Source organism: Leisingera sp. M523 (assembly GCF_025141335.1).
Classification (GTDB): Bacteria; Pseudomonadota; Alphaproteobacteria; order Rhodobacterales; family Rhodobacteraceae; genus Leisingera.
On sequence record NZ_CP081036.1, the window covers coordinates 946,508 to 1,166,569 of the forward strand.

Below are 220,062 nucleotides of genomic sequence, written 5' to 3' on the forward strand. Positions count from 1 at the left end.
CAGACTTTCGGCGGGGTATAGGGGGTGTCGCTCATCTGTCGGGCCTTGCTTTGATTGTTTCCGGTTTGCGGTCAATCGCACGCGCTGCGGCAATTGGCTGTGGCAGAGATAAGAGGGGATTTGTAAATTCCAATGACTGGAAGGTACGGAGGCGGAAATTTTACAAAATGCTCACGGGGTCTCGTCTGCGCACACAGAGGCGTGAGCCCCCCTTCGCATTTGCGCCGGGACCTATAGTGTCTGACACGAAGCCGGATAAGATGCCGGTGCCCAATTGAAGCGATCACCGATGAAAGGGATGATTTCATGAAGCGTTTTGCATTTGCTGCCGTGGCAGCGCTGTCCTTTGCCCTGCCGGCCTTTGCAGGCGAGCAATATGTCGACGGCACCGGATTTGCCGTCTCCGGCTATGACGTGGTGGCCTACCGCAGCCTGGACATGAACCCGGTGGGCACCGCGCAGCCTGAACCGGTCCGGGGGCACGCGGATTTTACAGCCGAACACAACGGCGCGACCTGGGCGTTTTCAACCGCGGCCAACCGCGACGCGTTTTTGGAAAATCCGGCCCATTATGCGCCGCAATATGACGGCCACTGCGCCTATGGTGTGTCGCGCGGCGGTAAGGTGCCCGCCAATCCGAACCTGTGGCGCATTGTGGATGACAAGCTGTATCTGAACATCACCGACGTTGTCGTCGGTTTCTGGGAAGAGGACATTCCGGAAAACATCAACCTGGCCGAAGGCAACTGGCCGGGGATTGAGCCGGACGCGGCCTCGGGCAGTGTGATCCCGAAGTTCACCTCCGAAGGTCCGGTGGCAAACTGATTTAGCGCTCAGTTACCCGGTGCCCTGCTCCTGAGCTGTCCACCGGGCAAACGGACCGCAGAAATGAAAAACCCGCGCTGCAAGGCGCGGGTTTGTTTTGTTTCAGAAGCGTTCGGGCAGGCAGCGAGTGCCTGCCCGATCCTCAGCGGCGGCGGTCGCGGCGCGAGGACATCGGCTGGAACGCCACGCCCACATGCGCTTCGCAATAGGGTTTGCCTTGCTGGGAAGGCAGGCCGCAGAACCAGAAATCCTCGGTTGCGGGATCGCCCACCGGCCACTTGCAGGTGCGTTCGGTCAGATCCATCAGGCTCAGCTTCTTGGCCTTCTTTTCGATCTCGTTGACCTTGGCTAGGGCTTCGGGGCTGATTTCATTGGCCGAAGGCTGCGGTGGCAACGGCTGGCCGGCCGGGATGATCTGGCGGCGTGCAGGCGTCGCGGGCCGGGCTTCGGCTGCCGCGGGCTGGACCGCTGCGGGGCGGGCCGGCTCGGTCTTGGGCTGCGGCTTGGTTTTGGCTGCGGCCGCAGGTTTCGGTGCCGCAGCGGCGGGGGCTGCTGCGGGCTTTTCCTTGGGCTCGGCAGCCTTGGTTGTGCCGCTGTTGCGGTTGGACAGGCCGAGGCGGTGCACCTTGCCGATCACCGCGTTGCGGGTGACGCCGCCCAGTTCTTTGGCGATCTGGCTGGCCGACTGACCCTCGCCCCACATTTTCTTGAGCAGTTCGACGCGCTCGTCTGTCCAGGACATCTGTTGCCTTTCCAAGCTAATAGCGGCCCCAGGGATTCTGCGGCCGCCATCATATTCCGTGTGATCGCCCTATTCTAATCACTGCTGGCGGAGTTACAAGGCATCTTGCGCCCCTTGCCGCAGCCGTTATGCAGGCAAAGCAGCGAAAAACGGGGGCAGCATGGCGGATCAGGGGTATCAGGTTGAATTGGGCGCACGCCGGTTCGGGCGGGTGAACTGGCTGGGGCTTAAGGCGCTGGCCTGGCGCGAGGTGAAGCGGTTTCTGGCGGTCTGGACCCAGACTCTGCTGGCGCCGCTGATGACCGCGGCGCTGTTTCTGATGATCTTCAACATTGCCATCGGCCCTCAGCGCGGTGATGTGATGGGGGTGCCGTTCCTGACCTTCCTGGCGCCGGGCATCATGATGATGACGGTGATTCAGAACGCTTTTGCAAACACGTCCTCTTCCATCGTGATTGCCAAGGTGCAGGGTAACATTGTCGACACGCTGATGCCGCCCTTGTCAGGGCTGGAGATCCTGCTGGGCTATTTGGCCGGGGCGGTGGCGCGGGGCACGCTGGTGGCGCTGGGCATCGGGCTGGGGCTGATGGCGGTCCTGCAGATCGTGCCCGCGCACCCGCTGGTGGCGCTGTTGTTCATCCTGCTGGGCGCGGCCTTCCTGGGCGGCTTGGGCATTGTCGCCGGGGTCTTTGCCGACAAGTTCGACCAGATGGCGGCGATCACCAATTTCATCGTGACGCCCCTGGCGTTCCTGTCCGGCACTTTTTATTCGGTGGAGGCGCTGCCGCCGGTGCTCAAGGCGATCTCGCATGTGAACCCGGTCTTCTACCTGATCGACGGCGTGCGATTCGGGGTGATCGGCACCTCCGACAGTCCGCCGCTGCTGGGGCTGGCGGTTTGCAGCGGTGCCACCTTTGCGGTGTGTCTGTTGGCCTGGGCCATGCTGCGCTCCGGCTACCGGCTGAAACCCTGACGCTGCTATTCTGCCGGAACCGGATCTTCGCCTGACGGCTGAACTTGTTTCCTGCGTCCAAGCCGCGGGTGCAGGTTTCCGGCCAGCAGCACCGCCCCCGCGGTGGCTGCCGCGCCTGCCGCAAAAATCCCCGCAACCGGCGCCGCCAGGAGAACCAGCCAGGCAACGCCAGGGGTCAAAATGCCGGAAATGTCGCGGTAGCTGGAGTAAACCGCCGACAACTCAGTGCGCTCGGATGGTTTCACCGCCATCAGAAACGGCAGACCCGCACAGATATCCAACAGGATCAGTGCGGCCGAACCAGCCACCAGCAAGGTGATCGACACAGCAGGCCAGCCCTGGGCAACACATGCGGCGCCAAAACAGGCGGTTACCCCCAAAAAGCCGGCCTGCACCGCAAGCCGGATCGAATGCCGTTGCACCCAGCGCTGCAGCAGCGGTGCGCCGAACAGGGCGGCATTGGTAACGGACAGCAAGATACCGCCCAGCTCCTCGCCCAGGCCCTTTTCGATGGCAAAGATCGGCAGGTAGACAACGTAGATCCACCACCCGGCCGAGCGGATCACCGCAAACAGCCAGCCAGCGACCAGGCGCGGCTGTGCCAGAAAACGCGGTACGTAGGTCAAGGGATTAGAGGCCGGGCCGCGGGCGCGGGCGATTTGCTTGCCGTTGCCCATGCGCATCCACCAGAAGGCCGCCAGCATCACCAGTGCTGCAGCGCCAGAGATCAGGAAGGGGGCGGGCGCCCAGACCTCCAGCAGCAGCACGCCGGCCACCGGGCCTGCTGTCCAGCCAAGGGCCGAATAGAACATCCGCGAGGTTTCGCATTGCCCGAGTTCCATCCGGGAGATGTAGTCCAGCACATAAGCGTTGAAGCAGATGAAAGTGGTCACCGCCGCCACAGTGTTCAGTGCAAGTGCAGCAAGCACCGAAACCGGGCTGCCCTCGATGGCAAAGCCGGCAGAGGCAACAAACATCAGCGCCCCAAGCGAATAGGCCCAGCGGCGCGGCACCAGCCGGATCAGGGCAGGGATCATCAGCCCGGCCAGCAGCGATAGGATGCCGACCGCGAAATAGGAGGCGGAAACCATCCCGGCATCACCCAATGCCCGGTACATGATCAGCGGAAAGACAGAGATCAAAGTGCCGCGCACCACGGCCTCCAGCCCGGCCAGGACGCCAAAGTCCCGCACCGAAGGCACCGGCGCATGGCGCAGCCATTCGGGAATTCGCCTCTCGTGCATCTGCGTCCTCCTGTTCTGTCAAAGGACAGCGTGGCGCGGAAGATGCAGGGAAAATGCCGTTTTTCGACGCAAGGGTCGTATGCGGGCCTGGCGCCGGAAATAACTTTTCGTGATGGCCGGGCGGCTAAGGCTTGTGCGCCGCTGCAGCCGCGCGGCCCGCCGGGGGATTGGGCCGCCCTTCCCGCCAGGCAAGGATGGCGGCGCCCGCCAGAATGATAAAGGCGCCAAGGAAAGAAATGGCATCCGGCACCACGCCAAAGCCAATAAAGTCATAAAGGGCTGCAAAGACCAGCGTTGCATAGCTGAACGGCGCCACAAAAGAGGCATCAGCACGGGCCATGCCATTGATGAAACAGGCCTGGGCGCAGGCCATCAGCAGCCCCAGTGCGGCCAGCGCACCCCATTGTGCAAGGCTGGGCATTTGCCAGACCGGCAGCACGGCGCAGCTGGCAATCATCACGCCCAGCAGGTTGTTGAACCACAGGACTTGCAAGGGCCCTTCGCGGCCGGCGAGCTTTTTGATGAATATCAGCTCCAGCCCCATGATCGCGGCTGCCCCAAGCGCGAGCAGCGCCGCAGGCTGAAAGCTGGCAGGTGCCGGCCGCAGCAGGATCATCGCGCCGATCATGGCGATCAGCGCCGCACCCCAGCGCCAGGGGCCGACCCGTTCGCCCAGCAGCGGGATCGCCAGCAGCATGCCGAAAACCGGGTTCAGGAAGGCTATCGCGGTAGCATCGGCCAGCGGGATATAGGCAACCGAGGCAAACATCAGCGTTACCCCGGCCCAGCCAAAGGAGGTGCGCCCGATGTGATAGCCCCAATGCGGCCGGATGAACCTGGGCCGCAGGATCAGCACGGCGGTTGAAATGCCCATGAAGGCAAACAGGAAGCGCCCATGGCTGATCTGCAACGGGTGCAGCGGCGCTCCCAGGCTCCCGGTCCCCAGTGCCTTGGCCAGCAGAGTGGTGCCAGCGATGAAGGTTGTCGCCGCCAGGATCAGGGCGGCAGCCAGAGCCGGGTTCTGCGGGGTGTAACGGGTCATGGCAAAGCGGTGCGGCAAGCCGCCGCGGGATGCAAGAGAAAACGCTCTGCAATCGGCAGCAGTCTTGCGCAGGAAGGGGTGCTGCCCCTCTTGGCCTGACGGCCAATTCACCCCGGAGTATTTCGGCAAAGATGAAGGGGCGCGCGGCGCGCTGCGGCGGATTGGCGGGCAGGGCTGTACAAAAGGGGTTTTCTTTCGCTCAATCCTCCACTATGGAACCCACCCATGATCAAACGTGCAGATATCACCGTTTCGCGACGCCGACGCCGCCTGGCGTGACCGGCCCTTTGATCCGTTGTGCCCTTTCATGGGGCATCCCCTTCCAAAATCATTGACCCACCGTTGACCCAAGGCCCCAGCTGTTGCACAGCTTTGGCTTCAACCTTTGAAAAGGATGATCCTGATGATCCCGTCCGTTCTGCCGACCTACAACCGTGCACCGCTTGAGTTCGTCAAAGGCGAAGGCGCCTGGCTGACCACGGCGGACGGGCGACGCTTTCTGGATCTGGGCTCGGGCATTGCCGTGAATGCGCTGGGCCATGCCCATCCGGCGCTGGTGGAGGCGCTGACGACCCAGGCGCAAGCCTTATGGCATGTCTCCAACCTGTACCACATCCCGCAGCAGCAGGCGCTGGCGGACAAGCTGGTGGAGCATACCTTTGCCGATACCGTGTTCTTCACCAACTCCGGCACCGAGGCCTGCGAGCTGGCAGTGAAAATGGCGCGCAAGTATTTCTACGACAAGGGCCGGCCGGAGCGGGTGGAGATCATCACTTTTGACGGTTCCTTTCATGGCCGGTCCTCGGCCGGCATCGCCGCCGCAGGGTCTGAAAAAATGGTCAAGGGCTTTGGTCCGCTGCTGCCCGGATTTGTTCATCTGACCTTCGGCGATCTGGATGGCGTCACCAATGCCATTTCGGACAGCACTGCCGCGATCCTGATCGAGCCGGTGCAGGGCGAGGGCGGCATCCGTCCGGTGCCTGATGCCGAGCTGAAGGCGCTGCGCGCAATCTGTGATGAGCACGGCCTGCTGCTGATCCTGGATGAGGTGCAATGCGGGGTGGGGCGGACCGGCAAGCTGTTTGCCCATGAATGGGCAGGCATCACCCCCGACATCATGATGGTGGCCAAGGGCATCGGCGGCGGCTTCCCGCTGGGGGCGGTGCTCGCCACCGAAGACGCCGCCAGCGGCATGACTGCGGGCACCCATGGCTCCACCTATGGCGGCAACCCCTTGGGCTGCGCGGTGGGCTGCGCGGTGATGGATCATGTGGCTGACCCGGACTTCCTGGCTGAGGTGAACCGCAAGGCGGGCCTCATGCGGCAGAAGCTGGAGGGGCTTGTTGCCGATCATCCTGACGTCTTCGGGGAAGTCCGCGGTTCCGGCCTGATGCTGGGGCTCAAGTGCAAGGCGGTGAACGCGGATGTGGTCCAGGCCGGGTATGATAACGAACTGATCACCGTCCCCGCAGCGGACAACGTGATCCGCCTCCTGCCGCCGCTGACCCTCACTGACGAGGACATCGCCGAGGCCGTCAGCCGCCTGGAGAAAACCGCCGCCCAGGTTGCAGCCGCATAAACTTCCTCTTGCAGAAAATATCCCGGGGGTCCGGGGGCAGCGCCCCCGGGCCTTCGCCAGAATAAAGCGATACAGTCATGAACCATTTTCTCGACATTCACAAAACCGACCCCTCCGACCTGCGCGCAATCATCGATCAGGCCAAAACCACCAAGCAAGCGCGCCTTGGCCAGCCCAAGGCCGCCTTGGATGATGAGCTGCCGCTGAAGGACCGGATGGTGGCGCTGATCTTTGAAAAACCCTCGACCCGGACCCGGGTGTCCTTTGACGCCGGCGTGCGCCAGATGGGCGGCCAGACAATGGTGCTGTCGGGCAAGGACATGCAGCTGGGTCACGGCGAAACCATCGCCGACACTGCCCGTGTACTGTCGCGCTACGTCGACATGATCATGATCCGCACCTTTGACGAAACTGTGCTGACCGAGATGGCGGAATACTCGGACGTGCCGGTGATCAACGGCCTGACGGACCGCACCCACCCCTGCCAGATCATGGCAGACGTGCTGACCTATGAGGAGCACCGCGGGTCGATCAAGGGCAAGAAAGTTGTCTGGGCCGGCGACGGCAATAACGTCTGTGCCTCCTTCCTGCATGCCGCCGGGCAGTTCGGGTTCGACCTCACTTTCACCGGCCCGGCGCAACTGGATCCGGAGGAGGAATTCATCGGCCTGGCGCGCAAGGCGGGCTCCAAGGTGACCGTTGAGCGGGACGCGTTCAAAGCCGTTGAAGGGGCCGATCTTATTGTGGCCGATACCTGGGTATCGATGCATGACAGCCAGTCCTCCAAGGAGCGCCGCCACAACATGCTGCGCCCCTATCAGGTGAATGACGATCTGATGGCCGCTGCCAAACCTGACGCGCTGTTCATGCACTGCCTGCCAGCCCACCGCGAGGAAGAGGTGACAAGCGCCGTAATGGATGGGCCGCAATCGGTGATCTTTGACGAGGCGGAAAACCGGCTGCATGCGCAAAAGGCTGTCATGCGCTGGTGCATCGGCGGCTGACGTCTGCTGGTTTCGCGGAGCGCGGGCGCTCCCGCCTGCCGCGGTGCATTCAATAGAATGAACCTTGCCAGTTGGGCGTGGCGCCGGGCCAAAGGCCCGGCGCCACGCGCCTGACAGGACCGTTCGTTTTGACCTAAACGGAACGGGGGATTGCGCTGGCCTATTCCGTTCTGCTCTGCAATCCTCGCGCCTGTATTCAAGCGCGAGGGATTTTTCATGGATCAAAACACCGCTTTGCTGATTGTCGACATGCAGCAAGAGATGGCAAATGTGACCGCCTCCGGCCGCCAGCGGGCCAATCCGAAGGCCGAAGAGAAGATTGCCGGTCTGGCTGCCGCCTTCCGCGCAGCCGGCCGGCCGGTTGTGCATGTGATGCATGACGACCCGCGCCCCGAAAGCGGGTTTCGCCGCGATCTGCCCAGTGGCCAGCCTATGGAATGCGCCATGCCGGCGGACGGCGAGGCGGTGTTCTGGAAAACCGGCTCTTCCGGGTTTGTTGGCACCGGGCTGGAACAGCATCTGCGCTACTGCGGCATCTCCCGGCTGGTGATTGCAGGCGGGGTTGCGGCCTTCTGCGTCAACTCGACCGCCCGTTCCGCAGCCAACCTGGGGTTTGAAATCCAGGTTGTTGAGGATGCGCTGATCGCTTTCTCGCTGCCGGCACGCAATGGCGGCGAGCTGGACGCCGGGCAGGTGCTGGAGGTGACGCTGTCGGCGCTGCATGCCGGCTTTGGCACGGTGCTGCCAGCGTCGGAGGTTCTTGCGCAACTGCCGGCAGCCGCGCCCGCCTGACACATGTCCGTGAAGTGACGCGGTGATCCGCAGCTGCGGCCTCTTGCGCGCAGTCTGTGTTGACGCCAGCATCCTCCCGGACATGAACGGGAGGTCCAGCGATGGCAAACAAATTATCGAAACCGGCTGCATTGATTATCGGCGCAGGGACGGGACTGTCGGAGTCCTTTGCCCGGGCGATGTCCCGCGACGGCTACGAGCTGCATCTTGCAGCGCGCAACATAGCCAAGCTGGAGGCGCTCGCGTCGGAGACCGGCGCCAAGCTGCATCAGCTGGACGGCACGGACGCATTGGGTGTGGCTGCGCTGGTGGACGGCTTGCAGGGCGATCTGCGGGTCGCCTGCTACAATCCTTCCGCGCTGCAAAGGGGGGGCATCGCGGACCTTGATCCGGAAACTGTGCGGAAATCCGTGGAGATAACCGCTTTCGGCTCATTTCTGCTGGGGCAAGCCGCCGCCCGGCGGATGCTGGCCCAGCAGATGAGCAAGGGTTGCCGCGGCACCATTTTGTTCACCGGGGCTTCCGCCGGGGTAAAGGGATTTGCAAACTCGGCTGCATTTGCGATGGGGAAGTTCGCGCAGAGAGGGCTTGCACAGTCCATGGCGCGGGAATTGCATCCTAAAGGTATTCATGTGGCCTGGATCAATGTCGATGGTGCGATCCGTACCGCAGAACGGGAAGAAAAGGCTGCTGCGGAGGGGAAGACCGGCAGTATGCTTGATCCGGACGCGATTGCCCGGGAATACATGCATCTGATCAATCAGGACCGTACAGCCTGGAGCGACGAGCTGGTGCTGCGGCCTTGGGTCGAGACGTTCTGAACCGCGAAAAGAAAAGCCCCCGCAGCCGGCTGGCGCGGGGGCTTTTAAAGGCCGCGGCAGTGCGGATCAGCCGACGATGGCATTCAGCAGCAGGAAGATCACCGCTGACAGCAGCGCGGCAGCGGGCACGGTAATCACCCAGGCGGCCACAATGGTCATAAAGTGGCTGCGGCGCACCAGTTTGCGGCGGCGGCGTTCTTCGGGGGCGATGCGCTTTGCTGCCGGGCGCCCTTCGACGGTTTTCTTCAGGCGGCGCTCCATGTGCCATTCGCGGAAGAACCCGACGCCGAATACAGCCCCCACCGCGATATGGGTGGAGGAGACCGGCAGGCCCAGCCAGCTGGCCACAATCACGGTGATGGCAGCGGACAGCGACACGCAGAAGGCGCGCATCGGGTTCAGCTTGGTGATCTGGCTGCCGACCATGCGGATCAGCTTGGGGCCGAACAGGAACAGGCCGAACGAAATGCCGAAGGCGCCGATCACCATCACCCATGTGGGAATAGTGACCTTGGAGGCGAAGTCGCCGAACTCGGTTGCATGCACGATGGCCGCCAGCGGACCGACCGCATTGGCGACATCATTGGCGCCATGGGCAAAGGACAGAAGCGCGGCGGAAATCACCAGCGGCAGGCCGAAAAGCGCCTTCAGTGACTTGTTGCGGTTTTCCATGCCCTCGGACTGGCGCTTGATCAGCGGCGCGGTGATGACATAAGACAGCGCCCCGGCGCCTGCACCGATCAGCAGTGCGGTCTGCAGGTCGATCTTGACGATCCGCTTCAGGCCCTTCAGCGCCAGATAGGCGGCAAAGGCGCCTGCCATGATGCCCACCAGTACCGGCACCCAGCGGCGGGCTGCGGCGATTTTGTCGTCCTGGTAGATGATCTTGGCCTTGATGAAGGCCAGGAACAGCGCGGCAACCACCCCGCCCAAAACGGGCGAAATCACCCAGCTGGCGGCGATCTTGCCCATGGTGGGCCAATTCACCGCGGCAATGCCTGCGGCAGCCACACCGGCGCCCAGCACGCCGCCAACCACCGAATGGGTGGTGGAGACCGGCGCGCCGACCCAGGTGGCCAGGTTCACCCACAGCGCCGAGGAAATGAGGGCTGCCATCATCGCCCAGATGAACACGCTGCTGCTGGAAACCGCAGCGGGGTCGATGATGCCCTTGGAGATGGTTGAAACCACGTCGCCGCCCGCCAGCAGCGCACCGGCGCTTTCGGCAATGGCGGCAATCACAATGGCGCCGCCCATGGTCAGCGCATTGGCGCCGACCGCCGGCCCCATGTTGTTGGCAACGTCATTGGCGCCGATATTGATCGCCATATAGGCGCCGAATGCGGCGGCGGCGATCACCACCATATTCATCGCCGAGCCGCCGAAGAACACGCCGGCCGCCAGGCCGGCCACTACGATAAAGGCCAGTGCGATACCAGGCCCCACCAGAGGCCGGGAGGCATAAGCTGTCGCCAGTTCGAGCTGGGAGATCCTGTTCAGATCCTTGTCCAGCGTGTTCCATTGCGTGCGCTGATCTTGATCGCTCATCGTCGCATTCCTGATTCCGGGGTCTGCGCACGCGCCTAACGCTGCTCCGGTCACGGATCAAGCGTTAGACATGAAAATGTCACATAACTTTTACAATTGACGCAAAAGCTCCTGCAACTGCGGCTCCTGCACCAGCGTTGCGGCCTGTTCCGGGCGCATCCATTGGCGGTTGCGCTCAGCGGATTCAGGGTAGTCGTCGGTCAGCTGCTCCACCTCGGCGGAGAAAATCAGCGTCGTCACCGGTTCCTCGGTGCCGTTGTCGTGGTATTTGGTGTAGTTGTACTCACCGATCGGCTTTGGCGAGATGCGGGCCTCGCGGACACCAGCTTCTTCCCAGGCTTCCTGCAGGGCGGAATCCGGTCCGTCCTTGCCCTCGACCGGCCAGCCTTTGGGCAGGATCCAGCGGCCGGTGCCACGGCTGGTGATCATCAGCACTTCTTTGCCGTCCTCGCTGGTGCGGCAGCACAGCGCGGCGACTTGCAGGCGGTTTGGTCGTTTCAGCATCGGCTTGAGAATTTCTTCCCAGGCGCGGATCAGAGTGCTTGTCATATCTGCTCAGCCTTTGTGGTTGGGTTGGTCCCGTGTTTTGTGTGGAATTGTGGGAAAGTAAGCCTGAATGCCCGGAGTTTCAAGGCCGCGGCCTGAGATATGCCGCCGGGGGCGGCGCGCAGGCCGCCGCATTTATGCACCATTAATGCACCGTTTGCGTTCGCCGCGAAGCGTCGGGGGGCCGCCGCTTCGGGTGGCGGGCAGCCCCGGACAGGCAGGGCTCCCGCCGCCAGCCGTTGGGCCGGGCAGCGCGCCTTGCGGCGCGCTGCGGGTGGCTATTTGCGCCGTTTTGCCCGCAATGTCGGGTCTTCCTGTGTGGGGTCCTCGGGCCAGGGGTGCCTGGGGTATTGCGCGCGCATGTCCTTGCGGACGTCCGCGTATGACCCCGCCCAAAAGCCTGGCAGGTCGCGGGTGATTTGAATCGGGCGCTGTGCCGGCGACAAAAGGGCTATCTTCAGCGGCACGCCGCCCACGCATGGGTGGCGGCTGACGCCGAACAGCTCCTGCAGACGGACGGAGATTTCCGGCACCTCACCGTCATAACTGATCGGGATCTTGCGCCCCAGCGGCGTGATGAAACTGCCCGGCGCCTCGCGGTCCAGAAGCTGCGTCTGCTCCCAGTTGAGGGCGGCGCGCAGCGCGGGCAGCAGGTCGAAACGTTTCCAGTCCCCGGCTGATTTCACGCCGTCCAGCATCGGCAGCAGCCAGTCTTCCAGCGTGTCCGTCAGGCCGGGGAGGGTGAAATCCGGCAAATCATGTCCTTCGCCGCGCACCAGCTCCACCCGCGCCGCCAGCCGTGCCGCAGCCCCTGACAGCCGCAGGCCGAGGTCGCGCACGCCGTCCAGCATCGCCCGCGCCACCGCGTCCGGCGGCACGTCCTTCCAGATCCGGTCATCCAGCACGACGGCACCCAGCCGCTCCTGCTGGCGGGCCGCCACCCGGCGGTCACGCTTGGACCACTCGCACATGTCATCCCAAGCGATCTGATCCGCAAACAGCTCGCGGATTTCGCTTTGGGAGATCTGCGCCGCCATCCGGATCCTCGCCTCACGCGGGTTGCCGTCGGTGTCCAGCGCCACGATGAAAGGCGCCCCCGCCAGCGTGTCGCTGCTTTCCAGCACCGCGCCCTTGCCGCCGGACAGTACAAACCGCGGCGCGTCGCCCTTGCGCCGCTGTCCGATGCGGTCGGGATAGGCCAGCGCGGCCATCGCTGCCGGGGACAGCGTGCCAGTACCCCTAACAGTACCTGTGCCGCGCCCGGCCTGCCGTTCCAGCCGCCTAGCCTCGCTATTGATCCGTTCCACCACCGGGCGGTTCAGCTGATAGGGGCGGGAGCGTTCAAACCCCTTGGGGTCCTTTATCGCCTTCAGCCGCAATGACAGATCGGCAGGGGCCCCGCGCAGCGGGTCGCGCTCGCCCAAGAGGGCTGCCAGCGGCGCCGCAGCCGGGCCGGCGGTCAGCAGCATATGGCCAAGGCGGGGATGCAGCGGCAGGGATGAGAGCGCCTTGCCGTGTTTAGTGATCCGCCCCTGCGCAGTCAACGCGCCCAGCATCTGCAGCAGCGCTTGCGCTTCGCTCAGCGCGCCGGCAGGCGGCGGGCTGAGGAACGAAAGATCCTCCGGTGCTGCGCCCCACAATGCCAGTTCCAGCGCCAGATCCGTAAGGTCGGCGCTTTCAATCTCGGCCGGGGCGAAACCCATCAGCGCGCCTTCCTCGCCCTTGGTCCACAGCCGGTAGCAGACGCCCTTGGCCACCCGGCCTGCACGGCCTTGGCGCTGGGTGGCCTCGGCGCGGGTGGCTTTCTCGGTGACCAGCCGCGACATGCCGGAGCCGGAATCAAACCGCGCCCGCCTGGACTGCCCCATATCCACCACCACCCGGATGTCCTGAATGGTCAGCGAGGTTTCGGCAATCGAGGTTGCCAGCACTACCTTGCGCCCGCCCTTTTCGGGCTGAATGGCGGCGCGCTGCTCGGCAAAGGGCAGGGCGCCGAACAGCGGGCGGATATGGCAATGGCCGGGCAGGCGTTTGGCCAAGGCACCGGCAGCGCGGCGGATTTCGCCCTCACCCGGCAGAAACACCAGAATGCCGCCGCCCTGATCCTTGTCTGCGCTGCGGGTGTCCCTTTCCGCCTGCACCACCAGATCCGCCAGTGCATCGCCGCGCCGGGCCTGGGCAGGCAGGGGGCGCTCCAGCCAGCGCGTCTCCACCGGATAGCTGCGCCCCTCGGAGGTAACCATCGGCGCCTCCATCAGCGCCGCCACCGGTTCCGCGTCCAGCGTTGCCGACATCGCCATCAGGATCAGGTCATCGCGCAGCGCCCCGGCCACTTCGAGACACAGGGCAAGCCCCAGGTCGGCGTTCAGGGAGCGTTCGTGGAATTCGTCAAAGATCACAGCGCCGACGCCCGGCAGGTCCGGGTCCGACTGCAGCATCCGGGTCAGGATGCCCTCGGTCACCACCTCGATCCGGGTGGACTTCGAGACCTTGGCATCGCCGCGCACCCTATAGCCGACGGTCTGGCCGGGTTTCTCGCCCAGCGTTTCCGCCATCCGCTCGGCGGCGGCGCGGGCGGCCAGGCGGCGGGGTTCCAGCATCACAATGCTGCCCTGGGTCAGGCCCGCCTCCAGCATCGCCAGCGGCACCCGTGTGGTCTTGCCCGCACCGGGCGGCGCCTGCAGCACAGCACGGCGATGGCCGCGCAGGGCGTCCAGCAGTTCGGGGAGGGCGTCTTCGATCGGCAATCTGGTCATGCCGCCTTATCGCCAAAGCCGGCGGTCAGGTCCAGCGGCCAGTCTGCCGGGGCAGAGCTTGCGCAAACCGGATCAAGCGCGGCGGATTTGCCGCCTTTTCTGCGGCATCGGCTGATGTAGGTTGCGCGGCAAACGGCAGGGACTGGACTTTGCAGCCACGCTTGCGCCAAGGTCCGCCCATCACGACAGGAAGACACGCATGGATACCGAACAGCTGAAGCAGAAGATCCTGGCCGGCGACCGCCGGGCCCTGGCCCGCGCCATCACCCTGGTGGAAAGCGGCCGCGACGATCACCGAACCAAGGCGCAGGTACTGCTGTCGGAGCTGGCAAAACACAAACGCCAGTCGCTGCGCATCGGCCTGTCGGGCACACCGGGGGTGGGTAAGTCCACCTTCATCGAAAGCTTCGGCATGATGCTGACAGCGCTGGGTCTGCGCGTCGCGGTGCTGGCGGTGGACCCCAGCTCGGCGCGCTCCGGCGGTTCAATCCTGGGCGACAAGACCCGGATGGAGCGCCTTAGCCGCGACAAGAACGCTTTTATCCGCCCGTCCCCCAGCCAGACCCACCTGGGCGGCGTCGCCCGCCGCTCGCGCGAGGCGGTGGCCCTGTGCGAGGCGGCAGGGTTTGATGTGGTGCTGGTTGAAACCGTCGGCGTCGGCCAGTCGGAAACCGTGGTGGCCGAGATGTCGGACCTGTTCCTGCTTCTGCTGGCACCCGCCGGCGGCGATGAGCTGCAGGGCGTGAAGCGCGGTATCATGGAAATGGCCGACCTCATCCTGGTGAACAAGGCAGACGGCCCTCTGAAACCCGTCGCCACCCGCACCTGCGCTGACTACGCGGGTGCCCTGCGTCTGTTGCGCAAGCGCCCGCAGGACCCCGAGGGCTTCCCCAAGGTGCTGATGGTCTCGGCAGTCGAGGAACACGGGCTGGAGCAAGCCTGGGAAGAGATGCAGGCGCTGACCGCCTGGCGCCGCGACAACGGCCATTGGGAGCGGCGGCGCGCAGATCAATCCTGCTACTGGTTCGATCAGGAAGTGCGCCAGGCATTGCTGGCGCGGCTGCATACCGCCAGTGCCCAATCCGCCATGACAGAACTGTCCGGCCAGGTGGCCAAGGGTGCGCTGACCCCGGCGGCGGCGGCGCAGCAGATGCTGCAGGACCATCTGAAGGGCTGACCGCCATGCAGGAGATCCGGGTCTTTGACGGAGAAAAGCTGCGCGCCTCGCTGTTCAACGCGGGGGCAAAGCGCCTGTTTGCGACCTTCCGCCAGCGGGTTGCTGTGGCGGGCGAATTCGAAGACCGCGGCCCGGTGAAAAACATGACCCGGCACGGTTATGCGCATCTGCATATCCAATGCCGCAACAATGATTGGTATGTGAACAGCGAAACCCAGGCGCTGTCGCGCAGCCTGAAAGACCTGACCAAAGGCTATAGGGACGCGGCGGCCATGGGGTTTTCCATGGGCGGCTACGGGGCGCTGCGGTTTTCTTCGGCGCTGAACCTGAAGCGGCTGATCGCCGTCTCGCCGCAATACACCATTGCGCAAGGTGCGGTGCCGCATGACCGCCGCCGCAAGGAAGCGGCCGCTTTCGATGAAGCGCTGGGCGACCTGATCCGTTATGGCCGCCATGGCGTGCAGGGGGTGGTGCTGTTCGATCCGTTCCGCAAGATGGACCTGAACCACGCGCTGTACATACAGGCGGTGTTTCCAGACCTGCAGCTGTGCCGCCTGTCCTGCGGCGGCCACCCGGCCAGCCAGGTGATCCGCGAGGGCGGCAGTTTCTGGGATCTGCAGTCCATGCTGCACACGGGGCCGCTGACTGCGGCGCGGGTTCTGGGCCTGCACAGAGAGCGGCGCAGGCGCTCGCAGACCTATTGGCAGCGCCTGGCGCGGGTTGCGCGCCAGCGCGGCAGGCCGCAGCTTGGCGCCGCTGCGGACGCCCGGCTTGAAAGGCTTGCAGCCGAACAGGAAAACGGGCAGTAAGCGCCTCAAGAAAGCTGAGTTGAATCACTTGACGCTGTTGCTGGTTGATCGTATGAGCAGCGGACCAGTTTTCGGGCGCAGCCAATGGCAGCGCCCCTTGTGATTTGGTCCGGATCTGCTCCGGACCTCCGAAAAACGAAGGATGATGATATGTCGCGCCGTTGCGAACTGACCGGAAAAGGCCCGATGACTGGCAACAATGTCAGCCACGCGAAAAACAGAACCCGCCGCCGGTTTCTGCCGAACCTGAATGATGTGACCCTGCAGTCCGAGACCCTGGGCCGCGGCGTCAAGCTGAAGATCTCCGCAGCAGCCCTGCGCTCGGTTGATCACCGTGGCGGTCTGGACGCATTCCTGGCAAAAGCCAAGAACGAAGAGCTGTCCGACACCGCCCTGAAAGTGAAAAAAGAGATCGCCAAGGCACAAGCCGCCGAGGCCTGATAGGTCTGGCTTGGCCGAACTGGCCTGATCCTTTCACCGGATTACAGTTACAGGCACCGCGCCGGGGAAACCCGGCGCGGTGTTTGCGTTTGCGCAATCTGCCGCGGTGATGGCTCTTGCGGCGGCGGCACAGGGCGGGCATATCTGCCTGTGATGAAACACATTCTGCGCCTTAACCTTGGCCTGTTCCTGGCCCTTGCGGTTGCCCTGACAGGCCATAGCGCTGCTGCACGGCAGGGTGCGCGCGATGCGGCCGGGCAGATGGTGATCTGCACAGGTCTGGGGCCGGAAGTTATCTATGTGGACAGCGAAGGCCAACCGGTCCAGCCGCCGCACAGCTGCCCCGATTGCGTGATGCATCTGCTGGACGCCGTGGCGCCGCCTGCCACGCTGCCGGTTCCCGGGCAGTCAGCGGGCCGTGTGCACGCGGTTTCGCATAAGGCCGCCATTGGCAGCTATTTCAAACCAAGGGCCACCGCGCGTTCGCCGCCTGCGGCCTGATTGCAGACAAACCCATTACCCCAAAATTCAATCGTTTCTTATGAGGAGGCATAAAATGTCCCTGAAATCTGTATTCCTTGCCGCCGCTGCAGCAGCCGCTTTGGCCGGATCCGCTTATGCAGACGGCGCCCACAAGATCATGGTCCATGACCAATACGCGCGTGTGTCCTCGCCCACCGCCAAGGCCGGTGCTGCTTTCATGGCGATCATGAACCAGACCCATGCCGATGACCGGCTGATCGATGTCCGCTCGGATGTGGCCGCCAGGGTGCAGCTGCACACCCACAAGGAAGGTGATGACGGCGTCATGAAGATGATGCATGTCGAAGAAGGCTTTGCCATTGCCGAGGGCGATACCCATATGCTGAAGCGCGGCGGCGATCACATCATGTTCATGGGACTGAACCAGGCGCTGAACCACGGCGATGTGGTGAAAGTCACGCTGGTGTTCGAAAACGCCGGCGAGGTCGAAATCGAAGTGCCTGTGGATCTGGAGCGCAAGGCAGAAGGCCACGGCGGCCACTCTAACTGAACCCGGGCACAGGCAGGGCGGGCGCGGCGTCAGGCTGCGCTGCAGCCCTCCTTCGCGCCCAAAGCCCGCCGGATGGCGGGCTTTTTGCCGTTTGGGGCTAGCCGAGCTGCTCTGCGACCCAGACTGGAACGGTTTCGCTGGCCGGACCAAAGCGACGCTCGGCAAAGCGGGAGGCGGCGGAGGACGGCTCCAGGTTCAGCTCCACCGTATGGGCACCCGCCAGATGCGCCTCATCGACAAATGCGGCAGCCGGGTAGACTTCGCTCGAGGTGCCGATGGCGGCAAAGATATCTGCCTGCGCCAGATGGGCATAGATCGCCTCCATAAAATGGGGGATCTCGCCGAACCAGACCACATCCGGACGGCCGCCAGGCGCCTTGCAGGCGGGGCAGGGCGTGCCTGTGTGCATCTGCAGCGGCGCAGGCCAGCGGTGGCCGCAATCAGCGCAAAGCGCCCCTGCAAGCGTGCCGTGCATATGCAGCACCTCCGCCGCGCCGCCGGCCTCGTGCAGCCCGTCCACGTTCTGGGTGATAATGACCACCTCGCCCGGGTGGACCCTTTGCAGCCCTGCAAGCGCCCGATGCGCCGCATTGGGCCGGGCCTTAGCCGCCTGGGCGCGGCGGGCGTTGTAAAAGCGATGTACCAGATCCGGGTTGCGGGAAAAGCCTTCGGGCGTTGCCACATCTTCGATCCGGTGCTGCGCCCACAGGCCCCCTTCGTCGCGGAATGTACCCAGCCCGCTTTCGGCGGAAATCCCGGCGCCGGTCAGAATGACAATCTTCGCGCTCTTTCCCATCACCGCGGAACCTCCTATCACTGACCCTATTCACAGGAGCCTTAGACGCATGCCTACCCGTATTCTGTTTGTCTGCCTAGGAAACATCTGCCGCTCTCCGGCCGCCGAGGGCGTGTTCCGCGCGCTCAGCCCCGGAGCTGAGACCGACAGCGCCGGCACCGCGTCCTATCACGCAGGCGAGCCGCCTTACGGCCCGATGCAGGCAGCAGCGCGGGCACGGGGGCTGGATATCTCGGACTTGCGGGCGCGGCAGTTCCGCCGCGATGATTTCGCAGACTTCGACCTGATTATCGCAATGGACGCCAGCAATCTGGACAACATCGAGGCGTTGCGCCCAGCAGGCAATGGTACCCCCGTGCGCCTGTTCACAGCTTACGCACCCGAAACCGGCGCGGACCATGTGCCCGATCCCTATTACACCCGCGATTTCGATGGTTGCCTGGATCTGATCGAGGCCGCCGCCAAAGGGCTGAAAGCGGCCCTGTAGTTATGCCCCGATCACCCGGAACCCGCCCGCCAGAAACGGCAGCTGCTGCACCGCCGGGTCGATCATCTGGGTCTGCACCAGGCGGCGCAGGGTCTCTGCCACGTCGCGCGGCACCCGGTCCGCCCAATCGGCGGCCGTGAACAGCGAGATTGTCCGCGACATCTCGCCAAAGGGCAGCGGGAAGGCATCGATCTGATCGTGGAACCGTGCTGCCCGCATATATCCCAGCGGCGTGGTCACCGCCCAGCCGATCCGCCGCGCCACCATCGCCATCAGCGCCAGATGCGAGCCGACCTCGAACCGGTCCTCAAACTCCAGCTTCTGGCGCACCAGCAGCCCCTCGATCTGCTGCGAGATCAGCTGCTCGCGCGCGTAGCGCAGGAACGGCAAATCCTGCAGCTGCTCCGCCGCCTGTGCCGCATCGGACAAGGCGCCGCGCGGCGCCACCAGAATGAAGGGATCGCGCACCAGCGGGTATTCCACCAGCCCCTCATGCAGCCCGCCGGCGGTGGCGGCAACGGCGATATGCAGCTCGCGGGCCTCAATTGCCTGCACAATGTCATGGCTGGAGGCGGTGATCATCTTGAACCGGCACTGGGTCAGGCTGTCCGCTAGAATAGTAGCCAGCCGCGGGGTCAGGTCATTGTCGAAATCATCGATCAGACCGATTGACAGCGCTTGCAAATGGCTGAGATCCATCACCGTCAGCTCGCTTTGCGCCAGCCGCAGCTCCGACAAGACCGCCTCGGTCCGGGCCAGGAAACTGCGCCCGGCGGCGGTGAGCACCATCGGGCGGCGGCCATGGTCGATCAGCTCGCTGTCCAGTGCCTTTTCCAAGTTGCGCATCTGCTGGCTGACGGCGGGCTGGCTGAGGCCGGTCATCTCTGCCGCCTGCGCCACCGATCCGGTCTTGGCCAATGCCTCGAACACTTCCAGCCCGCGCAGGGTAACACCTTTGATCAACATGCAATCGCTCCAATACCTTACGCCGTTTGTTCCGCGTTGCAGCAGCCCGGTCAAGGGGGGCAAAGGTACTGCCTTTCCCCCTTGCGAAAATGCCGCAGCGCAGATGTATCAAAACGGGCAAAGGCACCCGTGGGGTGCCTTTGCTTGGCCGTGCGGCTTGGGGAAATGACGAAGGCAGGCTCAGCCGCAGTTGCGCGCCGCATGATCGCCAAAGGCCTTGTAGCGCAGCCACAGCCGTTCGTCCGTGCGGTTGGAGGACTGGCGCACCACCTGGGCCTGGTGCGGGTCGGAAAACCATTTCGACACGGTCTTGCGCTCGGCCCGCGTCAGGCTGCGGTTGGCCACCTTCTGAATGCAGTTGCACAAGCCGGGCGAAGCTGCGGTGCGGTCCGACTGGCGGCAGGCGCGTTCAATCGCGCCAGCCTCGGCCTTTGAAGGGGTAAATGCTGCAAGAAACCCGGCGCAAAGCGCGGCGGTCAGGAAAAATTTCATCTGGCTCGTGCCCCGTTTTTTGGCAAGCGGATCTGACGCCCGCGGAATTGCCCGCAGTATGCCAAAAGCCAAGGCGCGTTTCAATCGTGGTAAACGGGGTGCTGAAAGGTTCGGAGCGCCGTTGTTTGCGGCGCCCCGGTCTTATGTCCTGTCTTCAGGCCTGGTTCGGCCCGCGCAGGGCGCGGATTGCCTGGCGCACGGCTTTCCAGTCCGCCGCCTCGCCGTCCTTGCCGGCATCTTCGCAGGCGCGCATCTTCTGCGCCGCTTCCAGCTCTGCCTTGTCGCCATGCGCGCTGTAGAGCGCGCGGGCATATTCGGTCGCTTTGATTGCATCCATGCGGGTCGTCCTCCTTTGCTGTGTTTCCCGCCAGAGGGGCGCGCGTTTCGCGGAATGAGACGAGTATAGCGCATTTAGCCGCCGCGCGCAGGGAGCAGGGAGAATTTGAGGCGTTTGGGCGGGGAGGGGAGGGATGTGCCCGCGCCTTCCCGTTTTGCCGGAGGCAAACCTGCCGTTTGACGGGAAGGTCAGGCGCGGCCCGGCCTTGCGGCCGGGCGGAGCGATTTCTCAACCTGTGTCTGCGGCAGCCCCTCCCGCATCAAAAGACCGCGGATTTGCTCTTTTCTTTCGATCAGGCTTTCATAGCGTTTGCGCAGGTCGGCATCTTCTCCGCTCAGCATCCAAAGCCCGCCAGCAAGACTGCCCCACAGCGCTGTTTGGGCAAGCAGATGCAAAATGCCCTTGTGCTCTGACTTGGGCAGGCTTGCGATTACGGCCTCAAGCCCGGAGATTTTGCCCTCCAGCTCAGCGACCTTGGCATTGAGGCGGCCAACCTCAGCTCTCAGTTGATCTTCCGTTTCGCTCGCAATGGTTTCACTGCTCGGAGCATTCTGGATGGCGGAGGTTACTGCCAGCAGCAAGGCCGGCAAAGCCGTGAGCGGTTCCAAGGCATCAGGAAGCGCATTGGCGCCGGTTTCTGCGTGGAAGCGGTCAATGCTGTGAATGACCTGCGCGGCCAGCCCTTGCAGGCTTGCGGAGGAGATGATCCGGTTTTCGATCAAGTGGCTCACGGACTTCGGTTCGTGTTTGGGAAAGCGTTCCTTGCCTGCTCGCGGTGCGCTGAACTCAGCCCTGATGCGTTCGATTTCGGCGGCGACGGCTTCGGGGCCTGCGTCCCAGACCGCATCGTCAATCAGGGAAATCCGGCGCTGGAGGTCCCAGTCGAGCGGTTTGCCGCTAACAATTCCCCAATACCAATCGTGCCAGAAAGGCGTGTTGAGGAAATCAAGGCCAGCCTCTTCCTCTGAGTTTACTAATGGTAACCCTGGGCCAGTGAAAGAGCGATCCATTGAAGGATGTTCAGTCAGTTCGGGCCATAGTCGTTTAGAAAAATCGAGGTAGCCAGGGTCAGAAGAAGCGGCAACTTCCATAGCCATCATTTGATGAGCTGATGTAAGGAAGCCAGTTCTCTCTGGGTTCTCTCTTTCATACTTCGCCACAGCATCCATAGCGTCGGCAAGACATAGTTCCATGCATTCTTCGATGGAGTGCTGGACTGAAACAACTGAACTTCGTGCTGCGTTCTTAGCGCTGATTGAAATATCGAACCTTGCACCTTCGCCGGGTAGGCTGAGTTTCTCTAAGCTATCTATTTGAGTTGCCACAGGACCCATCTTTGCGGCCACACATTGAAGCAGACTTGCCCGGTATAGGTTAAGTAAATGCTTGGATGTGATCCGAGGTTCACTAGCTCGATCTTGTTTGGGGCGCGAAAAGATGCAGGGCATGGCCCTTACAAAAGTACGTGCGGCAACGTATCGTCGGTGCCAGTCGGGGAGGTCCAAAGCGCGGTCGATTGCTTCATTCGGTGACGCCGGAATGTCCACTCAATTCTCCTTGACCAATCCCCGAATCCAAATCATATCCCCTTGCATGACAGAGCTCTCAAAGATCCGCAATTTCTCCATCGTCGCCCACATCGACCATGGCAAATCCACCCTCGCTGACCGGCTCATCCAGGAGACCGGCACGGTGAAGGACCGCGATATGAAGGAACAGCTGCTCGACTCGATGGATATCGAGCGCGAGCGCGGGATCACCATCAAGGCCAACACCGTCCGTATCGACTACAAGGCCGATGACGGCGAGACATATGTGCTGAACCTGATCGACACCCCCGGCCACGTCGATTTCGCCTATGAGGTCTCCCGCTCGATGCGCGCGGTCGAAGGCTCGCTTCTGGTGGTCGACAGCTCGCAAGGGGTCGAGGCGCAGACGCTGGCCAATGTCTATCACGCGCTGGACGCCGACCATGAAATCGTGCCGGTGCTGAACAAGATCGACCTGCCGGCCTCTGACTGTGACCGCGTCGCCGAACAGATCGAGGATGTGATCGGCATCGATGCCTCCGAGGCGATCCGGGTCTCTGCCAAAACCGGGCAGGGCATCCGCGAGACGCTGGAGGCCATTGTCCAGCACCTCCCCGCGCCGACCGGCACCCGTGACGCCCCCCTGAAGGCGATGCTGGTGGACAGCTGGTATGATGCCTATCTCGGCGTGATCGTTCTGGTCCGGATTATGGACGGCGTGCTGAAAAAGGGCATGCGGGTGAAGTTCATGTCGAACAACACCCTGCACCATGTGGACCGCATCGGCGTGTTCCGCCCGGCCATGCAGGTGGTGGACCAGCTGGAACCGGGCGAGATCGGCTTCCTCACGGCATCCATCAAACAGGTGCGCGACACCCGCGTCGGCGACACCATAACCAATGACCGCAACGGCACCGAGGTCGCCCTGCCGGGCTTCAAACCTGCGCAGCCCGTGGTGTTCTGTGGTCTCTTCCCGGTGGACTCGGCCGAATTTGAAGACCTGCGCGACGCCATCGACAAGCTGGCCCTGAACGACGCCTCCTTCAGCTTCGAGATGGAAACCTCCGCAGCACTTGGCTTTGGCTTCCGTTGCGGCTTCCTGGGTCTGTTGCACCTCGAAGTGATCCGCGACCGGATTGAACGCGAATACAACATCGAGCTGATCACCACCGCGCCCAGCGTGATCTACCACGTCTACATGAAAGACGGCGAGAAGACCGACCTGCACAACCCCGCCGACATGCCCGACATGTCCAAGGTCGACCACATCCAGGAGCCGCGCATCAAGGCGACGATCCTGGTGCCCGACGACTATCTGGGCGACGTTCTGAAACTGTGCCAGGAGCGCCGCGGCATTCAGGAGGACCTGACCTACGCCGGCTCCCGCGCCATGGTGGTCTATGACCTGCCGCTGAACGAGGTGGTGTTCGACTTTTATGACCGCCTGAAATCGGTGACCAAGGGCTATGCCTCTTTTGACTACCAGATGACCGGCTACCGCGAGGATGCGCTGGTCAAGATGTCGGTGCTGGTCAACGACGAGCCGGTGGACGCGCTGTCGATGATGGTGCACCGCGACCGGGCTGAGATGCGCGGTCGTGCGATGTGCGAAAAGCTGAAAGAGCTGATCCCGCGCCACATGTTCAAGATCCCGATCCAGGCGGCCATCGGCGGCAAGGTGATCGCGCGCGAGACCCTGTCGGCGCTGCGCAAGGACGTGACCGCCAAATGCTACGGCGGCGACGCGACGCGTAAGCGCAAGCTGTTGGACAAGCAGAAAGCGGGCAAGAAGAAGATGCGCCAGTTCGGCAAGGTGGACATCCCGCAAGAGGCGTTTATTTCCGCCTTGAAAATGGACAGCTGAAGCTGGCCATTTTCAAGGCGCGCGGGCGAAAGCGGTTGGCGCAGCCTATTGCGTGCCCGCCCCGGACTGTTCTGCGGTGACAACGCTACATTTCTAAACAAAGCAACACGGGGCCACAGCCCCGTTTTTCGTATCCACGACCCCCAAGAGCCCCGCCCAGCCGAAAGACCGGGCAGCGCCCGACCCTCCCCACGGGAGGGCGCTTCGCACCCACCCAGGGCCGGGCGCTGCCCTCCGCGTTCAGATCGAATCTTACCGAATTCGGGTATTCGGCCGGCCAGTACTGACTGCACCAGCTTGACCGCCCCGGCCAAAACCCGCCCAGCCCCATGCGCCAACCTCCGCCGGTTCCACCCTCTCATCACCCCCGCGGCTGAAAGTCCGCCGCAATACTGCTATCCTCCCATCAGCCAAACTTTCGGAGGATGGCCCCATGACCACCAAAACAGTGAAACTCACCACCCTGGCCGCGGCGCTGTGCCTGTTGGCGGCGCCGGCGTTTTCCGGCCAGTGCCCGGCGGATATCGCCAAGATCGACGCGGCGATTGCGGCGGGAACCGCCCTCAGCGAGGATGACCTGGCCGATGTTCAGGACATGCGCGACGAGGGGCAAAGCCTGCATGACGGCGGCGATCATGCGGCCTCGGTCGCCATTCTGGCCGAAGCCAAGGCGCTGCTGGGGATCGAATAGCCCTGCAATAAAAAACGCCCGGCCTGGGGCCGGGCGGTCCTGTCTCAAATCCGACGGGCTTACAGCGCGTCTTGCACATCCTGCGCGGCGCCGCTGATCGCCTGGCCGGCTTTGGAGATGTCGCGTCCCGCGCCCTTGGTGGTCTCGCAGGCGGCCAGCCCCAGCAGCATCAGCACACACGCAAAAATCCTGATCATCGTCTAAGGCTCCTTATCTCTGCCCGGTTCTTTGCGTGGATATCTAGCAAGCCGCCCCGGCGCAGGCCAGCGGTATTGCCGGGGGCAGGTCGGTGCCTGCAACGCAGTTTACCAAAAATTGCAACTTATAAGGTAGTGCAATCCCCGAAAATCGCGAGTAGCTTGACCTGGATCAAGGCTGTAGCTTTGACCCCGCGGCAAGTTATGCGAAATTTGAGCTGGAGGGCATGTACTATGGACTTTTCCACCAGAAAACAAACGCTTGAGGTGCGCCGGATGCAGCTGGCAGGCACCCTGGCAAATGCCGGTCTTGCACCGGACGCGATGCAGATGGGGTCTGCCCGGCAAGCCGGGGCAGGCCATGCCGGCTCTATCGCGTTCCCCGCCAAGGCCGGCCTGGAAGAGCTGCGCCGCATCGATGCCGCTTTGGCCCGCCTGCGCGAAGGGTCTTACGGCTATTGCCGGATTTGCGGTGACAATATTGCCGATGACTGGCTGGACCTGCGCCCGGCCTCGCCCTTTTGCAAAAGCTGCGCGCTCTGACAGCCCGTGCGCGGCTGAACCATGGGGGCGGCTGCTGTGCGGCAATCCATAGACAGATCCGGGATCTGCATCAGCCAGGGGGCAGCCGCCCCGCTGGCTGAAACCGGTTCTGAACCGCAGCCGTTGTCCTGCTGCAGCGCTGCACTACTTTAGGGCTTGGCGCAAAAGGCCCCGTTGCCGTGCCGGCCGGGATATGTCACAACCTGCCTGACCGACTGAACAAATGAGTTTAGCAGATGCCAGATTTCACTGAGCGCCGCCGCATGATGGTGGACACCCAGATCCGTCCGTCGGATGTCACCAAATACCCGATCATCGAGGCGATGCTAGAAGTCCCGCGGGAACAGTTTGTCCCGGACTCGCAGCGCGAGGCGGCTTATGCGGATCAGAACGTGAAACTGGGCGGCACCCGGGTGCTGATGGAACCGCGCACCCTGGCCAAGATGCTGGATGCGGTGGATCTGCAGAACGACGAACTGGTGCTCGATGTGGCCTGCGGGCTGGGCTACTCCACTGCTGTGGCAGCCCGTGTGGCGCAGATGGTGATCGGCGTCGAAGAAGACGCGGACATGGCCGCTGACGCGCAGGAGCTTTTGTCGGAAACCGGCGCGGACAATGCGATCGTGCATACCGGCCCGCTGGCCGGGGGCGCGGCAGAGCACGGCCCCTATGACGTGATCCTGGTTGAGGGCGGCGCCGAGGAGCTGCCTGCGGGTTTGCTGGACCAGCTTAAGGACGGCGGCCGGATCGCGGCTCTGATGATGACCGGCGCGCTTGGCGAGGTGAAGATCGGCTACAAAAGCGGCGCCCGGATTTCCTGGCGGTTTGCCTTCAATGCCAGCGCCCCGGTGCTTCCGGGGTTTGCGGCGGCGCGTGAATTCGCGCTCTGACCCGCAGGGCGCGGCATTGCGTCCCAAGGGCCGCTGCCGTTAGACTGAACAAGAGGCCGGGCGCCGTGCAAAGGAGCGCCCGGAGTGCAGATAAAAACCACCGCGGCTGGCGGCGCGGCAAAAGATAAGGCAACCGATGCGAATGAAATTTCCGGCGAGTGTGTTTAAGGCTTTTGTATTTGCCGGCGGCGTGACAGCCACGGCGCTGCTGCCGCTGAAGGCCGCGGCGGACAACCTGTCCGACGCGATGATTGGCGCCTATAAGACCAGCGGCCTGCTGGAACAGAACCGGGCGCTGCTGCGGGCTGCGGATGAGGACGTGGCCATTGCCGTGTCCCGGCTGCGCCCGCTGATCCAATGGACACTCACCGCCAGCCATACCTATTCCCGCAGCGTCAACCAGTTCGGCAACTTCAACGAGTTCACCAACAACGATCTCGGCACCCAGATCCAGCTGACCCAGCTTCTGTATGACGGCGGCGAAACACGGTTGCGCAAACAGGCAGCCCAGGAACTGGTGCTCGCTACGCGCCAGCAGCTGCTGAGTGTTGAGCAATCGGTGCTGATATCTGCCGTTCAGGCCTATGTGGGGGTCCTGCAGGGGCAGGAAAATGTCGCCCTGCGCCGCAACAACCTGCGTCTGCTGCTGGAAGAGCTGAAGGCGGCGCAAGACCGGTTTGAAGTGGGCGAAGTGACCCGCACCGACGTCGCCTTGGCTGAAAGCCAGGTGGCCGCGGCCCGCGCCAACCTGACGGGTGCCGAGGGAAACCTGCTGACGGCCCGCGCCACCTATCTGCAAATTGTCGGCCACGCGCCGGGCGCGATTGCCGGCCAGCCCCGGCTGCCGTCGCGGGCTGTGTCCATCGACCGGGCGCAGTCCATTGCGGGGCGCAACCAGCCGGACCTGCTGGCACAGCAGCATTCGGTCAAATCCGCCGACATTCTGGTCCGGGCCGCAACGAAAGCCTTGGGTCCAAGCGTCAGCTTCCGGGCCACTGCGGGCCTTAGCGAAGACTTGAATGACAGCACCGGCACCGACTCGGATGCTTCGGCTTCGGTGACGCTGACACAGGATCTCTATGCCGGCGGCCGCAACGCGGCGACCCGGCGGCGGGCCATCGCCAGTGCCGACACGGAACGCGGTGCCCTGATCAATACCCAGCGCGCGGTGCGCCAGAATGTCAGCTCGGCGTTTTTCAATGTGGAAACGGCGCGGGCGACCCTGGTGTCCTCAAATGAACGGGTGCGCGCGTCCAAGGTTGCTTTTGACGGCATCCGCGAAGAGGCCACCCTTGGGGCACGGACGACGCTGGACGTGCTGCAGGCTGAGCAAGAATATCTCGATGCTCAGACAGGCGAAGTGAATGCGCGCGCCGACCAGGCAATCGCGGCTTATCAGCTGTTGCAGGCGCAGGGGCTGCTCACCGCCGAGCATCTGGGGCTGGCGGTCGAGATTTACGACCCGACGCTCTACTACAATCTGGTCAAGGGCGCGCCTGCGCAATACAGCAAGCGCGGCAAGGATCTGGACCGGGTGCTCAAGGCCTTGGGACGTAACTGACAATTCATCCTATCGGTTGTGCGGTGACGGGAAGGCCGCTACACTCTGTTTCAAGAGGCAAGAGTGGTTTATAAAATGTCCGACCCAGTTACCCATGCTGAGATCGAAGATGTATTGTCCTCAATCCGCCGCTTGGTGAGTGATGACAGCCGCAGCGGGCCTGCGGCCCCGGAACCTGCAGCCCGGCTGGTCCTGACGCCCGCGCTGCGGGTGCAGGAGGACGGTCCTGACTGCCCCCCGGCACCTGATCCGGCAACGGCAGAATCTGAGGTTGTTGTGTGCGGGGACCCGGAGCAGGCCGGGGACACCGCGCCGGATCTGGAAGCGGAAGCCCCGATAGCCTTCCGGCATCGCAACAGCGTAGCTGAAACCGCATCGCCCTTGGATGACTGGCAGGCAGAGGCGGAGCGGGACACTGGTTTGCAGGCCGTCCAGCCTGAACCGGGCCAATTGGACACAGGATACTTGGGTGCGGATCACCTGAATTCAGACCCGGGTGCAGGATCGGAACACCAGAAACCGCAAGGCACGCCGGGTGCCGTGACAGATGCTCCCTGGGGGGACCCCAATGCCACGCTGTTTGCCGCCGCCGCAGATGCGGAGCAGCCGGCGGACGGCACCAGCAATCTTGATGCCGAAACTCCAGCGGACAGTCAGGCCCCGGAAGACAGTCAAGCCCTGCAAGACAGTCAAGTCATTGAAACTGCCGGGGCCCGTGCGGCGTCAGTTGTGCGCAAAATTGCTGAGCTTGAGGCCCGCAGTGCGCGCGGGCAGGCGCAGGAACCGCAGCAATGGGAGCCGGACAGCCAGACGGAGGCTCCGTTTGCCAGCACTGTAACCGACACCATCGAATGGCGTGACGAACCGCTTTCCGCCCGCCGTGCCGCACCGCAAGACGAGGACGGTGCATCCGCCGCTGCTGATACGCCCCGGGACGCGGGAGCGGAAGTTTTGCCGGGACCTGGCGTCAACGACGGCAGCGCGGTCGCGAAAGCAGAAACTCTGGCCGAATCTGCTATGGCCGGGGCTGCGCTGGAAACTCTGGCCGAGGCTGGTGACGGCTATCTGGACGAGGACAGCCTGCGCGATCTGGTGGCCAGTATCGTGCGCGAGGAGCTGCAGGGTCCGCTGGGCGAACGCATCACCCGCAATGTTCGCAAACTGGTCCGCCGCGAAATCCACCGCGCGCTTGCCGCGCATGATCTGCTCTAAACCCAGCGGCTGCCCGCGGAAGGGATGAAGGTCTGAAAGGCGCACTCTGCTGCGCCTTTTTCATTGGCGGCTGTTGAGCAACCCTAGGGCAGGCCGCCCCGGGTGCCGCCCTGCGCCTGATTAAGGGGACTGCTCCCGCCCGGCGTCTGGCTTTTGGCAAAGCCCTCCGCCCGTTGGGCCTGGCGCCGCGCCAAGCGCGGCGCCAGGCCCAAGACCGCAGACGGGTCTGGCCGTGGCCAGGGCTGGCTGCGGACGCGGGAGGGCTTGCCCTGCCCGCAGGAGCCTTAGAACGTCACCGGCCGGGACAGCTTCAGCAGCTGGTCCAGATCCATATAGCGTTCCAAATGGTCCGCCAGCGCATCCAGCGTCTCCTCGACACCGTCTTCATACCCCGTCTGGCTTTCATGCCCGAGCCCCGCCAGCACGCTGGCGCGGAAGGCATCCGAGGAAAACAGCCCGTGCAGATAGGACCCTTTCACCCGGCCATCGGCTGAGGCCGCGCCCTCGGCCCGCCCGCCGATGCTCAGCCATGCCCGATCGCAATCGGTACCAGCCGTGCGGCCCATGTGGATCTCATAACCGCTCACCGGTAGATTACCGTCGCGGGTCACAGCTTCGGTCAGGGTGACACGCTTTTCGCCCGCCATCACCGTATGCACATCCAAGAGGCCCAGCCCCTCGACCTTGCCGGGGCGTCCGTCGACACCCTCGGGGTCGTCGATGGTCTTGCCCAGCATCTGATAGCCGCCGCACAAGCCCAGCACATGTCCACCGCGGCGGTAATGCGCCTGGATGTCGATGTCCCAGCCCTGGCGGCGCAGATAGGCCAGATCGCCAATGGTCGACTTGCTGCCGGGCAGGATCACCAGATCCGCATCGCCGGGCAGGGCACGGCCCGGCGGCACGATCTCCACCGTCACCTCCGGCTCCGCTGCCAGCGGGTCCAGATCGTCGAAATTCGCCATCCGCTCCAGCTGCGGCACCACCACCTTGCAGGCGCCGCCCTGGCGCGAGGCGATGTCCATCATGTCTTCGGCTGGCAGTTTCCAGGCGTCCCAGAACCACGGCACCACTCCCAAGGACGGCCAGCCGGTGCGCGCGGCAATATCGTCCCGGCCTGCATCAAACAGGCTGAGGTCGCCGCGGAACCGGTTCACCATGAAACCCGCGACCCGCTCCAGGTCCTGCGGCTCCAGCACCGCGTGGGTGCCGACGATTTGCGCAATCACCCCGCCGCGGTGGATGTCGCCGGCAATCACCACCGGCACCTCTGCTGCACAGGCAAAGCCCATATTGGCAATGTCATTCTTGCGCAGGTTGGTCTCGGCAGGCGATCCCGCTCCCTCGATCAGCACCAGATCGGCGTCTGCGGCCAAGCGCCGGTAGCTCTCCAGCGCTGCTTCCAGCAGGCCCGATTTGTCGCGCATGAAGGACCCGGCCCCTTGGGTGCCGCGGCGCTTGCCCTGCACGATCACCTGGGCGCCGGTGTCGGTTTCCGGCTTCAGCAGCACCGGGTTCATGTCGGTATGGGGAGGCCGCATTGCGGCGCGCGCCTGCAGGGCCTGTGCCCGGCCGATCTCGCCGCCCTCGGGCGTCACCGCGGCGTTGTTGGACATGTTCTGCGGCTTGAACGGTGCCACCTTCAGCCCGCGCCGCACATAGGCGCGCGCCAGCCCCGCCACGATAAGCGACTTGCCGACATTGCTGCCGGTGCCCTGGATCATGATCGAACGCGCCCGTGTCATTTTCGCTGCCATCTCCCTGCTTGCACCCCTGTGTCAGGGGTCTGCATAACAGCTTAGGCAGCGCCGTCTATGGGCGCTGTGCCGCAAGCGTCCCGCGGCAGCTGCCACGCGACAGGTTGACCCTGCGGAAACCTCGGTGCGCAAAAGAAAAACGCGCCCCCAAAGGGCGCGCTTTTCGGCAATGCGGGGCAGAGGCCTTTTAGGCGGCTTCTGCCTGCGCAGCGTTGCGGCGTTCGCTTTCTTCACGCGATAGTGCAACCGAGGTCCGCACACCGCGGCCCACGAAGTCCATCAGGCCTTCCACAACCCGTTCGTTCGGGTCGATACCGGCGCAGGACAGCACTTCGCGGCCATCGCGCGAGCGTGCCCAGCGGGCGATCTGTTCCGGACCATTGCCGTATTTCTTGTCGTCGGCGATGGCATCATCCAGTGCGGCCAGGACAACGGCTGCAAACAGTTTGCGGGCGCGGTTGCCTTGCTCGTTATTATAAGCGGTGCCGTCTACGAAATCTCGCATCTCGTATCCCTTGTTGTTCTTGCTATTGCAATTTTCGGCGTAGCGCTGCTTATGGCGGAATTGTGACGATTCGGATAGAGCGCAGATGCATAGCTTTCATGCAAATTGCGCATACCTTATTCACACAGTCTCCATACCATATCCTTGTCTTGCCAGCGATCAGCCTGCCAGATATAGGGTCTTGCAAGTTTTCAACAACCATCCGAAAGGCATTTTCCCATGCCCAAGATCAACGGTAACGAAATCCGTCCCGGAAACGTCCTGGAACATAATGGCGGTTTGTGGGCAGCGGTGAAGGTCGATCACGTCAAGCCCGGCAAAGGCGGCGCCTTTGCCCAGGTCGAAATGCGCAACCTGCGCAACGGTTCCAAGCTGAACGAGCGCTTCCGTTCGGCGGACAAGGTCGAGAAGGTCCGCCTGGAACAGAAGGACCAGCAGTTCCTTTATGAAAGTGACGGCATGCTGGTGTTCATGGACACCGAAACTTATGAGCAGATCGAACTGCCGGCTGAGCTCTTGGGCGACCGCCGCCCGTTCCTGCAGGACGGCATGACTATTGTGGTGGAGTTCCACGAAGCCGAAGCGCTGAACGCCACCGTGCCGCAGAAAGTCACCTGCCAGATCGTCGAGACCGAACCGGTTGTCAAAGGCCAGACCGCGGCGAACTCCTTCAAGCCGGCGATCCTGGACAACGGCGTCAAGGTCATGGTGCCGCCCTTTGTCGGCCAGGACGAGATGATCGTGGTGAATACCGAGACCATGGAATATTCCGAACGCGCCTGATCCAGGCCGCGTCCCGGAAAAACGAAGGCTGCCCTCCCTCGGGGGGCGGCTTTTTCAGGTCTTCGGGCGGATCCCAAGACTTTTGCAAAAGTCTTGGCAAAAGTTTTCGAAAACTTTTGCGCCGCCAGTCGGCGGGGCGGGTGGATCACTCACCAGGCAGCGCCAGGTTGAAGCCGCATTCATCCATCATCCTGCCATAGGCCGCGGTAAATCCGCTCAACGACGCCTCATAGAACATGTCGTTCCCGGCCCAGATCTCTACCCAGCTTCCCTGTTTCATCGCTTGCAGCATCGGCAGGTGATCCTGGAACTGCAGCGCGCTTTCAGCTTCGGCCAGGCCTTCCTCGTTGATCCAGGAATTGATCCCGGCAGATACTGAGAAGCTGCGGTCAAAGTCAAAGATGAAATCCACAGCTCCGCCCCGCTGCATCAGCGTCGGGTAATGGCGCGGCGCATATTCCTGCACCTTGGCCATCGGGTAAAAATCCGGCGGGCCGCCGTCGCCGGAAAACACCTCCAACGCCAGGATCGGGTCGCCATCGCCGCCGGTCCAGGCGCGGCAGGTCAGGTAGCTGTCCTGCTCGGTCTCATGCGATTCAGTGGCGGCATGCCAGTCTTTGTAATTCCAGTAGTCCGCCCAGGCGGGGGAGGCCGCCAACGCAGCCAGGCAAGCACCAAGGATCAGTTGCATCAAATACCCTTTCAGCAATCCTGACGGCGACCCTAACTCAATCAGGTGAACAGAGGCTTGTCAGACCCTCAGCGCGTCCAGCCGCGTCTCCACCATGCTGCGGTAACTGGCACCGAACAGCCGCAGATGCACCAGCGCGGGCCACAGCTGATAGATGGTGCGGCGCACCTCATGCCCCGGCTCCGGCGCGCCACAGCTTTCGTGAAACGCTTCAGGCCGTGCGCCGAACAGATGCAGCATCGCCAGATCCACGTCTCCATCCCCTTAGTAACACGCCGGGTCGATCAGATAGGCGGAGCTGCCGCGGAACAGTACATTGGCGGCCCACAGATTGCCATTCAGCAGAGAGATTGGCGGGCAGCAGGCAGCGGCTCCGGCAGCCTGTCGCAAAGGGTCTTAAACCGCGATCGCAGATCCTGAGGCAGGGCGTCGGACAAACTACTGCCATGCAGCGGGCGGGCGCGTGCGACTTCAGCGCCCAATAGGGAATGAAACGTTTCCTCCAGCCCGCTCACACCTGCCAGATGACACGGGCCTCTCCGGCCAGCATCCCCTCCTTGGCGCGATCGAACCGCAAATAGGCAATGCCTTTGCCGCCGGACTGGGTGAACAGCGTGCCCACGGGTTTACCGCCCGAGGTGATCTCAGTGCCAACCGGTGCCGTGCCCTCAACCTCCACTGTGCGGAACCCCTTGCGCAGCTCGGTCTTGTGTTTCATCCGAGCGGTGACTTCCTGGCCCACGTAGCAGCCCTTGCGGAAATCCACCCCGTTCAGCGCTTCGAACCCGGCCTCCAGAATATAACTCTCGGGTCCCAGCTCGACGCTGGTTTCAGGGATGCAATGGGCGACCCGGACCGCGTCCCAATCACTGCCGTCATCGCCGCCTTCAGCGCCATAGAGCCGCCAGCCCATCGCCGCGTGGCGCGGGTCGGCCAGCGCGCCCTCAGGCGCTGGACCTGTACCGCGTTTCACTTGCAGATCCGCCAGTTCCACCTGCACGTCAGCGCGCAGCCGGTACATGTTCAGCCGCTTCAGCAGGCCCTCGGCCAGTGACGCCTCCACATCCAAGAGCACCGCCTCGCCATCAGCGGCCAGAAAGAAATCCGCCAGATACTTGCCCTGCGGCGTCAAAAGTGCTGCATAGACCAGCCCATCGTCCAGCCGGTCGACATTGTTGGTCACCAGCCCCTGCAGAAAACTGCGGGCGTCGGCACCACTCAGGCGCAGGATGCGGCGGTCGTTCATTTCATGTCTCCGGTGTTTCTCAGAGGACGTTTCATAGTTCCGCCCAGTGATATAGGAAGCAGGGCGGAAGAAAACAGGAAAACCACCCATGCCCGCGCCGGTCAGCATCGTGATCCCCGCCTTGAACGCAAGCGAAGAGCTGCCCGCCACGCTCGAACATCTGATGGAGGGGCTGGCAGCAGGTCTGATCCGCGAACTGGTGATCACCGACGGCGGCTCCGCCGACGCCACTCGCGCCATCGCTGAGGGTGCAGGCGCAGAATGGATCAGCGGTGCGCCGTCGCGCGGCGGCCAGCTGCGCCGGGGCTGTGCGGCGGCCAAGGGCGACTGGCTGCTGATACTGCACGCTGACACCCGTCTGGAACCGGGCTGGGCCGAAGCCGTGGCGCAGCATCTGCAGACGGGGCAGGGCAGCCCCGCCTGTTTTCACCTGCGCTTCCGGGCGCGCGGGTTGATGCCGGCCTGGGTCGCGGGCTGGGCCAACCTGCGCACACGGCTGTTCGGGCTGCCCTATGGCGATCAGGGCCTGCTGATCCAGCGCGCGGCGTATGAGGCCGCAGGCGGTTATCCCGACCAGCCGCTGATGGAGGACGTGGCCCTGGTGCGCCGCCTGCAGGGCATGACGATTCTGCCAAGCGCGGCGCTGACCAGCGCCGCGCGCTACCAGCGCGCGGGCTGGCTCAGGCGAGGGGCACGCAACCTGTGGACGCTGATGCAGTATTTTCTGGGGCGGGATACGAGAAAGCTGGCTGCTTCTTACCGGAAATAGAAGAGAGGGCAGGGTTCCTCCGCGGGCGGAAGCATAGCGCCCGCCCATGGGGGCGGACGGGCGTTGCCCGACCTTTCGGCCGGGCGAAACATTCAAAGATACTCAGCCGAACACCTTGCGCGAGAACCGGCGGAACCAGCGTTCCTTGCCGCTTGCGGCGCCACCCGGCACCTGTTCCGCCTGGGCGGCAATGCCGGCAGTATCCACCACCGTCTTGCCGTCCTGAAATTGCAGCCGGTACAGATCGGCATAGGTGCCGCCGCGCGCCAGCAGCTCTTCGTGGGTGCCCTGATCCAGCACCCGGCCGCGATCCATCACCACGATCTTGTCGGCGTTGCGGATGGTCGACAGCCGGTGCGCGATCACCAGCGTGGTGCGCCCGCCCGCCAGCTTATCCAGCGCCTGCTGCACCACCTTCTCGGATTGCGCATCCAAGGCCGAGGTGGCCTCGTCCAGCAGCAGCACCGGTGTATTGCGCAGCAAGGCGCGGGCAATCACCACCCGCTGGCGTTGGCCGCCCGACAGGGCTGATCCACGCGGCCCGACACGTGTCTCCAGCCCATGCTCCAGCTTGGGCAGAAAATCCGCCACATGCGAAGCCTCAAGCGCGGCTTGCAGCTCTGCGTCGGGTACATCGGTGCGGCCTAGCACGATATTCTCAAGCAGGGTTTCGTCAAACAGCATCGCATCCTGCGTCACCACCGAAAACAGGCTGCGCAGATCGGCGGTGTTCAGATTGGTGACCTCAACCCCGCCCACGGTCACGGATCCCGCCTGCGGATCCACCATCCGGGTCAGCAGGTTGAAGATCGTCGATTTGCCAGCCCCCGAGGCCCCCACCAGCGCGGTGGTCTTGCCGGCTTCGGCCTCAAGTGTCAGCCCGTGCAGGATCTGCGCGTCGCCGTAATTCAGCTCAACTCCGCTCAGGTTGATGGCGGGCAGACCTTGCGGCGCGGCCTGCGGATGTTCTGGCTCGCTCAGCAGGATCGGCGCATCCAGCAGTTCCTTGATCCGCTCCAGCGCTGCCGCCGCGCCCTGCCACACACCGGAGATATTGGCCAGCCGCCGCATCGGTTCGAAACTCAGCCCGATTGAGGTGAAAAAGCTCATGAACTGGCCCACGGATTTTTCGCCGGCGATGATCTCGTTGCCGCCATACAGCAGCACCGCCATGAAACCGACACCGGCCATGATGTCGGTCATGCCCGAAATCGACGAAGTGCCAAAGGCTGCCTTCACTTCCGAGCGAACAAAGTCATCGGTGCGTTCGGAAAACCTGTGGACCTGATATTCTTCCAGACGGTTCAGCTTGACCGGCACGATGCCGTGGAAAATCTCGTCCAGCCGGGTTGCCAGATCGGCGCCCAGATCCCGCGCCCGCGACGCCTTTTTGCGTACATAGCGCTGGATGGTCGAGATCGGAAGCAGCAGCACCGGCACCCCGACCAGCAGGATCAGCGTCCAGCGCCAGTCAATGCTGAAGGCAACACCCAGCACCGCTACCAGCGCCACCAGGTCGCGCCCGGCGCCGGTGATCACCGCCTGCCAGACCGCGTTGATGGCATAGACATCCGACTGGATCCGCTGGATCAGCAGCCCCGGCGGGTGCTGCTGGTGAAACGCCGGATCCTGGCGGATCAGCCGCGCCAGCATGTCCTTGCGCAGATGTGCGGCCGAGGTCTGCGAAACCTTGCTCAGCAGCACCTTCTGGGTGACGCTGGACACGCCGCGCAACGTGAAGATCGCCAGAAACGCCAGGCTGACCCAGACCAGCGCGTTTGAATTGCCGGCGACAAACACCAGATCGAACATCGGCTGCATCATATAGCCAAGCGCGCCCATGGTGGCGCCTTCCAGCAGCATAAAGATCGCGGCAATGCCCAACAGGCCGATGTAATGGCGCAGATAACCGCGCCACAGCCAGCCGAACAGCTCGCGCGAGGATTTGTGAGGCTGGCTCATACGGGGAGGGTCCGGCAGGGAGTTCGGGTCATTTCGCGCCTTTTCTGACATGCCGCAACCATTTAAGCAGCTCGGCTGCAGGGCGCAAGCAATTCGCCGTGACGCTGCGGACTGTGGAATTGACCCTGCGGGATCGCCGGCTACTGTGCCGCAAAGGATCAACCGCGGCGCGCGATGGCGTCTGCGCTGCAAGGAACATTGCCCATGAGCGGATCAGTGAACATATCGGCAGGCCGGTCTTATCTGGCCATTCCGGGCCCATCGGTGGTGCCGGACCAGGTGCTGCAGGCGATGCACCGGGCCTCTCCCAACATATATGCCGGTGATCTGGTCGAAATGACCGCCACCCTGATCCCGGATCTGCAGCGGATCGCCCGCACCCGGCATCAGGTTGCGATCTATATCTCCAACGGCCACGGCGCCTGGGAGGCGGCACTGCAGAACACGCTGCGGCCGGGCGACCTGGTGCTGGTGCCTTCCTCGGGCCGTTTTGCGATCGGCTGGTCGGAAATGGCCGAAGGGCTGGGGATCGAGGCTGAGGTTCTCGATTTCGGCAATCACGCGCCCTGGGACCTGGACCGAATTGCCGAACGGATCGCCGCGGACAGGGACCACCGCATCAAGGCGGTGCTGGGCGTGCATGTGGATACATCCAGTTCGATCCGCAACGATGTGGCCGCCCTGCGCGGCATTCTGGATGCGGCGGGCCATCCGGCATTGCTGATGGCCGATTGCATCGCCTCATTGGGCTGTGAGCGGTTCGAGATGGATGCCTGGGGCGTCGATGTGATGGTCTCCGCCTGCCAGAAGGGGCTGATGGTGCCGCCGGGCCTTGGCTTTGTCTTCTTCAATGACCGGGCCGCCGCTGCCCGCAAAGCCCTGCCGCGGATCAGCCGCTACTGGGACTGGGTGCCGCGCGCCAATCCGGCTGAGTTCTATCAGTATTTCGGCGGCACCGCGCCCACCCATCACCTTTATGGCCTGCGCGCCGCGCTGGACATGATCCACGCCGAGGGGATCGAAAATGTCTGGAACCGCCACGCCCGACTGGCCCGCACCATTTGGGCCGCCTGCGAGGCCTGGAGCAGCGCAGGCCCGTTGCGCATGAACGTGCCGGACCGGACCTTGCGCTCAAATGCGGTCACGGCGCTGCATATCGGATCGCCGCTGGGCACCGAACTGCGCATGTGGCTGGAACAGCACCTGGGCCTGACGCTGGGCATCGGCCTTGGCATGGCGGCGCCAAACAGCCCGGACTGGCACGGGTTTTTCCGGCTGGGCCATATGGGTCATGTGAACGGCCATATGGCGATGGGCCTGCTGGGCGGCATCGACACCGGTCTCAAGGCGCTGGGCATTCCGCACGGGCCGGGCGCGCTGGACGCGGCTGCAACAACCCTGGCCGCACGCTAGCAGCCGTTCAGAAACAGGCAGAAGGCGGGGTTACGCCTTCCGTGTATTCAGGCGGATATCCAGCCTGGTGATTAGATGGTTGATCAGCACCGCCAGCACCATAACAGGCACCATTCCGTACATCACCCAGACCACAAAGAAGATCCACATCAGGTTGATTCCGGCAAAGGTGATTGCGGCAGTGAAGAAATCCGGCATGTTGGCCGGCAGTTCAGGGTCACGCATGACAATTCTCCCGGTTCTACTCCAAAATGGTAGTCCAGGAGTGGTGAATGTCCGGTAAAACTGCCGCGATCCGGCGGCGGTTGGCAAAATTCAGCCACCCCGTGCCGATGCCAAAGCCCGCGGCAGGGCCGCGGCAAAGCCATCCAGCTCCGCTTCCGGCCCGCAGCTCACCCGGATGCAGCGGTTTTGCGGCGCGGCAAAGGGCATCCGCACAAAAATCCCCTGATCCACCAGACCATCCAGAACCGCCTTGGCAAACACTCCGTCCTTGCCGCAATCAATGGCCACGAAATTGGTGGCCGAGGGCAGGGCGCTCAGCCCGTTTGCTGCCGCAATCTTCGCAATCCGGCGCCGAGCGCCCGCGATCTGCCCCAGCACCTGCGCCAGCCAGTCCTGATCCTGCAAGGCCGCCAATGCGCCGGCCTGTGCCGCCCGGTTCATGCCGAAATGATTGCGCACCTTGTTGAAGGCAGAGATCAGCTCCGGGTGGCCGATGGCATAACCCACCCGTGCGCCGGCCATGCCATAGGCCTTCGAGAACGTCCGCATCCGGATCACCCGCGCATCATCGGCGCTTATAGGTGCCGCAGTGCCCTCGGGCGCGCATTCCACATAAGCCTCGTCCAGCAGCAGCAGGCAGCCCTCCGGAAGGTGGTCCAGCGCTGCGGCAATATCGGCGCCCCGGTGCCAGCTGCCCATCGGATTGTCCGGATTGGCCAGATAGACGATCTTGGCATCCACCTCCGCCGCCCTGTTAAACAATGCCTCAAAATCCTCGCGGTCATTCTTGTAGGGCACCGTGTGCAGCACCCCGCCAAACCCCGCGGCATGGTAATTGAACGTCGGATAGGCCCCCAGCGAGGTCACAACCGCATCGCCCGGCCCGATCAGCAGCCGCACCAGATAGCCGAGCAACCCGTCGATACCTTCACCGACAATGATATGCTCCGGCACCACCCCATGATGTGCCGATAGCGCCTGACGCAGATCATGGCTTTGCGCATCGCCGTATTTCCAGATCTCCGCCGCCGCTTTGGCCATTGCCTCAACTGCTTTGGGCGAGGGGCCGAATATGTTCTCATTCGCCCCCAGCCGCGCCGCAAAAGGCGCGCCGCGCTCACGCTCCTGCGTTTCGGGGCCGACAAACGGCACGGTGGCGGGCAGGGAGAGCGCAAGCGGGGTATAGCGGGGACCAGTCATGGCCGCAGATAACCCCAAGCCCGCAAACGGGGCAAGGCTTGCGTCACCGTTCCCTGCCGCGCAGATTACACCCGGATTTCCAGAGGATTCTTTCATGCGCATTGTTCTGGCCGTGCTGGCCGCCGCCCTGGGCTACCTGTTGTTCTGGCCGGTGCCGGTGGACCCGGTGGCTTACAATCCGCCCGCAGCGCCGGGTTTTACCGGTGCCTACGCCGAAAACCGCGCCCTGGATGCGGCAGAGCTGATCACACTGCCCGATGGCGAAGCAGGCCCCGAAGACCTGGCCGAACTCCCGGACGGTGCGGTCTACACCACTAGCCTGTCCGGAAATCTCTACCGGATCGACGGGGCAGAACCTGTGCTGGCCGACCGCTTGGGCGGCCGCCCGCTGGGGCTGAAGGCCGGGCCGGACGGCGCGCTTTACATCGCCGACAGCTTCCGCGGCATCCTGCGCTGGTCCGGCCCCGGCACCCTGGAAGTGCTGGCAGACAGCGTGGGCGGCGCCCCCATCATCTATGCCAACCAGCTTGATGTGGCACGGGACGGCACCGTCTATTTCTCCAACTCTTCCGACCGCTTCGACCCGGAAACCATGGGCGGCACCAAACCCACCTCGATCCTCACTATCTGGGAACATTCGGACAGCGGCTATGTCGCCCGCTTGGCGCCTGACGGCAGCGTAGAAAAGCTCGCCGCAGGCTTTGTCTACACCAATGGTATCGCCCTATCCCCGGACGAAGACTTCCTCTTGATCAACGAAACCGGCCGCGCCCGTATCCACCGGCTTTGGCTCAAGGGGGACAGGGCGGGCCAGCAAGAGGTCTTTCTTGATAATCTCCCCGGCTATCCCGACAACCTTGAAGGCCAGGGCGACGGTACCTATTGGCTCGCCTTTGCCAGCCCGCGCCTGCCGTCGGAAAAGCTGATGCCATACCCGGCATTGCGCAAACTGATCTGGCGGCTGGGACCGATGGTGCGCCCGGCGCCGGTGCATCGCGGCATGCTGATGCAGTTCGACGGGCAGGGGAAGACCTTGCGCACGCTGCAGGACCCGGACGGGCGCCTTGGCGTCACCACCGGCGGCAAGCTGGCAGGCGGGCAGCTTTACGTGATGACACTCGATTCGCCCTGGTTCGCCCGAATGCCATTGCAGCCCTGACCTTTCCCCCACGTTGGGCTGGCATCCCGTCCGTTGCCGGGGCAGGCTGGCGGCAGATCAGCAGCGGGGAACAAACCATGGCACGCGTCACCACCGGCTACAAGGACCACATCGCCTATGTCACGCTTGCCCGCCCGGACAAGCACAACGCCCTGGACGAGGAGATGATCGAGGCAATCATCACCGCCGGCCAGGAGGTGGCGGAATCGGACGCCCGCGCTGTGGTGCTGGCAGGCAGCGGCAACAGCTTCTGCGCCGGTCTCGACATGGCCGCTCTGGCCGGCTTTGCGCAGCGCGACCTCAGCACCCTGATTATGGAGCGCACCCACCACGACGCCAACGCGTTCCAGGAGGTGGCGATGGTCTGGCGCCGGATGCCGGTGCCGGTGATCGCCGCCATTCACGGCGCCTGTTTCGGCGGCGGGCTGCAGATCGCGCTGGGCGCCGACATCCGCATTGCCCACCCCGAGGCGCAGCTGTCGGTGATGGAGATGAAATGGGGGCTGATCCCGGATATGGGCGGCATGGCGCTGCTGCCGCGGCTGCTGCGCTCGGACGTTTTGCGCCGGCTCACTTACACGGCTGAAAAAATCGCCGCCCCGCAGGCGATGGACTGGGGGCTGGTGAGCGAACTGGCAGACAGTCCGCTTGCCCGCGCCCAGGAACTGGCCACCGTGATCGCAGCAAAAAGCCCCTCCGCCATCCGCGCTGCCAAACGCATGATCGCCTTTGCCGAAAGCGGTGCCGCCCAGGCCGATGTGCTGCTGGCCGAAAGCGCAGGACAGCTGGACCTGATCGGCAAGCCGGATCAGATGGAGGCCGTCGCGGCGCAGTTGCAAAAACGCCCGCCGGATTTCGGCTGAGCCCTGCCAGGGAGGATTCTTCTCCGCCCCGTGCCGCCGTCCGCGTGGTGCTGAACCGGAATTCCAAAAGCTTCTTCTGGCTGTAAATATCCCCGCCGGAGGCAGCGCCCGGAACGGGCGCTTCGCTGCCGGCGGGCCTTCAGAAACCGCAACAGCGGTTTTTCGCCAATTTTTCCGAAAATCCGCCGATGCCAGCGGGAATCCGCTGCCCGCCGGCAGAATAACGCCGCGTAAAATCAACAGAAACACCTGTTAACCTTTTGGCAATATTTGCGGGCGAATTCTGCCTTCAGCAGGGCGCAAAACAGGCCAATCCAGCATTTGGAAATCTGCTGCCGGGCGGCCCGCACGGGCACCGGATGGCTGTTTGCACCCTGATGAAATGCAGTAGAACCGGCTGGCGCAGGATATGCTCCATAGCCGGGCTTCAGAAAGGAGTGAGGCTGATGCAACTGGTGCGTAAGAAGTGGTTTATTCTGTTCGAAAGCGGCGCCCTGCTGTCCCGGACCGGCGACCGGATCACCTATTTTTATGACGAGGCCCTGTGCTTCGGGGATCGCGAGGAGGCGCAGCGCTACTTGGCGGCCAATGAAAACAAGGTCAGCTGCACCGGCCTGCACCCGTCGCTGACCGAGGCAGCGTGAGCGGAAGGCTCGCCGCCAGCCGCAGGCCCCCAGCAGCGGAGGGTGCGATGCCTAGCTCTGCCCGCTGGCTGCTCGCCTTCAGCGGGGTGGTGATCTCGGCCTCGGCGCTGGTGTTCTGGGCCTGGCTCGGCGGCGCAGGCCAGCCGGCCGAGGATCAGCCCGGCTGGTTCACCCTGGCGGCATTGCGGTTTTTCTGGCTGCCCTTCCTCAGCGGCGCCGGGCTGGTGCTGGCGGTCTGCTGCGCCGGGCGCACCGGTCTCTGAACCGGGTCTTTGATCTTGCCCTCTGATCTTCCGGCCATGAAAAAAGCCGCGCCCGGTGCAGGCGCGGCTTTCCATTCAATAGATCTGCGGCGGGCTTACAGCGACGCGTCGTAGATCTTGGAGATATTCGCACCCAGAGCGGCGTCATAGTCCGCGTCAGACATAGCAACGTTCAGGCCCTCGGTCAGCGCGCGGCTGAAGGAGGCGATCATCTTGGCATTCTGCGACAGGCGCGCGCAGGCGTCGTCGGTGGTATAGCCGCCCGACAGCGCCACAACGCGAACAACATTGGCGTGGTCGGCCAGATCATCATAGAGGCCCGCCTGGCTCGGGATGGTTAGTTTCAGCGCCACTTTGGTGCCTTCGGGCAGGGCGTCCAGCTGGGCCTTGATCTCTGCCTTCAGGATGTCTTCGGCTTCGGCCTTGGTGGCAGAGTTGATGTCCACTTCCGGCTCGATGATCGGCACCAGACCGGCTGCAACGATCTGCTGGCCGACGTCGAACTGCTGCGCGACAACCGCCTTGATGCCCGCGGCATTGGCGTCTTTGACCACCGACCGCATCTTGGTGCCGAAAATACCCTTGGTGTTGGCCCGCGCCAGCAACGCGTCCAGCTCCGGCATCGGCTTCATCATCTGCACGCCGTCCGCTTCATCCGCCAGGCCCTTGTCGACCTTCAGGAACGGCACCACACCGCAGCTGTTCCACAGGAAGTCCGCAGTGGGGGTGCCGTCGATCTCGCCATCCATCGTCTTCTCAAACAGGATCGCTCCCAGGATACGCTCCTTGCCAAAGCTCGGCGAGGTGATGATGCGGGTGCGCATCTTGTGGATCTCGGCGAACATCTCGTCGTCGTTTGAAAAGGCGTCCCCGGTCACGCCATACAGCGCCAGCGCCTTGGGGGTCGAGCCGCCGGATTGGTCCAGCGCCGCAATGAAGCCCTTGCCGGCTGCGATACGGTCGAGTTGTGCCTGCTGTACGGAAGCGTCTTTTGCCATAATGCGTCACTCTTCTTGGGAATGGTCTGTCTTGGCGCTGTCTATACCGCGAATCCGGCAGGAAACAACGGGGTGTTGCGCTAACGGAAGAAGGATTTCCGCGCATCCCGCGCCATATTATAGCGCATTTCCAGATCCGAGATCCGCGCCATCGCCGCCTTGCGTGCCGCCGCATCCGTCAATGCCGCATAACCCTTGCGGGCCGCGGCCAGTTGTTCTTTCAATGTGAATTCCTCAGGCACCACGCCGGCCTGTGCCATGATCCGCATTCCTGCCGCCAGCCCCGCATCCACATGCGCCTCGCCGCTGCGGCCGGGCAAGGGCTTGCCTTCGCCCGCCAGTCCCTGCAGCTGCCCTTCGGCCTGGGCCTTGGCCAGCTGCCGTTCAATCAGATTGCGGAAGGCGCGGATCATGCGGGGCCTCTTGGGTTGCCGCGCCAGCGTACCACCCGCGGGTCAGCCCAGCCAGTCCTTGCGGGTGACTGCGTCATTCAGCGCTATCAGATCCTCGTGCAATTCGCCCATTGCAATGGGGCCGCCCAGGCAGACCCTAACCGCTTCCTCCGGCAGGCCGGTCACGGTGAAAGCATCGCTTGGCATGATGCCGATCTGGCGGCCTGCCATGCGGCCCATTACCTCGGCCCGGCTGGTGCCGCGGGGCAGGGTAAGCCAAAGGTTGAAGGCCAGCGGATCCGCAACGGTAAAGCACTCCTGCAGCACCTCAGCCGCCAGCGCCTGCCGCACTGCTGCGGCCTTGCGGACAAAACCCTGAATTTCCGCCGCGGTGCCATCCTCGATCCAGCGGCCCAGCAGCGCCAGGTTCAGCGGCGACACCATCACATGCATCGACCGCATTGCTTGTGAGAACTGCCCCATCAGGCCGCGCTTGGGCACCGTGGTATAAGCCAGCCGCAACCCGGCGCCGAAACATTTGGACAGGCCCGCGATATGCCAGCTCAGATCCGGGATCAGGCTGCTTATGGCGGCAGGCACATCCTCGGCAACGAAGCAATAGGCGTCGTCTTCGATCAGCGGCAGATCATGTTTTTGCAGCACTGCCGCCACCTCCTGACGCCGGTGGCTGGGCATGGTGCGGGTGGTCGGGTTCTGCAGCGTCGGGTTCAGGTACAGCGCTGCCGGCCAGTGGTCGGTGACCGCTTTTTCCAGCGCCTCCGGCAGGATGCCGTCACGGTCGCCGGCCAGTCCGATCAGCCGGATCCCCAGCCGCGCCGCAATCGAGCGCAGCCCGGGATAGGTCACATCTTCGCACAACACGGTTGAACCCGGCTCGCACAGCACCGTGAGAATTGCATAAAGACTGGCATGAGAACCCGGCGTGACCGCCAGCCGCTCCGGTGCGCAGGGCAGGCCGTTTGCCTGCATCCAATCCGCCGCAATGGCCCGGTCCTGCGGGCTGCCGGTGACCGATTGATAGCGCAACAGCGGCAGCAAATTGGCCGAGACATGCTCAAGCCCTTTTTGCATTCGCGCCAGCAAGGCCGGGTCATCCGGCTCCGGCGGCATGTTCATCATCGGGTCTTCTTCCAGCGCCCGGCGCGGATCGGGGCGTGCCGGCAGAGCGTCCGGCGCCTTCACAAAGGTGCCGCGGCCGACAAAGCTTTCGATATAGCCGCACCGCACCGCCTCGGCATAGCCGCGCGATACGGTTGAGAAATCCACCCCCAGATCCTGCGCCACCCGCCGCTGGGGCGGCAGCCGGTCGCCGGGCGCCAGCACGCCGGTGTCGATGTCGGATTTGATCGCCTCGGCCAGCTCCAGATAGCGGGGCTTTGCATTGGCCAGACGGGCCGGGGTCCACTGCTTCATCGGCGGAATCTCCTGGGGTGATTGTTCCATCATTGATTGGTTCAATGATGGAGTGCGTCAATAAATGCAATGTCAATGTTTGCAAATTGATTGCAATCAATCCCGGAATCGCAGTATCAGGCCGCAAACCCCAAGGAGACGTGCGATGACCGGGATGGATGTTTTGCAACAGGACCAGCGGGAGATGAAACCCGCCTTGCTGAAGGGGCTGCGGCTGCGCTGCCCGAACTGCGGCGAGGGCAAGCTCTTGCACAGCTATCTCAAGGTGAACGACAGCTGCAGCGAATGCGGCCAAGAGCTGCACCACCAGCGCGCTGATGACGGGCCGGCCTATCTGACCATTCTGGTGGTGGGCCACATTCTCGGTTTTGCGCTGCACATTGTTTACACCCAGCTGCGCCCGGATCCCTGGACCTTGGCGATCATCATGTCGGTGATCACGGTCGGCGCGTCGCTGTTGATGCTGCCGCGGATGAAGGGGCTGGTGGTGGCCTATCAATGGGCCAAGCGGATGCACGGTTTCTGAATCCGGCCGGAAACCAACCTGAAACCAACCAGTTAAAATGCAAAAGGCGGGCCGATGGCCCGCCTTTTTCCGGTTTCTCCCTGCGCCGCGCAGCGGCGCAGGGCCCAACTGGTGCGGCTCATGTGTCATGAGCCAAGCAACAGGCGGGAGAACACCCGCCTGCCGCGCAACAGCTCAGACCAGACGCGAGGTGTCTTTGGCTGCGCGGACGAAATCGTCGAACAGCGGGTGCGGCGCAAAAGGTTTGGACTTCAGCTCCGGGTGGAATTGCACGCCGATAAACCACGGATGGTCTTTCCATTCCACGATCTCCGGCAGGCGGCCGTCGGGCGACATGCCCGAGAAGTTCAGCCCGCATTCTTCCAGCTTCTCGCGGTATTTGATGTCCACCTCATAGCGGTGGCGGTGGCGCTCCTCGATGTGGGTGCTGCCATAGGCGGCGGCGACCTTGGAGCCTTCGGTCAGTGCCGCGTCATAGGCGCCCAGGCGCATGGTGCCGCCCTTGTCGTCATCCGCCTTGCGGCTGATCTTGTGGTTGCCCTGCACCCATTCCTTCAGGTGATAGACCACCGGCTCGAACCGTTTCTTGCCGGCCTCATGGTCGAATTCTTCCGAACCAGCCTCGGTAATGCCCGCCACATTGCGCGCAGCCTCGATCACGGCCATCTGCATGCCCAGGCAGATGCCCAGGTAGGGGACGTCGTTTTCGCGGGCATATTGCGCCGCTTTGATCTTGCCCTCGGTGCCGCGCTCGCCAAAACCGCCGGGGACCAGGATCGCGTGGTAACCCTGCAGATAGGGGGCGGCGTCTTCCTTGTCGAACAGCTCGGCGTCGACCCATTCGATCTTGACCTTGACCCGGTTCGACATGCCGCCATGGGTCAGCGCCTCGGCGATGGATTTATAGGCGTCTTCCAGCTGGGTGTATTTGCCGACAATGGCCACTTTCACTTCGCCTTCGGGGTTGTAGATGCGGTCTGCCACATCTTCCCAGCGGGCCAGGTTCGGCTTGGGGGCAGGGGAGATACCGAACGCATCTAGAACCGCCTGATCCATGCCTTCGCGGTGATAGGCCAGCGGCGCCTCGTAGATTGATTTCAGATCCTGCGCGGCAATCACGCTGTCGGGGCGCACGTTGCAGAACAGCGCCAGCTTTTCGCGCTCTTTTTTCGGGATCGGGCCTTCGGAACGGCAGACCAGAATGTCCGGCGCCAGCCCGATTGAGCGCAGCTCCTTGACCGAGTGCTGGGTCGGTTTGGTTTTCAGCTCGCCGCTGGCCTTGATATAGGGCAGCAGGGTCAGGTGCATGAACAGGCACTGGCCGCGCGGCTTGTCCTGGGCGAACTGGCGGATCGCTTCAAAGAAGGGCAGGCCTTCGATGTCGCCGACGGTGCCGCCGATTTCACAGAGCATGAAGTCGACCTCATCCTCGCCGATCGAGATGAAATCCTTGATCTCGTTGGTGACATGCGGAATGACCTGGATGGTCTTGCCCAGATAGTCGCCGCGGCGCTCTTTTTCCAGCACGTTGGTGTAGATCCGGCCTGACGAAATCGAGTCGGTCTTGCGCGCAGGCACCCCGGTGAACCGTTCGTAATGGCCGAGATCCAGATCGGTCTCGGCGCCATCGTCGGTGACAAAGACCTCGCCGTGTTCAAACGGGCTCATCGTGCCCGGATCGACGTTCAGATAGGGGTCCAGCTTGCGCAGGCGGACCGAGTAGCCCCGCGCCTGCAGAAGGGCGCCAAGCGCGGCCGAAGCCAGGCCTTTGCCCAAGGATGAAACAACACCGCCGGTGATGAAGATAAAACGCGCCATATGTATTCGGCTGCCCCCGTGAGAAGTCAGATTTCAGCTGCCCGGCGGTGATTGGAATCACCCCAAAAACCGCAGCATCACGGGACTTCATATATAAAGGATTCGCGCAAACAACGCAAGGGAACCGCAAGATGCTGTTGCGGTTCCTAAAACCCTCTCAAGGTGTAGTGTGTCAGTCTGCGCTGGGAACCAGCGGAGCGTTGTCGCCCTCAGAAGGCGGCAGAAGATCGCTGCCCAGCGGGACTGCCGGAGCGTCGCCCTGCTCTTCGGCCTGCGGCACTGCCAGACGGTCGGTGACCGAGGCGCCTGCGGATTTCTGCGCGGCCATGATGGTCAGGGTGATCGAGGTGCAGATAAAGGCAATGGCCAGGATCCAGGTCAGCCGGCTAAGCGCAGTGGCTGCCGCGCGGCCGGAGACAGCACCGCCGCCGCCGCCGCCCATGCCAAGGCCGCCGCCTTCGGAGCGCTGCAGCAGAACAACTGCAATCAGGCCGAGAGCCAAAAGAAGATGGATGATGAGAACAACGTTTTCCATGGGCCCCTGCGGCGGTTGGCTGAGTATCGGGCGGTAAATAGGCAAGATTGACCGGGGGGGCAAGGGCGGAGTTGCAGCCCCTGCCGTGAACCGTCCCGGACGTCACGCTACGTGAATGTTTGCATCATGAAACATGACTGGACAGGCCTCCTGCAGCGGCGCAGCATGGGGTATGCCTCATGATCACCCCGACCACCCGCATGCCCTTTTGCCGCCTGACCCTGCTTTGCGGGTCAAGGCGCTGGAAACGATTCTCACTCAAAAGGGGCTGATTGATCCCGCCGCACTGGAGGAGATCATTGATACATATCAAAACAGGATCGGCCCGCAGAACGGCGCCCGGGTGGTGGCGCGCGCCTGGAGCGATCCGGAGTTCAAGGCAGCGCTGCTGGCAGATGCTGATCCGGTGCTGGCGGACCTTGGGTTTTATGGCCGCCAAGGCGAGCATATGGTGGTGGTGGAGAATACGGCCCTGCAGCACAATATGGTCGTCTGTACGCTGTGCAGCTGTTACCCGTGGCCTTTGCTGGGTATTCCGCCGGGCTGGTATAAGTCCGACGCCTATCGCGCCCGCGCGGTGCGCGAGCCGCGGAAAGTTCTGGCGGATTTCGGCGTGACCTTGCCTGAGGGCACGGCTGTGCGGGTCTGGGATTCGACGGCTGAGGTCCGCTATCTGGTGCTGCCGATGCAGCCCGAAGGCACGGACGGGCTGAATGAAGATGATCTGGCGGCGCTGGTGACCCGCGACAGCATGATCGGCACCGGCCTGGCGCGGCAGCCGGGGGAGGTGCCGGCATGACCCGTGTGCATGACATGGGCGGGCGATTCGGTGACGGGCCGGTGGTGCCGGAGGCGGAGGACGCGCCGGTTTTTGCCGAGGACTGGCATGCCCGCGCCCTGGCAGTGACGCTGGCCTGCGGCGCCTTGGGGCAGTGGAATATCGACACCTCCCGCCACGCGCGGGAGAAGCTGTCACCGCAGGATTACACGCGGTTTTCCTATTACGAGAAATGGATCTCGGCGCTGGCGGATCTGCTGGTGGAGAAAGGCGTGCTGACGCACGAAGACCTGCAAGGGCAGGGGGCTGCGGGGCTGCACGGGCTGGCGGAGCGGGCGTTGAAGGCGGACGCGGTGGCGGCTGCGCTGGCCAGGGGAGGGCCGGCAAACCGGGAGGGCGGGCCGAAGCCGCGGTTTCATCCGGGGCAGGCGGTGCGGGTGCGAATCCCTGCTGACAGCGTGCTGGCGGATGGCGGCCACACGCGGCTGCCGCAATATGCCGCCGGGGCGCGCGGCTATGTCCTGCGGCTGCATGGCACCCATGTATTTCCTGACAGCAACGCGCATGGATTGGGCGAGGCACCGGAGCCGCTGTATGCGGTACGGTTTTCGGCGTGCACCTTGTGGGCACATCGCGAACACCCCGAGGACGAGGTGGTGCTGGACCTGTGGCAAAGCTATCTGGAGGCACTATGAGCGGGTGTCCTGAGGTGGCCGCGCCGGAGCCGGTCTTTGCCGAGCCATGGCATGCGCAGGTCTTTGCATTGACGGTGCATTTGAACGAAGCCGGGCGGTTTACCTGGGGCGCATGGGTCGAACGGTTCTCGGCCACTTTGCAGCGCCATGGCGTCAGCCGCGATCTGGACGGCGGCGAGGATTATTTTCGCGCCTGGCTGGAAACGCTGGAGCTGTTTCTGGCCGAAGAGGGCGCGGCATCGCGCGCGGAGGCCGAGGTGATGCGCAGCCGCTGGGAGGCGGCCTATCTGTCGACCCCGCACGGCGCGCCGGTGCGGCTGCAGGGCTGAACGCGCAGCAGGGATGGCCGCCGGGGGCGTTATGCCTCGGGCGGTTTTTGGGTTTCTAGTCTTCGGTATGTTCGCGCTGATCCGGTTAAGGATGGCAGCGCCGCTGGGCAGAGGATGGACAGACCGCTTCGGGCCTGCTCGGACAGGAATTCCTGCGCGCCCCCCTTGTTATCGGGACCGGTCTCCGGGGGCGCCCCCCCTGGGCGGGCGCTTATCCTTGTGTCGAGGCGGCCCGTTCTGCCGCTTCAGGCGGGAGGGATGTTTCAAGCTGATGCAAAAGGGAATCGCCCGGCGGCATCGCCGGGCTGCGCCTGCCTGCCCCCCGGCAGGCGCATTCGCGCCCGCCCAGGCAGGTGCAGCCCTTGGTGATTGGCTGAAATCCAGGTCATACCGCCCCGTGCCGCGAAAAACCGGTTCCCCTGCCGGTGCAGCATCGCTATATGAGCGTGGGTTTGAACCAAGACTGTAAAGGACCGGATATGGCCAATGTCGTCGTAGTCGGCGCCCAGTGGGGCGACGAAGGGAAAGGCAAGATCGTGGATTGGCTGAGCGAGCGTGCAGACGTGATCGCGCGCTTCCAGGGCGGCCATAACGCCGGCCATACGCTCGTCATTGACGGCAAGGTCTACAAGCTGCACGCGCTGCCCTCGGGCGTGGTGCGCGGCGGCAAGCTGAGCGTCATCGGCAACGGTGTGGTGCTGGATCCCTGGCACCTGATGAAAGAAATCGCCACGGTCCAGGCGCAGGGTGTTGAGATCACCCCGGATACGCTGATGGTAGCGGAAAACACGCCGCTGATCCTGCCGCTGCATGGTGAATTGGACCGGGCGCGCGAAGAGGCGGCCAGTAAAGGCACCAAGATCGGCACCACCGGCCGCGGCATTGGCCCGTGTTACGAGGACAAAGTGGGCCGCCGGGCGATCCGCGTGGCCGATCTGGCCGATGAGGCGACGCTGATTGCCCGCGTTGACCGGGCGCTGCAGCATCATGATCCGCTGCGCAAGGGGCTGGGCGTTGATGCCGTTGACCGCGACGCGCTGATCGAACAGCTGAAAGAGATCGCACCGAAGATCCTGCCCTATGCGGCGCCGGTCTGGAAAGTGCTGAACGAGAAACGCAAGGCGGGCAAGCGGATCCTGTTTGAAGGGGCGCAAGGCGCGTTGCTGGACATTGATTTCGGCACCTATCCGTTTGTGACCTCGTCGAATGTGATTGCAGGCCAGGCGGCAACTGGTGTGGGCATCGGCCCCGGCTCGATCGATTATGTGCTGGGCATTGTGAAGGCCTATACCACACGGGTTGGCGAAGGCCCGTTCCCGACTGAGCTGTTGCAGGCCGATGGCACGCCGGATGCGGACGGCCAGCGTCTGGGTGAGCGCGGCCATGAGTTCGGCACCACCACCGGACGCCAGCGCCGTTGCGGCTGGTTTGATGCCTGTCTGGTGCGCCAGACCTGCGCCACCTCCGGCATCAACGGTATTTCGCTGACCAAGCTGGATGTGCTGGACGGGTTCGAGACCCTGAAGATCTGTGTGGGCTATGATCTGGACGGCGAGCGCCTGGATTACCTGCCGACGGCTGCCGACAGCCAGGCCCGCTGCACCCCGATCTACGAGGAAATGCCGGGCTGGAGCGAAAGCACCGAAGGCGCGCGCAGCTGGAACGACCTGCCGGCCAATGCGATCAAATACGTGAAACGCGTGGAAGAGCTGATTGATTGCCCGGTGGCATTGCTGTCCACCAGCCCGGAGCGGGACGACACCATTCTGGTGACCGATCCCTTTGCCGACTGATGGCTGAGGAAACAGGCCTGAGCTATAAGGCCCGGCGGCGCTGGGCACTGGTGATCCTACTGGTCGGGATGCCGGTTTACATCGTGGCTGCGGTCACGGTGATGAATTTGCTGGACCGGCCGCCGTTGTGGCTGGAGCTGCTGATTTATGTAGCGCTGGGGGTTGTCTGGGTGCTGCCGTTCAAATTTGTGTTCCGCGGTGTCGGCAAGGAAGATCCGGGCGCGGAACAGGAATAAGGTGAGGGGCGCTGCGCCGCAGGCTTGAAAGAAGAGGGGCGCTGCCCCTTTTGGCCTCCGGCCAATTCACCCCGGAGTATTTCGGCAAAGATGAAGCAGGATCCGGTTCGGAAACTGAAAAGGCGGCCCGCAATGGCCGCCTTTTTTGGTCTGTTTGCCGGGGCGTTCAGCCTGCGGCGCGTTTGCCGGGCTTGAAGCCGATGTCGCCGGAGGCGGTGAACTGGCCGTTGCCGGAGCGTTCGATCTTGCCGTCGCGCAAGAGCTGGCCGAAAGAACGCAGCCCGTCTTCGCGGTTGAAGTCGCTGCTGCCGGCGCTGCGCACCTTGTTCATCAGCTGCGGGCGCGAGAAGTGGTCGCGGCCTTCGACAAAGCTCATGTAGGCGGCGGCCGCTTCCAGCAGCTCATGCAGCTCGGCGGCGCCGCGTTCGGCGGCGTAGGAGGCAAAACCGCTGCTGCCTTCGGTCTCGTCGCCCAGAACCGCAGCCGAGACCCGGCGCGGGCGCACCGGCTGCTGCGGAGTGCTGCCTTCGTCAATGCGCTGTTCAGCCACCAGTTTCAGCGGGGCCGGGCGGGAGGCCGGGCCGGACGGACGTTCCGAGGCGTTCGGGCGGGACTCCGGGCGGCGCGGGCGGACCACGCTGGCCAGGTCTTCGCGGTAAGGCTTGGCGCCATCGCTGCCTGTGGTGCCGGCGGCAGAGCCTTCGGCCTTGGTGGCGGCGACAGCGCCGCGCAACTGGCTGTAAGCCTCGCGGGAAGAGGCGGTGTCAGGGTCTTCGAGTTTTTCGTCGGCGGCGGCCATCAGCCGGGAGACATCGCTGTCCGCCAGGCTGGCTGCTGCGGACTGGGCCGTGGACTGGACGGCGGAATCCCCGGCGTCCTGATCTTCGGAAGCGGCCAGGATCTCGGCCTCCACCACAGCCAGTTCGCGCATCAGGTCGGCTTCGTCTTCCTGCGACAGGGGCGGCTGCCCGGGCGCGGGGTCTTCGCTGGCTTTGGCTTCTTCCAGCCGGCCGGACGCGACCGCCTTGTCAAAGTCGGCGCGTTTCACCTTGGTGATGCGCACCCGCGCCGGACGGGCGGGGGCAGGTTTGGCAGCGGCGGCTTCGTCTTCGGCGCTGCCGGCCAGGAGGTTTTCGGCGCCGCGGCTGTCTGTGATTTCGCTGGCGTCCGCTGCAGCCGGCGCATTGTCTTTATCCTGCAGGCCGACAAACAGGCTGTCGCTGTCTTGTGCCGGGGCATCGCTTGCAGAGGCGGCCCCGGTGTTCAGGTCCAGGCGGTCCAGTGCCTTGGCGATTGCATCGTTGTCTTCATCATCGAAGCCCTGTGCGCCGTCGACGTCATCCTCCAGCAGCGCGTTTGAGATGTCCTCGGCGGCGCTTTCCAGCACGTCGTCGGCATGTTCGTCTTCGGTGAAGTCTTCGTCCGGGGTCTGTGCCACCACGGCACGGATGCGCTGCAGTTTGGCGGCGATGCTGTCTGCGGCCGGCACGGTGTCTTCGCCGGTGTCCATTCCGGCGTCTTTTCCGGCGCGCGGAGCGGCTTCGGCCTTTGCTTCCCTGGGGGTGTTAACCTCAGCGGCAGCGGCTTCATTGACTTCGAGCAGTTCGACTTCGGGGGCACTGTCTTCGGCGGCCTGCACATCTTCGCTTGCGGTTTCCAGCACCGCGGCGATGGTTTCTTCGGCTTCGGCTTCGGCTTCGGCTTCGGCTTCGGCTTCGGCTTCGGCTTCGGCTTCCTCAATTTCTGCTGCTGCGGATTGGGCTTCGTCTGCAACGGCCTCGGCGGCAGAATCGGAGGCTTCGGCAGCAATCGTGTCTGCTGCTGTGGTTTCTTCTGCGGCGGCCTCGGTCACGGCAGTTTCTGCAGGTTCTTCTGCCGGGGCGGGTTGTTCTGCAGCCGGTTCCGCGGCAGGTGCCGGTGCGGGGACAGTCTGTGCCGGAGCTGCCTGAGACGGAACAGCCTGTGCCGGAGCAGGGGGTTCAACTGCAGCGGTGCCAAGCGCCGGGGTGGCGGCGCGCAGGTGGATACCGCCGTCGCTGGTGCGGGCCTCGACCTGGCGGGCAATCTCGCGTTGGGCGATGCGGGCCAGCATGTCGGCGTCAGGCTGGGGCGGCTCGGCCCCGAAATACCTGTCGTCCGACGCAAGGTCGCGGAAATACTCGGCAATTGCCTTCATGGTGCCGAAGGAATCCTCAAACCCTTCCAAAGTGCAGGAAAAGGTTCCATAGGATACGGTCAAGACTTTGTTGTTATGTACCATCAGCTCGCTCGTCTTCGTCACATTTGTTGCCATTCACCATATTGGCAGAAGGGACCAATTTTGCTCGAATCCGTGCAATTGATCGTATCATTTTGTGTTCAGAATGTGACCTGTTTCCAAAACTGCCAGGAATGCGCCCCATGAACCGTCTGATTGTTGAGGAATTGGAACCAATCACCCTGGTTGGCGGCGGTGCGCTTGGGGCTGATGATCTGGCGGCGGCGCTGGCGCTGGCACCGGTGCTGGTGGCGGCCGATGGCGGGGCCGCCGCGGTGCTGGCGGCGGGCTGTGTGCCAAGTGCGGTGATCGGCGATTTTGACTCGCTACCGCAGGATGTGCGGGATCGTCTGCCGCCGGAGTGCCTGCATCCGGTGGCCGAGCAGGACAGCACCGATTTTGACAAGGCGCTGCGGGGGATTGCGGCGCCGGTGGTGCTGGCGGTGGGGTTTCTGGGTGCGCGGGTGGATCACCAGCTGGCGGCGTTCAATACGCTGGTGCAGGGGCATCAGACCCCTTGTGTGCTGATTGGTGAGACCGAAGTGATTTTTCACCTGACCCATGCGGTGGACCTGCCGGCGGCGGCGGGGGAGGTTATTTCGCTGTTTCCGATGCAGGCGGTGCAGGGGCGGTCCGAGGGGCTGGAGTGGCCCATTGATGGCTTGCAGATGTCGCCGATGGGGCGGATCGGCACGTCGAACCGGGCCACCGGGCCGCTGCGGCTGGTGCCGGAGGGGCCGGGGCTCTTGGTGATCGTGCCGCGGCGGCTGCTGGCTGCGGTGGCGGCGGCAGTCAGGCGGGATTGATCCGTTCTGCAATCTCGGCGGCTTTGCGTTCGCGCAGCACCGCATAGAGACCGGCACTGATGGTCAGCAGGATGCCAAAGGCCGCGAGGGTGTTCGGGAGTTCATAGAAGAACAGCCAGCCGAAGAACACGGCCACCGGGATTTCCAGGTATTGCATTGAGGCGAGGGTGGAGGTCGGGGCAAACCGCAGGCTCCAGGTCATCATCAGATGCGCGACGGTGCCCAGGGCGCCGGCGGCGGCCAGCAGCGCCCAGGTGTCCTGCGGCGGCGCGGTGATGGAGAGGGCGGCCAGGCCGGCGGCATCACCGATCAGGAACACTGGCGCCAGCAGCACCGTGCCCATGGCACCGGACACGGCCTGAAGGGAAATGGGATCGGTCTCCTTGGCGATCTTGCGGGTGACCAGCATGAACAGGGCAAAGATCACCGCCACCAGCAGCGGCCAAAGCGCGTTCCAGCCGACCGCGGCAAAGCTGGGCTGGATCACCAGAAGCGTGCCGGCAAAGCCCACCACGCAGGCGCCGAGGCGGCGCAGGCCGACCTGTTCGTGCAGCACGTATTTGCCAAGGAGCAGCATCAGGAACGGCATCACAAAGGCAATTGCCACCGCATCAGCCAAGGGCAGGTAGCGAAAGGCGGTGAACATGGCGGCGATGCCGCCCATCTGCAGCAGGGTGCGCAAAAGCAGCAGCGGTGCCACCCGGCGCGACAGGCTGAGCGGCAGCCGCATCGCCAGTGCCAGCGGCAGCAGGAGCGCGGCCTGGGCAGCAAAGCGGAAAAAGACGATCTGGGCGACCGGCACCCGGTTGGTCAGCAGTTTTGCGATGGCATCCCCCAGCGGGATAACCATGCAAAAGCCCAGCATCAGGGCGATGCCGAGGAGGGGGCGGTCCTGTGTCATGGTGCCACGCTAGGCCTGCACGGTGTACGGCGCAAGCTGGAGTTGCGGGGAAAGGAGGGGCGTGGCCCCCTTTGGGACGTGGCGCGCAGCGATATGGCCCGCGCCTGACCTTACCCCCGGTCAGGCGCGGGCCTTGTGGTTCACTAGCCTTGCCGGAAACGCCGTTGCCTCAGCAGTTGGGCACGTTCACCGCCAGACCGCCAAGCGAGGTTTCCTTGTACTTGTCGTGCATGTCGGCGCCGGTCTGGCGCATGGTCTCGATGCAGGCGTCCAGCGGTACGAAATGCTGGCCGTCGCCACGCAAAGCCAGCGAGGCGGCAGAGACCGCTTTGATTGCCGCCAGCCCGTTGCGCTCGATGCAGGGCACCTGCACCAGGCCTTTGACCGGGTCGCAGGTCATGCCGAGGTGATGTTCCAGCGCGATTTCGGCGGCGTTTTCCACCTGTTCCGGCGTGCCGCCCATGACAGCGCAAAGCCCTGCGGCGGACATTGCGGCGGCCGAGCCGACCTCAGCCTGGCAGCCTGCCTCGGCGCCGGAAATCGACGCGTTGAATTTCACCAGGCCGGCAATGGCGGCGGCGGTCAGCAGGAAGTCCTCAATGTGGGTCTCAGACGCGCCAGGCACATGGTCGAGGTAATAGCGGATCACCGCGGGCAGGGTGCCGGCAGCGCCATTGGTCGGGGCAGTCACAACCTGGCCGCCGGCCGCGTTTTCCTCGTTCACCGCCATCGCATAGACGCTCATCCAGTCGTTGATGGTGTGCGGCGCGGTCAGGTTCATGCCGCGTTCGGCCATCAGCGCGTCATAGATGCCCTTGGCGCGGCGGCGGACTTTCAATCCGCCGGGCAGGATGCCGTCACGCTCCAGACCGCGGTTGATGCAGTCGTTCATCACCTGCCAGATGCGGGCGGTGCCTTTGGCAAGGCTGACTTCGCAGCCGCGGGCGATTTCATTGGCGCGTTTCATGCCGGCAATGGATTTGCCGCTGGATTTCGCCATCTCCAGCATCTCAGCCGCGGATTTGAACGGGAAGGGGACGGGATCGCCTTCGTCAGTCGCCTTACCCTGGGCGTGTTCCTCCTCGGTGACGACAAAGCCGCCGCCGATCGAATAGTAGACCTGCTTCAGGATCACGTCGCCTTGGGCGTCGGTGGCCATCAGGATCATGCCGTTGGAATGGCCCGGCAGCGCGTGATCGTAGTCAAAGATCATGTCGGCCTTGGGATCGAAGTGCAGCTCCCCCAGGCCTTCGGGCTGCATGGTGTGCGTCTTGTCCAGCTCCGCCAGGAAGGCCGTGGCCTTGGCGTCATCATAGTCATGGGCGACAAAGCCGCCAAGCCCGAGGATGGTGGCGCGGTCGGTGGCGTGGCCGACGCCGGTAAAGGCGAGCGAGCCATGCAGTGAGGCGCGCAGCCCGTGGAATTCAAACGGCGAGGCGCGCATCAAATCGAGGAAGCGCGCGGCGGCGACCATCGGCCCCATGGTGTGCGAGGAGGACGGGCCGATGCCCACTTTGAACATGTCGAAAACGGAGAGGAACATCAGGTGGCTGATCCTTCTGGGGGATTGGCATAGGCAGGGGATGTGAACGGGGTGGCGCCGAGGCCCTCGGCCTCGCGCGCGGTGGTAACGGCGGAGCGGTGCTCCAGCCCGGCGCAAAGGCGCTGCAGGCTGGGGTATGCGGCGATGCGGAACCAGGATCTGTCCGCATCGGCAGGATACAGCCCCATCCAGCGCATCTGGCAGGCCAGGTAATAGTCCAGAACCGAGGGCTGGGGTGCTGCCAGCCAGGCAGGCCGTTCTGCGGCGGCGCGGTCGAGACTGGTCAGATGCTGATGCAGCCGCTGGCGGATGACGGACTGCAGCTGCGCCTGCTGGGCAGGGTCGTCGCCGATGTATTTTTGCGGATAGAACAGCATCCGCAGATCAGCATGCAGGGTGTTGGAGGCAAAGAACAGCCATTTCAGGAACGGTGCGTAGTCCGCAGTGCCTGCCGCCGGGGCCATCGCGCCGTGCCGTCCGGCCAGCCACAGCAGGATGGCGGCGGTTTCAAACAGCGCACCATCGGGCGTTTCCAGCACCGGGATCAGCCCGCCGGGATTGAGCGCCAGATAGTCCGCGCTGCGCTGCGCCTTTGCCTTGCGGTCGACGAGGACGGCGTCAAACGGCAGGCCAAGCTCCTCCAGCACCAGCCGGATGACCAGTGAAGCATTGTCGGGGGCGTAGTGCAGGCGGTATTCGGGTTTCATGACGCAATATTATGACGCAGACGCCCGGAATATGTGTCCGTTTCCGGCGTTTCCAATAGGAAACCCGCCTTTGTGATGCAGGTTTTTGCTGCCGGGGCGCCGGGTGGCGGTTTCCTGCCTGCGATTCAGGCGGCTATTGCCGCCGGGCGGTGCAGACAAAATGGGTGAGCGACATGAAGAATCTGCCCTCGGCGGCCAGTTCCTGCTGTTCCTGCGCCCAGGCGGCGGCGTCATCGTGGTCGGTGGCGCCGATATCCACCGCAAAGGCGCGGATCAGCTGGATCATCATTGCCGCCAGCCCGTCCGGGCGCAAGGTGGTGTCGCAGACTGCAAGCGGCTGCATCCGCTGCATTTCAAATCCGCAGCTGCGCAGTTCGGAGGGCAGTTTTGCAGGCAGGTCGCGCACCGCCATGTGGCGGCTCCAGGCCTCCAGCATCCGGTTCATACGGGTGGTATTGTCGCTGTGCCAGGCCAGGGTGTCCCAATGCATGTCGCCAACCACCAGCAGCCCGCCGGGCTTCAGCACCTTGTGCAAGGCGCGCAGGGCAAGGCGGCGGTCGGTCAGATATTCGAACACTTGCAGCGAAACGGCTTTGTCAAAGCTTTCCGTCTGAAACGGCAGCCGGGCCGCATCGCCCTCGGCCAGGGTGGTATTGGCGCGCGCTTCCAACCGGTTGCGGGCGGCGGCCAGCATGTCGGGGCTGGTGTCCAACCCTGTCACGTGGCCGGCCGGGCCGACAGCGCGGGCCAGTTCCAGCGTCAGCAGCCCGTTGCCGCAGCCCAGATCCAGAATGCGGTCGCCCGGTTCGGGCGTCAGCGCGTCGAAACTGGCCCGCCGCCGCTGCGACACATCGGCGCCCTGATAGGCGTCTTCCAGCACACGGGCGGTTTCCTCGTCGAATTGCAGCATGGTTTTGATCCCCCAAGTTGAAAATCAATAGCCCGGCTGCGGCGCATTTCCAGCCGCGGCGCCGGAATCCGCTGCAAGCCCCCTCGCACAGAGGCGGCAAACCGCCTATAACCGCGGCAAATGCGTATTCATGGAGTCACCTGATGACCGGAGAGCTGTCGCCCATCGACAAGGCGAAATTCGTTGCTGCCAAACGAGCGGCTGAAATGGTTGAGGATGGCATGCGTGTCGGCCTTGGCACCGGTTCCACCGCGGCCTGGCTGGTGCGCTGCCTGGGCGAGATGGTGAGCCGCGACGGGCTGAAGATCACTGCAGTGCCGACCTCCAGCCGCACTGCCGCGCTGGCGCGGGATGTGGGCATCAATGTGGTGTCGCTGGACGAGGCCAAATGGCTGGATATGACCATTGACGGCGCCGATGAGTTCGACGCCGATCTGAACCTGATCAAGGGCGGCGGCGGCGCGCATCTGCAGGAAAAGATCGTGGCCACTGCCTCGGACCAGATGGTGGTGATTGCTGATGCCAGCAAGTCGGTTGAGACCCTGGGCGCCTTCCCGTTGCCGGTTGAGGTGCTGCCGTTCGGCTGGCAGAGCAGCCAGGCGCTGATTGAGGAAACCCTGGTGTCGATGGACGTGATGGGCCGCACCACAACGCTGCGGATGAACGGCGATGCGCCGTTTGTGACCGATGAGGGCAATTACATCCTGGATCTGCATCTGAAGCGCATCGGCAATGCCCGCCAGCTGGCGCTGGTGATGAACCAGATCCCCGGCGTGATCGAGAACGGTCTGTTCATCGACATCTGCGACACCGTGGTGATCGGTTTCGGCGACGGCAGGGTCGAGGTGCGCGACATCAACGAAGGCACGGTTGAGAAGGACAAGCTGGACTTTGTCGAGAACGACAACCTGTTCACCGATCTGCAGGATTGAGTTGCACCCGGCCGGCAGGCCGGGCGCTGCCCTGCGCTTTCTGTGTGGGGCCTTTCGCCTCACAACCCTGTGCAAATTCAATGCAAAAGGTTGAATGCGCCGCAGGAACGCCCACTTGGGCATATGGCGTTTGGTGGTCCGTTATGGGATACACCTGATCAAGAAATGCAAAGGGCGGGATTTCATGAGCTTTGATTACGATCTGTTTGTCATCGGCGGCGGCTCGGGCGGGGTGCGGGCAGCGCGTGTTGCGGCGCAGGAAGGCGCCAAGGTGGCGCTGGCCGAAGAGGACCGTTACGGCGGCACCTGTGTGATCCGCGGTTGTGTGCCGAAGAAGCTGATGGTTTTTGCCTCTGAGTATTCCGGGATGGTCGAGGATGCCCAGGCCTATGGGTGGGACATCAAAGCAGGTGATTTCAGCTGGGATGCCTTCAAGGGCAAGCTGCATGCGGAACTGGACCGGCTGGAAGGCATCTACCGCAACATCCTGAAAAACAACGGTGTCGAGAGCTTTGATCAGCGTGCCAAGCTGGCGGATGCTCACACCGTTGAGCTGGCTGACGGCACCCGCAAGACTGCCAAGCACATTCTGGTTGCAACCGGCGGCTGGCCGACCGTGCCGGAATTTCCGGGCGCGGAGCTGGCGATCACCTCGAACGAGATTTTCCATCTGGATAAGCTGCCCGAAAGCCTGCTGATTGTCGGCGGCGGTTACATCGCGTCTGAATTTGCCGGCATCATGAACGGCCTGGGCGTCAAGACGACGCAATTCTACCGCGGTCCGCAGATCCTGCGCGGCTTTGACGAAGATGCGCGCGGCGTGATTGCCGAAGGCATGGCCGAGGCGGGCGTGGATCTGCAGTTGAACACCAATGTCACCGAAATGCAGGCCGAGGGCGATAAGATCCGGGTGACCGATACCCATGGCAACAGCCATCTGTTCGACAAGGTGATGTACGCCACGGGCCGCGCGCCCAATGCGGACAATCTGGGGCTTGAGGAAATCGGTGTTGAACGCGGCAAGGGCGGCGCCATCGTGGTGGATGCCTACAGCCAGACCGGCGTGCCGTCGGTCTTTGCCGTTGGCGATGTGACCGACCGGGTGAACCTGACACCGGTGGCGATCCGCGAAGGCATGGCCTTTGTCGAGACCGTGTTCAAAGGCAACCCGACCAGCCCCGACCACGAGCTGATCCCGACGGCGATCTTCACCCAGCCGGAAATGGGCACCGTGGGTCTGAGTGAAGAAGACGCGGCCAAGCAGGAAGCGATCGAGGTTTACTCGACCTCCTTCAAGCCGATGCAGCAGGCCTTTGCGGGCCGGGCCCAGAAGGTGCTGATGAAACTGGTGGTGTCCAAGGCCACGCGCAAGGTGCTGGGCTGCCATATCGTCGCGCCGGGGGCGGGAGAGATGATCCAGCTGGCTGGAATTGCCGTAAAGATGGGTGCAACCAAGGAAGATTTCGACCGTACGGTTGCGGTCCACCCGACAATGTCGGAAGAGTTGGTAACGCTGAAGACTCCGGTACGCTCGACCTGATCGGGCAGACCGGCAATAATTTAGACCTCATGCCGGCCAGTGTGAAAAATCATCGGCGGCAGCATACGGATAGGAGACAAATGGCGGGCAATAGCGGTGGCCCATGGGGGGGCGGTGGCTCCTCTGGCGGCGGAGGAGGCAACCGGGGCAATAACGGTGGCAACAATGGCGGCGGCGGCGGCCGCAAGCCGGAGGACCCCCAGATCCCTGAGATTGACGAGCTGGTCAAGAAAGGCCAGGAGCAGCTGCGCGTCCTGATGGGCGGGCGCGGCGGGTCCGGCGGACGGGGCGGCCGCGGCGGCGGTTCCGGCGGCGGCGGACCGCTTTTCACCAAGGGCACGCTGGGGCTGGCCGTTGTTGCTGCAGCCGTGCTGTGGGGCTTTGCCAGCTTCTATACCGTAAAGCCGGAAGAACAGTCGGTTGAGCTGTTCCTGGGGGAATACTCCTCGACCGGGCAGCCGGGCCTGAATTTTGCGCCTTGGCCGCTGGTGACCAAGGAGATCCTGCCGGTCACCCGTGAACAGACCGAAGACATCGGTGTTGGCGGCGGCCGCAGCTCGGAAGCGGGGCTGATGCTGACCGGGGACGAGAACATCGTCGATATTGATTTCCAGGTGGTCTGGAACATCAACGATCCGGCGAAGTTCCTGTTCAACCTGCGCGACGCCCGCACCACCATCCGCGCTGTATCGGAATCGGCGATGCGCGAGATTATCGCCCAGTCGGAACTGGCGCCGATCCTGAACCGCGACCGTGGCTCGATCGCCTCGCGGCTGCAGGAGCTGATCCAGTTCACGCTGGACGATTACGACAGCGGCATCAACATCATCCGCGTCAACTTTGACAAAGCGGATCCGCCTGCGTCCGTGATTGCCGCCTTCCGCGATGTTCAGGCTGCTGAACAGGAACGCGACAGGCGCCAGAACGAAGCCGACGCCTATGCCAACAATGCGCTGGCTGAGGCCCGAGGTCAGGCGGCTGAGCTGCTGGAACGGGCCGAAGGCTACCGTGCGCGCGTTGTCAATGAAGCCCAGGGTGAGGCGAGCCGCTTTAGCGCGGTTCTGACCGAATACCAGAAGGCGCCTGAGGTGACACGCAAACGGCTGTACATTGAAACCATGGAAAAGGTGCTGAGCCGGGTCGACAAGATCATCCTCGACGAGCAATCCGGCGAAGGACAGGGCGTCGTGCCTTACCTGCCGCTGAATGAACTGCGCCGCGGAGGAAGCAACTGATGCGTAAGACAACTCTTTTGCTGCCGTTGCTGGTGATCGCTGCGATTGCCGCGCTGTCGTCGGTGTTCATTGTGGACGAGCGTGAAAAGGCGCTGGTGCTGCAGTTCGGCCGGGTGGTCTCGGTCAAGGAAGATCCGGGCCTGGCGTTCAAGATCCCGGTGATTCAGGAAGTGGTGCGCTATGACGACCGCATCCTGAGCCGCGACATTGACCCGCTGGAAATCACCCCGTCGGACGACCGCCGTCTGGTTGTTGACGCCTTTGCGCGCTATCGCATCGTGGACGTGAACCGGTTCCGTCAGGCGGTTGGTGCCGGCGGTATCGCCACTGCGGAAAACCGGCTGGATTCGATCCTGCGGGCGCAAACCCGCGAGATCCTCGGCTCGGTCAGCTCGAACGATATCCTGTCTTCGGACCGTGCCGCACTGATGCTGCGGATCCGCAATGGCGCCATCGCCGATGCGCGCGCTTTGGGCATTGCCATCATCGACGTGCGTCTGAAGCGCACCGACCTGCCTTCGGAAAACCTGGATGCGACGTTTGAGCGGATGCGGGCCGAGCGTGTGCGCGAAGCCACCGACGAACGCGCCCGCGGCAACGAAGCCGCACAGCGGATCCGGGCCCAGGCCGACCGGACCGTGGTTGAGCTGGTGTCGGAAGCGCAGCGCGAGGCGGAGATTATCCGCGGTGAATCGGATGCCGAACGCAACGCGATCTTTGCCCAGGCTTATGGTGCGGACCCGGAGTTCTTTGAATTCTACCGCAGCCTGAACGCCTATGCGAATTCGCTGCTGGCGGGGAATTCGACCATGGTGCTGTCGCCGGACAACGAGTTTTTCAACTACCTGAAATCCTCGGACGGCAAGCGGCCGGCAGGGCAGTAATGGGGTTCATCCTCCTGGCCCTTGGGCTGGTACTGATTGCAGAGGGGCTGGTGTACGCACTGGCCCCTTCGCTTGTGGAGCGCCTGCTGGAGATGCTGCGCGCGCTCTCTGAAGACCAACGCCGCAATGCCGGGCTGGCGGCCTTGGCGCTGGGGCTGATCCTGGTCTGGCTGGCGTTCTGGTTCGGGGTTTGAAGACGCCGTTTTCCCCCTAGATTTTCAGCGAAAATGCAGACTTTCCCTGCTAGAATAACCTGCAGCAGGACGCGCGCGTGCCGTTGCGGGCGGAAAACCCGGTCACAGCGGCTTTATTCCTTGCAACATTTGTTGCGGGGCGGGCGGAAGTTCCTACATTGGAGCCATAAGACTCTGCCCGGCTATCCTGGTGTTTATGCCGGTCCGTGGCGGACAAGAAGAATTAGAAGTGACAAGGAGTAGATCCGTGCAGCCACAGGCAATTGCAATTTCCGGCCGGGCAGGCGGCAGCAGCGCGATGATGCGCATGATCTGGCTTGCGGTGCTGGCCATGGCGGTCCTGCTGATGCAGGCGGTATCCGCGATGGCGCGCCCCGAAAGCCTGGCACCGCTGGCCGATCAGGTGAGCCCGGCAGTGGTCAACATCACCACCACAACCGTGGTCGAGGGCCGCACCGGCCCGCAGGGCATTGTCCCCGAAGGCTCGCCGTTTGAAGATTTTTTCCGTGAATTCCAGGACCGCAACGGCAATGGCAATGGCAACCGCCCGCGCCGGTCTTCGGCGCTGGGGTCGGGGTTTGTGATTTCCGAGGACGGTTACATCGTCACCAACAACCATGTGATTGAAGGTGCGGATGAGATCGAGATCGAGTTTTTCCCCGGCGACGGCCAGCCTAAGGAGCTGCTGCCGGCCAAGGTGATCGGCACCGATCCCAACACAGATATCGCGCTGCTCAAGGTGCAGGCGCCCGCACCGCTGAAATTCGTCAAATTCGGCGACAGCGATACCGCCCGTGTCGGTGACTGGGTTGTCGCCATGGGCAACCCTCTGGGGCAGGGGTTCTCAGTTTCTGCCGGCATCGTGTCGGCGCGCAACCGCGAGCTTTCGGGGTCTTATGACGATTACATCCAGACCGATGCGGCGATCAACCGGGGCAACTCGGGCGGGCCGCTGTTCAACATGGATGGCGATGTGGTCGGTGTGAACACTGCGATCCTGTCGCCTAATGGCGGCTCCATTGGCATTGGCTTTTCGATGGCGTCGAATGTGGTGGTCAAAGTGGTCGACCAGCTGAAGAAATTCGGCGAGACCCGCCGCGGCTGGCTGGGTGTGAAGATCCAGGATGTGGATGCGGATCTGGCTGAGGCGATCGGCCTGGACAAGGCCCGCGGCGCGCTGGTGACGGACGTGCCCGAAGGCCCTGCCAAAGAGGCCGGTGTGCTGGCCGGCGACGTGATTGTCAGCTTTGACGGCGGCGATGTGAAGGACACCCGCGGGTTGGTGCGCCAGGTCGGCAATGCCGAGGTCGGCAAGACCGTGCGGCTGGTGGTGTACCGCGAGGGCAAGACAGAAACGCTGCGGGTGACTCTGGGCCGCCGCGAAGATGCCGAGCGCAGCCCCACCGGTCAGCAGAACGGTGACGGTGAACCCGGCCAGACCGAAAAGGAACTGCTGGGCCTGTCGGTCGGAGTTCTGACGGACCAGATGCGCGGTGAGCTGAATGTGGGCGAAGATGTCGAAGGGCTGGCCATTCTGTCCGTGGATGAGACATCGGAGGCTTGGGAAAAGGGCCTGCGCGCCGGCGATGTGATCACCGAGGCAGGCCAGCAGAAGGTCACCTCAATCAGCGAGCTGGAAAGCCGCGTAGCCGAAGCTAAGGAGGCGGGCCGAAAGTCGCTGCTTCTGCTGGTGCGCCGCGGCGGGGAGCCGCGTTTCGTGGCGCTGAACCTGGCGAAGTAACCGCCTGAAGACAGGTCTTGTCCAAATCGTCAAAGGCCGGGCTCTCTGCCCGGCCTTTGATCATTGCGGCAAGGGGTTATGCCCGTTTCATGAGCAACAGGCCGCGGCTGTCCTGTTCGGTGTGCCATCCCGCTGGGTCGGCAGCAAAGATCCGGCGGAAATCTTCAAGGTTGGGTTTTTCGTCGGATATCAGCACCCAGCCGCCCGGCCGCAGATGCGGCAGGCAGCGGGTCAGGACCGCCCGCCGGTCCGGCGCGGCCAGCATGTGCAGGGTCCGGTCGAACAGCAGGATGTCGTAGTCCTCCTTTGGCGCCCAGTCCGTGAGGTCGGTGGCAGCGCCGGTAATGTCCAGGCCTTCCTTTGCCGCAGCATCCAGCATATCCCGGATGCCATGCGGCGACAGGTCGACGCCTGTGACCCGGTGGCCCAGGCGGGCAATGAACAGCGCGTCCCGCCCCTGGCCGCAGCCGGCATCCAGAACATGCAGGCCTTGCGCCTTAAGCCCTGTGAAAAAGGCAGTGATTTCCGGAGAGGGAGCGCCGAGGGCGTCCGGGGTTTCGCGGTAGAGTTTGTCATAATTGTAAGCCATGCGCGGCACCGTAGCGGCCCGGTTGCGGAATGGCTAAGTGAAATATTCCGTGAGCGGAAGGCGGGCCCGGCGTAAGACTTTTCTGAAAAGTCTTGGCAAAAGTTTTTGGAAAACTTTTACGCCCTGTCGCTGACGGGCCGCGGCTGCCAACGAGAGTGCGGAGTGGGGAAGAGCCATGCGCTGGCGGGCGCATGGCTCTTTTGGGACAGGCAGCCATTGGGATGGAACGGATAATGGCTGTCTGTATCCGGTTATTGCCGGATGCAGCCAAGCGTTCTGTAACCGGGATTACAGAGCAGGGTTTTTCCTGCGGTTTTTCCGGAAAATTGCTGCCGCTGGTGCTGTCAGATCGAGTCCGGTTCGGCCAGCACCGCCAGTTCTGTGCGGTCAAGGATCTGCACGCCGCCGCGGCTGATGCTGACCAGGCCGGTGCGCTTCCAGGCGGCCAGGGTTTTTGAAACCGCTTCGCGGGTGGCACCGACAAATTCCGCCAGCTCGGCTTGCGACAGGGCGACGCGGCCGTCGCTGTTTTCAGGTGCCAGATACAGCAGTTTGCGCGCCAGCCGCACCGGCATTGGCAGGAACACCTGCTCGTTCAGCTGGGTGTTCATCCAGCGCATCCGCTGCCCGGCCAGCCGCAGCAGGTCGGCGGCCAGATCCGGATACTGGCGGATCTGATCCAGCACGTCGCCGCTGCGCAGGCGCAGCACCCGGCTTGGCTCGGCGGCGATGGCGGTGGCGGTGCGCTCGCCCGGGTCGAACAGGGTTATCTCGCCGAACACCGCGCCGGGGCGCATCATGTCCAGCGACAGCTTGCGGCCCGAAGCAGACAGCACCGAAAATTCCAGCGCGCCCTCGGCAATTGCATAAAGCGCATCGCCCTGATCGCCTTGTTCAAACAGTACTTCGCCCTGGCGCAGGCGCACTTCAGCCGCCTGGCTTTCGAGCATCCGCCTAAGCGGGCCGGAGGCGGCGGAGAGAAAGCCGGTATCGGGCAGGCGGGTTGTCAGCATGGCCAAATCTCTTTGCATCAGGTGCCCAGTCCGGCGGACCTTAGCAGAGGCGTGGACACCGGGGAACCGGGGAACTGAACCGGTTGGTTCAGCCCGCCACGGCGACCAGTCCCAGCTTGCGGGCGGAGGTGAGTGTCAGGGTGCCGCTGTCCAGTCCCAGTGGTGCCTGATAGCGTTGCACAGCCTTGCGGGTGGCGGCGTCCATCTGTCCGTGAACGGGCCCGCGGTAGACCCCGCGGACGGCCAGGGCGCGCTGGATTGACCGGATAAAGCCGGGCGTCATCATGGCGGGGCAGGGGATTTCTATCCAGCGCTTCTGCCGCGGCTGCACGATCTGCTGGCGGGTCTCGGTGCGGAAGATGGCGGGGCGGATGACCTGGCCGCTGCTGTTGGTTTGCGCGGGTTGAGTCAGCACCTGGCTGGTGATGGTCTCAACGACGGCGGGCGAGGTGTGCGTGCTCCAGCAGGTATCGGGCGGCGCGCCGGGCGGGGCATAGCGGCCGGCGCGGGAGACATCGCCGCCTGGCGGCGGCTGGACGCAGGCCGCCAGCAGCGCCAGCAGCAGCCCGGGCCAGAACCGGCGGCTGGTTTCGAATATGCTCGGCGTCATGCCCGGATGCCTTTGTCACTGTGCCTCTGCCGGCGCCCCTGTCAGTTCCGGGCGCCGGTGCTTTGACGGCAGGTTAGCCCAGTTCCGGCCCTTGCGCAAAGGCGGGATCATCCCGGCGGCTTTGTTCCGCCAGCAACAGGTCAAGCATCGGCGAAATGTCCTCAACCGTTTCGGCAATCACATGGGTGACGGAATGCGCCCGCTGCAGCCGCCCGGTGACGCGCAAGAGCCGGCCTGAGATCACCGCGCGGCGGAAAGCCTCGTAGATCTTGCGCCAGATGATCACGTTGACGATGCCGGTCTCGTCCTCAAGCGTGACAAAGATTACGCCCTTGGCGGTGCCGGGGCGCTGGCGCAGGATCACCAGCCCGGCGACGGTGATGCAGGCGTTCTGGGGCGGTTCCTGCAGCCGGGCCGCAGGCAGGCAGTGCGGCGGGTGCGGCCAGGGTTGGGATCCGTGCCCGCCTGCTGCGCAGGCTGCGGCAGGGGGGAGAACTGAGGCAGGGGGTGATGCGGGGGGTGAGACGGGGGCTGGCATGAGGAAAACGGCCTTGCGGTTGAAAAATATCCGACGTGAACAAACGTAGAACATTGGCGCGAAAAGTCCAGCTGCGGCAGGGCGGGGTCGCAATTGGGGGTGGCACCGGCGCAGGGGCTTGGCTACACAGTCGCGCAAGTACCGGAAAAGGGAAGAGAGCTGACAATGGCAAAGATCACTTACATCGAGCACAACGGCACCAGCCATGTGGTGGACGTCGCCAACGGGCTGACCGTGATGGAAGGCGCGCGCGACAACAATATTCCGGGTATCGAGGCCGATTGCGGCGGCGCCTGCGCCTGCTCGACCTGTCACGTGTACATTGCGCCGGACTGGGTTGAGAAGCTGCCCGCCAAGGACGACATGGAAGAGGATATGCTGGATTTCGCCTATGAGCCCGATCCGGCCCGCTCGCGCTTGACCTGCCAGATCAAGGTGAGCGATGCGATGGACGGGCTGGTGGTGCATATGCCCGAAAAGCAGATCTGATGAGCGCAGGGGCAGCGGCGCGGCGTTTTCCGTTGCGCGTGCGGCCCCGTTCCGTCCGCCGCGTTTGGCGGGCGATGTGTTTGGGGCTGGCCTTGGCCGGCCCGTCTGTTCTGGCGGCTGAGGGCAGGGTGGTCTCGGCGCGTTACGGCGAGCCCACCACACGCTATGGCCATGCAGTGCTGGGCAATGATGCGGAATACGGCGCGCTGGTACTGAAGGTGGAAAACACTGGCTCCGGCGGGTTGTCCGCCAAGGCGGTCTATCAGAAGTCCGAAATCCTGATCCGCCTGCCGCTGGATCATGTGTTCGAGGACATCGCACCGCGGCTGGCGGATATCGATGGCGATGGCCGCCCCGAGGTGCTGGTGGTCGAGACCGATGTGGCAGAGGGCGCCCAGCTGGCCATCTATGATGCCCGCGGCGAAAAGATCGCCGCCACCCCGCATATCGGCACCCGCAACCGCTGGCTGGCACCCATTGGCGCGGCGGATCTGGATGGCGACGGGCATGTGGAAATTGCCTATATCGACCGGCCGCATCTGGCCAAAACTCTGCGTATCTGGCGGTTCAAGAACGGTGCGCTGACTGAAGCCGCCAGCACGCCCGGGCTGACCAATCACCAGATCGGCCAGGGTTTCATCACCTCCGGCATTCGCGATTGCGGGCAGGGACGGGAACTGGTGACCGCCAGCGGCGATTGGCGCAGGATCATTGCATCCCGTCTGCAGAACGGCAGAATCACCAGCCGGGACATCGGCGGGTTCCGGCAGGGCACGGGACTGCAGGCCGCAATGGCCTGCCGCTAAGCGCTGCCTGCGACGCGCACTGCGCGGCGCCGCGCCCAACTGGGAAGGGCATCCGCAAGGATGGGCTGGAACAGGCGGGAGTGCTTGCCGCCGCTGCCGCCCGGAAAGACAGACCTGTTGCGCCGCGTCCAACCCGGTTTTTGCGCGGTGTTTCATATTTATTCATCACCTTTGGTTACCTTGCCCCTGACGAGCGGCGCCAGGCGGCTACCTGTCTGGGCCGGTTTTACAGGAGACAGGCGCGTGAGCTTTACACCCTATGTGTTGGGCACCGGCATCAGCGGGTGGACCTTCCTGCAGCGGACCCGCGACCAGCAGCAGGAAATTTATGAGAAGTCGCCGGTCATCGACCGGACGGTGCAGGACTTCAATGAAAAAATCACCGGCATTCAGACGTCGGACCAGTTGCTGGATGACTACAACCTGCTGACCGTCACGCTCGGTGCCTTTGGCCTGGACGAGGATATCGGCAACAGGGCGTTCATCAAAAAGGTGCTTGAGTCCGATGTCAGCGACTCGGGGTCTTTTGTGAACCGGCTCGACGACGTCCGGTATCAGGCGCTGGCGGAAACCTTTGGCTTCAACAGTCCGGATGGTCCAACGCTTCCCACCGCCAAGGCGGGCGCTGAATTTGCCAGTGTCGCCTCGCCGGATGATTTGCTGGCAAACGGCACCCTGCTGCGCAAGGCGCTCGGCAATGTTGGCCTTGAAGGCCTAGAAAATAATCAGTTCTTTCTGCAGAAAGTTCTGGAATCCGACTTGGAAGACCCGGACTCCTTTGTCAACAAGCTGAGCAATCCCAAATATGCCGAGTTTGCCGAGCAATTCAGTTTCAACAAGCCGCCGGTGTATGACAACAGCATTCAGGCGCTGGTCGGGGAATTCAATGAACATACCGACGGCCTGGCAAGCGCGGATGAGCTGCTGGAGGATGAGAACCTTCTGCAAGCTGTCATCGAAACCTTCGGTCTGGAAAGCTCCAACCCCGTTTTCCTGCGCCGGGTTCTGAATTCGGATACCACCGATCCGGATTCCTTTGTGAACCAGCTGGAGGACACTAGGTATCTTGCGGTCTCAGAGGCCTTTGGATTCGGCTGGCCGGATATCAATGAAATGACCGATCCGGATGAGCTGTTGTCTAACCCGGAGGTTCTGGAGCATGCGCTGGACACATTCGGCCTTTTTGGCAGGGACGAAGCCGAGCTGCGGCAGATTTTGGAATCCGACCTGTCAGACCCGAACTCCTATGTGAATCAACCGGAAAATGCTGCCTACTTTGACTTTGCTGATGCGTTCCAGAACGGCTGGCCGGATCATGTGAGCAAGATGCAGGTGTTTTCCAATGAGATCACGGACAAGCTGGGCACCTTCTCCGATCCAAGGGAGTTGGTCTTTGATTTGAGCCTGTTTGAAGCGACACTGGATATCTTTGGCCAGAGTAAACGGGAGTTGGAATTCAACACCGTGATCCGCGCCTTTGAATCTGACCTGTCGTCCAGCACGTCATATGCAAACTTGCATTACGATACCGGCCTGAAGGCCATGGCTCATGCCTTTTCCTTCAATGGGGGAGAAACCGGCCGGGAGTATCCCGAAGGCTTTGCCGAGCAACTTTCCGAGCTTTACACCACCCGCCAGTTTGAAATTGAGATCGGTGAGAGCGATCAGAACATGCGCTTGGCACTGGCCTTTGAGCGCGAGCTGCAAACCGTTGCTGATGCAGGCGGCAGCGAAAACGCCCATTGGTACGGCATTATCGGTTCGCCGCCGCTGAAAACGATTTTTGAAAGCGCGCTGGCGCTGCCATCAAGTTTTGGCCAGCTGGATGTGGACAGGCAGGTGGAGGAAATGAAGGAGCGCTCGTATGCTGCATTTGGAACCACCCATCCTGCAGATTTTCTCGAAGCCGGAAAACTGGATGAATTCCGCAACAGGTTCTTGATGCTGGCAGATCTCAACGCGCCTTTCAACAGCGGGATCAGCGATCCGATTCTGTCGCTCTTCTGACCGGCCGGGTGCGCTTTGGCCTGTGGAGCGGCAATTGTTTCGCCCGGCTCAGAAAACTGGCGCTATAGCGTCACGCGCATGGTGATACCGGTCACCCTGCTGCAGCCAGGATAAGCGCCTTCTGCGGTCTTGATACATCCCAGACGGTCGAACCTGCGGTGGTTTTCCACAAGTTCGACCTTCCTCTGCAATTCAAGCGCCGACAGGCCAAGACCCCTGGCGCGCTCTGCCGCCAGGTCCACCCTCTGCCTTGCCTGGCCCAATCCGCGTCGGGCCGGATCCACTGCCAGTTTGCCCAGATACAGACAGTCCGTCTTTGATATCAGGAATATGCAAGCCGCAGGCAGGCTGCCGACGGCCCGAATCTTGCTGCCGGCCAGATAGCGATCCTTCATGGATCCCCCGTCAGCCGGTGCATGGAAGACGGCGGATCAATGCGCCCGTTGATATAGGCAAAGCTGCGCCGGATCAGGGCCTGCACGCCGCGGATCGTTAGCATTGACCCGGCGGGGCTGTTTCACAGCTGGGCCACCCGGAGGGCGGGCCGGAAATACTCCCGGCTGGCCAATGGCAGAAGGCAAGCGGTGCAGACGGCATGAGAAGCCGCAAAGAGGGAATGGCACGGCATGCCGCTTTCTCCTGCAGATACTGGCCTTTGCCGCCTTGGACGGTTCTCATTGCTTCGCTGCATCCCGATTCTGGCTGAAGTCCAGAGCACCGCAATGCTCCGGTCAGGAAGACTGCCTGCTGGTGGAACAATACCGCCGCACCGGGCGCATTTGCGCCCGGCCACGCCCAACTGAGACTGTCAATCTGCGATTGACTGGAAACAGGCGGGAGAACCGCCGCCGGGACAGATGCTCAACCCAGCGCGCGCCAGCCGATGTCGCGGCGGAAAAACCCCAGCGGCCAATCAACCCCGTCAACCATCGCATAGGCGCGGTCGCGGGCCTCCTTCAGGGTCTCACCGCGGGCGGTCACGTTCAAAACCCGGCCGCCGGCTGCCAGCACCTTGCCGTTTTCAGCCTTGGTGCCGGCGTGGAAGACCATGTTGCTGCTGTCCTCGGGCAGGGCCTTCAGCCCCTTGATTTCCGACCCTTTTTGGTAAGATCCGGGATAGCCCTCAGCCGCCATCACCACCGTGATCGCATGATCGTCGCCCCAGTTCACCTGCGCCTCGGCCAGGCGGCCCTCAGCCGCAGCGTGCATCAGGTCCAGCGCCTGCGCGCCCAGCCGCATCATCAGCACCTGGCATTCCGGATCGCCAAAGCGGACGTTGTATTCCACCAGCCGCGGCTGCCCGTCCTTGATCATCAGACCCGCATAAAGCACGCCCTGATATGGCATGCCGCGCTCAGCCATCACCCGCATGGTGGGCTTGACGATCTCGTCCATCGCGCGGGCTTCGATCTCGGCGGTCAGCACCGGTGCCGGGGAATAGGCACCCATGCCGCCGGTGTTGGGGCCGGTGTCGCCTTCACCCACGCGCTTGTGGTCCTGGGCTGAGCCGATCGCCAGCACGTCCTCACCGTCCACCAGAATAAACAAAGACGCCTCTTCGCCTTCCATGAACTCCTCGATCACCACCTCGGCGCCGGCCCCGCCAAAGGCGCCACCGAACATGTCGTCAATGGCGGCGATGGCTTCTTCTTCGGTCATGGCGATGATCACGCCTTTGCCGGCGGCCAGCCCGTCGGCCTTGACCACAGTAGGCGCGCCGTGTTTGCGCACATGCGCCTTGGCGGTTTCTGCATCAGTGAAATGGCCATAGCCAGCGGTGGGCGCATTGGCTGCATCGCAGACTTCCTTGGTGAAGCTTTTGGAGGCTTCCAGCCTGGCCGCCGCCTCAGACGGGCCGAACACCAAGAGGCCCGCCTCGCGCAGACGGTCGGCCACCCCTGCGGCCAGCGGCGCCTCGGGGCCGATGATCACGAAATCGATGGCGTTCTCTTCCGCGAAACTGGCGACCGCGCCGCCATCCTCGATGTCGAACGACGCGCAATCGGCGATTTGCGCGATCCCTGCATTGCCCGGCGCCACGATCAGCTTGTCGCATTTGGGGTTTTGCATCACCGCCCAGGCCAATGCGTGTTCGCGCCCGCCGCTGCCAAGGATAAGGATGTTCATCTGCGTCTACTCCGATCTGACTGAGCCGAGAGGCGCCCCGGCCCTGTCCGGGGCTTGCCTTGCTTGCGGCGGGTTCTATGCTGCGCGCGAATTCAAAACAAGACCAGCCGCAAGCCGCAGGAGAGCTGCCCCGCAATGTCCGACCTGTTTGATGATCCAAAACCGGGGCAGAACGCGCCCGAATTCACCGTTTCGGAACTCTCCGGCGAGGTGAAGCGCACGCTGGAGGGCACCTTCGGCCGCATCCGGGTCAAGGGTGAGGTAGGGCGGGTGTTCAAGGCGCGCTCCGGGCATTTGTACTACGACATCAAGGACGACCGCTCGGTGCTGGCCTGCACCACCTGGAAAGGGCAGGTTTCCAGCCTGTCGGTGGTGCCCGAGGAGGGGCTGGAGGTGGTCGTCACGGGCCGGCTGACCGCATTCGGCGCCCAGTCCAAGTACAACATGAATGTGGACGAGGTTGCGGTTGCGGGCCAGGGCGCACTGATGGCGCTGCTGGAAAAGCGCAAAAAACAGCTGGAGGCAGAGGGGCTGTTTGCCCCGGAACGCAAGACGCCGTTGCCTTACCTTCCGCAGATCATCGGCGTGGTGACTTCGCCGTCGGGCGCGGTGATCCGCGATATCCTGCACCGGCTGCGCGACCGTTTCCCGCGCAAGGTGCTGGTCTGGCCGGTGGCTGTGCAGGGGCAGAATTGCGCGCCCGAGGTGGCCCGCGCCATCGAAGGATTCAACCGCCTGACGCCCGGCGGCGCGCTGCCGCGGCCCGATCTGATCATCGTCGCCCGTGGCGGCGGCTCGATCGAGGATCTGTGGGGCTTTAACGAGGAGGTCGTGGCCCGCGCCGCCGCCGCCTCGCAGATCCCGCTGATCTCTGCTGTCGGGCATGAGACGGACACGACGCTGATCGACTTTGTCTCCGACCGCCGGGCGCCGACCCCGACGGCGGCGGCAGAGCTGGCGGTGCCGGTGCGGTTGGAACTGATGGCCTGGGCCGAGACCCAGGGTGCGCGGCTGACCCGCGCCGCAGGCCAGGCGGTGCAGCAGCGGCGCCAGCGGCTGAATGATCTGTCCCGCGCGTTGCCCAAGCCAGACACGCTGCTGGAAACCCCGCGCCAGCGGCTCGACCGGATTTCCGACCGGCTGCCGGGCGCGCTGATCTCCGGTGTGCAGCGCCGCCGGGTGTATCTGAGTGAAACCGCTGCCAGCTTACGCCCCGCCACCCTGCGCCAACTGGTGCAAGGGCGCCGGGACCGATTGCAAAACCTGTCCTCGCGCCTGACCCTGCGCCCGATCCAGCGCGAGATCACAGCCCGCAAGGACGCGCTGGCCCGTTTGGCGCAGCGGTTGGATGCGGCGCAGTCGCTGCGTCTTGACCGCCAGCGCCAAAACCTCTCCGCCGCTGGCCGCCAGCTGGAGATCCTCAGCTACAAGGCCACGCTGGAGCGCGGCTATGCGGTGGTGCGTTCGGGCGCCGAGATCCTCACAACCAGGGCCGCCGCGGCCAAGGGCGGCCCGTTGCAGATCGAATTTGCCGACGGCATGCTGGACCTTGAGGAGGGCATCGCGGATCCTGGTTCCCAGACCGTTGCTGCGAAACCGTCCGGCGGCGGTCAGGGCTCGCTGTTCTAGCTTCTTTCTGGTCTGAAATACCCAGCCCGCCTCAGACGCCAACGTCCGGGCCGTAGCACAGCATGTCCTCGCCGATGTCTTCGGCCTCGTACAATTCCGTCGAGGCCGGGTCATCCTCAAACCGGGCGGTCAGCCCGCCGGGGGTGAGCTCAAAGCTCCAGCACTGCGGATCGCCCCGGTTTTCATAGACAAAACAGATCCGGCCTGCGTCTTCATACCAGCTGCCCTCCTGGCATCTGCCGTCCAGAAAGGACCAGATCACCCGGCGTCCGGGCAAATAGCGTTCCACCCCGTACATGCTGCCGCCAAAGCCATAGAACAGCGTGCGGCCCTGGGTATAGCGGTCAAATTGGTCGGCGTTCAGCGGCTCGGCAGCACACAGCGGCCCATTGAGGGCGGCAACCAGGGGAATCAGCATCAGACAGCGCATGGGTTCACTGTGCCAGAGTGTCCGGGTCCGGGCCAAGGGAAACACGCAGGCTGCAAAAACGGGCAGCAAACGGGCCGTAAAGCGGAGCGGCGCTGCCAGGCTCCTGCTTGGTCACCTTTGACCCGGCGCCTGTCTTGCAGCCAACTGGCGCAAACGGGCAGGGAGGTAGGACTTTGATGATGCAATTGACGGCGGCAGGGGCAGCACTCTGCGCCGCCGGGTATTTGGGCCTGACCGTCCAGCCGCCCGGTATTCTGCGCAGTCTGGCAAAAACAGCAGCGGTTGCGCTGCTGGCGCTTGGCGCCGGGCTGGCGGGGGTGCCGCTGCTTCTGGTACTGGCGCTTGGCTTTTGCGCGCTGGGGGATCTGTTCCTGTCGCGCGGCGGCGAACGCGCCTTTATGGCGGGCGTGGGGGCTTTTGCCGCTGGGCATCTGGCTTATGCGGCGTTGTTCCTGACCCGGCCGGACAGCGATCCTGCCCGGCTCATGCACATGCCGGCTGCGGGGATTGCTGCCGGGCTGCTGGTTCTGGGCCTGATCATGGCGCGCGTTCTGGCGCCGCGGGCGGGCGCGCTGAAGGGGCCGGTGCTGGCCTATATCCCGGTCATCCTGGGCATGGGAGCGGCGGCGCTGACCCTGCCGTTTGGCACCTGGGTCTTTGCCGCGGCTTGTGCCTTCATGCTGTCGGACATGATCCTGGCGGCGGAAACCTTTGTCCTGAGCGCAGAGCACCCGCTGCGGCGGATCACGCCATATGCGGTCTGGGTGCTGTATTGGGGGGCGCAAGCCGGGTTTCTGGCTGCATTTTCCTGAACCTGGCGGTGCCTTGCGCTTTGCACTCCGGGTAAATCCGCATTAGGTGGGGTGCAGACCCTTTTGCGGAGACTAAGATGGCGTTTTTCTCAAAGCTCAAGGAGCGGCTGTTCAAATCCTCCTCCAAGCTCGAGCAGGGACTCGATGCGATTGTCGAGGAGGGGGCGGACAGCAGCGCGGAGGAGGTCGGGGAGGCCCAAGTTGAGGCCCTGGCAGAGTCCCCGGCGGTAACGCCGGAGCAGCCTGCACCTGCTCCGGTTCCGCAACCGGACCCTGTGGCCGAGCCGGAACCTGCGCCCGAAGCTGCACCTGAACCCGCGCCTGCACCGAAGCCGGCCGCTGCTTCTAAACCTGTCCCCGCGCCGCAGCCGGCATCGGAGCCTGAGAAAAAATCCCCGGGCTTCTTGGGCCGCCTGATGGGCCGCACCGTTGCTGCTGAACCGCGCAGGGCGCTGGATGACGATATGCTGGAGCAGCTGGAAGAGCTGCTGATCGCTGCTGACATGGGGGTGGACACGGCGCTGCGCGTGACCGCTAACCTGGCTGAAGGGCGGATGGGCAAGAAGGTTTCCAGCCGCGAGATCAAGGAGCTGCTGGCGCAGGAAGTCGCCCGCATCATGGAGCCGGTGGCCAAGCCGCTGCCGATCTACGCCAAACGGCCGCAGGTGGTGTTGGTGGTCGGGGTCAACGGCTCTGGCAAGACCACCACGATCGGCAAGCTGGCCAGCCAGTTCAAGGGCGCCGGCAAGAAGGTGGTGATTGCCGCAGGCGACACTTTCCGCGCCGCGGCTGTCGAACAGTTGCAGGTCTGGGGCGACCGTGCGGGCGTGCCGGTACTGACTGCACCCGAAGGCTCCGACCCGGCCTCGCTGGCGTTTGATGCGATGACCAAGGCGCAGGAAGACGGCGCAGACCTTCTGATGATTGACACCGCGGGCCGGTTGCAGAACCGCGCCGATCTGATGGAAGAGCTGTCGAAAATTGTCCGGGTGATCCGCAAGAAGGACGAAACAGCACCGCACAATACCCTGCTGGTGTTGGATGCGACCACCGGCCAGAACGCGCTGAGCCAGGTGGGCACATTCCAGAAGCTGGCGGATGTCTCCGGTCTGGTGATGACCAAGCTGGACGGCACCGCCAAGGGCGGCGTGCTGGTGGCGCTGGCGGACAAGTTCGGCCTGCCGATCCACGCCATCGGCGTGGGTGAGCAGATCGACGATCTCGCTCCTTTCGATCCGGAAGAATTTGCCGCAGCGCTAACGGGCTTGGAGAAATCCTGATCCGCCCTTCATCTGGCTAGAAGTATCTCCGGGGGTCCGGGGGCAGGCAGCCCCCGGCACTCCCGTTCCGCGCAAAGGCATTTGATTTGAGCGATTGGCTGATTTCCCTGGAAGGCACGGAAGCGGGGCATCAGGCCGCGCTGTTTCTGGCCATCTGGGCGGCCTTCCTGCACGCGGTCTTCGGTGCGCTGCAAAAAGGGCGCCATGATCCCTGGCTGTCGCGCGGGGCGATCGACTTCTCCTATTGTGTGATGGCAGCACCCTTTGCGCTGTTTGTGGTGCCTTGGCCGGAGCCGCATATGTGGCTGATCTTCGCTGTCGCCTGGGGGATCCACGTCTTCTACAAGCTGTTCCAGGCGCTGGCCTATACCAAGGGCAGCTACACCGTCGTCTACCCGGTGGTGCGCGGGACCGGGCCGCTGTTCACGGTGATCGGCTCCTTTTTCCTGTTCGGCGAAGTGTTCACCCCGGTGCAATGGCTGGGGGTGGCGGTGCTGCTGGCCGGGATCTTCGGCCTGGCGGCGTACAACTACCGTTACCTGACGGTGAACCGCGACACGCTGGTGCCGGCGCTGATGCTGGCGGTGATCACCGGGTTGTTTGTGGCGGGCTACACCACATATGACGCCTATGGCATCCGGGCGACTGCGGATCCGTTCACTTTTCTGGCGTGGTTCTTCATGATCGACGGGCTGGTGTTTCCGGTGATTGCCTTGACCCGCTGGCGCGGAATGCCCGCGCCGCCGGCACCTGGGCCGCTGATGGTCCGTGGCTTTTTTGGCGGGCTGATCGCCTTTGCCTCCTTTGGCGCGATCATGCTGGCCACAAGGCTGGACAAGGTGGGGGAGGCGGCGGTGCTGCGCGAGACCTCCACCGTGTTTGCCGCCCTCATCGGCTGGCTGGTGCTGAAGGAAACCGTGGGGCCGCGGCGGATTGCCTTGATGGCTTTGATCGCGCTGGGCGCCGTGATAGTGGAAATTGGCGGCTGAGACCGCGCGCAGAACTGACAGGAGGCCCCATGGCCGCAAAGAAGATCAACCCGACCCTGAAGATGCTATTGGAATTGGGCCCGATTGTCCTCTTTTTCATTGGCTATCTGAAGCTGAAGGATGAGGCGTTTCTGATCGGCGGCCATGAGTACAAGGGCTTTATCGTGATCACCGCGGCGTTTATTCCGCTGATGGTGGCGTCCACGCTCGCCCTGTGGAAGCTGACCGGGCATCTGTCGAAGATGCAGTTTGCGACCCTGGTGCTGGTGGTGCTGTTCGGCGGCATGTCGGTGTGGTTCAACGACGACCGGTTCATCAAGATGAAGCCGACGATGCTGTATCTTCTGTTCGGCGGGTTGCTGGGCATCGGGCTTGTGCGCGGGCAAAGCTGGCTGAAGGTGGTGATGGAGGAAGTCATGCCGCTGCAGCAGGAGGGCTGGATGATCCTGACCCGGCGGCTGTGCGTTTTTTTCTTTGGCCTGGCGGTGGCAAACGAGCTGATCTGGCGGACCCAAAGCACCGACACCTGGGTTTATTTCAAGACCTTCGGCCTGCCGGTGGCGATGTTTGCCTTCTTCATGATGCAAGGGCAGCTGTTGCAGAAATTCGGGATCGAGGAAGAGGCCGGACCGGCGGAGTAATCTGCGGCTGACAGGGGGGCTCCCGCACCTTTGCCCCTCATCCAAGATGAGGCGCATAGCCTTGGGCCGGGCAGCGCACCTGCGGTGCACTGCGGCATCGCTTCTTTCTGGTCTTAAATACCCGCGCCGCAGGCGTCCTTTTTTGCGTCAATTGCCGAACAACACCTGCTGCGCCTTGGTGTCCGAGCGGTCGCCGCGCAGCTCCGCATGCAGCGCCCGGCCCGCAACCACACCAGGGCGGGACCACATCAGCTCCAGCCAGCGGGCGAGATGCGGTTTGTCCTCCAATACCTGCTGCTGGCCTTCCCACAGCGAGGCCCAGGGCCAGATCGCCATATCAGAAATTGTGCAGTCCGGTCCCGTCACATACTCATTCTCCGCCAACTGCCGGTCCAGAATGCCGTAAAGGCGGGCTACCTCGTTCCGGTAGCGGTCTTTGGCATAGGGCAGATCCTCGGGCGCGTATTTCAGGAAATGATGCGCCTGGCCCGCCATTGGCCCGACTCCGCCCATCTGCCACATCAGCCATTGATCCACTGCCAGCTGGGCGCGTTCATCCGTGCCATAGAACTGCCCGGTCTTGCGGGCGAGATACTGCAGGATGGCGCCGCTTTCGAACAGGGAAACAGGCGTGCCGCCGGGGCCGTCCGGGTCGATGATTGCGGGCATCCGGTTGTTGGGGGAGATGTTCAGAAACTCCGGCGCGAATTGACCGCCGTTGCCAATGTCGATCAGCGTGACCTGGTAAGGCAGGTCCATCTCCTCCAGGGCTATGGAGATTTTCCAGCCGTTCGGCGTTGGCCAGTAAAATAGCCGGATCGGCTCCCGCATGGTCGTCCTCCGTCAGAATGCCCGGCCACAGGAGCACGGGCAGCGGTGGTAAGGCAAGAGGCGGCGCCGCTCACATCCGTGTGACTGGCGAAGACGCTGCCGCTTGACCGAATCCCGCAATATGCGTAAAGCCCGGACATCACATCGTGGCGATTTGTTATTGGATTTATGTCGCCGTAACCTGTTGAAATTATGTACTTTATTAAATAGAAATTCTTTAAGGCATACTTTGGGGCATAAAGTTAAGTATTCCCCGCCCATCAATTCTTTCGCTTGAGCTCTTTTCTAGCCTGTTCTGCGCAATCGTCAAAGTACTTGGCGAGATCCGAAATGTGAACGCAGCGCGGGGCCTTTTGGCCTTCACCGAGGCGCGTCAGAGGAAGGGGGATTTCTCCGCTTTCCACCTTTTTTAGAAACACGTCCCGGCTCATGCCGCCGAAATAGTCGGTGCGCAGGGCGTCCACGGGTACAAGCGGATTGCCTTCATATTTGGCAGTAAGTAGCCAGAAGGTGTTCATGCGGTCAGCTCCTGATAGCGGTTGACGAACTCGGCCCGGGCAGCTTCCGGCGTCCAGAACTTCAGGTGCACATCGGCGTCCGGCAGTCCCGCCAGCAGTGCCCAGGGTTCCCTGTGGCCCATGGCCTGGGCCTGTTCGGCTTTCAGCATTTGCAGATCGGCTAGCTTTACCACGGCGGATTTTTTGACCGGTACGCCGAGGCGGGACAGGACAGCGTTTTCCACGCGATCCTCAATCACGGCATAGTCTGGCAGCAGGGATTTCAGCGGCGCGGCAATGTCACCTATGAAAGCTTCCGCCGCGTCGTGCAGCAGGGCCTCCAATTCAAATCCGGGTTCGACAATGCGGCTGGCGTGAACTGAATGCTCGGCCACCGAATAGAACCGCTGACAATGACCTGTGAAGCGGCAGAGGTGGGACAGTGCGTGGGCGATATCGTCAATGGTGAAATCGCAGCTTCCCGGCGCTTCAAAGTCGAAGTACCCCCCGCCGTGCAGGGCGATGGTGGGGCCGATGATGCGTTTGATCTTGTTCACTTGATACCCTCCTGGTTTTTGTTTCTGCCCCTGGCGCGCAGGGGCAGAAAGAGAAATCAGTGGTCAATTCTGTTTCCGCGCCCGGTAGCTGCGCTTTTTGCAGCATTCCATAATCTCGCGGCGTTCCTTCTTCAGTTCCCGGATTGCATCTTCGCGCCGCCTGATCCTGACGTGCAGTTTGGCCAGCCGCCGCAGTTCCCGTTCATTTGCGAAGTGCAGCCAAATCGCGCGAAGGCCGAACAGCTCTACCTTTTCGTATGTTTTTGGCTGGCTCTTTGTGTTGCCGTGTCCACCTGTGACAGGTGGACAATCTGTGGTGCTGGTCGCGGTCTGCATGGTGCCTCCTATTACCTGTGCGGGCGGGCAATCTTGCCGGTGTGGGCGTCGAATTCGGTCAGCAGGGCTGCAAAGCGTTCGGCGGCGGCAGAGTTGGTGTTCAACAGGCGGCGGCTGTTCACGCCGCAGGTCAGGCGCACGTATTCAGCTGCTGCGCTCGGCAGGAACGTTTTGCCCGGGTAGCCGGTGCGCATCGCCGCGAAGGCTTGAAACCGCGGGTCATTGCAGAGGATGCCCGCCCGTTGAGCTGGCGGCATGTCCTCAAGTCTCTGCCTTGTGGTGCTGTTCATCCGTCTGCCTTTCTGCGGGTCTGGCGGGGTCCGTTTGTTGGAAAAAGGCCGGAGCTTATAGGTGGTTGCCCCGGCCAGTTTACTGAGGCGCAGGTTTCAAGCGGCCTCGGCAACTCGTGTGCTGACAGACGGCAGCGGGGCGGAGCCGTTGTAAGGGCAGTCCGGTCGGCCATCGGTAGCGCGGGCCGCTTTTCGGTCCCGGTGCAATGTCAGGGCTGATTTGACCCATTTTTCAATCGCGGCGTTCTGGCTGGGTGCGCGCGCGGTCAGGCCGTATAGGCGCACTGTCCAGTCAAACTCGTCATAGGCCGCGGGTTCCGGGTCGGCGGGCCAGGATTCACCGCCCAAACCGTCGAACATGAGCGCGCGGTCGGACGGGCTGGCATCGGCCATGTTCTGCGCAGCTGAGTAGATTTCCTGAGAGGTGGGGCCGGTCATGCGCGTGCCCCCGGGGCGATGAGTGCCGGCGGCCGGGTGGAATAACCCATTTTCGCGATGTGGCGGCGGATGCGGGTGGACAGATAATTGTCGCGATCGATCCGGTGGGCCGGAGCGGGCAGGTTGTCAAACCGGACCTTTTGGCCGCGTCCGGTTTTCAAGACTGCCCACGACCAGACAAAATGGTTGGGGTTCTCGCAGAACTCTTCAGGGTTGCTGACAACACTGAGTGCTTCTGCCGATACGGTTCTATTCACAGTGCATACTCCCATGGTGTTTCTCTACGCTGTGGAGAATTTGCCCAAAACGTATTGCTTCGTCAATACAAAATGTATAGTTTTGTTAGGTGACGGTTTGTCTGGAGGTAAGGGCTATGAGCGCTGAAGGTAATCCTGTACAGTTCGCCTTAAAGAAGATTTCGGGTGGCAAGTTGCTAACGACCAAGATTCGCCGCTGGGCGGCTGGAATTGCAATTCTGGCGGTGCTTCCATTGGGCGGAGGATCGTTTGCGCAAGAATTTTCAGAGTTCCACCTTATTTATGAACTTGGGGTCAGCCGGTTCGCATTGGCGGAACATGTCTTGCGCTCAAGCGCAGACTACGTTGCGGAGAACTCTCAGGCTGGCGGTATGCAGGGGCATGTCGCGCTCAAAGGGATTTTGAACGACAATCAGCATTTTCGGTCAATTCTGGCCTTGGACGAAAGCGGTACGCTGAAGTTTGATAGCTTCAACTTTCTCCCTTTCCTAGGCGCCAAGGATTTGAGTGATCGGCGTTATTTTAAGGACACAACCGACGCTAAGGCAAAGGTGATGGTGATTGGCGCTCCTGTCATCGGCAGGCAATCCGGTCAGTCGTTTGTGCCCCTATCTATGGCGGTGCCTGTAGGCAGGAAAAGAAAGCAGCCTGTCGTCGTGTTGACGGTTCCCCCTGAATCCCTATTACCCAAAGCGCACATGTGCCCCTTCTGCGGTGTCTCAATCATTTCATCTGGTGAGGTGATAGCGTCCAATAGGCCTCTTTCCGAAATGAACAAGACTGTTCTGAAGGGGATGGCGTTTGATGGCTTGTACGGCGCTGAGAACTTAGAGGTTCGCGGTATGTCTGTAACAGTTCATTGGCGCCGATCCGAGGAGTACAATGTCATCTTTGTGTATTATGAGGCGAGGGGCGGGGCAGAGTAAGCTGTTTTGTGTTTGCTGTGAAGGAAAAGAGGGCGCCAATCTTGGCGCCCTCTCTCTTAATGTTGGTCCTGCATCTCCAACAGCCTTCTGGCCGTGTTGGGGGTAATGTCCCTGGCCTGGGCAATTTCAAGAATAATCCAATCAACTGCCTCCGGTGACAGCCTTGCTGAGTTTGCCTGTGTTGTAAGTGCGGCTGTCATACCGGCGCCAAGTAGTGCGCCTGCTGCTGCAAACGCTGCACTGTAGGCCCAATTCCAACGAGGTCCGACACTCCGAGGTTGAGTGTTGACTGGCTTTGGGTCGCCGAGCTTGGCGAGCTTCTCACTGATTTCCTGCGCTCCAATAACGTGCATTCTCTCTCTGCTTTTTCACGGGTGGGGGTAGATTGTCAGCGCGAACGTATAAGGGAATCTACAAAATGTATAGCATAAGATTTGCATGTGCTGATGATGCCGCAGGGATCGCCAAGGTTCATGTTCAGTGCTGGGAGGAGTGCTACCCATTCTTGCCGCAGGGGTTGAGGCGGGCCAGGAACCTCAGTGTACGAGTTGAGCAATGGAAGCATAGGCTTGCACAGCCTGCTGAGGGGCTGACTTGGGTGCTGGAGGATGAGGGGCGTATTGTTGGGTTCGCTCACCTTGCGCCAAACTCAGATCCTGAAATCCCAGAGGCGGCTGCGGACCTTCACGCGTGTTACTTTTTACCGGAGTACCGGGGAAGCACAGCAGGGCCAGAAATGATGGCTGAAATGTTGCGGGCTTCCCTGACTCTAGGTTGGAAGACGTTTTGCATCTGGGCTTGGAGAGAAAACCCGATTCGCATTACTTATAGGGCGCTCGGTTTGCTGCCCGTGGTCAGGAGAAGTAGGGAGTTGTGCGGGTTCAGCGCTCCCGAAGTCGGGTATTTTCATCCAGACGCATCAGCCATGATTCGGAAGCTGGAGAATATGGCTATCCAGATCGAGCGGCGCGGCGGTGAAACGCGAAGTTCACGACGTTTTGCAAGCCGCCATCACCGGACTGCCTGACGTAGTCACAGATATCCAAGACCATGTCTGCAATGTCCCGAGGGTTGGCTGTATCCGCTCCGTCGTGACTTAACACGAAGGTGATAACCTCTTTCAGAGCCCCATCGCTGAGCCCGGAAATCACCGGGCTCTTCGTGTGGGCGCCGTAAGTGATGAAGCAAGGGTCAGCCTGGAAGGCGTCTGCATACTTCTTGATATCAGCAGGTTTGCAACCTCGTGTGCCGTTTTCGTGTGCGGCATACGTTGATCCGGTCCAGCCAAAGCTGGTGGCGGCCTCTGCGGCGGAACGAAAGCCCGCGGCTATACGGGCGTCTCTAAGGCGGTCTGCTATTTCCATGTGATCGTACATATCGCAGATATCTATGCGAAACGGGTTGTCAATCAACACAAAATGTATAATTTACCCATCATGAGTAAGATTTTTGGCATATGGAACCGGATTTCGGATCTGCAGGCGGACTTGGGTGGTGAATACAACAAGTGCCGGGCTTGGAAGTTGCGGGGTGAGATCCCTCGTTCTTATGATTCAAGGTTGGTCCAAATTCTTCCTTCGCGTGGTTTCGAAACAACGTGGGAAAAGCTGGATGCATGGCACGAGGCCCACAAGCGCCGCAGAAAGAACCTTCGGGAAATGGGGCGATCCGTCGAAGATCAGGATGCAATTCCGTTCCCTGAACTTCCGTTTACGCTTCGTTGTGTCGCCAATGACTGCAAGCTGGCAGAGCGAGCTTCGGTGTGATGCTCCTCCGTCCAGAAAACGGCCCTTCGCTATTCGGTCGGCAGAAAAAGGTGTTTGTTGTCGCCGAGGCAGCGGCGCACATCGTCTGCAGCAACGTACAGGTTTGTGCAGGTGGCTCCCAAGTTGCCGGGGTCTTGCAGGCTTCGGTCGGCGAGAAACTTTGTGTAAATCCGTTCGTTGCGCACCTTTGCCACGTTCATGCCGCACTCAAAGCTGTAGATCCAGTCAAGGCGCCCTGCATCGTTGGTGGCACAATTCTGCAGGGCCGCTTTCTCTCCTTCTGTCGAGGATGGAAAAAACTTCTGCGAGAGGTCCAGTGCAGCCTCGCAAGCAGCTTTTTGAGTGTCCATGCAATTGCTGTAAAATGCATAGCTGGGCTGTTCGGTCTGGTGGAGTGCGTGGCAGATGCGGAATGCGGCCTTGGGGCTGCAGAACTCGCTGGCGCTGGAGTGGGTTGCGATGCAGATCGCAACGGCGGCGCAGGCAAGCCGGAAAATCATCAAAGAATCCCTTTCGTTGTGTGTTGGTCTACCGCGGAAGGTGCAGGCAATCGGGGCGGCGGACAAGCCCCGGTTGTCTGCGGTATTGCTGCAGGGCGGGGGCTTCCTCCCGTGTGTAGCGCCGACCGGGGGCAGGCGTGCCTGCAGGAAGCCCCTGAATACCTCCCTGTTGGACTTGGGCGCGTGGCCGGAGTGACGCCGCGCGCCCCTTTTCCTGGGGGGGTGGCCCATGCTTGATTTTGGCGGGCCTCTGAATTGGGAGCGCATGCGCAATCAATCCGCTAAGTCGGTGTTGCTGCATGAGGGTGTCTTGCTAGCGGATGTTGCTGCCAGCGCCGCTGGGAAACTTGCCTGCCTGGCAACGCCCTATGAGGGTTTTGACGGCGGGCCGGTATTGGCCGCAGATGTGGCAATTGCCTGGATGGGGATGCTGGCGCGTGCTGGCATTCTGCCGCTGTCTCCGGCGTTCATGGCCTCCGAGGCGGGGCTTGCCGTTGAGCGGCCAGAGGGCGCTGTGCGGTGCGCTGATCTTGTGATTGTTCCGGTGTTGCCCGGCTGGCAGCATTTTGCCGGGGTGTGGCTGGCGGCCTTTCTGGCGCTGGAGATGAACAAGCCGGTTTATGTGCTGAACGGGGGCGTCTGATGGGGCAGAACCTTTCCAGTGCTGTCATGCAGCAGCGGAGCGAGGAGCACAGCAGCCTTGATGACTTTCCGACGCCGCCATGGGCCGCGCGGGCGCTTTGGCAGTTTTTGGTATCGCAGGGGTTTACCGCTGGCGGGGTGGCGCGTGAACCCGCCGCAAACCGGGGCCACATGGTGCGCGTTCTGGCTGAAATCTTCGACGGCGTCGAGGCGGCGGACGTTCACGATTACGGTGCCGGTTTCCCCGTTCGTGATTACCTTTGGGGTGATGATCCGGCGGCGGTTGATTGGACGATTTCAAACCCGCCTTTCAAGCTGGCCGAACAGTTCATTGAGCGCGCCTTGCGGACAAGCCGCGAGGGTTGTGCCTTCCTGGTGCGCAGCGCTTTTTTGGAAGGTCAGCGGCGGTATGAAGATCTGTTCTCGAAGCGTCCGCCAGCATTCGTTCTGCAATTTTCTGAGCGTGTTGTGATGCACAAGGGGCGGCTGGCACCAAAGGGCAGCACTGCCACGGCCTATTGCTGGGTGGTGTTCCTTCGTGATCACCGTTCCGGCGTCACTGAGCTTCATTGGGTGCCGCCGTGCCGGGCACAGTTGGAGCGCGCCGGAGACTATCCGGATGGCGGTCTTGGGTATGCTGGGTTCGATCGTGGGATGCTGATCAATGACTGAGTGCCTGCCATCGCCCAGCCGTCCGTTGCGGTCCAGAGAGATCCTTGGGGTGGTCTGTGAGTATTACGGCCTTGGTCATGGCGAGCTGATCAGCCCGGACAAAACGCGCCGGGTGTCCTGGCCGCGCCAAATGGCCATGGCGCTGATGCGGCGGCGCACCAACTTGAGTACTCCGCAGATGGCCGAAGCGCTGGGGCTGCAGTGCCATACATCAGTGATCTACGGGCTTAAGGCGGTGGGGAAGCGATGCCAGAATTTGCCGCATTTCCAGAAAGAATTTGAAGAGATGAACCGGCGTCTGACTGGCGCTGATTTCGTCCGTCACGAACACGCGCACGGGCGGCCGTTTTCAACGGTGCGCGTTCGTCGCGGCTGACAGGAATTTGAGGTCTGCTGCAGGGCGGGCTGGAACGATAACAAGAGGAAGGGCAGGGCAATGAATGCACACGCAAGGCATCTGCAGCCGATCGATGCTGAAGCATTGGACGAATACCCGATTTCAGCCAGCGACAGGCTGGACTCGCATTACTTCTTGCAGTGGAACCTCAAGCGCTGGCGGGCCAGTGAGTTCAGACGGAAAGCTGACCCTGAGGTCGGCTGGTACGGCATGCAGCTCTTCTTCATTGCGCAGGATGAAACACCTATTGGCACTCTGCCCTGTGATGATGATCAACTGGCCTATGAGCTGCGCGTGCCACTGGAAAAGTGGAAAGCTTTGACTGAGCGAAAGTTTTCGCCGTTGCATAACTGGGCCCGGGTTCGGTGCGACAATGGGGAAATCCGGTGGGCGCATCCAGTGGTGACGGAAGTGGCTGTCGAGGCCCTGAAATCCAAGCGGAAGAACCAGAGCAATCAGGAGCAGCGCACGCGGAACAAGCGGCTGAAGGATCTGCAGGTCATGATTGAGAACCGGATCGGGGCGGGGCAGCTCTTGCGGGCTGCGGGCTTCCTTGAGCGGTTCAATGATTGGCTGGAAGACCGCTATCCCGATGTGCAGCGGCGTGAGGTGTTCATTCGCTGTGCCCTGGATGAATTCCAGGTGGAACACGCCGCATGATAGGGCCGGGTGTAATCTGTGCATTCTGTGACGGTCACAGAATATTCCCGGAAAGTTACGGAACTGACACGGAAAAACACGGATTTTCCCGTGTTCTGTGCGTCTTGTCCCTTTTTTTTCGCGGTTTCTGTGACCGTCGAAAGGATAAGAAACGAAATTAAAAGAAACGATACTCACGGATCGCGCCATCGGAACCGGCGGGCTGTGGATAAGTTGGGCAGGCTGAGAAAGAGGGATTGCTGAGATGAATGTGAAAGAGCAGGCCGCAGGCGAAAAGCGGGTGCAGGAACTGCTGATCGAACCATTGGAGGCGTTGGGGCTGCAACGTCCCGGTGGCATGACGGTTGCGGCCTATGACGTCATGAAAAAAGAGCTGCGCCAGCGCCTTGCTTACATGGGCGAGTTGAACTTGCAGGCCTTGGCGCATCAGGCAGGCAACATGCCGGGTGGCAAATCTGGTGACAGGTTCCCGATCGCGGCGGCGCTGTTGAAGTGGGCCGGTGCAATCCAGCCGCCGCCTGATGATGCCTCGCCGTTGATGCGCGCGGTCTTTTCAAACCCGCTGGGTCAGCAGGCTATGGAAGAGGGTTGGGCGCCCGAATTGCTGCGGCACATCCGTAAGACTCCGCTTTGGCCCAAACCCTATGATTTGCGGCATATCCGCGAGCAGGCAGCAGAGGCGCATCGGCGCATTGCCAAGCTGGATGAACGCTTGGCGCGCGAGTTGCCGTTGAGCGATGAGGACCGGTCTTTTCGTGAGGGTCGCAAGCGTGCTGCCGAGAAATGCCAGCGCATTGCGCAGATTGTAGCGGCGGAGGGCGCGGCGTGAGCGAGCATGTAGCAGTGGTAGCCGCAGACGGGGCGGCGGTCATGACGCCGGTTGATGAGTATCTTGCTGCGCGTGCGATCCGAGAGAAGGAAGAGGCGGCGCGGATTGATGCAGTGAAGGCTTGCGGGATTGTGCCGGCGGTTTGTGGTGATCGCATTCCAGAGGCCCCGGCACGTGGCGCATTTCGGGTGTTTGAGCCTGTGCAGTTCTATCCTTCCGGTGAGAAGGACTATGAGGCCAAGCCTGCTGGTTTTGAGGGCCGGAAGGCGATGCAGATGGCGGATGCCTTTGATGTGATGGCCGCCAGCGCGGCGCGGAAGAAGAGGGCAGCACCGTTCTCGCCTGGGCAGATGGCCATGGGCCGCCACTACCGGGATCTGATTGAGCGGTACGAAAGCGCGGGTGTGCGTTGTTCCTCGGTTGAGGCAATCCGTTCGGGTGGCAGCGGGCAGGGCGGCGAGTTTATTGACGCGGTTCTGCGGGACCGGGAAGAGATTGAACGGCTGCGGCGGCGCATCGGTAATGGGGTGGCTATGGAGGTGCGGCGCGTTCGTCCCTCAAAGCGCGGCACCCGTGGCGCCATCAGCAATCGTGTCCTGGCCGACATGGTTTGCCTTCATGATAAAACGCTGAGCGATGTTCTGAAGAAGCATCATTGGTCGGTCAATGGCGACACGGTGAAGGCTGTGACGCGAGCGCTGGCGGGTGTTCTGGATGCGATGGCTGGGCCGGTGCGTCGCGGGCAAATACTCGTTTTGTGAGAATGGGGGTTGACCCTTACATCATCTGCGTGCCAATTAATTGTCATCATCACCAAATGCGCCCGCAGGAAACTGCCGGGCGCTTTTGCGTTGGTACTCTCTGTAAATTCGAGGTTGTCATGCTGCCAGCCGGAGAAAGCCCGGAAGTGGGGTTCCTGTGGCGCGTCTGAAGGTTTGCGTGGCGTCAGGCTGCGAAGACCTAGCGCTGCCGGGCCTGCCCCATTGCGATCATCATGAAGCACAGCGGCAAGCAAAGCAGAAAGCTCGGCGGGCAAAGGCGCAGACCTCGCCCGCAGCGATCGCTGCCCGCAAGCTCTATGCAGATCCAAAATGGGTGAAGGCATCCAAGGCTTACCTTCGCAACAATCCGCTGTGCGTTGATTGCGGCGAGCTGGGTGTGGTCGAGCCTGCAACGGATGTCGATCACATCAAGCCGCACAAGGGTGACCGGAAACTGTTCTGGAACCGGAAGAACTGGCAGGCGCTCTGCCATCGGTGCCACAGCCGAAAGACGGCGCGCGAGGTGTTCCACCAATAGGGGGGGTGTCTCGAAAATAACCGCACCCTGTCCCAAACCGGCGGGATAACCTTTTCTTTCGTAAGCGCGAAATTGGAGAAAAAAACCCACTTGGAAAGGAGGGATCAAGATGAAGGGACGCAAGCCAAACCTTCAAAATGTCGTTCCTATGAAGGGTGATATTCAGAAAGAGGTTCCGTCAGCGCCGGATTTCTTGGATGACCTGGCGCGGGACGTGTGGGACGAGCTGGCTCCAGAGCTGGTGAAGAAGGGGCGGCTGGAACTGCTCTACAAATACCAGTTTGGATCCTACTGCGCCGCGGTATCGAATTTCATTTCAGCGACTAACACGCTGGCGCTTGAAGGTCTGTTCTATGAAACCGGCGAAGGCCGCAATGGGAACCAGCGCCGTAAGCACCCTGCGCTGACGTTGCAGGAAACCGCTATGGCCAGCATGCGCCGGGACTCGGCGTTGTTCGGCCTGTCGCCGGTTGACTCTGAGCGCCTGGAGGGGGGCGATCAGGGCGATCTGTTTGATGAAGTAATGAAGCAGTTGAATGGAACCAATTGATCACCCGGTTTCGCGCTATGCGCTCGGGGTTGTTGATGGTTCGATTGCCGCCGGGGACTTGGTGCGGATGGCTTGCGAACGCCATTTGCTGGACCTGGAAGCTGCTGCAGACCGTGGGCTTTACTTTGATTGTGAGGCAGCCAGCCGGGTAATCCGGTGGGGCGGGATGCTCCAGCACACAACCGGCCCGATGGCTGGCCAGCCGCTGAAGCTGGAACCCTGGCAGGAGTTCCGGCACGGCTCGGTGTTTGGGTGGAAGCATAGGGAAACGGGGCTGCGGCGGTTCAAATCCACCTATCACCAGGTGGGTAAGAAGAATGGCAAGACGACGGATACCGGCGTGCCAATGCTGTACACACAGTTGTTTGACGGTGAGGCGGCGCCGCAAGGGTACTGCGCCGCCACGACTAAGGATCAGGCTGGGCTGTTGTTTAAAGAGATGAAGCGGATGATCAAGCGGTCACCGTTTCTCAAGCAGATGATGAGGGTCTGGCGAACCTCGATCGAGACGCCACGTACAGATGGAGTGATTTCTTGCCTCAGCCGTGACGGCGACTCCTCGGATGGGATCAACCCTAGCTTTCTGGCCCGCGATGAGATGCACCGTTGGACAGATCGGGAACTGGCGGACACAATTGTTGAAAGTATGATCGCTCGTGCGCAGCCGATTGACTGGGTGATCACAACGGCCGGGCAGGATCGGCAGTCGCTGTGCGGTGAATTGCGCGACTACGGCGAAAGCGTTCTGCGCGGCGATGTGGACGATGACTCTTTCTTCGGCTTCATTGCTGAACCGCCCGCGGATTGTGACCCGGCTGATCCGAAATTCTGGGCAATGGGAAATCCCAATCTCGGCGTCAGCAAGCCGATTGAGGGCATGCAGGATACGCTGAAGAAGGCGCTGGCCATCGCGGGCCGGATGCCAAACTTTAAGCGGTTCCACTTGAACTTGTGGACTGAAGGCGCTGAAACATGGATTGCCCGCGACGTGTGGGACAAAGGCATGGCCTGTGCGCATTTCGATCCTGAAACGCTTTATGGCCGCAAGGCCTGGGTCGGGCTGGATCTGTCGAACAAGATTGACACAACGGCGATCGTGGTGGCGGTGCCGGTTGATGGGCTGATCTACCTGATCACCTACACCTTCATACCTGCAGGGCCCAAAGGTTTCATCGTGCGTGCGCAGAGCGAGAAGCGCGAGTATGTGGGCTGGCGGGATCAGGGTTGGCTGGAAGTTCACAAGGGCGGCACGATCGATGAAGACGCAATTGCCGACCGTCTGGAGTGGATCCGCAAACGCTTTGATCTGCAGGAAGTGGCCTATGACCCTTGGGGCATGAAGTATCTGGCTGACAAACTGGACAAGCGCCGGTTTCCAATGGTCGAGCACCGGCAGGGCTATGCCTCCATGTCGAACCCAATGAAGCGGTTTGAAGAGAAAGTTGCGCAGAACAAGATCCGCCATGGCGGCAACCCGGTGCTGGCCTGGCAGGTCGGCAATGTTCACCGGGACGAAGACGCCGCGGAAAACGTGAAGCCGAACAAGAAGAAATCCACGGGCCGGATCGATGCGGCGGTTGCCGCCATCATGGCGCTGGGGCGCGCTGAGGTCGGCGAAGAGAAACGCAAAGCGCGGGAAGTCGAGGTCGTATGAAATTCCTTGGGATCAGCATTTCTCGGGCGTCCAGCGAGGCGGCGCCGGAGTTTACGCGGGTCAATCCGCCGATGGTGGCCGCGCAGGCGGAAACCTCTGGCACCTCAAAGCCTGAACCCTGGCTGACAGATATAGGCTTCGGGGGCGGAGCCTTGCCTAACAAGAGTTTGCCGAGGGTGACGCCGCAACGCGGGGAGCAGCACGGAACTGTCTTTGCCTGCTGCAATAACCTTGGCGGTGATCTGTCCAAGGTGCCGCTAAAGTTGTGGCAGCGCATGGATGATGGGCAAGAGGTGCGCGTGCGGGATCACCCGGCCAATTACCTGCTGAACGTCGAATCCTCGCCCGGAGTACCGGCCAAGTTGATGCGGTATGGGCTTGTCTACGCCTGGGCGCTGCGCGGTAATGCTTATGCCTTCGGTCCACGCGATGGAGGCGGTGAACTGGAGATGATCGAGTTGGCGCTGCAGGACAGTTGTTCTGTTCTTCGTGCCGGGCGCCAGCGTTTCTATGACTTTACGGACGGGGCTGGCGTTCAGCGCCGGGTGCCGAGCCGGTCTATGGTGCATATGCGCTATTTGGCGCTGGACGGCTGGACCGGGCGCAGCCCCTTGCAGGTCGCCAGCGAGACTGTCGGCCTGGCCTTTGCGGGACAGGAGTCCGCAGCTAGATCGGTTTCTGGCGCGCATTCCAAGGCTTACCTGAAATTGGGTGAATCTTATGAGGATGATGAGGCCCGGACCCGAAACGCCAAACGGTTGAAGGCCCATCTGACCAATCCGAACTCCGACGGCATTCCTGTCCTGGGGCCGGATGACGATATCAAGAGCCTCGACCTGACCGCCGCAGATCAGGAGCTGCTGGCGAGCCGGAAGTTTGACCGTGAACAGCTCGCCGCAATCTACCGCATGCCGCCCTCCAAGCTGCAAATGCTGGAAAATGGCGTTAAGGCAAACGGCGAACAGCAAGCGATTGATTACTTGACAGATTGCTTGCTGCATTGGTCCGGGCTGGCCGAGGACACGCTGGCTTTGTCGGTGTTGACCCGTGGCGAGCGTGATCGCGGCTTCTTCCTGCGCCATGACTTCGGAGTGCTGCTGCAGCCGACGATCAAAGAGCGCAACGAGGCGTTGAACAAGGCCACGGGCGGCCCGTTTCAGACGCCGAATGAAAGTCGCCGGATGGTTGGCCTGCCGCCTAAGCCGGGCGGAGACGAGCTGAACCCGGCGCCGAACATGACCCGTGACGATAGCAAACAGAAGAAGGGGAAAGAGGAATGAGCCAGCCGAAAATTGGCGCCCTGGTCGGGAGCGGTCCGCTTGCCATCCATGAGTCAGCCTTACCCCGTTTGCAGATGGATCTGCCCAAAGAGGCGGCGGAACTGTCCGCGACCATGACAGCGCTGGCTGCCGAGGGTGTTTCGATCGAGCGCGGCCAGCGTTACGCCATTCACCGCGGTGTTGCCTTTGTACCTGTGCGAGGAGTGCTTACGCCAAATTCAGCTATCCTTGAGCGGTATCTGGGATGGGCCACTTATCACGGCATTGCCGAAACCATGGCGGCGGTCACCGCCAGCGATGAAGTGCAGGCAACCGTTATGATCTATGACACGGCAGGCGGCGCGGTCATGGGCATTCAGGCGGCTGTTGAAGCCGTCAAGGCGGCTGCGATGGTGAAGCCGGTGCATGGGGTTGTGCATCCGCTGGCTGCGTCGGCGGGATACTGGGTTGCCAGCCAATGCACGGATATCAGTCTGACGCCTGGATCCTGGGTGGGTTCTGTCGGAACCATGATGACCGCGGATCAGCCGGTGCAGCCGGGTTTGGGCGGTTTTCAGTATTACATTTTGACCTCGGAGCACGCCGGGGCCAAGCGGCCGGACCTGTCCACGGACGAGGGAAAGGCCCTGGCGCAGACGCGGCTTGATACGATGGAAGCGGATTTCCTCTCTGCTGTGGCAGAGGGCCGGAATATTGCAGCCGCTGATGTGCCGGGCCGCATGAGCCGAACTGACAATGACCGGGACGGCGGGGATGTATTCTGGGGGGCTGATGCGATCGAGCGCGGCCTTGCTGACGTCGCCGAAACAGTGCCGGAGTTTATGGCGCGCATCGGCGGATTGTACGCCCCTAAGCCGCGCCCGAACAAGTCCCGCGCCTATCTGGCGCGAGCCGAAGCTGCGAAGGCCGCAGCCTCCCTCTGAAATTTGCTGGCAGTTTTGCCTGTGAACACCCTGCGCATTCGCGGCGGGGATAGCTGGCTGCGTGCCTGCAGCCTTCCATGACAAGGAGAAGAAACATGGACCTGAACGATCTGCGCCGCGTGATGAAAGCGGCGGCGGAAGACATGGAAACCAAAGCCAAGGCGATCGAGGCTCTGGAAGCTGCCGATGATACGAATGCCGAAGTTTTGGACGTTGCGGTTGTTGCATTCGGCGAAGCGACGGCTGCATTTAAGAAAGCGCAGGCGAGTGTCCAGCGTGCGGAAGCGGTTGAAGCCGCCAAGGCCGCCTCGGCGACCTCTGAAACCGAAGGCACTTCTGGCGGCCAGGCAGGCGGCGGCACCGTTCCGGCACAGGTGGCGCAGGCCGACAACCAGGGGGCGGATACCGGTTTGATGGTTGCGGCGCTGGCCAATGCTGGCGGTAACCGGGACGCTGCAGTTGCGGCGCTGGAGGAACAGGGGCATAGCGGAATTGCTGCAACCTTGACTGGTGCAAGTCAGAGTGCCGGCGGTGTTCTCATTCCCCGGCCGCAGACCGATGTGCTGATTGGTTTGCTCACCCCCAAGGTTGCCGTTCGCAAACTAGGCGCGCGCGTTCACGACATGCCTGCGGGCAAGCTGCGCAAAGGCCGTGTCGCAAGTGCGCCGACCGCAGGTTACATCGGTGAGAATGCCCCGATCGTTGAAAGCGAACCGGCGCTGGACAACGTGGATCAGGATTTCAAAACCCTGACAGCCCTGGTGCCGATCGGCAATGCGCTGCTGGCGCATGCCAGCCCCAGCGTCGGCGCGATGGTCCGTGATCTGTTGCTTCAGTACATGGCGCTGCGCGAGGATCTGGCGTTTCTGCGCGGTGACGGCACTGCCAACACGCCGAAGGGCCTGCTGAACTGGTGCCTTGCTGGCCACAAGAAAACGGCGCTGGCAAACACCGTTGCTGTGGTGGAGCAGAACCTGCGTTGGATGGTCAGCGTGGTTGAGGATGCAAACGTGCCGATGTTGCAGCCCGGTTGGGTTATGCGCGCCTCGACCAAGCATTTCCTGGCCAGCTTGCGCGACCCGGATTCGGGGGCGAAAATCTACCCGTCGATTGAAGCCAGCAATACGCTGCACGGCTACCCGATTGCCACCACCTCGCAGGTTCCGAACAACCTGGGCGGCGGCAGTGATACTGAGATCACCTTTGCTGATTTCTCGGAAATCATGATCGGCGATGATCAGGAAATCCGCATTGCGTCCTCTACCGAGGCGGCCTTTGTGGATACCAATGGCGACACGGTGTCTGCGTTCCAGCGTGACCTGACGCTGATGCGGGCAATCTCACGCCATGATCTGGCCCCCGCCCATGATGAGGCGATTTCGGTCATCACCGGCACCAACTGGGGCCTGGGCTGATAGCCCTTCCGGATTGAAGCGGGCGGCCTGAAGGGGCCGCCCCAATTATTCAGAGACAATGGAGGCATGACATGCCGAGAATTCTAGTGAAGTTCCGCAAAGGATACTCCCGCTACAACAAGGGTGAAACCGCAGCTTTTGGCGAGGAGGAGGCCCGCAAGCTTTGTGCGGGAAAAGACCCCGTTGCCGATGCAGTCGGGGAAGTCGAGGACGGTGGCGCCAAAGTGCTTGCGGTTCAGTTGGACGCTTCCGCAGTGCGGCGGGCGACTGAGGAAGTCCGCGCCGAACTCAAGAGCAAGGCAAGGGAACTCGGTGACCGCGAGGCTGTACTGCAGCAGCGTGAAGACGAGATTGCCACGCGTGAAAAGATCGTCGCGGCCAAAGAGCAGGCGGTAGAAGGTGCGCCCGCGGATCCGGCTGATGCGGGCGGCAGCACCGATAGCGGCGGCAAGATTGCGAAAGCTTCCGGCGAGCCGCCGAAGCAGGGCGCCAGCAAGTAAGGGGCGCGAGCGATGCGGGTAATCGAAACGGAAGAAATCGCACCGGGTGTTGGCCTGGAGGACTTCAAGCGGTCGGTTCACATGGCGGCGGAGGATATCGACAACGACGCGGCTTTGACGCTTGCGCTTGAGTCCGCGGAGTCCGCGATTTGTACTGCTACAGGTTACCCGCTGACGATCCGAGAGGTTGAATTTGTGGTCACCCGCGGGAGCTGGAGCCGGTGGTGGTTCCCTGTTCTGCCGGTCCAAGAGTTGACCGGGCTTGCCTTGGATGACGGGGTGGGCGGCTGGGCGGATACGCCGCTGGCGGGCGCATGGGTTCAGCAGGGGCATGATGAGCCTCAGCTCGTGCTTGGAGAATCCTGGGCCGGTCATGCTGCAACGGGCGACGTTTTGCGGGTGCAGGCGCGCGTCGGCGGGCCGGATAAGCCCACATTCAACCGGTTGCGGCAGGCAATCTTTCTGCAGGCGAAAGAATGGTTCGAAGCTGGAATTGCGATCGAAGCCGAAGACACGCCGCGCATGTCTTTCGGGGTTCATCGTCTGATCAAGCAGGCGCGCTATCGCCGTCCGTGTGAGGTGATCTGATATGGGTAAGCGTTTGGACCGAAAGGTGACCTTTCTGGAGCGGGCTGCTGGCAAGAATGGGATTGGTGAAAAGAAGCGCGATGATTGGCAGGAGTTGTTTCCGGTTCAAGCCGGTTATGAGCCGGTAAACGACGGTGAGCGCTGGCAGGCGGGGGCGGTCGAGCAAAAGGCGGATGCGCGCTTCACCGTCGGCTACACGGCGCGCACCTCGGCCATTACCGGTGACAACCGGCTGCGATTTGAAGGCAGCGATTGGCAGATCACTGGTGTTAAAGCGATTGGCCGACGCCGTTGGCTGGAGTTAACGGCCTGGAAACTTAGTCGGCCGGTGGCGTGACATGTCAATAAAGATGAAGATTGAGGGTTCCGGAGATATTGAACGTGCACTGGTGGAACTGGCGCGCGGAACGGCCAAAGGCGTCATGCGCCGGGCCATGAAGAAATCGCTGCAGCCGGTGAAGCGAGACGCCGAAAACTCGTCCTTTGAAATCGCAATCACCAGCAAGCTTTCCCCTCGCCAGCGAGGCGAGGCACGGCGGGATCGGAGCCGGACCAAGGTTTCCCTCTATGTGGGGCCGGTGGAGAGCGACGGTTCTCACGCGCCGCATGCGCATCTGATTGAGTTCGGTACGGGGCCGCGCCGTCACGAAAGCGGGAAGTATGTTGGCGCCGTCATGGCCGACCCCTTTATGCGGCCAGCTTGGGACGCAAACAGGGAACGCATGCTGCAGATCCTGCGCAAAGAGGTTTGGGCTGAAATCGAAAAGGCTGTGGAGCGCGCAGCCCGCAAGGCAGCAAAGGCGGCAGGCTGATGGAATACGATATCTATGGCGCCTTGAAGCCGCTGGGACATGCTGTTGTCTGGGGTGGCTTTGACAGCGCCGAGGGCTTCCCCCGGCTTACCTTGCAGCGGATCAGCAATGTTACGCTCTATTCGCTGGGGGATCGGGCCAATGTCGAGACGGCCCGCATTCAAGTGAATGTCTACGCGGAAACCTATGAAGAGATGATGCTTGCTGCCCGGCAGGTATCCGAAGCGCTGACAAGTTTTCGCGGCGGGTCTGTGATCCGCTGCAGAGAGATATCCCGCCGGGACGGTTTCAGTGAAACCGGCGGCGATGTGATCCGGCGGCAATCGCTGGATTTTCAGGTGCGCTACCGCGCCTGATTTCCGCCGGATTACCGGCAAATCATCATCATCGTGAAAGGAAAAGAAATGGCTCAAAATGTCGTTGCGGGTGATCTGTGTGACATTGAATGGTCCGCGGATGACGTGGATGGAAACTATGAAGTGATCAAGGGGTGCAAGACGGTCGGTATTCCGGAAGAAACTGACGAATACCGGGACCGCACGTCGCTGGACAGCCCTGGCCGCAACAAGGAGTATGGCGTGGGCCTGACCGATACCGGCGAACTCACTCTGAATTGCTTCTATTCAACCAGCCTCTACGAAAAGGCTCTAGCCTATAAGGCTGCTGGAAAGCCGGTTTACTTCCGGGTGAAGCTGCCGCCGGAAGATGCGCTTCAGTCAACTGGTGACACCTTCAAGTATCAGGCGTTCTTGAACCCCTCAATTCCGGCGGTGGATCAGGATGGCGACCTGATGACCGACCTGAAACTGCGCCCGACTGGTGTCGTGGCCTGGGCCAAAGGGGCAGCAGTATGAGCGTGATCAGCACTCATTCCGTGAAGGTGGGCAAGAAAACCCACAAGCTGAAGGCAACCACCCTGGCGCAGGCGCGGCTTGAAGAGGTCCGGGGTGGCATTCCCATCTCGGAGGTCCTGAACCAGCTCTTCGACGGCAGCGGCGGCGTTAATCTGGCGATTGATGCCTGGGCGGCCTTTCTGGACGACGGAAAGGGCGTTGAGCGTGAGGATGCCGCGGAGATCCTGGACGCCCTTGGCGGCGCGAATGCTGCGGGCGAACACCTCGGCAAGTGCCTGCAGATCGCTTTCCCCGCGCTCAAGGCGCTGGAGGAAGGCGAAAATGCGCTTGCAGGGGATGAAGCGGGAAACGTGGAAAGCCCAGCCGCGTAGACTGGCAAAACCTGTTTTCGGTGTGGTGTGAGCTGGGCTTGCATCACACCGAATTCTGGCAGGTCAGCTTGCGTGAATACGATCTGATCACCCGCGCCCGGATCAAAGGCAAAGACGCCGAATTCACGGCTCTGCGGGTGCTTAATCAGGAACTGGGCATCCTGACGCAATTCGCCTTCCACGATCCGAAAAACATGCCGGATTTCACCAAGGCAAGCGGCGGCAAAAAACATGCCGGCCGCAACAAAAAGGCAGAGCTGGCGCAGCTGCGCGCCGGTCTGATGAACATGCATTTTCAGAGCAAGAAGGGACCGTAAATGTCCGCAGTTATTGGTGCCTTAAGGGGCCTTCTTTCGCTGGATTCGGCTGCGTTCGATTCAGGCGCCAAGCGGGCCAAGGCGTCCATGGGTAACCTGGAACGCAGCATGGTCCGGATGGGCGGCAAGATCGAGGCAGTCGGGCGCAAGATGACCCTGGGCCTCACGTTGCCAATGGCCGGTGCGGCGACGGTTGCGGTCAAGTCAAGCCTGAAGGTGATCGATGCGCAGGCCAAGCTGGCGCAGTCCTTTGGGACAACGGTCAAATCCGTGCAGGTTCTGGAACGTGCGTCGGATTTGGCCGGTGTTTCAATGGGGGAGACGCAACAGGCCGCCATTCAACTCAGCAAGCGTCTGAGCCAGGTGGCCAGCGGCAGCGGTGCCGGTGCCGCCTCAAAGGCGCTGGACCGTCTGCATCTGAGCGCGCAGGATCTGCAGCGGCTTCCGCTTGATCAGCGCCTGGCAAAAATTCAGGCGGCAATGTCCAGCTATGTTCCTGAGGCTGAGCGTGCCGCCATTGCTTCGGATCTGTTTGGTAGCCGGGCAGGGCTGATTTTCACCCGGATTGACGGCTCCGCCTTGCGTATTGCAACGGAGGATGTGACCCGCTTCGGCGTGGCCGTGTCCGAAGTGGATGCGGATCAGATCGAGCGGACCAATGACGCTATTTCGCGGCTGGGCCTGGTTGGGCGCGGTGTGTCCAATCAGCTCGCTGTGGGGCTGGCGCCCACGCTGGAATGGTTAAGCGATAGTGCTGCCGATGCGGCGGAGTGGTTCAATGGGCTGAGCGATCGCGCAAAGCAGTTCATTTCGGTTGGGGCGGCGTTTACTGCGACCGTTGGTCCGGCTGCAATCGGCCTTGGTTTGCTGCTGAAGGTGGCCGTGCCGCTGGGTGGTGCGCTGCTGGGCACCGTTGCGGCGGTCACCCTGGCGCCGGTCAAATTCATCGCGGCTGCAAAGGCGTCGGTTGCGCTGGAAATGGCGCTGGGTGCAACCAGCACAAAAGCAGCCCTCGCAAGCATTGGAATCAAGGGGCTGACAGGCAGTCTGAAAGTGCTGCGGGTGGCAGCGCTGGCCACTGGTATCGGCGCGCTGATCGGTGTTTCCGCGGGGATTTATCAGAGCTTTGTGCAGTCCAAGGAAGCGGCGGAGAATTACGAGGTTGCTATTCGCGGGCTGGCCTCGGCGCATGACGTTCTGAATACCGCCACGGAAACCTTCTATTCCAATATGACGGCCAAAAATGCCGAAGCCATGCGCCGGGCGGCAGAGGCTGCGCGGGATGCAACGCGTGCAGCGCTTGAAGCTGCGCGTGCAGAGCTGGAAGCGGCGTCTTTCACAACCAATTTCTTCGGCGCCAGCCTGTATGAAACCGACCGTATGGCAAAGGCCCGCGCGGACATCGAACAGCTGGGCGCTGCGCTTGCCGAAGCTGAGGCGCGCCTTGATGCGGCGGCGGTAGCGGCAAAGAGAACAGCTGCGGAAACGGGCAATGCAGCCGAAAACGCTGCGGAGGCAGCGAACCGCAGCAACGATCTGGCGGGCGGCCTGGCTGCCGCGTCCGGCCAGGCCTCAGCGCTAAGTTCTTACCTTGCGTCGGTGCCTAGTGCGCTTGCTTCCGCGCAGACCAATATTGCCGGGCTGAAGGCGGGCATGGCGGTTCTGTCTGCCGGTGGTGATCAGGCCGCAGCAAATGTGGCGAAGTACCGGGCGGAGCTGGAAGCCTCGGCAGGTCCTTTGGGGCAGATGCAGGATGGTCAACGCGCCCACGTTCAGGAGACGATCGAGCAGCAGGTTCAGGTTTATGCCCATGAGCAGCAGTTGCGAGCAGAATACCAGCTGAAGATTTCGGCGCTGAATAAGGTCAAGTCGGCAGGCGGTGCGGCATCCAAGAGTGCCCTTGCAGCACTTCAAAAGGAAATCCAGGAACGCCGGGAGCTGCTCGGACTGACTGAAGGCCAGCGGAAAAAGCTGGAAGCTATCAGGCTGGTACAGCAGCGCCTTGGCAAAGAAGCACAGGGCATGAGTAAGGCGCAGATTTCCGGTCTGGCTGATCAGGTTATTGCCCTGGATCGGACGGAAGCCGCCACCCAGCGTGTCGCGGATCAGCAGGCGCGTTGGGCTGAGAATATCACCCGCACGGCCTTTGGTGGCGGCAGCCTGTCCGACACGATCGAGGGCATGCTGCGGGATATCGCCTTTCAGTTCGCCAATTCGAAAGTTGTGTTGCCGATCATCGGGCATGTCACCGGGTTTCTGGGACTGGATCAGCTTGTTTCGGGGTCCGGCGGCCAGCAGGCGGCGAGTGGCCTCCTGGGTGGCGGCGGCGGTGGTGGACTGCTCAACCTCGGCGGCAGTCTGCTCGGTGGCGGTGGGAGCGCTCTGGCGGGCATCGGGTCTGGTCTCGGCGGCATCCTATCCGGCGGTGGTCTTGGCGCGAGTTTTGCAAACCTCGGCGGCCTGGTAACCGGCGCATCTGCAGGGTGGGGTGCTCTGGGCGCAGCCTTGCCAGCTCTAGGCTTGCTTGCAGGCGGTGTCGCCATCCTAGCAAAGGGGTTATCGCGCAAGTATCGCGGTTCGGGGTTCGCTGGTTCGTTTGATGGTGAAGGTTTCACCGGCACCGAGTTTGATTTCTACAAAGGCGGTTTCCTGCGCTCGGACAAATGGGTCCACAAGGGCGTCAACGCGGAGATCGAGGCCACCCTTGATGAGGCCATGCAGGCGCAAGTGGCAAGCCTTCAGGATCTGGCTGATACGCTCGGCCTGAGTTCCAAAGGCATCAAGCGCGTAAAAGGTGAAGGCTTTTCGGTTTGGACGAACGACAAAACCCAAGAGCAGATCCAGGAAGAATTTGCCCAGCACATGGGCGTTGTCTCCGATGAGATGGCAGAGCTGATCCTGAAAGGGCATGACGTTGCTTTGGCGGGTGAAACTGCTACCGAAGCCCTGTCGCGGCTGGCGGGTGGCCTGATGGCCGTCAACGATGTGATGGACCTGCTGAACGCGACCGGCTTTGAAACCAGCCTCAAAGGCGGCCAGATGGCTTCTGACCTGGTGGACAGTTTCGGCGGCGCTGAGCAGATGCAGGCTGCCACGACTGCCTATTTCGCCGGGTTCTACTCCGAATCCGAGAAGGCGGAGACGCTGCGGCGCCGCGCCCTGGATCAGTTGCGGAGCGGGTTCGGTGATCTGGGCATTGCCATGCCTAAAAGCCGTGAGGGATTCCGCGACCTGGTGCAGAGCGTTGACCTGACAACGGCATCAGGCCGGGATCTCTATGCCGAGCTGGTGCAGCTTTCCGCCGGGATGGACCAGGTGCTGCCGAAGGTCGGCGCCTACACTGAAGCCATGCAGGGGCTGGTCGACAAGATCGGCGGTGAACTCGGTATGCGCATCGAAGCGGCAGACGATATGGCGGCAGCATCAAAGGCGGCTGCGCAGCTCTGGTACCGTTCGGGTGACAAAATACGCGACGTCCTGGGCGGGCTGGTGAATTCTGATCTGACGGCGGCCAGCTCGGGCCAGGCCCTCGCTGTTCAGCGCAACCGCTTTCAGTCTGCCTTTGATCTGGCGCGGGGTGGCAACGTGCAGGCGGCGCAAGACATTCCGGGGCTGGCGCAGGCATATCTGCAATCCTTGAGATCCAATGCGGGCAGTGCGCTGGACTACCGCCGCGCGGCTGCGCAGGTACAGGGGCAGCTGGGTTTTGCTGCTGGCATTGCTGACCTTGAGGGCAGCAATGAAGACGTGCTGCGCGGCCTCTATGAGCAGCAGATTGAGGTGCTGACCAATCTCGGCCAGTTCCTGCAGCTTGAAGGTCTGACTGCAGACCAGGTGGGCGAACTGAGTGCGGGCGTGCAGGCGCTGACTGAAGATTGGGACGGAACAGTTGCGGCCTTTGAAGCCTCGCTTGGTGCCCTGGGCGATGCGATCAAGAACGCTGAAGCCTTCAGCTATGATGACCTGGTTGGCCGCCTCGATGTGGCGGTATCGCTGGACGACAGCGCGCCGAACTGGCTGGCCCGGCTGGTCGATCGGGCTGATACCGGGATCCGCACCACGCTTGATTTCGTCATCCGCAACGATGGGCTAAGCCCGGCTGATAAGTGGATCGCCACCAATGCCCTGTCTGAGCATGTGGCATCGCTGGATCTTGTGCTGCGCGAAGATCTGGATGCGAAGACGCGCCGCCTGGTGCTGCGGACTTCTGCCGGGCTGCGCCGGGATATGACCTTGAACCTGGTGCAGGATCTTGATCAAGACACGCGCCAGATGGTTCTGACCCGCGCGGCGTCACTGTCGCGCCGCGTCAATGTCGCCCTGACCAAAGAGGGCGGGCACACGCTGCGCAAATTGAACCAGCTGCAGGATCTGATCGGCTCAAAGGGAAGCGGCAAGATCACTTTTAACGGCGAGGTGTCTTTTGAGCCTGCCGCCGCTTTCAGCACGCTCTTCGGCGACGTGGCGGCCAGTGGCCGCGGCCTGGTTAACCCGATGAATAAACTGACCGGGATGCTGGGGCGGTTGCAGGCTGCGGTTGATAAGGACCGGCTGCAGCGTGAAACCGCGCAGAAGATAGCCGGGCTGCAGGTGAAGGGCGCCGATGCGGTTCTGCGCACTCAGCAGGGCCATGGTGTGGTTGATAAGTTCAACGCGCTGCGGGACCAGTACAACATTTCTCTGGTTGGGCAAAGGGGCACAGTGGGCGTCAATGATGCCGGCCGCATTGTCAGCTCGTTCGACTACTACGGCGGCGGCGATGTTGTCGGGTTCAAGAAGGCGCTGCGGGATCAGTTCGGAACTGATGCGATCGGCAAGGTTTTCAGCGCCAGCAACGCCAGCGTTGGCAGTGCTGAGGCGCAGATTGAACGGCTGAAGGAACGTATCCGGGCAATGGGTGCCATCCCTGGCTTTGCCGCGGGCGGTTCCCATACGGGCGGGTGGCGTGTCGTTGGTGAAAAAGGGTGGGAGCTGGAGAACACCGGCCCGTCCCGGGTCATGAGCCATTCGGATTCCGTTGCGATGCTGGACAACCGCCACGTCGTGAGGTCGATCGATGCGCTCAATCGAAACATTGATGAGCTGATGCGGCAGCAGGCCGTCCTGGCGCAGCGTCAGGAGCTTTACGCCAAGAAAACCGCACAGGTTCTCGAAGGCTGGGATGAAGCCGGACAGCCTGGGGAGCGTGTTTAATGGATTTCAATATTATCTCGCCCATGCCGGTGACAGATGCCGAGCTGGTTGATTCAAACATTCCCGAAGACGACTATCCCGCTTGGGATGCGGGCGCGACTTATGCGGTGGAAGATATGGTTATCTCCGCCACAACGCACCGCATCTATGAAAGCATGCAGGCAGGCAACCTGGGCAAGGATCCGACCACAGATGACGGCACATGGTGGCTGGATCTACGGGCAACTGACAAGTGGTCGGCGTTTGATAACCGCCGCTCTAACAAGGCCAGCCGCGTCGATGAAATCACTTATTCGATCGTGCCGACGCGGGACTGCGATGCAATTTCGCTGTTTGGCCTGACCGCGGGTTCGGTGCGGATCGAGGTCTTTGACGGCGCGGTCAGCATCTATGATGAAACCTTTGTCATGGCCGATACCGGCCACGTCGTCAGCGCCTACACCTACTTTTTCGGCGGCATCGTCTATTCAAGGCAGAAGCTTCTAAATGGCTTTCCGGGGTACATCGGGCACCGGATCGATATCACCATTTCCGCACCTGGTGCGACGGCTGAAGTCGGGCACATCGTGCTGGGCCGCAACCACCTGATCGGCGGCGTTATGGATGGGGCGGAGGTCAGCCACGTCAGCCACAGCCGTAAGGACTTTGACCAGTTCGGGGATGAAGTGCTGATCAAGCGTGGATCCACGCGGAAGCTGACGGTGCCGCTGCGCGTGCCGACAATCCAGGCGCCGCGGGTGATGGATATCATCGCCGAAGTAGATGGGTTGGTGACCGCCTTTTACGGCACCGTGGATGCGCAGAGTTCTGCCGGATCAAACTATGGGATTGAGGGGCTGGGTTTTGTGGATGACCACACGCAGCCCCTCGATGCGGCGGGTGACAGCATTTTCACCCTGATTTTGAAAACCATCAAATAGGACCGATCGAGCATGAGTATAAACCCACCAGGCTTTTCGGCGTTCCCCGCCATTCCTCAACGCAGCGCGCCTGAGGCGGATTTTGACGCCAAGATGTATGCACTGTTTCAGCATTTCGCGGTGACGCTCCGGAGCGAAATGCAGGCATATAGCGCCTTTCTCGAAGGCATCGATGCCGCTGATTTCTTCTCAGTGCAGGGCAGTTGGCTGGATGCCACACTGGGGAAGGTTCTGACTGCCGGCGCCTTCGGCTGGGGTCATGATGCCGCGAACGGATCGGCAAACACTTTTGCGGGCACAGAGCTTTCGGCGATCACTATTACCGGCCTTTACCGGTATGCCAGCACTCACACTGATGCGCCCAGCACCGCGGGCGTGGTGATGCATCTGAACCGGATCCCCAGCAGTGCTGCCGGTGGCATGGTGCAGGTTGCGTTCGGCAACAACGGTGAGATGTGGACTCGTCCGAGTAACGGCATTGCCCCGGTCACATTCTCCGCTTGGCAGAGGATCGCTATTGACGGGCAGTCGGCGAACTTCCTCTCTGCGGTCATCGGTCAGGGGCAGGCCTCGGACATCCCGCTGGCGTTGTACAGCTCTGACTCCTCCTGTTTCCTTTCTTTGAACGACGGCGCTACTTCCAGTGCGGGAAGTGTTGCGGTTGTGGCGACTGGTGACGATCTGAAGCTGCGCGCGGGTGGGGGCAATCACGTCACTATTCTTGATGGCGGCAACGTGGGGGTGGGCGTAGGTGTTCCTGTGTACCGACTGGATGCAAACGGGACTATGCAGGTCATCGAGAGCGACGATCAGTCTGTATCCCGCATCGCTAATACAAACAGTAGTTTCTCCAAGGATTTGAGCTTCTGGTTTCCGTCTCGTGCAGCCTCCCCAGACTGGAACTTCCTGCTGGCCCGCTCCGGCGGCGGGTCGGGTGATGCGGAATTCAAGCTGTCCGGTGACGGCCTTGGCAGTTCTGACTTGGGGTGGCAGGGCGGTGGCGCGGACTACGCGGAATACTTCGAATGGGATGACGGCAACCCGAACGGTGAGGACCGGCGCGGCTTGTCCGTGGTTCTGGTGGGCAGCAAGATCCGCCCTGCCCAGTCCGGTGAAAACCCAATCGGTGTTGTTTCGGCAAACCCGTCGGTGGTCGGAGACGGTGATATGGACCGTTGGAAAGGCAAATACCTGCGTGACGAATTCAACGCCACCCTCTGGGAGGATTACGACGTCCTGTCCTGGATTGAGAGCGTTAGCGAGAGCGAAACAGTTCGAGAGCAGGCCACAGAGGGTCAGCGGCGCAGTCGCGAAGTGATCGAGGTGGTGGGCGGTGAAGCCGTTCGCAAAGTGATCACCGAGACAATCCAAGTTCCGCTGTTTGATGAGGTGCCGTTAGTAGACCAGGAAGGCAACAGCTTGGGCACTCACCGAGCGCCGCGCATGGCGGATGTGCAGCGCGAAACCACCAAGGAAGTGCAGCACAGCTACGCCGCTGATGAGGTGCCCGAGGGGGTGATTGTCCCAGCGGATGCTAAGCGTGTGATCCAGAAGCGTCGCAAACTGAACCCGGATTATCACCCGGGCGAAGCATACACTCCGCGTGCTGACCGGCTTGAATGGGACACTGTGGGCCTGATGGGCAAGCTGCGGCTCTGTTACGGGCAGCCGATCGGTGATCGCTGGATCAAGATGCGGGATATCTCCGCTGATGTTGAAGAATGGCTGGTGAGGTGACCCCGTGAACACCATCCCTGAATGGCTTAACCCCCTCATGCAATGGATCGTACTCCCGGCCCTTGGCTGGTTGGGGGTGCTTCACAACCGGCAGGCCAAGCACGCAACGGACATTGCCGTCCTCCGGGCCAAGTCCGAAGGCCAGGACAAGCAGTTTGACCGCATCATGACCAAGCTGGACGGCATCGAACAGGCCCTCCGCAAAGACTGATCCTCCTCGAATTCTAACCTTTCCGGCCCGCCTGCGGGCTCTTTTGTCATGGAGATTGACGTGAAACTAATCCCGAACTGGAAAGAGGTGCTGACCGGCTCTTGGTCCGTGCTTTTCATCATTGCTGGCCTGATTTCCCTGGCCGGTTTCTTCTTCGCCCTGGTCACCGCCGAACAGCTGGGGTGGAACCCTGTGTGGTTCGCCACTGCTGCCGCCTCGTTCCAGGCGCTCGCGCTGCCTGCGCGATTGTTACTGCAGGCGGGCTTGCGGCGGTTCCGGGAAGACACGAGCGGCGCGGTGTCCCGGCGCGGGGTTGGGGTGATCGCCGGTTCTGCTATCGCGCTATCGTCTGCGGTCGGTTTCGTCGGCCAATGGGAGGGCCTGCGGACAGAGGCGTACCGCGATATCGTTGGCGTCTGGACTGTTTGCTATGGCGAAACCAAGGGCGTGCAGCCCGGCGACAGTTACACCAAGGCGGAATGCGACCGGATGCTTGCGGAAGAAGTCGCCAGCTACGAGGCGCAGCTTGACCGCTGTCTAACTGCGACCGTTCCAGTGGGCATGAAGATCGCCCTGGTGTCCTGGACCTACAACGTCGGCCCGGGCGCGGCCTGCCGCTCGACCTTGGTGCGTAAGGCCAATGCAGGGGACCTGGTTGGTGCCTGCCACGAACTGCCGCGCTGGAACCGGGCCGGGGGACGTGTGATCCGCGGCCTGACAAACCGGCGGGCGTCAGAGCGCACCATGTGCCTCAAATCGCTTGAGGCAGCGGCCTGATGGTTCGTCTGTGGCCTCTGGCTGCATTGGCCCTGCTGGCAGTCTTCTGCGGCTGGCAGGGCTATCAGCGCGGCGCGGCGGACTGTGCGGCAGCACATCGGGCGGAGCAACTGGCCCGGATCGAGGCGGGCCGGATGCTGGAAGATGCCCGCCGTCAGATTGCTCATGAGCGCGATCAGCTATCCCGAAAACTGGAGGAGCAAGCCTATGCGGAGCCTGTTGCTGTGGAGCGCTGCCTTGGCCCTGACCGGGTGCGGCGGCTTAACGCCATCCGTTGACGCGGCAGATCCGTGCGCCGCTCCGGTGCATGTGCCGGCAGGGTGGCTGAGCGATCAGCAGATAGAAATCCTGTGGGGCAGGGACCGCCGCGCGCTGCTGGATTGCAGCGGCAAGGTGGAAACCCTGTCAGGAAGAAAGCCCCGGTGATTGCCGGGGCTTTTTCTCGTTCTGGGACCGGGCTTTGCTGGATTAGTCGTGGATGCGGCTGGTTTTGTCAGTCGCGTGTTCGGTGAACATGCCGTTGTGGTGATCGGCAACCCGGCGCGCAGGTCCTTCCGCCAGTCATTGCGGAGCTTGCCATACTTCAGTGCCAGCCAGCTTTTTGGCCCGCAGTCGATCAGGTGCGGCGGATCGAAAACCACCAGGCTGAACGTCCCGGCCGGAAACGGCATGTCCCGGAAATCCATCATCACGTCGGGGTCGATGATCAGTTCTCGGCTGCCGCCCTTGCTGGATTTGTCCTTGAGCGTGTGCGTCTCGCGGCGCTGATCGCCGAACACAGCACGATCATCTTTCCGGTCAAACCAGAACATGCGGCTTCCGCAACAGGCATCTAAAACAGGCGCGTTCATGGCGTTCCTTCAGGTGGCGTTAGGTGGACATGCGGTCGACAGCCGCCTTGTAAACTGTCTGCGACAGGTCGAAACGCTTGCCCGCCTCAATGCAAAGCAGGTCAAAGTTGCCGTGACAGTGGGCCGCGAGTTGCGTCATTTTCTGGCCGATGCCGGAACTGCCTCCGATACCAATCTGAGTGATTCCGCTTTCGCCTGGCTCCCATTCAACGCGGGCGATCAGATCCATGCCGAGTTCCTTACAGCGGCTCGCAACCTCGGCCAGCATGGGTGCAATGATCTCGTCATATTCTTGTTCTGTGGCCATTGGTTTCTCCTGGCGGGACTTTTCTGGATTTCAGTTTGACTTGGCAGCATCTACGACGCCGGTCACCACTGCCTGTAGCATTTCGTTCAAGGTGAAGGCGGTGGTAGTCTCGCCAATTTTGACTTGCCAATGCAGTCCGGTGATGTCGCGGATCACGGTGAATTCTTCACCACCGTAGCTGCCGGACGCGACCTGCTCATGGAGCATCATCGGCGCTGCGCTATTCGGCATTGTTTTCAGGGCTACGCTGGCATTTTGCGGGGTGGTCATATCAGTTCCTCCGGGTGGCATTTGTTGGATTATTGGTCTTCCAGCTGCTCAATGCAGGCGGACAGCTTCATTTTGACGACACGGATTGCCTCGCGCTGCGCGTCCTCAGCGGGAACGCTGGATGGCAGGTCTAGGTCGTGAACGTCAAACCACGGGGCGCATTTCAGGCTCCACCGTCCTGGGTTCTCGACATGGCTGCACGTGACAGCGATTTTCATACCTTTGACCTTGCAGGCCCAGGCGGTCGGCGTCCGGTCGGTTTGGCCCTGCCGGTAGCTGGTTACGTTTGTCCATTTCATGGCAATCTCCTGGGCGGCGTTTTTAGGATTCTTGGATGTGGTGCAGTTCGCCGCATGCTTTGCACTTGGCGTAGTCGGGAACGTCGGTTTTTGGGTCAGCGTCGGCCCGGTCGTGCAGCGCTTCATAGTCGGTCATGACAGCGGCGCACTTCGCGCATTTGGGCAGGTCATCAGCTGTAAGCGGCATGGTTCCTCCGGGCGGGATTAGGTGGACTGCATCAAATCGGCCACGTCATAAGGCCGTTCGCGGCCATTACCGAGCATGGCAAGGCGCTGACCGTTGAGGCGGTTCTGGATGTCGGTCAGTTCGTCCAGAACCTCGGGCGGCAGGTCACCGTCTCTACCGAAGCCGATAGCCGTAGCGGCTTTGATATGGCCGATCATTTGCACCAGCTCTTCGTATTCCATGTGCGTTCTCCGGGTGGTCTTTGTTGGAAGTGTTGTTGACGACAGTAAGCGATATCGGTTATACCGTCAATAAGCGATATCGCTTATGTGGGCGATGTGGCGAGGTTTGACAGGATTTCCGATATCGGATACCGCGTGATGAATGGGGCGACCGTCTTTGAACGTTAAGCAGACAGCAGTGCGGCTACAGCAGGCCGACCTTGAGCGCATTGACGCGCTGAAGGGAGCGAACCAGCGCGCCAAGTTCATCCGGGAAGCGGTGAAGGAAAAGCTCGCACGCGAGGAGGGGCAGGGCGATGCCGTGTCCAACAAGCAGTCCAACAATTCGAGCAGCGACTAAGCTGCCGCGTAGAGAAAACAGTGACAGAATCCGAAAAGTTTGCCGTGGGCTACGCCCGCGTTTCGACCGTTGACCAGAACCTTGATATGCAGATCGCAGCCATCAAAAAGCACGGCGTGCCTGATCATCTGATCTTTACCGACAAGATGAGCGGCGCCAGCCAAAAACGGCCCGGCCTTGATGAAGCCATCATGGCAAGCCGCCGCTGGGGCGCTGAATTCGTGGTCTGGAAGCTGGACCGCCTGGGGCGCACCATGCGCGGCATCATCGAAACGATGCACGGTTTTGAGCGCGACGGCGTGCGCCTGTTCAGCCTGACCGAGAACTTTGACCTTGGCACGCCTATGGGCAAGGGCATGTTTCATATCATGGCGGCGCTGGCGCAGATGGAGCGCGATCTGATCCGGGAGCGCACCATGGCCGGGCTGAAGGCCGCCAAGGAGCGCGGCGAAGCGCATGGCCGCCCGCAGACGATGACACCGGAAAGGGTGGAAAAGGCACGGGAACTGGTGTTGGCTGGCGAAAAGCCGATGCAGATCCTGCATGAGCTGAAGGCGATGACAGGCCCAAAGATTGGGCGCTCACGGGTTTACCAGTGGGTGAAGGATTTCAAATCGCTGTCGGCGGCTGATCTGGCCGGTGACGATGGCGCAAAGGAGGTGGGCCGTGGAATTGCTGCCTGATGAGGAATACGTTGGCTGGAATTTCGATGTCCGCCGTTGGACCTTCGGTGTTCAGTATGACGGCGAGGATCTCTATATCTGCCTGGGGCCGCTCTATTACCTCTATGAGGTGAACGACGACGATATGGGCACGCCGCGCCGGGTCGGGCGCAATCAGATGACGGCATAATTCATCAAAGGAGCAAGGCGTGAGTGATCATGTGATCGATGCATGTAAGGTGAGCGCGGCGAGGGTGCAGGCGGTACTGGCAAAGCCTTTGGCACTGCCCGGCGAGATTGCCACGACTGATGATTTCGACCCTTGGGAGTTGTTCCCGGCAATCTATGGGTCTTATGACAGCGAATTTGACCGATGCGCGATTGAGGTATTGTGCGAGGTGCGCGACGGTGAGCGCCGGAGGGGAGATCTGGCGGCCGATATGTTCCGCGAAATGCTCTGCACCGCCGAGCTGTGTGATTACGGGTCCAGCCCCCGGGTGTGCTTCCCAACCATGGAGTTCAGGGCGCTCTTGCCTGACCTTATCAGCAAATGGCGCGAATACTCTCAGGCGACCTGGGAAGAGCAGGTCACAGAATCCAAGTAAGGAGCAAGGCCATGAAGCCAGTTACCACCACCGCTATGGCTATTGATGGCCCTGCCGCTGGGGAGGTTCTCTCATGCGCGGGATCTGTAGAGGCAGATGCCTACGGTTATGAGGTTCGGCCCGTCTGGTGGCAGAGGATCTTAGGGCGAGCGCCCGAGATTTCAATTTATCGGTTGCGCGACGGGGCGTGGCGCCACTGTCCGGAATAGGAGCGCATCAGCGTGAAGTGAATAAGCCGCTCACTTGGAGCGGCTTATTCCTTGGGGCTGGGCAAATTTGAACTAATTCGCCCAGCGAATTTGTGGGATGTGTTGATCAATGCCAACGGAAGTGTGTACTGCCTGCCGTGTTGCGCGGCCGAACCTGACAGGGAGAACGACTAAAAGCAACATCTCTAGTCCGAACAACACCAGGCACAGGGGGCTCTTTGCAATCATACACACAATGCCCAAAGCATAAGTCGAAGCAATTTCTTTGCGGCGCGGGTGATTCCGTATCGCCACTGGTGATTGTGCTTCTTTGCTCCTGAACTTATAGGCGATAGCGGACACCGGAAGAGTTACAACAATCAGCCAGCCGCGGTAGCTGCTGAACAAGGAGTCAGCCAAGTAATCGAGGTCTTTGCGAATCTCGACCGGTATCGACGTATCGCTTATGAGTTTTTCCACGCAGTCCACAACGTGCAGCCTAAGTGGCTGTACAGCGCGTGAAAGGCCTGCTGCAACAAGGTTGTAGAGTACTATGGCTCCACCAACCCAGAGCATGGTCACGGTAATTTCCATTATCGAGCCTCCGCCTTCTTGTGTTTTCGCTTACGCGACTTGTTCTTCTTTGGCGAGGAGTTTTTTCTTCGCCTTTTCGCAACCTCGGTCTTCATCTGTTGCTCAGCTGGCAGCGTATACAGGCAGTGCATCCCAGCGAGAAACATAACGAACATAAGCACGCCAATGGGGTAATTCATTGTAAAATATATGGCAGAAGTAAACAAATACCCCATAAGCTGCAGAAACCAGATCACATTCTCGTCACTATTCAGGTCCGGAACGTCGTCGGCCAGCCCGGCCGCGACGCCGCAGAAGACGCAGAATGCACCGCCCCAAGACAGCACCTTGATGATTGATTTGACGAATAGCATGTAACCCCGGTCTTCCCTTTCGTAGCCGAGTAGAAGAACCTGGGCACTCGTGTCAAGGTGGTGCTATGGCCGAAAGCTGGGTTGTTTTGCGATTACCTCTAAATCTGGCTTCGGGCAGGATGCCTGGGGCCGCAGAAGTTCAGTAAAGGAGATTTTGAGTTGAGTATTGACCTTCAATCGATCCGTTCCGCTAACCAAATGCTTGATGCCTTTCACGGGGAGAGCGACCGAGGTGCAGTGCTTGTCGCTACAGGGTATCTGGAGGAGCAGCTAAAGGTTGCAATTAAGGCGCGCTTGCAGCCGGGGCGGGGCTTGGACGCATTGCTCCCTGACAAAGAGTTCGGGCCGCTATCGACGTTTGAAGCCCGAGCTGCAGCTTGTCACGCCTTGGGGATCATTGACGACTATGATTTTCGAGAGCTCAAGCTTATTCGCAAGGTACGAAATGAACTTGCTCACAAGTGGGATGTGAGTCTGGATGACCCGAAAATCTCTGACTGGTGCCGAGAGCTGTGTAGCAAGCCCATAGAAGAAGATGGAAAACCACTCAGAACCAAGTCCATAACCCCAAGGGACAATTTCGTGCTTTCAGCAGTTAGTTTGTTAGCAAAGCTAATGCGTGCTCAGTCCAGCTAAGGAGACTACACCTTGCTTGCCGCTGCGGACCACCAGTTCTGCGCGTAATGAGGACGGCAGCGGCCTTGCATGTTGTCGGGTGTTGCACGCTCCTCCGCACAGTCTGCCGCTAGTATTGAGAGCGCTTGCGGTAGTTCGGTGTCTGGTCCTACCAGTTCAACGAACCTGGATTTGCGGTACTGTCCGTACCTTCCACACTGATCGCAGGCGATTTTGACCAATGGAAGCGGGTAATCTCTAGCTTTCATTGCTCGAAATCGCCTCCTGTAGTGGTGCGACCTGATTTAGCCATCGCCAACCTTCGAACCGGTCGCCGGTCGCGCGAATATGGCTGTATCGCTGCAGGCTCTGCCAGCTTCGATGGCCCGAAACGCTGGCAACCTGGGGGATGGTCTTGCCCATTTCGAAAAGACGGCTCACACCTTCGTGCCGCAGGTCGTGAAAGCGTAGGTCATCTATCCCCAGTAGCGCGCAAGTTCGGATGAAAGATGCCGAGATGTTATTCGCGCGGTGTGGGAAAATCGGTTTGTCCAGGCCGGTGTTGGGCATGGTCTCTATTATTCGCATGGCCTCGGGCGGCAGCTCGCACCACACATCATTGCCAATTTTCTCGCCTGGGTTCTTCATGTCCCTGATCAGCAGACGGCTGTGTTGCTTGTCGAGATCCTGCCACTGGGCGCGAACGATTTCGTCCTGCCTTCTGGTCGAGAAAATAGCAAAAGGGATGATCTTGTTCATGGGCATGTGCCCGCGCGCCGCACTGTCCTGATAGTGCGTCATCAGCTTTTCGAGTTCGTCCATTGTTGGCCGGCGGTCCCGGCGATTGGACTTTGAGATCAGGCCAAGCCGCTTGCACACAATTAGCGCATCATTGATTGCCGCCGGATCCAAGTCGATCTGCCATGCTGGGCGGGCCATTCGGAAGATTGGTGCTAGATGCGACAGGTAGTTTCCTACGGTTGAGGTAGCGCGGCCTTCTCCGAATTCTCGGGCCAGGTCAACGATGTGCTGGCTGGTGATTTCGTCGCATGGCTTCTCGGCAATTGGCATTTCCTTGAGGCGCTGCAGCACTTGTGCCTTGGACCGGCCGTAAGATTTCTTGTGATCGTCTATGTACTGGTTGATCGCGTCTGCGAGTGTCTTTCGTTTGCCGCGGGCCTTCTCAATGCCGCCCGGCGCGCGAAGTTCCTTCTCTCGGCGCTCCATCCAAGCCTTGGCGGTCGTGCGCCGCGGAAACTGCCGGGACTCCCTGTGAGTGGGTTCTCCCTTGCGTTTTATGATGATTTGGGCCTTATAAGCGATGCGCCCGTCTGAGAGCTTGCGTTCTGCGATCGTGCCCATGCTGCCCTTTTGACCCCTGGTATGCCCTGAGTGTTGCGGTATGCCTTCGGGGCATAACATGGCCGGGGAATGACCGGAAACGCAAGGAAATAACGGGCAAAAAATGGCGCGGCTGATGCCCTTACAGCACAGGGTTGACGCCTAAGTATATGAAATATTGAGGTTTATCACCTCAAGCGTGGGCGATTTGTTACCGGATTGCGGGCCACGTTAAACACTCCCGCTAAAGAGGTCAGGACGTGAAGGACCCCCTTTCGCTTGGCCGATTGGGGTTTTTTTATGCGCGACAGGCGCGAGGAGACAGAAGATGAGCGACAACTGGAACAGCCGCACCAAGCTGGTTCACGCAGGCACCCGCCGCAGCCAGTACAACGAGGTGAGCGAAGCGATCTTCCTGACCCAGGGCTTTGTCTACGAGAGTGCCGAGCAGGCCGAGGCGCGGTTCATCGAGACCGGCCCGGATGAGTTCATCTATGCCCGTTACGGCAACCCGACCGTCGACATGTTCGAAAAGCGCATAGCGGCGCTGGAAGGGGCGGAGGATGCCTTTGCCACCGCCTCCGGCATGGCGGCTGTCAACGGCGCGCTGACCTCGCTGGTGAAAGCGGGCGATCACATCGTGTCGGCCAAGGCGTTGTTTGGATCCTGCAACTACATCCTGGCGGATGTGCTTGGCCGCTTCGGGGTCGAGGTAACCTTTATTGACGGCACCGATCTGGATGCCTGGCGGCAGGCCGTGCGCCCGGACACCAAGGCGGTGTTTTTTGAGTCCATGTCGAACCCGACACTGGAGGTGATCGACATTGCCGCGGTTGCAAAGATCGCTCATGCAGCGGGCGCCACGGTGGTGGTGGACAACGTGTTCTCGACCCCGGTGTTTTCCCGCGCGATCGAACAGGGCGCCGATGTGGTGATCTATTCCGCAACCAAGCATATCGACGGTCAGGGCCGTGCGCTGGGCGGGGTGGTGCTGGGCACCAAAGATTTTATCCGCGGCACGCTGGAACCCTATATGAAGCACACCGGCGGCAGTCTCAGCCCGTTTAATGCCTGGGTGATGCTGAAGGGGCTGGAGACGATTGACCTGCGGGTCAACGCCCAGGCGGACAGCGCCCTGAAAATCGCCGAAGCGCTGGACGGCCATGCGGCGCTGGCGCGTACCATCTATCCGGGTCTGAAAGGTCACGCGCAGAACGCATTGGTGCAGGCTCAGCTGGGCGGCAAGGGCGGCACCGTGCTGTCGCTGGACCTGAAGGGCGGCAAGGACGCGGCCTTCAAGTTCCTGAACGCAATGACCATCCCGGTGATCTCCAACAATCTGGGCGATGCCAAATCCATCGCCACCCACCCGGCCACCACCACCCACCAGCGCCTCAGCGATGAGCTGAAGGCGGAGCTGGGCATCACGCCCGGCCTGGTGCGCTTTTCGGTCGGGCTGGAGGACGCAGACGACCTGATCGCCGACCTGAAAGCGGCGCTGGAGGCGGCGCAGAGCTGAGGCGCGCACGCCGTCTGTTTCTTTCTGGTGGGAAAAATCTACCGTGTTGCTTTGTTCGATACTTTGCCCCCGCGTTAGCATGGGCAAAGAGCGTAGGGACGTCAAATACCGGAACGCTCTTTTGCCCATGCGATTTTCAGCAGAGCAGCAGTTCGTCTTTCGCGCAGCGGAATCAACGCGAGAGCCCAACCTGTAGATTGGATTTCCTTACTGCGTGCGCGCGCAGCACGGGTTTTTCTGCACACGCGCAAATTCTGACGTCGCAGCGCGGCGGGAATACCTGCCGTTCGTGTGTACTGCAGCGAGATTCTTTATCTGAAATTCCAGGACGCCGGACAGAACCGACCTTGGCAATTTCTTCTTCGCTGACGCAGCATCGCTTTGCACATGCGACGGGCTTCTCGCTACCTTGCAGTCCTTGTCACGGAAGCGGTCATTGCTTGGCCGGTTCGAGCGGTAGATTAGAACCGCGCCTTCACTGCTTGGCGTTTGGACACGAAAGACGCCGGATAGGGCCGCCTTTTGCCAACGTAGCTTTCGCGTACGCAGAAAATGCTCGTAACCGATGCGGCAGATTTTCGGCGGTGAAGCGGTTTGCCCAAAAACGAACACTCAAAACCGTGCAGCAGGGGGAATTCGAACTGTTCATTCGAAGCATCTTAGTCGAAAAAGTTAAGCAAACAGAATCCTTCGGCAAAGCTCTTCAATGCTACGAACCCCGTCCGCCTGTCCCGGTAAATCAGAGCATGGCCCCACCGAATATGGCCGTTTTTAGGCCGTTTGACCGCAGCGCGCTTTTGACTCCCGCTGCGATGGCCACAGCGGCGGGGCTGTCGCCATGCAGGCAGATGGTATCGATCCGCGCCGGGATGCGCTTGCCGGCGGCGGTGATAATCGCGCCTTCGCGCACCATTTCCACCATCCGCCGCCCGGCCTCTGCCGGATCATAGATCACCGCGCCGGGCAGGCTGCGGTCCACCAGCGTCGCATCGTCGTTATAGGCACGGTCGGCGAAGATCTCGCACGCGGTCTTGCAACCCAGCTCCTGCGCCGCCTGCTGCTGCGCGGTGCCCGCCAGCACCATCACGATGATCTCCGGATCGACTGACAAGGCCGCCTGATAGCAGGCCCGCGCCACCGCAATGTCTTCCGAGGCCATATTGGCCAGCGCCCCGTGCAGCTTCAGATGCCGCACCGCGCCGCCCGCCGCGCGGGCCATTGCCTGCGCCGCCCCTAGCTGATAGCGCACCATGTTGCCCAGCGTCCCATAGGGCACCGACATCCGGCGGCGGCCAAAGCCCTGCAGATCGGGAAAACCGGGATGCGCACCAATGCCGGTGCCCTTGGCCACCGCGTGTTTCATCGTCGCCGCCATCACATCCGGGTCGCCCGCGTGATAACCGCAGGCGATATTGGCCGAGGTCACGATATCCAGCAGCCCGGCATCATCGCCCAGGGACCAGGCGCCAAAACTTTCGCCCATATCGGCGTTCAGATCGACAGTCCGGGTCATGTCATCTCCTCACAAGACATCTTCTTCACCGGCAATCGCGCCGCTGATCAGCTGATAAGACAGCAGGTTGGACATAGTGCGCGGATCGCGGATCAAGGGACGGCACTGGCCGCGCAAGCCTTCGCACCGTTCCGCCTCTGACCGTTCTAGCCCGACCGCCTCCTCCAGCGGGATGAAGCGGAATTGCAGCGCCGCCCCCGCCGCCGCCTGCGCCAGCAAGGGCAGATCGCAGGGCACCACCGTGCCGATCCGCGGATAGCCGCCGGTGGTCTGGCATTCCGACAGCAGCACATAGGGCGTGCCGTCACCGGTCACCTGGATGTCGCCGGGCGTGATCACCTCGGAGACCACCGTGCGCGCGCCCTCCGGGCGGAAGCCGTCACCGCCACTCTCCATCGGCACGCCCATCCGGTTGCCGCGCGCTCCGCGGCGGAAGGCCGTCTGCTCGAACCGCTCCAACTCGGCCTGCGGGAACAGCGAAGTCTGCAAGCTCGCCACAACCCGTACGATGCCGCCCTCAAACCGGTTCTCGGGCGTCAGCCCCAGCCCGGTAGTGCGGCCGCTGTCAGGACCGGTGTCCAGAACCTCCCCCTCCGCCAGCGGCGCGCCGATGCCCGCCGCCAGATGCGCCGACCGCGCACCCAGATGCTCCGCCGACTTAATGCCGCCGCTAACATGCAAGTAGCCATAGCTGCCGCTCTGCGCCGCGCCGATCGTCAATCGCGCCCCAGCGGGCAGCAGGTGGCTGGCGTTCCAGGCCACGGCGGTGCCGTCGATGCTGGCCCGCATCGGCGCGCCGGTCAGGGCGATGCGCAGATCGCTGCCCGCCTGGAACTCGCCGCCCAGACCGGCCATCTCGACCGCCGCCAGATCCGCCGCCTGCCCCAGCAGCGCCGCGCCCTCGGCCAGCGCCAGCTGGTCGGCAGCGCCGCCGCGCGACACCCCGTAATCCAGCCAGCCCGGGCGGCCAAGGTCCTGAACCGTCATCCCGGGTCCTGCGCGCAGAATGGTCAAGGTGCCGCTCATGACAGTGTCTCCGCCCTTGCACCGCCCAGCGGATCGCGCCGCAAGCCCTGCAGCTCCTCCGGTGTTATCGCGTTGAATTGCACCTCATCGCCGGGGCGCAGCAGGAACGGCTCCTCTGCATCCGGGCGGAACAGGCGCATCGCAGTCTGGCCCGCATGCATCCAGCCGGTGGGGGTGGCCACCGAAAACAGCACCACCTGGCGGATCGCCACCGCCAGCGCGCCTTCGGGAATGCGGCTGGTCAGCTGGCTCTGGCGCGGGATATCCCAGGCTTCTGGCAGCTCTCCCAAGTACGGCTGGCCGGGGGCAAAACCGATGGTCTGCACCCGTACCCGCGCTGCCGACAGCGAGGCCGCTGCCTCTGCCTCGCTCATACCTGCCGCCTCCGCCGCCTGCGGCAGCTGCGGCGCCAGATCGGTGCCAAACACAGCCGGGATCCGCCACAGGCGGCGCTGGCCGGGCAGTTTGGCCGCGTACCAGTCACGCTGCGACAGCAGCCCCTCCAACCGCGCCCGCAAGCCCGCATGGTCCAGATGCCGCAGGTCGAAGCGCACATAGGCCGACACCAGCGAGGTGGAAACCTCCTCGACCCCGTCCCAGCTCTCCTGCGCAAGTGCTGTGCGGAACGCCAGGGCGGCGCGGTTGGCCGGCTCGCTCAGGCGGCTGCCAAAGCTCACCAGCATCCCGTCTACCCCCACCGTGCGGATTTCAGGGTTGGGCGTTGCAACGGTATCCTGTGCCATTACATCTGCTCCGGCAGGTAGGTGACGATGGACGGGAACAGCACGATCAGCACCAGTGCCACGATCATCAGGAAGAAGAACGGCAGCGCCGCCTTGGCCACGGTCAGAATGTCCCGCCCGGTCAGCGACTGCAGCACAAACAGGTTAAAGCCGACTGGTGGCGTGATCTGCGACATCTCGACCACGATCACCAGGAAGATGCCGAACCACAGGGGATCAATGCCCGCTTCCAGCACCATTGGCATGATCACCGAGGCGGTCAGCACCACCACCGAAATCCCGTCGAGAAAGCAGCCCATGATCACAAAGAAGATGGTCAGCGCTGCCAGCAGGGTGAAGGTCGACAGGTTCAGCGACCCGATCCACTCCGCCAGGATACGCGGAATGCCGGTGAAGCCCATCGCCACGGTCAGAAAGGACGCCCCCGCCAGGATAAAGGCGATCATGCAGGAGGTGATGGTCGCCCCCATCAGCCCTTCGGTAAAGCTTTGCCGGTTCAGCGACCCGGACTGCCATGACAACAGCAGCGCCAGCACCACGCCGACAGCGGCGGCATCGGTGGGCGAGGCAATGCCTGCATAGATCGAACCGATCACCCCGCCGATCAGCAGCACCACCGGCAGCAGCCTGCGGGCGCGCTTCAGCTCCTTGCGGAAGGTGGCGGCGATGTCCTCGGTGGGCAGCTGGCTGCGGTTCATCAGTGCCCAGACCACCACATAGCCGACGAACAGCCCGACCAGCAGCACGCCCGGCAGCACGCCCGCGACAAACAGCCGGGCGATGGATTGCTCGGTCGCCACGCCGTAGACGATCAGGATGATCGACGGCGGGATCAGCAGCCCCAGCGTGGCAGAACCGGCCAGGGTGCCGATCACCAGCTTTTCAGGATAGCCACGGCGCGACAGCTCCGGGATCGACAGCTTGCCGATGGTGGCGGCAGTGGCGGCGGACGACCCTGACACGGCGGCAAAGATCCCGCAGGCAAAGACGTTCACATGCAACAGCTGCCCCGGCAGCCGGTTCATCCAGGGCGACAGCCCGGTGAACATGTCTTCCGACAGGCGCGAGCGGAACAGGATCTCGCCCATCCAGATGAACAGCGGCAGCGCCGCCAGGGCCCAGGAGTTGCTGTGGCCCCACATGGTGGTGGCCATCACCAGCCCCAGCGGCGCCTCGGTGAACAGCGCCATTGCGGCGATGCCCACGCCCAGCAGGGCAAAGGCCACCCAAAGTCCTGCACCCAGGAACAGGAACAGAAGGACAAGAAGAAGGATGGAAAGTGCGGCAATCGACATGGTGAACCCCTATTCGCTCAGAAGATTTTCGCCCTTGCCCTCCCAGGAGGGCGGGGCGCCGCGCAACATGCAGATCAGCTCGTCCGCCAGCGCCAGGGTGAGGATCGCAAGGCCAAGTGCCACCGGTGCCTGCGGCAGCCACAGCGGCACCGACACCATGCCCGCGCTGCGGTCTCCGAATTCCAGCGATTCCAGCAGCAGCAAGCCCATGTACCAGGTGGCATAGCCGCTCATGACCAGTGCCAGAAAGGTGACGACCACTTCGGACATGCGGCGGGCGCGGACGGGCAGTCGGTTGGTCAGCAGCGTCACCCGGATGTGGCCGCCAGCGCGCAGTGCGTAGGCCAGTGCCAGAAAGGTGGAGGCCGCCAGGAAAAAGCCGGTGAAATCGGCATAAGACGGAATGGTCAGGCCGACCCCGCTGCCGGTCAGTGCCGCCGCGATCTTGTCGGCCAGGTTCAAGCACACCTGCGCGAATACCAACGCCACGATGGCGACGATGAACAGTGCTGCCAGCCCGCCGGCCGCACGGTAGATGAAATCAAGCACAAGCCGCATGGCTGCTCCTCCTCCCCAGGAGACCGGACGCCGCTGCCGGCGTCCGGCCGTGTTGCAGTTACTGCTGATAAGCGTTCAGCAGGGTGGCGCCGGCCTCCCCAGCCTCGCCCTTCCAGTTTTCCAGCATCTGCGCCCCAATGGCACGCAGGCCTTCCATCAGCTCCTCCGACGGCTCGGCCACGGTGATGCCGTTTTCCTTCAGCACCCCGACCTGCTCGGCGGTCTCGGTCCGGCTCATCTCCCAGCCGCGCGCCTCGGCCGCAGCTGCGGCTTCCAGAACGGCGGTCTGAGTGGCTTCATCCAGGCGGCGGAAGGCACGCTTGTTCACCACCACGATGTTCTTCGGGATCCAGGCCTGGATATCGGTGTAATGGGTCAGGAAATCCCAGGCCTTGGAGTTCACACCGGTGGAGGGCGAGGTGATCATCGCCTCGACCCGGCCAGTGCTGAAGGCCTGCGGAACATCCGGAACCTCAACCTGAGTCGGCGCGGCGCCCGCCAGGTTGGCGAACTGCTCCAGCGTCGCGTTGTAGGTGCGGAACTTCAGCCCGGCCAGATCGTCCACGCTGTTGATTTCCTTAGTGGTGTACAGCCCCTGCGGCGGCCACGGCACAGCGTACAGCGCCATCAGCCCCTGTTCGTCCAGCAGCCCGTCGACCACATCCTTCTGCGCCGCCCACAGCCGTTCGGCTTCGGCGTAGCTGGTCGCCAGGAACGGCAGCGAGTCGGCGCCAAACGCCGGGTTGTCATTGGCCAAGAGGGACAAGAAGAACTCGCCCGCAGGCACCTGGCCGCTGCGCACCGCCTTGCTGATTTCGGGATGCTTGAACAGGGAACCCGCCGAATGGACCTTGATCTCCAGCCCGCCACCGGTGGCCTCGGCCACGTCGCTGGCAAATTCAGCGACGTTCTTGGTGTGGAACGTAGCGTCCGGATAAGGCGTCGGCATGTCCCAGGTTGCGGCCTGCACCGAAACCGACAGCCCGGCAGCAAGAACGGCGGCGCTGCCCAGAATACGTGTGATCTGCATTTTTTCCTCCCAATGCGGTTTGTTGTCTATTTATATTCATAACGCTGATGTTTTGTCAACGTTATGCCAAAATGGGTCCCTGCTCGCTTGATCTTGCTGATACTTTGCATTTTTATAGCTTCAAGCAGGTAAAACACCGGGGTTTTATCAATAATGAAGGAACTAAAGATGGCTGAGAACCAACCGGACGGCCGCCGAATCGTCTCCTCCCGCCATCTGGCAGAGGGCGACGGATGGGAACTGTCGGAACTGGAATACGGGCTGATCGTCGCCTTCAATGCATTTTCGCGCTGGACCGCCCGCTGCATGTCCGCGGCCGGCCAACCCGACCTCAGCCCGCTGGAAATCCTGATCCTGCACAACGTCAATCACCGCAGCAAGGACAAGCGCCTGTCCGACATCTGCTTCCTTTTGAACATCGAGGACAGCCACACGGTGAACTACGGGCTGCGCAAGCTGCTCAAGGCGGGGCTGCTGAATTCTGAAAAACGCGGCAAGGAAGTGTTCTACCGCACTTCCCCTGAGGGCGCCGCGATTTGTGCTGCCTATCGCGATGTCCGCCGCCAATGCCTGCTGGACGGGCTGGATGGCGTCGATCTTCCAGGAAAAGATCTGCGCGAGATTGCCCGCAGCTTGCGCACTCTATCGGGCTACTACGATCAGGCCAGCCGCGCAGCGGCGTCGCTATAAGGATGGCCGGGGACCAAGGGCAATGGGAATCGGCAGTTCCGGGCCACCTGACCGATGAGCTCCTTTGACGGTTAACCTGTCCGGCAGGACTCCGGCCAGTGATTCCAGCGGCGCCGCAGAACGGCCAGCCCAATCCAGCAGGGTGGAGCGGTCCAGAGTGATCCCTTCCTGCCCGTAGTTCTGCGGCTGCTGGTACAGGGGAAATTGGCCCGCATATTTGTTGGCCAGCACATTGCCTGTGAGGCGTGAAAGAGGTTGAGGGCGGATTGGAACCTGCCGTGCGCCTGGCAGACTATATACCTGAGACGCTGCGGCTTCATTCAATGTCCCGGCATTGACGCTTCCATAGCTAGCGTTCAGGCAAAACGCCGCAAAAGCGGGAGCAGAGCCCACTTTGCAAATTTTCTGTGGCGCGGCCAACGGCTGCTTTCATCATCGGCTTTTCGATTGGCAAGTCACAGCACCCTTTCGAACAAGTAGGCAAATGGAGATTTGGTATAAGCAACGCCGCGTCCTGATTTCATCAGGCTGTCACGGGTGATCGTTTGCGGCTTTTTCGGCACCATGTAGCTGTCAAGGTGTTGATCGGTGACCTCGTAGCAACCGCTTGCAGAGGTGACAACCGCAACCAACTTGAACCGTGGATCGAGCGCCGCAAGCGCTGCATCCCCATGGCTTGAGTTCACCAGGAAATGTCCCCCGATGCGCAGCAAATGGCCGCAGGGCTCTGATATGAGCCCCGCATAGAGTGAGATCAGCAGATCCAAGCTTTCGGGCGGCAAATCAAGTGCGGCGTAGTCGCCATGCACGAACGCGACCCGCCCGTTCACATTGCCTCCATGGTCGCAGATGATCTGTCGCGTACCTCCAGTATCAGCAAAAAACGCCGCCGCCCGTTTGTCCATGTCCGCATAGGTCACATCGTCATAAACAAAGGACGGCGCAACATCGACGTAGCTGCCCGCATAGAGCACGCGGCGCGCAGGCACTGCCGCGCTCACCGCTTGAAACAGCCGCCAACGGTCGCCTTTATGCTGATCCTGCTTTTCCCAAAGCGCCTTTGTTTTTTCCTTCACTTTGATTCCTCCAGCAGGACGGCCCAACGTTCCATCGCGACCTCATGGGCTATCATTTCTACGCAGAACCCGCCTTCCGAAACCGCTGCCGCGATGCCCGCGAATCCCATCCGCGCATCCCCGACGATGTAAAGACCTGGAATATTAGTTGTGCCGTTCGCACCGGCAAGCTCGGACATACCCCAATCGTTCTCTTCGTTCGCGATAACCCCCAGACGCACCGCAAAGTCAGTCGCGGGCGACGAGAATTCCTCGACAACAAACCCGCTTTGCCGCGCAATCTCGCGGCCGTCGTCCAATACGACATGGGTGAGCGTGCCGCCTGTTGACCGCAAGCTCGCAACCCCGGCTTCTTCGACAGGCACGCCTTTGGCCTGCAACTCTGCCTTCACCTTGGCGTCCAATGGATTGCCGTTGGTGAACACGATCATATCGCGCGACCAAATCCGCATCATCGGCACAAAATGTTCGATTGCGCCGTGGCCGAAAATGGCCAACGCTTCGTCGGAATGTTCGTACCCATCGCAGAACGGGCATGGGTAAACCGATTTGCCGTAGACGTCCTCGATACCGGGTAAGTCCAACTGGTCGAGGTGGTCCCGATGACCCGTCGCAATCAGCATGCGGGTCGCGGTCATCGTTACACCCTGCGCTGTCGTCGCCGAAAATCCGCCGGCCAAGCGGGCGACCTCAGAAACCTTACCGGCAATGTAGTTGACGGTTGGATATTTCCGCAGCTGCTCCTTGGCCACTGCCAATAGCTCGCTTGGGTGGGCACCATCGCGGGTCAAAAACCCGTGCGAGGCTGTGGTCACAAAGTTGCGGGGGCTTTCCGCGTTGATGAATGCGGTTTTCATACGGGTGCGTCCAGCAATCAAAGCGGCGGATTGTCCGGCGGGTCCACCACCGATGATAATGAGGTCGTAGTGTTGGCTAGCCATGTCTGGATCCGTTTATGCTGATGGTTTCGTCGGCCCAACATAGTCCCGCTGGCGTCGTTGCTTGAGAGCGTGGATTCGGGTATTATCGGCTGATCTTATGATATTCGGGATTTGTGCATGACAGATCTTAAGCAGCCCGAACCGCCGCATCCCTCCTGCTATGTGATTCACGAGACGGGCGTCAGCACACAGCCGGCGCCCGTCGCCGTTCACGCCGAACATGGGTTGGTGTTTGCCCGCGAGGGTTGGTTCACAATGGAGCAAAGATACGAAACGCTATCCTTGGCGGGAAGCGTGACGATTGTTCCCGCCGGTGTGCCGCACCGGCCATTGGCAGGTGAAGATCTCGATTATTGGCTGCTAGGGTTTTCCGCTGGCGGCTTTGGGCTTGATGAGGAGCAGGCGGTCATGCGTCCCTTTGCCGAGGTTCGCCTTGGGGCATCCCCGGTGATCCACCTGGAGAATGCGGCACAGGCACGCCTGCAGCTCTGGTTTGAAACCTTGGCGCGCGAGGCCGAAGGGCAAAACGAGCTGACCGCAGACGTGCAACGCAGCTTGATTACGCTAGTTCTTTCAGAGGTGTCACGGGCGATGCCAAATGCGGATGAGGATACGCAACGCTCGCCGCTGGTCGCCGCCGCACTGCGCTACATTCAACGGCATAGCCTTTCCCCCATTTCCCTCAGCGATGTGGCCTCCGCAGTTAGCCGAACCGCGCCCCATGTCGCGGCCGTCGTCAAAGCCGATACTGGCTTTACGGTCGGCACATGGATCACTTCCGCCCGCCTCGCCAAGGCCGCGCAACTCTTGCAACATACCGACATTCCCGTCGATCAAATTGCCCCACACATCGGATGGCAGGACACGACCCATTTCATACGCCAGTTTCGAAGAATCTATGGAGTGACCCCTGCTGCCTGGCGCAAGAAGCAACGATTGCCAGCGTAGCCGCTTGTTTAGAATTCTCCTTTGCAGACATTGACGCATTTGCAGCAAATGCACCAAGTCCCGCTCCTCGATGGTCGATCCTGGCCGCGGCGAAAGGGCGGATTGGATTTGGCCGAAATTTATGCCGATGAATGACTTCTGTGGATGGCTCCTGCATAGCAAGACATATTTTGACGATTTCTGCGGCGGTTTGGTCAGTACAGTCGTCTGTCCGGCCTGTTCGCTTGGCGATCTCCCACTGGCCCTGATGATTTCCGCAAGCGAAGTTCCAATCGGCAAAACGACCTCAAGGGGTCATTGCCATTCCCGGAGTGTCCTGGCTCTTGGTTGACTTGATTCCGCATCATCACGTCATTCGTCTTGCACCTCTGGCAGGTTATCCGGTCAAGCGATCGGCTGCCGGTAATTTTCCAGTCGCGTCAGCATTACCCAGATTGCACGAGCCGCCTTGTTCGCCATGGCAACAGTCGCAAGCCGAACCGGCTTTCCGGCCAGAATTTTAGCGGTCCAGGGATCGACCTTTTCAGGATTCCGTTTGGCCATCAGCGCGCGGGATGGCATGCCAAAGATCAGGAGTTTCCGGATGTAGTGGTTCCCCTTCTTGGTGATGTGTCCGAACCTCTCCTTGCCGAAGCTGGGTTTATTGAGTGGCGTCAATCCCAGCCAGGCTGCCAGATCGCGTCCGGTTCTGAACTGTTTGGCATCGCCGATCGTCGCCACGATTGCGGATGCCGTGATCGGACCGACCCCCGGCACCTGCATCAGCCGTCGCGGATCGGCATCTCGTTGGCAGTGGCTCTAGATCAACCTGGTGAAGCCATCAATGCGGGCGTTGAGCCCGAGGAATTGGTAAAACAGCGTACCGAGGACCCCATTCGCCGGCTCGGGCATGTCAGGTTGAACGCCCTCGAGATGGCGTTTGGAAAAGGCGGTCACGGCCTCGGCACCGGTTGGCAGGACACGTTCAAACTCGCGCAACAGGCCGCGGATCATGTTCGCGACATGAGTTCTCTGGCGGACAACGAGTTCGCGGGTGCGGTGGACCGCCAGCAGCGCCTGCTGGTCTTCCGTCTTGATCTCGGCAAATCTCGTTCTGCGCCTTTGAACGATCCCCTGGATCGTTCAATCCACTGGCGCGGACCAGCTTAAACTCGGCCGACGAACGGCTTCGCAAATCGCCTCGGCATCCACCGCATCGGTCTTTCCCCGCTTCACATAAGGTTTGACGTAAGTCGCTGGCATCAGCCGGACATCATGGCCATCAGAACAACATGTCCGGCGAAATCACATCGGCACTTGTAGCGGTTTATAAACTCGGACTCGAACAGGGGAGCAATCCAGATGTGGAAACGGTGGAATTACCCAGCAACGACGCTTCGGTTGCATGGGAGCTGGTCCCGCCAACATCACGTAACATTCTGACTTATTTAACATTTCTGTACAGTAAAAGGGGCGCGGAGCCCACATTTGTCGCCGACGAGCTACAAGAATACACCGACGAAGAAACCGGGCGGCAGCGTTGAGCACAAGTAAACCAAGCTGGTGAGCCTAGTGTTACCAGCCATACTTTCGCAAGCAAAGGAATTGGACCTCTTTTACGTCTCGGATTGATCGCACCGAGGGACGGTTACGAGAAACGCCTGTCCCTTACTCCAGCAGGCGATGCGACCTGCCGCCTTTACTGGTCCAGATCCGATCGCGATGATCCCTCTTTGCCAATCATTAGCTTGCGATAAACATGGGCGAAATCTCACGCGCAGCTAAAGTCCGCTTCGACGGGCCGCAGCGCAGCACTTTCGACTAGAGGCGAAAGTCCGGAATGGGCCGTGAGTGACCAGGTAGACAAGTGGCTGATTGACCTAGCTCCACCGGCTGAGTGTACGGAGCCGAACATGGCTGCACGGAAACCGTTGCTACTCGCTGGATTACCTACGTGAGAAGTACCTGGCACTGAAATTGCTCGGGCGCGCAAACAGCGGTACTCGTTACGACAGGCAAACCTGCTGAAATCCACAGATCCTTAAGCTTTTGAAACCATGGGCAGGTGAGTCTCATTAATTCAGTCTCATTATTTACGTACTCCGACAATCCATGTCGGATCACCCTAATGGTGAGACTGCGGTTCCAACAAAATCAGCCACTTAGGTCTTTGAATTTCTGAGACTCGTAAACTCTCCAGTTTTCAACCCATGAGTCGAGAACCTGCTGTTCGTCCAACGTGCGGCGAAGGTGTCAAAAGTGCCCATAATGTCGAATGCAGCACATGGTGCTAACGGTTCGGAAGAGCAGAGTGCGGACTTCGGGTCAGGAAGAGGCTATTTCAATGAAAGCCTTTACCAGCCGTAGTTTTGCTCTGTCTCTTGGAGCCACAATTGCGGTTTCATGCTGCTGGGTCAGTTCAGCAATCGGAACTTCGGCCAAACCTCTTGAAATCAACCCGCTCGCGCCAAGGAAGATCGCTGTTCCGGCCCCTTGCAGCACCGCTTCGCACATCAAGGGGAACGTGCTTATCGTTATTGTTCGCTGAAAGCGAACTCCGCTTTTAAGTTGTGCTTCGCGCACAACGCGTTCTGTCAAGGACCCGGTTTCCGGCAGGATGACGGATTCCGCCTGCAGGTCCTTGAAGCTCAGAATTTCACGTTTGGCGAGCGGAGACGTCGGCAAAAGGTATGCCGTGTATTGGTTTTTTTGCACCATTACCCGCTCCCAGTCATCAGAGTGCGGGGGATCCGTGATCAGGCCGACATCCGCCTGCCGCTCCCGCAACAGGTTGATTGCAGCTGTCCAGCCATAAAGGGCAAAGTCGATTTCGACTTCGGGATATGCTTGCCTGAACCGACTGATCGCTTTGAGCGCGGGAAGGGGGGCGTTGGCGATAATCTTGATGTGGCCGAGGGTCATAGCCTCATACCCTTCGAGCCGCTCGCTGATTTCGGAATCCAGTGCAACCATACGGTCGGCCAGGCCATGGAACTCCTGCCCTGTCCGGGTAAGGGAAATGCCATCTCGACCGCGCACCAGCAGCTGCGAGCCGACTTGTTTCTCCAGTTTGGCGATATGCTGGGTCACGGCTGACTGCGTCACCCCCAGCCGTACGGCAGCGGCTGAGAAGCTGCCCTCGCGAACAACATAGGCAAAAGCAACAAACTGGTGATGGTTGGCGCGCATGTTTGGCCTCCTTTTGAACGAGGCCATAGCTGCCATTAGTCTCACTAATATGACGTCACAAAAGTGAAGGCTCTACTGCTTAGACAACCCCTGTCAGATGGAGGAATCAGATGGCAGGGCTGAGCATTGAAAATGTAACCAAGCGCTTTGGCAAAACAGAGGTGCTCAAAGGGGTCTCCCTTGAAATTGCCGACGGTGAATTTGTCTCGCTGGTTGGGCCGTCCGGCTGCGGCAAGTCCACGCTGCTTCGGATTATCGCTGGGCTGGAAGAACAGTGCTCCGGAGACATCCAGATCGGCGGGCATTCCGTTGCAGGCCAGCGCGCGGCGGACCGTAATCTGTCGATGGTATTCCAGTCCTATGCCCTCTATCCGCATCTGACCGTTGGCGACAACATCGCGGTGCCGCTCAGGATGCGGCGCTTGAAAGGGCTTCAGCGGCTGCCGCTTATCGGCAATTTAATGCCCGGCGCACGCACCGTGGCTGGCGGTGTAAGCCGAGATGTCACCCATGCTGCTGAGATGCTCGAGATAGGGCATCTTTTGGACCGCAAACCAGGGCAGCTATCCGGCGGTCAGCGCCAGCGGGTGGCATTGGGGCGGGCCTTGGTACGGGAGCCTGCCGCGTTTTTGTTGGATGAACCGCTTTCTAATCTAGACGCGAAGCTACGGGTCCAGACACGGTCTGAGATCGCACAGCTGCACCGCCGTCTTGCAGCGACATTTATCTATGTGACCCATGACCAGGTCGAAGCGATGACCATGTCAGACCGCATCGCGGTAATGATGGGCGGGCGCATCCTGCAATGTGCCGCACCTGATGTGGTCTATGAAGATCCAGACCGGATCGAAGTCGCCGAATTCATCGGCTCTCCAAAAATCAACATCCTCCCGCTTGAAATCATGTCCAACGGCCGATTGAGCCTGCTCGATCATTCTTTGAATCTTGCCGTCATAGAAGGAAGCAGAGGCGTCGCGTCGCTTGGCATCAGACCTGAAGCGCTTCGATTGACGAACGATGACAGTCCGATCCGCGGCCGCGTTGCTCATAGCGAAAACCTCGGGTCAGAGATGTTCGTTCAAATCGAAGTGGCGGGCCTTGAGGAGCATGTTACGCTGCGCGCAGAGCCAGAGCAACGCAAAGCGCTGTCGTTGGGAAGGTCTGTGGCTCTGACTTTTGACACTGACAAAGCACTGGCCTTCGACGCGGATGGCGCACGCTTGCGCAGGCTTCGTCATTTGAACGCTGCAACCTCCGAGGTGGCCTGAGATGTCGGCGGCTGACCCTTCGGTAACTGGCGCAGCGCCAAGGAATTTTGTTCGTCACGCGACCAAGGAACGCCACGCCGGATGGGTATTAACCGCGCCAGCCTTGGTCCTGATGGTGGTCGTACTGCTGGCACCGGTTATCATTGCCGGGCTTTTGTCCTTCACCAACTATTCGCTTGGAAACAGCGGTTTCAATTGGGTTGGTGCCCAAAATTATGAAAAGCTGTTTACGCGTTCGACCTACAAAAAGATGTTTTTGGCCACATTGACCTATGTCGTGACTGTGGTGCCGGTCTCGGTGGGTCTCGGATTGGGGGCTGCGCTGCTGATCAACTCACTGGGCCGCTTCCGCGAGATCTATAAGACAATCTACTTCCTGCCGGTTATGGCGACGCTTCTTGCGATGGCTATTGCCTGGGAGTTCATGCTCCACCCGTCGATCGGCATGGTTAACCAGACGCTGGAGATGGGCTGCGGCACGTTTCTGGAGCGGATCTGGCCTTTCATGGCTGAAGGTTGCGCCGGCCGGTTCCCGGTCTGGCTGGGGGATAAGCGGTATGCGATCTGGGTGGTCTGCTTTATCGGCATCTGGCAAGGGTTCGGCTTTAACATGGTGCTGTATCTGGCCGGACTCACCAGCGTCCACCGCGAGCTGTATCACGCTGCGGAAATGGACGGAGCAAAGTCCGCCTGGGAGCGGTTTCGGCTGGTGACTTGGCCCGCATTAGGGCCGACCACAGTCTTTGTTGTCACCATAACCTGCATCCGCGCCTTTCAGGTTTTTGACACTATTGAAGCATTCTGGCCGCAGGGCGGCGGGCCGAACAAGTCCACCTATGTGATGATGTTTGCCATCTTTGAGAAGGGCATCCAGCAGAACCTGATCGGGATCGGCTCAGCCATAACCATGCTGTTTCTCGCTTTCGTCATGTTCCTCACCCTGATCCAGCGCTGGCTGGTGGAACGAAAGGTCCATTACAAATGACCCGCGATTGGTGGAAACATTTGATCCTGATCCTGGGCGTGATCGTTGTTCTGGCGCCGTTCTACATGATGGTCAGCTATTCCTTTAAGTCTCCCGGAGAGATTGACCGGGGGGAAGGAGGCTTTTTCGGGCGGCAGGAGATGATGGTGGATGAGCGTTGCGTAAAGCTGCGCGATCCCAGCCGGGACGATATTGCCGTGGCGGCGGACCGCTTCGCTGGCCACAGCGACAGTGCGATCCGTGATGCGCTGGTGGCCGAAGCCGTGACAGACTGTTCCATGCAGCCGATCGTTTTCAACTACACCAAGGCCTTCACCGAGGCACCGCTGCTGCGCTACCTTCTGAATGGGGTCATCGTGACAGCATCGATCTTTCTGATCCAAGTGGTGGTCGCGCTGCCCGCTGCCTATGCTCTGGCCAAACTCAAGTTCTGGGGCCGGGAGGCGGTGTTCGGACTGGTGCTGTTCTGCCTTCTGATCCCTGTCCACGCCATTGCACTGCCGCTCTACATCATTCTGGCCAAACTGGGGTTGACCAATACCTATGCGGCGCTTGTTGTGCCATGGACCATCAGTGTGTTTGGCATCTTCCTGATGCGCCAGTTTTTTATGACGGTGCCGGATGACCTCATTGATGCTGCGCGCATGGATGGAATGAAAGAGTTTGCCATCGTCTGGCGGGTCATGCTGCCCACGGCAGTCCCCGCACTTCTGGCCTTTGCGATCTTCTCAATCGTGGCCCATTGGAACGACTACTTCTGGCCCCGCATCGTAGTGACCGGAAACCGCGACCTATTCACGCCGCCGCTGGGCTTGCGGGAATTCAAAGGCGACGGCGACGGGTCGTTCTTTGGTCCAATGATGGCCACCGCAACCGTGATCGTTACCCCGCTGATAGTTGCGTTTCTGCTGGCACAGAAACGTTTCATCGAAGGCATCACATTGAACGGCATGAAATGATTTTCGGGTGCGGGTTGCCCCGCACCCTCCCGAAATCCCGTCAGGGATCAACCCGGAGCGTGCATCGCCAAACACAAGCGCTCCACGTCAGGAATGAGAGGAAGATTTCCATGAAAACCGCCCTGTCTGCAATGGCTTTGGCGCTGACTGCCACCGCCGTGATGGCCGAAGACACCGTGACCATCGAATTCGCCTACCCCTACAGCCACCTGTTCGACGTAACCTACGAAGCCATGATGCCCGCTTTCAAAGAAGCGCATCCGAATATCGATGTGAAGTTCCGCGCCACCTATGAATCCTACGAGGACGGCACAAACACCATCCTGCGCGAGGCGGTATCCGGCAACCTGCCAGACGTCACCATGCAGGGTCTGAACCGACAGCAGATTCTGGTCGACAAGGGTATCGCCCAGTCACTGGAGCCCTTCATCGCCAAGGAAACTGACTTTGCCAAAGACGGCTATCATGACGCCATGCTGTCGCTGTCGACCTTTGGCGAAAACGTTCACGGCCTGCCGTTTTCGGTCTCGCTGCCAGTTGGCTATTACAACATGGACCTCCTGAAAGAAGCCGGAGTTGAAACCCTGCCCACCACCTGGGGCGAGGTGATCGGCATGTGCGAAACCATGAAGGCCAATGGGATTGACAACCCGGTCTTCTGGGGTTGGAACATCACCGGCAACTGGTTCATGCAGGCCCTGATGTGGTCGCAAGACAAAGCGATTGTCGACAACGGCCGTGTGACCCTAGACAGCCCCGAGGCACTGGCCGCCATGGAGCAGATGAAGGAGATTTTCACCAAGTGTGAGATGCAGAATCTCGAGTGGAAAGCGGCGCTGTCCTCCTTTTCGGCCGGTGAGATCGGCATGATGTTCTGGTCGACTTCGGCCCTGGGTGCAGTCGAGCGCTCTCAAGGTGAATTCGAGCTGAAAACCGGCCCGTTCCCCGGCATGGGTGAGACCCCCAAAGGTCTGCCTGCAGGTGGCAACGCAGCCATGCTGACCTCAACCTCTGATGACCCGAAGGTGCAGGAAGCCGCCTGGACCTGGCTGAAGTTCATCACCAGCGGCGAAGGCGCAGCCGAAGTAGCCAAAACCACCGGCTACATGCCGCCGAACAAGGCTGCAAACGAAGTGATCCTGGCCGATTTCTATGACCAGAACCCGAACAAACAGACCGCGGTGGATCAACTGCCGCTGCTGCGTGACTGGCTTGCCTATCCGGGCGACAATGGTCTGGCGATCACCCAGGTGATTTATGACGGGATCGAGCGGATTGTCACCGGCGACACCACCGACATGAAAGAACTGCAGCAGGAAATGGTCGAAGAAGTCGCCGACCTGCTTCCCAACGGCTAACGCCTCCTTTTCCGGCCGCGCGCATATCTGTGCGCGGCCGGTTCTTTTTCGGGCAGAGTAAGAAAATGAAAATCATCCATATTTCAGACATTCACCTGACAGTCCCTGGCGAGCAAATGGGCGGGCTGAATCCCCATGCGCGGTTCGCGCGCGCTCTGGCACATGTGGTGGAAGACCATGCCGATGCCGCACGCATTTTTGTTACTGGCGATCTGGCGCACTGGGGGGAACGCGCAGCCTATGAAGCGCTGCAAGCTGCCGTCACTGATTTGCCTGTTCCGGTGCGGCTGATGATTGGCAACCACGACGACCGGACAACCTTCCTGTCTGTTTTTGCGGATCATCCCGTGGACGAAAACGGCTTCGTCAATCATGCAGAAACAATCGAAGGCGCGCGCTTCATCTATCTCGACAGCGTGGGAGAGCGCACCCATGCCGGACATTTCTGCGCAGCCCGGCGTGCTTGGCTGCAGGCCGAGCTTGAAAGTTGCGACCGCGCGCGCGTATTCCTGCATCACAACCCGATGCTGCTGGGCTTGCCCGCCGAAGACAAGATCGCCCTGAACAAGGATGACCGCGGTCCGTTCCAGGACCTGATCAGGGATCATGCCGAAAAAATCGACTACATCCATTTCGGCCATGTCCACGCGCCGATCCACGGACGGCTGGCAGGCGTCTCTTTTGCAAGCGTGCCGTCAACCGGCAACCAGTCAATACCAGACTTGAGTGAAACAGAACTGCTGAAAGGTGCCCCGATGGATCCGGCCTATTTTGTGCTTCAGATCGACGGGCGCGACACTACCATCCATCAAATCCCCTTTGCTTGGGAAGGTCCGGTTATGACAGCCGGAACAGGGTGGGAAGATTGGGCAAAACCGGTCGAAGCAGCGGAATGAAGACTCTCGTGGCGCAGGTCCGCGACGGGCTGTTTTCCCTCATTGCTTCCGGCGAAGGGAACGGTGGCTTTGTCCGGCACCTTGCCAATTCCGACACCTTGCCGCGAAAGGCAGCAGTCACGACTTCGCGGCACCGTAGTGATTTGACACCTGCCCTTCCTTCAGCAACGCATTCATGATGACGATGAGCTTGCGCATGATTGCCGTGATCGCGACCTTTGCGGGCTTGCCACGTTCACGTAAGCGTCGCGCGCATGATTGCATCATGGGATCGTATCGCTGCGTTGACAGAGCGGCCATGTAGAGCGTGGATCTGACTTCGCGCCTGCCCCCGGAAATGCGGCGGTGGCCTTTCAACGTCCCTGAATCTTGGGCGTGCGGCGCAAGTCCAACGATGGCGGCTGCTTTACCCTTGGTCAGTGAGCCAAGCTCAGGCACATATGCTAAGCACGCCGCAGCCGTTTTGGGGCCAACACCGACCACGGATTTCAGCAAGTCCGACTTGCTCCGAAACCCGGGTGTCGATGATATCAGCTTGCCGGTTTGTTCATCCAGCTCGTTCATATCTTTGGTCAGGGCGCGGATATGGCGTTTCAAGGAGCGCTCAACGGCCCTGATTAGCCGGTTCTGTTCCTTGCGGATCATCTGGGCAAGGCCATCGCGACGCCGCCGTAGCCCACGTAGCTCGGCTGTTTCCGTGCCAGGCGGCTGCCAAAGGCGCAGATCCTCTGATTTTGCGGCAAAGAGTGCGAGCATTCTTGCGTCCACCTGGTCTGTCTTGGCTGACAATCCGGGATACTTCGCAAAGTTCCGTGTCCGTGTGCCATGTGCGCGATGGACAGGCAGCTCCAGATCGACACAGGACTGAAGAACGTGCCGTTCATAGCCTCCAGATGCCTCGCAAACGACAAATGGGATGCCGCCTTTCCTCTTTGTCTTGAGAAACCGTTTGATGGCCGTGACGCTGTTGGGACTTGTCACCTGCCGATCATCGGGCAACCTATGCACCGTCAGACTGGCCTTCGAGACTTCGAATGCAATGATGTTGGTGCGGTCTGCCTTGCTGAAGTTACTGCTGATGTCGTTATCCTTGATTAGGCTCGGCCGCGAAGGCCCTTCTGCCGTTCGGATGGCCGGACAGATGTGACGGGCGGCAAGGTTCTTTGCGACCGTTGAGCAGGTCTTCCTCGGGTTGGCCTGCCCGCCACCAGCTTCCCGAATTGCCATCCGGGAAACCGACCGGCTTCATCTTTTCAGAAGAGAAAATAGAGGCAATGTCTTACGCATAACCCTGGGGTGAGGCCGGAAGGCCAAGAGGGCAGCGCCCCTGCCGTCTGCACTATCTGCTTGACGCCGCGCGCCGATGTTCCTACGCATCCGGCGCGCAGAAGGCTGGACGGCCGCGTGGGGTTCAAGCCCCGCGAGGAAAGTCCGGACTCCATGAAGCAACGGTGCCGGGTAACGCCCGGGCGGGGAAACCCGACGGAAAGCGCCACAGAAAACAGACCGCCCGCCGGACCAGAGGTTCGCCAACGGAGCATTCGGCGGGTAAGGGTGAAACGGTGGGGTAAGAGCCCACCGCGCCGCTGGCAACAGGGGCGGCACGGCAAGCCCCACCGGGAGCAATGCCAAATAGGGCCCCCGCGCAGGCAGGTCCCGGAAACGGGAAACCGCTGCTAGGCACGCTTCAGCCGAGAGGGGCCGGGTTGGCAGCTAGAGGCACGCAGCAATGCGCGCCCCAGATGAATGGCCGTCGAGCCCGGGATTACGGTCCCGGGGGGACAGGATCCGGCTTACAGGCCTTCTGCGCATAATTACCCCCGAATCCTATTGACTTGGGGGCTGGGGCAGGTACAAGCCGGGCTTCAGATAGGAATTTACCGAGAGGCCCCTGCCTTTTCGGACGCAGGAGAAGCACCATGGCGAAGCCGACCACAATCAAGATCCGCCTGAACTCGAGCGCGGGCACCGGCCACTTCTATGTGACCAAGAAAAACGCTCGCACCATGACCGAAAAAATGGTTGTGCGGAAGTACGACCCGGTTGTGCGCAAGCATGTCGAGTACAAAGAAGGCAAAATCAAGTAAGCCTTTCCTTTGGAATGATTTCCGGAAACGGGTCGCGCCTGGCGCGGCCCGTTTTCTTTTGGGCTGGCCTGACACTTCGGTTAGCCTGGCACTTCGGCTGGCCTGACACTTCGCGCGGCTGCTTCAAATTCTCGGAAAATGCCGGGCTGATTCCGCCGCGCGGCCACCTGCCGCGGCACGTTTGTGCCCCAATTCCCGCCTAGCCTTAAATCCGTGGGTTAATGAACAAACGGGTGGATGTGCTGTGAGGGTTTACATGATTGCGGCTGCACTGGCAGCGAGTGGGGCGCCGGTCTCCAGTTCTTTTGATGCTGGGATGGCGGTGCCGCCGCCGCCTGCAGTCGAGGCACGGCATTTGCAGGCAGCGTCGCCGGCCCCTTCCGGCGGACAGCGGGCTGTGGTGGACAAAATCGTGCACCTGCAGGGGCGCAGGCTGGCATTGTGCCTGGTCCGCTCAGGCAGTGCTGGAATGGCGGTTCTAAGTGTCCCGGAGGACAGTGCGGTGCCCAGCCTGCCAGAGATCCCAGCGGCTGAGTTCCTTGGTTTGGTCGCAGAAGCTTCCGGCTGCCGCCCAGACGGAGAAGTGCGCAAAGTGTCGAGCCGCCGGGGCACAATCGCCGTCTCCACCGGGCTGGACTGCGCCGGTCCAGGTTCCTGACGCCACAGATCTTAACTAGGCGCGCCACTCGGCCATAGTCAGCACCGGATCCATTCCCATCCCCTGCATCAGCGCGGCTGAGGCGGTGTTGAAGGGCGCATAAGTGGCTGCAACCACTGTGGCGCCCGCCGCCAGTGCCTGTGCCCTCATCGCCTCGACCAGCGCCTTGCCAACCCCCATCCGGCGCCAGGCTGCGCATTCCGACAGTATCCGGCCACTGAATCCGATGGCATCCGGCCACCCGTTCCGATTTGATCCGGCCACCGATTCCGGAGCATCCGGCCACCCTATTTGATGGGGGTTTGGCATCCGTTTTGAGGTGATCTTTCACCGGCTACGCTGCCGCTCATTTTCGAGCGGGAGAGAGCCCTATGAAGAGATTGCCAATGCGGAAGATCAAAGAAGTCCTGCGGCTTCGTGCCGATGGTTTGTCGTTGCGCCAGGTGGCGCGCAGCCTGTCCCTGGGGCGGGCGACGGTATCGGATTATCTGCGGCGCGCGGAGATAGCCAAATTGACCTGGCCGCTGCCAGAGGAGTTGTCGGACACGGAACTTGAAGCCCGGCTCTTTCCACCCTTGGCAGGCCAGGCCTCACGCCAAATTCCGCTGCCGGATTGGGCCTATGTCCATGCCGAACTGCGCCGCAAAGGGGTGACGCTGGCGCTCTTGTGGCAGGAGTACCGGGAGGTTCATCCTGACGGTTATGGCTACAGCCAGTATTGCAGCCTGTACTCTGGCTGGGAGGGCAAGCTTGCCCCGGTGATGCGGCAGCGCCACCCGGCAGGTGAACGGCTGTTTGTCGATTATGCAGGCCAGACGGTGGATGTGGTCTGCCCTGAGACTGGCGAGGTGCGGACGGCGCAGATCTTCGTCACCGCCCTTGGAGCCTCGAACTACACCTATGTCGAGGCGACCTGGACGCAAAGCCTGCCGGATTGGCTCAGCAGCCATGTGCGGGCCTTCAGCTTCTTTGGCGGCGTGCCTGCAATGATCGTCTCGGACAATCTCAAGTCTGCCGTCATCAAAGCCTGTTTCCATGACCCTGCCATCAACCGCACCTATGGGGATATGGCGGCGCATTACGACACCGCCGTGGTCCCGGCGCGGCCCCGCAAACCCAAGGACAAAGCCAAGGTCGAGACGGCAGTGCAATTGGCTGAGCGATGGATTTTGGCACGCCTGCGCAATCAGACATTTTTTGGCCTGGATGAACTCAACGCGGCGATCCGCCCTCTGCAGGACCGGCTCAATGCAAAGGTCACCCGGCATCTGGGAGCCAGCCGCCGGGCACTGTTTGATGACCTGGACAAACCGGCTCTCAAACCGTTGCCGCCGGAACCTTACGTCTTCGCCGAATGGAAGCAGCGCCGCGCCGGGATCGACTATCACATCGATGTGGACAGGCATTACTACTCAGTGCCGCATCAGCTGATCAAACAGAAGCTCTGGGTACGTATCACCGCACGGACGGTGGAAGTCTTCCATAAAGGTCAAAGGGTTGCAGCCCATGCCCGCACATCCGGCAACCGTCAGCATTCCACCGTGCGCGAGCACATGCCGCCCAATCACCGCCACCGCGCCGGCTGGACACCAGAGAGCATCCGCAGACAGGCCGCCCGGATCGGCCCGAATGTGGAGGCCTATGCCGAGGTCATCATGCGCCGCCGCAAGCACCCCGAGCAGGCCTGTCGCAGCTGTCTTGGTGTGATGAAGCTCGCGCGCAGTTTCGGCAATGGCCGCCTCGATGCTGCCTGCGAACGGGCGCTCGAGATCAACAGTTATACCTACCAATCCCTGCATTCCATTCTGAAGAATGGTCTGGATCGCGCCCCTCGGCACCGCACCACGGACGAGCCCGCGATCACACATCCCAACATCCGTGGTGCGGATTACTTCCATTGAAAGGACCAAATATGCTGACACATCCAACGCTGGAACAGCTCAAGACCCTCAAGCTTGACGGCATGGCCGAAGCCTTTGCAGAGATGGAGCGCCAGGACGGAACCGCCGCCCTCAGCCACGCCGAATGGCTGGCGCTGCTGATCGACCGGGAAACCGCCAGCCGTGAGACCAAACGCTTTGAAAGCCGCATGCGCACGGCGCGCCTGCGCCACGCCGGGGCGTCACCGGAGGATGTCGATTACAAGTCGCGCCGGGGCCTGGACAAGGCACTCTTCCAGAGCTTGCTGGGTGCCAAGTGGATCAAGGACAAGCGCAACCTGATGATCACCGGCCCCTGCGGCGTCGGCAAAACCTGGCTCGCCTGCGCTCTGGCGCAAGCCGCCTGCCGGGATGGCATCACCGTGCTCTACAAACGTGTTCCGCGGCTGTTCAATGAACTCGAAACGGCCCATGGCGACGGGCGCTTCCCGCGCGTCTTCAAAGCTCTGACGAAAACCCAGCTTTTGATCCTGGACGACTGGGGGCCGGATCGTCTCAACGCCAATCAGCGCCGTGATTTGATGGAGATTGTCGAGGATCGCTACGGCACCGGATCAACCCTGATCACCAGCCAGCTGCCGCTCAATACCTGGCACGAGGTGATCGGCGAACCCACCTTCGCAGATGCCATACTCGACAGGCTCGTTCACAATGCCTACCGCCTCGAGCTCGAAGGCCAGTCCTTCAGAAAGAAAGCCGCCAAAATGGATGACGAAAAGGCCCAAAACTGATACCCGAAACCTCAAGCCTCAAGACGGACCGCCGAGGGTGGCCGGATACGCCGGATTGAGTGGCCGGATGTCATCGGAATGACCGGCCGGATGCTCCGGAATGCGCACCAGGCTTCGGTCACCGAAATATGGTGCAGCATGGCGCGGGTCTCAGCCGCGCGGATGGGCAGCGCTGGCCGGTTCTGCAGCTCATAGATCAGATAGCCCAGCAGCGCCCCTTGCGGGCTTTCTGCGGCCAGCGCAAAGATGGTCTCTTCCCGCAGCCACTCCTGCAGCCATGCGGCCAGACCTGTGCTGTCAGGGGCTGGCGTGTGGCGCTCTGGCTGATGCGCTGCGTGCAGCGCATGCAGGTCCTGCAACAGCGGCAGCAGACGGTCTGCCTCCACTGCGGGAATCTCGATAATCTTCATGGGGTCATCCCTCTTATTGTTTTTGAAATGAAAAGGGGCGGATCATTGTGACCCGCCCCTCGCTGACTTTGGAATGTGTTGTACGCTTATTCGCGGTTTCCAAGCAGCTGGAGCAGCATCATGAACATGTTGATGAAGTCCAGATAAAGGCTGAGCGCGCCCATGATGGCGGACTTTGCCAGCCATTCCTGGTCGCCCGAATGGGCCATCTGCAGGTAGTCGTTCTTGATCCGCTGGGTGTCATAGGCGGTAAGGCCTGCAAAGATCAGCACGCCGATCACCGAGATCGCAAAGGCCATTGCCGACGACGCCAGGAAGATGTTGACGATCGAGGCCACGATCAGGCCGATCAGGCCCATGATCAGGAAAGCGCCCATGCCGGACAGGTCTTTCTTGGTGGTGTAACCGACCAGCGACAGGCCCGCAAAGGCGACGGAGGTGATCAGGAACACCTGCACGATGCTCTCGCCGGTGAACACCAGGAAGATCGAGCTGATCGACAAGCCCATCACGGTGGCGAAGACATAAAACAGCAGCTGGACGCCGGCCGCGGACATGCGGTTTGCGGCAGCGCCGATGCCAAAGACAAAGGCCAGCGGTGCAAACATGATGACCCATTTCAGTGGCGAAGCATAAAGCGCATGGCCGATATTGGTCAGATATTTATCCGCGCTCAGCTGCGCCACGGCATTTGCCGGGTCCGCAGTGACGGCCAGGCCGGAAATGGCCCAGGCTGCAAGGAAAGTGATGAACGTGCCTGCGGCCATGGTGCCGTAGACCTTGTTCATATGGGCGCGCAGGCCCTCATCAATCTGCGCGGCGCGGGCGCCGGCGGCAGACCGGATGGTGTCGAATTGTGCCATCTTGGGTGGTCTCCGTAAATTACTCCCTTGCTGCCGGTGCACGAACCGGGCCGCGGCCGGCAGCATTCCCGCTAAATATCGGGGGAAGTGCGTTCCGGTTCAAGTATTTCAGGGCAATAAATACATGAAAAACGAGGAAACGGGCCGCCGGCTGGCGGCCCGTCTCAAATGCGGGCGTCAATTCGGGCTGCAGAGGCTCAGCGGGACCAGTGATCCGGCGCGCTCCAGAACCCGCGCCGGGCCTCGGCATCTGCTTCGGCGCGGGTCACGCCGATGTCGTCCAATGCGCGGGTGTCCAGCTTGGCCAGCTGGCGGCGCTGCGTCCAGACCTTCAGGTGCAAGCGCAGGCGGGCAGCCAGCGAAAGCTGCGGCTTTGCGGCAGGGCGGGGTGTGCAGCGGGAGGAGGTTGCAGGGGTCATAGCGCGGATCCTTCAGTTACGTTTGTGATGCGTCCCTTTTGGGTGATCAATTGTGTTGATGAATATGGCGTCTTGTGGCACATTTTAAAAACGAATGTTTTTGATCTAATGCATCAGGTGCTGTGATGATAAGAAATCTCGATATCACCACGCTCCGCTCTTTTGTGGCGGTGGCGGACAATGGCGGCGTGACCCGGGCGGCCGGTTTTCTGCATCTCACCCAATCGGCGGTCTCGATGCAGATGAAGCGGCTGGAGGAGCTATTGGGTTTAAGCCTTCTGGACCGCTCCGGGCGCACTATTGCGCTGACAGCGGAAGGTGAGCAGATGCTTGGCTATGCCCGCAGGATGGTGGCGCTGAATGACGAGGTGATCGGCAGGCTGACAGACCAGGCCTTTGAGGGCGAGGTGCTGCTGGGGGTGCCGCATGACGTGGTGCATCCGGTCATTCCGCAGGTGCTGAAGCGGTTCAATCTCAGCTACCCGCGGGTGAATGTGAACCTTTGCACATCCAACACCCGCGACTTGAAAACTGAATTCTCGCGCGGTGCATTCGATCTGATCCTGACCACGGAAAACGGATCAGGCGAGGGCGGTGAGACGATCCACAGCATGCCGTTGCGCTGGGTCGGCGCGCCCGACGGATCGGTCTGGCGGCAGCGTCCCCTGCGGCTCGGCTTCTGCCGCAACTGCAGTTTCCGCCCCGTGGCCACCGCGGCGCTGGATAAGGCGGGTATCGAATGGGAGATGGCGCTCGACAGCGATTCCGACCGCACCGTCGAGGCAACGGTCAGTGCCGACCTGGCCATCGGCGTGCTGCTGGAGGGCACCCAGCCGGGCTATCAGGAGCTGGTTGAACAGGGCTGCGGCTTGCCGGATCTCCCCATGCAGCACATCAACCTCTACGGGGCCGAGCGCGTGCGTGCGCCCTATGTCGAGGAGCTGGCCGAGTTTATCCGTCAGGCCTTTCAAGGGCTGTGGTCCGCGCCGCTGCGCGCTGCCAGCTGACGCGCTGATGCTCCGGCACCGGGCGGGAAGGGCCTGGACGCGCTATCTGGTCAGCGGTTGCCGCCCATGGTGATCACCACCTTGCCGGTGGACTTGCGGCTGCGCAGCAGGTCCAGCCCCTCGGCCGCGCGGTCCAGCGGCAGGGTGTGGCTGATATGCGGCTTGATGCGGCCTTCGCCGTGCCAGGCAAACAGCGTCTCAAAGGAGCGGCGTACTGCTTCGGGCCGGAATTTCATGTAACCGCCCAGGTAAAACCCGATCACCGTCAGGTTTTTCACCAGCAAGTGGTTGGCCGGGATTTGCGGCACCTCGCCGCCGGCAAACCCCACCGGCAGCAGCCGAGCGCCGGGATTGGCAGAGCGGAAAGCGGCTTCCCAAACATCTCCGCCCACAGCGTCATAAACCACATCTGCGCCGCCCAAAGCCTTCACAGTGCTGCGCAGGTCTTCACCGGCATCGATCAGGTGGTCTGCACCTGCAGCGGCGGCCACCTCCAGCTTCTCCTGCCCGCGGGCCTGGGCAATGACTGTCGCGCCCATCAGCTTGCCGATTTCAACAGCCGTCAGCCCGACGCCGCCGGCGGCGCCTGTTACCAGCAGTGTCTCGCCCGGCTGCAGGCGGGCGCAATGATCCAGTGCCATATGGCTGGTGCCATAGGCGATCTGCATCGCCGCGGCGTGCTCGAAACTCATCGCATCCGGGATCCGGATCAGCTGGGCTGCGTCAAAAACCCCGGCTTCAGCCAGCCCGCCGGAGCCGCCGAACACCGCGACCCGGTCGCCCGGAGCAAACCCTTTTGTGCCATCGCCCAGTTCCGTCACCACGCCTGCCGCTTCCAGTCCGAGGGTAAAGGGGGGCTTGGGCGTGTCCTGATAGCTGCCCTTCATCATCAGCAGATCTGCAAAGTTCAAGCCGCAGGCCCGCAGCGCAACGGCTGCTTGGCCGGGGCCCGGGGGCGGGACGTCTGTTTCCGTCAGCGACGCCGGACGGTCAAAGGCCGGAACTTGGAAAGCTTGCATGTTTTTTCCTCACCTTCTGCGGGAATCTGTGTGATTCGCCACCTCACACTGGCGGGGTGCTGCGCCTGCCTGCACCTCGCTATTTCTGGGGAGGTACGTGATCGGCAGCCGCTTGGCAACAAAACCTTTAGAAAAATGATACATGAAATCATGCGCTTGAACGTGCGGTCCGCGCACGGGGCGACGGCAGCCTTGCAATCAATCGCAAGGGTTGTACACTTTTGCTCAGAGGTTGAGCGTAGATCGCTCTGATGGGGAACCGTGTTCGGGCAAAGAATTGAAGCCGCCAGAACAGGTTATAGGAACGCAGCGGTCCGGGTTGCAGCCGGATTTTTGAACTTAGGAGAAACGCATGGCTCATCCAGTTGACGTGCATGTGGGAAAGCGCATCCGCCACCGCCGGTGGCTGATCGGCATGACACAGCAGCAACTCGCCGAGCAGGTCGGCATTAAATTTCAGCAAATTCAGAAATACGAGACCGGTGCCAACCGGGTCAGCGCCTCCCGGCTCTGGGATATCTCCGACGCCCTTGAGGTGCCGGTGAGCTTCTTCTTCGAAGGTCTGCAGGAAGAAGGCAAATCCTCGGCGGATAAAGCCTCCGTTCCGGAAGATCTGATGGGCGACAAGGAAGCCCTGGACCTGGTGCGCTCCTACTACGCGATCCCGGAAAACCAGCGCCGCCGCCTGTTTGAACTGGCGCGCGTGCTGAGCGACGTCGCCTGAAATCCAGACGGCGAATGAAGGATAATTGCAAGCGCAAAACCTGCGATGACAGGGTTTGCGCTTGCAATAATGCCGGGTGAGTGGCACCCGTATTGGTATGACACAGGCCGCTTTTCCCGATCTTGACGTTGCACACAGGATGGCAGACGCAGCCCGCGCTGCCATCCTGCCGCATTTCCGCACATCTTCGCTGACCGCTGAGAACAAACTCGACGGCGGGTTTGATCCGGTCACGGTTGCGGACCGCGCTGCCGAGCAGGCGATGCGGGCAGTCCTGGCGGAGTTGCGCCCCGATGACGGAATTCTGGGCGAAGAGTTCGGCACCAAGCCAGGCACCACGGGCCGCACCTGGGTGCTCGATCCGATTGACGGCACCCGCGGGTTCATCAGCGGTACGCCAACCTGGGGCGTGCTGATTGCGCTGTCGGATGAAAACGGCCCGTTCCTGGGGGTGATCGACCAGCCCTATACCGGTGAGCGTTTCTGCGGCGGGCCGGAAATTGCTTCTATGACCGGCCCGTTGGGCGAAAGACCTTTGCAGACCCGCGCCACTGCGGCGCTGAAAGACGCCATCCTGTTCACCACTTTTCCGGAAGTCGGTATGCCAGAGGACCGCGCTGCGTTCGAACGGGTCTCGGCCCGCGCCAAGCTGACCCGCTATGGCACCGATTGTTATGCCTATGCGCTGGTGGCGGCGGGGCAGGTGGATCTGGTGATCGAGGCCGGTCTCAACGCTTATGACATTCAGGCGCCGATTGCGCTGATCCAGGCGGCAGGCGGTATGGTCACAGACTGGCAGGGCAACCCGGCCCACAACGGCGGCCGTGCCCTGGCCGCGGCCAATGCGGGTATCCACGCGGCTGCGCTGGAACTGCTGCAACAGACGTAAACGGGTTGATAATGGCGCCCCCGGCCTGTAGTTTTCCCGGCAGGCCGGTTCTTCGCCCGTTTTCCATCGGCTAATCACACATTCCTCTGAAGCGGGCTGTCTTTTGGAGTGTGTGTAAATGACAGAGATCCTGATACAAAATGCCGATACCATCCTGACTATGGATGACACGCGCCGTGTGCTGCATGGCGCCGACGTGCTGATCCGCGGCGGCGGGATTGCCGCGGTGGGGCAGGGGCTGCAAACCAGCGGAGACATTGTCTCCGGCCGCGGCTGTGTGGTGACCCCGGGGCTGGTCAACACCCATCACCACCTCTACCAGAACCTGACCCGCGCGGTGCCGGGCGCCCAGGATGCGCTGCTGTTCGGCTGGCTGCAGCGGCTCTATCCCATCTGGGCGCAGTTCACCCCGGACGAGATGTTCGTCTCTGCGCAGCTGGGCCTGGCAGAGCTGGCGCTGTCCGGCTGCACCCTCAGTTCCGACCACCTGTATCTCTATCCCAACGGCTCGCGGCTGGAGGACACCATCCACGCCGCCCGCGAGGTGGGCCTGCGCTTTCACCCGACCCGCGGTGCGATGAGCATCGGCGAAAGCGATGGCGGATTGCCGCCTGACAGCCTGGTCGAGAAGGAGCAGGCCATTCTCGACGACATGATCCGCGTTGTTGATGGCTTCCACGATGCAGGCGAAGGGTCCATGTGCCGCGTCGGCCTGGCGCCATGCTCGCCGTTTTCGGTCAGCCGCGAGCTGATGCGCGATGCCGCCCTGCTGGCCCGTGACAAAGGCGTGATGCTGCACACTCATCTGGCCGAAAACGACGAGGACATCGCCTATTCCGAGGCCAAATTCGGCTGCCGCCCCGGCCAGTATGCCGAAGAGCTTGGCTGGACCGGTGACGACGTCTGGCATGCCCACTGCGTGAAGCTCGACGTGCAAGAGATTGACCTTTTTGCCAGAACCCGCACCGGGGTTGCCCATTGCCCCTGTTCCAACTGCCGTCTCGGCAGCGGCATTGCGCCTGTGCGCGCAATGCGGGACGCCGGGGTTCCTGTGGGGCTGGGTGTGGACGGCTCCGCCAGCAACGACATGGCCAGCCTGGCGTCAGAGGCGCGGCAGGCCATGCTGCTGCAGCGGGTAGCCAATGGCGCCGACGCGATGAGCGCTTATGAAACGCTGGAGATCGCCACCCGCGGCGGCGCCGATGTGCTGGGGCGCCCGGATTGCGGCCGTCTGGCACCGGGCAAGCGCGCCGACATCGCGGTTTGGGACACCACAGGCATTGCCTCCAGCGGCAGCTGGGATGCCGCAGCCCTGCTGCTGGCCGGTCCGACCCAGGTGAAACACCTGTTTGTCGAAGGCAAGCAGGTCATCCGCAGCGGCGGGATCACAACGCTCGACCTGCCGCAGCTGATCGAACGCCACGGGAAACTGGCGCGGGCGCTGGCTTCATCTTTCTGAAAATACTCAAGGCCGAGGCGCGTCAGCGCCTCTGCTAAACCGGTCGCCCGCCAATCCAGACCTCGGAAATGGCGCGGTCGTCGCCCATCATGATGGTGGGGAACACCGCCTCCCACAGATCCCCGGCGCGCGCTGACCGCTGCGCGATCGCCGGGGCCGAGGCCAGATCCAGCACCACCAGATCCGCCTCCATGCCGCGGGCGATGTTGCCGATCTTTGCCTCCATCCGCAGCGCCGTGGCGGATCCTTGGGTCGCCAGCCACAACAGCTGCGCTGCATGCAGCGGCGTGCCGCGCAGCTGGCCGATCTCATAGGCCGCCGCCATGGTGCGCAGCATAGAAAAGCTGGACCCGCCGCCGGTGTCAGTGGCAAGCCCGATCCGCTGGCCCTCAGCCATCAGCCCTGCCATGTCAAAGAGGCCGGAGCCGATGAAGGTGTTCGACGTCGGGCAATGGATCAACGCCGCGCCATAGTCCCGCAGCCGGTGCCGTTCACGCTCTTCCAGATGGATCGCATGACCGTAAAGCCCCCGGGCGCCCAGCAGTCCGAACTCCTCATAGGTGTCCAGATAGTCGCGGGCCTGCGGAAACAACGACCTGACCCAATCGATTTCATCAATCTGCTCGCTCAGATGCGTTTGCATCAGGCATTCCGGGTGCTTGCCCCACAGTGCACCCATTGCTTCCAGCTGTTCTGGGGTGGAGGTGGGGGAGAACCGCGGGGTAATTGCATATTCCAGCCGGTCCACACCGTGCCAGCGCCCAATCAGCGCGTCTGAATCGTCATAAGCCGACTGCGCGGTATCCCGCAGCTCCTCCGGCGCGTTGCGGTCCATGCAGGTCTTGCCCGCAACCACCCGCTGCCCGCGCGATTGCGCGGCCGTGAAAAACGCATCCACGCTTTCGGGATGAATTGTGCAATAGCTGCAGACCGTGGTGGTGCCATGCGCGGCAGTCAGGTCCAGATACCTGTTGGCAATCCCGTCTGCATAGGCGCGGTCGCCGAACCGCATCTCCTCCGGGAAGGTATAGCTGTTCAGCCAGTCGATCAGCCGCTTGCCCCAGCTGGCGATAATCGCGGTCTGCGGGTAATGCACATGGGCGTCCACAAATCCGGCCATGATCAGCTTGCCGCTGTGATCCACGGTTTCCGCCGCAGGCAGCAGCGCCTGCATTTCTGCCAGCGGCCCTGCACCCGCGACCTTGCCGTTCTGCACCGCCACCGCGTCCAGCAGACGGGCCGCGTCTTGGGGCTGCTCCGCGGCAAAAGGAGAGGCGGTAAAAGACAGTACGTGCCCTTTCAGGATGTAATCGGTGCCCATTCTTCCAACCCTTTCCTTGCAAAATGGCTCTTGGCAGGATACCCGCCGCATCAGCTCCGGTAAATTATGCCGATGTCATTGTTTTCCGGTAGCCGCTTCTTCTATTTTGCAGGCAGACACTCATAAAATACCCGGGGGCATCACATGAGCAGCGGCGACAACATCACCGGCGATCTGTCTCAGGACGACTCCTATGACCTGGACCGCAAATTGGTTGCCCGGATTCTGGGTGCGGTGGAGCAGGGCGATCAGCAGGCGCTGACGGATCTGCTGGAAGACCTGCACGCAGCCGACATTGCCGACCTTCTGGAACAGATCGATGCCAGCGACCGGGCACGGCTGATCCGGCTTTACGACCGTGAGTTCGACGGCGAGATCCTGTCCGAACTGGACGAGTCGATCCGCGAAGAAGTCATCGAGACGCTGAACCCGCTGGTTCTGGCCGACGCGGTCCGGGAGATGGAAAGCGACGACGTCGTCGACCTTCTCGAAGACCTGGAGGTGCCGCAGCAGGAAGCCATCCTTGAGGCGCTTGAAGATGCCGACCGGGTTGCGGTTGAGCAGTCGCTGAGCTATCCGGAAAACTCGGCCGGCCGTTTGATGCAGCGCGAAGTGGTGATGGCGCCTGAGCATTGGAATGTCGGGCAGGCCATTGATTTCATGCGCAACTCGGATGATCTGCCGGATCAGTTCTATCACGTGGTCCTGGTTGATCCGCGTCTGCATCCGATTGGCAATGTCACCCTTGGCCGGATCATGGCCACCAAACGCGAAGTGCCGCTGACCGAACTGGTCGAGGACACCTTTCAGGTGATCCCCGCCGATCAGGACGAGGAAGACGTGGCCTATGCCTTCAACCAGTACCACCTGATCTCGGCGCCCGTGACCGACGCTGAGGGGCGTCTGGTCGGTGTGATCACCATCGACGACGCGATGATTGTGCAAGACGAGGAGCACGAGGAAGATATCCTGCGTCTGGCGGGTGTGGGCGAGGAAAGCTCGCTGGCGGACCGGGTGATCGAAACAACCAAACGCCGGTTCCCCTGGCTGGCCGTGAACCTGGTCACCGCGATACTGGCCTCGCTGGTGATTGCGCAGTTTGAAGCAACCATAACGCAGTTCGTGGCCCTTGCGGTGCTGATGCCGATTGTCGCCTCGATGGGCGGCAATGCCGGTACCCAGTCGCTGACGGTTGCGGTGCGCGCGATTGCGACCCGCGACCTGACCGGCTCCAACGTCTGGCGGGTGATCCGGCGGGAAGTGCTGGTGGGGCTGGTCAACGGGGTGATCTTTGCCATTGTGATGGGGCTGGTGGGCCTCGCTTGGTTCGGCTCGCCGATGCTGGGGGTCGTGATTGCCGTCGCTATGGTGATCAATCTGGTCGTGGCGGGGCTGGCGGGCACGGTGATCCCGGTTCTATTGGAGAAAGCCGGAATTGACCCGGCGCTGGCCTCAGGCGCATTTGTGACCACTGTGACAGATGTGGTCGGGTTCTTTGCCTTCCTCGGGCTTGCCGCCACCGTTTTGCTGTAGGAGACCGCGATGACGGATCTGACTGAAATCAAAGCCACCGCCCGCAAGGCGGCCTTTGCCCGCCGCAAGGACGCGCACGCCCGCAACATCCCCGGTGCCGCAGGCCATCTGTCCGAGGTGCTGGCCGGTTACCGCGGCGTGCCGCTGTCGGGTTTTCTGCCGATCCGCACCGAGATCGACCCGGTGCCCGCAATGGCCGAAGCGGCAGCGCACGGGCCTGTCGGCGTGCCGGTTATCATGGGGGCGGGCCAGCCGCTCAAATTCAGCCGCTGGCAGCCCGAAGGCCCGCTGCGCGACGGCCCCTTTGGCGCCATGGTTCCTGAAACCGATGACTTCTTTGAACCAGAGATCCTGGTGGTGCCGCTGGTTGCCTTTGATGCAAAGGGGGGGCGGCTGGGGTACGGCGGCGGCTTTTATGACCGCACGCTGGAATTGCTGCGCGGCAAGCGGGCGACGCTGGCGATTGGCTTTGCCTTTGACGCGCAAGAGGCCGAGGACCTGCCGCTGGAACCCACAGATCAACCGCTGGACATGCTGATTACCGAAAGCCGGATCCTACAATTCAGCCGCTGACGCTGGCCGCGCGCTTAAGATTTTTCGAAAAATCTTGGCAAAACTTTTCAGAAAAGTTTTACGCGCCTGCCGCAGGCCTTGTTCTGCCGTCCGCATGCGCGTACCACGCCCGCATGCGAATTCTGTTTCTAGGCGATGTGATGGGCCGCGCGGGGCGCAGTGCCATTACCGAAAATCTGCGGCGGCTGCGCCAGGACTGGCGGCTCGATTTTGTTGTGGTGAACGGCGAAAACGCCTCCAACGGCATGGGGCTGAGCGGCGAGCACGCCAAGCTGCTGCTGGAGGCCGGCGTTGATTGCCTGACGCTGGGCGACCATGCCTTTGATCAAAAGGACATGCTGCAGTTCATTGAGAAGGAACAGCGCATTATCCGGCCGCTGAACTTTGCCAAAGGTGCGCCGGGCCGCGGCTTCCGGCTGTTCCAGGCTCCGGGCGGACGTAAGGTGCTGGTGGTGCAGGTGCTGGGGCAAGTGTTCATGAAGCGCGCTTTCGATGATCCCTTCGGCGCGGTTGAGGCGGTGCTGAAATCGCACCCCCGGGGCGGGCTGGCACAGGCCATCATTGTGGATGTGCATTGCGAAGCCACCTCCGAGAAGATGGCGATGGGCCATTTCTGCAACGGGCGTGCCTCGCTGGTGGTCGGGACCCATACCCATGTTCCAACGGCTGACGCGCAGATCCTGTCCGAAGGCACCGGCTATCTGACCGATGCCGGCATGTGCGGTGATTACAATTCGGTCATCGGCATGGACAAGGCCGAGCCGATGCGCCGCTTCCTGACCGGAATGCCCAAGGCGCGCTTTACCCCTGCAAACGGCGCGGCCACCCTGTCCGGCGTGTTTGTCGAGACAGACGACCGCACAGGGGCTGCCAAGCAGATTCGCATGGTGCGCAACGGCGGCCTGCTGCAGGAGGCGGCCCCCTAATGGAATGCCATTCCGCCACGCGGTGCAGCTTGTGGCGGGATGAATTGCCGGTGCGGCCGCGATTTTCCGCATAAATTCCCGAATCCAGGCCTCCGCAGCGGGGCGGGCGCGGAAATTCTTGCTCAGGCCAAGGGTTTCAGGGAAACTGCGCGATGGCGGAGCGTGCAGCAGCGCGCTAAACCCGCCTGAAACAATAAGGCATCGTCACGGTATATGCAGTTTTTCCAACTAGGTGATTCCGGCAGCGCGGTCCTGGCACTAGCCATTGTCCTGGCCATGTTCGTGGCTTTTCTGCGCGAAACCTATCCCACCGAAGTTGTGGCGCTGACTGGCGTTGCAGCAATGCTGGCCACCGGCGTTTTGCCCTACAATGAGGCGCTGCCGGTGCTGTCCAACCCGGCGCCTTGGACCATTGCGGCGATGTTCATCATCATGGGTGCCCTGGTGCGGACCGGTGCGCTGGATGCCTTCACTCAAATCGCCAAAAAGCAGGCCGAGGTGAGCCCCAAGCTTGCGGTTGCCTTGCTGATGGCCTTTGTGGTTGCGGCCTCAGCCGTGGTGTCAAACACGCCGGTGGTGGTGGTGATGATCCCGGTGTTCATCCAGATCTCCCGCACCCTGAAGGTTTCCGCCTCCAAGATGCTGATCCCGCTCAGCTATGCGGCGATCCTGGGCGGCACGCTGACATTGATTGGCACCTCGACCAACCTGCTGGTGGATGGTGTTGCGCGGGCGCAGGGCCTGCAGCCTTTCACTATTTTTGAGGTCACGCCGCTGGGCGTGATCCTGGTCATCTATGGCATGATCTACCTGCGCTTTGTCGCACCGCGGCTGCTGCCGGACCGTGACAGCATGGCCATGCTGCTGAGCGACAAATCCAAGATGAAGTTCTTCACCGAAGCGGTGATCCCGCCCGAAAGCAACCTGATCGGCCGCGAAGTCACCGGTGTGCAGCTTTTCAAACGCCCTGGCGTGCGGCTGATCGACGTGATCCGCGGCGATGACTCTTTGCGCCGCAACCTCATGGGTGTGGAGCTGCAGGTCGGCGACCGGGTGGTGCTGCGCACCCGAATGACCGAGCTGTTGAGCCTGCAAACCAACAAGGAATTGAAGCGGGTGGACCAGGTTTCCGCCGTCGAGACCGAAACCGTGGAAGTGCTGATCACCCCGGGTTGCCGCATGGTCGGCCGCAGCCTTGGCGCCATGCGCCTGCGCCGCCGCTACGGCGTCTATACCCTGGCGGTGCACCGCCGGAACCAGAACATCGGCGTGCAGCTGGATGACCTCGTGGTGCGGATCGGCGACACCCTGCTGCTGGAGGGGGCGCCCGCCGATATCCAGCGTCTGGCCTCTGATATGGATCTGGCCGATGTCTCGCAGCCGACCCAGCGCGCCTACCGCCGCAGCCACGCGCCGATTGCTGTTGTTGCCCTTTTGGGGATCGTTCTATTGGCCGCCTTTGGCGTGGCACCAATCCTGATGCTGTCTCTGCTGATGGTGTCGCTGGTGTTCGTGACCCGCTGCATTGACGCGGACGAGGCGTTCTCCTTTGTGGACGGGCGGCTCCTGGCGTTGATTTTTTCGATGCTGGCCATCGGGGCCGCGCTGGAAAGCTCTGGGGCGGTTGCCCTGATTGTCAATGCCATTGCCCCCGGCCTGTCGATGCTGCCGCCGTTCCTGCTGGTCTGGGCGGTCTATTTGCTGACCTCTGTGTTGACCGAGCTGGTCTCAAACAACGCTGTGGCTGTTGTCGTCACCCCGATTGCCATTGGCCTGGCCCAGGCCATGGGGGTGGATCCGCGCCCCTTGGTGGTGGCTGTCATGGTCGCTGCCTCGGCCTCTTTTGCCACCCCGATCGGCTACCAGACCAACACGCTGGTTTACGGTCCTGGCGGTTACAAGTTCACCGATTTTTTGCGTGTCGGCATCCCGCTGAACCTGACGGTCGGCATGGTTGCGTCCTTGATCATTCCGTTTTTCTGGCCGCTCTGACATCACCGGATGCCCTTGATGATGGCGGTTTTCCGCTTCGCCAGCATTTGTTTACGTGAAACTGTTAAAGCCGGGCCCATATGAAACAGAGAGTATTTCATGGGGTGGCAAAGTGGATTTCAAAAAACTGTTCCTTATCGCGGTCCTGGGCGGATCAACAGCCATTGTGTTGATGTCGCAGGCCTGGGCGGACCGGCACCCACAGTCTTTAAAAGTCTCCGCGCAGGCCGCAAAATCCTTGTGAAAGGATTTTGGCAAAACTTTTTCTTAAAAGTTTTGGTCCCCGCTACAATGGCCAAAACACCAGGATTGCCGGAATAGAGACGGCAATGACCAGAACCTCAAGCGGCAATCCCATCCGCCAGTAATCGCCAAAGCGGTATCCTCCGGGACCCAGCACAAGCGTGTTGTTCTTATGTCCGATCGGCGTCAGGAACGCCGCCGAGGCGGCAACCGCCACCGCCATCAGGAACGGATCCGGAGATACCCTCAGGGACTCTGCCATCTGAATACCCACAGGTGCCGCGACAATGGCCGTGGCGGTATTGTTCAGTACATCCGACAACGTCATGGTTACCACCATCAGCACCGTCAGCACCGCCCAGGCGGGCAGGCCTTCGGTCAGGCCTGTCAGCGCATTGGCAATCAATGCGGTGCCGCCTGAACTGTCCAGTGCCGCCCCCAACGGGATCATCGACCCCAGCAGCACCACAACCGGCCATTCCACATGATCATAGATCTCCGCCACAGGCAGGATCTTGAAAAGAACATAACCGATTGCCACCAGTCCCAGAGCCACCGGCAGGTAGATCAGCCCGACGGAGGCCGCCAGAACGGCGGCGGCAAACAGACCGATGGCGGCCCAGGTCTTGTCATTCGCAGTCACCGCCAGCCCGCGCTGCGCCAGCGGCAGGCAGCCCAGCCAGTCGGTCACATCGGCACTGCGCCCGCGCGGGCAAAGCAGCAGCAGAATGTCCCCTGCCTCGATCTCTGCCTGCCGGATATGTTTGGTGATCCGCCGGCCTTGACGGGAAACCCCCAGCAGCACCGCGCTTTGCCGCCAGGCCAGGCCGATGGACTGGGCGCTGCGCCCGCGCACGCGGGCCGCTTCCGGCACCACAACCTCAACCAGCTCCAGCCCGTCGCCTGCAGCGGTCAGCTTTTCCTGCCGGGCGGCGTCGGCAAAATCCAGTTTCAGGGCGCTGCGGAACTCATCCAATGCCTCCGGTTCGGCCTCGATCACCAGCGTATCCCCGTCCCGCAGCATCGCAGCGCTGGCGCGGCCATAGCGGCGCTTGCCGTCCCGGATCAACCCAATGATCGCCACATCCGCCTTTTCGGCCTCTTCGTCCAATTCGCCCAGCCGCTTGCCGGTCAGCTCTGACCCTTCGCCTACAGTCAGCTCAGCAATATAGGGCGCCAGCTGCGCCTCGGACGCTCCCGCTGCATTCTCCCGCGCCGGGATCAGCCGCCAGCCGACCAGTGCCACAAAGGTAAGCCCCGCCAGCGCCGCCACGCCGCCCACCGGGGCAAAATCGAACATCCGGAACGGCTCTCCCAGCCGCTCCTCCCGGATCGCCGCGATAATGATGTTGGGCGGGGTGCCGATAAGGGTCGCCATGCCGCCCAGAATAGTGGCAAAGGACAGCGGCATCAGGCTCAACCCCGGCGCCCGGCCTGCCTTGCGCGCGGTCTGGATGTCCACCGGCATCAGCAGCGCCAGCGCCGCCACATTGTTCATGAACGCCGACAAGACGGCGCCAACCCCGCCCATCAGCGCAATATGGCCGCCAAGGCCGCGCGCGGAATCCACCAATGTGCGGGTGATCAGAAACACCGCGCCTGAGCGCACCAGCCCGGCAGAAACGATCAGCACCAGCGCCACTACCAGCGTTGCCGGATGGCCAAACCCGCCAAAGGCATCGCCAGCAGGCACCACCCCCAGCACGACCCCCGCCATCAGCGCTGCAAAGGCCACTAGATCATAGCGGTAACGCCCCCATAACAGCAGGGCAAAAACGGCAGCAAATAACGCAAATAAAACAGCTTGATCATATGTCATCGGGCCAGCTTAACCGCGAAACCCCGCGGAGCAAGGGCCAAGCCGGGGCAGGGTGCTTGAAACCCGGTGCCGGCACGGGCTATATGGGCGCCAATTCAGATATTCAGCAGCAAGGATGCACCATGGCAGGCCATTCAAAATGGGCAAACATTCAGCACCGCAAAGGCCGTCAGGACGCGGCGCGGTCGAAACTGTTTTCCAAGCTGGCCAAGGAGATCACCGTGGCCGCCAAAATGGGCGACCCTGATCCCGACAAGAACCCGCGCCTGCGCCTGGCGGTCAAAGAAGCCAAAAGCCAGTCCGTCCCCAAGGACGTGATTGACCGCGCGATCAAAAAGGCCGTGGGCGGCGACGCTGAGAACTACGATGAAATCCGTTACGAAGGGTATGGACCCAGCGGCGTGGCTGTCATCGTCGAGGCAATGACCGACAATAAGAACCGCACCGCCTCCAACGTGCGCTCCACCTTCTCCAAGAACGGCGGCAACCTGGGAGAGACCGGGTCAGTCGGTTTCATGTTCGAACGCAAGGGCGAAGTCACCTATCCGGCCTCTGTTGGCGATGCCGACACCGTGATGATGGCAGCAATCGAAGCCGGCGCCGAAGATGTCGAAAGCTCGGAGGACGGCCATATTATCTACTGCGCCGATACCGACCTCAACGACGTGTCGAACGCACTGGAAGCTGAACTGGGCGAGTCCGAGAGCACTAAGCTGGTCTGGAAACCGGGCACCACCACCGAGCTGGATCTCGAAGGCATGCAAAAGCTGATGAAGCTGGTTGATGCGTTGGAGGATGACGACGACGTGCAGCGTGTCACCACCAACTTCGAAGCGTCCGACGAGGTCATGGCGCAGCTCTAAGCTGCAGCAGCCGCGCAACGTTGAAAGCCCGCCGCGCCACCGGCGGGCTTTTCCTTTGGCGCACAGACCACCTGTATTGGGGCTACCTGTATGGGGCCACCCGTATGAGGCCACCCATATGGCTCCGGGCTGCTGCTTCTTTCTGGTCGAAAGTACCCCGGGGGTAAGGCAGCAAGGCCGAGGGGGCAGCGCCCCTCCCTGCCGCCGCGAATGGTACAGGACTCAGAGGATGTCAAACGGTGTAACCGCCGCTGGCAAAAGCCTTGCCCGATACATTTGCCTGGCAATAATTTTGGCTTTTCTTTAAATCGCCGCCGACCGGCGTTTTGCACGCTTAGACCGGCATGTTCCACCAGCCTTCCGAGACCCAATCCCCGCCGCCAAAATAGCCGATGACCAGGCTCAGGCTTTGCCCGCCATTGTTGCAGATCTCCAGCCCGGCAACGGCAGGCGAGGCTGCCAGCCCCAGGGCCGCAGCAAATAGAATATGCTTCATGCAAAACACCCTCCGGCTGATGCCTGAAACGCTAGAGGGATGGTGGAGGCGGCAAGAAAACCCGGTTGCACGGCGGCTGGCCGGTCATTCGGTCACGACACCGCCAACTCGCAGGGCCGTGGCATCCGGTATCCATATCTCCCGGTGGGGGATGGCAAAGACCCTGTTTGCAAACTCGGCGCTCACCCCTTGCTGCAACAGAAAGGCGCGGTCCTTTTCTTGTTCCTTTTCCAAGTTTATCTGAGGCAGACCGCTTTCGAACTGCAAAGCATAGCTGTGAAAGCCAAGCTGCCCGTTTCCGCCGAGGCTGCGCCGGAGGCCGGCTGCGAACATCAATGTGCAGGCTGAAGCACACAATCCCTCTGCACGGGTGGAAAACCCCTGTTCGCGGATCAGTCTGGCCGCACCCCGGGCTTCGGCAATCAGACCGCCGGGACTGGTCAGGGTAATTCGCTGCAGCCCGGGGTGCTGGAGGATCATCTGCTCAATCCGCCGTGTCAGGCCAAAGGTGATTTCACCTGCAAAGATCAGCGCGCGGCCGTCCTTGGAAACTGTCAGCCTGTAAAGCGCTTCGCGCGCCTGCCGCCGCTGTTCGGCATAGACGGGTTCTTCCTCCGCCCTGGCAATCAACTGGGCATCCCACCACAGGGTGACCGCCGCAAAACCCGCAAACAGCAGCACCAGATAACCGCCCCAGACCGGCGCCATCGCACCGGTGCTGCGTACATGCGCATCGGCACTGTGCAGAAAAATGCGGGCCTGCCACAGCAGAAACAGCCCGTCCGCCGCCATCAAAGCAAAGACCAGTGGTACTGGCAGGCTGACCCATTGGTTCAGCGCCAGCCAGATCAGCACAACCCCCGCGCGCGGCAGCAGCACTTGCAGGCCCAGGCTGCGGCGCAAGGAGGCCGGCGCCGGCATCAGCCGTACCGCCCGCCGCAGGCGGCACAATTTTCTTGCAAGAAAATTGGCCGGAAAATTCGAATTTTCCGGGTGCCGGCGGCGAGGGCTATTCTACAAATGCTGCAATCTCCTCCAGCGGTTTTTTCAGTTTTGCGACGGAGGGCACCATGGCGTTCTCTGCGGGATGGCCCACGGCGATGATCATCGTCGGTTTTTCCGATGCCGGGCGGCCAAGGGCGCCATTCAGGAACTTCATCGGGTTCGGCGTGTGGGTGAGAGTGCATAGGCCCGCCGTATGCAAAGCTGTCAGCAATACGCCGGTGGCAATGTTCACGCTTTCCGGCACGTAATAGTTCTTGTAGCGGCTGCCATCCTCAAAAGCGCCCCAGCGCTGGGCAAAGACCACAATCAGCCAGGGCGCGGTGGTCAGATGCGGCTTGTCCGCATTGGTGCCGATCGGCTCCAGCGCGGTGATCCATTCATCGCCCGCACCCCCGGCATAGAACTTCTTTTCCTCTTCTTCAGCCTCGGCGCGGATCTGCGCCTTCAGCTCCGGATTGGAGATCGCAGCAAAGAACCAGGGCTGGTGGTTGGCCCCCGAGGGTGCCGTGCCGGCTGCACGGATACAGATCTCGATCACCTGCCGCGGTACCGGCTGGCCGGTAAAGTCCCGCACCGTGTGCCGCCGCTTCATATGGGCTAGGAACTCTGCTGCTTTCTCCTGCATTTCAGCGTCGGAGTACTCCGCTCGGTCCGGCAAGGGCAGGGGATCATAGCTGAGGGTGTCTTTTGAAAACATCGGCGGGCTTTCCTGTTTAGCTTTGGGTCAAATACTGCCTAGCAGATTTCTGCACGGCGCGGGTCACCTCCGCAAGGGCAGGGGCCATCACCCGCGCCACCTGCCAGGTCAAGGGCACCGGCAGCGTGGTCTCAGGGATCAGCGGCACCAGCCGCCCGCTGCGGATATCGCCGGCGACCATCGCCAACGGATTCATGCCCCAGCCCAGGCCGGCCGCGGCGGCATCAATGAAGGCTTGGGTCGAGGGCAGGTAATGGGCAGGCGGCGCCAGCTGCGGCGCCACATTCCGCTCCAGCCACAGCCGCTGCAGATTGTCCTTGGCATTGAAGATCAGGCAGGGCGCGCGGGCGGCGGCCTCCGGCGTCACCCCTGCCGGAAACCAGCGCGCCATGAAGTCAGGGCTGGTGGTTGCCACATAGTCCAGCGTGCCCAGCGGATGGGCGTCAAACCCGGTCACGGGCTTGGCGCTGGCCGTCACCGCAGCAGAAACCTCGCCGCGCTTCAGCCACTCCGCGCTGTGGTCCTGATCATCCACCAAAAGATCGAACAGCACCCCGTCCACCTCTGCCATTGCGTCAATGAACCAGCTGGCCAGGCTGTCGGCATTTACCGCAATCCGCAGCCGCACCGGGCCGTGATCCGCTGTCAGAGCCAGTTCCCGTGCCAGCTGCGCTTCCAGCAGGCCTATGTCTTCGGCATGTTTGGCAATCCTGAGACCCGCCGCCGTCCCGGTGCAGGGCGTGCCGCGCAGCACCAGCGCGGAGCCGATGCGGTCTTCCAGCGCCTTGATCCGCTGCGAAACCGCCGATGGCGTCACCCGCAAGGAATGCGCCGCGGCCTCAAATGTGCCAAGACGCAGCACCGCGCTTAACGCCGCCATCTGGCTGGGATCCATCTGCATTAGCAACTCTAATCTGACTTAAGTCTCTTTAACTGGATTAATGGCGTGGCAGTCTCTAGTCAAACCCCAGCACAACGATGGAGACCACAATGCCCCCCAGCCTGCTTGCCGGATTTGCCCTTGGCCTTAGCCTGATTGCGGCGATTGGTGCCCAAAACGCCTTTGTTCTGCGCCAGGGGCTGCGGCGCCAGCATGTGTTCTGGATCTGCTTCACCTGTGCGGGATCCGATGCGGTGCTGATCACTGCGGGTGTTTTCGGCTTTGGCTCGCTTGCGCTGGCAGTTCCGTGGTTTGAACAGGCGATGCGGCTTGGCGGCGCGGCTTTTCTGATCTGGTACGGCGCCCGCGCTCTGCGCAGCGCCTGGCGCGGCGGCGAAACCCTGGACACGGCGGGCGAAGGTGCAGGCGCTGCCCTGGCGCCGGTGCTGGCCACGGTTCTGGCGCTGACCTGGCTGAACCCGCATGTCTACCTCGATACAGTGGTTCTCCTTGGTTCGATCTCGGCCCAATACCCCGAGCCGCTGGTCTTTGCGGCCGGCGCTGCTATTGCCAGCTTCACCTTCTTCTTCACGCTCGGCTATGGCGCCAGCCTGCTGGCTCCGGTTTTTGCCCGCCCGCGCGCCTGGCAAGTGCTGGATGCCATTGTCGGCCTCACCATGTGGGCGATTGCGCTTAAGCTGCTGATGATGTGACGAACAGCATCTGTGCGCAGGCCGCCCTAACGCCTGCGCTGAAATGCGCTACCTTCCTCCTGAAGCCGCCAACAGGAGGGAAGGATGAGCTGGAACCCGGCACTGGAACCGCAATGCCCCGAAGCGGGCAGCCTTGATGCAATTGAAACGGTGATCATCCCGCGCGCCCGCGACCTCGGCGGCTTTGAGGTCCGCCGCGCCTTGCCCGCACCGCGCCGCCAGATGGTCGGCCCGTTCATCTTCTTCGACCAGGCCGGGCCGGCTGAATTCCTGACCGGGCAGGGCATCGACGTGCGCCCGCATCCGCATATCGGCCTTGGCACCGTGACCTACCTCTATCAGGGCGAATTCGAACATCGCGATTCCTTAGGCACTCACCAGATGATCTATCCGGGCGAGGTAAACTGGATGGTGGCAGGCCAGGGCGTCACCCATTCCGAACGCACCTCGGCCACGACCCGCGCAGGCCCAAGCAGCCTGTTCGGCATCCAGACCTGGATCGCGCTGCCCGACAGCCACGAAGACACGCCCGCCGCCTTTGAACACCACGGCAAGGACGCTCTGCCGCTGCTGGAGGGCGAGGGCAAGGCCGTGCGGCTGATCCTCGGCACTGCCTGGGGTGAAAAAGCCCCTGCAACGCTTTATTCTGAAACCTTTTATGCCGATGCGGTATTGCAAGCCGGCGCCAAGCTCCCGCTGCCCTTGGACCACGAGGACCGCGGGCTTTATGTCACGCAAGGATCGGTCGAAATCGCCGGCGAAACATTTGAGGCCGGCCGCATGATGGTGTTCCGCCTAGGGGATGAGATCACCGTGACCGCAGGCCCGCAAGGCGCCCGGCTGATGGCGCTGGGCGGTGCGACGCTGAGCGGGCCGCGCTATATCTGGTGGAACTTCGTCGCCTCCTCCCGCGACCGGATCGAAGATGCCAAGGCCGCCTGGGCCGCTGGCGACTGGCAGCAGGGCCGCTTCCAGCTGCCGCCAGGCGATGATGAGGAATTCACCCCGCTGCCGGAGAAGCGGAAATAATTCACATGTGAAGCCTTGCGCCGCCGCCCGAACGGGTGTTCTGTCCGGCCATGTCCCAAACCGTCAAATCCGCCCAAACCGCGCAAAACCCTCTCCGGGGCGTGTTCTGGATGGTTGTCACCGGCCTCTGTTTTGTGGCGGTCACAGCGCTGGTCAAGCACCTCGGCACCCGCATCCCGCCCGCCGAAAGCGCCTTTTTGCGGTACTTGCTGGGGCTGGTGTTTCTGATCCCGATGGCCGGGGCCTTGCGCCGGGCGCAACTGACCCCGCGGCTTTGGGCATTGTTTGCAGGCCGCGGCGTGGTGCATTCTGCCGGCGTGATCCTGTGGTTCTATGCCATGACCCAGATCCCCCTGGCCGAGGTTACGGCAATGAACTACCTGTCGCCGGTCTATGTCACCTTGGGGGCCGCGCTGTTTCTGGGAGAGAAGCTGGCGGTGCGCCGGATATCGGCGATTGCTGTCGCTTTGATCGGCGCGATGATCATCCTGCGGCCGGGCTTCCGCGAGGTCTCGCCCGGCCATATCGCCATGCTGTTCACCGCCGTGTCCTTCGGCGCCTCTTACCTGATCGCCAAGTTTACTGTCGGCAGCAACAGCCCGGCGGTTGTGGTCGGCATGCTGTCGATCTTTGTCACCCTGGGCCTGGCCCCCTTTGCCCTGGCGGTCTGGGTGACGCCCACGCTGGCCGAGCTTGCAATTCTGTTCGGTGTCGCCTGCTTTGCCACCGCAGGCCACTACACCATGACGCTGGCCTTTGCCGCAGCACCCGTGGCGGTGACCCAGCCGGTCACGTTCCTGCAGCTGGTCTGGGCTACCCTGCTGGGCGCGCTGGCGTTTGGTGAACCGGCGGACATCTGGGTAATGTCCGGCGGCGGGCTGATCCTGGCTGCGGTCAGCTTTATCTCATGGCGTGAAGCCAGGGTTAAAAAGAAGGCTCTTACACCTTCCGGTAATGCGACTGGTGTTTGATCGTCTTATGGATGTTACAAACCCGAAGTAATCTTCCGCTCTTACCGATGCAGGCGGAGACCGCGCATGGCAAACTGGCTTTGGCCCACGGCGTTGCTGCTGGCGGCCCTTTTTGATCTGCCGGCCGCCCAGGCCGGGCCCAGTATCTGCAACGATACGGAGGCCTTGCATCATTTGGCCATCAGCTTGCGGATTGACGGCCGCTGGGTGGTGCAGGGCTGGCAGCCGCTCATGCCGGGAGATTGCGCCGAACCGGTGCCGGCCGACTATCAGGGCCGGTTTCTCTACTTCCGCACCAAAAGCCCCGGATACCGTTTTCGCGATGACAGCGTCCGGTTTTGCACCGCCCGGGGCCGGTTCCGGATTGAGCATGACAGCGATTGCACCGCACAAGGCTATGCAATGCAGGGGTTTGCGAAAACCCTTACGGCACCAACAGGACTGCAGGTTTTGCTCAGTTCCCGATCACAGTCCGAACGCCGGCAGGCTGCAGTCGCCGCCGCTGAAGGCGGGCATGACGCGACAGAAGACCAATTGCATTACGCGGCGGAGGTGGTTTTTCAAGGCTGCAAGCAGCAGAAAAGCCCGGGCGCCGTCACCTGCAGTTTTGTTGGCGGCGGCATGGAGTTCGGTGCTGTGGGCAAGGTCCGGATCTCCGATCCGGTCTTCACATTCCTGCTGGGGCTGGTGCGCGGCACCCCGCTGGCAATTGACGGTGAGATAGTCACCCGTTTCGGCTCCTTTGCAGAGCTGGAACTGCACAGCGTCACGCCGCGCGTGCCGAACCGGTTCGACAAGATGCTGCAGAACATGCAGGGAGAGTGGCAGTCCGTGCAAAACCCAAAAGACCGGTTTGCCATTTCCGGTGCCGTGCGCCAGGTCCGTTACGGCGGCAGGCAAATGACCCCGGAGTTTGTCACGATCCAGCAAAGCTGCCGCGGCATAGGGTTTACGGCTGACTTCCTGATGGCCTGGGACAGCCAGAGCGGCACCAGACTGTGTTATCAGATCAATTCTCTGACCCGCGACGGAATGACCCTTATTTATTTGCCGCGCGGAACCCGGCTGGACTACGAACGGCTGCCTGGCGGCTAGGCCTTATGGGATGACAAGATCCACAACCAGATGCGCCGCAGCTCGCGCGGCATTGGGATTCAGCGGATCTTCCGACTGCGCGGCCTGCAGCCAGACCCCGTCCATATAGCATTGCAGCGCCTGGCGCGCGGTTTCCAACTGTCCGCCTGGCAGCAGCGCCCGCAGCTCGGCCAGGACATGGCTGCGCACCCGGGCACGGTTGATTCGGTGCAGGCGGCTGAGGCGCGGCGAATAGGGGGCATTTGCCCAGAACTGCATCCAGATACTGCACTGGGGAACGGTGAACAGGTCGTCGGCAAAGTTCGCGTCCATCACCGCATACAGCCGTTCGCGCGGGGTGCGCGCTGTGGCATAGCCATCCGCCATGGCCCGCCGCAGCTTGCCCAGAAGATGCAGCATAGTGGCTTCCATCAGCCCTTCCTTGGAGCCGAAATAATAGTTTATCGAGGCCGCCGAAGCACCGGCCTCCTTGGCGATTTCCGCCATGGTTACAACACCGTAACCGCGCTCATGCACCGCAACGATGGTGGCTTCAATCAGCTCTTCGTTGCGGATATCCCGGATGCGTTTCCTGCTCATGAATAAGTTGTGCGGCAATTGGGCCGGCGTTTCAACTGTTGTTCGAAGGAATTCAAATCTTGAATGACCATTCAAAAAACTATTTGGCCGATCAGCCTGCTGTGTTATGTACCCGACCCATGTCTTAGGGCGGGAACCGCCTGGAAATGGGAGGGACATATGACTTCAATCATTTCATTCGGGATTCTGCTGGCCTTTGCGCTGGTGGTGTTCTGCGTGATCAAGTGGTGGAACGTCCGCAACGTCGGCGTGACTCCGGTCCACTTGTTCACCTTCATCGCAATCCTCTTCACCTCGGGCCTGGACGTCGGCCTGATCATGTTCCCGCTGGCCTGGGACTTTCCGCTTTATGCCGACACCGCGGCAGAGCCCGCCTATGGGTTCACCAACCCGCTGGCGCTGGAATTCGGCTTCTGGGGCTTCCTGATCTGGGGCTTCTACTTCCTGACCACCTTCTACTTCTGCGTGGTTGAGCCGCGGGTGAAGTTCTTTGAGATCCCGCTGGTGAAATGGATCAACAACATTGTGATCATCGGCACCTGCGCCTTTACCGGCGCGCTGTTCCTGATCTACCTGCCGTATTATGCCACCTTCATGGGCGACGGCGAGAGCGTGATCCCGGCCTTCTATGTCATTACCTTCCTGGTGATCCTGTTTGCCGCCTTCTCCTCGACCGACATCAAATACGTGCGCATCCTGTCGGTCGGCTCCACCGTGTTGTTCCTGTCGCTGATCCTCGGCATGTGGGCTTATTCCGGTATGGGGCTGAGCGCCTTCGGCGATACCGCCTCCAACATCGGCGGCTATTTTGCCAACATCCACAAATTCGTGCTGCCGCTGACCGACTATCACGAATTCTACCTGTTCTGGTGGTTCGCATGGTCGATCATGATCGGCCAGTTCACCTCGCGCTTTGTCGGCGGGCTGCGCACCTGGCAGGTTCTGGCAGCACTGCTGATCTTCCCGTCGATCCCGCTGGGTGTGTGGTTCTCGGTGCTGTACTATTACCACCTCAACAGCATCGAGACGACGCTGCTGATCAACGTCTCCATGGTCGCGGTGGGCATCATCTTTGTGGTCAACTCCTTTGACTCGCTGATCCGCCTTTACACCGACAACCTGAACCTGACGGCCAAGCGTTTCGGCACCATTCCTTATGTGCTGGGCAACGCGGTTGTGCTTTTTGCCCTGACCCTGGCGTTCCAAAGCCAGTGGCTGCAGATCCAGTGGATCGGCACCGCGGTGATCGGCATCTATGTCGCATGCCTGGCCTACATCGTGCTGTTCAAGCGCAGCGAAGTAATGAGCATCACTGCTTCGCCCGAGGAAAACACGCTCGACTTCGACAAGATCAAGACAGCCCATTAAGGGCGGTCTCCCGGCTGGCCCCCAAGTTTCCCCGAATGACGGGACCAGCCACCAAACTGCCTGGCAGCGCCTTTGGGCCTGCCAGGCGCCTTTCGAAGAAACATCGCCTTATCTGGGAGGTCCGCGATGAGTGCCCCGAATATTCTGATCCTGATGGTTGACCAGTTGAATGGGACGCTTTTCCCGGACGGCCCCGCCGACTGGCTGCATGCTCCGAACCTGAAGAAACTGGCGGAACGCTCGACCCGTTTCGCCAACGCCTATACTGCGTCGCCCTTGTGCGCGCCGGGCCGCGCCTCCTTCATGTCCGGCCAGCTGCCGTCGCGCTCCGGCGTCTATGACAACGCGGCTGAGTTCCGCAGCGACATTCCGACCTACGCCCACCACCTGCGCCGCGCAGGCTACTACACCTGCCTTTCAGGCAAGATGCATTTTGTCGGCCCCGACCAGATGCACGGGTTCGAGGACCGCCTGACCACCGACATCTACCCGGCTGATTTCGGCTGGACCCCGGACTACCGCAAACCGGGCGAGCGCATCGACTGGTGGTACCACAACATGGGGAGCGTCACCGGGGCAGGGGTGGCGGAAACCTCCAACCAGATGGAATACGACGACGAGGTTGCCTACAACGCTACCGCCAAGCTCTATGAGCTGTCGCGCGGGCTGGACGACCGCCCCTGGGCGCTGACCGTCAGCTTTACCCACCCGCATGACCCCTATGTGGCGCGTAAGAAATACTGGGATCTGTATGAGGACTGCGAGCATCTGCTGCCGCAGGTCCCGGCAATGGATTACGACGACCACGACCCGCACGCCCAGCGGATTTTTGACGCCAATGATTGGCGCAGCTTTGACATCTCTGAGGAAGACATCAAACGCTCCCGCCGCGCCTATTTCGCCAATATCTCCTATTTGGATGACAAGATCGGCGAGATCCTGAACGTCTTGGAAACCACACGGCAAGAGGCGATCATCCTGTTTGTCTCCGACCACGGCGACATGCTGGGCGAGCGGGGCCTGTGGTTCAAGATGAGCTTCTATGACGGCTCCTCCCGCGTGCCGCTGATGATCTCGGCACCGGACCTGCCCGCGGGCCTCATTGAAACCCCGGTCTCCACCCTGGACGTGACCCCCACGCTGGGCGCGCTGGCCGGTGTCGATATGGCTGAAATCGAACCCTGGACCGACGGCCAGAACCTAGTGCCGCTGGCCACCGGCGCAGAACGGACCGAACCGGTGGCCATCGAATATGCTGCCGAAGCCTCCTATGCGCCGCTGGTGTCGCTCCGCTATGGCAAGTGGAAGTACAACCGTTGCGCGCTGGACCCCGATCAGCTGTTCGATCTGGAGGCCGACCCGCACGAGCTGGCCAACCTCGCGGATGACCCCGCCCATGCCGGCACGCTGGAATCTTTGCGCGCCAAATCAGACGCCCGCTGGAACCTGGAAACCTTCGACGCAGACGTGCGCGCCAGCCAAGCCCGCCGCTGGGTTGTCTACGAGGCCCTGCGCCAGGGCGGCTACTATCCCTGGGATTACCAGCCCCTGCAAAAGGCCTCGGAGCGTTACATGCGCAACCACATGGATCTCAACACCCTCGAGGAAAACAAACGTTTTCCCCGCGGCGAATAACTCGAAATCAGCACCCCGCCAGTTCTTCTGGCGCCAAATATCCCCGCCGGAGGCATAAACTCATGACCCACCCCGCCCAGCCCAAAGCCAGCCACTTCATCAACGGCGAATACGTCGAAGATACCGCCGGCACCCCGATCCCGGTGATCTACGCCGCCACAGGTGAGCAGATCGCCACCGTCCACGCCGCCACCCCGGCGATTGTCGAACAGGCGCTGTCCACCGCCAAAGCCGCCCAAAAGGAATGGGCGAAAATGACTGGCACCGAGCGTGGCCGCGTGCTGCGCCGTGCTGCCGACATCATGCGCGCGCGTAACCACGACCTCAGCGTGCTGGAAACCTATGACACCGGCAAGCCGCTGCAGGAAACCCTGGTCGCCGACGCCACCTCCGGCGCCGACGCGCTGGAGTATTTCGGCGGTCTCGCAGCCTCGCTGACCGGCGAGCACATCCCGCTGGGCGAAGACTGGGTCTATACCAAACGCGAACCGCTTGGCATGTGCGTCGGCATCGGCGCCTGGAACTACCCGACCCAGATCGCCTGCTGGAAAGGCGCGCCTGCCTTGGCTTGCGGCAACTCGATGGTGTTCAAGCCGTCGGAAACCACGCCGCTCTGCGCCCTGAAAGTGGCCGAAATCCTGATTGAGGCCGGCGCGCCGGCGGGCGTCTTCAACGTCGTCCAGGGCATGGGCGAGGTTGGCGGTGCGCTGGTCACCGATCCGCGCGTTGACAAGGTTTCGCTGACCGGCTCGGTGCCGACCGGCAAGAAGGTCTATGCCGCCGCCGCCGCAGGCATGAAACACGTCACCATGGAACTGGGCGGCAAGTCGCCCTTGATCATCTTTGACGACGCAGATGTGGACAACGCCGTCGGCGGCGCCATCAACGGCAACTTCTACTCCTCCGGCCAGGTCTGCTCGAACGGCACCCGCGTGTTTGTGCAGAAAGGCATCAAAGAAAAATTCCTCGCCCGCCTGGCCGAGCGCACCGGCAACGCCGTCATTGGCGACCCGATGGATGAGGCCACCAGCTTTGGCCCGATGGTGACTGAAAACCAGATGAACATCGTCTTGGGCTACATCGAGAAGGGCAAAGAAGAAGGTGCCCGCCTGATCTGCGGCGGCAACCGCGCCGACAAGGACGGCTACTTTATCGAGCCGACCGTCTTTGCCGATGTGACCGACGATATGACCATCGCCCGCGAGGAAATCTTCGGCCCGGTGATGTCTGTCCTCGATTTCGACACCGAAGAAGAGGTCGTGGCCCGCGCCAATGACACCGAATTCGGCCTGTCGGCAGGTGTGTTCACCAAGGACTTCACCCGCGCCCACCGGGTGATCGGCAATCTTGAGGCCGGCAGCTGCTTTATCAACTCCTACAACGACGCGCCGGTCGAGGCGCCGTTTGGCGGTGTAAAGGCATCCGGCGTTGGCCGCGAGAACTCGAAAGAGGCGATCAAGCACTTCAGCCAGGTGAAATCCGTCTACGTCCGCATGGGTGACGTCGAAGCGGCATTCTGATTGCCCTTTTGGGCAACGCCCACCCACCCGACCCGTTGCCCAAAAGGGCAAGAGGGAAGGGGTTGCTGAGAGGTCGCTGAGGGCGCTTTGCGTCCTCAGCAGACCAGAACAATGATGAGGCAGATTCGGGATGCCTCAAGGACAAGCCGCGCCAAGGCGCGGTGCCAAAGGCATCCTTGACCCAACCCGGATCCGCAATGGAGAGAAGAAATGAACGCGGATTATGTGATTGTCGGGGCCGGGTCTGCCGGTTGTGCAATAGCCTACCGGCTGTCTGAGGCCGGCAAAAAGGTTCTGGTGATCGAACACGGCGGTACCGATGCCGGGCCGTTCATCCAGATGCCGGGCGCGCTCAGCTACCCGATGAACATGCCGCTTTACGATTGGGGCTACAAATCCCAGCCCGAGCCGCATCTGGGCGGCCGCGAACTGGTCTGCCCGCGCGGCAAAGTGATCGGCGGCTCTTCCTCGATCAACGGTATGGTCTATGTGCGCGGCCACGCCGGCGACTACAACCACTGGGCCGAGACGGGTGCGGCGGGCTGGTCCTACGCCGACGTGCTGCCGTACTTCAAACGTATGGAAACCTGGAACGACCGCGGTCATGGCGGCGATCCGGACTGGCGCGGCACCGACGGCCCGCTGCATGTGACCCGCGGCCCCCGCGACAACCCGCTGCACGACGCCTTTGTCAACGCAGGCGCGCAGGCGGGCTACCCGGTCACCTCCGACTACAACGGCGAGCAGCAAGAAGGCTTCGGCCCGATGGAGATGACGGTCTACAAAGGCCAGCGCTGGTCCGCCGCCAACGCCTATCTGCGCCCGGCGCTGAAGCGTGACAACTGCAACCTGATCCGAGCCTTCGCCCGCAAGGTGGTGATCGAGGACGGCCGCGCTGTCGGGGTCGAGGTTGAACGCGGCGGCAAGGTCGAAGTGATCCGCGCCAATACCGAAGTGATCCTGGCCGCCTCCTCGCTGAATTCCCCCAAGATGCTGATGCTGTCCGGTATCGGCCCGGCCAAACATCTGGCGGAACACGGTATCGACGTGGTCGCCGACCGTCCCGGCGTGGGCCAGAACCTGCAGGACCACCTGGAATTCTACTTCCAGTTCGCCTGCAAACAGCCGATCACCCTGTTCAAGTACTGGAACCTGTTCGGCAAGGCGCTGGTGGGGGCGCAGTGGCTGTTCACCAAGACCGGCCTTGGCGCCTCGAACCAGTTCGAAAGCGCCGCCTTTGTCCGCTCCGGCAAGGGGGTGGACTACCCGGATATCATGTATCACTTCCTGCCGATTGCCGTCCGCTACGACGGTCAGGCCGCGGCTGAGGGCCATGGTTTCCAGGCCCATGTCGGCCCCATGCGCTCCGGCTCGCGCGGCGAGGTCACGCTGAACTCTGCCGATCCGAAAGACGCGCCAAACATCCTGTTCAACTACATGTCGACCGAACAGGACTGGGAGGATTTCCGCAAATGCATCCGTCTGACCCGCGAGATCTTCGGCCAGGAGGCGATGAAACCCTTCCTCAAGCATGAGATCCAGCCCGGCGATGCGCTGCAATCGGACGAGGAGTTGAACGGTTTCATCCGCGAGCACGTGGAAAGCGCCTATCATCCCTGCGGCACCTGCAAGATGGGCGCAGTTGATGACCCGATGTCGGTGGTCGATCCGGAATGCCGGGTGATTGGTGTTGAGGGTCTGCGGGTTGCCGACAGCTCAATCTTCCCGCGCATCACTAACGGCAACCTCAACGGTCCCTCGATCATGACCGGAGAGAAGGCCTCGGACCACATCCTGGGCCGCCGCCTGCCGTCCTCGAACGCTGAACCGTGGTTCAACCCGGACTGGCGCCAGGCGCAACGCTGATCCTGTTGCGCTGCCAGCAAGCCGCCCGCCACCTCCCCGTTGTGCGGGCGGCTTATTTTCTGAAATCCCGGCCTGGAACCGGGCCTGGGACCGGGCCTGAAATTAGACCGAAAATCAGCGTGTTTGCCGCATCTTTTGATCCGCGTCAAAGCGGGCGCGCAGCGCTGCGGATAACCTGCAACCGACCCTAGAAAAAAGGAGCGGGCAGATGTCCAATACCCCCCATGAACTGGCCGAAGAATTCCCCGAAAAGGCCGCGCAGATCAGTCAGCTGAAACAGGCGGATGCCCATTTCGCCAAGCTGTCGGACGAATACCACGAAGTGAACCGCGCTGTGCACCGGGCCGAAACCAACGTGGAACCGGTGAGTGCTGAGGCCGAAACCGGCCTGCGCAAACAACGCGCCGCGCTGAAGGACGAGATCTGGGGGATATTGTCGAAGGCGTGAGGGGAAAACGTGTTGAAGGCAGAACGGGGTATCACTGAAGCCCCGTTCTGTTTTTTGAACCTGTTCGGCCCTGACTGGCGTACACCCGTTTCAGAGCCGGTCTGCGTTGCGGGTGCCCAAGCCCATCAAGACCGGCATGGATTGCCCGCCGGTGTCCAGCGCAAAGACCTGCTTCACCCGAATGGAGCCAAGCCCCGCAGCCTCGAGTGCTGCGCGCATCTGCTGTTCTGTCAGCCCGAAGCCGCCGCTGTCCTGGCCTTGCCAATCCCATTGCACAAACTGGCCGCCCCGCTCAAGCAGGCCTGACAGTAGCTTCACTGCAGCTGCATAGTCCGGCAGGAAGCCGCAGACGGAAGATGCGCAGATCAGATCGAAACCGGCAAGCCGGTCTTTGTCGCCCGCAGCTGCGCCGCCTAGGATGTCCGCGTGGACGGGCGTTACGTTGGGCAGATTCTTGTCCTTCAGGACCGCAATCATCCTGTCCGAGGTGTCAACGGCAATCACTTCTTTAACATGCGGTGCAATCAGTTCCGTCAGCAGCCCGGTTCCGCATCCAAAGTCGAGAACACGTTTCGATTGCTAGGCCTCACCGCTTACTCCGGTATGCGAGTCGAGCGCGGAAAACGCTTTGGCCGCAAAAAGCCTGACATCGCTGTTGCCGTCCCAGCCGTCCGCGTAGTCATTCCAGTCGTCTGTCATTTTGCGTGCATTCCCTCAGTATTGGCTACGGTGCCGGTCCGCTGAAGACGCGATCGTGCATGCCGCAGAAGCAACGGACATTGGCTGGGCCGGACGCGGCAGTCAATACGGCAGTCACTAAGGGGGCAGGCCTTGTTTTCAGACGTGCTGGGTCTCAATCCCCGGCGGCAGGGATCACCCCTGCCGCTCTCTCCCGCAGGAACGTTTCCCCAGCCGCCAGGCCTGCGTCCCAGGTCGCCTGGATCTTCTCCGGATCGGTGAAGTCGATCTTATCCGCGGGCACATCTTCCTCTGGCCAGACGTACAACCGCCCGGCGACCTCCGGCAGGCGCTTGTACGGGCGCGTCAGCAGTACCAGCGTGCGCCCCTTGTTGGGGTCCGGCATCGGCGCCTGATCGGCCATGCCGCCGTCGATCACTGCCTGCCCGTTCCAGCGGGGCGGGTCGAACACCGGCGGGATGGTGGCTGCGAACCGCACCAGATCGGCCAGCTTCCCCTCCTGCGCTGCGGCGCGGGCGTCCACCAGGCTGGAGCCGACACCCAGCCGCTCTGCCCAGTTGAAATGCGGCGAGCCGACCATGTGCAGCTCTGCCTCATAGGCCAGCGCCGCCAGGCTGCCAGTCAGGCGCGCCCAGCGGTCAGAGGGCGGGTGGCCCAGCAGGATCTGCGCCTGCGGCCCGGCGGCCACCCGCGCCATGGCATCGCCATCCAGCGACCGGGTGACCACCTTCTCATAGACCTTCTGATGCGGCGTCAGCTTGTCCGCGCCAGGCTTGTGCCAGTTGAGATTGTGATCAGTGCCGCGGAACGCATCTTTCATCTCCGCCAGCACCCGCTCGCCGCGGCCCGCCAGAAACCCGGCCAGCGTCAGGGCGCCGCCAGAAACCCCGGTCACGCGGGCGGGGCGCAGCGGCAGTTCATCCTGCACCACGTGTAGAAAACCGCCTTGCCAGAAGCAGCGGCAGCCGCCGCCGGACAGGGCCAATTGTTCAAAAGCTGCCATGACTCCTACCCTAAAGCGCGCCGGGCATGCAGGCCAGCCGGTGCATCAGCTCACCTCATACGGCAGCACGCCGCGCTGATCGGTGTTGATGGTCAGCCGCCGTTCCAGCGGCGGGACCGAACGCTGGTGGCAGTCCTTGCGCTCGCAAATGCGGCAGGAAATGCCGATCGGCTCATAGGCGCTGTCCTGGTTCACATCCATCCCGTCTGCATAGACCAGCGCCTCCGCGTGGCGCACCTCGCAGCCCAGCGCAATGGCATAGCGCCGCACCGGGGATCCGAATGAGCCGCCCGGTTTCGACACATCCCGCGCGAGCGAGATGTAGCGCACCCCGTCCGGCGTCTCTGCCAGCTGGCGCAGGAACCGGCCCGGGGTCTCAAACGCCCGGTGCACGTTCCACAGCGGGCAGGCGCCGCCGAACCGGGCAAACTGCAGCCGTGTCGCCGAGTGCCGCTTGGTGATCGTGCCAGCCTGATCCACCCGCACAAAGAAAAACGGCACTCCCTTGGCACCGGGCCGCTGCAGGGTCGACAGCCGGTGCGATATTTGCTCGATCGAGGCGCCAAAGCGGATCGACAGCAGCTCCAGATCATGGCGGCAGGCCTGCGCCGCCTCCAGAAACCTTGTGTAGGGCATCAGGGCGGCACCAGCGAAATAGTTGGCAAGGCCGATCTTGGCGATGGCGCGGGCCTCCTCGCTTTGGAACTTTGCAAAATCCAGCGTCGCTTCCAGCAGCGCGTTCTGCCGCAAAAGCGCCACCTGCAGCAGCATCTGAAACAGCTGCGTCTGCGGCGCCGAGCGGTTGGACAGATGCAGCACGCCTGTCTCCGCATCAAAACTGCGCAAGCCCTCCATCTCGGACTGGCGCACGGTCACGCCGCCGCGCTCCAGCGCGGCCACGGCTGCCGCGCGGATGTCATTGGCGGCGGCAAAATGCTCGGCTGCATGGTCCACTGCATCGATGTAGTTGTCGCAGTAGTGGAAGAAATCGCGCACCTCTTCCCAAGGGGAGGCCTGAATGCGCGCGTCCTCGCGCCCCAAAGCCTCGTCCAGCGAGGCCAGCCGTTCATGCGTTTGCCTATACGCCCGGTGCAGCGACAGGAACGCCCGCGCCAGGGCCGGGGCGTTCGATGCGGTCAGCCGCAGATCCGCCAAGGGCGGCGCTTCATCAGCAAAGACCGGATCCGCCATCGCCTCGCGCATGTCGCTGACCAGCCGTTCGCTGTCCCCTGCAGACAGCTCGGTCACATCCATGCCGAATTCCTGCGCCAGCGCCAGCACCACCGTGGTCGATACCGGGCGGTTGTTGTTCTCCATCTGATTCAGATAGGGCAGGGACACCCCCAGCTTGGCGGCGAAATCCTTCTGCGTCAGCTCCAGCCGTTGCCGCATTTCACGCAGCTTGGCGCCGGCGTATAGTTTCTGGGTGGCCATAAGGCGTGCCTTTGCAAATCCAATTCTTGCGAATGGTATAATTGCAAATCCATGCCTGCAAGCTGTCCGCTGGTCTTATGCGCCGATCTGCCGCTCCCGCCGGACCACCAGCAGGATCGCAACCAGCCCGCATGCGGCGGTGCCGAACATGATCGCCAGCAAAGGCACCGCCGTGGATCCCGGTACCAGCAGCATTCCGGCAAAGGCGCTGAGCGCGGCCCCCGCTCCGATCATGATCGCACCGCTAAGACCGGACGCGGTGCCGGCCAGATGCGGGCGGACGGAGATGGCACCCGCAGTGGCGTTGGGGATCGCCATGCCGTTGCCCAGGCCCACGAAACACATCAGCCCGAAGAAGGTGAACACGCTGTCAGCGCCCGCCATCGCGATCAGCAGCGACAGCAGCACCCCGCCGCCGTTGATAACACAGCCCCACAGAACCATGCGGTTGACCCCGATCCGGGTGGAAAACCGCCCCGAGATGAAGTTGCCGGCAAAATATCCCACCGCCGGAGTGGAGAAATAGACCCCCAGCTCTGCCGTGCTGAGGCCATAGACTTCGGTGCCGACAAAGGGCGCGCCGCCCAAGTAAGCAAAGAAAGCGCCTGAGGCGAGGCCCGAGGATAAGGAGTACCCCCAAAACCGGGGCGAGCGCAGCAGTTCCGGGTATTCGCGGAACTGCGCCATCAGCGTCTTGCCGCTTTTGTGGGCTGTCTCGCCGAAATCGGTGAAGGTGATGGCCAGCGTCGCCGCACCGACCAGGAACAACAGCCAGAAGTTGGCTTGCCAGCCCATCCACTGATCCAGGAAGCCGCCGATTGCGGGGCCGATCATCGGCACGATTGCCATGCCCATGGTGACATAGCCGATCATGCTGGCGGCTTGGTTGGTGTCATACATGTCGCGCACCGCAGCCCGGCTCAGCACCATGGTGGCCGCCACCGCCGTCTGCGCCACCCGGAACAGCAGGAACGCCTCGGCCGTCGGCGCATAGATGCAGCCCAATGTCGCCAGCAGGAACAGCACAATGCTGACCAGGATCACCGGCCGCCGCCCCATCTGGTCCGAGATCGGCCCGACAAAGATCTGCACCACCGCATTGCCCGCCAGATACAGCGCCACTGACAGCTGCATCACCCTGTAATCGACCGCATAATACTCGGACATCCCCGCCAGCGACGGCAGATGCAGGTTCATGCCAAGCGCCGACAGCCCGGCAAGCAGGATCAGGGTGAAAATGCGCGGAGGTGTCCGCTGGCCGGATACGCGGGAATTATATGTGGACATACCATCCGGTTAGAGCAGTCGGCCCGTCTTGTCCATCAGCCCCGGCCTGGCAGGGCATAAGGTTGCCGTTGCGTCAAAAGACTCTTGCGCCGAATTCAATGCCTCCCCTATGGTTGCTTAAGCATTCCATCAAATCGCGCGTTCCCCCAAGGCCCGTCCTTTTAAGTTCTGTTGAGGTGACCCATGGCCAATACCCCTGATCCGCTTGCCAACAATCCGGCCATCCGGCAATGGGCCGAACGGTTTTACAAGCTCAAGGCCTGGACCATGCCGGACTTTCCCGATCCGGTGGATGAGCAGGTGGACAACAGGCGTTCGGCGGCCCTGACGGAGCTGAACAAGATCACCATTCCTGCCGAACTCAGCTCAGGCGCGCGGCGCAGCCTGGCGGGCGGGCGCAAGGCGCTGAAAAAGGAAATCCTCAGCGCGGATGAGGCCGGCGCCTTTGACAAGATCGACAGCGATATTTCCGATCTGTCCAGCCAGATCGCCGCGCAGCTGGCAGTTGCCGCCGCGCGTGACAAGGCGCAGACCGCCCTGGCCGCGGCTGAGGATAAATTCGCCTCGGTGCGCAACAGTCTGGACCAGGGCGCCTTTACCTATGTGGAGGGGCTGATCAAGGCGGCGCACAAGACCATGGCCACCGCCGTGACCGACAAGGACTTTGAAGCGGTGGAGGCCGCGGCCAAGGATGCCTCGTCCAAGGCGGAAGACGCCAATACCTATGGTCTCTTCTTCGACAATTGGACCAGCGCCACGCTGGCGCTGATCAACCCGATGACAGGCGTTACCAAGGATACCGCCGAAGCCGCCCGCGGAACCCAGATGAAAGCCGCCGCCGTCCATTCCAAGGCCGGGGATTTCGGCGCCGCCAAGTTGGCGCTGGAGGCCTGGAAATCCAATCTGAGCGATGAGGGTGATCTGGCCGAAGGTCTCAGCTTTGCTGCGTTGATGGACGATTACATGGCAAACTCCCACAAGCGCTGCGAGCTTATCCTCGCCAGCGCTGTTCCTGACGCCAAGGATTTTCGCAATCACCTGAAAAACGCTAAGAAAAAGGGTTACAAGGAGCAAAAGTTCAATGAGGCCAAGGGGCTGCTGCAGGAGCTGATAGACTACAGTTCCAAGGACCGCGGCAAGCTCGCCCGCTATATGCGCGGCTTTGACGGCTCCCTCAGGGCGGATGAGGGGTTCCGCAACGCATTGGCGGCGGCGGATACCAAGCAGAAATTCAAGGGCAACAACGATCCCGCTGGCGCGCTGGCGGATCTGAAGGTCTGGGAAAAGGCCAACCGCGCGTTGATGCGCAAAAGCTATTCCAAACAGATCGTCAAGGTGCTGGAGGCGAAATACGACACTCTGAAAAAAGTTCTGGCTGAGCCGGAACTCAGCGATCTGACCACGACCTGGGACGCGCATAAACTTCTGGCGGATGCCGACAACTTCGACAAAAAAACCGGCGCGCCGCAATATCATGTCAAGCTGAACCATCTGTTCCAGCTGGAAAAGGTTGTGGATGACCGAAGCGAAATGGCCCGGATCCTGACGCAATTCCCCGAGGCGGCCAGCTATGATTTTCACAAACCGGTTGCAGACAATATCACGGCGCAGAAATACCCGGATGCTGTCAGCGCTGTGCCCGCGGCACTGGCGCTTTTGCGTGCAATGCCGGGCTATCTGACCGCCAAAAAGGCCGCCGAAGACCTGCTCGCGGTGCTGCCCGGCGATGCGGATGTTTTGAAGAGCACGCTGGATGACGCGATCAAGGCTGCGGAGCTCACTGCCCGCGGCGGTGATCCGGCCAAAGCCGCAGGTGATCTGCAGACTGTGCTGGACAACGCCGATTACATGGATCTGGTGCTTGCCATGGCGGATTACCGCGCCAAGCTGGCCAAGGTCGAAAAGGAACACGCCCGGACCAAGAAATACCTCAAGCTGCCAGCCGCCGAGAGCAAACTGGACGAAGCCTTGGAAGCGGCCAAGGACCGGGCCGGAACGGACAAGGAATACGGCGACGCCTTCCTGATGCTGGACACCCATGAAAAGCTGCTGAAGACGGTCAAACCGATGGCCACGGCCCGTTTTCAGGTGCAGGGCATTATCGCTGCACTGAAACGGGCAAGCGTGCCTTCAGACGAGCTGGACCCCTTAGAGGTCAAAGTTGCAGCGGCTGAGGATGAAGCCAAGAAGCCGGATTTCGATAAGGCCAAGACCGCCTTTGATAAGGTCCGCAATGAGCTTGAAAAACTCAGCACCGAGGCGGCGGAAGCCTATGAGATGTTGGACGGTGCCGGCAGCAACGCAGGCCATTCGCTGGACCGCCACGGCCCGGACGTCAGCGACGAGGATCTGATCACCCGGCTGAAAACCGGCAAGCCGCCCAATGCGCATGACGATGACGAACGTTCCTACACCGGCGCGTCTTCCAAGTTCCATAGCCCGCAGGACTGGCTGGCAGGCCGCGAGATTGCCGCCGGGGCTGCATTGGCCGCGGGTGTTGACATCACTGAAACCGAAATGACATTCAGCGGTGATCCGCTGACCGATCCTGATGAGAGCGCCGACTTCACCGTCGAACACGGCCGCCCCATCGACAAAGCCTATATCGGCCACAAGAAACAGGTGCGCTCCGATGACAACGGCGAGCCGATTTCCGATAAGACCTATGAAAGCTTCGAGGAGGTTGAGGGGCTGACCCGCGCCTATGTGAACTTCATCTGGGAGCCGGAACTGCTGCCGGCGGAAACCACAGACAATCCCGATCCTGCAACGGACTATCCCGAGGAAAAAGCGCAGGATAACGCTGACTATGTGGCGAAGTACACCACCCGGCATGGCGCCGCTCCGGCCAAAGTACCGGGCCGCTGGGTGATGATGCAGCAATACCCGGTCGCTGACGGCTGGGATAACGAGACCAAGACCTACACCAATGGCAATCCGGGGAACATGATCCCATGAAAATCCGCAAGGAACTGATCGCGGGCTACACGCGGCTTCTGACCATGGGGCGGGCAGTGAACGCGCCTGATCCGATGGCCGATCTGGCCCAGTTCGACGCCGACATCCGCAGCATGCACAAACGCGCCCATAAAGAGGGCAACCTCGATTGGCTGCGGCTGGCGCTGGACTCGCTGATCGCCAGCCCGGCTGGCCGCATCAGCCAATTTGCAGGCCAGCAGTACCCGTTTGACGACGCCGAGCTGCAGGCGCTGTTCCGCCGTGCCTACGGGATGATCTGGCCGGATCAGCCGCTGTCCGAGCCTGGCGACGAGGCCGATCTCGATTTTGTGGAAATGAGCGCTGAGGACTGGGGCGCCTTCACCGGCAACGCCAGCTAGGAACCAGCTTAGGAGACCTGCCATGCCTGATCAGGCTTTTGATGCGGACGCCGTCCTGAAACTTCTGAAAAAGGCTAAGGCCTCCGGCAAGGAACTGCCTTTTGCCTTTGGCCTTGCCGGTAAACCGGAAGACTGCGGGCTGATGATCGACCTGCGCAAACCCGGCAAGGTGCTGCGCGGCGACATGAAAAAGGCGCCGGGGATCAAGAAATCCTGTTTCGGCACCCTGCGGGTTGAGGAAAACGAGGTTCTTTTGCAGCCGGAGAAGCCGCTGAAGGGCATCGTCAAACAGCTGAAGAAAAAGTTCATGAAGGAGGGCATGGTCAAGTTTAAGCCGGTGCTTGTTGGCCCCGATGGCAGCATCATCGATGAGGACAGCCTGCCGGATGACGACGGCGAAGCTTCGGAAACCGGCCCCGAAACCCGCCCCGCCGAAGACAGCACCGCTGATGCAGGGGCTGCTACGGCGTTGAAAACCCGCATCGCAGCCGCGGCTGAGGCGGTCAAAGCGCTGGGCAAACCGGACTTGGCAGGCAAGCTTGCCCCGGAAATCAAAGCCAGCGTGAAACTGCTGGGGCAGGGCGATCACGACGCCTGCGCGGCCCGGCTCGACCGGCTTGAAGCAGCCCTTGCCAAACTGGGCGGCCAGCCCAAGCCTGCGCCCGCGGAACCAGCCCAATCCGAACAGGCCGCGAAGCTGGGCAAGCTGCTGACCGCACAGGCGGCCAAGCTCAAATCCCTGCCGCCGGAACAGGCCGCGCCCTTGGCAGAACAGGCCCGCGCCATCGCGGCCAATCTGAAATCAGGCGCGCTGACCGAGGCCGCCGACGGGCTCAAAGCTCTGATCAAAGCGATTGAGACACCGGCAGAGACGGGCCAGCCCGCGGCGGACCCAATGGAAATCTGGCAGGCCGCCAAGGAGGATGTGGACCGCGGCGTCTCCAGCCTGCAAGACGCGCTGAAATCCCAGAACCATCCAGTGCTGGCGCAAATCGCCGATGCCGGTCTAGCCGGTGTCACGGACGGCAACCAGACGGCGCTGATGAAGGCGCTGTTCGAGATGAAGTCGGCCACTGGCGACGCCCGCAAAAAAGCCGCACAGGCACTGCTGGCCCAGATCGCCGCCTATCTCAAGTTCCTTAAGGACGATCCGGTGATCGGCATGGTCGAAGACAATCCTTTCGGAGTCAAAGCCCCGGTTAAAACACCGCTGACAAACGCCCTGCGGCAAATGGCCGGGATCGCCAAAGCGGCCTGAGGCTGCCTTCCCGGCCCCGGACAGGGGCTGGAACCCGAATGCGAACTTTGCTGATTTACAGGTTTGCATCCTGCGTATGTAAACGATTTGCAAATTTGCGATAATGTCCTTTGGCTTCGCTGCCGCGCAATATATGGTCCCGGTGAAATCTACAGGGGACATGTGCCATGAAAGACATCCTTTCCGAGCTGGAAGACCGCCGCCAGGACGCACGGCTGGGCGGCGGCCAGCGCCGCATTGACGCGCAGCACGGCCGCGGCAAGCTGACGGCCCGCGAACGGATCGAACTGTTGCTGGACGAGGACAGCTTTGAAGAGTTCGACATGTTCATCAGCCACCGTTGCACCGATTTTGGCATGGAAGACAACAAACCGGCAGGCGACGGCGTGGTCACCGGCTGGGGCACCATCAATGGCCGCCAGGTCTATGTCTTCTCCCAGGATTTCACCGTCCTGGGCGGTTCGGTCTCGGCGACCCATGCCCAGAAGATCTGCAAAATCATGGACATGGCGATGCAGAACGGCGCGCCAGTGATCGGCATAAACGATTCCGGCGGTGCCCGCATCCAGGAAGGCGTTGACGCCCTTGCCGGCTACGCCGAGATCTTCCAGCGCAACATCATGGCCTCCGGCGTGATCCCGCAGATTTCCGTCATCATGGGGCCTTGTGCAGGCGGCGCGGTCTATTCCCCGGCGATGACCGATTTTATCTTCATGGTCAAAGACTCGTCCTACATGTTTGTGACCGGCCCGGATGTTGTGAAAACCGTGACCAACGAGGTGGTGACAGCCGAGGAGCTGGGTGGTGCCTCCACCCACACCAAGAAATCCTCGGTTGCTGACGGCGCCTTTGAAAACGACGTCGAAGCACTGGCCGAAGTCCGCCGCCTGGTTGATTTCCTGCCGCTCAACAACCGTGAAAAACCCCCGGTGCGCCCGTTCTTTGACGAACCGGGCCGGATTGAGACCAGCCTCGATACCCTGATCCCGGAAAATCCCAACAGCCCCTACGACATGAAGGAGCTGATCGCCAAGGTCGCGGACGAGGGCGATTTCTACGAGATCCAGGAAGATTTCGCCAAGAACATCATCACCGGCTTCATCCGCCTTGAGGGCCAGACCGTGGGCATCGTCGCCAACCAGCCGATGGTGCTGGCAGGCTGCCTCGACATCGACTCCAGCCGCAAGGCCGCGCGTTTCGTACGCTTTTGCGACTGTTTCGAGATCCCGATCCTGACCTTTGTCGACGTGCCGGGCTTCCTGCCGGGCACCTCCCAGGAATATGGCGGCGTCATCAAACACGGTGCCAAGCTGCTGTTTGCTTACGGCGAAGCCACCGTGCCCAAGGTCACCGTGATCACCCGCAAGGCCTACGGCGGCGCCTATGACGTGATGGCCTCCAAGCACCTGCGCGGCGATTTCAACTATGCATGGCCGACGGCGGAAATCGCGGTGATGGGCGCCAAGGGCGCGACCGAGATCATCCACCGCGCCGACCTCAAAGACGCGGATAAGATCGCGGCCCACGCCAAGGACTATGAGGACCGTTTCGCCAACCCCTTTGTGGCGGCAGAACGCGGCTTTATCGACGAGGTGATCATGCCCCAATCCACCCGCCGCCGCGTTTCCCGCGCGTTTGCTTCCTTGCGCGGCAAACGGCTGAAGAACCCGTGGAAAAAACACGACAACATTCCGCTGTAAAGGGCTGCGGAAGCCTATCAATACCTCCTCCCGCAGTGCCTTTCAGCTCTGCGGGGGGGCTCGCAAACTAGGAGCAGTGCATTGTTATCAATTAAAAAAATTATCTTCTCTTCGCTCATTGCAGCCACTTCATTCGTGGGTTTGGAGGCTGAGGCGATGTCGGGTAAGAGAATAAAGATTTCTAAAAATGACGTCTATTTGATGATGCTGTACAGCCGCCAGCAAGATGCGCCGTTTACTGGTGCAATTTTTTGCCCGGTGGCTAAAGGAAAGGTTCAAGACTGCAGAAAGAAAAGCGGCGGCTTCATTTTTGGGATGTACCGTTGGGATATCGGCACTTCCTGGTTTGCTCGGGACCGTAAAGCAGGCTTGCCTTATGCTTTGTTCGACAATGTGCGGTTTAAGGGGGAAGGGCAGTATGTCCTGACGTCGGGTACTTTTGGCGATGTCAAAATTATTCCAGAAGACATCACGTATTCCTTTAACTCCAAACCAGGAACCGTTTTTGTCATTCCTGAAACAGGGCAATCAGCTGGACAGGCAATCAAAACTGCTCAAACGCTCTTGAGGAGTGAGTATGGCGATGCCGTTGACCAACTGAAAATCCGTCTTATCGATGCTGTTAAGTATGATTGCGAAGGCTCAGGTCTCGACAAAATTTGCAAGCCTGGCGCAGCGGTTAGCCCTTCCGCGCTGCACAAGAACTGGTAATCCGTGACACGCACCCCCTGGCATATCACCCGCACGGACAACAGCCTGACGCTGTCGCGCCGTCTGCCTGCGCAGTTCGACGTGGCGGCGGAGACCGTGCTGACGTCGGGCGACCCGCTGCGGCTGGCGCATCAGATCCGTCAGGACATGTGGCGCAAGCTGCAAGGCATGCGGGGCTTCTCTCCGGTGGTGGAAATCACCGCCACAGGGCCGGGGTCGGGGCAGGGGCTGCGGGTCCGCGCGGGCGGGCAGGTGATGGGCCGGGTGCCCTCCAATGCCGCCGGGCTGATTGCCGACGTGCTGGAAAACCCCGGCAACCGGGCCCGCTGGCTGCGCCATGCGGTGCGGCGCCGGGACAAGACATGCCCGGAAACGGGCCCGAAAACGAATAATACGCCCGAAATTGCGGCAAAATTTGACAAGGGAAACGAATCAGTCTCATGATCCGCCTCAGCCAGATACCAACAGCGCGCGCTTTATGCGCTGCGCCAGCAGCCCCGGCCGGAGGAGCCTGGGAAACCGGGGGCCGGGGCTGCGGATATCTGGCTGTTATCTCTTTGGCATTGTCTGTCCTGTCCGCCTCTGCCGCGGAACCGGTTGCGGTTCCGTCGGGCCAGCCCGTGACCCTGGCCGAGGTGCTGCTGGACGAAGCACCCGGACAGGCGGGCGAAACCTGGGCCCGGTTCCGCTTCCTGGCGCCGGAAATCGCCCGGGAAACCGGTTCCGTCAGCTATGAGGCGGCGGCGCCCGACATGGACCATCTCTGCGAGACCTTGGCGGTGCCCTATCTGGCCGGTCACGGGCTGACCGCAGCCCGGGTGGTGATTTCGCTCTCGGACCGAATGGTGCCTTTTGGGGCGCAGGACCCAGCGGCCACCCAGTTTTTCGAGGCCTACCGCCCCGTGGCCGCAGGCTGCATGTGGGAGGCTTTCTGATGCATCCACAATATCTTGCGGGACAAACTTCAGATCGGCGGATTCTTGCGGCATTGCAGCCACAGCGCTGCCAATTGCCGCGATTCACATGTGACTCGGTTGCAAACCCCGCTATCCTTGGCGCGGGCAGCCCGCGGGCTGCCTTCACATTGAGGTTGAGGCAGGCGGCGGGCCAAGCCCCCGCAGGTTTCGCGTTTTTTATCAGGAGACAGAAATGTCCAAGAGCATCAAGCTTTTCGCCCTGGCAGGCCTGCTGGCCGCCGTCACTGCCTGCGCCCAGCAGGAAGAAGAATTTGTCGTGGTCGAGCCCGAGCCGATCTCGCAAGAGCCGGAATTCACCGGCAAGTACAAGTAACGACCACAAGGGTCCGGCCCTGCGGCCGGCCCTTACCCGCCCGCAGGGTGCCGGACAGGAGGCACCCAAATGCTGAAACACCGCGGGTTCCCGGGCCGTATGCCCGGCACCGATTTTCAATTCACCGTCCGCCGCCCCAATCCCAAAGGGGTCACGCCGCTGACCCGGCGCGAGCGTTTTGCCGACCGCAAGAACGTCGACCGGCGCGTCGATGCCACCTTTATGCGGGCTTTGTGGGAGCAGTTCGGCGACCAGCCGTTCGAGCGCGGCAATCTGGATGCCGGCCGTCTCAGCTGGCTGTTCGGCCGCGAGGTGGTCGCCGCTGAAGATCCGTTTGATCCGGCCAGCTACGAGGCGCTGCTGGTCATTAACGTGGCCGTGGCGCAGGCGTCTTTCCCGGACGCGTTTGACTGATGGCACCGTCCCGGACGCATATCACGCAACGGGCACCGCGGATCTCTCCGCGATGCCTGCCGCTGCGTCCGGGGCGCCGCCCGTCCGCTGTTTCGTCAGAAGTTCAGCTGAACCGCCAGCTGCACCCGGTCGCCGTCAAACGTATTGCCGGAGATCGTGTCGTTGCGCTCGCCAAAGATGTATTCAGCGCTGAAGGTCAGATTGTCGGTGGGGCTGTAGAAGGCATTCACGTGAATGGTCTCCAGCTCGGTGAAGGACAGCGTGCCGGTCGAGGTCGGCAGGTCGTAATCCTCGCGTCCGTAGGCGATACCGACATTCCATTGGTCGGTGATGTCCTGGCGAAATTCGACGGTATAACCCTTCACATCGTTGGCCTGGCCGCCGACCACCGCATCCCCGAGGCCGATCAGCAACGGCCCCAGGGCCTCGCCGTCAACATAGGTGGCCTGGAACAACCCGCCGTCCCAGGGCGTGATGGAGCCGGACACGGTAACACCGGTCTGATCAACGTCAACGCCGCCGCTTTGGATGGTGCCGGCAAGGCCGGCAATCCGCGCGGTGAACAGATCATTGCTGTACTGGAACGCTGCCGTGGCGACCGGATCGCTGGAGGCGGCGGTGTTTTCCTCCAGCGACAGGCTGTAGTCGAAACCGTCGCCAAAGCTGTTGCTGTAGCGGACCTGCGGCACCCGGGCAAAGGCGATGCCGACCGGGCCGTTGAATTCCACACTGGCGGGGTATTGCCCCAGCGGCATGAAGTTGGTCCAGGTCTGGCCGATCAGCCAGTGATCGCCGATCTGCACATTGGCGTGGCGCAGCCGCAGCTCGGAGGTGCCGCCCGAGGCGAACAGGTCGAACTCGAGCTGGCCCTGAATGGTGCCGATGCCGGTCTCGGTGGTGGTGCGGATGCCCAGCCGCGACTGGCGCACGGTGGCGCCGAAGTCGCCGTCGGTGGCATTCACCGGCTCGCCGATATTGTTGACAAAGGCCGTGTCGCCCTGGACGAAGTCGAAATCATAAAAGAAATCGGCCTTGACGTAGCCGTAGATGTCGACCGCGGTATTGCCCAGGCGGAAGTCGCCGGGCGCGCCGGTCACCTGCTGGCTTTCCGCTTCCAGCACCTCGACCCGGTTGCGCAGCTCTTGCAGCTCGGACTGCGTATCCGCGTAGGCCAGGCCAGCGCTGCCGGCAAGTGCAGCAGCAGCCAGGGCGAAGCGCCCTCTATGCACTTTGGTCATGGGGTTATCCCTCCTCCTTATGTGTCGTGCAGCCAGACTCCCACGTGCGCAAACAGGGGGGAAATGACTTCAAAGAGAGCCGCCGTGAGGATTTGCGCCAGAAAAAGTGCGGAATTTTCACGGTCTGTTCACGCTGCAGTGTTTGCGCAGGCCAAGGTGCTGACGGGGCTGCAAATCCCGGCGCCGGTCCGGCGCTGCCGTTCACAGCGCTTTGAGGGCTGCCAGTACGGCCGGCCAGCACAGTGTCAGGGTTGTAACGGCGATGTGACAGGGCTGACGCGGCCCTGCGCCACTGCCCGGCCGGCGGTGCGTAATTTCGGCGTGAAATCGCACAGCCGCCGCGCCGGTCAGCAGGAATCTGCCCAAATCCGCACCCTTGCATTTCAGGGGCTTACAGCAGCGCCGGGGCTGTGCATCGTGGGTCAAGCAGCGCAGCCACGCTGCTGTGCCGAGCATCTGTTCCGGCCCCTTCGCCTGAACGGGCAGGTACGCGCCCCCATCCGCGTCCTGCCCGTCTTTTCTCCCCTTCAGGCACCGGCGGAAGCTTGCCGTATACTCCCCCCCATGCGGCAAGCCTCCGCCCAACTGAAGGGCGGGTTCCGCACAGCGTTGCGCGCGGCTGTCCAGCCTGCAAATTCCGCAGGGACACTGACGTCCCCGGAAGAAGGAAACTGGACATGCGGGCAAGAACTTTCATCGCGGCCCTGTCGCTCTGCGGCTTTGCGGCGGCCTGCGGCGACACCACTGGCGAACGTATCGTATATGGTGCCGGCGCAGGCGCCGCAGGTGCTGCGCTGCTGGACGGCAGCCTGGTCACCGGCGCAGCCGTCGGCGTGGCCGCAAACCTGGTCTATTGCCAGCAAAATCCCCGCAAGTGCTAAGGCCGCTACCGCTGCCGCTGCACTGCTGAACATCCGGCCCGCTGCGGCCGGTGCAAAAATCGCGCAAACGCCGTGCCTGGGTCTGCCCCGGGCGCGGCGTTTTGCATTCCGGAATGCCAAGGACCAAGGGCCAGAATACAAAGGGACCACCTATGTTTGACAAGATCCTGATCGCCAACCGGGGCGAGATCGCCTGCCGGGTGATCAAAACCGCGCGGAAAATGGGCATCAAAACCGTTGCCATCTACTCTGACGCCGACAAGCAGGCCCTGCATGTGCAAATGGCCGACGAGGCTGTCCACATCGGCCCGCCGCCCGCCAACCAGTCTTATATCGTCATCGACAAGGTGATGGAGGCAGTCCGCGCAACCGGCGCCCAGGCGGTGCATCCGGGCTATGGCTTCCTGTCGGAAAACTCCAAATTCGCCGAGGCCCTGGCCGCCGAAGGCGTCGCCTTTGTCGGCCCGCCGGTGGGCGCGATTGAAAGCATGGGCGACAAGATCACCTCAAAGAAAATCGCCCAGGAAGCCGGTGTTTCCACCGTGCCCGGCTACATGGGGCTGATTGCCGACGCGGATGAGGCGGTGAAGATCTCGAACGAGGTCGGCTACCCGGTGATGATCAAGGCCTCCGCCGGCGGCGGCGGCAAGGGCATGCGCATCGCCTGGAACGACGACGAGGCCCGCGAAGGCTTCCAGTCCTCCAAGAACGAGGCCGCAAATTCTTTTGGCGATGACCGCATCTTCATCGAGAAATTCGTCACCCAGCCGCGCCACATCGAAATCCAGGTGCTCTGCGACACCTACGGCAACGGCATCTACCTGGGCGAGCGTGAATGCTCGATCCAGCGCCGCAACCAGAAAGTCGTGGAGGAGGCCCCGTCGCCCTTCCTGGACGAAGAAACCCGCAAAGCCATGGGCGAGCAGGCCGTGGCGCTGGCCAAGGCCGTCGGCTATGCCTCAGCCGGCACTGTGGAATTCATTGTTGATGGTGACAAGAACTTCTACTTCCTGGAAATGAACACCCGCCTGCAGGTGGAACACCCGGTGACCGAGCTGATCACCGGCGTTGATCTGGTCGAACAGATGATCCGCGTCGCAGACGGCGGTGAGCTGCCGCTGCGCCAGGAAGACGTGAAACTTACCGGCTGGGCGATTGAAAACCGTCTTTATGCCGAAGATCCCTATCGCGGCTTCCTGCCCTCCATCGGCCGCCTGTCGCGCTACCGGCCGCCGGCCGAGACTGCCGCAGGCCCGATGCTGATCAATGGCAAGTGGCAGGGGGATGCGCCCGCGGGCGAGGCTGCCGTGCGCAATGACACCGGCGTCTATGAGGGCGGCGAGATCTCGATGTATTACGACCCGATGATCGCCAAGCTCTGCACCTGGGCGCCCACCCGGGCCGAGGCGATCGACGCCATGCGCATTGCCCTCGACAGCTTCGAGGTGGAGGGCATCGGCCACAACCTGCCGTTCCTGTCAGCTGTCATGGATCACCCGATCTTCATCGACGGCACCATGACCACCGCCTTTATCGAGGAACAGTATCCCGAAGGTTTTGAGGGCGTTGAGCTGCCCGAAGCCGACCTGCGCAAGATCGCCGCCTCCTGTGCGGCGATGCACCGGGTTGCCGAAATCCGCCGCACCCGGGTGTCGGGCCGGATGGACAACCATGAACGCAAGGTCGGCACCGATTGGACTGTCACCCTGCAGGGCCAGTCCTATGACGTGGTGATTGACGCCGATCGCGACGGTGCCACTGTCAAGTTCGCCGATGGCACCGCATTGCGCGTGTCCTCGGACTGGACGCCGGGCGACCAGCTGGCCACACTGGATGTGGACGGCGAGATCCTGGTGCTGAAGACCGGCAAGGTCACCCAGGGTTTCCGCATCCGCTCCCGCGGGGCGGATCTCAAGGTCCATGTGCGCACCCCGCGCCAGGCGGAACTGGCGCAGCTGATGCCGGAAAAACTGCCGCCCGACACTTCCAAGATGCTGCTTTGCCCGATGCCCGGCCTTATTGTGAAGGTCGACGTCGAAGCGGGGCAGGAAGTCCAGGAGGGCCAGGCCCTTTGCACCGTCGAGGCGATGAAGATGGAAAACATCCTGCGCGCCGAGCGTAAGGGCGTGGTCTCCAAGATCAACGCATCCGCGGGCGACAGCCTGGCGGTTGATGATGTGATCATGGAATTCGAATAATGCACCACGGGGCAGGCATAAGCGCGGGCGGGCAGGCGGTTTTTTCCGCCGGCACCCGCATGCCTGCCCCGGACCGCACGGTTGCGTGCACCGAATCTTCAGGAATTTCTGCAATCCTGCCCGGGTTGAACTTCCTCAAGGTGCCCTATGTCCCGCTTAATGACCGGTTTGCTTTCGGGCATTCTCCTGCTGACGGGCTGCACGCTCGACAAGGAAGAGGAGGTGCGCGTGCTGCTGTCCGAATGGACGGAACTTGGCGAAACCTTCTTTTTCCAATCCTCGTCCACCTGCACCGCTGCGGTGTTCCACACAACGGAACAGCCGCGGATCACTTCGCTGCTGGGCAGGGCGCGATCCGTCAACACCGGCATGAAAATGCTGGCAGACGGCAAGCCGGTTGTGTTCCGGGTGGCCGGAAAATCCCCCAATGCGGTGACCGAGGCGATCATGTCGCGGGATCTGCCGCAAGGTATCGGGATCCTGAACTCGGGCCTGGCCGGGGTCAATTGCATGAACGAGACTGTGAAAGGCGTCTACTACCGCGCTATTCTCAATCCGCAGTCCAACCTTGTCTTTGTGCCGGACAGCTATGCCATGGTTGTGCTCGACAAACAGGCGATGGCGCTGATTTACGTCCGCGGCAACAGCTGACAGCAGGCGCGGCCCGGTCCGCTCAGCTGCCGCGCCGCTCTTCCACTTCGCGCAGCCGCTCGGGGAATTTGTCGATGGTGCGGGACAATTCGCGCGCTGTCCAAGGGTGCGGTTTGCGCAGCTTCACGCCGCCGTCCTTGCCGACCAGAACCAGCATGAACCCGCGCGGACGCAGCTTTTTGCGCAGCGCCGATTTTGCTGCCGGGTCGGTGTCAACCAGCACCACCACATCCCGGGTTTTCAGAACCTCGGCGCCTTGCATCAGCCGCTCCATCTGCTCGTGGAAGCGCGGGTCGTCGGGGCTGTCGGCAAACACCACCACAGGGCGCTGCTTCCACTGGAAATCCTCCAGTTCCACATCATACCCGGGCTGTATCCAATCAGGCGCACTGCCACCTGCAGCCAGGGCCGCAAGCGGAATAAAACCTGCCAAAACAACGGTTAGGATTGCTCTCATGATCTCTCCTGTCCCGTTGAATATATGCGCCGCGGCGGCAAATGCGACCGGGAAATCCGCAACTTGGCCAAAAAACATCATCGTTAACGGGATACTGAGGGGTTGCCGGCCATGATTGTGCCATTCCCCTTGACCGGGCTGCGGCCTGCGGCCCTCCAGAAGAGGTCCCGAAGCATGATGAAAGTGATCCTTCATACCGGTGCGCACCGCTGCGCAACTACGTCGTTTCAGGAATACATGCGCCAGAACGCCGATGGGCTTGCCAAACAGCGCATTGGGTTCTGGGGGCCGTTCCGCACCAGGGGCGGGCTGTTCCACGGTATCCAGCCCGGGCCTGCACGGGTGACTGGCCGCGACCTCGCCCAGCGTGCCCGCGGGCGGCTGCAGATCCAGATTGCCGGCTGCCGTGATCAGGGCATCCATCAGTTGCTGGTGAGCGAAGAAAACATGATCGGCTCCATCCGCGGCAACCTGCGGCTTGGCGATCTTTATAACGGAGTGGGGGAACGGATGGCGCGGTTCTCCCAGGCCTTCGGCAATGCCGTGACAGACGTGGCCCTCAGCATCCGCAGCCTGGACGGCTACTGGACCTCGGCACTGGCCTATGCGGTTGCCCGCGGCCACCGGGTGCCGTCGCCTGCGCAGCTTGACCGCTTGGTGCAGGCGCCGCGCAGCTGGCGCGATGTGATCACCGATATTGCCTGCGCGGTGCCAGATGTGCGCCTGCATGTGCTGCCGTTTGAAACCTTCGGCACCCGGCCCGAGGCACAGCTGACGGCCCTCACCGGGGCCGAGGCGCTGCGCACCCACGCAAGGGTGCGGCTCAACGCCTCGCTGTGCCTGCAGGACTTGCGCGCCAGCGTGCCGTCCACTGCGGCGGCCAAACTGCCAGGGGGCTCAGGCCGCTGGCGCCCCTTTGACGACGCGCAGACCGCACGCCTGCGCGAGGCGTATGCCGACGACATGATGTGGCTGGCTGCCGGTGCCGATGGCATCGCCGCACTGGCCCATGATCCCGATAAACTGGCGGCGGGCACGAACCCGCCCCGTATCGCACTGACAAGAGGAAGACCTGATGACAAACAAAGACGAATGGCAGGCTCTGGCTGAGAAAGAGCTGCGCGGACGGGCGGTTGACGACCTCAATTGGCAGACGCTGGAAGGCATCGAGGTCAAGCCGCTTTATACCGAAGACGACACCAAGGACCTGCCCCACATGGGCACGCTGCCCGGCGTCGGCCCGTTCACTCGCGGCGTCAAGGCCACCATGTATGCCGGCCGGCCCTGGACCATCCGCCAGTATGCAGGCTTCTCCACCGCCGAGGAAAGCAACGCCTTCTACCGCCGCAACCTGGCCGCGGGCCAGCAGGGTGTCTCGGTCGCCTTCGACCTCGCCACCCACCGCGGCTATGACAGCGACCACCCGCGCGTGGTCGGCGACGTCGGCAAGGCCGGCGTGGCGATTGACAGCGTCGAGGACATGAAAATCCTGTTCGACGGCATCCCGCTCGACAAGGTCTCGGTCTCGATGACCATGAACGGCGCGGTGATCCCGGTTCTGGCGTCTTTCATCGTTGCCGGCGAAGAGCAGGGCCACGATAAATCGGTCCTCGCAGGCACCATTCAGAACGACATTTTGAAGGAGTTCATGGTCCGCAACACCTATATTTATCCGCCCAAACCCTCGATGCGGATCATCTCGGACATTATTGAGTACACCTCGAACGAGATGCCCAAGTTCAACTCCATCTCGATCTCCGGCTACCACATGCAGGAGGCCGGCGCGAACCTGGTGCAGGAGCTGGCATATACCATCGCGGACGGGCGCGAATACGTGCGCGCAGCGCTGGATGCCGGTATGGACGTGGACAAATTCGCAGGGCGTCTCTCGTTCTTCTTTGCCATCGGCATGAACTTCTTCATGGAAATCGCCAAGCTGCGCGCCGCCCGTACCCTGTGGCACCGGGTGATGACCGAGTTCGGCGCCAAGTCCGAACGCTCCAAGATGCTGCGCACCCATTGCCAGACCTCCGGCGTCTCCTTGCAGGAGCAGGACCCCTACAACAACGTGATCCGCACCGCCTATGAGGCGATGAGCGCAGTCCTCGGCGGCACGCAAAGCTTGCACACCAACGCGCTGGATGAAGCCATCGCGCTGCCCACCGATTTCTCGGCCCGCATCGCCCGCAACACCCAGCTGGTGCTGCAGGAGGAAACCGGTGTGACCAATGTCGTCGATCCGCTGGCCGGCTCTTACTATGTCGAAAGCCTCACCAACGACCTGATCGAACAGGCCTGGGCCTTGATCGAAGAGGTTGAGGAAATGGGCGGTATGACCAAGGCGGTTGAGAGCGGCATGCCCAAGCTGCGCATCGAGGAAAGCGCCGCCCGCCGCCAGGCGATGATCGACCGCGGCGACGAGGTGGTGGTCGGCGTCAACAAGTACCGCAAGGAAAAAGAAGACCCGATCGACATCCTGGATGTGGACAATGTGGCTGTCCGCGAGTCTCAGATCGCCCGTTTGCAGAAAATGCGGGCTGACCGCGACGAGACCGCTTGCCAGGCCGCGCTGGATGAACTCACCCGCCGTGCCCAGGCGGGCAGCGGCAATCTTTTGGAAGCCGCAGTTGAAGCCGCCCGCGCGCGGGCCTCAGTCGGAGAAATCTCCATGGCGATGGAAAAGGAATTCGGCCGCCACCGTGCGGAAGTGAAGACTTTGGCGGGCGTCTATGGTGCCGCATACGAAGGCGATGAAGGCTTTGCGGCGATCCAGAAATCGATCGAGGATTTCGCCGAAGAAGAGGGCCGCCGCCCGCGTCTTCTGGTGGTCAAGATGGGCCAGGACGGCCACGACCGCGGCGCCAAGGTGATTGCGACGGCGTTCGCCGACATCGGTTTCGACGTTGACGTCGGCCCGCTGTTTCAGACCCCCGCCGAGGCCGCGCAGGACGCCATCGACAATGACGTCCACGTGATCGGCATCTCCAGCCAGGCGGCAGGCCACAAGACATTGGCTCCGCAGCTTGTTGAGGCGCTGAAGGCGGAAGGCGCGGGCGACATCCTGGTCATCTGCGGCGGCGTGATCCCGCAGCAGGACTACGAGTTCCTGTACTCCAAAGGCGTCAAGGCAATCTTCGGCCCCGGCACCAACATCCCGGAAGCCGCCCAGGACATCCTGCGCCTGATCCGCGAGGCGCGCAGCTGAACACAGCAGGGGGGCTGCCTGTCCCGCTGCCATTGGGCTTGAACCAATGGCGCTGCAAAAGAGCAGGGGGGCTTCCAGCCCCCCTGACCCCCCGGGGGTATTTCGGACCAGAAAGAAGAAGCGGACGGCTGGACCATTTCCGTTTGGGGTTAGAGTTTTAGTGCTTCCTTAGACCAAGTTCGCTTCACGAAACTCATATGTGCCGGGTGTCACGTTTTCGATGGCTTCGCGGAAAACGTCATCGCAGAACCATTCAGAAGTTTCTGCATCGCGCATAAGGTGGCGACCGGAAAATTGGTCTTTCCGAACAAATATTTTTTCGCTTAGGCTCGGCGGTAGAAATCTTATGTTGCCAATTTTTGGGTTTTTGACAGGCCTTGTTTTCGTGAGGCGGGGGTCCAGAAGTGCAGCAGCATTGAATACATTAGCAACGAAGTAAGGAACCGGAACCTCTTTGTTGTCGTGTAAGGACCAGAAGTTTCGAATTGGTATGATCTCGCAATTACCATCTGCAAAGTGCTGAAACACCTCACAAACGCCTAGGCGAGCAAAAGGAGCACCGGTGAAGTGAGCACTCTTGAGGGTCCTAAACGTATCGGGCAGGTTGTCATTGCGCGCGAAACTCAAAGCCCAATGCGCATCAATCTCATTCCTGATCTCCGCAGGTAGCTGGCCCAAGGGAGCCCTGTCTGCATCGGTACAGTACCAGAAATCCTTGCCCATACCCGACCCAGGCAGGCGACGTTCCTTGGTTTCCGACCAGTCTACTCCGGCTGAAATCGCATTCAAACTGGTGTCTAAATGATAGACTGTCATTAGAATTCTCTCTCAAAAGAAACGGGGTGCTAACGCCGTTAAACAGCAGTGATGCAGGTTTACCCTAATCCTAGTGCCTGCCCAATTAGAAGCTTCCCCTATTCCGTCCGCAGGCATTTCCCGCCTTGCGCCCCGCAGCAGCGCCGCTAGTCTCAGCCCACAAACCGGGGAGGCGCGAATGATACTCGATCACCTGGCCGTGGCAGGCAAAACGCTGGCAGAGGCGGTCGCCTATACCGAAGACGCCCTTGGCATCGCCCTCGGCCCCGGCGGCCAGCATGCCCGCTATGGCACCCATAACCGGCTGATCGGGCTGGAGGATGGGCTGTACCTTGAAGCCATCGCCATCGACCCGGACGCCCAGCCGCCGGAGCAGCCGCGCTGGTTCGATCTGGACCGTTTCGAAGGCCCGGCAAGGCTGAACAACTGGATTCTGCGCAGCGAAAACCTTGAGATAGAGAAGCCCCTGCTGCCGCCCCATGCGCAGCGCCACGTGCAGATGCAGCGCGGGGATCTCAGCTGGCTGATGACGGTGCCTTCCGACGGGCTACTGCCCTATGACAACCTCTTTCCCGCGGTCCTGCAGTGGCAGGCAGAGCCGCCCGCCGCCAGGCTGCCGCAATCGCGCTGCCGTTTGGCCCGCCTGATCCTCAGCCACCCGCAGGCCAAAGACCTGCAAGCCGCACTGGACCGGATCCTCGCCGATCCGCGCGTCGCAGTGGAGCAGGGTAAGCCCGCGATGATGGCGGAGTTCGAAACCCCGCATGGGCCAAGGGTGCTGCGATGAAAATCCGCTCTGCCCGCCCTGATGATGCCGAAGCCGTCTGCTCCATTGCCAACTGGGTGATCCGCGACACGCTGGCCACCTTCAACACCATTGAAAAAACGCCTGAAGACGTCCGGGAACTGATCATGGCCGGCAACGGCGCTTATCTTGTGGCGGAACAGGGCGGCAGGATCCTCGGCCACGCGCATTATTTCCCGTTCCGCCCCGGTCTCGGCTATCGATTTACGGCAGAGCACACCATTCATCTGCTGCCCGAAGCACAGGGGCAGGGCGCGGGCCGCAAGCTGATACGGGCGCTGGAGGCCAAGGCGGAACAGGCGGGCATTCATGTGCTGATCGCCAGTGTCAGCAGTGCCAATCCCGCAGCAATCGCCTTCCATGCTGCTATGGGCTATGTGGAAACAGCAAGGATGCCGGAACTGGGCTGCAAGAGCGGGCGCTGGCTCGACACTGTTTTCATGCAGAAAATCCTGACGCCCGGTATTCCCGCCCCTGACAACCCGCGCAAAGACGCATAGGCTGGCACCATGTCACTTTGGACCCGCATATCCGACGCGCTGGCCGCACTTGCCGCTGGCGAAAGCCTGTCGGAAGTCTTTGACCGCTTGCGCGCGCCGCCCGAACGCACCGTGGCCTTTGCCATTGCCGTCATCGCCCTTGGCGCCAAGATGGCCAAGGCCGACGGGCAGGTCACCCGCGACGAAGTGGCCGCCTTCCGCGAGGTGTTCCAGATCGCCCGCGATGATGAAACCGGCGCCGCCCGCGTCTTTGACATGGCGCGCACCGATGTGGCCGGCTACCAGGAATACGCCCGCCGCATCCACAGCATGTTTGCCGATGACCCCACCACGCTGTGCGACCTGATGGAGGGGCTGTTCCATATCGCCATGGCCGATGGCTTCTATCACCCCGGCGAGAATGAATTCCTCGAAGAAGTAAGCCGCATTTTCGGCCAGACCCCACAGCAGTTCCAGGCGCTGCGCGCGCGGTTTGTGCCGGATGCGCCCAAGGATCCCTATACCGTGCTGGGTGTCAGCCCGGATATGGCCATGGACGAGATCCGCAAGCATTGGCGCAAGCTGGTGCGCGACACCCACCCGGATGCGATGATCGCCCGCGGCGTGCCCGAAGAGGCCGTGCGGCTGGCGGAGAAGCGGATGATCGACATCAACCGCGCCTGGGATGAAATCAACGGATGCTGCGGCAATGCGGCTGGCAACCTATAATATCGAATGGTTCGCCAACCTGTTTGATGCAGAGGATAATCTGCTGCTCGACGGCGAACGCTCCTCCCGCCATGGAGTCGACCGGTACACCCAAGGCCACGCCATCGCCCAGGTGCTGCGCCGCATCGATGCCGATGCGGTGATGGTGGTGGAGGCGCCCAATACCGGCCGCAGCCAGCGCACCACCCGCGCGTTGGAGCGCTTTGCGGCTGAAGCCGGCCTCAGAGCGCGCGAGGCCGTCAGCGGCTTTCCCAATGACACCCAGCAGGAAATTGCATTGCTGTTTGATCCGGATGTTCTGGACGCCCGCCACGATGCTCGCGCCTCGGCGGATGCGCCGCGGTTTGACGGGGTGTTCGGCATTGACCTGGACGTTGACGCCCAGGCCGATCAGGTGCGGTTTTCCAAACCGCCGCTGGAGCTGGCGGTGACCACCAAAGGCGGCCCGGACAAAAAATGGGTGGAGCTGCGGATGATCGGCGCGCATCTGAAATCCAAGGCGCCGCATGGTGCCCGGACCAAGAACGAGGTTACCACCGTCTCCATCGCCAACCGGCGCAAGCAGCTGGCACAGGCGATCTGGCTGCACCGGCGGGTGGCGGAACATGCCGCGGCGGGGGAGCATGTGGTGGTTCTGGGGGATCTGAACGACGGCCCCGGCCTGGATGAATTTGAGAAATTGTTCGGCCAGTCCTCGGTTGAGATCGTCATGGGCAGCCTGCTGAACGACCCCCACGCGCAAAGCCTTTTGCGTCCGCGCACCACCGTGCTGCCCAGCACCTCGCGGTTCTACAATCCTGAAACCAAACGCTATTTCTGCGCGCTGTTGGATTATGTGATGATCTCGCACAGCCTGATGGGGCTGCAGCCCAAGTGGCGCATCTGGCACCCGTTCGAGGACGCGGAATGCTATGGTGATGCGGAATTGCGCCAGGCGCTGCTGAATGCCTCGGATCATTTCCCGGTGACGCTGGATATCGCGCTGGCGTGAACGGTCTGGTTTCATCCCGGGCCTGCACTTGCCGTCCAGCGCCCGAAGGGGTGCAGTTCTGGACTTTCCGGACAGGCGGTCAGCCGCCGCCGTCTAAGCCCTTCACATTGCCCCTTTTATAAATCCAAGGGGCGGCGCAAGGTGTGTGCAGAACATCCAACGTCTAAGCTGCCGGATCGGTCTATGAAGCTCATCACCGCAGAATACTGCCCGTTCAGTTTGCGCTGCGTGCTCGCGCTTCGGGAAAAGCGGCAGAAGTTCGAATTGCTGACGGTCAACTTGGCGGAAAAGACGCAATTCGGCGCGCTCCTTTCACCTTATGGCCGGGTGCCGGTTCTCGAACATAATGGCAATTCGATCTATGAGAGCAGCGTGATCAATGAATATTTGGAGGAGGTTTTTCCCGAACCTGCGCTACTGCCCGGGGATCCTTATAACCGTGCTGCCGCTCGTTTTTGGATCGATTTTTGCAACACGCGGTTCATGCCCGCTTATTTCAATCTGCTGAAATCAGTTCCCGGAAAAACGCGGGATGCGCTGCGTGCGGAATTGCTGGAACATTTGGCTTTCATCGAAGATCAGGGCCTTTCGCAACGGGCCGCGGATCAGCCGTTCTGGCTAAGCGGCCGTGCCGGGCTTGTCGACTTTTCGTTTTATCCTTTCTTTGAGCGCTTCGCCGACGTGGAAGTGTTTCGCAATGTCGAAATTCCGCACCGTCTCGAGAATTTGCAGAAGTGGCTGAAAACGATGCGCGGCCTGCCGTCGGTTCAATCCATCATGCGTTCAAGGGCACACTACATTGCGTATTTCCGAACGTTCTACGCTGATTGAGGTTTCGCTTTTGGCAGGTTCCAGTTTTGTTGCAAGGCCTGCAGTTCATTGACCGGGGCAATCGGCATTCATGCCAGACGGCTGCAAATCAGCCATCACCGCGGGCATGCACCCGCCCGGCGCGGTTCCGTATCAGGGCACCCCTGTTACCCCCGGCGAGACCTCCCTATATTGGCACTATGAAACAGATCCTTTTGCCAGCTGCCCTCGTTGCCCTGATGTCCGTTCCGCTTGCCGCCCAGGAAGCCGGGGAGGAGGGCGGTGCCCCCTCTCTGATGGAACGCGGGGCGGAACTGTTCTGGGAGGGGCTGCGCGAGGAAATGGCGCCGGCGCTGGAAGACCTGCAGGGCATGATGGAGGACATCGGCCCCTCGATGGGGGCTTTCCTTGCCGAGATGGGACCTGCGCTGGCCGAAATCGCCAAGGAGGTGGAGGATTGGAGCGCCTATGAGCTGCCCGAGATCCTGCCCAATGGCGACATTATCATCCGTAAAAAGCCCAAAGACAACGCGCCCGCCGAAAAAGACAAGGGCGAGGAGGAAGGCGTTACCGAAATCTGACGCACCACCCTAGGGCCTTACGCCTCAGACGGACCGGTGGGTTTGCTGAAACTCAGTTGCACCTCGGCATCCAATGCCTTGCCCAGCGATTGCAACCGGGCTTCGGCAACTTCGCCATACAGCGGCCGTGCCGCATCTGGCAGTGCCGCGTGCAGAACCCGCTTGCGCGGCTGCCAGCGCAAGCTGCCGATGGCGCCGGTGCTGGTCAGCATCAGCATTGCGCCGAACCGCATCGCCTTGCCCAGCACCTCGGCCTCGTGCTGGCCCTTTTCGTCCAGAAGCGCATAGAGATGCTCAAAGGCGCTGCCCTGCCGCTTGTTGCTGTAGCGGTGCAGCAGCGCCAGGCCCAGGAACACCCGTTCTGAATGTTTCAGCCCGCCCAGGTTGGCGCGGGTGGCGTTGTCGAAACAGACCTCGGCGCGGTAGTCGGGATGGGCGCGCCAGCTGACGTCATGCAGCAGGCAGGCCGCCTTGACCAGCCGCCGTTTGGCCAGCGGGGCACCGCTGAACAGCGGGCTGACAAATTCATACAGGGTGCCACCGAAACCGGGCACGCGGGCGTCCTTGGCCTCGGCAAAGCGCGAGGCTTCGATCAGCGGGTCGCGGGCGCGCAGCCGCTGCGGCATCTGTTCGTACAACAGGCCTTCGCGGATGCCATAGCTGGAGACGGCGATATCCTTGGGTTTGAAAGTCTTGACCAGCCGGGTCAGCACGTCGATCGCATAGGGCACCAGCGACATCCGGCTGGCGGAGACGCCGCAGGCGTTGCGCAGCTTGTCCAGATTGGTGGTCTCGATATAGCGGGCGGTTTCGCGCACGTCCTTGGCGGACATCCGGTATTCATGCAGCACCTTCAAGGGATAGCCGCGCCGGTGCATGTCGATGCGGGCAATCGCCCGCCAGCTGCCGCCGACCAGGAACAGCCGGTCGCGCTGCGCGCCCATCGCGCCTTTCAGCTGTTCGATCACCTCCCTGATATGGGCCTTGCGGCCCTTGCGCCCGCCCTTGATGTCGCGCAGCTTCAGCGGCCCCAGGGATGACGTGACCCGGCGCCCGACAGAGTTTTCCTGTATTTCCGCAAGCTCCATTGACGAGCCGCCGATATCGCAGACCAGCCCATAGGCGCCGGGCCAGCCCAACAGCACACCTTGCGCTGACAGCCGGGCTTCTTCGCGCCCGTCTATGACGTGGATCTTCAGGCCGGTCTCGCGCAGCACTTCGGCGCAGAAATCCGGCCCGTCCCCGGCGTCGCGCACCGCGGCGGTGGCAACGGCGGACAGCGGCGGCAGACCCATGCCCTTGGCCAGATGCTGGAACCGGCGCAGCGCCGACAGGGCGCGGGCGCGGCCCTCGGGGTTCAGGCGTCCCGATTCCGACAGGCCCGCGCCAAGCGCGCACATGATCTTTTCGTTATAGAAATAAGCCGGGCTGCGGGCGGCGCCGTCAAACACCACCAGCCGGACCGAGTTGGAGCCGACATCGACCACACCCACCCGCGACAGCGCCCGGGCCCTGGGGTCATCAAAGATCGGGCGGCCGAAGGGCCCCCAATCGGCATTGGCGGCGGCGGGGTCCTGGGTGACGTTCATGAGGGCTCCGTCTGGCAATCCGCGGTCAGGATGGTCGAAGGGAGGGCAGCGGTCAACCGCTTGCGGATGCGTCATTTTCCGCGGCCTCGTGGCGGATCTCGGACAGCGCCCGCACCGCCAGGGGCCGCGACAGGCTGCGTTTTTCGGCCAGCGACAGGTGGTCCAGCCGTCCGACAATCCGGGCGGCTGCGGCAAAGGAGCGGTCCATATGCGCCACCAGATAGGGAATCACATCAGGTTTGGGGGTGATCTGGCGGTCGTTGAACAGTTTGGCCAGCACCACCGCCAGCAGCTGGTCGTCCGGCGGCTGCAGCTCGGCATGGGTGGCGGCCTGCACCCGGCTTTGCAGATCGGGCAGGGTCAGCCCCCACAGATTCGGCGCGCCGCGGCCCGTCATCACCAGCGGATACCCGTTTGCCAGCACCATATTGTGCAAATGAAACAGGGCGTTCTGCTGTTCCGCGCTGCCGGCGGTCTGCGGCACGTCCTCCACCGCGACGGGGCCTTGCGCCAGTTCCGGCACGGCTCCGGCTGTCAGCTCTGCCGCCGGCAGGATCCGCGCGCCGGTCTGGCTGGCCCAGACGTGCACCAGATGGGTCTTGCCGGCACCTGCAGGCCCGGTCAGCACCAGCTTGCCGCTGGGCCAGGCAAATTGCGGATCCAGCAGCGCCACCGCCATTGCATTGGAGGGTGCCACAAAGAAATCATCCCGCCCCAGCGCCGGTTTCGCCGGGAGGTCAAAGCTCAGCTGTTGTGCCATCTGTATTATTCCGCCCCTGCGTCCCGGTGGCTTTGCCCCTGATAGAGGCGGCTGTGCAGATACTGTTCAGTCAGGAAGCGGGCCACCACGCCCAGGGCTGCGGCCACTGGGACAGCAACCAGCATGCCGACAAAGCCGAACAAGGCGCCAAAGACTGACAGCGCCAGCAAGAGCCACACCGGGTGCAAGCCCACAGAGCTGCCGACCAGTTTCGGGGTCAGGAAATTGCCCTCAGCCACCTGGCCGATGGCAAAGATGATGCCCACCAGCCCGATCGACACCCAGTCGCCCCAGAACTGGAACAGCGCCAGGCCGATTGCCAGCGCGCCGCCGATGAGGGCGCCGAGATAGGGGATGAAGGTAACCAGCCCGGCGATAAAGCCGACCGCCAGGCCGAAGTTCAGCCCCACCAGCATCAGCGCCACCGCGTAATAGGTGCCCAGGATCAGGCAGACCGTGCCCATGCCGCGGATGAACGACGCCAGCACCGCGTCGATCTCGCCGGCAATGCGGCGGATCACCGGCTGGTGGTCGCGCGGCAGCAGCTCATCAATGCGGGCGACCATCCGGTCCCAATCGAGCAGCAGATAGACGGCCACCACCGGCACGATGACCAGCAGAACCACCACGTTCAGCAGTGAAACCGCCGATCCCGCAACCGATTGCAGCACCTCAACCGCGCGTGATTGCAGCGTCTGCAAAAAGGCGGTGAGGGCCTGGTGGATACGGCTGTTTTCCTCAAAGACAGAAGGGAACTGTTCAATTGCAAAGGCGCGGGCATCGCGCAGCAGCTGCGGCAGCACCTGTGCCAGGTCGATCATCTGCGACACCAGCGTCGGCACAACCACCACCAGCAGAAGCAGGAACACCATCAGCGCGCCGGCGGTGATGGCGGCGGTGGCAGCCGTGCGGCTCATCCCCCAGGACTCCAGCCGGTCGGCAATCGGGTCGATCATATAGGCAATGGCCGCGCCCAGGATAAAGGGCATCAGCACGCCGCCAAGCGCCCACATCACCACGGCAAACACCACTGCGGCGATGCCCCAGTATTTGAATTGTTTCTGTGCTGGTAGCGCCATGGTCAGTCAGCCCGCCCTTTATCCGTTTGGTTCAGGATCTTGGCGCCAGTCTTCCCTGATGGGGCAGGGGCTTGCAAGGGGGGCGGGTCAATCCTCTGTGGGCAAGCCGGGGATAAGACGGAAAAGGCGGGGGGCAACCGGGGGGCAACCCGGGAAAGGCCTTCCGCCCGGGCGGAAGGCCGGGCAGCGCCCGCCCTCACGGTGTGGGCGGGCGCTCCGCCCCCTTGGGGCGGGGCGTTCCCTCAGCTGTGAATTGTGCCCAGTTCCGGCGTATCGGCGCCCGCGTCTTCATCCGGCCAGTTGGTGCGCCAGATCTCGGCCGACCAGTGGCCGCAATGCACCGCGGGGCGGTCAAACCCCGCGACCGGCGGTAGCAGCGGCTCCACCACCACGTCATGGCGCGGCACCGCGAAATAGGGGAAGGAGTAGCGCTCGCGCCCGGACGTGTTCACCACCCGGTGCGGGGTGGAGACCAGCCGCCCGCCGGACCACAGCTCCAGCATGTCGCCGATATTGACCACAAAGCCGCCGGGCGGGCAGTCCGGGGTGATCCAGCCGCCGCCCTTGGTCTGCACTTCCAGCCCGCCCACCGGATCGGGTGCGATGATGGTCAGCGCATCGGTGTCTTTGTGGGGGTGGATGCCAAAGCCCGCGTCCTCCAGCGCCTGTGGCGGATAATGCAGCAGCGACATGTTGGTGAGCGGGGTTTCAAACGGCTCGCGAAACTGCGCCGGGTTCAGTCCCAGCCCCTCGGCCAAAGCACCCAGCAGCAGGTGAAAGACGCCGTCCAGCTCCGCCCAGTAGCTCAGGATGACCTCGCGCGCTTCCGGCACTTCAGCGGGCCAGCGGTTGGGGCCGTAGAGCGGGCAGGCGGCGCGGATGGGATCACCCGCCGCCACCTCATGGTGCAGCTTGTAGCCCTCGTATTTGTCCGCCGTCCCGCTGCCGTCGTTCGGCGTGAAAAACCCCATCGGGATATAGCCGCGGTAATTCTCCCGCGTAATTGCCTGATCCCACTTGGATTTCTCCGGCACGGCAAAGATTGCCTGCACCGCGTTCCGCACCGCCTCTACGGTTTCCTGCGCGACGCCGGTGCCGGTGATTGAGAGGAACCCGATATCCTCCGCCGCGGCCAGAATAGCAGCGACGGTCTGCTGGTGCTGCGGGTGGCCAACCTCCCGCAGCGGTGTGATGTCGATGGTGGGAATGCTCTGCATCAATGGATCCTCACACCTTGGCGCTTCAGCTCTCCTTGCACGGCGGTAATGTCCACCGCGTCAAACTCGCAGCCCGCCTTGACCGACAGCGCCGCGGCGATGCCCGCGCCCTGTCCGGCTACTGCGCAGCAGGCCATGTTGCGGGTGGCGGCATGGGCGATCCTGTCGCCGCCAATGGCGCGGCCTGTCACCAGCAGGCCCTGAACGCCCTTAGGCAACATCGACCGGTAGGGGATCTGCATGTAACGCCCGGTGGTGGGCAAGATCAGCACGCCGTAGCCGTCGATGAACTCGGGATAAATGCCGATGGTATCATCAAAACGGCCCTGATTGCGGGTCTCACCTTCGGTAATGTTGTGATGCGCGTCGATCTTGCGGGTGTCGCGGATGCCGATGGTCATGCCGAAATTGCGCAGCCGCGCGCCCTCGCAGCCCGGCGTATAGGCGCGCAGCGCGTCAATCGCGTGCATCGCCTGTTTGCGGCCCTCGATCTCGCCCTTGGTCATGCTGTCGGGATCGGTTCCGTCGATGCCCGCCAGATGGACCAGGTTCATATAGGTCATCTCGCCACTGTCATGCACCGCGCCCCAGGTGCCGCCGATAGTATTGAGATGCGCCGGGATCACCCCGTCGCGGATCGCCTGCCCGAACGGCTTGGCCAGAAAGGGCGAGAACATGCCGTCTTCCTTGCCCGAGGTCTCCACCTGCCATTCGCCGGTGGACCAGCTGGCATAGGTCTGCGGATCGGCCTTGACGCCTTCCATGAATTTCTGCTTGTCGACGCCCGCGATGTGGAACATCACGCTGGCCGCCTGCATTTCCTCGACCGGCGTTTTCACGCAGGGCGCCCCCATCATATGAGCAATGTCAGCATCCCCCGTCGCGTCAATCACCCGTTTCGCCAGGATGGCCTCGCGGCCAGCCTTGCTTTCGACAATCACACCGGTGATCCGGCTGCCCTCGCGGATCGGCGCCACAAACACCCGGTGCAGCATCGGGTGGATGCCGGCCTCCTCGACCAGCTTGTCGGCGACCAGCTTGAAGCCCTCGCTGTCCAGCTCATAGGACAGCGACTGGCTTTCCGGCACCGCGGCGCCCATCGCCTTGGCGCGCTCCTCGAACTCCCAGCCGATGCCATGGGCCTCGACCGTCTGCTCGTGCCGGTACCAGGCAAAGCCTTCAACCCCGACGGTGGTGATATTGCCGCCGAAACAGCCGAAGCGGTCCAGCAGAGTCACCTCTACTCCCGCCCGCGCCGCAGCCAAGGCCGCCGCAAGCCCGCCGGGACCGGAGCCAACCACCAGCACCTCGGTTTCGTGAATGACCGGTATTTCGCGCGCCGGCTCAAGGATTGTTTTGGCCACGTCTGTCTCTCCCTTGTCGCTGCTGAGAGCGGTGTTTCCGGTAACAGTTTCGAATCTTGTACAGCGGCTCAAGTTCTTTTGCGCCATGATGCCGCAAAAACGACATCGGCGCGGGTGGCGGAACCGGCCCTTCTGCGCGATCTGCTGTCTGCTGCAACGGCAGGCTTGGACGCCGGATTAGGTAATTCCGGCATTTAATGCGACACTTGCGGGATAGTTAACGAGTATAAGGGGAGGCGTCATGCCAGAGACAAAGAAAATGCTCGATCCCGACCCGAGGGTTTGGGACTTCGAGACAGAACATGAGCTGGGACAGGACAACATCCGGCCGTTCGGCCTGGACATTCATAATCCGGTCTTTCTGATCTCCAGCGTTCTGATCGCGGCGTTTGTGCTGATTGCGCTGGCCAATCAGGAGGCCACAGCGGCGTTTTTCGGCTGGCTGAGGCCCTGGCTGACCAGCACCTTTGACTGGTTCCTGGTGCTGTCGGTGGATGCCATCACCCTGTTCTGCCTGGCGCTGATCGTGCTGCCGGTCGGCGCGGTCCGGATCGGCGGCAAGGACGCCACGCCGGACTATTCATATGCCGGTTGGATCGCGATGATGTTCGCGGCCGGCATCGGCATCGGGCTGCTGTTCTTCGGCGTGCTTGAGCCGGTCTACTACAACTTCTCTGAAGGCGGCGCAGCGCGGCCGTTGAACATCGACATCACCCAGCCGGGCAATGAATACATCGGCATTGTCGGCACCATCCACCATTGGGGGCTGGAGGGCTGGGCGGTCTATGCCGCAGTCGGGCTGTCGCTGGCGATCTTCTGCTACAATCTTGGCCTGCCGCTGACCCTGCGCTCGGCGTTCTATCCGATCCTGGGCGAACGTGTCTGGGGCTGGTGGGGCCATGCCATCGACACGCTGGCGGTGTTTGCCACCCTGTTCGGGCTGACCACCTCGCTTGGTCTTGGCGCGCAACAGGTTGCGGCCGGCCTTTATGAGGTATTTGGCATTGAGCCTTCCCCGACGGTTGTTGTCCTTCTGATCATCGGCATCACCGCGATCGCGCTGGGCTCGGTGCTGATGGGCATGGATGCCGGCGTTAAACGCCTGTCCGAGATCAATATGGTAATGGCGGTGGTGCTGTTCATCTTCGTGATCCTGGTGACGGGTGTCGTCTCCGCAATCACCCGCTACTTCAGCGTGATGGCGGATTACGTGATGCTGCTGCCCCAGCTCTCAAACCCGTTCGGGCGCGAAGACACCAGTTACTTTCACGGCTGGACCACATTCTATTGGGCGTGGTGGATTGCCTGGTCGCCCTTTGTCGGCATGTTCATCGCCCGCATTTCCAAGGGCCGCACGGTGCGTGAGTTCGTGCTGTGTGCGCTGATCGCCCCCACCGCGGTTTGTGCGCTGTGGATGTCGACCTTTGGCGGCGGTGCCATCGACATGCTGAACGCGGGCGGCGCCGAAGGCGTCAAAGCCACGGTGATCGACGCTTACAAACCCGAAGGTGCCTTGTTTGGCTTTCTGAAGGAACTGCCGCTGTACTCGATCGTGGCGCCGGTGTCGCTGGTGCTGATCATCATCTTCTTTGTGACCTCATCCGACTCCGGTTCGCTGGTGATCGACACGATCACTGCGGGCGGCAAGATGGACGCACCGGTGATCCAGCGGGTGTTCTGGTGCACGCTGGAGGGGCTGGTGGCGATTGCCTTGCTGCTCGGCGGCGGCCTGTCGGCGCTGCAAGGTGCTGCGGTCTCCACCGGTATCCCGTTCACGCTGGTGGTGCTGATCATGTGCTACTGCCTGTGGCTGGCGCTGCGGGCCGAACGTGCGAAGATGTAGGCAACACAAAATCTTGGGAGAAAGACTGCGGGCGTCCCGGCGTCCGCAGCTTTCTTTTTGGGGACGTGGCGTGCAGCGGCACGGCCCGCGTCTGACCTTCCCCCCGATCAGGCGCTTTCGCGCCGGCCCAAGGTCCGGCCCGGGCCTTGTGTAAGGGCACACAGATCGCACAGGCAAAAATTCCCTATCTTGCATGACAGGGTCTTAGTTGTTAGCGCCTATGTTATGAGTTCAGAGATGATTGTTTCTACAGCTGTTTCTAGAGTTGCAGCTCTAGGCGGCTTCCTTGATGGCCTAAGTTTTCTGAACAAGGACCAACGTGCAAACTTTGCAGCCGCATTTGTTGTGAACGCTGCCGAGGATAAAGAGGTTCTTTCCGAAATCTGTTCAGCTTTCTCACAGTTGCCGCCGTTGAGGTTAAGTTTGGATCAGAGTTTCGACGGAGGCTTTGCTCAGCTGGAGAAAGATATCGGGTCTTTCTTGTTGATCGATCCCCATGTCAGCGACGAACAGAAAGCGAAAGAGATGCGTTCATACTTGGCTTTCAAGGTAATGGGCCGGCTGGATGAAATAGCTGAGCTCAAAGATTTCGCGGAACCTAAGCGAATTATCAGTGCAACTGATGCCGCAATGATCTTCTACTTGCTCCGAACGAGAGACGTTAGTTTCGTGATGTATTTCTGCTGTAGCGCAGGAACCCCGCTGGATGCTCCTGACCAGTAAGTTAAGGAAGAGTGATCTGATACAAGGTTGGCAGCTACTCAGGTTTGCGGCCGGCCCGTGTTAAAGGGCTTGTCACTGGCACCTCCACACTTGCCCGCACCCCCATCACCCACTAAACCGGGCGGGACCTCGACCACACATCATTGATGGAGCCAAGATGCGCCTGTCCCGCTATTTCCTGCCGGTTCTGAAGGAAAACCCCTCGGAAGCCCAGATCGTCAGCCACCGGTTGATGCTGCGCGCCGGGATGATCAAGCAATCCTCCGCCGGGATCTACTCCTGGCTGCCGCTTGGCTTCAAAGTCTTGAAAAAGATCGAAAGCATCGTGCATGACGAGCAGATCCGCGCGGGCCACATCCCGATGCAGATGCCGACCATGCAGTCCGCCGATCTGTGGCGCGAGAGCGGCCGGTACGAGGCCTACGGCCAGGAAATGCTGCGGATGAAGGACCGGCATGACCGCGATATGCTGTTCACCCCCACCGCCGAAGAGCTGATCACCGATATCTTCCGCGCCCATGTCAGCAGCTACAAGGACCTGCCGCTGACCATGTACCAGATCCAGTGGAAATTCCGCGACGAGATCCGCCCGCGTTTCGGCGTGATGCGGGGCCGCGAGTTCTACATGAAGGACGGCTACAACTTCGACCTGACCAAGGAAGACGCGCTGCACGCCTACAACCGCCACCTGGTCAGCTACCTGCGCACCTATGAGCGGATGGGCCTGCAGGCGATCCCGATGCGGGCCGACAGCGGCCCGATCGGCGGCGATGACACCCATGAATTCCTGGTTCTGGCGGAGACCGGCGAGTCGGAGGTGTTCTATGACAGCGCCGTCACCGACCTGAGTTTTGGTGACCGCGAAATCGACTATGACAGCGTCGAGCAGTGCCAAGGCGTGCTGGAGGAGTTCACTTCCAAATACGCCCGCACCGACGAGACCCACGACGAAGCCCTGTTCAATGCAATCCCCGAGGAGCGCCGCCGGGTGGCGCGCGGTATCGAAGTGGGGCAGATATTCTATTTCGGCACCAAGTATTCCGACGCGATGGGCGCCACCGTGCAAGGCCCCGATGGTAAGCCGGTGCCGGTCCATATGGGCAGCCACGGCATTGGCGTGTCGCGTCTTCTGGGGGCCATCATCGAGGCAAGCCACGACGACAAGGGCATCATCTGGCCCGAGGGCGTGACCCCGTTCCACTGCGGTATCGTCAACCTCAAGCAGGGCGACGACGAGGCGGACGCGGCCTGCAACCAGCTCTATGCGGCGCTGACGGCGGCCGGGCTGGACCCGCTGTATGACGACCGCAAGGAACGGGCGGGGGGCAAATTTGCCACCATGGACCTGATCGGTCTGCCCTGGCGCATCACTGTCGGCCCGCGCGGGCTGAAGAACGGCGTGGTCGAACTCACTTCGCGCCGCACTGGCGAAAGCGAAGAGCTGAGCCCGGAAGAGGCAGTGAAGAAGGTGGCCCAGGTCTACAAGGCGCACCCCACCGGGCGCGGCTTCTGAGCCGGACTGACAGGTTGAAGTATGTAGCCCCGCCAGTCGCCGCCGGCGGGGTTTTCCTTTGCCAGGCAGGGCGCTGACAGAGAGCGCTTGGGCTGCTAGCCTTGCCTCGAACAGCAGCGGGGGCAGAGCAGGCATGGCCAATTTTAGCGGTATCGCAGCGAACAGCGGGCTGACGCATGTGCTGTCATCCTTTCCGCGCAACTCCGAACCGTTGCTGCGCTTGCTGGACAGTATCATGAGCGGTAGCGGCGCGCTGTCGCGGGGCGAGCGTGAGGCGATTGCGGCGCATGTCTCACGGCTGAACAATGTGGCCTATTGCGTTCATTACCACAGCCTGTTCTCGGAGGTGTTCTGCGGCCCGGCGGCGGTAACGCAGGTCCGTATCCGGCCTCTGCTGGATTATGCTGGTGCATTGCATACAGGGGAGGCTGGGGGCATATCGCAGGCCTTTGAGGCCGCCATCAGTTCGGGCTGGAGCGAGGCCGCGCTCTATGAGGTGGTGGAGGTCTGCGGCGTCTTCAGCTTTATCAACACCATCGTCAAGGCGACCGGTCTGGCTGCGCCGGAACAGGCAGCGGAGCCTCGGCTCACAGCAGAGGGGCTGATAGACTCTTATGCTGCAATGGCGGAAGCGGTCCGGGGGAGGTAGGTCTTTGCGTCAGCCCGCTGTGCTCAATCGTGTTTTAGGGGGTATTCGTGGCCGGCCAACCGGTGGAACACTGCTGCAATCACCACCAGCGCCACAGCGCCGGTCAGCACCGGGAACAGCAGGAAGGACAGGCCGGGATCGGTGGCAAAGACCACCAGCGGATTGGCGCCGGCAGGCGGATGGGTGAGGCGCAAAGCCGCCATCACCGCAATCGACAGACCCACCGCCAGCGCCAGTGCCCACCAGGCTTCCGGCAGCACGGCATTAAGCCCGAGGCTGATAGCAGTGGCCAGAAGGTGGCCGCCTATTACGTTGGCAGGCTGCGACAGCGGGCTGGCGGGAACGGAGAACAGCAGCACGCAGCTGGCGCCAAAAGGCGCGATCAGCAGTAGCAGATTGGCATGGGTGGTCAGCAGCGACAGCGCTGCAATTGCCAGAAAGGCACCCAGCCCGGCGGTGATCACAGCCCGCGGTGACGGATGCGGCAGCGCGCGCTTGAAGTATCTGTCCATCGTCCTCACCCGTAAAAAACCGTAACCAGCGCGGTACACCCTGCTTACGGCGCAGATGCAAGGCAATAGGCGTTTGCGGCAAGTCACGTTGCGGTGACGCCCGGCAGAGGAGCCTGTGACCGGCGTCCAAGAGTTTTGAGGAAAACTCTTGGCAAATCTTTTCTAAAAAGATTTGCGGCTTCGGCTGCGGCCGGCGGAAAAAGGGCCGGGCCGGCAACCACATCTTGACCCCAAGCCTCCGGCAGCACAGGTTGCAGCAAAATTTCCGGGCAGGACAGCACATGGCTACGACACCTCCGCCGTTTTCACGATTTGAATGGATCATCGCTTGGCGGTACTTGCGCGCCCGCAAGGCCGAGGGCGGGGTCAGCGTGATGACCTGGATCAGCCTCATCGGCATCACTCTGGCGGTGTTTGCGCTGATTGCCACGCTGGCAGTACGTTCGGGCTTCCGGTCGGAATTTGTCGGCACCATTCTGGGCGCCAACGCGCATGTGACGCTTTATTCCTACGGAGAGGTGACGGAATCCGGGGTGCTGGACCGCTCGCTGAAAGACTATCAGGCGCTGGCTGAAACAGTGGCCGCCGTGCCCGGCGTGACCCGCGCGGCCCCGCTGGTCAAAGGCCAGGTGATGGCAAACCGGCGCCAGCGCAATGCAGGGGTTGAGGTGTTCGGCATCTCAGCGGCTGATATTCAAGGCATCCCCGGTGTCGCCCAAAGCGCGGAGGCGCTGGGCGATCTGGCGCGCTTTGACGATGGTATCGCTATTGGCTCCGGTGTGGCGCGGGAACTTGGCGTCTCGGTCGGGGACAAGATCAAGCTGATCTCGCCCAACGGGGTCAAGACCGCCTTTGGCACCAGCCCGCGGGTCAACGCCTATGAGGTGGTTTATGTCTTCACCGCCGGGCGCTGGGACATCGACCGTACCCGTGTTTATCTGCCGTTTGCCGAAGCGCAGGGGTTCTTCAACCGCGAAGGCACGGCGGATGAGATCGAGGTGATGGTGGAGGATCCGGAAGACGTTGATGCCATGGCGGTTGCAATTCTGGGGGCAGCTGGCGGCACCGCAGGCGTTTGGACCTGGCGCGATGCCTCGGGCGGGTTCCTGCGGGCCTTGGAGGTCGAGGACAATGTGATGTTCATCATCCTGTCGATCCTGGTGCTGATTGCAGCGATGAACATCGTCTCGGGCCTCATCATGCTGGTCAAGAACAAGGGTCGCGACATCGGCATCCTGCGCACCATCGGCCTCAGCGAAGGATCGGTGATGCGGGTGTTTTTCATCTGCGGCGCCTTTACCGGGGTGCTGGGCACGCTGTTCGGGGTGCTGCTGGGGTGCCTTTTTGCGCTGTATATCGATCCGATCTTCTCGTTTGTGAATTATCTGATGGGCGGCGGCGTCTGGGATCCGTCGATCCGCGGCATCTATGCGCTGCCGGCCGAGTTGCGGCTGGGCGATGTGCTGTCGGCTGTTGGCCTGTCGCTGGGGCTGTCGTTTTTTGTGACCATTTTCCCGGCCCGCCGCGCGGCGCGGCTGAATCCGGTGGAGGCGCTGCGCTATGAGTGAACTGACGTTGGAGCTGACAGGGATCAGCAAATCCTATCTGCAGGGCACGCCCGGTCAGGTGGAAGTATTGCGCGGTGCTGATCTGACCTTGCAGGCGGGGGAGGTTGTGGCGCTGGTGGCGCCCTCCGGTGCCGGTAAATCAACACTGCTGCATATCGCCGGGCTGCTGGACACGCCGGACGCGGGCGAGGTGCGGGTGGCCGGCGAGGACGTGAGCCGCAAGGGCGACCGCCGCCGCACCCGTGTGCGCCGTCAGGAGGTGGGGTTTGTCTATCAGTTCCACCACCTGCTGCCGGAGTTCACGGCGCTTGAGAACATCGTGCTGCCGCAGCTGGCCAATGGGGCCTCGCAAAAAGCCGCAGCCGCGCGGGCGGCGGATCTTTTGGCCACAGTCGGGCTGGCGGGCCGCGCCGGTCACCGCCCCGCGGCGCTGTCGGGCGGCGAGCAGCAGCGGGTCGCCTTTTGCCGCGCGCTGGCCAATGCGCCGCGGGTTCTGCTGGCGGATGAGCCGACCGGAAACTTGGATCCCGGTACTGCGGATCAGGTGTTTGCTGCATTGATGGAACTGGTGCGCGGCACCGGCCTGTCGGCGCTGATTGCCACCCACAACTTGGAGCTGGCTGCGCGGATGGACCGGCAGGTGAAGCTGCAGGAGGGGTTGCTGGTGGCCATGTGAGCAAATTGCGCCTTGGCGGCGCAATGCCTTCGGCGAGAGTATTTTCGAAAAGGTGAAAGCGGGGGAGGCAGCGGCAGGCGGAACCTTGCCGGCGGTGCCGGGAGCGGGCTATGGCCTGGTGGCGGGGTTTGCTATCAGGTGTTCAAACCGGAGCTGGCAGGTTAGGCTGGCCGGGAATGCGCAGAAAGGGCTGAGACGTGGTGAATTCCGTTATCGAAAAAGATGTGACTGTTGAGGGCAATATCACCTCCAGCAAAGGCAGCGTCGAAGTCCGCGGCCGAGTGGTTGGGGATCTTTCGGCGCAGGCGGTGACAGTGCATCAGGGCGGCACGGTTGACGGCGCCCTGAGCGCGCAATCGGTGACTGTTGAGGGCACCTACAGCGGCAGAATCCAGTGCGAGGACCTGCGGCTTGCCTCCAGCTCGCAGGTGAAGGCGGATGTGTCTGCCCAAAGCATGGCCACCGAAAGCGGTGCGCAAGTGGAAGGCAACATCAAGATCACCGGCAAGGGGTAGAGGTGCGGGTGAAAAAATCCGCCAGCCTGCTGTCACCCTGGCCAGTTAATCCGGGTGTTTTGAAGGGCGGATCGGATCAACTGAGCGCAGGTAAATAACAGCCCCTCCAGCAAGGGTTCCCAAAAGGCCGATCGTGAATATGGTCTCCAATGGGACCCCCTTGCTGACCAGCACGGCCATCGCAAGGGACCAAACCAGAAAAGCAGCATACAATGTGAGCGCGCCCAGGAACCTTGCTCGCTTCCGCGTCAATACTTTGGCGGCGAGAAATGCAGCCAAGAAGGGAAACCAGGTTTCTGCCACATGGTTCAGGAAGTGCAGGCCTGGTGTGGCTCCGCCGGGGAAGGACATTCCGGTGAACAAAGCGAGAGCCGGATACTGCCAAGGAAGAAACGGGTTCATCGCTTCCATTACTGTGAAGAAAACCCAAATTAGAAATCCTGCCAAGAATGCAGCGGCATAAGTGAGAAGGCGCTTTGTCATGTCTCGTTGCTCTTGCTGGAAGCGCTGAACTGCCGCAAGGGCAACGGCAGTCTTGTTCTTTTCCCGGTTTTCGCGGCTCACGCCATCTGGGTGATCCAGACCCCCAGCGCCATTACCGAAATTCCGGCTGTGCGGGTCAGGGTCAGGGGGCTGATCTGGGCGCCGAACAGCCCGTAGTGGTCGATGGCTGCAGCTGAAATCAACTGGCCGATCAGCACGAAGAACACCGCGTTGCCAACGCCGAAATGCGGCGCGACATGGGTGATGGACAGCACGTAGAAGGCCACCAGAACGCCTGCCAGCAGCAGGTGTTTGGGCGCGGCGGGGATTTTTGCCAAGGCTTGCGGGCCAACAATCAGGCAATAGAGGATCGTGGCAATCAGCGCGATCAGGAACAGCACCACAGCGGCTGAGGCGGGGGAGCCGATTAGCTTGCCCAGGGCCGCATTCAGGGCGGCCAGCACCGGGATGCCAAGGCCCGCGGCCAGCATGATGAGGGCGTATTGTGTCATCGGGCGGCTCCTGAAGATTGCTTGCGAGAGTTGTGACCGGAATTCACTTGGCAAAACAAGTGCTACGTTGCGGCGCGGATTCCGGCCCTGGTAAATTTGAAGCAAGTTTGATTTTCCAGGGCCGCGCTAATTGCAAGAAAACGACGGGGTCAGTCGCAGATGCCGCGCAGTTCGGCGTCCTTCCAGGGCAGGTAGACATCGCTTTCGCGGTTTTGCGGCAGGGCGCTGACCGGCATCGCCGCCGCCAGCATCCCGTGCAGCCGGCGGGTGCGTGCCGCCTGCGGGGCCAGGGCGCGGCAGCAGACGTATTCCTCAATGATGGCGCCCTGCTGTTCAAATCCATAGGTGAGGAAATCCGGTTCGCCCTCGAGATCGAACAGATAGGGGTCGCGGTTCCGGCCGTGTTCTGCCGCAGCCCGCAGCGGCGAATAGCCGGTTTGCTTGCGGTTCTGCCATTGCCAGACATGGGTGACTTCATGTGCGAGCAGCATCGCCTCGACCAGGTGCAGCTTGTCCGGGTAGTCCGGAAGGTAGTTTTCCGTGTACCAGACCCTGGCAAAGAAGATCCGGTTGAACAGGGCCACCGCAGCGGGTGAGGAGGTGACGACCTCCTCCGTCACCGGCGGCAGGATACGTTCGCGGCAGGTTACACGCGGGCGCGGCATCCGGCGGAAGGTGACCGCCCCCACAGGTGCGCCGCGCACGATCCGCACCTTGCCGGCGTTCAGGCTGGACCCGTGCAGCCCGGCCAGATAAGCGCGCTCTGTGTCCGTCAAGGGCCGGCCGCAGGCGGAGAGAGCGAGCAGGGCAAGAAGCAGGGCGCGGATCATGTGTGCATTGCCATCCGGTCAGCAGCTCATCGCCAGCACACGGCTGATTTCGGTGAGCGAGCGGCCCGATTGCTCCATCCAGGTGTTGAAAGCGGCCTGCACGGATTTCAGCGCGGTTTTGGAGGTTGCGGGCTTGTCGATCACCCCTTCTGTGATCAGCCGGGCGGTGACGTCCCGGGACAGGATGAAGCTGTCGCGCCCGGCAAAGCGCATGGCGTATTGGCCGGTGTTGCCGCCAAGCCGGCTGCCGCGCTTTTTGAGCATGTCCAAAAGCCCGATGTAGTCGGTGGAGGGCCAGCCGCCCAGCACCCGGCCCGCGCCGCCCTCGGCGCGCAGTTCCATCAGCAGGGAGGCGTTTTCGCGCACGGTTGCCAGTTTGGCGCCGTTTCTGACAACCCGTGTGTCTTGCAGGATCCGGTCGAATTCCTCTTCAGCCATAAAGGCGCAAGGGCCGGGGTCAAATCCGTGAAAGACCTCCTCAAAGCCGTCCCATTTGGCCTCGATCACTTTCCAGTTGAAGCCCGCCTGGAAGATGCATTTGGTCATGGTGGCGAGCCAGCGGTCCTCGGGCAGCTCCGTGACCTTGGGGTCGGGTTTGGCGAGCTTTTCCTCCAGCGCCTCCGGCCCGCCGTGGCGGTCTGCTGAGATGGCGTGGATGTCGTCAAAGGATCGCATGGCGGCTCCGGTGTGGCGTTCCGGTGAGGTTAGCGGGGGCGGCGCAGCTCGACAATGGATTTGCCGAGGCGGAAGGGGGCGGCAAAGCTGACAAGGCACAGCGCGATGATCTGCAGCACCAGGATATGGGCATTGGCCTGCAGGTATTCCCATTCGTCCTTCAGCTTGGACACATGGGTGATCAGGTCGTCATAGGCTCGTGCGATGATCAGGTAGTCGCCGGCGATGGCGGGTACCTTGCGGCGCATGTTGTCGACGGCGGCCTGGGCAGGGGCGTCGAGCGAGGTGAAGACCAGAAACGCTTCCGGGTTAAATGCGCTGGCCTTGGCTTCCATGTGTTTCATCTCGTCCATGTCGTCCCCGCCGGTGCCGAACAGGAAGTTGAGGCCCTGCAGCGGCGCCACCTCATTTGTTACCGCGATAAACAGGGGCAGTTCGGCGTTGCCTGCGGTGGAAGCGGAGAGGAATTCGACCTTTTCGCACAAGACCGCGATGTCGGCGTCATATGCGGGGTCGCAGAACCGAAGGCGGAAGCGGGCGGCGTCGCGGTCAAAGGCGGCTGTGGCGGCATAGGCGATGTCGATCTGGCGTTCGAGTTTTGAGCTGTCGGCAGCGTAAATGCCGGAGATCACCGCCACCAGCGCGCCAAAGCCGCCAAGCACCACCCACACGAGGTCCGCCAGTTTCCAGGCGCGGTGGCCGGCCGGTTTGCGGAACAGGAAGATGGTGCCGATAAGGCCGGTGAGGAAGAACAGCAATAGCAGGGGCAGCTGGTTGTTTGCGATGAAATTCATGCCCGGTCTCTTTGCTGTGATTGGCTTGCCTAACCATAAGAAGAGAAAGGGGTTTCAGGCAACAGGCATCACGTAAGCGTCATGCGGCGGGCGGCGCGCATGACTGTGGCCGGGCGGGAGGGGATCCCGGTCCGGGTGAATTGCTGTTCCGGGGGCCGTTTGGCCGCTATGCGCTTAAGGCCGGGATGGTCTGGCCGGGAAAAAGTGGCGGCGCCGCCACAGCCCGGATGGGCCAGTGGCGAAGGGCCGGATGGGGATCGCAAGACCCCATGTCCGCTTGAAAGCTTCCTGTTTGCGGAAAACCCCTGCACCCGATGAGGGGGTGGTCCTGGGGGGGCCCGTATCTCCTGTTGGTGCGGGGTGTCAGTCCGCACCGGTGTCGCGACGCATTGGAGTATGGCAGATCGGGGTTAAGGGCGCGCAAGCGGGGCGTGCGGTGGTTTGGGGTTTGGCGCAACAGTGAGCAAGCGCCCGGAAACCATCCGGGGGATGGTTTCGCTTGCGAACGGGCGGAGCCCTGAAGACCGGGGCGCTTGCGGCCCGGTCTGCGCCTGCCTGCCTCCCGGCAGGCGCAGACCTATTGCTGGATGCCTCCCCTCTCGGCGGCAAAGCCGGCTGCCGGGCAGGGGGCGGGAGAATTTGCACAAAGGTGAATGGTGGGGCGGTGTGCCCCTTTGCATGTGGGGCGTCAGCCGTACGGCCCGTGTCCGACTTTACATCCGGGAGTTCGAGCCGGTCCGCGCAGCGGCAAACGCTCCGGGGGAGCGTTTGAGGTTCGGACGGGCGGAGCCCTTCGCACCCAACAGTGTAAATCAAAGTACGGCGCTGGCAGGATTGCTCTTGGGACGTGAGGCGTCAGCCGCACGGCCCGCGCCTGACCTTCCCATCAAGCCGGAGGCGTGCTTTCAGCATGACGAAGGCGCATTCGCGCCCTCCCAAGGTCAGGCGCGGGCCTTGTGTTGTGGGACTATAGTTTATCCCCCGAAATCATCGTCGATGCCCTTAATAAATCTGAGTACTGCACCGACAGCGTCAAAAATGAAACGAGCTTCTCTCGGATCTAGTAACGTGTTGTCGTGAGCGAGTGAGCGGTCATTCCGGATCGCGTTGAACTTCTCAAAAACCGCTATTGAATAACGGATGAAGACTAGTGACATTGGAGAAATGACACCCTCTGCCTCCAGCGCTTTCTTGTATTTTCCAACAAGACTATTGAGTGGCTCATCTTTTTCAGAAGCTATTTGACGCACTTCGAGTAGATGTCGAAATCTCTTCACACAGAAGAGATGTAGGCGGTCGATTGCTGCCTCTGGTGCGTCGTCACGTATGTCCCTTTCAATAGATTGAAGTAGGGCATGAAGAGTGTCTGAGTCGTCAAAATTCTCGAACGCCTTCAAGTCGATAGCGGGGTTGGCGCCCTCCAGTTGACCTACAATGCTAAAATAAGCTTTGCGCAGCTTGTCTTCTTGACTTGGCTCGGCTGCATTGCCGTACAAGGGAAGAGTGTTTCGCACGTCCCACAGGTTCTTGAGAACTAAAGCCGCTTTTGGCCCCTCGAGCGTTGCAAGGATCGTACGCAATCTGTTTGCCTTGCTATTGCCATTGGCTGCATATTGATACGAGTAGAATTCGATACCGAATTCATCCTCAAAGTGTTCCTCAATCGTTCTGTTGCTGAAATCCAGGACATAGCCGCCTTCCATGTCCAATGCCTTGTCAACAGTCCTCTTTTCGGATCTTTTTAAGTCATTAAATCTACTCAAACATCCAGCTCCTCCACGAACTTCGCGTTCTCCTGAATATACTGGTAGCGCAGCTCGGGTTTCTTGCCCATCAGCTGTTCGACCAGCTCGCCGGTCTCGCCGGGTTCGTCCTCGTCGATGGTGACGCGGATCAGCTTGCGGGTCGTGGGGTCCATGGTGGTTTCTTTCAGATCTTTGGCGTCCATTTCGCCAAGACCCTTGAAGCGGGAGACGTCGATCTTGCCTTTGCCGCCGAGGCCCTTTTCCAGCCATTTGTCGCGCTCGGCCTCGTCGAGGCAGTAGACGCGGCGCGCACCCTGGGTCAGGCGGAACAGCGGCGGGCAGGCGAGATACAGGTGACCGCCGTCAATCAGGGGCCGCATCTGGGTGAAGAAGAAGGTCATCAGCAGCGATGCGATATGGGCGCCGTCGACGTCCGCATCGGTCATGATGATGATCTTGTCATAGCGCAGATCGTCGAGGTTGAATTTGGTGCCGGTGCCGACACCCAACGCCTCGCAGAGGTCGCGGATTTCGGCGTTGGTGCCGATCTTGTTGGAGGCCGCCCCCAGCACGTTCAGGATCTTACCCTTGAGCGGCAGCAGCGCCTGATTGACCCGGTTGCGGGCACCCTTGCCGGAGCCGCCGGCCGAGTCGCCCTCGACGATGAACAATTCGGTGCCGGCGCGGTCTTTCGAGGTGCAGTCAGTCAGCTTGCCGGGCAGGCGCAGTTTCTTGGTGGCCGATTTGCGCTGGGTCTCTTTCTCCTGCTTGCGGCGCAGGCGTTCCTCGGCGCGCAGCACCAGGAAATCGAGAATGGCGCCGGCCGATTTGGTGTCGGCGGCGAGCCAGTTGTCGAAATGGTCGCGGACCGAGTTTTCCACCATTTTCGAGGCGGACTCGGTCGACAGCCGGTCCTTGGTCTGGCCCACGAAAGCCGGGTCGGCGATGAAACAGGAGATCAGCGCGCAGCCGCCGGCCATCAGGTCGTCGCGGGTGATGTTGCCCGCCTTCTTGTTGCCAACCAGCTCGCCGTAGGCCTTGATGCCTTTGAGGATCGCAGCCCAGAAGCCCGCCACATGCGTGCCGCCTTCGGGCGTGGGGACGGTGTTACAGTAGGACTGGGTGAAACCGTCGCGGGACGGCGTCCAGTTGATCGCCCATTCGACATAGCCCGGCGCGTTGAATTTCTCGCGGAACTCGACCTTGCCGGCAAAGGGCGCGTCTGCATAGACCGAGGATTTGCCCAGGACTTCGCTCAGGTAGTCGCGCAACCCGCCGGGGAAGTGGAAGGTGGCCTCGGCCGGGGTTTCACCGTCGTCGATATGGGTTTTCCAGCGGATTTCGACGCCGGAGAACAGATAAGCCTTGGAACGCACCAGGGTCATCAGGCGCTTGGGCTTGAACCGGTGAGAGCCAAAGATCTGCTCATCCGCGTGGAAGGTCACGAAAGTGCCGCGCTTGTTGGGGGCGGCGCCGATTTTTTCCACCGGACCCAGCGGCAGACCGCGGGAGAAGCGCTGCTCAAACAGTTCCTTGTTCTTGGCCACCTGGACCACCAGCGAATCCGACAGCGCGTTCACCACCGAGGAGCCGACGCCGTGCAGGCCGCCGGAGGTCTGATAGGCCTTGCCGGAGAATTTGCCGCCTGCGTGCAGGGTGCAGAGGATCACCTCAAGCGCGGATTTATCCGGGAACTTGGGGTGCGGGTCGGTCGGAATGCCGCGGCCGTTGTCGGTGATGGTGACGGAATAATCCGCGTTCAGGGTGACTTCGATGCGGTTGGCATGGCCCGCGACGGCCTCGTCCATCGAGTTGTCGAGGATCTCGGCCACCATGTGGTGCAGCGCGCGCTCATCGGTGCCGCCGATATACATGCCGGGGCGCTGGCGGACCGGTTCGAGGCCTTCCAGCACCTCGATTGAGGAGGCGTCATAGGTGTCGGCTGCAGGCGTGCTGAGGAGGTCGTCGGCCATGTGCGGAAACTGCTCTTCCTTGGTGTTGATTGGGAGGCATTATGGCAGGTGTCGGGGCCGGGTGGAAGAGGGGCGCATGGGGCTGTGGATAAGGCGGCCGGGGCGGGCGGAGAGCGGTTGTTTTCACTGCGCCGAAGGTAAGTTCCGGTTATCCGCTTGCGTCGATATTTCCCGTGCAGGGAAACAGCCTGCGAGTTAAACCTTGGCCAACGAATGGCATGAGGAGGGCCGCCAAGTGGCTGACAAGGGGATCAAGACGCAGGACTGGGCGGCGTTCCGGGCGGAGGCGCAGCGGATGCTGGAGGCGGCGCTGGACCAGATGGAAGAGGCTGCGGAGCGCCCTTGGCAACCGGTGCCCGAGGATATTGATGCGCGCTATGCGGTGACGGCACAGGCGCGGGGGCCGCAGGAGGCGGTGGACCGGATCATCCGCGACGTGTTGCCCTATCATGGCGGCAATACCCATCCGCGGTTCTGGGGATGGGTGCAGGGATCAGGACTGGCAACGGATCTGATCAGCTCAATGGCGGCGGCGGCGGTCAATGCCAATATGGGCGGGCGCGATCACGGTGCGAACTATATGGAGCGCGCCGTGGTGGACTGGACCCGCCAGAAGATGGGGATGCCGGACAGCGCCAGCGGGCTGCTGGTGACCGGCACCTCGCAGGCGACGGTGATTGCCTTTCAGGCGGCCCGGCTGCGGGTACTGAAGGATTTGCGCAAATCCGGCCAGGGTGAGGCGCGGTTGACGGCCTATGCGGGCGAGGGTGTTCATAATGCGACGCTGAAGGCGGTGGAGCTTTTGGGCATCGGCTCGGACAATCTGCGCAAAGTGCCCTTGGCTGGTGGACAGATCGACTGCGCGGCATTGGCGGCGATGGTGGCGCAAGACAAGGCTGCCGGGGCGGTGCCGTTCCTGGTGGTGGGCACGGCCGGATCGGTGGATCTGGGGCTGTATGATGA

238 protein-coding genes, 1 other RNA gene and 1 riboswitch (2 of these 240 only partly in view) are annotated in these 220,062 nt (G+C 62.0%); of the genes, 140 read left to right on the plus strand and 99 right to left on the minus strand.

Annotation, left to right across the window (positions count from 1 at the left end; all coding sequences use genetic code 11):
- Positions 1 to 35: the 5' portion of a glutathione-dependent disulfide-bond oxidoreductase gene (yghU, locus tag K3557_RS04490; RefSeq protein ID WP_259997943.1), read on the minus strand. Its footprint begins 841 nt before the window's first position; the window shows 35 of its 876 coding nt (coding positions 1-35); its start codon is at positions 33 to 35; its stop codon lies beyond the left edge, outside the window.
- A gap of 271 nt (positions 36 to 306) precedes the next feature.
- Between yghU and K3557_RS04495 the strand changes: the two genes are divergently transcribed.
- On the plus strand, positions 307 to 825 hold the full coding sequence (locus tag K3557_RS04495; protein WP_259991014.1) for a YHS domain-containing (seleno)protein: 519 nt from the start codon (positions 307 to 309) through the stop codon (positions 823 to 825).
- A gap of 142 nt (positions 826 to 967) precedes the next feature.
- Here the strand turns inward: K3557_RS04495 and K3557_RS04500 are convergent, their stop codons facing one another.
- Positions 968 to 1,567: a GcrA family cell cycle regulator gene (locus K3557_RS04500; protein WP_259997945.1), complete on the minus strand. Its 600-nt coding sequence runs from the start codon at positions 1,565 to 1,567 to the stop codon at positions 968 to 970.
- A gap of 160 nt (positions 1,568 to 1,727) precedes the next feature.
- On the opposite strand from K3557_RS04500, the gene K3557_RS04505 reads away from it, so the two are divergent.
- Positions 1,728 to 2,540 carry an ABC transporter permease gene (locus K3557_RS04505; protein ID WP_259997947.1) on the plus strand — a complete coding sequence of 271 codons (813 nt, stop codon included), beginning with the start codon at positions 1,728 to 1,730 and terminating at the stop codon, positions 2,538 to 2,540.
- 5 nt (positions 2,541 to 2,545) lie between these two features.
- Here K3557_RS04505 and K3557_RS04510 read toward each other — a convergent pair whose 3' ends face one another.
- Both K3557_RS04510 and K3557_RS04515 read right to left on the minus strand, forming a co-directional pair.
- The gene (locus tag K3557_RS04510) at positions 2,546 to 3,784 is read right to left on the minus strand and encodes an MFS transporter (protein ID WP_259997948.1); all 1,239 of its coding nucleotides are present in this window, start codon (positions 3,782 to 3,784) and stop codon (positions 2,546 to 2,548) included.
- Between the two features lie 124 nt (positions 3,785 to 3,908).
- A complete protein-coding gene (locus tag K3557_RS04515) occupies positions 3,909 to 4,826 on the minus strand; it encodes a DMT family transporter (protein ID WP_259997950.1) in 918 nt (305 codons plus the stop codon).
- Between the two features lie 403 nt (positions 4,827 to 5,229).
- Here K3557_RS04515 and K3557_RS04520 point away from each other — a divergent pair, with 403 nt between their 5' ends.
- From K3557_RS04520 to K3557_RS04535, 4 genes are all read left to right on the plus strand, one after another.
- Positions 5,230 to 6,405, plus strand: a complete 1,176-nt coding sequence (locus K3557_RS04520; RefSeq protein WP_259997952.1) for an aspartate aminotransferase family protein — start codon at positions 5,230 to 5,232, stop codon at positions 6,403 to 6,405.
- 77 nt (positions 6,406 to 6,482) lie between these two features.
- The gene (gene argF, locus K3557_RS04525; RefSeq protein WP_259997955.1) at positions 6,483 to 7,409 is read left to right on the plus strand and encodes an ornithine carbamoyltransferase; all 927 of its coding nucleotides are present in this window, start codon (positions 6,483 to 6,485) and stop codon (positions 7,407 to 7,409) included.
- A 216-nt stretch (positions 7,410 to 7,625) separates the two neighbouring features.
- Positions 7,626 to 8,201 carry an isochorismatase family protein gene (locus tag K3557_RS04530; RefSeq protein ID WP_259997958.1) on the plus strand — a complete coding sequence of 192 codons (576 nt, stop codon included), beginning with the start codon at positions 7,626 to 7,628 and terminating at the stop codon, positions 8,199 to 8,201.
- Positions 8,202 to 8,302: 101 nt separating this feature from the next.
- Entirely contained in the window at positions 8,303 to 9,022 is a 720-nt protein-coding gene (locus K3557_RS04535) for an SDR family NAD(P)-dependent oxidoreductase (RefSeq protein ID WP_259997959.1), read from the plus strand.
- Positions 9,023 to 9,088: 66 nt separating this feature from the next.
- On the opposite strand, the gene K3557_RS04540 is transcribed toward K3557_RS04535, so the two are convergent.
- From K3557_RS04540 to hrpB, 3 genes are all read right to left on the minus strand, one after another.
- Positions 9,089 to 10,570, minus strand: coding sequence for an inorganic phosphate transporter (locus tag K3557_RS04540; protein ID WP_129370266.1), 1,482 nt, complete (start codon positions 10,568 to 10,570; stop codon positions 9,089 to 9,091).
- 90 nt (positions 10,571 to 10,660) lie between these two features.
- Complete coding sequence (locus K3557_RS04545) at positions 10,661 to 11,119, minus strand: NUDIX hydrolase (protein WP_259997961.1); 459 nt, start codon at positions 11,117 to 11,119, stop codon at positions 10,661 to 10,663.
- A 275-nt stretch (positions 11,120 to 11,394) separates the two neighbouring features.
- Positions 11,395 to 13,872 carry an ATP-dependent helicase HrpB gene (gene hrpB, locus K3557_RS04550; RefSeq protein WP_259997963.1) on the minus strand — a complete coding sequence of 826 codons (2,478 nt, stop codon included), beginning with the start codon at positions 13,870 to 13,872 and terminating at the stop codon, positions 11,395 to 11,397.
- Positions 13,873 to 14,071: 199 nt separating this feature from the next.
- Between hrpB and meaB the strand changes: the two genes are divergently transcribed.
- The 5 genes from meaB (at position 14,072) to K3557_RS04575 (ending at position 17,332) form a co-directional block, all read left to right on the plus strand.
- Positions 14,072 to 15,049, plus strand: coding sequence for a methylmalonyl Co-A mutase-associated GTPase MeaB (meaB, locus tag K3557_RS04555; protein ID WP_259997965.1), 978 nt, complete (start codon positions 14,072 to 14,074; stop codon positions 15,047 to 15,049).
- A 5-nt stretch (positions 15,050 to 15,054) separates the two neighbouring features.
- Complete coding sequence (locus K3557_RS04560; RefSeq protein WP_259997967.1) at positions 15,055 to 15,858, plus strand: alpha/beta hydrolase; 804 nt, start codon at positions 15,055 to 15,057, stop codon at positions 15,856 to 15,858.
- 150 nt (positions 15,859 to 16,008) lie between these two features.
- Positions 16,009 to 16,299: a 50S ribosomal protein L28 gene (gene rpmB / locus K3557_RS04565; protein WP_129370271.1), complete on the plus strand. Its 291-nt coding sequence runs from the start codon at positions 16,009 to 16,011 to the stop codon at positions 16,297 to 16,299.
- A gap of 153 nt (positions 16,300 to 16,452) precedes the next feature.
- On the plus strand, positions 16,453 to 16,800 hold the full coding sequence (locus K3557_RS04570; protein ID WP_259997968.1) for a hypothetical protein: 348 nt from the start codon (positions 16,453 to 16,455) through the stop codon (positions 16,798 to 16,800).
- 55 nt (positions 16,801 to 16,855) lie between these two features.
- Positions 16,856 to 17,332, plus strand: coding sequence for a copper chaperone PCu(A)C (locus K3557_RS04575; RefSeq protein WP_259991043.1), 477 nt, complete (start codon positions 16,856 to 16,858; stop codon positions 17,330 to 17,332).
- 97 nt (positions 17,333 to 17,429) lie between these two features.
- Here K3557_RS04575 and K3557_RS04580 read toward each other — a convergent pair whose 3' ends face one another.
- Complete coding sequence (locus K3557_RS04580; RefSeq protein ID WP_259997969.1) at positions 17,430 to 18,128, minus strand: NAD-dependent deacylase; 699 nt, start codon at positions 18,126 to 18,128, stop codon at positions 17,430 to 17,432.
- 49 nt (positions 18,129 to 18,177) lie between these two features.
- On the opposite strand from K3557_RS04580, the gene K3557_RS04585 reads away from it, so the two are divergent.
- Complete coding sequence (locus tag K3557_RS04585) at positions 18,178 to 18,615, plus strand: low molecular weight protein-tyrosine-phosphatase (protein WP_259997971.1); 438 nt, start codon at positions 18,178 to 18,180, stop codon at positions 18,613 to 18,615.
- Here the strand turns inward: K3557_RS04585 and K3557_RS04590 are convergent, their stop codons facing one another.
- From K3557_RS04590 to K3557_RS04605, 4 genes are all read right to left on the minus strand, one after another.
- Complete coding sequence (locus tag K3557_RS04590) at positions 18,616 to 19,581, minus strand: LysR family transcriptional regulator (protein ID WP_259991049.1); 966 nt, start codon at positions 19,579 to 19,581, stop codon at positions 18,616 to 18,618.
- Positions 19,582 to 19,761: 180 nt separating this feature from the next.
- Positions 19,762 to 20,073 carry a hypothetical protein gene (locus K3557_RS04595; protein WP_259997972.1) on the minus strand — a complete coding sequence of 104 codons (312 nt, stop codon included), beginning with the start codon at positions 20,071 to 20,073 and terminating at the stop codon, positions 19,762 to 19,764.
- 154 nt (positions 20,074 to 20,227) lie between these two features.
- On the minus strand, positions 20,228 to 20,410 hold the full coding sequence (locus K3557_RS04600; RefSeq protein ID WP_259997973.1) for a hypothetical protein: 183 nt from the start codon (positions 20,408 to 20,410) through the stop codon (positions 20,228 to 20,230).
- Between the two features lie 188 nt (positions 20,411 to 20,598).
- Positions 20,599 to 21,735: a hypothetical protein gene (locus tag K3557_RS04605; protein ID WP_259997974.1), complete on the minus strand. Its 1,137-nt coding sequence runs from the start codon at positions 21,733 to 21,735 to the stop codon at positions 20,599 to 20,601.
- Between the two features lie 268 nt (positions 21,736 to 22,003).
- Here K3557_RS04605 and lepA point away from each other — a divergent pair, with 268 nt between their 5' ends.
- Both lepA and K3557_RS04615 read left to right on the plus strand, forming a co-directional pair.
- Positions 22,004 to 23,803 (plus strand): translation elongation factor 4, encoded by a 1,800-nt coding sequence (gene lepA / locus K3557_RS04610; RefSeq protein WP_259997976.1) that lies wholly within the window; start codon positions 22,004 to 22,006, stop codon positions 23,801 to 23,803.
- A 433-nt stretch (positions 23,804 to 24,236) separates the two neighbouring features.
- Complete coding sequence (locus K3557_RS04615) at positions 24,237 to 24,494, plus strand: hypothetical protein (protein ID WP_259991058.1); 258 nt, start codon at positions 24,237 to 24,239, stop codon at positions 24,492 to 24,494.
- A 59-nt stretch (positions 24,495 to 24,553) separates the two neighbouring features.
- Here K3557_RS04615 and K3557_RS04620 read toward each other — a convergent pair whose 3' ends face one another.
- Positions 24,554 to 24,691: an entericidin A/B family lipoprotein gene (locus K3557_RS04620; protein ID WP_134830252.1), complete on the minus strand. Its 138-nt coding sequence runs from the start codon at positions 24,689 to 24,691 to the stop codon at positions 24,554 to 24,556.
- Positions 24,692 to 24,925: 234 nt separating this feature from the next.
- Between K3557_RS04620 and K3557_RS04625 the strand changes: the two genes are divergently transcribed.
- The 4 genes from K3557_RS04625 (at position 24,926) to K3557_RS04640 (ending at position 28,897) form a co-directional block, all read left to right on the plus strand.
- On the plus strand, positions 24,926 to 25,234 hold the full coding sequence (locus K3557_RS04625; RefSeq protein WP_259991061.1) for a TraR/DksA C4-type zinc finger protein: 309 nt from the start codon (positions 24,926 to 24,928) through the stop codon (positions 25,232 to 25,234).
- A gap of 236 nt (positions 25,235 to 25,470) precedes the next feature.
- A complete protein-coding gene (locus K3557_RS04630) occupies positions 25,471 to 26,124 on the plus strand; it encodes a protein-L-isoaspartate O-methyltransferase (protein WP_259991063.1) in 654 nt (217 codons plus the stop codon).
- A 136-nt stretch (positions 26,125 to 26,260) separates the two neighbouring features.
- A complete protein-coding gene (locus tag K3557_RS04635) occupies positions 26,261 to 27,685 on the plus strand; it encodes a TolC family outer membrane protein (RefSeq protein WP_259997978.1) in 1,425 nt (474 codons plus the stop codon).
- Positions 27,686 to 27,760: 75 nt separating this feature from the next.
- A complete protein-coding gene (locus K3557_RS04640) occupies positions 27,761 to 28,897 on the plus strand; it encodes a hypothetical protein (protein WP_259997980.1) in 1,137 nt (378 codons plus the stop codon).
- A 284-nt stretch (positions 28,898 to 29,181) separates the two neighbouring features.
- On the opposite strand, the gene K3557_RS04645 is transcribed toward K3557_RS04640, so the two are convergent.
- On the minus strand, positions 29,182 to 30,642 hold the full coding sequence (locus K3557_RS04645) for a cobyric acid synthase (RefSeq protein WP_259997983.1): 1,461 nt from the start codon (positions 30,640 to 30,642) through the stop codon (positions 29,182 to 29,184).
- A 199-nt stretch (positions 30,643 to 30,841) separates the two neighbouring features.
- A complete protein-coding gene (locus tag K3557_RS04650) occupies positions 30,842 to 31,159 on the minus strand; it encodes a DUF6280 family protein (protein WP_008556013.1) in 318 nt (105 codons plus the stop codon).
- A gap of 219 nt (positions 31,160 to 31,378) precedes the next feature.
- On the opposite strand from K3557_RS04650, the gene efp reads away from it, so the two are divergent.
- Positions 31,379 to 31,942 carry an elongation factor P gene (efp, locus tag K3557_RS04655; protein ID WP_129370286.1) on the plus strand — a complete coding sequence of 188 codons (564 nt, stop codon included), beginning with the start codon at positions 31,379 to 31,381 and terminating at the stop codon, positions 31,940 to 31,942.
- 145 nt (positions 31,943 to 32,087) lie between these two features.
- On the opposite strand, the gene K3557_RS04660 is transcribed toward efp, so the two are convergent.
- From K3557_RS04660 to K3557_RS04670, 3 genes are all read right to left on the minus strand, one after another.
- Positions 32,088 to 32,633: a hypothetical protein gene (locus K3557_RS04660; protein WP_259997984.1), complete on the minus strand. Its 546-nt coding sequence runs from the start codon at positions 32,631 to 32,633 to the stop codon at positions 32,088 to 32,090.
- Between the two features lie 60 nt (positions 32,634 to 32,693).
- Complete coding sequence (locus K3557_RS20460; RefSeq protein WP_311198492.1) at positions 32,694 to 32,885, minus strand: fructosamine kinase family protein; 192 nt, start codon at positions 32,883 to 32,885, stop codon at positions 32,694 to 32,696.
- 259 nt (positions 32,886 to 33,144) lie between these two features.
- Positions 33,145 to 33,879 (minus strand): folate-binding protein YgfZ, encoded by a 735-nt coding sequence (locus K3557_RS04670; RefSeq protein ID WP_259997986.1) that lies wholly within the window; start codon positions 33,877 to 33,879, stop codon positions 33,145 to 33,147.
- 88 nt (positions 33,880 to 33,967) lie between these two features.
- Here K3557_RS04670 and K3557_RS04675 point away from each other — a divergent pair, with 88 nt between their 5' ends.
- Positions 33,968 to 34,648 (plus strand): TIGR04283 family arsenosugar biosynthesis glycosyltransferase, encoded by a 681-nt coding sequence (locus K3557_RS04675; protein ID WP_259997987.1) that lies wholly within the window; start codon positions 33,968 to 33,970, stop codon positions 34,646 to 34,648.
- Positions 34,649 to 34,750: 102 nt separating this feature from the next.
- On the opposite strand, the gene K3557_RS04680 is transcribed toward K3557_RS04675, so the two are convergent.
- Positions 34,751 to 36,610, minus strand: coding sequence for an ABC transporter ATP-binding protein (locus K3557_RS04680; RefSeq protein WP_259997988.1), 1,860 nt, complete (start codon positions 36,608 to 36,610; stop codon positions 34,751 to 34,753).
- 204 nt (positions 36,611 to 36,814) lie between these two features.
- On the opposite strand from K3557_RS04680, the gene K3557_RS04685 reads away from it, so the two are divergent.
- Positions 36,815 to 38,023 (plus strand): alanine--glyoxylate aminotransferase family protein, encoded by a 1,209-nt coding sequence (locus K3557_RS04685; RefSeq protein WP_259997989.1) that lies wholly within the window; start codon positions 36,815 to 36,817, stop codon positions 38,021 to 38,023.
- A gap of 30 nt (positions 38,024 to 38,053) precedes the next feature.
- Here K3557_RS04685 and K3557_RS04690 read toward each other — a convergent pair whose 3' ends face one another.
- Both K3557_RS04690 and K3557_RS04695 read right to left on the minus strand, forming a co-directional pair.
- Positions 38,054 to 38,248: a histidinol phosphate aminotransferase gene (locus K3557_RS04690; RefSeq protein ID WP_259997990.1), complete on the minus strand. Its 195-nt coding sequence runs from the start codon at positions 38,246 to 38,248 to the stop codon at positions 38,054 to 38,056.
- A 90-nt stretch (positions 38,249 to 38,338) separates the two neighbouring features.
- The gene (locus K3557_RS04695) at positions 38,339 to 39,448 is read right to left on the minus strand and encodes a pyridoxal phosphate-dependent aminotransferase (protein ID WP_259997991.1); all 1,110 of its coding nucleotides are present in this window, start codon (positions 39,446 to 39,448) and stop codon (positions 38,339 to 38,341) included.
- Positions 39,449 to 39,542: 94 nt separating this feature from the next.
- On the opposite strand from K3557_RS04695, the gene K3557_RS04700 reads away from it, so the two are divergent.
- The 4 genes from K3557_RS04700 to K3557_RS04715 all read left to right on the plus strand — a co-directional run bounded on the left by K3557_RS04700 (position 39,543) and on the right by K3557_RS04715 (position 42,377).
- Positions 39,543 to 40,607, plus strand: a complete 1,065-nt coding sequence (locus K3557_RS04700; RefSeq protein WP_259997992.1) for an SMP-30/gluconolactonase/LRE family protein — start codon at positions 39,543 to 39,545, stop codon at positions 40,605 to 40,607.
- Positions 40,608 to 40,684: 77 nt separating this feature from the next.
- Positions 40,685 to 41,470 carry a crotonase/enoyl-CoA hydratase family protein gene (locus tag K3557_RS04705; RefSeq protein WP_259991087.1) on the plus strand — a complete coding sequence of 262 codons (786 nt, stop codon included), beginning with the start codon at positions 40,685 to 40,687 and terminating at the stop codon, positions 41,468 to 41,470.
- 446 nt (positions 41,471 to 41,916) lie between these two features.
- Positions 41,917 to 42,114, plus strand: coding sequence for a hypothetical protein (locus K3557_RS04710; protein WP_259991089.1), 198 nt, complete (start codon positions 41,917 to 41,919; stop codon positions 42,112 to 42,114).
- 47 nt (positions 42,115 to 42,161) lie between these two features.
- Positions 42,162 to 42,377, plus strand: a complete 216-nt coding sequence (locus K3557_RS04715) for a hypothetical protein (RefSeq protein ID WP_259997995.1) — start codon at positions 42,162 to 42,164, stop codon at positions 42,375 to 42,377.
- 95 nt (positions 42,378 to 42,472) lie between these two features.
- On the opposite strand, the gene K3557_RS04720 is transcribed toward K3557_RS04715, so the two are convergent.
- The 3 genes from K3557_RS04720 to K3557_RS04730 all read right to left on the minus strand — a co-directional run bounded on the left by K3557_RS04720 (position 42,473) and on the right by K3557_RS04730 (position 45,201).
- A complete protein-coding gene (locus tag K3557_RS04720) occupies positions 42,473 to 43,375 on the minus strand; it encodes a fructose bisphosphate aldolase (protein ID WP_259997997.1) in 903 nt (300 codons plus the stop codon).
- A gap of 80 nt (positions 43,376 to 43,455) precedes the next feature.
- Positions 43,456 to 43,788 (minus strand): DUF1992 domain-containing protein, encoded by a 333-nt coding sequence (locus K3557_RS04725; RefSeq protein ID WP_259997999.1) that lies wholly within the window; start codon positions 43,786 to 43,788, stop codon positions 43,456 to 43,458.
- Between the two features lie 42 nt (positions 43,789 to 43,830).
- Complete coding sequence (locus tag K3557_RS04730; RefSeq protein WP_259999558.1) at positions 43,831 to 45,201, minus strand: PLP-dependent aminotransferase family protein; 1,371 nt, start codon at positions 45,199 to 45,201, stop codon at positions 43,831 to 43,833.
- 145 nt (positions 45,202 to 45,346) lie between these two features.
- Between K3557_RS04730 and K3557_RS04735 the strand changes: the two genes are divergently transcribed.
- Positions 45,347 to 45,727, plus strand: coding sequence for a DUF983 domain-containing protein (locus tag K3557_RS04735; protein WP_259991097.1), 381 nt, complete (start codon positions 45,347 to 45,349; stop codon positions 45,725 to 45,727).
- Between the two features lie 174 nt (positions 45,728 to 45,901).
- On the opposite strand, the gene K3557_RS04740 is transcribed toward K3557_RS04735, so the two are convergent.
- Both K3557_RS04740 and secG read right to left on the minus strand, forming a co-directional pair.
- The gene (locus tag K3557_RS04740) at positions 45,902 to 47,545 is read right to left on the minus strand and encodes a CTP synthase (protein WP_129370301.1); all 1,644 of its coding nucleotides are present in this window, start codon (positions 47,543 to 47,545) and stop codon (positions 45,902 to 45,904) included.
- A gap of 172 nt (positions 47,546 to 47,717) precedes the next feature.
- A complete protein-coding gene (gene secG, locus K3557_RS04745; RefSeq protein ID WP_259998000.1) occupies positions 47,718 to 48,080 on the minus strand; it encodes a preprotein translocase subunit SecG in 363 nt (120 codons plus the stop codon).
- A gap of 172 nt (positions 48,081 to 48,252) precedes the next feature.
- Here secG and nthA point away from each other — a divergent pair, with 172 nt between their 5' ends.
- The 5 genes from nthA to K3557_RS04770 all read left to right on the plus strand — a co-directional run bounded on the left by nthA (position 48,253) and on the right by K3557_RS04770 (position 51,911).
- Complete coding sequence (gene nthA / locus K3557_RS04750; protein ID WP_259998002.1) at positions 48,253 to 48,879, plus strand: nitrile hydratase subunit alpha; 627 nt, start codon at positions 48,253 to 48,255, stop codon at positions 48,877 to 48,879.
- Positions 48,876 to 49,553 (plus strand): nitrile hydratase subunit beta, encoded by a 678-nt coding sequence (gene nthB, locus K3557_RS04755; protein ID WP_259998003.1) that lies wholly within the window; start codon positions 48,876 to 48,878, stop codon positions 49,551 to 49,553. The genes nthA and nthB overlap by 4 nt, the downstream gene beginning before the upstream one ends.
- Complete coding sequence (locus K3557_RS04760; protein WP_259998004.1) at positions 49,550 to 49,882, plus strand: nitrile hydratase accessory protein; 333 nt, start codon at positions 49,550 to 49,552, stop codon at positions 49,880 to 49,882. Before nthB ends, K3557_RS04760 begins: the two co-directional genes overlap by 4 nt.
- Before the next feature lie 479 nt (positions 49,883 to 50,361).
- Positions 50,362 to 51,675, plus strand: a complete 1,314-nt coding sequence (locus K3557_RS04765) for an adenylosuccinate synthase (protein ID WP_259991108.1) — start codon at positions 50,362 to 50,364, stop codon at positions 51,673 to 51,675.
- On the plus strand, positions 51,675 to 51,911 hold the full coding sequence (locus tag K3557_RS04770; RefSeq protein WP_259998006.1) for a DUF2842 domain-containing protein: 237 nt from the start codon (positions 51,675 to 51,677) through the stop codon (positions 51,909 to 51,911). Before K3557_RS04765 ends, K3557_RS04770 begins: the two co-directional genes overlap by 1 nt.
- Positions 51,912 to 52,077: 166 nt before the next feature.
- On the opposite strand, the gene K3557_RS04775 is transcribed toward K3557_RS04770, so the two are convergent.
- Entirely contained in the window at positions 52,078 to 54,192 is a 2,115-nt protein-coding gene (locus K3557_RS04775; RefSeq protein ID WP_311198493.1) for a chemotaxis protein CheA, read from the minus strand.
- A gap of 119 nt (positions 54,193 to 54,311) precedes the next feature.
- Between K3557_RS04775 and K3557_RS04780 the strand changes: the two genes are divergently transcribed.
- On the plus strand, positions 54,312 to 54,974 hold the full coding sequence (locus K3557_RS04780) for a thiamine diphosphokinase (protein WP_259998008.1): 663 nt from the start codon (positions 54,312 to 54,314) through the stop codon (positions 54,972 to 54,974).
- Here the strand turns inward: K3557_RS04780 and K3557_RS04785 are convergent.
- The 4 genes from K3557_RS04785 to K3557_RS04800 form a co-directional block, all read right to left on the minus strand.
- On the minus strand, positions 54,961 to 55,875 hold the full coding sequence (locus tag K3557_RS04785) for a DMT family transporter (protein ID WP_259991116.1): 915 nt from the start codon (positions 55,873 to 55,875) through the stop codon (positions 54,961 to 54,963). The two genes, K3557_RS04780 and K3557_RS04785, sit on opposite strands and share 14 nt — an antisense overlap.
- Before the next feature lie 169 nt (positions 55,876 to 56,044).
- Positions 56,045 to 57,418 (minus strand): L-serine ammonia-lyase, encoded by a 1,374-nt coding sequence (locus tag K3557_RS04790; RefSeq protein WP_259991118.1) that lies wholly within the window; start codon positions 57,416 to 57,418, stop codon positions 56,045 to 56,047.
- Positions 57,418 to 58,125 carry a glutathione S-transferase family protein gene (locus K3557_RS04795; protein WP_259998010.1) on the minus strand — a complete coding sequence of 236 codons (708 nt, stop codon included), beginning with the start codon at positions 58,123 to 58,125 and terminating at the stop codon, positions 57,418 to 57,420. Before K3557_RS04795 ends, K3557_RS04790 begins: the two co-directional genes overlap by 1 nt.
- Before the next feature lie 133 nt (positions 58,126 to 58,258).
- On the minus strand, positions 58,259 to 59,035 hold the full coding sequence (locus K3557_RS04800) for a methyltransferase domain-containing protein (RefSeq protein WP_259998012.1): 777 nt from the start codon (positions 59,033 to 59,035) through the stop codon (positions 58,259 to 58,261).
- A 143-nt stretch (positions 59,036 to 59,178) separates the two neighbouring features.
- Between K3557_RS04800 and rpiA the strand changes: the two genes are divergently transcribed.
- The 6 genes from rpiA (at position 59,179) to K3557_RS04830 (ending at position 65,561) form a co-directional block, all read left to right on the plus strand.
- Entirely contained in the window at positions 59,179 to 59,967 is a 789-nt protein-coding gene (gene rpiA, locus K3557_RS04805) for a ribose-5-phosphate isomerase RpiA (RefSeq protein ID WP_027259609.1), read from the plus strand.
- 184 nt (positions 59,968 to 60,151) lie between these two features.
- Positions 60,152 to 61,507: a glutathione-disulfide reductase gene (gene gor, locus K3557_RS04810; RefSeq protein ID WP_259998013.1), complete on the plus strand. Its 1,356-nt coding sequence runs from the start codon at positions 60,152 to 60,154 to the stop codon at positions 61,505 to 61,507.
- Positions 61,508 to 61,587: 80 nt separating this feature from the next.
- On the plus strand, positions 61,588 to 62,742 hold the full coding sequence (gene hflK / locus K3557_RS04815; protein ID WP_259991125.1) for an FtsH protease activity modulator HflK: 1,155 nt from the start codon (positions 61,588 to 61,590) through the stop codon (positions 62,740 to 62,742).
- The gene (hflC, locus tag K3557_RS04820; RefSeq protein ID WP_259998014.1) at positions 62,742 to 63,626 is read left to right on the plus strand and encodes a protease modulator HflC; all 885 of its coding nucleotides are present in this window, start codon (positions 62,742 to 62,744) and stop codon (positions 63,624 to 63,626) included. The genes hflK and hflC overlap by 1 nt, the downstream gene beginning before the upstream one ends.
- Positions 63,626 to 63,820: a DUF2065 domain-containing protein gene (locus K3557_RS04825; protein ID WP_259998015.1), complete on the plus strand. Its 195-nt coding sequence runs from the start codon at positions 63,626 to 63,628 to the stop codon at positions 63,818 to 63,820. Before hflC ends, K3557_RS04825 begins: the two co-directional genes overlap by 1 nt.
- A gap of 298 nt (positions 63,821 to 64,118) precedes the next feature.
- Positions 64,119 to 65,561, plus strand: coding sequence for a Do family serine endopeptidase (locus tag K3557_RS04830; RefSeq protein WP_259992577.1), 1,443 nt, complete (start codon positions 64,119 to 64,121; stop codon positions 65,559 to 65,561).
- Positions 65,562 to 65,637: 76 nt separating this feature from the next.
- On the opposite strand, the gene K3557_RS04835 is transcribed toward K3557_RS04830, so the two are convergent.
- From K3557_RS04835 to K3557_RS04850, 4 genes are all read right to left on the minus strand, one after another.
- Positions 65,638 to 66,150 carry a bifunctional 2-polyprenyl-6-hydroxyphenol methylase/3-demethylubiquinol 3-O-methyltransferase UbiG gene (locus K3557_RS04835; RefSeq protein ID WP_259998016.1) on the minus strand — a complete coding sequence of 171 codons (513 nt, stop codon included), beginning with the start codon at positions 66,148 to 66,150 and terminating at the stop codon, positions 65,638 to 65,640.
- A gap of 344 nt (positions 66,151 to 66,494) precedes the next feature.
- Positions 66,495 to 67,163, minus strand: coding sequence for a Crp/Fnr family transcriptional regulator (locus K3557_RS04840; RefSeq protein WP_129370322.1), 669 nt, complete (start codon positions 67,161 to 67,163; stop codon positions 66,495 to 66,497).
- Positions 67,164 to 67,251: 88 nt separating this feature from the next.
- Positions 67,252 to 67,773, minus strand: a complete 522-nt coding sequence (locus tag K3557_RS04845; RefSeq protein WP_259998017.1) for a peptidoglycan-binding protein — start codon at positions 67,771 to 67,773, stop codon at positions 67,252 to 67,254.
- A 73-nt stretch (positions 67,774 to 67,846) separates the two neighbouring features.
- On the minus strand, positions 67,847 to 68,197 hold the full coding sequence (locus K3557_RS04850) for an OB-fold nucleic acid binding domain-containing protein (protein ID WP_259999561.1): 351 nt from the start codon (positions 68,195 to 68,197) through the stop codon (positions 67,847 to 67,849).
- A 279-nt stretch (positions 68,198 to 68,476) separates the two neighbouring features.
- Between K3557_RS04850 and K3557_RS04855 the strand changes: the two genes are divergently transcribed.
- The 3 genes from K3557_RS04855 (at position 68,477) to K3557_RS04865 (ending at position 71,613) form a co-directional block, all read left to right on the plus strand.
- Positions 68,477 to 68,800, plus strand: coding sequence for a 2Fe-2S iron-sulfur cluster-binding protein (locus K3557_RS04855; RefSeq protein ID WP_259991138.1), 324 nt, complete (start codon positions 68,477 to 68,479; stop codon positions 68,798 to 68,800).
- Positions 68,800 to 69,606 (plus strand): FG-GAP repeat domain-containing protein, encoded by an 807-nt coding sequence (locus K3557_RS04860; protein WP_409201201.1) that lies wholly within the window; start codon positions 68,800 to 68,802, stop codon positions 69,604 to 69,606. The genes K3557_RS04855 and K3557_RS04860 overlap by 1 nt, the downstream gene beginning before the upstream one ends.
- Before the next feature lie 243 nt (positions 69,607 to 69,849).
- Positions 69,850 to 71,613, plus strand: coding sequence for a DUF1217 domain-containing protein (locus tag K3557_RS04865; RefSeq protein WP_259998018.1), 1,764 nt, complete (start codon positions 69,850 to 69,852; stop codon positions 71,611 to 71,613).
- A 62-nt stretch (positions 71,614 to 71,675) separates the two neighbouring features.
- Here K3557_RS04865 and K3557_RS04870 read toward each other — a convergent pair whose 3' ends face one another.
- Both K3557_RS04870 and purD read right to left on the minus strand, forming a co-directional pair.
- Positions 71,676 to 72,008 carry a GNAT family N-acetyltransferase gene (locus K3557_RS04870; protein WP_259998019.1) on the minus strand — a complete coding sequence of 111 codons (333 nt, stop codon included), beginning with the start codon at positions 72,006 to 72,008 and terminating at the stop codon, positions 71,676 to 71,678.
- 466 nt (positions 72,009 to 72,474) lie between these two features.
- Positions 72,475 to 73,740, minus strand: coding sequence for a phosphoribosylamine--glycine ligase (gene purD, locus K3557_RS04875; protein ID WP_259998020.1), 1,266 nt, complete (start codon positions 73,738 to 73,740; stop codon positions 72,475 to 72,477).
- 135 nt (positions 73,741 to 73,875) lie between these two features.
- On the opposite strand from purD, the gene xseA reads away from it, so the two are divergent.
- A complete protein-coding gene (xseA, locus tag K3557_RS04880; protein WP_259998021.1) occupies positions 73,876 to 75,369 on the plus strand; it encodes an exodeoxyribonuclease VII large subunit in 1,494 nt (497 codons plus the stop codon).
- A gap of 31 nt (positions 75,370 to 75,400) precedes the next feature.
- On the opposite strand, the gene K3557_RS04885 is transcribed toward xseA, so the two are convergent.
- The gene (locus tag K3557_RS04885) at positions 75,401 to 75,787 is read right to left on the minus strand and encodes a hypothetical protein (RefSeq protein ID WP_409201202.1); all 387 of its coding nucleotides are present in this window, start codon (positions 75,785 to 75,787) and stop codon (positions 75,401 to 75,403) included.
- A gap of 191 nt (positions 75,788 to 75,978) precedes the next feature.
- Here K3557_RS04885 and K3557_RS04890 point away from each other — a divergent pair, with 191 nt between their 5' ends.
- The 4 genes from K3557_RS04890 to K3557_RS04905 all read left to right on the plus strand — a co-directional run bounded on the left by K3557_RS04890 (position 75,979) and on the right by K3557_RS04905 (position 79,521).
- Positions 75,979 to 76,611 carry a lysoplasmalogenase gene (locus K3557_RS04890; RefSeq protein WP_409201213.1) on the plus strand — a complete coding sequence of 211 codons (633 nt, stop codon included), beginning with the start codon at positions 75,979 to 75,981 and terminating at the stop codon, positions 76,609 to 76,611.
- A 77-nt stretch (positions 76,612 to 76,688) separates the two neighbouring features.
- Complete coding sequence (gene ftsY, locus K3557_RS04895; RefSeq protein WP_259998025.1) at positions 76,689 to 77,891, plus strand: signal recognition particle-docking protein FtsY; 1,203 nt, start codon at positions 76,689 to 76,691, stop codon at positions 77,889 to 77,891.
- 86 nt (positions 77,892 to 77,977) lie between these two features.
- Complete coding sequence (locus K3557_RS04900) at positions 77,978 to 78,880, plus strand: DMT family transporter (RefSeq protein ID WP_259998026.1); 903 nt, start codon at positions 77,978 to 77,980, stop codon at positions 78,878 to 78,880.
- Positions 78,881 to 78,909: 29 nt separating this feature from the next.
- Positions 78,910 to 79,521, plus strand: coding sequence for an inner membrane-spanning protein YciB (locus K3557_RS04905; protein WP_259998027.1), 612 nt, complete (start codon positions 78,910 to 78,912; stop codon positions 79,519 to 79,521).
- Between the two features lie 147 nt (positions 79,522 to 79,668).
- Here the strand turns inward: K3557_RS04905 and K3557_RS04910 are convergent, their stop codons facing one another.
- The 7 genes from K3557_RS04910 to K3557_RS04940 form a co-directional block, all read right to left on the minus strand.
- Positions 79,669 to 80,352: a glutathione S-transferase N-terminal domain-containing protein gene (locus K3557_RS04910; RefSeq protein ID WP_259998028.1), complete on the minus strand. Its 684-nt coding sequence runs from the start codon at positions 80,350 to 80,352 to the stop codon at positions 79,669 to 79,671.
- A 260-nt stretch (positions 80,353 to 80,612) separates the two neighbouring features.
- Positions 80,613 to 80,870 carry a pyocin activator PrtN family protein gene (locus K3557_RS04915; RefSeq protein ID WP_259998029.1) on the minus strand — a complete coding sequence of 86 codons (258 nt, stop codon included), beginning with the start codon at positions 80,868 to 80,870 and terminating at the stop codon, positions 80,613 to 80,615.
- On the minus strand, positions 80,867 to 81,406 hold the full coding sequence (locus tag K3557_RS04920; RefSeq protein ID WP_259998030.1) for a hypothetical protein: 540 nt from the start codon (positions 81,404 to 81,406) through the stop codon (positions 80,867 to 80,869). Before K3557_RS04920 ends, K3557_RS04915 begins: the two co-directional genes overlap by 4 nt.
- A 63-nt stretch (positions 81,407 to 81,469) precedes the next feature.
- Positions 81,470 to 81,742 carry a hypothetical protein gene (locus tag K3557_RS04925; protein WP_259998033.1) on the minus strand — a complete coding sequence of 91 codons (273 nt, stop codon included), beginning with the start codon at positions 81,740 to 81,742 and terminating at the stop codon, positions 81,470 to 81,472.
- Between the two features lie 11 nt (positions 81,743 to 81,753).
- On the minus strand, positions 81,754 to 81,999 hold the full coding sequence (locus tag K3557_RS04930; RefSeq protein WP_259998036.1) for a hypothetical protein: 246 nt from the start codon (positions 81,997 to 81,999) through the stop codon (positions 81,754 to 81,756).
- Between the two features lie 129 nt (positions 82,000 to 82,128).
- Positions 82,129 to 82,470, minus strand: a complete 342-nt coding sequence (locus K3557_RS04935; RefSeq protein WP_259998038.1) for a hypothetical protein — start codon at positions 82,468 to 82,470, stop codon at positions 82,129 to 82,131.
- A complete protein-coding gene (locus tag K3557_RS04940; RefSeq protein ID WP_259998041.1) occupies positions 82,467 to 82,727 on the minus strand; it encodes a hypothetical protein in 261 nt (86 codons plus the stop codon). Before K3557_RS04940 ends, K3557_RS04935 begins: the two co-directional genes overlap by 4 nt.
- Before the next feature lie 116 nt (positions 82,728 to 82,843).
- Here K3557_RS04940 and K3557_RS04945 point away from each other — a divergent pair, with 116 nt between their 5' ends.
- Both K3557_RS04945 and K3557_RS20570 read left to right on the plus strand, forming a co-directional pair.
- Positions 82,844 to 83,653 carry a hypothetical protein gene (locus K3557_RS04945; RefSeq protein ID WP_259998043.1) on the plus strand — a complete coding sequence of 270 codons (810 nt, stop codon included), beginning with the start codon at positions 82,844 to 82,846 and terminating at the stop codon, positions 83,651 to 83,653.
- 418 nt (positions 83,654 to 84,071) lie between these two features.
- Positions 84,072 to 84,680 (plus strand): GNAT family N-acetyltransferase, encoded by a 609-nt coding sequence (locus K3557_RS20570; RefSeq protein WP_409201203.1) that lies wholly within the window; start codon positions 84,072 to 84,074, stop codon positions 84,678 to 84,680.
- On the opposite strand, the gene K3557_RS04950 is transcribed toward K3557_RS20570, so the two are convergent.
- Positions 84,604 to 85,065 (minus strand): helix-turn-helix transcriptional regulator, encoded by a 462-nt coding sequence (locus K3557_RS04950; protein WP_259998046.1) that lies wholly within the window; start codon positions 85,063 to 85,065, stop codon positions 84,604 to 84,606. The two genes, K3557_RS20570 and K3557_RS04950, sit on opposite strands and share 77 nt — an antisense overlap.
- 24 nt (positions 85,066 to 85,089) lie before the next feature.
- On the opposite strand from K3557_RS04950, the gene K3557_RS04955 reads away from it, so the two are divergent.
- Positions 85,090 to 85,419: a hypothetical protein gene (locus K3557_RS04955; protein ID WP_259998048.1), complete on the plus strand. Its 330-nt coding sequence runs from the start codon at positions 85,090 to 85,092 to the stop codon at positions 85,417 to 85,419.
- 29 nt (positions 85,420 to 85,448) lie between these two features.
- On the opposite strand, the gene K3557_RS04960 is transcribed toward K3557_RS04955, so the two are convergent.
- Positions 85,449 to 85,919: a hypothetical protein gene (locus tag K3557_RS04960; protein WP_259998051.1), complete on the minus strand. Its 471-nt coding sequence runs from the start codon at positions 85,917 to 85,919 to the stop codon at positions 85,449 to 85,451.
- 229 nt (positions 85,920 to 86,148) lie between these two features.
- On the opposite strand from K3557_RS04960, the gene K3557_RS04965 reads away from it, so the two are divergent.
- The 26 genes from K3557_RS04965 to K3557_RS05090 all read left to right on the plus strand — a co-directional run bounded on the left by K3557_RS04965 (position 86,149) and on the right by K3557_RS05090 (position 108,798).
- The gene (locus tag K3557_RS04965; protein WP_259998053.1) at positions 86,149 to 86,562 is read left to right on the plus strand and encodes a hypothetical protein; all 414 of its coding nucleotides are present in this window, start codon (positions 86,149 to 86,151) and stop codon (positions 86,560 to 86,562) included.
- A complete protein-coding gene (locus tag K3557_RS04970; protein WP_259998056.1) occupies positions 86,562 to 87,233 on the plus strand; it encodes a hypothetical protein in 672 nt (223 codons plus the stop codon). The genes K3557_RS04965 and K3557_RS04970 overlap by 1 nt, the downstream gene beginning before the upstream one ends.
- Positions 87,226 to 87,609, plus strand: a complete 384-nt coding sequence (locus tag K3557_RS04975) for a helix-turn-helix domain-containing protein (protein ID WP_259998058.1) — start codon at positions 87,226 to 87,228, stop codon at positions 87,607 to 87,609. Before K3557_RS04970 ends, K3557_RS04975 begins: the two co-directional genes overlap by 8 nt.
- Positions 87,610 to 87,669: 60 nt before the next feature.
- The gene (locus tag K3557_RS04980) at positions 87,670 to 88,290 is read left to right on the plus strand and encodes a hypothetical protein (RefSeq protein WP_259998060.1); all 621 of its coding nucleotides are present in this window, start codon (positions 87,670 to 87,672) and stop codon (positions 88,288 to 88,290) included.
- 244 nt (positions 88,291 to 88,534) lie between these two features.
- Complete coding sequence (locus K3557_RS04985) at positions 88,535 to 89,119, plus strand: hypothetical protein (RefSeq protein WP_259998063.1); 585 nt, start codon at positions 88,535 to 88,537, stop codon at positions 89,117 to 89,119.
- On the plus strand, positions 89,116 to 89,880 hold the full coding sequence (locus tag K3557_RS04990; protein WP_259998065.1) for a hypothetical protein: 765 nt from the start codon (positions 89,116 to 89,118) through the stop codon (positions 89,878 to 89,880). The genes K3557_RS04985 and K3557_RS04990 overlap by 4 nt, the downstream gene beginning before the upstream one ends.
- A 157-nt stretch (positions 89,881 to 90,037) precedes the next feature.
- Entirely contained in the window at positions 90,038 to 90,418 is a 381-nt protein-coding gene (locus K3557_RS04995; RefSeq protein WP_259998066.1) for an HNH endonuclease, read from the plus strand.
- 109 nt (positions 90,419 to 90,527) lie between these two features.
- Positions 90,528 to 90,968 (plus strand): phage terminase small subunit P27 family, encoded by a 441-nt coding sequence (locus K3557_RS05000; RefSeq protein WP_259998068.1) that lies wholly within the window; start codon positions 90,528 to 90,530, stop codon positions 90,966 to 90,968.
- A complete protein-coding gene (locus tag K3557_RS05005) occupies positions 90,955 to 92,622 on the plus strand; it encodes a terminase large subunit (RefSeq protein ID WP_259998070.1) in 1,668 nt (555 codons plus the stop codon). Before K3557_RS05000 ends, K3557_RS05005 begins: the two co-directional genes overlap by 14 nt.
- A complete protein-coding gene (locus K3557_RS05010; protein WP_409201204.1) occupies positions 92,619 to 93,902 on the plus strand; it encodes a phage portal protein in 1,284 nt (427 codons plus the stop codon). Before K3557_RS05005 ends, K3557_RS05010 begins: the two co-directional genes overlap by 4 nt.
- A 74-nt stretch (positions 93,903 to 93,976) precedes the next feature.
- Positions 93,977 to 94,825, plus strand: a complete 849-nt coding sequence (locus K3557_RS05015; RefSeq protein ID WP_311198494.1) for a S49 family peptidase — start codon at positions 93,977 to 93,979, stop codon at positions 94,823 to 94,825.
- 95 nt (positions 94,826 to 94,920) lie between these two features.
- Positions 94,921 to 96,240 (plus strand): phage major capsid protein, encoded by a 1,320-nt coding sequence (locus K3557_RS05020; protein WP_259998075.1) that lies wholly within the window; start codon positions 94,921 to 94,923, stop codon positions 96,238 to 96,240.
- 71 nt (positions 96,241 to 96,311) lie between these two features.
- Positions 96,312 to 96,740, plus strand: coding sequence for a hypothetical protein (locus tag K3557_RS05025; RefSeq protein ID WP_259998078.1), 429 nt, complete (start codon positions 96,312 to 96,314; stop codon positions 96,738 to 96,740).
- Between the two features lie 12 nt (positions 96,741 to 96,752).
- Positions 96,753 to 97,328 (plus strand): hypothetical protein, encoded by a 576-nt coding sequence (locus K3557_RS05030; protein WP_259998081.1) that lies wholly within the window; start codon positions 96,753 to 96,755, stop codon positions 97,326 to 97,328.
- 1 nt (position 97,329) lies between these two features.
- A complete protein-coding gene (locus K3557_RS05035) occupies positions 97,330 to 97,665 on the plus strand; it encodes a phage head closure protein (RefSeq protein WP_259998082.1) in 336 nt (111 codons plus the stop codon).
- Positions 97,666 to 97,678: 13 nt separating this feature from the next.
- The gene (locus tag K3557_RS05040) at positions 97,679 to 98,140 is read left to right on the plus strand and encodes a hypothetical protein (protein ID WP_259998084.1); all 462 of its coding nucleotides are present in this window, start codon (positions 97,679 to 97,681) and stop codon (positions 98,138 to 98,140) included.
- Positions 98,140 to 98,496, plus strand: a complete 357-nt coding sequence (locus tag K3557_RS05045; RefSeq protein ID WP_259998086.1) for a DUF3168 domain-containing protein — start codon at positions 98,140 to 98,142, stop codon at positions 98,494 to 98,496. Before K3557_RS05040 ends, K3557_RS05045 begins: the two co-directional genes overlap by 1 nt.
- Before the next feature lie 48 nt (positions 98,497 to 98,544).
- On the plus strand, positions 98,545 to 98,994 hold the full coding sequence (locus K3557_RS05050) for a phage tail tube protein (RefSeq protein ID WP_259998088.1): 450 nt from the start codon (positions 98,545 to 98,547) through the stop codon (positions 98,992 to 98,994).
- The gene (locus K3557_RS05055; RefSeq protein WP_259998091.1) at positions 98,991 to 99,365 is read left to right on the plus strand and encodes a hypothetical protein; all 375 of its coding nucleotides are present in this window, start codon (positions 98,991 to 98,993) and stop codon (positions 99,363 to 99,365) included. The genes K3557_RS05050 and K3557_RS05055 overlap by 4 nt, the downstream gene beginning before the upstream one ends.
- A gap of 38 nt (positions 99,366 to 99,403) precedes the next feature.
- On the plus strand, positions 99,404 to 99,682 hold the full coding sequence (locus K3557_RS05060; protein ID WP_259998093.1) for a hypothetical protein: 279 nt from the start codon (positions 99,404 to 99,406) through the stop codon (positions 99,680 to 99,682).
- Positions 99,683 to 104,875 carry a hypothetical protein gene (locus K3557_RS05065; protein WP_259998096.1) on the plus strand — a complete coding sequence of 1,731 codons (5,193 nt, stop codon included), beginning with the start codon at positions 99,683 to 99,685 and terminating at the stop codon, positions 104,873 to 104,875.
- Positions 104,875 to 105,795: a hypothetical protein gene (locus K3557_RS05070; protein ID WP_259998098.1), complete on the plus strand. Its 921-nt coding sequence runs from the start codon at positions 104,875 to 104,877 to the stop codon at positions 105,793 to 105,795. Before K3557_RS05065 ends, K3557_RS05070 begins: the two co-directional genes overlap by 1 nt.
- Before the next feature lie 93 nt (positions 105,796 to 105,888).
- Positions 105,889 to 107,532, plus strand: coding sequence for a peptidase G2 autoproteolytic cleavage domain-containing protein (locus tag K3557_RS05075; RefSeq protein ID WP_259998100.1), 1,644 nt, complete (start codon positions 105,889 to 105,891; stop codon positions 107,530 to 107,532).
- 37 nt (positions 107,533 to 107,569) lie between these two features.
- Positions 107,570 to 107,743 carry a hypothetical protein gene (locus K3557_RS05080; RefSeq protein WP_164982775.1) on the plus strand — a complete coding sequence of 58 codons (174 nt, stop codon included), beginning with the start codon at positions 107,570 to 107,572 and terminating at the stop codon, positions 107,741 to 107,743.
- Positions 107,744 to 107,803: 60 nt separating this feature from the next.
- Positions 107,804 to 108,520 carry a lysozyme gene (locus K3557_RS05085; RefSeq protein WP_259998104.1) on the plus strand — a complete coding sequence of 239 codons (717 nt, stop codon included), beginning with the start codon at positions 107,804 to 107,806 and terminating at the stop codon, positions 108,518 to 108,520.
- Positions 108,520 to 108,798: a hypothetical protein gene (locus K3557_RS05090; protein ID WP_259998106.1), complete on the plus strand. Its 279-nt coding sequence runs from the start codon at positions 108,520 to 108,522 to the stop codon at positions 108,796 to 108,798. Before K3557_RS05085 ends, K3557_RS05090 begins: the two co-directional genes overlap by 1 nt.
- 54 nt (positions 108,799 to 108,852) lie before the next feature.
- Here K3557_RS05090 and K3557_RS05095 read toward each other — a convergent pair whose 3' ends face one another.
- The 5 genes from K3557_RS05095 to K3557_RS05115 form a co-directional block, all read right to left on the minus strand.
- Positions 108,853 to 109,371, minus strand: a complete 519-nt coding sequence (locus K3557_RS05095; RefSeq protein WP_259998108.1) for a hypothetical protein — start codon at positions 109,369 to 109,371, stop codon at positions 108,853 to 108,855.
- Between the two features lie 19 nt (positions 109,372 to 109,390).
- Positions 109,391 to 109,678 carry a hypothetical protein gene (locus tag K3557_RS05100; protein WP_259998111.1) on the minus strand — a complete coding sequence of 96 codons (288 nt, stop codon included), beginning with the start codon at positions 109,676 to 109,678 and terminating at the stop codon, positions 109,391 to 109,393.
- Between the two features lie 30 nt (positions 109,679 to 109,708).
- Positions 109,709 to 109,948 carry a hypothetical protein gene (locus K3557_RS05105; RefSeq protein ID WP_259998113.1) on the minus strand — a complete coding sequence of 80 codons (240 nt, stop codon included), beginning with the start codon at positions 109,946 to 109,948 and terminating at the stop codon, positions 109,709 to 109,711.
- Between the two features lie 29 nt (positions 109,949 to 109,977).
- Positions 109,978 to 110,247: a hypothetical protein gene (locus K3557_RS05110; RefSeq protein ID WP_259998115.1), complete on the minus strand. Its 270-nt coding sequence runs from the start codon at positions 110,245 to 110,247 to the stop codon at positions 109,978 to 109,980.
- Positions 110,248 to 110,451: 204 nt separating this feature from the next.
- A complete protein-coding gene (locus K3557_RS05115) occupies positions 110,452 to 110,655 on the minus strand; it encodes a hypothetical protein (protein ID WP_259998117.1) in 204 nt (67 codons plus the stop codon).
- 142 nt (positions 110,656 to 110,797) lie between these two features.
- On the opposite strand from K3557_RS05115, the gene K3557_RS05120 reads away from it, so the two are divergent.
- Genes K3557_RS05120 through K3557_RS05135 form a run of 4 tightly spaced genes read left to right on the plus strand, consistent with a single transcriptional unit; the run spans position 110,798 to position 112,262 of the window.
- Positions 110,798 to 110,995, plus strand: coding sequence for a hypothetical protein (locus K3557_RS05120; RefSeq protein ID WP_259998120.1), 198 nt, complete (start codon positions 110,798 to 110,800; stop codon positions 110,993 to 110,995).
- A gap of 20 nt (positions 110,996 to 111,015) precedes the next feature.
- The gene (locus tag K3557_RS05125; RefSeq protein ID WP_259998122.1) at positions 111,016 to 111,678 is read left to right on the plus strand and encodes a recombinase family protein; all 663 of its coding nucleotides are present in this window, start codon (positions 111,016 to 111,018) and stop codon (positions 111,676 to 111,678) included.
- Positions 111,662 to 111,847: a hypothetical protein gene (locus tag K3557_RS05130; RefSeq protein ID WP_259998124.1), complete on the plus strand. Its 186-nt coding sequence runs from the start codon at positions 111,662 to 111,664 to the stop codon at positions 111,845 to 111,847. Before K3557_RS05125 ends, K3557_RS05130 begins: the two co-directional genes overlap by 17 nt.
- 19 nt (positions 111,848 to 111,866) lie before the next feature.
- A complete protein-coding gene (locus tag K3557_RS05135; protein ID WP_259998126.1) occupies positions 111,867 to 112,262 on the plus strand; it encodes a hypothetical protein in 396 nt (131 codons plus the stop codon).
- Positions 112,263 to 112,543: 281 nt separating this feature from the next.
- Here K3557_RS05135 and K3557_RS05140 read toward each other — a convergent pair whose 3' ends face one another.
- Positions 112,544 to 113,044, minus strand: coding sequence for a hypothetical protein (locus K3557_RS05140; protein ID WP_259998128.1), 501 nt, complete (start codon positions 113,042 to 113,044; stop codon positions 112,544 to 112,546).
- Positions 113,044 to 113,397 carry a hypothetical protein gene (locus K3557_RS05145; protein ID WP_259998130.1) on the minus strand — a complete coding sequence of 118 codons (354 nt, stop codon included), beginning with the start codon at positions 113,395 to 113,397 and terminating at the stop codon, positions 113,044 to 113,046. The genes K3557_RS05140 and K3557_RS05145 overlap by 1 nt, the downstream gene beginning before the upstream one ends.
- A 159-nt stretch (positions 113,398 to 113,556) precedes the next feature.
- On the opposite strand from K3557_RS05145, the gene K3557_RS05150 reads away from it, so the two are divergent.
- A complete protein-coding gene (locus K3557_RS05150) occupies positions 113,557 to 114,033 on the plus strand; it encodes a hypothetical protein (RefSeq protein WP_259998132.1) in 477 nt (158 codons plus the stop codon).
- A 237-nt stretch (positions 114,034 to 114,270) separates the two neighbouring features.
- On the opposite strand, the gene K3557_RS05155 is transcribed toward K3557_RS05150, so the two are convergent.
- Entirely contained in the window at positions 114,271 to 115,374 is a 1,104-nt protein-coding gene (locus K3557_RS05155) for a site-specific integrase (protein ID WP_259998135.1), read from the minus strand.
- A gap of 168 nt (positions 115,375 to 115,542) precedes the next feature.
- Positions 115,543 to 115,622, plus strand: a riboswitch (SAM riboswitch).
- Between the two features lie 59 nt (positions 115,623 to 115,681).
- Between K3557_RS05155 and metZ the strand changes: the two genes are divergently transcribed.
- Entirely contained in the window at positions 115,682 to 116,872 is a 1,191-nt protein-coding gene (metZ, locus tag K3557_RS05160; protein ID WP_259998137.1) for an O-succinylhomoserine sulfhydrylase, read from the plus strand.
- A gap of 739 nt (positions 116,873 to 117,611) precedes the next feature.
- Here the strand turns inward: metZ and K3557_RS05165 are convergent.
- From K3557_RS05165 to K3557_RS05190, 6 genes are read right to left on the minus strand one after another with little or no spacing between them, the layout of a single operon-like run.
- Complete coding sequence (locus K3557_RS05165; RefSeq protein WP_259998140.1) at positions 117,612 to 118,385, minus strand: LamB/YcsF family protein; 774 nt, start codon at positions 118,383 to 118,385, stop codon at positions 117,612 to 117,614.
- Between the two features lie 9 nt (positions 118,386 to 118,394).
- Entirely contained in the window at positions 118,395 to 119,411 is a 1,017-nt protein-coding gene (locus tag K3557_RS05170) for a biotin-dependent carboxyltransferase family protein (protein WP_259998142.1), read from the minus strand.
- The gene (locus K3557_RS05175; RefSeq protein ID WP_259998145.1) at positions 119,408 to 120,154 is read right to left on the minus strand and encodes an allophanate hydrolase subunit 1; all 747 of its coding nucleotides are present in this window, start codon (positions 120,152 to 120,154) and stop codon (positions 119,408 to 119,410) included. The genes K3557_RS05170 and K3557_RS05175 overlap by 4 nt, the downstream gene beginning before the upstream one ends.
- Positions 120,154 to 121,449, minus strand: coding sequence for a TRAP transporter large permease (locus K3557_RS05180; protein ID WP_259998147.1), 1,296 nt, complete (start codon positions 121,447 to 121,449; stop codon positions 120,154 to 120,156). Before K3557_RS05180 ends, K3557_RS05175 begins: the two co-directional genes overlap by 1 nt.
- Positions 121,450 to 121,458: 9 nt before the next feature.
- Positions 121,459 to 122,007: a TRAP transporter small permease gene (locus tag K3557_RS05185; protein ID WP_259998149.1), complete on the minus strand. Its 549-nt coding sequence runs from the start codon at positions 122,005 to 122,007 to the stop codon at positions 121,459 to 121,461.
- Between the two features lie 58 nt (positions 122,008 to 122,065).
- Positions 122,066 to 123,037 (minus strand): TRAP transporter substrate-binding protein, encoded by a 972-nt coding sequence (locus tag K3557_RS05190; protein ID WP_259998151.1) that lies wholly within the window; start codon positions 123,035 to 123,037, stop codon positions 122,066 to 122,068.
- A gap of 168 nt (positions 123,038 to 123,205) precedes the next feature.
- Here K3557_RS05190 and K3557_RS05195 point away from each other — a divergent pair, with 168 nt between their 5' ends.
- Positions 123,206 to 123,727, plus strand: a complete 522-nt coding sequence (locus tag K3557_RS05195) for a winged helix DNA-binding protein (RefSeq protein WP_259998154.1) — start codon at positions 123,206 to 123,208, stop codon at positions 123,725 to 123,727.
- Here K3557_RS05195 and K3557_RS20575 read toward each other — a convergent pair.
- The 3 genes from K3557_RS20575 to K3557_RS05210 form a co-directional block, all read right to left on the minus strand.
- Positions 123,722 to 124,120, minus strand: coding sequence for a transposase (locus K3557_RS20575; protein ID WP_409201214.1), 399 nt, complete (start codon positions 124,118 to 124,120; stop codon positions 123,722 to 123,724). The two genes, K3557_RS05195 and K3557_RS20575, sit on opposite strands and share 6 nt — an antisense overlap.
- Positions 124,121 to 124,182: 62 nt before the next feature.
- Positions 124,183 to 124,803, minus strand: coding sequence for a hypothetical protein (locus tag K3557_RS05205; protein ID WP_259998157.1), 621 nt, complete (start codon positions 124,801 to 124,803; stop codon positions 124,183 to 124,185).
- Positions 124,800 to 125,744, minus strand: a complete 945-nt coding sequence (locus tag K3557_RS05210) for an NAD(P)/FAD-dependent oxidoreductase (protein ID WP_259998159.1) — start codon at positions 125,742 to 125,744, stop codon at positions 124,800 to 124,802. Before K3557_RS05210 ends, K3557_RS05205 begins: the two co-directional genes overlap by 4 nt.
- Before the next feature lie 117 nt (positions 125,745 to 125,861).
- On the opposite strand from K3557_RS05210, the gene K3557_RS05215 reads away from it, so the two are divergent.
- The gene (locus K3557_RS05215) at positions 125,862 to 126,692 is read left to right on the plus strand and encodes an AraC family transcriptional regulator (protein ID WP_259998162.1); all 831 of its coding nucleotides are present in this window, start codon (positions 125,862 to 125,864) and stop codon (positions 126,690 to 126,692) included.
- Positions 126,693 to 127,076: 384 nt separating this feature from the next.
- Here the strand turns inward: K3557_RS05215 and K3557_RS05220 are convergent, their stop codons facing one another.
- Entirely contained in the window at positions 127,077 to 127,454 is a 378-nt protein-coding gene (locus tag K3557_RS05220; RefSeq protein ID WP_259998165.1) for a transposase, read from the minus strand.
- A 30-nt stretch (positions 127,455 to 127,484) separates the two neighbouring features.
- On the opposite strand from K3557_RS05220, the gene K3557_RS05225 reads away from it, so the two are divergent.
- Positions 127,485 to 127,841, plus strand: a complete 357-nt coding sequence (locus K3557_RS05225) for a hypothetical protein (RefSeq protein WP_259998167.1) — start codon at positions 127,485 to 127,487, stop codon at positions 127,839 to 127,841.
- Positions 127,842 to 127,963: 122 nt separating this feature from the next.
- The gene (locus tag K3557_RS05230) at positions 127,964 to 128,215 is read left to right on the plus strand and encodes a hypothetical protein (protein WP_259998170.1); all 252 of its coding nucleotides are present in this window, start codon (positions 127,964 to 127,966) and stop codon (positions 128,213 to 128,215) included.
- Between the two features lie 781 nt (positions 128,216 to 128,996).
- Here K3557_RS05230 and K3557_RS05235 read toward each other — a convergent pair.
- A complete protein-coding gene (locus K3557_RS05235; protein ID WP_259998172.1) occupies positions 128,997 to 129,860 on the minus strand; it encodes a LysR family transcriptional regulator in 864 nt (287 codons plus the stop codon).
- 110 nt (positions 129,861 to 129,970) lie between these two features.
- Here K3557_RS05235 and K3557_RS05240 point away from each other — a divergent pair, with 110 nt between their 5' ends.
- The 5 genes from K3557_RS05240 to K3557_RS05260 all read left to right on the plus strand — a co-directional run bounded on the left by K3557_RS05240 (position 129,971) and on the right by K3557_RS05260 (position 135,326).
- Positions 129,971 to 131,128, plus strand: a complete 1,158-nt coding sequence (locus K3557_RS05240) for an ABC transporter ATP-binding protein (RefSeq protein WP_259998175.1) — start codon at positions 129,971 to 129,973, stop codon at positions 131,126 to 131,128.
- 112 nt (positions 131,129 to 131,240) lie between these two features.
- Positions 131,241 to 132,113 (plus strand): carbohydrate ABC transporter permease, encoded by an 873-nt coding sequence (locus tag K3557_RS05245; RefSeq protein WP_259998176.1) that lies wholly within the window; start codon positions 131,241 to 131,243, stop codon positions 132,111 to 132,113.
- The gene (locus K3557_RS05250) at positions 132,110 to 133,072 is read left to right on the plus strand and encodes a carbohydrate ABC transporter permease (protein WP_259998178.1); all 963 of its coding nucleotides are present in this window, start codon (positions 132,110 to 132,112) and stop codon (positions 133,070 to 133,072) included. Before K3557_RS05245 ends, K3557_RS05250 begins: the two co-directional genes overlap by 4 nt.
- 110 nt (positions 133,073 to 133,182) lie before the next feature.
- Positions 133,183 to 134,430 carry an ABC transporter substrate-binding protein gene (locus K3557_RS05255; protein WP_259998180.1) on the plus strand — a complete coding sequence of 416 codons (1,248 nt, stop codon included), beginning with the start codon at positions 133,183 to 133,185 and terminating at the stop codon, positions 134,428 to 134,430.
- Positions 134,431 to 134,495: 65 nt separating this feature from the next.
- Complete coding sequence (locus K3557_RS05260; RefSeq protein WP_259998182.1) at positions 134,496 to 135,326, plus strand: metallophosphoesterase; 831 nt, start codon at positions 134,496 to 134,498, stop codon at positions 135,324 to 135,326.
- Between the two features lie 117 nt (positions 135,327 to 135,443).
- Here K3557_RS05260 and K3557_RS05265 read toward each other — a convergent pair whose 3' ends face one another.
- Positions 135,444 to 136,553: a transposase gene (locus tag K3557_RS05265; protein ID WP_259998185.1), complete on the minus strand. Its 1,110-nt coding sequence runs from the start codon at positions 136,551 to 136,553 to the stop codon at positions 135,444 to 135,446.
- A gap of 157 nt (positions 136,554 to 136,710) precedes the next feature.
- Here K3557_RS05265 and rnpB point away from each other — a divergent pair.
- Together rnpB and rpmG are read left to right on the plus strand one after the other, a co-directional pair.
- An RNA gene (gene rnpB, locus K3557_RS05270) (RNase P RNA component class A) lies at positions 136,711 to 137,138 on the plus strand.
- Between the two features lie 107 nt (positions 137,139 to 137,245).
- Complete coding sequence (rpmG, locus tag K3557_RS05275; protein ID WP_008554190.1) at positions 137,246 to 137,413, plus strand: 50S ribosomal protein L33; 168 nt, start codon at positions 137,246 to 137,248, stop codon at positions 137,411 to 137,413.
- A gap of 673 nt (positions 137,414 to 138,086) precedes the next feature.
- Here the strand turns inward: rpmG and K3557_RS05280 are convergent.
- Positions 138,087 to 138,251, minus strand: coding sequence for a hypothetical protein (locus tag K3557_RS05280; protein ID WP_259998187.1), 165 nt, complete (start codon positions 138,249 to 138,251; stop codon positions 138,087 to 138,089).
- 191 nt (positions 138,252 to 138,442) lie between these two features.
- On the opposite strand from K3557_RS05280, the gene istA reads away from it, so the two are divergent.
- Both istA and istB read left to right on the plus strand, forming a co-directional pair.
- A complete protein-coding gene (istA, locus tag K3557_RS05285; protein WP_259996598.1) occupies positions 138,443 to 139,972 on the plus strand; it encodes an IS21 family transposase in 1,530 nt (509 codons plus the stop codon).
- An 11-nt stretch (positions 139,973 to 139,983) separates the two neighbouring features.
- The gene (gene istB / locus K3557_RS05290; RefSeq protein WP_259996600.1) at positions 139,984 to 140,742 is read left to right on the plus strand and encodes an IS21-like element helper ATPase IstB; all 759 of its coding nucleotides are present in this window, start codon (positions 139,984 to 139,986) and stop codon (positions 140,740 to 140,742) included.
- An 11-nt stretch (positions 140,743 to 140,753) separates the two neighbouring features.
- On the opposite strand, the gene K3557_RS05295 is transcribed toward istB, so the two are convergent.
- The 3 genes from K3557_RS05295 to K3557_RS05305 all read right to left on the minus strand — a co-directional run bounded on the left by K3557_RS05295 (position 140,754) and on the right by K3557_RS05305 (position 142,434).
- Positions 140,754 to 141,152 (minus strand): hypothetical protein, encoded by a 399-nt coding sequence (locus K3557_RS05295; protein WP_259998189.1) that lies wholly within the window; start codon positions 141,150 to 141,152, stop codon positions 140,754 to 140,756.
- Positions 141,153 to 141,238: 86 nt separating this feature from the next.
- On the minus strand, positions 141,239 to 142,015 hold the full coding sequence (locus K3557_RS05300) for a Bax inhibitor-1/YccA family protein (protein WP_259991206.1): 777 nt from the start codon (positions 142,013 to 142,015) through the stop codon (positions 141,239 to 141,241).
- Between the two features lie 197 nt (positions 142,016 to 142,212).
- On the minus strand, positions 142,213 to 142,434 hold the full coding sequence (locus K3557_RS05305; protein WP_129370383.1) for a DUF1127 domain-containing protein: 222 nt from the start codon (positions 142,432 to 142,434) through the stop codon (positions 142,213 to 142,215).
- Between the two features lie 125 nt (positions 142,435 to 142,559).
- Between K3557_RS05305 and K3557_RS05310 the strand changes: the two genes are divergently transcribed.
- Positions 142,560 to 143,441: a LysR family transcriptional regulator gene (locus K3557_RS05310; protein ID WP_129370384.1), complete on the plus strand. Its 882-nt coding sequence runs from the start codon at positions 142,560 to 142,562 to the stop codon at positions 143,439 to 143,441.
- 50 nt (positions 143,442 to 143,491) lie between these two features.
- Here K3557_RS05310 and K3557_RS05315 read toward each other — a convergent pair whose 3' ends face one another.
- A complete protein-coding gene (locus K3557_RS05315; protein ID WP_259998192.1) occupies positions 143,492 to 144,460 on the minus strand; it encodes an NADPH:quinone oxidoreductase family protein in 969 nt (322 codons plus the stop codon).
- 352 nt (positions 144,461 to 144,812) lie between these two features.
- Here K3557_RS05315 and K3557_RS05320 point away from each other — a divergent pair, with 352 nt between their 5' ends.
- The 3 genes from K3557_RS05320 (at position 144,813) to K3557_RS05330 (ending at position 147,532) form a co-directional block, all read left to right on the plus strand.
- On the plus strand, positions 144,813 to 145,184 hold the full coding sequence (locus tag K3557_RS05320; protein WP_259991212.1) for a helix-turn-helix domain-containing protein: 372 nt from the start codon (positions 144,813 to 144,815) through the stop codon (positions 145,182 to 145,184).
- A gap of 97 nt (positions 145,185 to 145,281) precedes the next feature.
- Positions 145,282 to 146,073 carry a histidinol-phosphatase gene (gene hisN, locus K3557_RS05325; RefSeq protein ID WP_259998194.1) on the plus strand — a complete coding sequence of 264 codons (792 nt, stop codon included), beginning with the start codon at positions 145,282 to 145,284 and terminating at the stop codon, positions 146,071 to 146,073.
- A 118-nt stretch (positions 146,074 to 146,191) separates the two neighbouring features.
- Positions 146,192 to 147,532, plus strand: coding sequence for an 8-oxoguanine deaminase (locus tag K3557_RS05330; protein ID WP_259998197.1), 1,341 nt, complete (start codon positions 146,192 to 146,194; stop codon positions 147,530 to 147,532).
- A 34-nt stretch (positions 147,533 to 147,566) separates the two neighbouring features.
- Here the strand turns inward: K3557_RS05330 and guaD are convergent, their stop codons facing one another.
- On the minus strand, positions 147,567 to 148,853 hold the full coding sequence (gene guaD / locus K3557_RS05335) for a guanine deaminase (RefSeq protein WP_259998198.1): 1,287 nt from the start codon (positions 148,851 to 148,853) through the stop codon (positions 147,567 to 147,569).
- 144 nt (positions 148,854 to 148,997) lie between these two features.
- On the opposite strand from guaD, the gene mgtE reads away from it, so the two are divergent.
- The 4 genes from mgtE to K3557_RS05355 all read left to right on the plus strand — a co-directional run bounded on the left by mgtE (position 148,998) and on the right by K3557_RS05355 (position 153,877).
- On the plus strand, positions 148,998 to 150,386 hold the full coding sequence (gene mgtE / locus K3557_RS05340) for a magnesium transporter (protein WP_259998200.1): 1,389 nt from the start codon (positions 148,998 to 149,000) through the stop codon (positions 150,384 to 150,386).
- Positions 150,387 to 150,395: 9 nt separating this feature from the next.
- Positions 150,396 to 150,959, plus strand: coding sequence for a 5-formyltetrahydrofolate cyclo-ligase (locus tag K3557_RS05345; protein ID WP_259998202.1), 564 nt, complete (start codon positions 150,396 to 150,398; stop codon positions 150,957 to 150,959).
- A 113-nt stretch (positions 150,960 to 151,072) separates the two neighbouring features.
- Positions 151,073 to 151,885, plus strand: coding sequence for a TIGR00282 family metallophosphoesterase (locus K3557_RS05350; protein ID WP_129370392.1), 813 nt, complete (start codon positions 151,073 to 151,075; stop codon positions 151,883 to 151,885).
- Positions 151,886 to 152,098: 213 nt separating this feature from the next.
- Positions 152,099 to 153,877 (plus strand): SLC13 family permease, encoded by a 1,779-nt coding sequence (locus K3557_RS05355; RefSeq protein ID WP_259991224.1) that lies wholly within the window; start codon positions 152,099 to 152,101, stop codon positions 153,875 to 153,877.
- A 286-nt stretch (positions 153,878 to 154,163) separates the two neighbouring features.
- Here the strand turns inward: K3557_RS05355 and K3557_RS05360 are convergent, their stop codons facing one another.
- On the minus strand, positions 154,164 to 155,939 hold the full coding sequence (locus K3557_RS05360; RefSeq protein ID WP_259998204.1) for an SLC13 family permease: 1,776 nt from the start codon (positions 155,937 to 155,939) through the stop codon (positions 154,164 to 154,166).
- Positions 155,940 to 156,061: 122 nt separating this feature from the next.
- Here K3557_RS05360 and K3557_RS05365 point away from each other — a divergent pair, with 122 nt between their 5' ends.
- A complete protein-coding gene (locus tag K3557_RS05365) occupies positions 156,062 to 156,802 on the plus strand; it encodes a YebC/PmpR family DNA-binding transcriptional regulator (RefSeq protein WP_259991228.1) in 741 nt (246 codons plus the stop codon).
- A gap of 334 nt (positions 156,803 to 157,136) precedes the next feature.
- Here K3557_RS05365 and K3557_RS05370 read toward each other — a convergent pair whose 3' ends face one another.
- The 4 genes from K3557_RS05370 to K3557_RS05385 form a co-directional block, all read right to left on the minus strand.
- Positions 157,137 to 157,298 (minus strand): DUF1036 domain-containing protein, encoded by a 162-nt coding sequence (locus K3557_RS05370; RefSeq protein ID WP_259998206.1) that lies wholly within the window; start codon positions 157,296 to 157,298, stop codon positions 157,137 to 157,139.
- Positions 157,299 to 157,382: 84 nt separating this feature from the next.
- Positions 157,383 to 158,249: a hypothetical protein gene (locus K3557_RS05375; protein WP_259998208.1), complete on the minus strand. Its 867-nt coding sequence runs from the start codon at positions 158,247 to 158,249 to the stop codon at positions 157,383 to 157,385.
- A gap of 58 nt (positions 158,250 to 158,307) precedes the next feature.
- Positions 158,308 to 159,000, minus strand: coding sequence for a nitroreductase family protein (locus K3557_RS05380; RefSeq protein WP_259998210.1), 693 nt, complete (start codon positions 158,998 to 159,000; stop codon positions 158,308 to 158,310).
- A 16-nt stretch (positions 159,001 to 159,016) separates the two neighbouring features.
- Entirely contained in the window at positions 159,017 to 159,901 is an 885-nt protein-coding gene (locus tag K3557_RS05385) for a LysR family transcriptional regulator ArgP (protein WP_259998213.1), read from the minus strand.
- An 89-nt stretch (positions 159,902 to 159,990) separates the two neighbouring features.
- Here K3557_RS05385 and K3557_RS05390 point away from each other — a divergent pair, with 89 nt between their 5' ends.
- From K3557_RS05390 to K3557_RS05405, 4 genes are all read left to right on the plus strand, one after another.
- Entirely contained in the window at positions 159,991 to 160,593 is a 603-nt protein-coding gene (locus K3557_RS05390) for a LysE/ArgO family amino acid transporter (protein ID WP_259998216.1), read from the plus strand.
- Between the two features lie 84 nt (positions 160,594 to 160,677).
- Positions 160,678 to 161,622, plus strand: coding sequence for a pirin family protein (locus tag K3557_RS05395; protein WP_259998217.1), 945 nt, complete (start codon positions 160,678 to 160,680; stop codon positions 161,620 to 161,622).
- A gap of 50 nt (positions 161,623 to 161,672) precedes the next feature.
- On the plus strand, positions 161,673 to 162,593 hold the full coding sequence (locus tag K3557_RS05400) for a DMT family transporter (RefSeq protein WP_259991241.1): 921 nt from the start codon (positions 161,673 to 161,675) through the stop codon (positions 162,591 to 162,593).
- A gap of 66 nt (positions 162,594 to 162,659) precedes the next feature.
- Positions 162,660 to 163,688, plus strand: coding sequence for a DUF1036 domain-containing protein (locus tag K3557_RS05405; RefSeq protein ID WP_259998219.1), 1,029 nt, complete (start codon positions 162,660 to 162,662; stop codon positions 163,686 to 163,688).
- A gap of 3 nt (positions 163,689 to 163,691) precedes the next feature.
- Here the strand turns inward: K3557_RS05405 and betI are convergent, their stop codons facing one another.
- The gene (betI, locus tag K3557_RS05410) at positions 163,692 to 164,267 is read right to left on the minus strand and encodes a choline-responsive transcriptional repressor BetI (protein ID WP_259991245.1); all 576 of its coding nucleotides are present in this window, start codon (positions 164,265 to 164,267) and stop codon (positions 163,692 to 163,694) included.
- 159 nt (positions 164,268 to 164,426) lie between these two features.
- Here betI and K3557_RS05415 point away from each other — a divergent pair, with 159 nt between their 5' ends.
- The 5 genes from K3557_RS05415 to K3557_RS05435 all read left to right on the plus strand — a co-directional run bounded on the left by K3557_RS05415 (position 164,427) and on the right by K3557_RS05435 (position 171,104).
- Positions 164,427 to 165,635, plus strand: a complete 1,209-nt coding sequence (locus K3557_RS05415) for a BCCT family transporter (RefSeq protein ID WP_259998222.1) — start codon at positions 164,427 to 164,429, stop codon at positions 165,633 to 165,635.
- Between the two features lie 126 nt (positions 165,636 to 165,761).
- Entirely contained in the window at positions 165,762 to 167,270 is a 1,509-nt protein-coding gene (betC, locus tag K3557_RS05420) for a choline-sulfatase (RefSeq protein WP_259998224.1), read from the plus strand.
- A gap of 62 nt (positions 167,271 to 167,332) precedes the next feature.
- On the plus strand, positions 167,333 to 168,790 hold the full coding sequence (gene betB / locus K3557_RS05425; RefSeq protein WP_259998227.1) for a betaine-aldehyde dehydrogenase: 1,458 nt from the start codon (positions 167,333 to 167,335) through the stop codon (positions 168,788 to 168,790).
- 210 nt (positions 168,791 to 169,000) lie between these two features.
- On the plus strand, positions 169,001 to 170,656 hold the full coding sequence (betA, locus tag K3557_RS05430) for a choline dehydrogenase (protein WP_259998230.1): 1,656 nt from the start codon (positions 169,001 to 169,003) through the stop codon (positions 170,654 to 170,656).
- Positions 170,657 to 170,864: 208 nt separating this feature from the next.
- Positions 170,865 to 171,104 carry a YdcH family protein gene (locus K3557_RS05435; protein ID WP_259991255.1) on the plus strand — a complete coding sequence of 80 codons (240 nt, stop codon included), beginning with the start codon at positions 170,865 to 170,867 and terminating at the stop codon, positions 171,102 to 171,104.
- 90 nt (positions 171,105 to 171,194) lie between these two features.
- Here K3557_RS05435 and K3557_RS05440 read toward each other — a convergent pair whose 3' ends face one another.
- From K3557_RS05440 to K3557_RS05455, 4 genes are all read right to left on the minus strand, one after another.
- Positions 171,195 to 171,644 (minus strand): class I SAM-dependent methyltransferase, encoded by a 450-nt coding sequence (locus K3557_RS05440; RefSeq protein WP_311198503.1) that lies wholly within the window; start codon positions 171,642 to 171,644, stop codon positions 171,195 to 171,197.
- Positions 171,645 to 171,957: 313 nt separating this feature from the next.
- A complete protein-coding gene (locus K3557_RS05445; protein ID WP_259998232.1) occupies positions 171,958 to 172,806 on the minus strand; it encodes a patatin-like phospholipase family protein in 849 nt (282 codons plus the stop codon).
- Positions 172,807 to 172,851: 45 nt separating this feature from the next.
- The gene (locus K3557_RS05450; RefSeq protein WP_259998234.1) at positions 172,852 to 174,240 is read right to left on the minus strand and encodes a short-chain fatty acyl-CoA regulator family protein; all 1,389 of its coding nucleotides are present in this window, start codon (positions 174,238 to 174,240) and stop codon (positions 172,852 to 172,854) included.
- Positions 174,241 to 174,315: 75 nt separating this feature from the next.
- A complete protein-coding gene (locus tag K3557_RS05455) occupies positions 174,316 to 175,527 on the minus strand; it encodes a multidrug effflux MFS transporter (protein WP_259998236.1) in 1,212 nt (403 codons plus the stop codon).
- A 183-nt stretch (positions 175,528 to 175,710) separates the two neighbouring features.
- Here K3557_RS05455 and K3557_RS05460 point away from each other — a divergent pair, with 183 nt between their 5' ends.
- From K3557_RS05460 to K3557_RS05500, 9 genes are all read left to right on the plus strand, one after another.
- A complete protein-coding gene (locus K3557_RS05460) occupies positions 175,711 to 178,485 on the plus strand; it encodes a hypothetical protein (protein WP_259998238.1) in 2,775 nt (924 codons plus the stop codon).
- Positions 178,482 to 178,865, plus strand: coding sequence for a hypothetical protein (locus tag K3557_RS05465; RefSeq protein WP_259998240.1), 384 nt, complete (start codon positions 178,482 to 178,484; stop codon positions 178,863 to 178,865). The genes K3557_RS05460 and K3557_RS05465 overlap by 4 nt, the downstream gene beginning before the upstream one ends.
- Before the next feature lie 22 nt (positions 178,866 to 178,887).
- Positions 178,888 to 180,123 (plus strand): hypothetical protein, encoded by a 1,236-nt coding sequence (locus K3557_RS05470; RefSeq protein ID WP_259998242.1) that lies wholly within the window; start codon positions 178,888 to 178,890, stop codon positions 180,121 to 180,123.
- 167 nt (positions 180,124 to 180,290) lie between these two features.
- Positions 180,291 to 181,823: an acyl-CoA carboxylase subunit beta gene (locus K3557_RS05475; protein ID WP_259998244.1), complete on the plus strand. Its 1,533-nt coding sequence runs from the start codon at positions 180,291 to 180,293 to the stop codon at positions 181,821 to 181,823.
- Between the two features lie 81 nt (positions 181,824 to 181,904).
- Positions 181,905 to 182,534, plus strand: coding sequence for a hypothetical protein (locus tag K3557_RS05480; protein WP_259998246.1), 630 nt, complete (start codon positions 181,905 to 181,907; stop codon positions 182,532 to 182,534).
- 3 nt (positions 182,535 to 182,537) lie between these two features.
- The gene (locus K3557_RS05485) at positions 182,538 to 182,978 is read left to right on the plus strand and encodes a hypothetical protein (RefSeq protein WP_259998248.1); all 441 of its coding nucleotides are present in this window, start codon (positions 182,538 to 182,540) and stop codon (positions 182,976 to 182,978) included.
- A gap of 113 nt (positions 182,979 to 183,091) precedes the next feature.
- Positions 183,092 to 183,469: a DUF6497 family protein gene (locus K3557_RS05490; RefSeq protein ID WP_259991273.1), complete on the plus strand. Its 378-nt coding sequence runs from the start codon at positions 183,092 to 183,094 to the stop codon at positions 183,467 to 183,469.
- Between the two features lie 214 nt (positions 183,470 to 183,683).
- A complete protein-coding gene (locus tag K3557_RS05495; RefSeq protein WP_259998250.1) occupies positions 183,684 to 183,824 on the plus strand; it encodes a hypothetical protein in 141 nt (46 codons plus the stop codon).
- A 69-nt stretch (positions 183,825 to 183,893) separates the two neighbouring features.
- The gene (locus tag K3557_RS05500) at positions 183,894 to 184,238 is read left to right on the plus strand and encodes a hypothetical protein (RefSeq protein ID WP_259998252.1); all 345 of its coding nucleotides are present in this window, start codon (positions 183,894 to 183,896) and stop codon (positions 184,236 to 184,238) included.
- 95 nt (positions 184,239 to 184,333) lie between these two features.
- On the opposite strand, the gene K3557_RS05505 is transcribed toward K3557_RS05500, so the two are convergent.
- Positions 184,334 to 185,476: a DcaP family trimeric outer membrane transporter gene (locus K3557_RS05505; RefSeq protein ID WP_259998259.1), complete on the minus strand. Its 1,143-nt coding sequence runs from the start codon at positions 185,474 to 185,476 to the stop codon at positions 184,334 to 184,336.
- Between the two features lie 677 nt (positions 185,477 to 186,153).
- Here K3557_RS05505 and K3557_RS05510 point away from each other — a divergent pair.
- The 3 genes from K3557_RS05510 (at position 186,154) to K3557_RS05520 (ending at position 189,206) form a co-directional block, all read left to right on the plus strand.
- Complete coding sequence (locus K3557_RS05510) at positions 186,154 to 186,357, plus strand: hypothetical protein (RefSeq protein ID WP_259998261.1); 204 nt, start codon at positions 186,154 to 186,156, stop codon at positions 186,355 to 186,357.
- A gap of 152 nt (positions 186,358 to 186,509) precedes the next feature.
- Positions 186,510 to 188,555: an acetyl/propionyl/methylcrotonyl-CoA carboxylase subunit alpha gene (locus K3557_RS05515; RefSeq protein WP_259998263.1), complete on the plus strand. Its 2,046-nt coding sequence runs from the start codon at positions 186,510 to 186,512 to the stop codon at positions 188,553 to 188,555.
- Positions 188,556 to 188,714: 159 nt separating this feature from the next.
- Entirely contained in the window at positions 188,715 to 189,206 is a 492-nt protein-coding gene (locus tag K3557_RS05520; RefSeq protein ID WP_259998265.1) for a hypothetical protein, read from the plus strand.
- A gap of 22 nt (positions 189,207 to 189,228) precedes the next feature.
- On the opposite strand, the gene K3557_RS05525 is transcribed toward K3557_RS05520, so the two are convergent.
- The gene (locus K3557_RS05525) at positions 189,229 to 189,663 is read right to left on the minus strand and encodes a DUF4174 domain-containing protein (RefSeq protein ID WP_259998267.1); all 435 of its coding nucleotides are present in this window, start codon (positions 189,661 to 189,663) and stop codon (positions 189,229 to 189,231) included.
- 174 nt (positions 189,664 to 189,837) lie between these two features.
- On the opposite strand from K3557_RS05525, the gene K3557_RS05530 reads away from it, so the two are divergent.
- Together K3557_RS05530 and scpA are read left to right on the plus strand one after the other, a co-directional pair.
- Positions 189,838 to 190,773, plus strand: a complete 936-nt coding sequence (locus tag K3557_RS05530) for a hypothetical protein (protein ID WP_311198495.1) — start codon at positions 189,838 to 189,840, stop codon at positions 190,771 to 190,773.
- On the plus strand, positions 190,739 to 192,868 hold the full coding sequence (gene scpA, locus K3557_RS05535) for a methylmalonyl-CoA mutase (RefSeq protein ID WP_259998269.1): 2,130 nt from the start codon (positions 190,739 to 190,741) through the stop codon (positions 192,866 to 192,868). The genes K3557_RS05530 and scpA overlap by 35 nt, the downstream gene beginning before the upstream one ends.
- A gap of 168 nt (positions 192,869 to 193,036) precedes the next feature.
- On the opposite strand, the gene K3557_RS05540 is transcribed toward scpA, so the two are convergent.
- Positions 193,037 to 193,684 carry an imm11 family protein gene (locus K3557_RS05540; protein WP_259998271.1) on the minus strand — a complete coding sequence of 216 codons (648 nt, stop codon included), beginning with the start codon at positions 193,682 to 193,684 and terminating at the stop codon, positions 193,037 to 193,039.
- Positions 193,685 to 193,862: 178 nt separating this feature from the next.
- Between K3557_RS05540 and K3557_RS05545 the strand changes: the two genes are divergently transcribed.
- From K3557_RS05545 to K3557_RS05570, 6 genes are all read left to right on the plus strand, one after another.
- Positions 193,863 to 194,471: a VOC family protein gene (locus K3557_RS05545; RefSeq protein WP_259998273.1), complete on the plus strand. Its 609-nt coding sequence runs from the start codon at positions 193,863 to 193,865 to the stop codon at positions 194,469 to 194,471.
- Positions 194,468 to 194,989 carry a GNAT family N-acetyltransferase gene (locus K3557_RS05550; protein ID WP_259998275.1) on the plus strand — a complete coding sequence of 174 codons (522 nt, stop codon included), beginning with the start codon at positions 194,468 to 194,470 and terminating at the stop codon, positions 194,987 to 194,989. Before K3557_RS05545 ends, K3557_RS05550 begins: the two co-directional genes overlap by 4 nt.
- Positions 194,990 to 194,998: 9 nt before the next feature.
- Positions 194,999 to 195,697 carry a molecular chaperone DjiA gene (locus K3557_RS05555; RefSeq protein ID WP_134830160.1) on the plus strand — a complete coding sequence of 233 codons (699 nt, stop codon included), beginning with the start codon at positions 194,999 to 195,001 and terminating at the stop codon, positions 195,695 to 195,697.
- Complete coding sequence (locus K3557_RS05560; protein WP_259998276.1) at positions 195,678 to 196,688, plus strand: endonuclease/exonuclease/phosphatase family protein; 1,011 nt, start codon at positions 195,678 to 195,680, stop codon at positions 196,686 to 196,688. Before K3557_RS05555 ends, K3557_RS05560 begins: the two co-directional genes overlap by 20 nt.
- 183 nt (positions 196,689 to 196,871) lie before the next feature.
- Entirely contained in the window at positions 196,872 to 197,519 is a 648-nt protein-coding gene (locus tag K3557_RS05565) for a glutathione S-transferase family protein (RefSeq protein WP_259991293.1), read from the plus strand.
- Positions 197,520 to 197,698: 179 nt separating this feature from the next.
- The gene (locus K3557_RS05570; protein ID WP_259991294.1) at positions 197,699 to 198,079 is read left to right on the plus strand and encodes a hypothetical protein; all 381 of its coding nucleotides are present in this window, start codon (positions 197,699 to 197,701) and stop codon (positions 198,077 to 198,079) included.
- A 17-nt stretch (positions 198,080 to 198,096) separates the two neighbouring features.
- On the opposite strand, the gene K3557_RS05575 is transcribed toward K3557_RS05570, so the two are convergent.
- The 5 genes from K3557_RS05575 to K3557_RS05595 all read right to left on the minus strand — a co-directional run bounded on the left by K3557_RS05575 (position 198,097) and on the right by K3557_RS05595 (position 204,088).
- On the minus strand, positions 198,097 to 199,668 hold the full coding sequence (locus tag K3557_RS05575) for a Ppx/GppA family phosphatase (RefSeq protein WP_259998277.1): 1,572 nt from the start codon (positions 199,666 to 199,668) through the stop codon (positions 198,097 to 198,099).
- A 52-nt stretch (positions 199,669 to 199,720) separates the two neighbouring features.
- The gene (locus K3557_RS05580) at positions 199,721 to 200,428 is read right to left on the minus strand and encodes an HdaA/DnaA family protein (RefSeq protein ID WP_259991298.1); all 708 of its coding nucleotides are present in this window, start codon (positions 200,426 to 200,428) and stop codon (positions 199,721 to 199,723) included.
- A 5-nt stretch (positions 200,429 to 200,433) separates the two neighbouring features.
- The gene (locus K3557_RS05585) at positions 200,434 to 201,507 is read right to left on the minus strand and encodes an AI-2E family transporter (protein WP_259998278.1); all 1,074 of its coding nucleotides are present in this window, start codon (positions 201,505 to 201,507) and stop codon (positions 200,434 to 200,436) included.
- Between the two features lie 242 nt (positions 201,508 to 201,749).
- A complete protein-coding gene (locus K3557_RS05590; protein WP_259998279.1) occupies positions 201,750 to 202,724 on the minus strand; it encodes an isopenicillin N synthase family oxygenase in 975 nt (324 codons plus the stop codon).
- The gene (locus K3557_RS05595) at positions 202,724 to 204,088 is read right to left on the minus strand and encodes an FAD-dependent oxidoreductase (protein ID WP_259998280.1); all 1,365 of its coding nucleotides are present in this window, start codon (positions 204,086 to 204,088) and stop codon (positions 202,724 to 202,726) included. Before K3557_RS05595 ends, K3557_RS05590 begins: the two co-directional genes overlap by 1 nt.
- 241 nt (positions 204,089 to 204,329) lie before the next feature.
- Between K3557_RS05595 and K3557_RS05600 the strand changes: the two genes are divergently transcribed.
- The 4 genes from K3557_RS05600 (at position 204,330) to K3557_RS05615 (ending at position 208,816) form a co-directional block, all read left to right on the plus strand.
- Complete coding sequence (locus K3557_RS05600; RefSeq protein WP_259991306.1) at positions 204,330 to 205,931, plus strand: BCCT family transporter; 1,602 nt, start codon at positions 204,330 to 204,332, stop codon at positions 205,929 to 205,931.
- Between the two features lie 225 nt (positions 205,932 to 206,156).
- Positions 206,157 to 206,654, plus strand: a complete 498-nt coding sequence (locus tag K3557_RS05605; RefSeq protein ID WP_259998281.1) for a hypothetical protein — start codon at positions 206,157 to 206,159, stop codon at positions 206,652 to 206,654.
- Between the two features lie 157 nt (positions 206,655 to 206,811).
- The gene (gene proS, locus K3557_RS05610; RefSeq protein WP_259998282.1) at positions 206,812 to 208,167 is read left to right on the plus strand and encodes a proline--tRNA ligase; all 1,356 of its coding nucleotides are present in this window, start codon (positions 206,812 to 206,814) and stop codon (positions 208,165 to 208,167) included.
- 133 nt (positions 208,168 to 208,300) lie between these two features.
- A complete protein-coding gene (locus tag K3557_RS05615; protein ID WP_259998283.1) occupies positions 208,301 to 208,816 on the plus strand; it encodes a carboxymuconolactone decarboxylase family protein in 516 nt (171 codons plus the stop codon).
- Positions 208,817 to 208,839: 23 nt separating this feature from the next.
- On the opposite strand, the gene K3557_RS05620 is transcribed toward K3557_RS05615, so the two are convergent.
- Positions 208,840 to 209,328 carry an HPP family protein gene (locus K3557_RS05620; protein ID WP_259998284.1) on the minus strand — a complete coding sequence of 163 codons (489 nt, stop codon included), beginning with the start codon at positions 209,326 to 209,328 and terminating at the stop codon, positions 208,840 to 208,842.
- A 281-nt stretch (positions 209,329 to 209,609) separates the two neighbouring features.
- On the opposite strand from K3557_RS05620, the gene K3557_RS05625 reads away from it, so the two are divergent.
- The 3 genes from K3557_RS05625 (at position 209,610) to K3557_RS05635 (ending at position 212,087) form a co-directional block, all read left to right on the plus strand.
- Entirely contained in the window at positions 209,610 to 210,896 is a 1,287-nt protein-coding gene (locus K3557_RS05625) for a lipoprotein-releasing ABC transporter permease subunit (protein WP_259998285.1), read from the plus strand.
- Positions 210,889 to 211,572 carry an ABC transporter ATP-binding protein gene (locus tag K3557_RS05630; RefSeq protein WP_259998286.1) on the plus strand — a complete coding sequence of 228 codons (684 nt, stop codon included), beginning with the start codon at positions 210,889 to 210,891 and terminating at the stop codon, positions 211,570 to 211,572. The genes K3557_RS05625 and K3557_RS05630 overlap by 8 nt, the downstream gene beginning before the upstream one ends.
- Before the next feature lie 197 nt (positions 211,573 to 211,769).
- Positions 211,770 to 212,087 carry a polymer-forming cytoskeletal protein gene (locus K3557_RS05635; protein ID WP_129370442.1) on the plus strand — a complete coding sequence of 106 codons (318 nt, stop codon included), beginning with the start codon at positions 211,770 to 211,772 and terminating at the stop codon, positions 212,085 to 212,087.
- A 45-nt stretch (positions 212,088 to 212,132) separates the two neighbouring features.
- Here the strand turns inward: K3557_RS05635 and K3557_RS05640 are convergent, their stop codons facing one another.
- The 7 genes from K3557_RS05640 to parE all read right to left on the minus strand — a co-directional run bounded on the left by K3557_RS05640 (position 212,133) and on the right by parE (position 219,099).
- A complete protein-coding gene (locus tag K3557_RS05640) occupies positions 212,133 to 212,651 on the minus strand; it encodes a hypothetical protein (RefSeq protein WP_259998287.1) in 519 nt (172 codons plus the stop codon).
- Complete coding sequence (locus K3557_RS05645) at positions 212,648 to 213,082, minus strand: DMT family transporter (RefSeq protein WP_129370444.1); 435 nt, start codon at positions 213,080 to 213,082, stop codon at positions 212,648 to 212,650. The genes K3557_RS05640 and K3557_RS05645 overlap by 4 nt, the downstream gene beginning before the upstream one ends.
- A 149-nt stretch (positions 213,083 to 213,231) precedes the next feature.
- Complete coding sequence (locus K3557_RS05650) at positions 213,232 to 213,912, minus strand: hypothetical protein (protein WP_259998288.1); 681 nt, start codon at positions 213,910 to 213,912, stop codon at positions 213,232 to 213,234.
- Between the two features lie 18 nt (positions 213,913 to 213,930).
- Entirely contained in the window at positions 213,931 to 214,587 is a 657-nt protein-coding gene (locus K3557_RS05655) for a DNA-3-methyladenine glycosylase I (RefSeq protein ID WP_259998289.1), read from the minus strand.
- Positions 214,588 to 214,616: 29 nt separating this feature from the next.
- On the minus strand, positions 214,617 to 215,381 hold the full coding sequence (locus K3557_RS05660) for a hypothetical protein (RefSeq protein ID WP_259991323.1): 765 nt from the start codon (positions 215,379 to 215,381) through the stop codon (positions 214,617 to 214,619).
- Positions 215,382 to 216,355: 974 nt separating this feature from the next.
- On the minus strand, positions 216,356 to 217,084 hold the full coding sequence (locus K3557_RS05665; RefSeq protein ID WP_259998290.1) for an abortive infection family protein: 729 nt from the start codon (positions 217,082 to 217,084) through the stop codon (positions 216,356 to 216,358).
- A gap of 56 nt (positions 217,085 to 217,140) precedes the next feature.
- Positions 217,141 to 219,099 carry a DNA topoisomerase IV subunit B gene (gene parE, locus K3557_RS05670; RefSeq protein ID WP_259998291.1) on the minus strand — a complete coding sequence of 653 codons (1,959 nt, stop codon included), beginning with the start codon at positions 219,097 to 219,099 and terminating at the stop codon, positions 217,141 to 217,143.
- A 235-nt stretch (positions 219,100 to 219,334) separates the two neighbouring features.
- Here parE and K3557_RS05675 point away from each other — a divergent pair, with 235 nt between their 5' ends.
- On the plus strand, positions 219,335 to 220,062 hold the 5' portion of the coding sequence (locus tag K3557_RS05675) for a pyridoxal-dependent decarboxylase (RefSeq protein WP_259998292.1). The gene runs 688 nt beyond the window's last position; the window shows 728 of its 1,416 coding nt (coding positions 1-728); it begins with the start codon at positions 219,335 to 219,337; the stop codon falls past the right edge of the window.

Bases quoted from the DNA above. Each gene is read 5' to 3' on its own strand.
- K3557_RS04495 (WP_259991014.1), top strand. From the start codon at position 307: ATGAAGCGTTTTGCATTTGCTGCCGTGGCAGCGCTGTCCTTTGCCCTG.
- K3557_RS04500 (WP_259997945.1), bottom strand. From the start codon at position 1,567: ATGTCCTGGACAGACGAGCGCGTCGAACTGCTCAAGAAAATGTGGGGC.
- K3557_RS04505 (WP_259997947.1), top strand. From the start codon at position 1,728: ATGGCGGATCAGGGGTATCAGGTTGAATTGGGCGCACGCCGGTTCGGG.
- K3557_RS04510 (WP_259997948.1), bottom strand. From the start codon at position 3,784: ATGCACGAGAGGCGAATTCCCGAATGGCTGCGCCATGCGCCGGTGCCT.
- K3557_RS04515 (WP_259997950.1), bottom strand. From the start codon at position 4,826: ATGACCCGTTACACCCCGCAGAACCCGGCTCTGGCTGCCGCCCTGATC.
- K3557_RS04520 (WP_259997952.1), top strand. From the start codon at position 5,230: ATGATCCCGTCCGTTCTGCCGACCTACAACCGTGCACCGCTTGAGTTC.
- argF (WP_259997955.1), top strand. From the start codon at position 6,483: ATGAACCATTTTCTCGACATTCACAAAACCGACCCCTCCGACCTGCGC.
- K3557_RS04530 (WP_259997958.1), top strand. From the start codon at position 7,626: ATGGATCAAAACACCGCTTTGCTGATTGTCGACATGCAGCAAGAGATG.
- K3557_RS04535 (WP_259997959.1), top strand. From the start codon at position 8,303: ATGGCAAACAAATTATCGAAACCGGCTGCATTGATTATCGGCGCAGGG.
- K3557_RS04540 (WP_129370266.1), bottom strand. From the start codon at position 10,570: ATGAGCGATCAAGATCAGCGCACGCAATGGAACACGCTGGACAAGGAT.
- K3557_RS04545 (WP_259997961.1), bottom strand. From the start codon at position 11,119: ATGACAAGCACTCTGATCCGCGCCTGGGAAGAAATTCTCAAGCCGATG.
- hrpB (WP_259997963.1), bottom strand. From the start codon at position 13,872: ATGACCAGATTGCCGATCGAAGACGCCCTCCCCGAACTGCTGGACGCC.
- meaB (WP_259997965.1), top strand. From the start codon at position 14,072: ATGGATACCGAACAGCTGAAGCAGAAGATCCTGGCCGGCGACCGCCGG.
- K3557_RS04560 (WP_259997967.1), top strand. From the start codon at position 15,055: ATGCAGGAGATCCGGGTCTTTGACGGAGAAAAGCTGCGCGCCTCGCTG.
- rpmB (WP_129370271.1), top strand. From the start codon at position 16,009: ATGTCGCGCCGTTGCGAACTGACCGGAAAAGGCCCGATGACTGGCAAC.
- K3557_RS04570 (WP_259997968.1), top strand. From the start codon at position 16,453: ATGAAACACATTCTGCGCCTTAACCTTGGCCTGTTCCTGGCCCTTGCG.
- K3557_RS04575 (WP_259991043.1), top strand. From the start codon at position 16,856: ATGTCCCTGAAATCTGTATTCCTTGCCGCCGCTGCAGCAGCCGCTTTG.
- K3557_RS04580 (WP_259997969.1), bottom strand. From the start codon at position 18,128: ATGGGAAAGAGCGCGAAGATTGTCATTCTGACCGGCGCCGGGATTTCC.
- K3557_RS04585 (WP_259997971.1), top strand. From the start codon at position 18,178: ATGCCTACCCGTATTCTGTTTGTCTGCCTAGGAAACATCTGCCGCTCT.
- K3557_RS04590 (WP_259991049.1), bottom strand. From the start codon at position 19,581: ATGTTGATCAAAGGTGTTACCCTGCGCGGGCTGGAAGTGTTCGAGGCA.
- K3557_RS04595 (WP_259997972.1), bottom strand. From the start codon at position 20,073: ATGAAATTTTTCCTGACCGCCGCGCTTTGCGCCGGGTTTCTTGCAGCA.
- K3557_RS04600 (WP_259997973.1), bottom strand. From the start codon at position 20,410: ATGGATGCAATCAAAGCGACCGAATATGCCCGCGCGCTCTACAGCGCG.
- lepA (WP_259997976.1), top strand. From the start codon at position 22,004: ATGACAGAGCTCTCAAAGATCCGCAATTTCTCCATCGTCGCCCACATC.
- K3557_RS04615 (WP_259991058.1), top strand. From the start codon at position 24,237: ATGACCACCAAAACAGTGAAACTCACCACCCTGGCCGCGGCGCTGTGC.
- K3557_RS04620 (WP_134830252.1), bottom strand. From the start codon at position 24,691: ATGATCAGGATTTTTGCGTGTGTGCTGATGCTGCTGGGGCTGGCCGCC.
- K3557_RS04625 (WP_259991061.1), top strand. From the start codon at position 24,926: ATGGACTTTTCCACCAGAAAACAAACGCTTGAGGTGCGCCGGATGCAG.
- K3557_RS04630 (WP_259991063.1), top strand. From the start codon at position 25,471: ATGCCAGATTTCACTGAGCGCCGCCGCATGATGGTGGACACCCAGATC.
- K3557_RS04635 (WP_259997978.1), top strand. From the start codon at position 26,261: ATGCGAATGAAATTTCCGGCGAGTGTGTTTAAGGCTTTTGTATTTGCC.
- K3557_RS04640 (WP_259997980.1), top strand. From the start codon at position 27,761: ATGTCCGACCCAGTTACCCATGCTGAGATCGAAGATGTATTGTCCTCA.
- K3557_RS04645 (WP_259997983.1), bottom strand. From the start codon at position 30,642: ATGACACGGGCGCGTTCGATCATGATCCAGGGCACCGGCAGCAATGTC.
- K3557_RS04650 (WP_008556013.1), bottom strand. From the start codon at position 31,159: ATGCGAGATTTCGTAGACGGCACCGCTTATAATAACGAGCAAGGCAAC.
- efp (WP_129370286.1), top strand. From the start codon at position 31,379: ATGCCCAAGATCAACGGTAACGAAATCCGTCCCGGAAACGTCCTGGAA.
- K3557_RS04660 (WP_259997984.1), bottom strand. From the start codon at position 32,633: ATGCAACTGATCCTTGGTGCTTGCCTGGCTGCGTTGGCGGCCTCCCCC.
- K3557_RS04670 (WP_259997986.1), bottom strand. From the start codon at position 33,879: ATGAACGACCGCCGCATCCTGCGCCTGAGTGGTGCCGACGCCCGCAGT.
- K3557_RS04675 (WP_259997987.1), top strand. From the start codon at position 33,968: ATGCCCGCGCCGGTCAGCATCGTGATCCCCGCCTTGAACGCAAGCGAA.
- K3557_RS04680 (WP_259997988.1), bottom strand. From the start codon at position 36,610: ATGAGCCAGCCTCACAAATCCTCGCGCGAGCTGTTCGGCTGGCTGTGG.
- K3557_RS04685 (WP_259997989.1), top strand. From the start codon at position 36,815: ATGAGCGGATCAGTGAACATATCGGCAGGCCGGTCTTATCTGGCCATT.
- K3557_RS04690 (WP_259997990.1), bottom strand. From the start codon at position 38,248: ATGCGTGACCCTGAACTGCCGGCCAACATGCCGGATTTCTTCACTGCC.
- K3557_RS04695 (WP_259997991.1), bottom strand. From the start codon at position 39,448: ATGACTGGTCCCCGCTATACCCCGCTTGCGCTCTCCCTGCCCGCCACC.
- K3557_RS04700 (WP_259997992.1), top strand. From the start codon at position 39,543: ATGCGCATTGTTCTGGCCGTGCTGGCCGCCGCCCTGGGCTACCTGTTG.
- K3557_RS04705 (WP_259991087.1), top strand. From the start codon at position 40,685: ATGGCACGCGTCACCACCGGCTACAAGGACCACATCGCCTATGTCACG.
- K3557_RS04710 (WP_259991089.1), top strand. From the start codon at position 41,917: ATGCAACTGGTGCGTAAGAAGTGGTTTATTCTGTTCGAAAGCGGCGCC.
- K3557_RS04715 (WP_259997995.1), top strand. From the start codon at position 42,162: ATGCCTAGCTCTGCCCGCTGGCTGCTCGCCTTCAGCGGGGTGGTGATC.
- K3557_RS04720 (WP_259997997.1), bottom strand. From the start codon at position 43,375: ATGGCAAAAGACGCTTCCGTACAGCAGGCACAACTCGACCGTATCGCA.
- K3557_RS04725 (WP_259997999.1), bottom strand. From the start codon at position 43,788: ATGATCCGCGCCTTCCGCAATCTGATTGAACGGCAGCTGGCCAAGGCC.
- K3557_RS04730 (WP_259999558.1), bottom strand. From the start codon at position 45,201: ATGAAGCAGTGGACCCCGGCCCGTCTGGCCAATGCAAAGCCCCGCTAT.
- K3557_RS04735 (WP_259991097.1), top strand. From the start codon at position 45,347: ATGACCGGGATGGATGTTTTGCAACAGGACCAGCGGGAGATGAAACCC.
- K3557_RS04740 (WP_129370301.1), bottom strand. From the start codon at position 47,545: ATGGCGCGTTTTATCTTCATCACCGGCGGTGTTGTTTCATCCTTGGGC.
- secG (WP_259998000.1), bottom strand. From the start codon at position 48,080: ATGGAAAACGTTGTTCTCATCATCCATCTTCTTTTGGCTCTCGGCCTG.
- nthA (WP_259998002.1), top strand. From the start codon at position 48,253: ATGCCTCATGATCACCCCGACCACCCGCATGCCCTTTTGCCGCCTGAC.
- nthB (WP_259998003.1), top strand. From the start codon at position 48,876: ATGACCCGTGTGCATGACATGGGCGGGCGATTCGGTGACGGGCCGGTG.
- K3557_RS04760 (WP_259998004.1), top strand. From the start codon at position 49,550: ATGAGCGGGTGTCCTGAGGTGGCCGCGCCGGAGCCGGTCTTTGCCGAG.
- K3557_RS04765 (WP_259991108.1), top strand. From the start codon at position 50,362: ATGGCCAATGTCGTCGTAGTCGGCGCCCAGTGGGGCGACGAAGGGAAA.
- K3557_RS04770 (WP_259998006.1), top strand. From the start codon at position 51,675: ATGGCTGAGGAAACAGGCCTGAGCTATAAGGCCCGGCGGCGCTGGGCA.
- K3557_RS04780 (WP_259998008.1), top strand. From the start codon at position 54,312: ATGAACCGTCTGATTGTTGAGGAATTGGAACCAATCACCCTGGTTGGC.
- K3557_RS04785 (WP_259991116.1), bottom strand. From the start codon at position 55,875: ATGACACAGGACCGCCCCCTCCTCGGCATCGCCCTGATGCTGGGCTTT.
- K3557_RS04790 (WP_259991118.1), bottom strand. From the start codon at position 57,418: ATGTTCCTCTCCGTTTTCGACATGTTCAAAGTGGGCATCGGCCCGTCC.
- K3557_RS04795 (WP_259998010.1), bottom strand. From the start codon at position 58,125: ATGAAACCCGAATACCGCCTGCACTACGCCCCCGACAATGCTTCACTG.
- K3557_RS04800 (WP_259998012.1), bottom strand. From the start codon at position 59,035: ATGCTGCAATTCGACGAGGAAACCGCCCGTGTGCTGGAAGACGCCTAT.
- rpiA (WP_027259609.1), top strand. From the start codon at position 59,179: ATGACCGGAGAGCTGTCGCCCATCGACAAGGCGAAATTCGTTGCTGCC.
- gor (WP_259998013.1), top strand. From the start codon at position 60,152: ATGAGCTTTGATTACGATCTGTTTGTCATCGGCGGCGGCTCGGGCGGG.
- hflK (WP_259991125.1), top strand. From the start codon at position 61,588: ATGGCGGGCAATAGCGGTGGCCCATGGGGGGGCGGTGGCTCCTCTGGC.
- hflC (WP_259998014.1), top strand. From the start codon at position 62,742: ATGCGTAAGACAACTCTTTTGCTGCCGTTGCTGGTGATCGCTGCGATT.
- K3557_RS04825 (WP_259998015.1), top strand. From the start codon at position 63,626: ATGGGGTTCATCCTCCTGGCCCTTGGGCTGGTACTGATTGCAGAGGGG.
- K3557_RS04830 (WP_259992577.1), top strand. From the start codon at position 64,119: ATGATGCGCATGATCTGGCTTGCGGTGCTGGCCATGGCGGTCCTGCTG.
- K3557_RS04835 (WP_259998016.1), bottom strand. From the start codon at position 66,150: ATGGCTTACAATTATGACAAACTCTACCGCGAAACCCCGGACGCCCTC.
- K3557_RS04840 (WP_129370322.1), bottom strand. From the start codon at position 67,163: ATGCTGACAACCCGCCTGCCCGATACCGGCTTTCTCTCCGCCGCCTCC.
- K3557_RS04845 (WP_259998017.1), bottom strand. From the start codon at position 67,773: ATGACGCCGAGCATATTCGAAACCAGCCGCCGGTTCTGGCCCGGGCTG.
- K3557_RS04855 (WP_259991138.1), top strand. From the start codon at position 68,477: ATGGCAAAGATCACTTACATCGAGCACAACGGCACCAGCCATGTGGTG.
- K3557_RS04860 (WP_409201201.1), top strand. From the start codon at position 68,800: ATGAGCGCAGGGGCAGCGGCGCGGCGTTTTCCGTTGCGCGTGCGGCCC.
- K3557_RS04870 (WP_259998019.1), bottom strand. From the start codon at position 72,008: ATGAAGGATCGCTATCTGGCCGGCAGCAAGATTCGGGCCGTCGGCAGC.
- purD (WP_259998020.1), bottom strand. From the start codon at position 73,740: ATGAACATCCTTATCCTTGGCAGCGGCGGGCGCGAACACGCATTGGCC.
- xseA (WP_259998021.1), top strand. From the start codon at position 73,876: ATGTCCGACCTGTTTGATGATCCAAAACCGGGGCAGAACGCGCCCGAA.
- K3557_RS04885 (WP_409201202.1), bottom strand. From the start codon at position 75,787: ATGCTGATTCCCCTGGTTGCCGCCCTCAATGGGCCGCTGTGTGCTGCC.
- K3557_RS04890 (WP_409201213.1), top strand. From the start codon at position 75,979: ATGCAATTGACGGCGGCAGGGGCAGCACTCTGCGCCGCCGGGTATTTG.
- ftsY (WP_259998025.1), top strand. From the start codon at position 76,689: ATGGCGTTTTTCTCAAAGCTCAAGGAGCGGCTGTTCAAATCCTCCTCC.
- K3557_RS04905 (WP_259998027.1), top strand. From the start codon at position 78,910: ATGGCCGCAAAGAAGATCAACCCGACCCTGAAGATGCTATTGGAATTG.
- K3557_RS04910 (WP_259998028.1), bottom strand. From the start codon at position 80,352: ATGCGGGAGCCGATCCGGCTATTTTACTGGCCAACGCCGAACGGCTGG.
- K3557_RS04915 (WP_259998029.1), bottom strand. From the start codon at position 80,870: ATGAACACCTTCTGGCTACTTACTGCCAAATATGAAGGCAATCCGCTT.
- K3557_RS04925 (WP_259998033.1), bottom strand. From the start codon at position 81,742: ATGCAGACCGCGACCAGCACCACAGATTGTCCACCTGTCACAGGTGGA.
- K3557_RS04930 (WP_259998036.1), bottom strand. From the start codon at position 81,999: ATGCCGCCAGCTCAACGGGCGGGCATCCTCTGCAATGACCCGCGGTTT.
- K3557_RS04935 (WP_259998038.1), bottom strand. From the start codon at position 82,470: ATGACCGGCCCCACCTCTCAGGAAATCTACTCAGCTGCGCAGAACATG.
- K3557_RS04945 (WP_259998043.1), top strand. From the start codon at position 82,844: ATGAGCGCTGAAGGTAATCCTGTACAGTTCGCCTTAAAGAAGATTTCG.
- K3557_RS20570 (WP_409201203.1), top strand. From the start codon at position 84,072: ATGTATAGCATAAGATTTGCATGTGCTGATGATGCCGCAGGGATCGCC.
- K3557_RS04955 (WP_259998048.1), top strand. From the start codon at position 85,090: ATGAGTAAGATTTTTGGCATATGGAACCGGATTTCGGATCTGCAGGCG.
- K3557_RS04960 (WP_259998051.1), bottom strand. From the start codon at position 85,919: ATGATTTTCCGGCTTGCCTGCGCCGCCGTTGCGATCTGCATCGCAACC.
- K3557_RS04965 (WP_259998053.1), top strand. From the start codon at position 86,149: ATGCTTGATTTTGGCGGGCCTCTGAATTGGGAGCGCATGCGCAATCAA.
- K3557_RS04970 (WP_259998056.1), top strand. From the start codon at position 86,562: ATGGGGCAGAACCTTTCCAGTGCTGTCATGCAGCAGCGGAGCGAGGAG.
- K3557_RS04975 (WP_259998058.1), top strand. From the start codon at position 87,226: ATGACTGAGTGCCTGCCATCGCCCAGCCGTCCGTTGCGGTCCAGAGAG.
- K3557_RS04980 (WP_259998060.1), top strand. From the start codon at position 87,670: ATGAATGCACACGCAAGGCATCTGCAGCCGATCGATGCTGAAGCATTG.
- K3557_RS04985 (WP_259998063.1), top strand. From the start codon at position 88,535: ATGAATGTGAAAGAGCAGGCCGCAGGCGAAAAGCGGGTGCAGGAACTG.
- K3557_RS05000 (WP_259998068.1), top strand. From the start codon at position 90,528: ATGAAGGGACGCAAGCCAAACCTTCAAAATGTCGTTCCTATGAAGGGT.
- K3557_RS05005 (WP_259998070.1), top strand. From the start codon at position 90,955: ATGGAACCAATTGATCACCCGGTTTCGCGCTATGCGCTCGGGGTTGTT.
- K3557_RS05010 (WP_409201204.1), top strand. From the start codon at position 92,619: ATGAAATTCCTTGGGATCAGCATTTCTCGGGCGTCCAGCGAGGCGGCG.
- K3557_RS05015 (WP_311198494.1), top strand. From the start codon at position 93,977: ATGGATCTGCCCAAAGAGGCGGCGGAACTGTCCGCGACCATGACAGCG.
- K3557_RS05020 (WP_259998075.1), top strand. From the start codon at position 94,921: ATGGACCTGAACGATCTGCGCCGCGTGATGAAAGCGGCGGCGGAAGAC.
- K3557_RS05025 (WP_259998078.1), top strand. From the start codon at position 96,312: ATGCCGAGAATTCTAGTGAAGTTCCGCAAAGGATACTCCCGCTACAAC.
- K3557_RS05030 (WP_259998081.1), top strand. From the start codon at position 96,753: ATGCGGGTAATCGAAACGGAAGAAATCGCACCGGGTGTTGGCCTGGAG.
- K3557_RS05035 (WP_259998082.1), top strand. From the start codon at position 97,330: ATGGGTAAGCGTTTGGACCGAAAGGTGACCTTTCTGGAGCGGGCTGCT.
- K3557_RS05040 (WP_259998084.1), top strand. From the start codon at position 97,679: ATGAAGATTGAGGGTTCCGGAGATATTGAACGTGCACTGGTGGAACTG.
- K3557_RS05045 (WP_259998086.1), top strand. From the start codon at position 98,140: ATGGAATACGATATCTATGGCGCCTTGAAGCCGCTGGGACATGCTGTT.
- K3557_RS05050 (WP_259998088.1), top strand. From the start codon at position 98,545: ATGGCTCAAAATGTCGTTGCGGGTGATCTGTGTGACATTGAATGGTCC.
- K3557_RS05055 (WP_259998091.1), top strand. From the start codon at position 98,991: ATGAGCGTGATCAGCACTCATTCCGTGAAGGTGGGCAAGAAAACCCAC.
- K3557_RS05065 (WP_259998096.1), top strand. From the start codon at position 99,683: ATGTCCGCAGTTATTGGTGCCTTAAGGGGCCTTCTTTCGCTGGATTCG.
- K3557_RS05070 (WP_259998098.1), top strand. From the start codon at position 104,875: ATGGATTTCAATATTATCTCGCCCATGCCGGTGACAGATGCCGAGCTG.
- K3557_RS05075 (WP_259998100.1), top strand. From the start codon at position 105,889: ATGTATGCACTGTTTCAGCATTTCGCGGTGACGCTCCGGAGCGAAATG.
- K3557_RS05080 (WP_164982775.1), top strand. From the start codon at position 107,570: ATGCAATGGATCGTACTCCCGGCCCTTGGCTGGTTGGGGGTGCTTCAC.
- K3557_RS05090 (WP_259998106.1), top strand. From the start codon at position 108,520: ATGGTTCGTCTGTGGCCTCTGGCTGCATTGGCCCTGCTGGCAGTCTTC.
- K3557_RS05095 (WP_259998108.1), bottom strand. From the start codon at position 109,371: ATGAACGCGCCTGTTTTAGATGCCTGTTGCGGAAGCCGCATGTTCTGG.
- K3557_RS05100 (WP_259998111.1), bottom strand. From the start codon at position 109,678: ATGGCCACAGAACAAGAATATGACGAGATCATTGCACCCATGCTGGCC.
- K3557_RS05105 (WP_259998113.1), bottom strand. From the start codon at position 109,948: ATGACCACCCCGCAAAATGCCAGCGTAGCCCTGAAAACAATGCCGAAT.
- K3557_RS05110 (WP_259998115.1), bottom strand. From the start codon at position 110,247: ATGAAATGGACAAACGTAACCAGCTACCGGCAGGGCCAAACCGACCGG.
- K3557_RS05115 (WP_259998117.1), bottom strand. From the start codon at position 110,655: ATGGAATACGAAGAGCTGGTGCAAATGATCGGCCATATCAAAGCCGCT.
- K3557_RS05120 (WP_259998120.1), top strand. From the start codon at position 110,798: ATGGGGCGACCGTCTTTGAACGTTAAGCAGACAGCAGTGCGGCTACAG.
- K3557_RS05140 (WP_259998128.1), bottom strand. From the start codon at position 113,044: ATGGAAATTACCGTGACCATGCTCTGGGTTGGTGGAGCCATAGTACTC.
- K3557_RS05145 (WP_259998130.1), bottom strand. From the start codon at position 113,397: ATGCTATTCGTCAAATCAATCATCAAGGTGCTGTCTTGGGGCGGTGCA.
- K3557_RS05155 (WP_259998135.1), bottom strand. From the start codon at position 115,374: ATGGGCACGATCGCAGAACGCAAGCTCTCAGACGGGCGCATCGCTTAT.
- metZ (WP_259998137.1), top strand. From the start codon at position 115,682: ATGAGCGACAACTGGAACAGCCGCACCAAGCTGGTTCACGCAGGCACC.
- K3557_RS05165 (WP_259998140.1), bottom strand. From the start codon at position 118,385: ATGACCCGGACTGTCGATCTGAACGCCGATATGGGCGAAAGTTTTGGC.
- K3557_RS05170 (WP_259998142.1), bottom strand. From the start codon at position 119,411: ATGAGCGGCACCTTGACCATTCTGCGCGCAGGACCCGGGATGACGGTT.
- K3557_RS05175 (WP_259998145.1), bottom strand. From the start codon at position 120,154: ATGGCACAGGATACCGTTGCAACGCCCAACCCTGAAATCCGCACGGTG.
- K3557_RS05180 (WP_259998147.1), bottom strand. From the start codon at position 121,449: ATGTCGATTGCCGCACTTTCCATCCTTCTTCTTGTCCTTCTGTTCCTG.
- K3557_RS05185 (WP_259998149.1), bottom strand. From the start codon at position 122,007: ATGCGGCTTGTGCTTGATTTCATCTACCGTGCGGCCGGCGGGCTGGCA.
- K3557_RS05190 (WP_259998151.1), bottom strand. From the start codon at position 123,037: ATGCAGATCACACGTATTCTGGGCAGCGCCGCCGTTCTTGCTGCCGGG.
- K3557_RS05195 (WP_259998154.1), top strand. From the start codon at position 123,206: ATGGCTGAGAACCAACCGGACGGCCGCCGAATCGTCTCCTCCCGCCAT.
- K3557_RS05210 (WP_259998159.1), bottom strand. From the start codon at position 125,744: ATGGCTAGCCAACACTACGACCTCATTATCATCGGTGGTGGACCCGCC.
- K3557_RS05215 (WP_259998162.1), top strand. From the start codon at position 125,862: ATGACAGATCTTAAGCAGCCCGAACCGCCGCATCCCTCCTGCTATGTG.
- K3557_RS05220 (WP_259998165.1), bottom strand. From the start codon at position 127,454: ATGCAGGTGCCGGGGGTCGGTCCGATCACGGCATCCGCAATCGTGGCG.
- K3557_RS05230 (WP_259998170.1), top strand. From the start codon at position 127,964: ATGTCCGGCGAAATCACATCGGCACTTGTAGCGGTTTATAAACTCGGA.
- K3557_RS05235 (WP_259998172.1), bottom strand. From the start codon at position 129,860: ATGCGCGCCAACCATCACCAGTTTGTTGCTTTTGCCTATGTTGTTCGC.
- K3557_RS05240 (WP_259998175.1), top strand. From the start codon at position 129,971: ATGGCAGGGCTGAGCATTGAAAATGTAACCAAGCGCTTTGGCAAAACA.
- K3557_RS05245 (WP_259998176.1), top strand. From the start codon at position 131,241: ATGGTGGTCGTACTGCTGGCACCGGTTATCATTGCCGGGCTTTTGTCC.
- K3557_RS05250 (WP_259998178.1), top strand. From the start codon at position 132,110: ATGACCCGCGATTGGTGGAAACATTTGATCCTGATCCTGGGCGTGATC.
- K3557_RS05255 (WP_259998180.1), top strand. From the start codon at position 133,183: ATGAAAACCGCCCTGTCTGCAATGGCTTTGGCGCTGACTGCCACCGCC.
- K3557_RS05260 (WP_259998182.1), top strand. From the start codon at position 134,496: ATGAAAATCATCCATATTTCAGACATTCACCTGACAGTCCCTGGCGAG.
- K3557_RS05265 (WP_259998185.1), bottom strand. From the start codon at position 136,553: ATGGCAATTCGGGAAGCTGGTGGCGGGCAGGCCAACCCGAGGAAGACC.
- rpmG (WP_008554190.1), top strand. From the start codon at position 137,246: ATGGCGAAGCCGACCACAATCAAGATCCGCCTGAACTCGAGCGCGGGC.
- K3557_RS05280 (WP_259998187.1), bottom strand. From the start codon at position 138,251: ATGGGGGTTGGCAAGGCGCTGGTCGAGGCGATGAGGGCACAGGCACTG.
- istA (WP_259996598.1), top strand. From the start codon at position 138,443: ATGAAGAGATTGCCAATGCGGAAGATCAAAGAAGTCCTGCGGCTTCGT.
- istB (WP_259996600.1), top strand. From the start codon at position 139,984: ATGCTGACACATCCAACGCTGGAACAGCTCAAGACCCTCAAGCTTGAC.
- K3557_RS05295 (WP_259998189.1), bottom strand. From the start codon at position 141,152: ATGAAGATTATCGAGATTCCCGCAGTGGAGGCAGACCGTCTGCTGCCG.
- K3557_RS05300 (WP_259991206.1), bottom strand. From the start codon at position 142,015: ATGGCACAATTCGACACCATCCGGTCTGCCGCCGGCGCCCGCGCCGCG.
- K3557_RS05305 (WP_129370383.1), bottom strand. From the start codon at position 142,434: ATGACCCCTGCAACCTCCTCCCGCTGCACACCCCGCCCTGCCGCAAAG.
- K3557_RS05310 (WP_129370384.1), top strand. From the start codon at position 142,560: ATGATAAGAAATCTCGATATCACCACGCTCCGCTCTTTTGTGGCGGTG.
- K3557_RS05315 (WP_259998192.1), bottom strand. From the start codon at position 144,460: ATGCAAGCTTTCCAAGTTCCGGCCTTTGACCGTCCGGCGTCGCTGACG.
- K3557_RS05320 (WP_259991212.1), top strand. From the start codon at position 144,813: ATGGCTCATCCAGTTGACGTGCATGTGGGAAAGCGCATCCGCCACCGC.
- hisN (WP_259998194.1), top strand. From the start codon at position 145,282: ATGACACAGGCCGCTTTTCCCGATCTTGACGTTGCACACAGGATGGCA.
- K3557_RS05330 (WP_259998197.1), top strand. From the start codon at position 146,192: ATGACAGAGATCCTGATACAAAATGCCGATACCATCCTGACTATGGAT.
- guaD (WP_259998198.1), bottom strand. From the start codon at position 148,853: ATGGGCACCGATTACATCCTGAAAGGGCACGTACTGTCTTTTACCGCC.
- mgtE (WP_259998200.1), top strand. From the start codon at position 148,998: ATGAGCAGCGGCGACAACATCACCGGCGATCTGTCTCAGGACGACTCC.
- K3557_RS05345 (WP_259998202.1), top strand. From the start codon at position 150,396: ATGACGGATCTGACTGAAATCAAAGCCACCGCCCGCAAGGCGGCCTTT.
- K3557_RS05350 (WP_129370392.1), top strand. From the start codon at position 151,073: ATGCGAATTCTGTTTCTAGGCGATGTGATGGGCCGCGCGGGGCGCAGT.
- K3557_RS05355 (WP_259991224.1), top strand. From the start codon at position 152,099: ATGCAGTTTTTCCAACTAGGTGATTCCGGCAGCGCGGTCCTGGCACTA.
- K3557_RS05360 (WP_259998204.1), bottom strand. From the start codon at position 155,939: ATGACATATGATCAAGCTGTTTTATTTGCGTTATTTGCTGCCGTTTTT.
- K3557_RS05365 (WP_259991228.1), top strand. From the start codon at position 156,062: ATGGCAGGCCATTCAAAATGGGCAAACATTCAGCACCGCAAAGGCCGT.
- K3557_RS05370 (WP_259998206.1), bottom strand. From the start codon at position 157,298: ATGAAGCATATTCTATTTGCTGCGGCCCTGGGGCTGGCAGCCTCGCCT.
- K3557_RS05380 (WP_259998210.1), bottom strand. From the start codon at position 159,000: ATGTTTTCAAAAGACACCCTCAGCTATGATCCCCTGCCCTTGCCGGAC.
- K3557_RS05385 (WP_259998213.1), bottom strand. From the start codon at position 159,901: ATGCAGATGGATCCCAGCCAGATGGCGGCGTTAAGCGCGGTGCTGCGT.
- K3557_RS05390 (WP_259998216.1), top strand. From the start codon at position 159,991: ATGCCCCCCAGCCTGCTTGCCGGATTTGCCCTTGGCCTTAGCCTGATT.
- K3557_RS05395 (WP_259998217.1), top strand. From the start codon at position 160,678: ATGAGCTGGAACCCGGCACTGGAACCGCAATGCCCCGAAGCGGGCAGC.
- K3557_RS05400 (WP_259991241.1), top strand. From the start codon at position 161,673: ATGTCCCAAACCGTCAAATCCGCCCAAACCGCGCAAAACCCTCTCCGG.
- K3557_RS05405 (WP_259998219.1), top strand. From the start codon at position 162,660: ATGGCAAACTGGCTTTGGCCCACGGCGTTGCTGCTGGCGGCCCTTTTT.
- betI (WP_259991245.1), bottom strand. From the start codon at position 164,267: ATGAGCAGGAAACGCATCCGGGATATCCGCAACGAAGAGCTGATTGAA.
- K3557_RS05415 (WP_259998222.1), top strand. From the start codon at position 164,427: ATGACTTCAATCATTTCATTCGGGATTCTGCTGGCCTTTGCGCTGGTG.
- betC (WP_259998224.1), top strand. From the start codon at position 165,762: ATGAGTGCCCCGAATATTCTGATCCTGATGGTTGACCAGTTGAATGGG.
- betB (WP_259998227.1), top strand. From the start codon at position 167,333: ATGACCCACCCCGCCCAGCCCAAAGCCAGCCACTTCATCAACGGCGAA.
- betA (WP_259998230.1), top strand. From the start codon at position 169,001: ATGAACGCGGATTATGTGATTGTCGGGGCCGGGTCTGCCGGTTGTGCA.
- K3557_RS05435 (WP_259991255.1), top strand. From the start codon at position 170,865: ATGTCCAATACCCCCCATGAACTGGCCGAAGAATTCCCCGAAAAGGCC.
- K3557_RS05445 (WP_259998232.1), bottom strand. From the start codon at position 172,806: ATGGCAGCTTTTGAACAATTGGCCCTGTCCGGCGGCGGCTGCCGCTGC.
- K3557_RS05450 (WP_259998234.1), bottom strand. From the start codon at position 174,240: ATGGCCACCCAGAAACTATACGCCGGCGCCAAGCTGCGTGAAATGCGG.
- K3557_RS05455 (WP_259998236.1), bottom strand. From the start codon at position 175,527: ATGTCCACATATAATTCCCGCGTATCCGGCCAGCGGACACCTCCGCGC.
- K3557_RS05460 (WP_259998238.1), top strand. From the start codon at position 175,711: ATGGCCAATACCCCTGATCCGCTTGCCAACAATCCGGCCATCCGGCAA.
- K3557_RS05465 (WP_259998240.1), top strand. From the start codon at position 178,482: ATGAAAATCCGCAAGGAACTGATCGCGGGCTACACGCGGCTTCTGACC.
- K3557_RS05470 (WP_259998242.1), top strand. From the start codon at position 178,888: ATGCCTGATCAGGCTTTTGATGCGGACGCCGTCCTGAAACTTCTGAAA.
- K3557_RS05475 (WP_259998244.1), top strand. From the start codon at position 180,291: ATGAAAGACATCCTTTCCGAGCTGGAAGACCGCCGCCAGGACGCACGG.
- K3557_RS05495 (WP_259998250.1), top strand. From the start codon at position 183,684: ATGTCCAAGAGCATCAAGCTTTTCGCCCTGGCAGGCCTGCTGGCCGCC.
- K3557_RS05500 (WP_259998252.1), top strand. From the start codon at position 183,894: ATGCTGAAACACCGCGGGTTCCCGGGCCGTATGCCCGGCACCGATTTT.
- K3557_RS05505 (WP_259998259.1), bottom strand. From the start codon at position 185,476: ATGACCAAAGTGCATAGAGGGCGCTTCGCCCTGGCTGCTGCTGCACTT.
- K3557_RS05510 (WP_259998261.1), top strand. From the start codon at position 186,154: ATGCGGGCAAGAACTTTCATCGCGGCCCTGTCGCTCTGCGGCTTTGCG.
- K3557_RS05515 (WP_259998263.1), top strand. From the start codon at position 186,510: ATGTTTGACAAGATCCTGATCGCCAACCGGGGCGAGATCGCCTGCCGG.
- K3557_RS05520 (WP_259998265.1), top strand. From the start codon at position 188,715: ATGACCGGTTTGCTTTCGGGCATTCTCCTGCTGACGGGCTGCACGCTC.
- K3557_RS05525 (WP_259998267.1), bottom strand. From the start codon at position 189,663: ATGAGAGCAATCCTAACCGTTGTTTTGGCAGGTTTTATTCCGCTTGCG.
- K3557_RS05530 (WP_311198495.1), top strand. From the start codon at position 189,838: ATGATGAAAGTGATCCTTCATACCGGTGCGCACCGCTGCGCAACTACG.
- scpA (WP_259998269.1), top strand. From the start codon at position 190,739: ATGACAAACAAAGACGAATGGCAGGCTCTGGCTGAGAAAGAGCTGCGC.
- K3557_RS05540 (WP_259998271.1), bottom strand. From the start codon at position 193,684: ATGACAGTCTATCATTTAGACACCAGTTTGAATGCGATTTCAGCCGGA.
- K3557_RS05545 (WP_259998273.1), top strand. From the start codon at position 193,863: ATGATACTCGATCACCTGGCCGTGGCAGGCAAAACGCTGGCAGAGGCG.
- K3557_RS05550 (WP_259998275.1), top strand. From the start codon at position 194,468: ATGAAAATCCGCTCTGCCCGCCCTGATGATGCCGAAGCCGTCTGCTCC.
- K3557_RS05555 (WP_134830160.1), top strand. From the start codon at position 194,999: ATGTCACTTTGGACCCGCATATCCGACGCGCTGGCCGCACTTGCCGCT.
- K3557_RS05560 (WP_259998276.1), top strand. From the start codon at position 195,678: ATGCGGCTGGCAACCTATAATATCGAATGGTTCGCCAACCTGTTTGAT.
- K3557_RS05565 (WP_259991293.1), top strand. From the start codon at position 196,872: ATGAAGCTCATCACCGCAGAATACTGCCCGTTCAGTTTGCGCTGCGTG.
- K3557_RS05570 (WP_259991294.1), top strand. From the start codon at position 197,699: ATGAAACAGATCCTTTTGCCAGCTGCCCTCGTTGCCCTGATGTCCGTT.
- K3557_RS05575 (WP_259998277.1), bottom strand. From the start codon at position 199,668: ATGAACGTCACCCAGGACCCCGCCGCCGCCAATGCCGATTGGGGGCCC.
- K3557_RS05580 (WP_259991298.1), bottom strand. From the start codon at position 200,428: ATGGCACAACAGCTGAGCTTTGACCTCCCGGCGAAACCGGCGCTGGGG.
- K3557_RS05585 (WP_259998278.1), bottom strand. From the start codon at position 201,507: ATGGCGCTACCAGCACAGAAACAATTCAAATACTGGGGCATCGCCGCA.
- K3557_RS05590 (WP_259998279.1), bottom strand. From the start codon at position 202,724: ATGCAGAGCATTCCCACCATCGACATCACACCGCTGCGGGAGGTTGGC.
- K3557_RS05600 (WP_259991306.1), top strand. From the start codon at position 204,330: ATGCCAGAGACAAAGAAAATGCTCGATCCCGACCCGAGGGTTTGGGAC.
- K3557_RS05605 (WP_259998281.1), top strand. From the start codon at position 206,157: ATGAGTTCAGAGATGATTGTTTCTACAGCTGTTTCTAGAGTTGCAGCT.
- proS (WP_259998282.1), top strand. From the start codon at position 206,812: ATGCGCCTGTCCCGCTATTTCCTGCCGGTTCTGAAGGAAAACCCCTCG.
- K3557_RS05615 (WP_259998283.1), top strand. From the start codon at position 208,301: ATGGCCAATTTTAGCGGTATCGCAGCGAACAGCGGGCTGACGCATGTG.
- K3557_RS05620 (WP_259998284.1), bottom strand. From the start codon at position 209,328: ATGGACAGATACTTCAAGCGCGCGCTGCCGCATCCGTCACCGCGGGCT.
- K3557_RS05625 (WP_259998285.1), top strand. From the start codon at position 209,610: ATGGCTACGACACCTCCGCCGTTTTCACGATTTGAATGGATCATCGCT.
- K3557_RS05630 (WP_259998286.1), top strand. From the start codon at position 210,889: ATGAGTGAACTGACGTTGGAGCTGACAGGGATCAGCAAATCCTATCTG.
- K3557_RS05645 (WP_129370444.1), bottom strand. From the start codon at position 213,082: ATGACACAATACGCCCTCATCATGCTGGCCGCGGGCCTTGGCATCCCG.
- K3557_RS05650 (WP_259998288.1), bottom strand. From the start codon at position 213,912: ATGATCCGCGCCCTGCTTCTTGCCCTGCTCGCTCTCTCCGCCTGCGGC.
- K3557_RS05655 (WP_259998289.1), bottom strand. From the start codon at position 214,587: ATGCGATCCTTTGACGACATCCACGCCATCTCAGCAGACCGCCACGGC.
- K3557_RS05660 (WP_259991323.1), bottom strand. From the start codon at position 215,381: ATGAATTTCATCGCAAACAACCAGCTGCCCCTGCTATTGCTGTTCTTC.
- K3557_RS05665 (WP_259998290.1), bottom strand. From the start codon at position 217,084: ATGGAAGGCGGCTATGTCCTGGATTTCAGCAACAGAACGATTGAGGAA.
- parE (WP_259998291.1), bottom strand. From the start codon at position 219,099: ATGGCCGACGACCTCCTCAGCACGCCTGCAGCCGACACCTATGACGCC.